Genomic DNA, 162665 nt, shown 5'->3' with positions numbered 1-162665 from the left:
CTGAGTGCGTCTACCAGATAAGGTTCGGTAACTTTCTTGTTCATTCCGTTTTCCATTGTTTTCTCGTAACGGATTTTGCACTCAAACCATGTATGCATTGCCATAATTTTCTGATTTTTAGTTAGTGTTTTTAATTAATAAATTAATTGCTTTCTTCTTTCTGTCATTCTGCGACTTATTGAAGAATCTCTTTCCCGTTTATATTGGAAAGGGTGTACAAAGATAAACGAAAAAGAGGAAAAATGTTCGATGTATGTGAAAGAAGATTATGTTAATGCAAAACTTTTTATCTATTAAATATTTTGTAGTTCCATACGGAGTGTTTATCTTTGCCCTTGCAAAACGAGCTAATCGTGGACGAAAATTCTATTCTTGAGATGAGAAATGTAGTGGATGCTACATTCGGCGGAGCCATAAAAGAAACTCTGCTATAATGAAATCATAAAACGCTTATTACTAAACTATTAATAATTTATTATTAGCATTTGTTAACTACGTCGGATCATAAGCATTGGCATGCTGTTTATGTTCGTCACAATACCGAATTTAAGGTAGAAACGTGGCTACGTGAGCAAGGAGTAGAAGTCTATTTGCCTGTGCAGGATGTATTTCGGGAATATGCCGGAAAGCGTGTGAAAGTGACAAAGCCGGTAATTACCGGTATGGTGTTTGTCTGCCTTTCCCGTTCCGAACTCTCTGTAGTAGAACAAGCACCCAACGTTCATCATTTCTTTAGTAAACGTGGCACTAATGCCCCTCTTGTCATTCCCGACCAACAAATGGCGGACTTCCGCTTCATGGTCGACCTCTCCGATACTTCTATTTTAATGGTTAATGAACCGATTGCTCCGGGAACTATGGTTATTGTGGCAAAAGGAAGTATGCAGGGGGTACGAGGCGAAATGGTGAAATACGAAAGTAAATATTACATAGCTGTAAGATTGCAGGAGTTGGGATGTGCGTTGGTTAGTGTACCGGTGAGCTATGTACGGCGCGGGTGATAAGAATATTGTATGTTTACGTTGGCACATCGTATGAAGTATGGATAATGATTTAATAATGTTAAGATGAAAAAACTATAATGAGTTTAAAGGGAGTATAAAGCTAACTTTAAATTTTGGAGATGTTAACTTTATAGATATTGGAAAATTAACTTTAACTTTATGTTAAAGTTAATTTAATCCTTAACAATAAATTAATATGATATACGGTACTTCTGACTAAACAGATACCCTTGTCCAATTTATTTTTTAAGAATATTTATTAAGCTAGTGAGATTTCCATTCAAAGCCGATGTCTCAATTATTGTCTTGTACAGTAGATAGAACTCTTCTCAAATAATATGTAGAAGAAATATCTGATGGGCAGAATTCTTGCTAAAATAAATTAGTGGTTAGTGTTATAAGAAACAAATGCTCAATTATTCTGCATAATATTTTTATTTGATTGACGATTCAATTATTGAAAGGCTCATACAGTCTTTGGTAGATGAAAGGAAGGAATTCCCAGTTCTTCGGTAGTAATAGGGAGGCAAAGGTATATCGGCCGTGACTATATAATTATCTTGATCTGCAAAACACAAGATGTATCTGCATTGGAATACTCCAAACAACTGTTGGTGAAATTGTTAAAAGTTTCAGGGAGTATGAGGACTTATTGCCATTGAAGCAAGTAGTAATAAATACTAAAAAACAGTTCAACTTTTGATTTAACTTATAGTAAAACCACCTTGTGGCAATTTTACTTAGATGATACATCCAAATTGGTTGTTAACTTATTTTTTGATTTCTAATCTATATATTATATGCTTAATAACAAATCTGTCTTAATAACTGGAGGAACTGGTTCCTTCGGTAAAAAGTTTGTGGAAACCATTCTTCGTGATTATCCGCAAGTAAAGAAAATCATAATATTTTCTCGTGATGAACTGAAGCAATTTGAACTGAAGCAGAAATATCCGGAGAATAAGTATCCTCAAATGCGTTATTTTATTGGTGATGTTCGTGACCTTGAACGTCTGACTCGTGCTTGTGAAGGTGTAGATGTGATTATTCATGCTGCTGCTATCAAGCAAGTCGATACAGCAGAGTACAATCCCGAGGAGTGTATCAAAACCAATGTGCATGGAGCACAGAACGTTATAAAAGCGGCTTTGGCAACAGGTGTACATCATGTGGTTGCCCTTTCTACAGATAAAGCCTGTGCTCCCATCAACCTTTACGGTGCAACCAAGTTGACATCCGATAAGCTGTTTACAGCAGCTAATAATATCAGTGGTTCTAAGGATATCAGGTTTTCTGTAGTCCGTTATGGCAATGTGATGGGGTCTCGTGGTTCCGTAATTCCTTTCTTTATTAATAAGCGTGATAGTGGAGCGAAAGAACTACCTATTACCGATATGCGGATGACTCGTTTCAATATTTCACTCGAAGCTGGTGTTGCTTTGGTGATGTATGCTATCGGTCATCATTTGGGAGGTGAAATTTTTATTCCGAAAATTCCATCCTATCATATCAAAGACGTAGCAACTGCCATTGCTCCCAATCTGCGGCAGGTGGAAGTAGGCATACGCCCGGGAGAGAAACTACACGAGGAAATGATTACTGTAACTGATGCACTTGATACTATTGATTTAGGTAAATATTATGTAATTCTTCCTTCCGTATCAGATAAGCATAATAGAGAAGAATATATTCAGCATCATAGTGCGGTGCCTGTTTCTGAAGGTTTTCATTATAGTAGTGATAATAATACGGAATGGGAAACTGTTGAGTCTATGCGTAAAAAAATACGTAAATATGTAGATCCGAATTTTGAAGTGAAATGAGAGTTGTAGCTATAATTCAAGCACGCTGCGGTTCGAGTCGCTTCCCTAATAAAGTATTTGCTGATTTGTGCGGTAAACCTTTCATTTGGCATGTGGTTAATCGTTTGAAATTTGTACGTTTACTTGACCATATAGTGTTGGCAACGACAGATAGACCATCGGATGATAAACTGTATAACTGGGCTAAAGAAAATGGTGTGGATGTCTATCGTGGGAGCGAAAGTAATGTTTTAAAACGTTATTATGAAACGGCCAATTATGCGAAAGCGGATGTAATTGTGAGAATAACAGCTGATGATCCTTTTAAGGAACCTAGTCTGATTGATAAGGCAATAAATACACTACAAACAGGCGGATATGACTTTGTTTGTAATAATTGTCCCCCTTCTTATCCAGAAGGGCTAGATATAGAAGTATTTACTAAAGCTGTTTTGGATAAAGAAGAGAAACTTTCTACAAGTAATTTTGAAAGAGAGCATGTGACTCAGTATATTTATCATCATCCGGAAGAGTTTAAGATATTTAATATTTCTAATGTTGGTGAGAATTTATCTTATTTACGTTGGACGGTTGACACGAAGAGTGATTTTCAGATGGTAACCCGTATATATTCATTCTTGTATAAGAATGAATCAGAGATATTTTACATGGATGATATTCTTCAGTTACTTAAAAAATATCCTGAAATAGGGATGATGAATTCGGATGTGACTCGAAGCGAAATGTATAAATCGATATAAATTATGGAAAGAATCAGTAAATTGGAACGTGATTATGTGAATCAGGTTTTGGATAGTGCTTTTGCAACTTCTCTAAATTCTGTATTCAACAACAGATTGGAAAATACTTTTACAAAAAAGTTTAATCAGGCTTATGCCATTGGCCATTGTAATGGTACTGCTACTTTGCATACAGCAGTGGCGGCTTTAGGTATCCAACCTGGTGATGAAGTGATTGTACCAGCTTTAACCATGACTAGTACTTCTTTTGGGGTATTGCATAACGGCTCAATACCAGTTTTTGCAGACAGTGACTTGGATACGTTTGAAATTTCTGCCGAAAGCATAGAAAAGGTCATTACTCCTAAAACTAAGGCTGTCATGACGGTTTCACTTTTTGGTTTAGCTCCGGATTATGACAAAATTTTGGATATTTGTAAACGCCATAATTTATATCTCATTGAAGATAACGCAGAATGTTACCTTGGAAAGTATAAGGGTAAATATGTCGGTGAGTTTGGCGACTTTTCCAGTTTTAGTTTTCAAGCAAGTAAACACCTAACGGCGGGTGAAGGTGGTATGCTTCTTTGTAATAAGGAGGAACTGGCAGACAATGCTCGTCGTTTTAATTGTTTGGGTTATGCTGGTGTAAATGCTAGACAAGGGAAAATTACCAGGAATGATATTCAAGATCCTCAGTATAGTCGACATATTTCATTGGGATTTAATTATCGTATGTCGGAGTTGCAGGCAGCATGTGCACTAGGACAGTTAGAACGTGTGGATGAACTGGTAAGTAATCGCATTGAAGTGGCAAAAATCTTTGATGAAGCTATTAAAGATCAGAATTTGTTGAAAAGGCAAGCAGAGCCTGAAGGATATGTTAACTCATATTGGTCATATAGTATGGTGTTGAGTACTGATTGTCCGGAGAAGGATTGGTATGCTTTTCGTGACTTGTTTCAGGTAAATGGAGGTGATGGTTATTATGCCGCTTGGAAACTCTCGTATAATGAACCTTTGTTTCAAAACCAGATTCAGCATATGCCTGGAGTTTGGCAGAAATATGATGCTAACCTTTGTCCAAATGCAGAATATTTACAGAAACGTATGATACAACTGAAGACGAATTATTGGAATTTGGATGAAGCTAGGAAACAGGCGGAAATTCTTCATAAAACGATTGAACAATTTATAAAGTGATATATTATGGGTTTTTTTAGTAAAGAAATAAAGATTGGCAATAAAATAATAGGCAATACTTATCCCACTTATTTTATAGCAGAAATAGGTGCGAATTTTGATGGTAGTATTGACAAAGCAAAACGTTTAATTGATGCAGCTAAAAATGCTGGTGCTGATTGTGCAAAATTCCAAACATTCTCTACTCCTCTTATAGTATCTGAGGGAGGTTTTTCTCATATGCAGTTGAAGGGAGTTCATGGTTCTTGGGGACGTACGGTCAGCGAAGTGTTTAAGGATGCAGAGTTTCCTGTAGCATGGCATAGAGAGATTGCAGATTATTGCAAGGCTATAGGCATTGATTTTTCTACCTCTCCTTATTTTAAGAAGGCAGTTGATTTATGTGTTGATTTAGACGTTCCTTTTATCAAGATTGGCTCAGGCGATATTACTTGGCTTGAAATGTTGGATTATATTGCTCGTAAAGGGAAGCCTATAATGTTAGCTACGGGGGATGCTACCATGTCTGAAATAGATGAGGCTGTCCGTACCATAGAGGCTGCAGGAAATAAAGACCTGGTATTGATGCAATGTATTACCAATTATCCTTCTAAAATAGACAGTGCTAATGTCAATGTGCTGAAAACTTATCAGTCAGCTTTTGAAGTATTGACAGGCTATTCAGATCATGCCCCCGGACATGTAGTTGCTTTGGCGTCTGTTGTTATCGGCGGTCGTGTTATTGAAAAGCATTTTACTTTAAATAAGACTGATAAGGGACCAGACCATCCGCATTCGATGGAACCTCAAGAGTTTAAATTCATGGTTGATTCTATCCGTGAGGTTGAGCGTGCTATGGGAAACACACGTAAAGAAGTTGTAGCTGAAGAAGGAGAAACTGTTTATGTACAACGTCGTTGTTTATATGCCAAAAATGATATTAAAAAAGGTCATTTTATGACAGAGAATGATATAGATGTACTCCGTCCAGCGTTAGGGATTCCGCCTAAATTTAAGTCTATAGTTATAGGAAAAGAATGTAAGGAAGATATAGCTAAAGGACAACCTTTATTTTGGGAGAATTTTTAGTGATGACAGAGCGGGAAAAAGCTATAGCTTTTATTGATAACGACATTATAAAACCTTCTGATGCTATAATTTTATTAGAAGGGGATGGCTTGAATCGTTATCCTAAGGCTGTAGAGTTATATAATTCTAATATTGCTTCCAATATAGTTTTTAGTGGTGGTATTACTGATTATACATACGGGAGTTTTCCATTTTCTGAAGTTTTACCATATATGCTGGAGGCTGGAGTACCAGCTCAGGTTATATTTCATGAGGATAAATCACTAAATACTCGTGAACAAGCTATAGAAGTTATAAAATTATCTGTTGAAAAGAATTGGAAACGCTTGGTGTTGGTAGCAAGCCATGAGCATCAATATCGTGCATACTTAACTTTTTTAAAGGTGATATTGGATATAGGTAATGATATTATACTATATAATGCACCCGTTCGTAATCTCGGGTGGTTTAAGGACTTGGGGTGGGGAATACGTTGCGAGCGGTTGGAACAAGAATTTATACGTATAGAAAAATATTCTCAATTAGGACATTTAGCAACATATAAAGAAGCAATAGAATACCAACAATGGAAAGAGTTACAATAGAAAAAGCTAAGCGTTTATTTGGAAATAATTTTGTGGGCTTAGAAGAACTAAGGCCTTTATTTGAAAAGATGGAGCTTTCATATGCTTCTGTTCAGGTACCAGTTATTCAATATTCATATGATGAACTTCAGAGGTGTTCAAATGATTATGTTTTAATATTAGGTATACCAGAATTGGATAATACACCTTTGTCAATTCAAACTTTCCGGAATATTTTTGGCGTAGAACCTAATTTGTCAGTACCATGTTTTTATAATCAAGACTGGTATTTAAATGAGGATTTTATTAATAAGACGTTGGAGTTGCGTTGGTATTTATTGAAGAAAGATGTTCTGGAAGAATCTCGTGCTATACAACCCAATGAGCTATTAAATAGTAATGTGGTTTTTCCTGATGCTATTTTATGTGTATATACTTTCTGGGCATATTATTATGCACAACATGTGATACTATGGTGTTATGACTTTATTTGGTGTAATGATACAGACCATAACGGTGATAGGATATATGTTGGTAAATATCATGATATTGATGGTATAAATAAAGACGGATTTAGTATTCATCGGCATTTAACATTGAGAAATTGCTATGGCGCTATAGAAGCTTTATAAAGGATTTATATAAAAATGATCAGATTGTATTATTAAAAAGTATGGGTCTTATTGAATTAAGTATAAGAAAAGTAAAGGGAAGATTGTTAACAAATACTACAGTGAGGAATGGAATAATATTCTCCTTCTTTTCTTTTTTAAATAGTGGAGTCAGTTTTTTGATTCTACTCATTTTAGCTAATTTCCTTTTACCTAATGAGTATGGTGAATTGAATTTATTTAATTCTCTTCTTTCTATTTTGCTTGTTTTGATTTCTTTGAGTTCAGACGGGCTTATATCTATTGACTTTTTTCAAAAAGATATTCAAGGTTTAAGAAAAACAATAAATGCTGTTTTACTTTTATCAATAGGCTCTTTTCTTATATTAACATTTATACTGATTCTTTTTTCAAAAATATTATCTATTGTTATTGGTATTTCTACTTATTATCAGTGGTTGGCATTGTTGGTCTGTTTCTTGCAAAATGTAGCTGCTGTTAATTTAAATATCTGGCGATTGGAAGAAAAACCTTTTTCTTATGGGATATTTAGCTTACTAGTTGTTATTTTTAACCTTTTTTTTACATTGTTTTTTGTTGTTTCATTGCGCTGGGGATGGTCAGGAAGAGTTTACGCTCAAATATTGGTAGGTGGGATTTTTTTTATTATAAGTTTTTTCTTATTAATTAGAGGAGGGTATTTAAAGTTTATTTTGCCAACAAAAAACGATATTAAATCCGCATTACATTTTGGTATACCATTAGTTCCTCATAGTATATCTTTTTGGTTAAAACAAGGATTAGATAAATATGTAATTAATTATTATCATTCGTCTGCAGCAGTAGGCATTTTTAGTTTTTCTATGAATTTTTCAAACATCTTGCAAATTATTGGAACAGCTTTTAATGCAACAAATTCTGTTTTTATATTTAAACAATTATCTAAAAATAGGCAGCAGGCAATACCACTTTTGCGCAAACAGACTAAGATGATGATAATCATATTTGGTTTGATAACTCTATTATTGTTGGTAGGATGCTCTATTTTTCTTCCACTTTTTTTCCCAAGTTATTCAGATGCTGTATATTATTTATTTCCATTATGTGGAGCTTCTTTTTTTTCATGTATATATTTGTTGTTTGTGAATTTCTTGTTTTTCTATAAAAAAACCAAGACTTTGATGATTATAACATTTTCTATTTCATTAATTCATTGTGTTCTATCCTTGTTTTTAACGAAATATTCTATTGAATATACGGCTTATATATCATTGTTTACAAGTTTTCTCACTGCATTATTGGTTTACTTATATAGTCGTAAATATTGTAAACTTTTTTAGTTGATATTAATGAAAAATATAGTAATACTTAGTCAAGCGCCTTTAACCCCTCAAATCAAACGTAATAATTATGTGGATGAATATTTATCTGTTGGGTATGATGTGCAATTTTGGGATATGTCGCAGATAATACATCCAGGAATGAAATATAATGATGAATTATATGAATCTTATTTAAGAAGTATTTCTTCATTATTTGAATTTGAACATGTATTATCTGGAATTGATTCACCTAATACTATTTTTATATTAGATTTTGATGCATCTTGGAATACTCGTAAAATATTTAGGATATTGACAAAATATCATTGTTATATGGTCCGGGTTGATATGTATGCAAATACTAGTTTGCATTTAACATTGAAACAAAAATTATCTCAACTTTTTTCAGATCGTTTTCGTAGTATTTTGATTACTCGATTGGAAATATATTTATATAAAATATATGCTTGGATTTATAATATTTCTTCTTGTAAACGTTATTATTCATCATCAGCCATTGTCAACCGAACAGATAAAATAAATCATCCTGATTATGAGGATTTCTATTTTGGCGAATCTCATCCTATAATTGAAGGTAGGTATATACTTTTTGTTGATACTAATTTTGGATTCCATCCAGATGATATCTATTTTTTTAAATATAGTAAAATTCCAACTACAGAAAAGTTTCAAATGTCGTTAGATAAGTTCTTTACATATTTGGAGAGTAGATATATGATGCCTATTATTATTGCTGCCCATCCTAAATCGAATTATGTAAATGGAGAATTTGGCAATAGACGCATAATTAAGTATCAAACGAAAAATTTAATTATATATGCAGATAGAGTAATACTACAATTGTGTAATACAATATCGTGGGTAACATTAGCAAATAAGCCGCTTATATTTGTAACTACAGATGATTATGACAGTTTGGCTTTGCAAAGAAAAAGATTAAGATTTCTTGCTTCTTTGTTAAACAAGGATGTGTATAATATTGAACATTGTAATTTTTCTGATATAACATTTACAACAGTTGCAAAGGAAATTCGTTTATATTATATATACACATACTTAACTGATAAAGAAATTGAGAGACGAAAGAATATAGATATTTTGAAGGATTCATACGAAAAAGTATAATTTCTATTCATAAATGAGATTTATTCCAGTAGATTATAGAAGACAGAAAATCAGTGTTAAGAAACTTTTTCTTGTTCTTTTATATTTTGATTTTTTTCTGACTCTGTTGCCGATGTGGTCTGCATCACCCTTATATCTTTTTTTATCACCAACAACATTGACTACTATTTGGCATTTAGGCTCATTGGTAAACTTAATTATATGCGGTTTTCTAATACTAATAATCCAACGCTATATTTATAATAAAATGGTGATTTTTTGTATTTTATTGGTTTATATAGCTTTTCTTTTCTCTATTGTAATTAATGGATTTAAATCAGGAGGATTTGCTCTTATGGGCATACCTATTTCTTTTTTCATAATGTTTGATACAATAAAGCAATATACATTCAGTTTGAAACATCTTAATGTGATATTTTACAGTTTGCTGTTGTGGAGTTTGTTTCCGTTATTTTTATTATGTTTTCCATTTTTGCGAATGTCTTTTTTTATGACTGTAGAAGGTGGATATGCGACATTTAGTGGCTTGGCATTACATCGTAATTTTTATGGTATTCTTTTATGTGTGCTATTATTATTGTTGTACTATAAAAAAATGCCATTTGTTATTAAAACGATATTGTTTATATTATTATCTGTTTGTTTAGTTTTATCTGCTTCTAGAACAGCATTTGTTGCTCTTATTGTAATGACCTGCTTCTTGATATACTATAATAGAACAGTAAAAAATAGATATAAAATATTCTTTTTTATTCTTGTTATCCTATTGGCTGGTGTCTTTTACTGGATTTTAACTAATCCAGATTATGCATTACGTGATATTGATGATGACCATGCAAGAGAAGATTTACTATATGGATTTATGAAACTAATTAAAGAGCATCCCTTATTGGGATATGGTGAGGAAGTGAAACATTATTCTAATATTTATCCTGATGGAGCAATCGCACATAATTTTATTTTACAGACTACAGCTAATTATGGAGTCTTTGTAACAATATTTTTTATTGTTTTATTATTAACCGTCTATTATTATTCCCAACCTTTTTCTAAAGCAATTCTCGCTTTTTTAGTTATTTGGGGAATAACTCAACCGTATTTTGGTTTTAGTGTTTTTTCTCCACATGTTATTATTCCATTGTTTATTGGACATTTACTAGATAATAATATAACTATATCTTTAAACCGATTTTAGTGTATGAGAATTTTTTATTGTATACATTCGCTTTGTAATTCAGGGGGGATGGAAAGAATTATAGTGGAAAAAGCTAATTTCTTATCTAAAAAGGGGTTTGAAGTTTTTATATTAACTACGGAGCAACAAGATAAGCCGACCTTTTATCAGTTAGAAAATAATATAACACATATTGATTTGGGAGTGAATTATTCTGAATATAATTCTTTGTTCCTAAAGATTATGACATTGTACTTTAAAGAGTACAAACATAAGAAATCTTTAAAAAAAATAGTTACTAAATACAAGCCAGATATCATAATATCAACTTTTGAAAATGAAGCATCTTTCTTACCCAAGCTAAAAGACCAAAGTAAGAAAATATTAGAATTTCATTTTTCAAAAGGATATCGACTTGCTAAGAAAAGAAAAGGACTACTTTTCTTGGTAGATTGGTACCGAACACAATGTGAAATTAAAATAGCAAAAAAGTTTGAACATTTTATTGTTTTGACTGAAGAAGATAAATTATCTTGGTATCAGCTTTCTAATGTAAGTGTTATTCCGAATTTTATACATTCAATATCTGAATGTTCAAATTTTAGTAGGAAAGAACTCTTGTCTATTGGTCGTCTTTCATATCAAAAAGGACTTGACAGATTAATTAAAGCTTTTAAAATAGTACATGAAACTTATCCGGAGTGGAAACTTTTCATTTATGGCGATGGAGAAGAGAGAGATTGGTTATTGGGATTAATACAAGAGTATAATCTAGTTTCATCTGTTGTTATTCATTGTCCTGTTAAGAATATAGGAGAAATATATTGTAATAGTTCTTGCTTTGTTTTAACATCACGATATGAGGGTTTGCCAATGGTTTTGTTAGAAGCGATGTCTTACGGACTACCTATTATTTCTTATGATTGTAAGTGCGGTCCTAAGGATTTGATCAATAATGGTTTAAATGGATTTCTGGTTCCCGAGAGTAATATAGAAGAATTGGCTAATACTATTATGAAATTAATTTCAAATAGAGATATGATGATTGAAATGGGGAGAAATGCAAAAGTTGAATCTCAGAAGTATGAAAGGGAAATTATTATGCAGAAATGGATTGATTTGTTTGAAAAGTAATTTTGAATTTACTAATATTTTAAATACTTATGCGTATCGCTTTTATTCTATCTGCTTTAATAAATAGAGGACCTGAAGTTGTTGTTTCTGAATTAGTATCTCAGTTACAAAAGATAGGACATACTTGTTATATTTATTATTTTGATGGGAAAGAGCCGGAATTGTCTTTTTCTTGTCAAGTTAAGAGAATTTCATTTTATCAATCTATACCTTTTTCAAATTATGATATAATTCATTCTCATGGGTTACGTCCTGATATGTATACCTTTCTACATAAACCTCTAATTAGATGTAAGACTAAATTCGTATCTACAATTCATGCTTATATATTAGATGATTTTATTTATAATTTTGGCCGATTAAAAGGTGGATTTTTTGCTTATATTTGGTTGTATTTACTAACATCTAGGATTGATAAGATTGTTACTTTAAGTAATAATGCTGTAAAGTATTATTCTCATTGGATATCTCCTAAGAAATTGGCTTTTATATATAATGGTCGCAGTATAAATATGAGTGACGAGATAAGTACGGAACTTCAAGCACAGATTATGGAATTTAAAGGAGAGGCCAGGCTATTGGGAATAAACTGTAAATTAACTCGACGCAAAGGCGTAGATTTACTTATAGAAGCTCTTCCAATGCTTGATAACTATAAACTGCTAATTGTAGGAGATGGGTTTATTAGACAAGAATTGGAAGATCAGGCGTTAAGATTAAAAGTGGATGATCGTTGTTTATTTTTGGGATATCAAGAAAAGGCGTATCGTTTTGTTCCTTTTTATGATATTTATGCTTCTCCAAGTCGTAGTGAAGGATTTGGTTTAGCAATAATGGAAGCTGCGATATATTCTTGTAAAGTTCTATGTTCGGATATTCCTATTTTTAGGGAACTTTTTACAGAAACTGAAGTTTGTTTTTTTGATTTGAAAAATATTAATTCATTAGTTAGGGCAGTAAAGCTATTAGAAAAAGATAATTCTTTTGGCTTAAATCTTAATAAAAAATGGCTTTCTTCGTTTTCTCCCAAGAAGATGGCAATTAATTATTCGGATTTATATGAATCGCTATAATTAAAATCCTATTATTTTATGAATGTTTTAGTTACAGGTGGGGCTGGTTTTATCGGTTCTAATCTTTGTGAGCATTTGTTGCTTCGGGGATATCAAGTTGTTTGTTTGGATAACTTTGCAACAGGAAAAATAGAGAATTTGTTACCACTATTAGATGCTTATCCCAATGCTTTTAAATTATTGGTTGGTGACATTCGTAATTTGGACGACTGTAAAAAGGCTGTTGAAGGTGTAGATTATGTGTTACATGAGGCAGCATTAGGCTCTGTTCCACGTTCAATAAAAGACCCTGTTACTACCAATGAAGTGAATATAAATGGCTTTTTAAACATGTTGCTTGCAGTACGGGATGCTGGAGTAAAACGATTTATATATGCAGCAAGTTCTTCTACCTATGGAGATAGTAAATTATTGCCTAAAATGGAGGATGTGATAGGCAGACCTTTATCTCCCTATGCAATTACTAAATATGTAAATGAATTATATGCTGATGTATTTGCAAAGATTTATGGGATAGAGACTATCGGTCTGAGGTATTTCAATGTCTTTGGGCGTCGGCAAGACCCGTTTGGAGCTTATGCAGCTGTAATCCCTTTGTTTGTGAAAAAGTTAATTTCTTATGAATCTCCAATCATTAATGGTGATGGTGAGTATAGTCGTGATTTTACCTATATTGACAATGTTGTTCAAATGAATATGCTTGCAATGACGACAAAAAATTTAGAGGCTGTTAATCAAGTATATAATACAGCCTATGGTGAACGTACGACATTAAACCAATTGGTAGAGTATTTGAAAGAGTTTCTGAGTGAATTTGATCCAATAATAGCTAATGTAAAAATTCTACATGGACCTAATAGACAAGGAGATATTCCTCATTCTTTGGCTTGTATTGAAAAAGCAAAACGACTCTTGAATTATGAACCGCAGTATAGTATGCGTGATGGACTTAAAGAGGCTGTTAAGTGGTATTGGAATAACATTTGATTTATATTTCTTGATTTTATAACTGATATTTAATCATTAATAATTTATGAATACAATAAAAATTGCCGTGATCGGTCTCGGTTACGTAGGACTCCCCTTGGCTCGTCTGTTTTCTACTAAATATCCGACAGTTGGTTTTGATATGAACAAAGCCCGTGTTGATGCCCTTATGACCGGTCATGATGCTACACTTGAAGTTTCTGATGATTTGTTGCAGTCTGCAATAGCTGGTGGTTTTAAGTGTAGTTCTGTTGTAGAAGATATACGTGATTGTAATTTTTATATAGTGGCGGTACCTACTCCTGTTGATAAAAATCATAATCCTGATTTAACGCCTCTTTATGCTGCAAGCACTACTGTTGGAAAAGTTATTTCTAAAGGTGATATTGTAGTGTATGAATCCACTGTATATCCGGGGGTGACAGAAAATGAGTGTATACCTGTTGTGGAGAAGATTTCAGGTTTAAAGTATAATGTAGATTTTTTTGCAGGTTATTCTCCAGAACGTATTAATCCCGGTGATAAATATCATACTGTTGAGAAAATAAAGAAAGTGACTTCCGGTTCTACTTCTGAGATAGGAAAAATAGTTAATGAGGTCTATGCTTCTGTAATAACAGCTGGTACTCATTTGGCACCTACTATTAAAGTTGCTGAGGCTGCCAAAGTTATAGAAAATTCTCAGCGTGATATCAATATTGCTTTTGTGAATGAATTATCTAAAATATTTACTCTTATGGGTATTGATACACAAGATGTATTGGAAGCTGCAAGCACCAAATGGAACTTCTTACCTTTTAAGCCGGGGTTAGTTGGTGGTCATTGTATTGGTGTTGACCCTTATTATTTGGCTCAATGTGCACAGAGTTATGGCTATAATCCGGAAATAATTCTAGCGGGGCGTCGTATGAATGATGGTATGGGTGAGTATGTAGCCAATCAGGTAATAAAGTTGATGCTCAAAAAAGGTATCCAAGTATTATATTCGAATATTTTGATTTTAGGTTTTACGTTCAAAGAAAACTGTCCGGATGTTCGTAATACAAAAGTCATAGATATTTATAATGCATTGAAAGAGTATAATTTGAATATAACGATTTTCGATCCTTGGGCAGATAAAGAAAGTGTTGATAAAGAATATGGTATAAAAGTTTGCAATATTCTACCTGTAGAAAAATATGATGCTATTATTTTAGCTGTGGCTCACGAAACATTTATGTCCCTAAAAATGGAGAGCCTATTTAGTAGTGAAACTGTGTTGTATGATGTTAAGGGACTGTTAGATAAAAAACTGGTAGATGGTAGATTATAGCTAATAGTTATTATGCGTCAGAATAGGAATCAGTATTCTTTATTTGAAAGGAATTGTGCTAATTTTTTTTCACGCTTTCCTCAGTTGAAACGCTTTCTCAAGCTTGGTTATCAAAGATTAAACTACTGGTGTTATCGTGAAACCCAAATCGTTATTTCAGATTACTCTATACATACCATTTGCGATGGTGATAGAGAAACTTTCTTTGGTTATTATGATAAATCTCCGATTAATCAATCGAATACGCATATAATATTTCAATCTACAATTAGGGAAACCTCAAAGTTGCCGTCTCCTAAATATCCAGTTCAAGTAATATTATATGAATTGTCTACACATAAAATTATTGCTCGTTTTGATAGTTGTACTTATAATTGGCAACAAGGGACTAAACTACAGTGGATAGATAACTTTAATTTCATTTATAATTCAATAGATGAAGATAGCCATTATTGCTCTTATATTGTAAATATTGAAACCTTACACGCGAGGAAAATAATGGCTCCTATTTATGAATTAGACGGTTGGAGAAATGCTTATTCTTTAAATTTTGATAGATTGGCAGTTATGAGACCGGATTATGGATATTTTAATCATTTGCCTTATAAATTACCTGAAAGTTTATATGATGATGGGATTTTTAGAGTAGATTTGAAAACAGGTGATATTAAATTACTATTAAGCATAGAAAGAATATTATCTTGCTGCCCATTGTTGGGTTCCCCTGCCAATTCTACTATTATACATAAAGTTAATCATATAATGTCTTCACCTTCAGGAGAGATGTTTATGTTTCTGCATCGTTATTTTATAGGTGGAGTAAAATTTGATAGATTAATTGTATGTGATAAGAATGCTGCAAGATTGAAGCTTTTAGCTGCAGATGGAATGGTTAGTCACTGTTGTTGGGAGGATGATAAAAATATTATAGCTTATTTGAGGCAACATCAAATTGGTGATAAATATTATCGAATCAATGTTGTTACAGGAAAGATTCATGTAATAGGTGATAATATAATTTCTGTTTTTGGTGATGGTCATCCTTCTGTTTTTGGTGATAATATGATATTTGATACATACCCGGATAAAGCAAGAATGCAAACATTGTTCTCTTATAACTTGAGAAATAAACATTTAACAATACTAGGGAGATTTTTTACACCTTTAAAATTTCATGATCAAACGAGATGTGATTTGCATCCTAAATGGAGCTGTGATGGAAAGAAAATATTTTTTGATTCAGTTTATTTAGGTAAAAGAATTTTATGTTATATTAATGTATAGAAGATGGTTAGTGTAATTATTGTAGTTAGAAATGCAGAGAAAAACATTATAGCTTGTATTGATTCAGTCCTTAATCAGTTTAAAGAGGGAGAACAATGGGAATTAATAATTGTTGATGGATTAAGTGTTGATAAAACTAGAAAAATAGTCATAGATTATCTCAAGCAGAAAAATATACTGTATCGAATAGAAAATAATCCGCAAAAAACTTTAGCAAGTGGTTGGAATAAGGCTATTCGATTGGCACAAGGTGAATATATTGTTAGGCCCGATGCACATGCTGAGCTGTTAGAAGGATATATAAAAGTGGGGGTTGAGTATTTAAGGAAAAATGATGCGATTGCTGCCGTTGGTGGAACATTGATTACAAAAGCTAATTCTGTTATAGGACGAATGATTGCAATAGTACTGTCAAACCCAATGGGGGTTGGGCGTTCTTTGTTTCGTATAGGTGTGACTAAAGACACTTATACGAGTACTGCTGTTTATGCTGTATATCGTAAGAGTATATTTAATATTGTTGGTGGCTTTAATGAAAAACTGAATAGAAATCAAGATATTGAACTACATCAAAGAATAGTTAAAGCTGGATATAAATTTTTGACTTCCGCACGTATGAAAGCTATATATCATAGTAGGACTACATTTTATAAGTTTTTACAGCAAGGGTTTTGGAATGGCTATTGGATTATCAAAAGTAATTCTTTTCACATTAATCATTTGATTCCACTTATTTTTGTTTTATCTCTAATTATGTCGTATTTAATAGCTCCATTTTTGTTTTATGCAATTTTATTGTTTCATTTAGTTTTAGGATTTATTGCTTTTATATGGAAATCTAAGGTATACAGTCCATTAGAATTAATAATTTTAGAAAGTCTTGCGATTTCATTGCATCTGATGTATGGGGTAGGCTCTCTGTATGGTCTTATAAGATTGCCTTTCTAAATAATAGTTACTATAAATTCTTGCAACCTTTTAAATTAAAGTAGTTTTTAATCATGAAAATACCATTTTCTCCCCCTTACATTGATGACACTGTCATCAATGAAGTGGTTGATTCCTTACGCTCCGGTTGGATAACCACCGGACCTAAAGTAAAAGCGTTGGAAGAAGAAATAAAGTCTTTTTCCGGTGCAAAAGAAGTGCTTTGTGTAAATTCCTGGACTTCGGGAGCCATTATGATGCTTCGTTGGCTGGGAGTGAAAGCCGGGGATGAAGTTATCGTTCCGGCTTATACATATAGCGCTACGGCGTTGGCGGTGTTGCATGCAGGCGCTAAACCCGTTATGGTGGACTCCGGTGCGGATTTCAATATTTCGGTAGATGCCATTCGTAGAGCCATTACTCCGCGAACGAAAGCTATTATCCCTGTAGATATTGCAGGTTTTCCGTGTGATTACGATTGTATCATGAAGCTAGTAAACACATCTGAAATACAGAAAATGTTCAAAGCGGAAAGTCCGGTACAAGAAAAGTTGGGGCGTATCCTTGTAATGAATGATGCGGCCCATTCACTGGGAGCGCAATACAGTAAGAATCAGCGTACCGGTTGTGAAACGGATGTTGCCATTTTCTCTCTTCACGCAGTAAAGAACGTGACAACAGCCGAAGGTGGTGCCATTTGTTTGAATCTGCCCATGCCCTTTGACAATGCCGGGTTGTACAAAGAACTTCGTATGATGAGTTTGAACTGCCAGACTAAAGACGCTTTCTCCAAATCTAAAGCGGGTGGTTGGCGTTATGACATTGTTGGCTTAGGGATGAAAATTAATATGGCGGATGTAAATGCTGCCATCGGTCTCGCACAGATACGGGAATACCCTAAACTGCTCGAAGAGAGAAAAAGAGTATTCAATACTTACACCCAAGCTTTTGAAAACTGTAATTGGGCTATTGTGCCCCCTTCGATAGAGGGCGATAAAGAAAGTTCCTACCACATCTACGCCCTACGTATCAAGGATTTTACAGAAGAACAGCGCGATCGGATGATTGATGAAATAGCCAAAAGTGAAGTGGCTGTAAATGTTCACTTTATCCCGATGCCAATGTTATCATTCTTCAATTCTTTGGGGTATGATATAAAGGATTATCCTCAAGCTTACGAGAACTTTAAGGGAGAAATATCTTTGCCTATATATCCGCAATTGGATGAAGAAAAGTTAGCTTTTATTATTGATACCGTAAAAGCGGCATATCGCAAGGTGGCAGGTGATAAAACTATAGAGTGATACCATTGTAAGTCTATGATTCGTTTCTTCGATATTTTCTTCTCCTTTCTGGGCATACTTCTATTATCTCCGGTCTTTCTTCTTCTTTATATATCCATTTGTTTGGAAAGTAGAGGCGGTGGATTTTACCGTCAATTGCGTGTAGGGCGTTATGGTAAGGACTTCTATGTTTATAAGTTCCGTTCGATGCGTGTAGGAGCCGATAAACAGGGATTGATTACTGTAGGTGGACGTGATCCGAGAATAACCCGTATCGGTTATTTTATACGGAAGTATAAATTGGATGAGTTGCCCCAATTATTTAATGTTCTGAAAGGAGATATGAGTTTGGTAGGGCCGCGTCCTGAAGTACGCAAATATGTTGACCTCTATACGGAAGAACAGCGCAAAGTTCTGTCTGTACGACCGGGCATAACAGATTACGCCTCGATAGAATATGTTGATGAAAATACGATATTGGGGCAAGCGGATGATGCGGATAAGGCCTATGTGGAATTGATTATGCCTGATAAAATCAGGTATAATATGAAGTATATCAATAATCGTTCTCTGAAAGAATACTTCAAAATCATCTTTTTGACATTTTGGAGTATCGTACGTTGATAGAAATCGTTTATGAGGAAGGAGTACATCCTACATATTATTGGAATTTGAAAGAGAACTCCCGGTTGCCGAATACAGCCGGGAGTTTTTTTACCCTATCCTTCATTTTTGGAATCCTTTTGTAAAGGATATGCATGGAGGCGTTGGCATTTTTATTGGAATAGCCGTTCTTTGGTGACGTTAAACCAATAAAAAAACAACAAAATTTATGGCAGTAGTAGCTTATTTAAGAGTAAGTACAGAAAGACAATTTTTGGAAAACCAACGAGAGGAGATTATACGTTTCGCAGAGAGAAACGGTATGAGTATTGACAAGTGGTACACAGAGACAGTTAGCGGCAGCGTCAGTAGTAAAGAGCGTAAATTATCGGGAGTGCTGGACAGGATGCGTCCCGGTGATTCTTTAATTGTAACGGAGATATCACGGCTAAGCCGCACATTACTTGAGATTATGACTATTCTTAATTCGTGCATCAAAAAAGGGGTTATATTGTATAGTACTAAAGAAGGATACGTCTTTCAGAACGATATCAACAGTAAGGTTCTGGGATTTGCATTCGGCTTAATGGCTGAAATAGAACGTAATCTGATTTCGATGCGTACCAAAGAAGCATTGGCCCGTAGAAAGCAGGAAGGAAAGCGGTTAGGGCGCCAAAAGGGGTATATGCCCAAGATGAGAATACTTGCGGAGAATAAAAGGGAATTATTTAAAGAACAGGCGAACGGAACATCCTGTTCTGAACTCGCCCGACGAATGGGAGTGTCCAGAACAACCATGTTCCGTTTTCTGCATCATAAAAGATAAGCCGGAAATCTCCAACCGGAATGTGTTATGATTCACTGCGGATTATACCGATTATTACAGACTGACTTAAAACTGTTGAGGCTTGCTCAGGGATATCTCGTCTGTACAAATCAGTGTAATCTGCGGCGAATTATGCGCTCTGAGAACTCCGTTTGTGCAGATTCTTTAGCTCGAAGGACAGCATGATACGGAAGAATCCTATAATAAGGAATGCAAACGAAATCATATAAACTGCATAGATAGCTCCGACCGCCGGCTGCCACAGAATAATAAGCGAGCATATAACGGCGAGGATGCCCAATGCGATGTACCAACCCCAGTCTTTCGTTCCATACCTTTTTAAGTCCATGGCGTAACCTACCGATGAAAATCCCCGGAACATCAACCAGAAGGCGATAATAAACGGAATAACTTCCATACTTAACAGAGGATAGGCTATCAGATAGAATCCTAAAATCATATCAATGATACCTCCCGCCAGATACCAGCCCCAACTGGACACTCTTCGACGGTTACTTACCGCAAAGGAGATTTCCAGCAAACCGCTGACCAGCATGGAAACACTGAATAAAATACTTAATGCCGCATATCCGTCAAGAGGGGAGAACATTAAACTCAAAGCTACCACAACATACAGGATTCCGAGAATAAGTGAAATCCACCAGTTCTTCACTTCCTGTTTCAGTTCATCAAAAATTGTTTTCATGTGAATCTTAATTTAAAAATGATTATTATAAGTTCGTTGGGAAAGTAACAATCTACGGATTGAAAAGTTTCCATTGAACATTTTCTGTATTCGGTTTGTTACTATATCATATAAATTGATAAAACTATGGCTACAACAAAATTTAAAGGACAACCGGTGAAAGTAATCGGTGAGTTTATAAAAGTGGGGACAGTTGCCCCCGATTTCGAATTGGTAAAGACGGATTTGTCTTCTTTCTCATTGAAAGAACTGAATGGCAAGAATGTAATTCTTAATATTTTCCCGAGTTTGGATACCGGTGTATGTGCTACTTCCGTGCGTAAATTCAATAAATTGGCCGCCGGTTTGCCGGATACGGTGGTACTGGCTATTTCCAAAGACCTGCCTTTTGCACATGCTCGTTTCTGTACAACGGAAGGCATAGAGAATGTTATTCCCTTGTCCGATTTCCGTTTCTCGGATTTTGATGAAAACTATGGCGTGCGTATGGCAGACGGTCCGTTGAGCGGTTTGCTGGCTCGTGCGGTAATTGTTGTCGGTAAGGATGGAAAGATTGCCTATACAGAGTTGGTTCCGGAAATTACGCAGGAGCCGGATTATGATAAAGCGATTGAGGCAGTTAAGAAATAAGCCTTTTAGACTTAGCTATATAATGAAAAACGGTGGATGAAGACTATCTTTATCCACCGTTTTTCCATTTATTATTTTTTCTGTTTCGCTCCTTTGTAAATCAGGAAACCTACAATTAATACCGTAACTGCTATAATGACGTAACCGATTTCATGACTATACTTCGTGGCCAGTATATAGACATCATTCGTAGTTTTAATGTCCGTAAACCGGTATATGAAATAACCGAGCAGAGCCAGTATCGCATTCCATATTCCGGCACCGAGCGTCGTGTAAAGCAGGAATGGCCCTAACTTCATGCCTGCCAGTCCGGCCGGAATACTGATAAGCTGCCGTACCGCGGGGATGAGGCGTCCGAAGAATGTGGATGCAGCGCCATGTTTTCTGAAATACTCTTCGGCATGGTGTACTTTCTCTTCATCAATCAGGCACATGTGTCCCAAACGGCTGTTGGCAAATTTATAGACGATAGGGCGACCCAGCCAACGTGCAAGATAATAATTTATGAGTGCGCCGAGATCTGCGCCGATGGTTGCGAAAAGAACAACAAGGAAGATGTTCATACTATCGTCGGTCATTGCTTTCCACGCGGCCGGTGGTACGATGACTTCCGAAGGGAACGGGATAAATGAACTTTCAATGGTCATAAAGATTGTGACCACCCAATAATTCAAATTCTCTAATACCCATTTAATGAGCTCTGCTGATGATTCCATATTCTATACTTGTGATTAATGGTTTGTTTACATTCTTATTGTAGTGCATTCAGGATGTTCTTCATCGCTTGTGCCAACTCCTCTTTATCTTCACTTTCCAGCATTTCTTCTATTTTCTTCAAGTCTTCCAGTTGGAACGGACGTTTGCAAAGCTGGTTGTACTTCTGGAAGTTCTCTTTGTCTTTAAGCAGCAGATAAAGAGATGCCAGCTTTTCGTTGATATTTTCAAAATCGGGCTCCAGTTCCTTGACATGTTCGAAGGCCATCCGGGCATGGTTCAGTTGGCCGAGTTCCATGCTGTATATCCCAATCTCATTCCACGTATCGGCATACGGTGCACGCTCTAAAGCCAAAGCCCACTTTTTTACGGCCTTGTCAAAGTCACCGTCTTCCATATACATGCGTCCTTCAATCAGATACGAGTCCACATCTTCCGGGTCTATTTCATGGGATTTCTTGAAATACTGGCCGGCTTTACGCTTCTTCCCTAATTTATAGAGGCAATTCCCTGCGTGAGCATACAAAGAAGGCAGTATCGTTGAATCGGTATCCTTGCTTTGTATGGCAGACTCAAGATGCCGGTATCCCTCTTCCCAATGCCCTTTGGATATTTCATTAAGCCCGATGAACATTTGGAGAAAATCAGGGTTGATAGCCTTATATTTCTCGGCCAAAGTATAGTTCTCCAATGCACTTTCTTCATTGCCCAATTGGTAGAAAGCATGACCTTTCATGATATAGGCTTCGGCAAATTCTTCATCTGCCACGATTGCGTAATCACAGGCTTCGATGGCTTTGTCAAACAACTGCTGTTCGAAATAGCAACGCGCCAAGCCGAACCAGTAAGGAGCCGAATAAGGATTTTTATCTATCAGCTTATTATATAACGCTTCGGCTTTCTGATTCAAACCTTGCGCATGGAAGCAATCGGCTGTTACGGCCAGATATGCTTCGTCCTCGGCGTATCTTTCAGAGCCTCTGGCCAGCCATGGTAAAGCCTTAACGGGATAACCCATATCGATATACATATAGGATACATCGACAATATTGGCTAACTCCTCTTTGTCCTCTATGGTGTCGAGAAGCTGTTCCGCTTCATCTATTTTACCTTCACCCAAGAGAATATTCGCCTTAAGTACCTTCACTTCCGAAGAGTAATCCTCGGATATTCGCTCTATTACCAGTTTGGCTTGCTCTCTGTTTTGGGCATCCATGAAGAGATAGGCCTGTTCCACCAGTAGAGGGGTACTGTCGGGGTGTAAGCTTAAACCGTACTCTACGACTTCGGTAGCTTGTTCGCTTTTCCCGTGCATGGCATACCAGTCGGCAAGGTCGGCTAAATCGTCTGCGTCCAGATAGATAGGCTTATTTTCAGCTTTCGCGGCTTCATATTGTTCTGCAAGTTCTTGCAATTCCTTGTCTCTTCCGGACAACAGGTTCTTTTTACTCATTAACTATTTCTACTCCTTATATTATTTATTGATTTTACCCCAAGTATCTTTCAGGCCTACGGTGCGGTTGAATACCATTTTCTCCGGCGTAGAGTCACGGTCTACGTTGAAGTAACCGATACGCTGGAACTGCAGGTAGGAGAGGGGCTTCATGCCGGCAGCGTATTTTTCGATATAGCAGCATGGCAATACATTCAGAGAGTCCGGATTTATCATTTCCTTCATGGCTGTCAGCGCGTCGCAATTCTTTTCTTCACAAATGGCGGCCAGTTCGTCGCGCGGATTCTCTACTTTCCATAAACGGTCGTAAAGGCGGACTTCGGCTTGCAGGCAGTGTGCGCAGCTTACCCAGTGAATTGTGCCTTTTACCTTACGGCTGGCTCCGGGCATACCGCTTTTGCTGTCGGGATCGTATTCACAATATACTTCTGTGATTTCTCCCGCATCGTTCTTCTTGCAACCGGTACACTTCACGATGTACGCGCTTTTCAAGCGAACTTCTTGTCCGGGTGTCATGCGGAAGTACTTTTTGGGAGCATCTTCCATAAAGTCATCGCGTTCTATCCACAGTTCGCGGCTGAATTCGATGTTGTGACTGCCTTCTTCCGGACGTTCCGGGTTATTGACGGCTTCCATTTCCTCAACCTGTCCTTCTGGGTAATTGGTGATGATAAGCTTCACCGGATTCAATACGGCGGATATGCGGGTAGCGCGGGCATTCAAATCTTCGCGTACGGCGCTTTCCAGCAACGCGAACTCATTGAGAGCGTCATAAGTGGTATAACCGATTTTATCGATGAATTTATGAATGGACTCGGGTGAATAGCCGCGACGGCGGAAACCGCAGATGGTCGGCATACGGGGATCGTCCCAACCGTTGACGAGACCTTCTTTTACCAAAGTCAGCAGGTTTCGTTTGCTCATCAGCGTATAGCTCAGGTTGAGCTTGTTGAATTCGTACTGGTGAGGACGGTGGTCGTTCAAATCCTTACCTTCTTTCACCCAATCTACGAACAAGTCGTACAATGGACGGTGAGGAACAAACTCCAGTGTACACAGAGAGTGGGTTACACCTTCAAAGTAGTCGCTTTGTCCGTGAGCGAAGTCATACATCGGGTAAGCTTTCCATGCAGTACCCGTACGGTGGTGCGGATGCTTCACGACGCGATAGATAATCGGGTCGCGGAAGTGCATGTTGGGGCTTGCCATGTCAATCTTGGCACGGAGCACCATGGCGCCTTCTTCAATCTCTCCGGTGTTCATTTTTTGGAACAGGTCGAGAGTTTCTTCAATGGGGCGGTTACGGTACGGGCTTTCTACTCCGGGTTGGGTAGGAGTACCTTTTTGAGCGGCGATCTGTTCGGATGTCTGCTCGTCGATATACGCTTTGCCCTCTTTGATGAGGCGGATGGCGAAGTCCCATAGCTGTTGGAAATAGTCGGAAGCATAGTATTCGTTGCCCCACCGGTAGCCCAGCCATTGAATATCTTCCTTGATAGCCTCTACGTACTCCACGTCTTCTTTGGTGGGGTTGGTATCATCGAAACGCAAGTTGCAGACACCGCCATGTGCGGCGGCAATACCAAAATCCAGGCAAATGGCTTTGGCATGTCCGATGTGAAGATAACCGTTGGGTTCCGGCGGAAAACGTGTCTGTACTTTTCCGTCGTTTTTACCGTCTTTCAAGTCGTTCTCTACTATTTGTTCAATGAAGTTCAGGCTCTTCTTTTCGCTTGTTTCTTCGCTTTTTATTTCTGCCATAATGCTATTATTATTCGTATAGTGGCGCAAAGATAGCGCAAAATAATGAAGAATGAAGAATGAAGAATGAAGAATTTCTCGCTCCTCATTCTTCGTTTTTCATTCTGCATTATTCATTATTCATTTTTCATTCTTCGTTTATAGGAATGTATCCGCTCTTTTTAATGATTTCTTGGCCGGCGGGTGACAATACGAACTGTAACAGCGGGTCTACAAGGCCGGAGCTTTTCTTATTGTAATAATAATATAGCGGGCGTACGATGGGATAAGTTTTATTGATGGCGTTTTCCAGGGTGGGAGCGGCAAAGTGCTTGTCGTCGTAAGATACGGCAAGGGTCTTGATGCGGGGCGATACATAGGCAAGACCCACATAGCCGATGGCTCCGCGCGTTTGGCTGACGGATTGTATGATGGCTCCGGTGGCGGGCATGGAAAGGCTGCTACTCATGTAATTCTTATTTTTCAGTACGCTTTCTTTAAAGAATTCGTATGTGCCGGAAGAGGTCTCACGCGAGTAGACCACTATTTTGCGGTCGTCTCCGCCTACTTGCTTCCAATTGGTGATTTTACCGCGGAAGATATCTTCCAACTGTCGGCGGGTGAGCTGCTTTACGGGATTGGACGGGTGTACGACAACGGCCAGCGCATCATAGGCTACCGGTATTTCTTCCAGTTCTTCTCCGGCTGCTTTCGCTTTCATCTTCTCGCTGAATTTGATGCCTCTGGAAGCCATTGCGATGTCGGTCGTTTCATCCAGCAAGGCGGAAATGCCTACCCCGCTTCCGCCTCCGGTGACGGTGACGCGGGCATTGGGATTCAATGTCATAAAGCGTTCGGCGGTTTGCTGTGCGATGGGCAGGACGGTGTCGCTGCCTTTGATGCGCTGCGCCTGAATGTCGGTAGCGGCAAATGCCAATGCGAAGATGGTCAGAAATAAATGCTTCATCATATTCTAATGTTTTTGGGACGATACTTAAACAACAATAGTGTATGGAGGTATGTTCCCGCTGTTTTTATTTCGCTGCAAATTAAAACAACGCATGTTACAAAGTTGTTACATACGGCGGGTCTGTGTTTATTGTAACAAATTTGTAATATGTTTGAAACATTTCTTTCAAACGATAGTCACACTGCCTTAATATCTACCCCCTTTCTTTGCGCACAGAAAAAAGTAGGCAATATGAAAAAAGTTTTTGAGAAAATTATAGAGGGCATATTGGCTTGTAGCGGTTTTGTAACAAGTCTTACTATTGTGCTTATCGTCTTATTCCTCTTTTCCGAAGCGGTGGGGCTGTTCCATAGCCGGGTAATCGAAGAGGGGTATGTCTTGGCGTTAAATAAGGACAATAAGGTAAGTGAACTTACTCCGGTACAGATAAAGGATGTTTTCGATGAAGAGATAACAAATTGGCGGGAAGTCGGTGGGGAGAATCTCCCTATCCGGCTTTTTCGTTTGGAAGATGTTACACGGTATTATACGGAAGAACAGTTGGGAGCATCTTACGAAAATGCAGGCGCATGCATCACGGACTTGGTGGAACGCACGCCGGGCATCGTGGCTTTTGTGCCGAGGCAGTTCATTGTCCGTCCCGACTCCGTTCATTTGCTGCGGGACAACACCATTTCGCTGAAAGACGTCTTTGCGGGAGCCGAGTGGTTTCCTACGGCTACACCTGCTCCCCAGTTCGGCTTCTTACCGTTGATAACGGGTACGTTGTGGGTAAGCCTTTTCGCCATTCTCATAGCCTTGCCGTTCGGACTGGCGGTGGCCGTTTATATGTCCGAGGTGGCTGACCATAAGATACGGAATCTGATGAAGCCGGTGATAGAACTGCTGAGCGGTATTCCTTCCGTTGTTTACGGTTTCTTCGGGTTGATTGTGATAGTGCCTTTGCTGCAGAGAGTGTTCGATTTGCCTGTCGGCGAGAGCGGACTGGCAGGAAGTATCGTGCTCGCCATCATGGCGTTGCCTACCATTATCACGGTGACGGAGGATGCCATGCGCAACTGTCCGCGGGCTATGCGCGAAGCCAGTCTGGCGCTTGGCGCTTCACAGTGGCAGACCATATATAAGGTGGTGATACCTTATTCCATATCAGGCATTACGTCCGGGGTTGTCCTGGGCATCGGCCGTGCTGTCGGCGAAACGATGGCGGTACTGATGGTGACGGGAAACGCTGCCGTAATTCCCCATAGCATTTTGGAACCTTTGCGCACGATTCCCGCCACAATTGCCGCCGAACTGGGCGAAGCGCCGGCGGGTGGCGCGCATTACGAGGCATTGTTCCTCTTGGGAGTCGTATTGTTTTTTATCAGCTTGTTGATAAACTTCACGGTAGAAGCTGTATCTTCGGGCAAAAGAAAGTAAAAGGATATGATCAGTAGAAAACATCTTTCGCAAAACATCGCGTTCGGACTGTTCCGTTTGCTTAGTCTGAGTGTGGTAGGCATCCTCTTTGCCATTCTCGGTTTTATCATATACAAAGGTATAGGAGTCATCGACTGGGAGTTCTTGACGGGTGCCCCGACAGACGGCATGACATCCGGCGGTATCCTGCCTGCCATCGTCGGTACTTTTTGCCTGATGACAGGTAGCGCGTTGTTCGCTTTCCCGGTGGGGGTGATGAGCGGCATCTATATGAACGAATATGCGCCTAAGGGCTGGATTGTGCGTTTCATCCGTATGATGACGAACAACCTGAGCGGCATACCTTCCATCGTGTTCGGACTTTTCGGCATGGCATTGTTTGTCAACTATATGGACTTTGGCGACAGCATCCTGGCGGGTTCGCTTACCTTGGGACTGTTGAGCCTGCCTTTGGTGATTCGCACTACCGAAGAGGCTTTGAAGGCGATACCCGACAGTCTGCGTGAGGGCAGCCGCGCTTTGGGAGCCACCAAGCTGCAAACAATCTGGCATGTGATTCTGCCGATGGGAATGCCCAACATCATCACCGGCCTGATTCTTGCTCTGGGGCGTGTATCCGGAGAGACGGCACCTATTCTCTTTACGTGCGCAGCCTATTTCCTGCCGCAATTGCCCGGCAGTATTTTCGACCAGTGCATGGCGTTGCCCTATCATCTGTACGTCATCTCCACCAGCGGTACGGATATGGAAGCCCAGCTGCCTATTGCCTATGGAACGGCCTTGGTCTTGATACTGATAATCCTTCTGGTAAATCTGCTGGCCAATGCTCTGCGGAAATATTTCGAGAAGAAAATCAAAATGAACTAAATCAATAAAATCATGAACGGCATGATGAATAAAATAGAAACGCGTGATGTAAATTTCTGGTATGGCGACTTCCATGCCTTGAAAGGTATCAGCATGGATATCGCGGAGAAGTCGGTTGTGGCTTTCATCGGACCTTCCGGTTGCGGTAAGTCCACTTTTCTCCGCTTGCTGAACCGTATGAACGATTTGATACCCGACACCCGCCTGACCGGTGAGATTCTTATCGACGGTCAGGACATATATAAGAAAGGTGTGCAGGTGGACGAACTTCGCAAAAATGTAGGTATGGTATTCCAGCGTCCCAATCCCTTTCCGAAAAGCATTTTTGAGAATGTGGCCTACGGATTGCGTGTAAACGGCGTTACCGACAATGCTTTTATCCGCCGGCGGGTAGAGGAGACCCTGAAAGGGGCGGCACTATGGGATGAGGTGAAAGACAAGCTCAAGGTGTCTGCTTACGCCCTTTCCGGCGGACAGCAGCAGCGCCTTTGCATAGCCCGTGCCATGGCGGTATCTCCGTCCGTCCTGTTGATGGATGAGCCGGCGTCTGCCCTCGACCCCATTTCCACGGCTAAGGTAGAGGAACTTATCCACGAGTTGAAGAAGCAATACACCATTGTAATCGTTACCCATAATATGCAGCAGGCTGCCCGCGTAAGCGATAGTACGGCTTTCTTTTATATGGGTGAGATGGTGGAGTTCGGCGATACCAAAAAGATTTTTACTAATCCCGATAAGGTAGAGACGCAGAACTATATAACGGGACGCTTCGGGTAACGGACTGTTCCGTGCTTTGGCAGGCGCGGTACCACGCTTTGGTACGGGAAGTTTCATGCGTTGGTACGGACGGTACCGCCCTTTGGTACGAACAGTGTCATGCGTTGAAACAAGTGATATGATTATGGAATTGATAATTTTGAAATAGAAGAAACATTATGGTAAAGTTTATCGAATCAGAGCTCGTCTTGCTGAAAAAAGAAATAGACGAAATGTGGACTTTAGTGTATAACCAGCTTGACCGCGCAGGAGAAGCCGTACTGACTTTAGACCGCGAACTGGCACAGCAGGTATTGGTGCGCGAACGTCGTGTCAACGCCTTTGAACTCAAAATAGACAGTGATATAGAAGATATTATAGCCCTCTATAATCCTGTCGCCATCGACTTGCGCTTTGTACTTGCCATGCTCAAAATCAATACGAACCTGGAACGTTTGGGCGACTTTGCCGAGGGGATAGCCCGCTTTGCCATAAACTGCAAGGAACCTGTTTTGGACAACGAGCTGGTAAAAGGGCTGCGCTTGGAAGAGATGATAAACCAGGTGTTGTCTATGCTGGAGCTTGCCAAAAAAGCTCTCCAGGAAGAGAGTCAGGAGATGGCGACCGCGGTGTTTGCCAAAGATAATCTGCTGGACGAAATCAACGCGAACGCCACTGCCGTGCTTTCCGACTATATCAGCAAGCACCCCGAAAGTGCGCTCTCCTGTCTGAATCTGGTCAGTGTGTTCCGTAAACTGGAACGTTCCGGTGACCACATTACGAATATCGCCGAGGAAATCGTGTTCTTTATCGACGCCAAAGTGTTAAAACATAGCGGACGTACAGACGAACACTATCCGAATGATAAGAAATAGATAACTTTTTAGGATATTTTTAGTGTTTAATGGAAAATAACCCTATATTTGTCCATTGAAAACGATTGCAGATGTAGAAAAGTGCTTTGAAATGATAATAAAATCAAAAGAATCAAGGAAAAGATGTTATAAGACATGTTTTTTAATTTGGTTGGTATCCTGAAAAGCGGCTATATTTGCAACGTTATCCTGAAAACAATCTTTTTACCTTAAAAAAAAACTAATACCTATTGAAAACTGAAAAAGGAGGCTTTGTGAAAAGCTTCCTTTTTTTCATTTCTATATGAGACCCTTTTTGTATCTTTGCCGCATCCATGATAAGGATAGTATCTAACTTAAAAATGTATAGGCTTATGTTTTCCGGAATAGTAGAAGAATGCGCCACGCTGGTGGCTATGGTGAAAGACCAAGAAAATGTACACTTTACTTTCAAGTGTTCGTTCGTGAATGAATTAAAAATAGACCAGAGTGTATCCCATAATGGCGTATGCCTTACGGTGGTCAGCATGACGGATGATACCTATACGGTGACGGCGATGAAGGAAACTTTAGACCGTTCCAATCTCGGTTTGTTAAGTGTAGGCGATGAGGTGAATGTAGAACGCAGCATGATGATGAACGGCCGCCTGGACGGACATATTGTACAGGGACACGTAGACCAGACGGCAACTTGCGTGGATATAAAGGATGCCGAGGGCAGTTATTACTTTACGTTCCGGTATGAGTTTGATAAGGAAATGGCAAAGCGCGGTTATATCACCGTAGATAAGGGTTCCGTTACCGTAAATGGCGTCAGCCTGACTGTATGCAATCCTACGGATAACACGTTCCAGGTAGCCATTATTCCTTATACTTTCGAACATACCAATTTCCATACTTTCAAGGTGGGTAGCGTAGTGAATCTCGAGTTCGATATTATCGGTAAGTATATCAGTAGAATGATACAATATAAATAGAATTATAAGTTATGAGTTATAAGTTATAATTCGCGGGTGCTTTCTTTTTATAAGCACAGGCATTTACCACTCATGACTCATAACTTATAGCTTATAACTCATAACTCATTATGAATGATTTCTTGCAATTGGTCGCTTCACGCCAAAGCGACCGGGCTTATGATATGTCCCGTGCGGTAGAGCCGGAGAAGTTGGAACGTATTTTGGAAGCGGCCCGGCTGTCGCCTTCGGCTTGCAATGCCCAGCCGTGGCGTTTTGTGGTAATCACAGACCCGGAGCTGTCGGTAAAAGTGGGTAAGGCTACTGCCGGGTTGGGGATGAATAAGTTTGCCAAAGACGCTCCGATACATATTCTGGTTGTGGAAGAATCGATGAATATCACTTCTTTCTTGGGCGCTAAGATTAAGGACAAGTATTTCCCCCTGATAGATATCGGTATTGCTACCGCCCATATCACGCTGGCTGCCGAGAGCGAGGGGCTGGGTTCGTGTATCTTGGGCTGGTTCGATGAAAAGGAGATTAAGAAGCTTACGGGCATTCCCGCCAATAAGCGTCTGTTGCTTGACATAACGATAGGTTATCCGGCGAAAGATAAACGGAAGAAATCAAGAAAATCTAAAGATAAGGTTGTTTCGTACAACCATTATTAATGGCATCGCTATAAGTCTTTCAGCAACACTTTACTTGCGCTTTTGTAGTACTCTTCCCGTGCTTTCATCAGTGTTTCCCACTGCCCGTGGAATTCTTTATCCTTATCTATCTTGAAGTCCTCGGAACCGTGGGTGTCCAGTTTGTCCAGCAGGAAAGCGACGTTTAGCTTGTTGATGTCCATAGAGGGCTGGTAAGCGATGTCCTGGCTTTTGGTATCGGTCACTACTTCGTGCAGCAGATTGATTTCCTGTAACTCATACAGGGTCTGGTTGGTCAGGCGTATGGGAATCTGGCACTCCTCGGATATGTCTTCGGCAGTGTAGGGCGGTTCATTCTTTTCGAAACGCTTGGCTACAAGAGACATGATGAGGATGGAGATAAAATCGCGGTAACGGCGGCTGATATTGCGCGCGTCCTTATCGAAACTGAAGTTCCGTATGTTCTGTCCGGCATACGTCAGTTCCGCTCCGAAGAGGCAGATGGTCCAGGATATTTGCAACCACAGCAGAAACATGGGGAGCGCCGCAAAGCTGCCGTAGATGGCATTGTAGCGGGATACCCACAACTGGCTGCTGATATAAAGGAACTGAAAGGCCTGATGTGCCGTACCTGCCAGAATTCCCGAAATCAGCGCGTGTTTGAATTTCACTTTTGTATTAGGCATGAAGACGTACAGTGCCGTAAACATGAACCATGTCAAAACGAAAGGTATGAGACGGACTAAGAACTTACCGATGGGGGCGAGCAGGGTGAAGTCAGCCACATTCTTCAGCATGGTACTCATGAATATGGAAAGACCGCCGGAAACTACCAGCAGAATCGGTATCAGCAGAAGCATGGAGAAGTAGTCCGTGATTTTGCGGTACATGCTCCTCGCTTTCTTTACCTGCCAGATGCGGTTGAAAGTAATCTCCATATTGTTAATCAGGTTGAGCACCGTCCACAATAACATGATTAAACCCACCCCGATGAATATGCCGCTCTTGGTTTGCGACAAATAGGAATTGACGAATTGGAAAATAACCTCCGTCGTTTCCGACGGACCGCCGAAACCTTTGACGATTTGGCTCTCCATCAGATTGTCGAAACCGAACCCGCGTGCGATGGCAAACACAATGGCCAAAATGGGTACGATAGCCAGCAAGGTACTGTATGTCAGCGCGGACGCCTTGTTCACAAGCCTGTCTTTGGTGAAGCGGTTGATGCAGAGATAAATGGTTTTGATGATATTATATAAGGAAAAAGTCGTTTTGGTGACTTCATCTTCCGTAATACGCCAAATGTCGTATGTCAGGAACTTCCAAAGGGTGGCGATACGCTTGTTCATGCTAAAGTGAAAATTGAGAATTGAGAATTGAAAAATGACAGTAGGCCGAAAAGCCTTTATTTCCCAATTCTCAACTTTTAATTTTTAATTTAAAAAAGCAGTCGGTCTGTAAGCCGGGTTCTGTTCTTCTGTTCCGGAAGAGGTCGTTTTCGGAATTCTTCATTCCTCATTCTTCCTTCTTCATTCAAGAAGTGTCTGTCATTTATCTGAGCCGTATGTTGCCATACCGGCTTTAGCGGTCTACCCTCCGACATGGAGCGAGCAGCTCTCATAGCGTCGGTTTACATGACCTTACAACTCCCAAGACGTACAGCCCTTGTGTCACCACAAGGCCGGTAGGCTCTTACCCCACCTTCTCACCCTTACCATACTCAGGAAGAGCATGGCGGTTATTTTCTTCTACGTTACTCTACCCTCGCGGACAGCTTTCTGTTAGGAAGTAGGATGCTCTGTGTTGCCCGGACTTTCCTCATACGCACAGGGCGCAAGCGACAAACCGACCAACTGCTTTGTCCCGCAAAGATAGGAATTTTTTGGTGATTGGCGGTCAGTGATTGGCGATTTGTTTGTTATCGGCCTTTTATTTGCGTAAATTCTTAAAAACACTGAAAATATGTATCTCTTTCGGAATAAATTGTTAGCTTTGCTAACATTAATAACTCCCAAATGCATATAGCCCATGAAAAAGTTTGCCTCATTCTTAGCAGTATTTCTCTTGATAACTCTTTGCGCAGCCGCTTCGGAATCCGGCGACCGTGATATACCGGCAGAGGTAGCGCAACTCACCGATAGTTTGAAAAAACAGTTCGCACCGGATAAGCGTGTGGCGTTGTTGGAAATAGATTATTCTTTCTCCGGTAAAAATGTGATGTTGCGCGGTGTTACTACCTCGGCGGAGGCAAAGACTGTTTTGCTGAAAGAACTGGCAAAAAAAGGATATACCGTAATGGATTGTCTCAAAGTGCTTCCCGACGGGAAGGATTTGGAAGGCAAAACGTACGGCATTATCAATGTCTCTGTGGCAAACCTGCGCGTATCCCCGGATTTCTCATCGGAAATGATGACGCAGGGCTTGATGGGAATGCCCGTGCGTGTGTTGCAGCGCGACGGCTGGATACGTATTCAAACTCCCGACGATTATATCGCCTGGGTGCACCGCGTAGGTGTACATCCCGTGACAAAAGAAGAAATGGCTGCATGGAACAGCGCGGAAAAGATTGTTGTGACGGCTCATTACGGTTTTGTATATTCCGAACCGGACCAGACCTCACAGACGATTTCGGATGTTGCGGCAGGCAACCGTTTGAAATGGGAAGGGAGCAAAGGAGCTTTTTACAAAGTGACCTATCCCGACGGCCGTCAGGGTTACATCTCCAAATCCATAGCCATGCCTGAGAAGAAATGGCGTTCCGGCTTGAAGCAGGATGCGGCCGATATTATTCGTACGGCGCACACGATGATGGGAATACCTTATCTTTGGGCGGGAACTTCATCGAAAGGTGTGGATTGCAGCGGTTTCATGCGCACCATACTTTTCATGCACGACATCATTATTCCACGTGATGCTTCCCAGCAGGCTTATGTGGGCGAGCATATAGACATTGCATCCGATTTCTCCAACCTGCAGCCGGGTGATTTGATATTCTTCGGCCGCAAAGCAACCCCGGAACGTAAAGAACGTGTCGTGCATGTGGGCATGTATATCGGCGGCAAGCGTTTTATTCATTCACAGGGTGATGTGCATATCAGCAGCTTCGACCCGGCGGACGAATTGTTTGATGAGTACAATCTCGGACGGTTGCTGTTTGCTACGCGCGTGTTACCTTATATAAATAAGGAAGCGGGATTAAATACGACGGAAACTAACGAATACTATAAATGACATGCAAAACAGAAGAGACTTTTTAAAGACCGCCGCCTTTGCCGCATTAGGCTCGGGCATGGCTATCAATAGCGTATTGGCAGGTGAAAGTGCAATGCCCGCTTTGTTCAATATCAATAAGAAGAGTGGCGTTACGCCTAAAATGAAGCTGCGTTTCTTTCCGTATGAATTGAAGTTGCGCCATGTGTTTACGGTGGCTACTTATTCGCGCACCACTACTCCCGATGTGCAGGTCGAAATAGAGTATGACGGCATCGTCGGCTATGGCGAAGCGTCCATGCCGCCCTATCTGCAACACGAATTGGGTACGATGGATAGCGTGCTGGCTTTTCTGAAGAAAGTACAGGGTGTTATCGGACAGTTTTCCGATCCTTTTCGGCTGGAGGATATTCTAAGCTATATAGACAGTCTCTCTGCCGGCGATGCGGCGGCTAAAACCGCGGTGGATATCGCTTTGCATGATTTGGTGGGTAAATTGTTGCAGGCTCCCTGGTATAAAATCTGGGGATTGGATAAGGAGAAAGCACCTTCCACCACATTTACCATCGGTATCGATACGCCCGATGTGGTACGTGAAAAGACAAAAGAGTGCGCCGAGCAGTTCAATATTCTGAAAGTGAAGCTGGGACGTGATAACGATAAGGAGATGATTGAGACCATCCGTTCGGTGACGGCTCTTCCCATCGCCGTTGACGCCAATCAGGGCTGGAAAGACAAATATTATGCGCTTGATATGATTCACTGGCTGAAAGAGAAAGGCATTGTGATGATAGAGCAGCCCATGCCTAAAGAACAATTGGATGATATCGCGTGGGTAACCGGACAAAGCCCGTTGCCGATATTCGCGGACGAGTCCATTCAACGTTTGAAGGATATAGTAGGGCTGAAAGACGCCTTTACCGGTATCAATATCAAACTGATGAAGTGTACAGGTATGCGTGAGGCATGGAAAATGGTGACACTGGCGCGTGCTTTGGGCATGAAAGTCATGGTGGGTTGTATGACCGAAACTTCGTGCGCCATTTCCGCGGCCTCGCAATTCTCTCCGGCGGTGGACTTTGCCGATTTGGACGGCAGTTTGTTGATAGCCAACGACCGCTTCAAGGGTATGGAAGTTGTGAAGGGAAAGATTACGCTGCCGGATTTGCCGGGTATCGGAGTCGTGAAACTTTAAATGCATGATAAATCCTAAATTATAAATCTCTCCATGAGGAAATTAGTATATACCGTATTCCTGTTTGTTCTTGCTTCCGCTTGCGGCACGAAGCCTGAAAGCAAACCATATAGTTGGGACGATGATTTACACCAACGCCTGCTTACGGATTTCTGTTTGACGGAAGCCCAGGTGAAAGACTATATCGAAAAGTATATTCCTGATGTGACGGACGAACAAATGCGCCGGTGGGAAGCGTCCAATGCTTTGGAGTGCATGACCTTGGATGGTGAAAAACGCTATTTCCGTAATGCCGGGCCTAATCTGTTTCGTGTGGATTCGGCCTGTTATGATATAAAAACAGCCAAAGAAGGTACTGCATTGAGCGGGAGCGAACAGGTGAACAAGGAGAACCTGCCGGAAATCATTGCCGCCGTGAAGAAGGACAAGAAAGCGATAGTCGCTCCTAAACGGATGCGCGTCACTTATACGCTGACGGTAGACACCAATGCTGTTCCTGCGGGAAAGATGATTCGCTGCTGGCTGCCTTATCCCCGTAAAGACCAGTCCCGGCAGACGGACGTGAAATTTATTTCTGCCAGCGAGCCGGAGTATGTCTTTTCTCCGCAAGACTGCCGGCACAGTACGCTCTATATGGAGAAGCGCGCGGTGAAAGGTGAGCCTACCGTATTCTCCGAGACGTTTGAATATACGTCTTGCGGAGAATGGCATAATCTGCGTGCGGAAGATGTCCAGCCCTATGATACGGCTACCGCTCTTTATAAGGAATATACCGCCGAGCGGGAGAAGCATATCATTTTCTCTCCGCGTCTGCGTGAGCTGGCTGCCAAATTGACAGCAGGCGAAAACAATCCTTATTTAAAGGCGAAGCGTATTTTCCGCTGGGTCAACGATAACTTCCCCTGGGCGTCCGCCCGCGAATATTCCACGATTGAGAATATCCCGGAATATGTATTGGACAACCGTCACGGCGACTGCGGTCAGGTCAGCCTTTTATTCATTACCTTATGCCGCATCAGCGGTATTCCCGCGCATTTCCAGAGCGGTTTCATGATGCATCCCCGTGCTTGGAACCTGCACGATTGGGCGGAGGTGTATTTTGAAGGTGTAGGGTGGGTGCCTGTCGACCAATCGTTCGGAATACCGACTTTCGCCCGCAATGCCGATGAAGAGTATTTCTTCATGGGCGGCATCGACTCCTGGCGTATGATTGTGAATACCGATTACGGTATGCCGTTGGTACCCGAAAAGAAATATCCGCGTAGCGAAACGGTGGACTTCCAGCGCGGTGAGGTAGAGTGGGAAGGCGGAAACCTTTATTTTCCGCAGTGGAGCTACCATATGGACATTGATTACCTTAATTATTAGGATATAGCATGCAACTTTAAAACAGACCGTACGTTTGAGGTAAACGCACGGTCTGTTTGCCCTCAACGCATCATCTGTTACAGGCAAACGGACGGTGTGTTTTTATTTCGTCTATCTGTCAGTCTTTTAACAGACAGTAATCGTACACAAATGCTAATTTGGCAGTCGTTGCCGTTAACCGCTGTTAAGCCCTAAATATTCACTGTTAAAAGAGAACAAAAAAGAGTGACAAGCGGAATAACTGAACGATTTTTGTCGTTATTTTAACGTCAGAATGTTAAATAATATTTGAATATTAACAATTAAAGAGAATAGAAAGTAATATGAAACAGACAACAAAAAACATCCTTGGAGTAGCAGCCATTGTAATTCTTAGTTCAGGAGTAGCTGGTGTTACCACCTATAAGATGCTGAATAAGGAAAAGCCTGCTACATTTGGCGAGTTGTTCCAACAGAACCCTAATAATCTGCGGTTGGCCGCTTACAACGCAACGGATGCGCAGCCTGTTGATTTGACACAAGCGGCGGAGAATTCGGTTCACGCCGTAGTACATATACGCGCCAAGCAATTGAGTAAAACTCAAACGGTGCAGGGTATGCCGGATATTTTTGACTTTTTCTTCGGTGACGGCCGCGGACAGCAGCGTCAGATACAAACCCAGCCGCGCGTAGGTTTCGGTTCCGGTGTGATTATTTCTAAGGACGGTTACATCGTAACCAACAATCACGTGGTTGAAGGCGCTGATGAAATTACCGTAAAACTGAATGACGACCGTGAGCTGAAAGGCCGCATCATCGGCACCGACCCCAGCACAGACCTTGCGTTGATTAAGATTGAGGGAGATGATTTCCCCACGGTGCCGGTAGGCAATTCCGACGAGCTGAAAGTCGGCGAATGGGTGTTGGCGGTAGGTAATCCGTTCAACCTGAACTCTACCGTTACGGCCGGTATCGTCAGCGCAAAGGCTCGTGCCATCGGCGCTACCGCATCCAACGGACAGGCTGCGAATATCCAGTCTTTCATCCAGACGGATGCCGCTATCAACCAGGGTAACAGTGGTGGTGCGCTGGTCAATGCAAGAGGCGAGCTGGTCGGTATCAATGCCATGCTGTATTCACCGACAGGTGCATACTCCGGTTACGGTTTTGCAATCCCTACCAGTATCATGACGAAAGTTGTAGCGGACTTAAAACAGTTCGGTACGGTGCAACGCGCTTTGCTGGGTATTACCGGTACTACGCTGGGTACAGACCTGCAAATGGACGAAAGACTGGCTGAGGAGATGAAGAAGAAAGCCGATGAACTCGGTGTGAAAGAAGGTGTCCTGATCGCCGAAGTCGTAGAGGGTGGTTCTGCCGCCGGCGTATTGAAGTCGGATGACGTTATCATCGGTATCGACGGTAAGAAAGTGCATAAATTCACTGATTTGCAGGAAGCTTTGGCCAAGCATCGTCCGGGCGACAAGGTGAAGGTAAAAGTAATCCGTGATAAGAAAGAGAAAGAATTTGAGTTGACTCTGAAAAACTCTCAGGGCAATACGAAAGTTGTGAAAGACGCCGGAATGGAACTTCTGGGTGCAGCCTTCAAGCCTGTATCTTCCGAACTGAAGCGACAGCTTAATCTGGGTTATGGCTTGGAAGTAACCGGAGTATCCAACGGTAAGATGGCCGATGCCGGTATCCGTAAGGGCTTCATTATCCTGAAAGCGAACAACGTGCAGATGAAGTCGGTGGAAGATTTGGAGAAAGTGCTGAAAGCGGCTACTCAATCTCCTGATCAGGTATTGTTCATCACCGGTATGTTCCCGTCGGGCAAGCGTGCAAGCTACGCTGTGGATTTAACTCAAGAGTGACAAAAGCAGGCAGATAGGTAAGAAGATTGTAATAATAGCAAAGAAAGACGAAAAAGAGGGTGTCGGCAAATACTTGTCGACATCCTTTTTGTTGTATAAGTAAGATATAAATAAGGTAAAAAAGTTCGGGCAAGTTTGTTTGTAATAAATAATTTGTCGTAACTTTGCAACCCAAATCTGTATTATAAGAATGAGACAATTAAAAATTACCAAAAGTATCACTAACAGAGAGAGCGCTTCTCTTGACAAGTATTTGCAGGAAATCGGTCGCGAAGACCTCATTACAGTCGAAGAAGAGGTAGAGCTCGCTCAGCGCATCCGCAAGGGTGACCGTGTTGCACTGGAGAAATTGACACGTGCCAATCTGCGTTTCGTTGTATCTGTAGCCAAACAGTACCAGAACCAGGGTTTGAGTTTGCCCGACTTGATTAACGAGGGCAATTTAGGACTGATTAAGGCTGCCGAAAAGTTCGATGAAACACGTGGTTTCAAGTTCATCAGTTATGCAGTATGGTGGATACGTCAGTCCATTTTGCAGGCTTTGGCAGAGCAGTCGCGTATTGTGCGTCTCCCTTTGAACCAGGTAGGCTCGCTGAACAAAATCAGCAAGGCTTTCTCTAAGTTCGAGCAGGAAAACGAACGTCGCCCGTCTCCCGAAGAGCTTGCCGATGAATTGGAAATCCCTGTTGACAAAATCTCTGATACGCTGAAGGTTTCCGGTCGCCATATTTCGGTGGACGCGCCTTTCGTTGAAGGAGAAGACAACAGCCTGCTCGATGTGTTGGTCAACGACGACTCTCCTATGGCCGACCGCTCTTTGGTGAACGAGTCTCTTGCGAGGGAAATTGATAGAGCTCTTTCTACGTTAACCGATAGGGAAAAAGAAATCATACAGATGTTTTTCGGTATCGGACAGCAGGAAATGACATTAGAGGAAATCGGCGACAAATTTGGTCTCACACGTGAGCGCGTCCGCCAGATTAAAGAAAAAGCAATCAGAAGATTAAGACAAAGTAATCGTAGCAAATTGCTCAAATCTTATTTGGGATAAATAAGAATATCGGTTTCTGACAAATAAAGAAATTAAGTAAACCGGTCTGTCCAGCGTGGACGGCCGGTTTTTTCCGTCTTTAAATCATGGTAAAGCGCTGTCTCCGCGTAAAAAATAGGCGTGCTTATTTTGTACTGCTTTCGGTTTACATTATCTTTGCCCCATTAAATAAACAAAAAGAAATTATGAAGCACGTAAAAATAGTATTTGCAGTAATGCTCGTATTTACTTTGTGTACGGCATTTACAATGAAAAGTCATAAGCCGGTTTACGCTTTTGGTGTAGCGGCGTCTTTCAATGATTCGATAGTGTATTGTACGGAAATTCAGGTCTTGGATAGCGCGGCGCTGGATAAGAACGGTTTTCTGCCCAAACGCGATTTGTATAGCTATCAGTTGAAGAACTACCTGGAGTACGATTTGAAGAAACCCGATTATACGTGTATGGTCTATTTCAGTGAAAGCAGAAAGAAATTGGAAAAGGAAGCTGTCAAGGTAAAGGCGAAGTATAAGAAAGGAACAATGGTGCTGCAAGCTATTGCGCCGGACAAGTTTAGTTTTAAGAAGCCGGAAGAGTAATCATTGCTTCCCGGAATTATACGAATGACTATGAGATTGAAACTTTATACCCTGCTGTGCGCGTCTTTCCTTTTTTTGTTTACGTCCTGTAACCAAGATGATGACCCTGTGCCACCCGAAGCGGGAAGTAAAACCGTGCTTGTTTATATCGTAGCGGATAATAGTTTGGCTTCGTTTGCAAAGGAAGATGTGGAAGAGATGATTGAGGGTATGAAGCTTGTCGGTTCATCATCCTGTAATCTGTTGGTATATCAGGATGACAGAAACACCCCTGTTTTGTTTCGCATCGCAAAAGATAAGAAAGGCAATGTGGAGAAAGAGGTCATCAAAGAATATGCGGAGCAGGTGTCTACGGACGTATCGGTGATGAAAGAGGTTATGCACCGCGCTTTTTATGAATATCCGGCGGACAGCTACGGGTTGGTTTACTGGTCGCATGCGGATGGGTGGATACCTTATCCGGTGCCTTCGGCCTCTACACGCTGGATAGGGCAAGACAAGGGGGCAGGACAGGACAATCGTATGAATATATCCGATTTGGTGACGGTGCTGGATGATAACATGCCTCATTTCGATTTTATCATGTTCGATGCATGCTTTATGATGTCCGTAGAAGTGGCTTATGCGGTGCGTGATTATGCCGATTACTATATGGGTTGCCCTACGGAGAATCCGGGTCCGGGCGCTCCTTATGACAAGGTTGTTCCTTATATGTTTAAACCGGGCGCGGCAAATCAGATGGCAGAAGCCTATTTCAATCATTACAATGAGAAATATAACGGCGGCTCCGGCATGTCTAATACGAATTGGACAGGGGGTACTTCTGTTTGTGTCGTAAAGACGGACGCTTTAGCGGAGTTGGCCGCTGTGACGAAACAGATGATTTCCGAAGGAGTGGATGATGATAACGTTTCGCTCCGTGGCAAAGTGTTTGATTACGACGCGCGAAGATTGTCCCATTACGAGGATGAAAGGCAAAGTCATGTCGGCTATTACGATTTCTCGCAGATGATGCAAACTTTATTGGACGATAATGCTTATGCCGTTTGGAAGCAGGCTTTTAATGCTTCTATTGAGTATTGGGATACTACGGAGATGAATTATTCGCAGTTTGCCGGAATGTTTTCGATGAAGGAAACAAATGGTGTCACGCATTATATCCCCCTTTCCTTAGACTCCCAGGCTGCCGCCGCATATCGTTCCACCGCTTGGTATACCGCTGCCGGTCTCGATAAGATGGGGTGGTAATTCCCGTTCCGAAAAACTTTTGAATGAAATATTATATATCATGAGGGGTGTGTCAATATGGATATCACCTCTCATGGCATTAAAATATAACCGATTAACATTATTTTCCAAAGGAAACTATTTTATATTGGAAATTATTGCTTTCTTTGCAGCATCAAACTAAAAGAAAGAAGTATGAAATATGTAATTATTGGTGGTGTTGCAGGTGGAGCTACAGCTGCCGCCCGGTTAAGAAGAGTAGACGAACAGGCTGAAATCATTTTATTGGAGAAAGGCAAATACATTTCGTATGCCAATTGCGGATTGCCTTATTATATCGGTGGCGTTATTGCCGAGCGTGAGAAACTGTTGGTTCAGACTCCCGCATCTTTCGGCCAACGTTTCCGCATTGATGTACGGGTAGAGAATGAAGTGGTCGCTATCGACCCGGAAAAGAAGACACTGACTATCCGTAAAGCCGACGGAAAGGAATATGAAGAAACTTATGACAAACTTCTGCTTTCTCCGGGAGCCAATCCGGTAAAACCGCCTTTGGAAGGCATCGATTCGGAAGGCATCTTTACGCTTCGCAATGTGGAAGATACCGACCAAATCAAGGCTTATATCACAGACAAACAAGTAAAACGCGCGGTTGTAGTGGGAGCGGGCTTCATCGGACTTGAAATGGCGGAAAACCTGCATCATGCGGGCGTTGCGGTTTCGGTTGTAGAAATGGGTAATCAGGTTATGGCGCCCATCGATTTCTCTATGGCTGCACATATCCACCAGCATTTAATTCAAAAAGGCGTTTCCCTTTACTTGGAAGAGGGCGTTACCCATTTCCGTCGCACCGAACAGGGAATTACTGTCTTCCTGAAAAGCGGAAAGACGATTCCCGCCGATATGGTATTGCTTTCTATCGGTGTGCGTCCGGCAACGGCATTGGCGCAACAGGCCGGTCTGAAGTTGGGGGAAATGGGCGGTATCTGGGTGGACGAGCACTTGGAAACTTCCGTAAAAGACATCTATGCCGTAGGCGATGCCATCGAATATCCTCATCCGCTGACCGGAAAACCGTGGCTCAACTATCTGGCTAATCCGGCCAACCGTCAGGGACGTATTGTTGCCGACAATATGGCATTGGGCAATACCACATCCTATGAAGGCGCCATCGGTACATCCATCGCCAAAGTCTTCGATATGACGGTAGCGTCTACCGGACTGGCCGCCAAGCGTCTGAAACAATGGGGAATGGAGTATCAAAGCTCGGTGACCCATTCGGCTTCGCACGCAGGCTATTATCCCGATGCATTGCCCTTGACTTTGAAACTGACGTTCCACCCGAAAACCGGTAAACTCTATGGTGCGCAATGTGTGGGTTATGAGGGAGTGGATAAGCGCATCGACCAGATAGCGGGACTTATCAAACACGGTGGAACCGTTTATGATTTGATGGAAACGGAACACGCCTATGCGCCGCCTTTCTCATCGGCAAAAGACCCCATCGCCATAGCCGGATATGTGGCTTCCAATATTATCAGCGGCGCAATGCCGGTTATCTCCTGGCGCGAACTGGCTGAGAAGAAAGACGAGGTAATGCTGATAGATGCCCGTACGCCCGAGGAATTCTCGTTCGGAACGATTCCGGGAGCTGTCAATATTCCGCTGGACGGGATGCGCGACCATTTGTCGGAAATACCTACGGATAAGCCCGTTGTTCTCTTCTGCGCCGTAGGTTTGCGCGGATATCTGGCGCAACGTATCCTGATAGGGCGCGGCTATCGTAACACATTCAACTTGATAGGCGGATATAAGACCTATTCTACGGCAGTGGCGCCCGTTCCTGCTCCTACGGCACCATCGCCGGCGCAGCCTGCTGCATCCGCTCCGTCACAATCGGCGCAGGGCGGTTCTGCCAAAGAACCTTTGAGGGTTAATGCCTGCGGCCTGCAATGTCCCGGCCCTATCATGCAGGTAAAGAAAGCCATGGACAGCATTGCTCCGGGCGAGCGGGTGGAAATTGTGGCGACCGATGCGGGTTTCGCACGTGACGCTTCTGCCTGGTGCGCCACGACGGGCAACAAACTGATAGAGAAAAAAGAAGAAAAAGGACGTTACACGGTGTTGCTTGAAAAGGGCGATGAGGCCTGTGCCTGTCCGTCATCTCTTCCGGCAGCAGGCGGACGGGGAAAAACTTTAATTCTTTTTAGCGATGATTTAGACAAGGCTTTAGCTACCTTTGTACTCGCTAACGGCGCAGCGGCCACCGGACAGAAAGTGTCGATATTCTTCACCTTCTGGGGATTGAATGTCTTGAAGAAGATGCAGAAACCCCGGACGGAGAAAGATATTTTCGGAAAGATGTTCGGCATGATGCTCCCGTCCAACTCATTGAAACTGAAACTGTCCAAGATGAATATGATGGGAATGGGCAGCCGGATGATGCGCTTCCTGATGAAACGGAAAGGGATAGATTCGTTGGAATCGTTGCGTTCTCAGGCGTTGGCGCAGGGCGTTGAATTTATAGCTTGTCAGATGTCTATGGATATGATGGGTATCCGGCGCGAAGAATTGCTGGACGAAGTTACCATAGGCGGTGTAGCTACCTATATGGAGCGCGCGGACAAGGCGAATGTGAATCTATTTATATAAACAGGAATAATGGAAACTTTATGTAGAATCCGCGATATTTACCGGGCGATAGCCGAGTTTGAAGTAAAATTCATGCAGGAGTTTGATTTGTCGTTGAATGAGGGTATGCTGTTGTGTACCCTGCTCAACACCCCCAAACTCACTTCCAGCGAGATAGCGGAAGCGCTCGGACTGTCAGCCTCCAATGCTTCCAAGATAATCCGTTCGGTAGAGGAGAAGAAGCTGATAACCCGCCTGGTGGGAAAAGCGGATAAGCGTCAGATGCACTTCGCGTTGACGCCGGAAGGGAAGAACCGTATTACGGTTATAAAGAACAGTACTCCCGAAATTCCGGCTCTGTTGCAGGAGATTGTTTAAGAGGGGCTGTATCTGTGCCGGGATACCGTCTGCGGTGTCTGTATCCGGAGACAGGTTCAGGGAGAGGCTTTCTCGCGATTATTCGTGGTGATACGGTCCGCCGTTCAGTATCGTCATAGCACGGTAAAGCTGCTCCACGAAGATAAGCCTTATCATCTGATGCGAAAAGGTCATGCGCGAAAGAGACAGTTTCTCGTGTGCCGCTGCATAAACTTTGGGGGAGAAACCGTAAGGTCCGCCGATAATAAAAACCAGCCGTTTGTTTACGGTATTCATCTTGCGCTTCATATAGTCCGCGAACTCTATGGAGCGCATTTCTTTTCCTCCCTCGTCCAGCAGCACCACTACATCACCCGGTTGGAGAGCTTTCAGGATGAGCTCGCCCTCTTTCTCTTTTTGTACGTCCATGGAAAGGCTTTTGGTATTTTTCAACTCCGGGATGACTTCCATATCAAACGAGAGATAGCGCCGTGTGCGCTGTATGTAGTCATTGATGGCTGTGATAAAGTGCTGTTCTACGGTTCGTCCTACGACGAGCAAAGTCGTTTTCATGTGAATTACTGATTTTCGTGCAAAAATAACCCTTTCTCGTGAGAATGCCGCTTTTCTCTGTGTATTATTTATTTCATCCCATGGGACGGAATAATCCGTCTCACGAGACAAATAAATTCATCCCGTGAGATGAAACAATCCGTCTTGCGGGACGGATAATTCCATCCCGCAGGACGAATTATTCCTTCCATGATGGCTGTACTTATGGAAGGTTAATAAAATAAAATCGGCCTTTTTTCTTGTTATTTACAAGATTTGCTTACCTTTGCCTATCATTAATACTTGTGAAAATGAATAAACGAGTAGTAATATTATGGCTCTGCCTCTTTGTCCGGGCGGTTTCGCTCATGGCGCAAGATGTGCCGGCAGGAGTGGTCACGGCCTTTAAGAAGGGAGATTCTCAGGAGCTGAACGGGCATCTGAGTGATAAAGTAGAGCTGATTCTGGAGAATCGTTCAATCAATGTCGACCGCCGGACGGCAGAGGGAAAGATGGCCGCTTTCTTTTCCGGCAATCAGGTGAGCGGTTTTACGGTGAACCATCAGGGAAAACGCAATGAATCGGGCTTCATTGTCGGTACGTTGGCAACCGCAAACGGAAACTTCCGGGTGAATTGTTTCTTTAGAAAAGTGGCGGACAAATACGTGATACATCAAATAAGAATAGATAAAACAAATGAATAAGGAAGAAGAATTGATTGACAGGCTGATAGACCTGGCCTTTGCTGAGGATATAGGCGATGGTGACCACACCACCCTTTCGTGTATCCCTGCCACGGCAATGGGCAAATCCAAACTTTTGATTAAAGAAACCGGTATCCTTGCCGGCATTGAAGTAGCCAAAGAAGTGTTCCGCCGTTTCGACCCTGAAATGAAAGTGGAAGTATTCATCAACGACGGTGCGGAAGTGAAGCCGGGTGACGTAGCCATGATCGTGGAAGGCAGGATACAATCTCTGTTGCAGACCGAGCGTCTGATGCTCAACATTATGCAGCGTATGAGCGGTATCGCTACCATGACACATCGGTATGCCGGGAAGTTGAAAGGAACGAATACCCGTGTGCTCGATACCCGCAAGACAACTCCGGGCATGCGTATTCTGGAGAAGATGGCTGTAAAGATAGGCGGCGGCGTGAACCACCGTATCGGCTTGTTCGATATGATTCTGCTGAAAGACAATCATGTGGATTTTGCCGGCGGTATCGACAAAGCCATTACCCGCGCCAAAGAATATTGCAAGGAGAAAGGCAAAGACCTCAAGATAGAGATTGAAGTGCGCAACTTCGATGAACTGCAACAGGTACTCGATTTGGGCGGTGTAGACCGTATCATGTTCGATAACTTTACACCTGAAATGACCAGAAAAGCCGTGGAAATGGTAGCGGGACGTTACGAAACGGAATCTTCCGGCGGCATTACTTTCGATACACTGCGCGACTATGCCGAATGTGGAGTAGACTTTATTTCGGTGGGTGCTTTGACGCATTCCGTAAAAGGACTGGACATGAGCTTTAAAGCTTGCTGATAAAGCGCCTGCATTGATAACCTGAATAAAAGTAAGACCTTCTGTAAGGATTGCATCGTGTAAGCAAGCTTATGGAAGGTCTTCTGTTTTAATCCTGCGATTCTTTAACTTCTTTTTAGAGATTCTGTTGCAGCATTCTTCCGGATGCTGCGTCTAACTGACAAACGACGCGAAGAGGCGTCCGTAAAACGAGCACTGACATTGGAAAATGAGATAGAACTGATAGAGGGCTGCCGGGCAGGAAAGGATTCCGCCCGAAAGGAACTTTACACTCTCTATTCCAAACAGATGTTGGCTGTGTGCTACCGTTATACGGGCGATATGGATGCGGCGCACGATGTTTTGCATGACGGCTTTATCAAAATCTTCACCCGTTTCACGTTTCGTGGCGAATGTGCGTTGAGCACATGGGTGACGAGGGTCATGGTGACGCAGGCCATCGACTATCTGCGGCGGAAGCACCGTTTCAGCCAACTGGTGGTAAACGAAGAACGGCTTCCCGATGTGCAGGACGAAGCAAGTGTTGCCGAAAGCGGGAGCCGCTTGTCGGAAGAAGTGCTGATGGCATTTGTGGCGGAGCTTCCCGACGGATGCCGTACCGTGTTCAACTTGTACGTCTTCGAGGAAAAGTCGCACAAGGAAATAGCGGAGCTGCTCCATATCAAGGAGCATTCGTCTACCTCGCAATTGCATCGTGCCAAGTGTATGTTAGCGAAAAGAATTAAAGAATATACCGAATATGAGAGAAAAAGATGAAATAACCGGATTGTTCCGCAGCCGTCTGGCCGGCACAGAGATGACGGTACGCGAAGGCTTCTGGGAGAAGTTGCGGGAAGACGTGGCGTCTTCCGCCTCGGAAGACCGGAAGAGGGCTGCGTTTCTTTCTCCGAAATATTATCGGGTGGCGGCTGCCGCATCCGTTATATTTGTGTTGGGAGCCGCATCGGCCGCTTTCTGGTACTTCTCTCCGAAAGAGGAAATAAAGGAAGCCTTTACGCAAGTGGCTGTTTTGACACCGGAAGGCAGTCTGAACGGTGATGTGGTGCAGGAGTCTTTCCCGTCCATCCGTCCGGCAACCCCGACGGCGCAGCATCCCGGAATGAAGCGACCCGCAAGCGGAACTCCCGCAGGCCTGACTGACCAGGCGGAAGATGAGGGCGAATCCGTTTCCGTCCGGCTTTCCATTACTATCAGGCAGCGGGTACAGGCCGGTGGCGGTTACTTCGACAACAATACCGTTTCACAGGTCGGTAGTCCTTATCAGAACGCCACTGCTCAGGCAGACGCTGTTTCGGATGCCTTTTCCGCTGTTCCCGCGGAAGAAGAACAGGAATCCGCTCCTGTAAAATATCGGAAATCGCGTAAGTGGGCGTTGAAAGCGGCCCTCGGCACCTCGCTCCCTGAAGGCGACTGCAATATGCCGCTGACGGCGGGAGTTACAGTGGAACGCAGTCTGAACAATTGGCTCGCTTTGGAAACGGGTATCCGGTACAATCGTTTGCCCGCCGACCGTACGCTGCACACTTTGGCCATTCCCGTAAAATTGAATATGACGCTGGCAAGTACTCCGAAAGTCGATTTATATGCCACCGTAGGCGGAGCCGCCGAAAAATGTATTGCCGGCGCTTCGGATAACGGCTTTCATGCGGAGCCCGTTCAACTGTCGGTAGCGGCAGGAGTAGGGGTGCGTTACAAATTGAACGACCGCTTTGCTTTGTTTGCCGAGCCTTCGGTTTCCCATCATTTCGATACGGATTCCGAAACCGGAACTTTGCGAACGGAACGCCCCACGAACCTGAACCTTTTGTGCGGAGTGCGTATGACTTATTAACCTTAAAGACAGTACAACAAAATGAATACTCTTTGTAAAATATATAAATACGGATACGTAATGCTCGCGATGGTATGCTGCCTTGCGCTTGTATCTTGCGGAGAAGAATCGCTGGATTATAATCATCCGGATGTGGATTTGTTTGTGAAGCAACTGAAGGCGGGAAAATACTCGGCTCAAAGCCCTGAGGGGCTGAGCAATGTGCCCAAGTTCGCCAAAGAAGATATTGAAGAGCTCTTGAAGTATGCCGAGGATTTAACGGTGATACCTTCCTTCCCGCTGGCTCCCGTATCTTATTCGGCAGGCGGGAAATTGCGGTTGGGCGAGTGCATTCTGTGGACGGTGGAAACGGTTCGCCTGGGACATAACGCCTCGATGGGATGCAAAATGGTGCATGTGGATGCCGAAAACTATGAGGGCATCTACTTCCTGACCGATGAAGAGGTGCTCGATGCGGCCGCCCGTTATCGCCGTTGGTGGGAAGGCCGGAAATATCCGCGTACCATGTGGACCATCGACCCTTGCTATGACGAACCGCTTTGCGGAAGCGGCTATATGTGGTGGTGAGATAAGGTATAAAGTATAAGGTATAAAAATTAATCGGGTGAAGTATTCTATTCTCTTTTTAGGGCTGCTTTGTGCGGTAGCCTTCCCCCTTTACGCTCAAGAGTGGACACCGCAAGACTCTTTGCGTTTGCACCGGTTGCTGAATGGCGGGGGAGAGGTGAAGCTGAATCCGGACGTGTTGAAAGAGATGGGCGCCGATGCTCCTTCGGGTTCTCCGAAAGCCGATGTGCATAAAACATGGCTGGACTTTAATACCGCCTTACCCGTAATGCCTCGGATGCCGGAGAAAAAGGTGGTGCTTACCCTGCGGCCTTATACCGCGAATACCAAATACAACTGGGACCCCGTCTATCAGAAAAAAATTACAGTGAATAAGAATACATGGCGGGGCGATCCGTTCTACGAACTGACCACGCGTTTCATCTATTCCGATTGGGCTAAAACTCCCATGGATGCCGGGCCTCGCGAAAGTATCGAACAAATAGAAGCTACGGGCTTGCGCTATATGGTGACCGAGCGTGCCAACAATATGGCGGTAGGAAGTTGGCGGGGTACCGGCAGCAGCGGATTTACAGGCGATTTTATGCGTCCTTTCACAAAAGAGTTCTGGAACAGGAAAGCGGCGAGGCGTCGCGCACGTACGCTGGAAGTATTAAAAGCTTATGGTGATTCCGTTAGCGCCTGCCGTAAAGAGGCAATAATCAAATAGGAGTATCCCGTCTTTAATTTCTTAAATATTGAACTTTCTTTCTCTTATCCTTGTTTTCATAAAGACAAACCTTTAAAGGATAAACAATGGATAGAATAACTTCTCTGTTTGGGATAAAATACCCCATCATTCAAGGTGGCATGGTGTGGTGTAGTGGCTGGCGGTTGGCGTCGGCAGTGAGTAATGCCGGTGGCTTGGGACTGTTGGGCGCAGGTTCCATGCATCCCGAAACTTTACGCGAACATATACAGAAGTGCCGTGCGGCCACGCATCATTCGTTTGGAGTAAATATTCCTTTAATGTATCCCCAGATAGAAGAAATCATGCGGATTGTGGTAGATGAGGGGGTGCGTATCGTGTTTACTTCTGCCGGAAACCCTAAAGCATGGACAGGCTGGCTGAAGAAACACGGCGTCACAGTGGTACATGTCGTTTCATCATCGCGCTTCGCCATGAAAGCCGAGGCGGCCGGCGTAGACGCCATTGTTGCCGAGGGCTTTGAAGCCGGCGGACACAACGGGCGTGAAGAGACGACCACTCTTTGTCTGATTCCTGCCGTACGCGCGGTTACCGCATTGCCCCTGATTGCTGCCGGCGGCATCGCCACCGGTGAGGCGATTCTCGCCATGCGTGCTTTGGGAGCCGAGGGCGTTCAGGTCGGCACGCGGTTTGCCTTGACCGAAGAAAGCTCCGCCAGCGAAGTGTTTAAAGAGTACTGCCTGCGTCTGAAAGAGGGTGACACCCGTTTATTACTAAAGAAATTATCCCCCGTACGTTTGGCCCGCGGCAATTTTCAGCGGGCGGTGACGGCTGCCGAGGCTGTCGGAGCTACGGAAGAAGAGTTGCGCATCCTCTTGTCGAAAGGACGTGCCAAACGCGGTATTTTCGAAGGAGACCTTGAAGAAGGCGAACTTGAAATAGGACAGGCTTCCGCTTTGCTCAATGAGAAAGGAATACAGACGGCTGCGGAAGTAATGGATGAACTGGTAACGGACTATCAGCGGGCGTGCGAAACGCTTGCCGCCAATATCTTCGAGCGTTTGGAAGTGTAAGTCCGGCTTTTGATTTGCTGCTTGTTTTAGTTTGACAGTTGATATAAAAGATTTTGCCTATAATGAAAATCCTGTATGATGTATATCAAAAGGATTTTTCATTATAGGCAAAATTATATGGCAAGCCTGTCTTTACCCTTTAGGGGGAGTATTCGGAGCTTTACTGCCATTGCCGCCGTTTGCCGACGGAGCATTTCCCGTAGAAGCAGGTGCGACGCTCTCGCTTGCGGTCGCCGAAGCGCTTGTTCCGGCAGTCGCTGTGGCTGTTTTACCCGCAACTTGCGCGGCCGGTTGTTCTTCCCAATGGAACGGTTCGAAAGTACTGTTCGGGTCAACCCAGCCCGGCTTCTTGGAAGCATAGATGATGAACGGAGCGATTACCACGATAAGCGCGCCGATGATAAGCACGGAGAACCATACGGTATTGCTGCCGGTAGAAATCTGGCTGGGCGGGATGAAGCTCAGTACGAACGCGAGCAATGAGCCGCAGAAACCGAGACCGCCGACAAGCCACATCAGACCGTTACCGCCTTTACCGATACGGAACGGACGGTTCAGCTTTTTCATCTTATAACGCAATACGATAGCTCCGGAGAACATCAGCATATACATGATGAGGTAAAGAACCACCGTCAACTGTGAAAGAATCTGATAGAAGCTTTGCACCGAAGGCATCACCACGAACAAAAGGCTTAATATGGTTACAGCGCCGCCTTGCACGAACAGAATGTTCTTTTGTACACCCAGCTTGTTCGTTTTCTGGAAGAACGGGGGCATATAACCTGCTTTACCTACGGCAAAGATACCTTTGGACGGACCGGCGACCCATGTCAGTACACCTGCCAGCACGCCGAACGCCAGCGCAATGGCTATAATCGGTGACAACCAGGAAGCGTGGATATAACGGAAGTAGTTGTCGAAGCCTACCAGCAAACTCTGTGTAAGGCTGATATCCTTGGCCGGAATAATGACACCCAGAGCGAATGTACCCAACACGAAGATAAGCACCGTAATCAGCGCGCCGATAAACACAGCCTTCGGATAGTTCTTGGACGGATTGTTGACATCCTTCACGTGGATACCGCCCATCTCCATACCTGCATAAAAGAGGAAGATACTTGCGGCGAGCACCACATTGTCAAAGTTCGTCAGGTCCGGGAAGAAGCTGCTGTGGAAGTCCATATTGGAATGTCCGCCCGTAGCAAGGTAGATGATACCGAGTACAATCAGTAATCCGGCAGGGATAATCGTACCTACCAAACCGCCGACTTTAGCGACTTTTCCTACCCAGCTCATACCTTTCAGAGAGATGAAAGTTGCCAGCCAGTAGATAACGAGCACCACGACCAGCGTGTAATACTTGTTGTTCGCCAGCGACATGTCGTGCACGTCATTCATGCCGATAAACGCAATGGACACAGCGCCGAACGTCAGCACCGTAGGATACCAGATCGTACTTTCAATCCACTGTACCCAGATAGCGAGGAAGCCGAGCTTCTTTCCGTAGGCTTCGCCCACCCAGCGGAACACACCGCCTTGCTTGTCTTGAAACATAGCAGCCAATTCCGCAGCGACGAGTGACGTCGGGATAAGGAAAACTATGGCCGCAAATAAGTAATAGAAGGCCGAACTCATTCCGTACACGGCCTCGGCGGGCAGTCCACGCAGGGATACTACTGCCGTCACATTCATGATTGCCAGGGTAAACACGCCCAGCTTCACTGTTTGTTTAATATTTGCCATAAGTTAAGGTTTTAGATGAAAAATATATTCAAAATCAGCGTTTATAACAACCCCTGGGAACAGTTGTTCCCGGCGGGTAAGGGAAAATCTTGGTTTTAACAATTAAGGAGCGCTGTTTGCGGGCTCCTGTTTCTGTTCTATCTTTTTATAATAGTCCTGCTTTTCCTTGTTACGCCTCTCTACCAGGCTCGTTACATATACTGTGAAAATAGGGAACATCATCATGCCCAACGCCGCCAGCAGCACGGACAATACCCGTCCGGTGACGGTGACCGCTATTATGTTGGAGCCTACCGTGGTCACATCCATGAACGCCCACCACAAAGCATCGCCATAGCCCGTAACCAAAGGATTGGTTCCATGCTCCATGACGTAGAAGGCAAGGCTTGAGAAGTAGACGGTAGCCAGCAACATGGTCAGGTAGGATACGAACAGACCCGATGCGCGGTTGTACGTCAGCCAGCCCACCACGATAGCCATGGCATAGCCGCCCCGTACCAACGGGATAAAACGCAGCATATAGGTAATTTCGGGTGAGAAAGTCCAGCCCATATAGGCTATGATATTCTGATAAGGAATAGCCACCAGCAGGAAGATGAAATGCGTGGCGACATACCGTTTCTTATCTGTTGCCAGAATCCACTCCAGCACAAAGTCCGCCAGGAACAATGCGCAAATCCACAACTGTACTTCCATGTACACCGATTGCTCGTAGAAAGGGATGCCTTTGAACGTATCGATGGAGATGCTGATTACCAAAAACAGCGAAAGCAGCAGGATGATGACATGCAGGATGCCGTATATTCCTTTTTTTCGCAAAACGAATTCCGATAGAGCCATTTTCATAATGAGGTCTGTTTTGTGACGAGTTGCCACCTGCAACTCATCATTCATCATTAAATAGGTTGCCCCTCGGCGTTCGCGACGCTTTTGGAGCAACCTTGGAAAAAAGAGTATGAGAGATTATTCTGTAATCGTCACATTGTCACCGTTGAATACACCCAGACCGAGCTTGTTCATGATGAACTTGATAGCCAGTTGCGCCTTGACGGAGTTGCCGGCTTCGTCCAACGGGGGAGCGAAAGCGGAAACACCCATCACACCGGGCAGTACGGCCATTACGCCACCGCCTACACCGCTCTTGGCGGGTATGCCGGCAGTGTACATCCAGTCGCCTGAATGCTCGTAGAAGCCTACGGTGGAAATCATCGAAGTGATTTTCGGCGCGAGCCCGGCCTCAAACACGTTTTGTTTGGTGACGGGATTAACGCCGTTGTTGGCAATCGTTCCGGCTGCAATGCCCAATTGTTCGGCTGTGATACCCAGTGAGCATTGGCGGGTATAAAGGTCGAGCGCCAAATCCGGATCATCGTAGATACGGTTGTAATTCTTCAATAACCAGGCAATGGAGCGGTTATTGAAGTTCGTAGCCGTTTCCGATTTGTACAGTTCGTCGATAAGCTGCGGAGCGGAGCCGCACAGTTCTGTGATGTTCTGTACGATGGCATCCCATTTCTTGTCCGAATTGCCTGCCGGCTGTACCATGGAGCAAGCGGAAATGGCTCCGGCATTTACCAATGGCGTAGAGGGATGGTCGTTCTCCAGCAAAATAGCGATGATAGAGTTGAACGGCAGTCCTGTTGCATCGGCGCCAATCATATCCAGCACTTTCTGCGCACCGTACTGGCGCAGGATAAGTATGGCGGTATGTACCTTTGACACGGATTCTATGCCGAAACGGTAGTCCGTATCTCCGATATTGATGGTCTGTCCGTTCATCAGGCAAATGCTGAGGCCGAACAATTTGGAATCTATATTGGCAAGGTACGGAATATAATCCGCATTCTTGCCGCCTGTTTGTCCTTTCACCTCATTATAGGCTTGTTGGGCAACTTCCTTGATTTGAGAAATTGATATTTTCTTTTCCATATTTATATATACTGTGTTAAAGTGATAAGGCAGTAGAGTGATTATGACTTTATCACTTTTTGTGACGTCTGCCGCCGTGGTTGAAGATTTTGCTTTCTACCGGCAGGTTCTTGTCCTGTGCCATGCGGGTAGGAGTGGGGTAGTCCAGTTTCTCCAGTTCGGCAATGGCATTCTTGATGTCGCCCAGCAACATGTCCGCCATGTCGCGGCTGAATCCTTGACGGACCACGACGCGCATCACTACGTAATCTTCCAGTTTGGAAGGCAGCGTATAGGCCGGAACCATCCAACCGTGTTGCGAAAGTTTATCCTGCAAGTCATACAGCGTCCATTTGGCGGTCTTTGCGTATTCCGGTTTCAAATACCAGATGAACAACGGGTTCACCACCTCGTTGGAGTAGTTGACGAACGGAGCCATTTTACCGATTTCGTCATGGATATACTTGGCGATTGTGAGTGAATTGTACTGTACTTCTTTGTAACCCTGGAAGCCTAAGCGGATAAATTGGTAATACTGTCCTAAAATCTGTGCGGCGGGACGGGAGAAGTTCAAACCTACTTGGGTAATATTGGCGCCGAGGTAGTTTACGCTGAATGACATTTCTTCGGGCAGATATTCTTTGCCTTTCCAGCAAACCCAACCCAGCCCCGGATAAACCAAGCCGAACTTGTGACCGCTGACACTGATGGAAAGTACCCATTTCAAACGGAAATCCCATTTCTTTTCAGGATACAGGAACGGAAGGATAAAGCCGCCGCTTGCAGCATCTACGTGGATAGGAATGTCGTAGCCGGTCTTGGCGTTGTATGCGTCGAGCGCTTTGTCAAGGGCTTCAACGTCGTCATTCAGTCCTGTCCATGTAACACCCTGGATAGGTACGATACAGATAGTGTTCTCATCACACATTTTCAGAGCTTCTTCGGGGTCGAGCGTGGTCTTGTCGAGTGTCAGGGGCACTTCACGCATTTCAATCTGCCACAGTTGGGCGAATTTTTCCCATACCACCTGGAAACCGGTCGAGATAACGAAGTTCGGTTTGTCGAACGGTTTGCCTTGAGCCTGGCGTTTTTTGCGCCAGCGCAGCCATGCGGCCACACCACCCAGCATACATGCTTCTGAAGAACCGATGGCGAGTGCGCCGGTTTTCCAGGTTTCTTTTTCCGGAGAGTTCCACAGATTGGCGACGATGTTGATACATTTACCGTTCATTACGGCGATGCGGGGATACTCGGTTTCGTCGATGTAGTTGATGTTGATAGCTTCGTTCATCAACTTGGTTGCGTATTCGTCCATATAAGTAGTGACGAATGTAGCCAGGTTCAGACGGGGCTGGGTCTGCGCAAACGTTTCATCCTTCACCATCTGGTAGGCAATCTCCGGAGTGGTAGGCCCTTCGGGGATTTTCTCTACCGGTGAGGGTTGCAACATACGGTTCGAACCGAATACTTCGGTCTTTGCATCTCCTTTTCTGAAATTCAAATCTTCCATATAACTATAAGTTTTTAAAGGTTTAGGCGGCGGGGACCTTCCCCGTCGAATTTTCCACAACAACGACCCCCACGAAAGAAAGTTCCGCCGTTTTACATTATTTGGCGTTTATTAAAAGGGCGGGGCGGGAAATCCCGGCGCTTTTACGTCTTATTACTCTTTAATTATCACTTATCCTGTCCGAACATTCTGTTGCATCGCTTGTTTTCCTTCAACTAACCCACTCACTTTAAAATTATGAAAATTAATACCGGACAAGGAACCATTCCTCTTATTACGCTTATAGGTATCTGGTCTATTTCCGCGCTGACCTCATTGCCGGGCTTGGCTGTCTCACCTATTTTGGGAGAGCTCTCCACTATTTTTCCCCATGCCACGGAGTTGGATATACAGATGTTGGCTTCTTTACCTTCCTTACTGATTATCCCGTTTGTATTGTTGGCGGGCAAGTTGGCGGAGAAACGCGATTTTATCCGTTTGCTGCGGGTGGGGCTTTGGCTGTTTGCCGCAAGCGGGGTACTTTATTTGTTTTCTTCCAAGATGTGGCAACTGATGGCTGTCAGCGCTTTGCTCGGTATCGGGGCGGGATTGATTATTCCTCTTTCTACGGGGCTGATTTCTCGGTATTTCACGGGAGAGTATCGCGTCAAACAGTTTGGATACAGTTCCGCCATAACCAATATGACGCTGGTGGTGGCTACGGCCGTAACGGGTTATCTGGCAGAGGTACACTGGCGTTTGCCTTTTGTCGTTTATCTGTTGCCGCTGATTTCTTTGGTTCTTTCGGCCTATTTAAAAAAGAATACGGTTTCGGTCACGGTGAAGCAGGCGTCGGCTGTTATTCCTTCCATGCAGTCTGCGCCTGTGATTTCCGGTAAATATGGCATACATATACGCCATCTTATTCAGTTAATGCTGTTCTATGGGGTGGTTACATACGTAGTTCTTGCGGTTACTTTTAATTTACCTTTCTTAATGGAAGCGCACCACTTTTCAAGCGGAAATTCAGGGCTGATGATTTCTTTGTTTTTCCTTGCCATTATGGCTCCGGGGTTTATGTTGGATAATATAGTGAAGCTTTTGGGAAATAAAACAAAACTTTATAGCCTTTTGGCTGTTGCCGTCGGATTACTATTGATATGGATTTCTCCTACGGAATGGCTTATTGTGCCGGGATGTATTTTGGTCGGTTTGGGCTATGGTATCATTCAACCTCTGATTTATGACAAGACGGTCGATACTGCCATTCCTCAAAAGACAACGCTTGCCCTTGCTTTTGTAATGGTGATGAATTACCTTGCCATACTGTTATCGCCTTTCATTACCGATTTTTTCCAATGGATATTCCATACCGGTTCGCAAGAATTTCCGTTCATTTTCAATTTGTGCATAACAATATTGACTATGTATTGGGCGTATGCGAAGAAAGGAGATTTCTTGTTTGATGATTGAGGTGGTGGATAAGTGATAAGTTATAAGTTATGAGTTATGAGTTATGAGTTATGAGCGATAAGTTATAAGTTATGAGTTATGAGCGATGAGTGATGAATTATGAGTTATAAGTTATGAATTATGAGTTATAAGTTATGAATTATGAGTTATAAGTTATGAATTATAAATGATGGGTGATAAGTTATAAATTACAAGTTATGAGTGATGAATTATAATTTATAAATAATGAATTACGATTCTGCATAACAGCGCAGCCCAAGGCTGAAGGCCTTCTATCTCCAAGCCCGGGGCAACGCCCTGGGTTTAAAATGTCTTCTACATTTCTGCGCCCTGTAAGGGCAAAATATTTTATAATGCCAAAACAGAATTCAGATATAAGAGAACTTATAACTGAATCCCGTTTACATTTACACAAAATTGTGGATAGTGCCTTTGTATACAAGAATTCTGCCCTTACAGGGCGCAATGCTAATCAAATGTATATACCCGGGGTGTTACCCCGGGCTTGGAGATAGAAGGCCTTCAGCCTTGGGCTGCGCTGTTATGCAGAATCGTAATTCATTATTTATAAATTATAATTCATCACTCATAACTTGTAATTTATAACTTATCACCCATCATTTATAATTCATAACTTATAACTCATAATTCATCACTCATCGCTCATCACTCATAACTCATCGCTCATCACTCATAACTCATAACTTATCACTCATAACTTATAACTCTACCTCCTCATACCTCATTCCGAACACATCCGCCACCGCCTTATATGTCACTTTCCCTTCTACCACATTCAGTCCCAATGCCAATGCCGGATCATCTTTACAAGCCTGTTTCCAACCTTTGCAAGCTAATGCCACGGTATAAGGCAGCGTTGCATTTGTCAGCGCCATAGTAGAAGTAAACGGTACAGCGCCGGGAATATTGGCTACCGCATAGTGCACAATACCATCCACAACATACGTCGGTTCGCTGTGGGTAGTGGGATGAGACGTTTCAAAGCAGCCGCCCTGATCAATGGCGACATCCACAAGTACGGTTCCGGGTTTCATCATTTTCAGCATATCCCTTGTGATGAGATGCGGCGCTTTATCACCGGGAATAAGAACGGAGCCTATTACCAAATCTATGGTAGGCAGTTCCATTCTTATATTGTGAAGCGAGGAATAGAGTGTTTTTACGTTTTTGGGCAATACCTCGCTGAGATAGCGCAGGCGTGGCAGGTTGACATCCGTAATCATTACCTCGGCACCCATTCCCGCGGCCATTTGTGCGGCATTGGTACCGACTACGCCGCCACCTAAAATAAGTACGCGCGCGGGGCGGACACCCGGTACACCACCCATCAGCTTTCCTTTTCCGCCTTGCGGCTTTTCCAGAAAGCGGGCTCCCACCTGGGTAGCCATACGTCCTGCCACTTCGCTCATAGGAGTGAGTAATGGCAAGGAATGGTCGTCCTTCTCCACCGTTTCATAAGCGATACATACGGCACCGCTTTCAATCATGGCCTCGGTCAGTAATTTATCGGCCGCAAAGTGGAAATAGGTAAATACTACTTGTCCCTTTTTAATCAGTTTGTACTCCGGTGCAATAGGCTCCTTCACCTTGACAATCATGTCGGCTATGGCATAGACATCTTCAATGGCAGGCAGGATTCGCGCACCTACGGCGATGTAATCATCGTCAGAGAACCCGCTGTTTGCGCCGGCCGTAGCCTGCACATACACCGTATGACCTTTCTTCACCAACTCGGCTACTCCGGCAGGGGTCATTCCTACACGGTTCTCGTTGTTCTTGATTTCTTTGGGTACTCCGATAATCATAATGTCATCTGTTAATGGTTAAACATGTTGCAAGATAGCGATTTCTCTGTCTCATTGTCATTTAATATAAGGTGTTTTACAACAGAAAACGCCTGCTTATTTATAGGGTAGGACGGTAGGATTATGCTTTTTTGTTTAGGCGGAGAGAACTATTCTTTTTATATTTGCATGCATTAAAAAAATAGGATATGATTTGTAAGAATATAAAACACTCTATATTTCTCTCAGTTTTATTTTTCGTTGGCAGCATACAAGGCGGATATGCACAAGAGGCGTCCGATATGGAAACTGTGCCGGAGATGCAGACGGTGTCTTTTACTCCCCCTTTTGATTTTCCTATCGTCTTCTCCGGTAACTTCGGTGAGATACGTGCCAACCATTTTCATGGCGGATTGGACTTCAAGACCGGCGGAGCCATCGGCAAACCCGTGCGTGCTTTAGCCGACGGGCATATCTCACGCATCCGCGTAACGCACGGTTCGGGCTATGTGCTCAATGTGGATTACGATAACGGCTATTCCACTATCAACCGCCACCTCAGCGCGTTTGTAGGCGATATAGCCCGAAGGGTGAAAGCTTTGCAGTATGAAAAGGAAAGCTGGGAAGTGGAGATTACTCCCGAGCCGGGGGAATATCCGGTAAAGGCAGGGCAGGTGATAGCCCTTAGCGGCAATACGGGCTACTCTTTCGGCCCTCACCTGCATCTGGATATGATTGAGTCGGCAACGGGAGACTATGTTGACCCGCTGCCTTTCTTTATGAAAAAAGTGAAAGACAATATCGCCCCTCATGCCGAAGGTATCATCCTGTTTCCGCAACCGGGCAAAGGTGTGGTAAACGGAAAGCAGATACATCAGACTTTCCCTGCCAGCCCCGCAAAACCTATCACGGCCTGGGGACTGATAGGCGCGGGAATTCGTGCCTATGACCACATGGACGGGGTGGGCAACCGCTATGGCGTGCATACCGTTATTCTCGAAGTGGACGGTGAAGAAGTATTCCGCAGTGTGGTAGACCGCTTTGCTTACGAAGAAAACCGCTATATCAACTCATGGACGCACGGACAGTACATGAAGTCATTCATCGAACCGGGCAACCGCCTGCGTATGCTGCATGCCTCCAACGGCAATCGCGGACTGATAGAAATCAACGAAGAACGTCCTTATCGCTTTGTGTACACTTTAAGCGACGCGTTAGGCAACACCTCGAAAGTCCGTTTTACCGTACAGGGAAAGAACACCGGCATCCGTCCTGTGGAACATCGCGAAAAGTATGCTTTCAAATGGGACAAAACCAATTATCTTCAGGAACCCGGTTTGGAGCTGGTCGTACCGCGCGGAATGCTGTACGATGATGTCTGGCTGAACTATTCCGTACGTGCCGATAGCGGAGATGTGGCTTTCACTTATCAGTTGCACGATACGCGTATTCCTCTGCACGGAGCTTGCGAAATGCGTATCGGTTTGCGCCGCGACCGCCTGGAAGATAAATCGAAATATTACGTAGCAGGCGTTACAGCCCGAGGTGGAAAATATAGCGTAGGCGGCACGTATGAGGACGGCTTTATGAAAGTCCGCATCCGCGACTTGGCTGCTTATACGGTGGCTGTCGATACCGTACCGCCGGAGATTACTCCGCTCAACCCTCAGCAGTGGGGGCGTACGGGGCGTATCGTCTTTAAAGCGAAAGACAAGGAGACAGGAATACACAGTTATCGCGGAACGATAGACGGAAAATACGCCTTGTTCGGCAAGCCCAACTCCATTAGCGGCAATCTGGTTTGCGAACTCGACTCGAAGCATGTAAAGAAAGGCGGCAGGCATACCGTAGAAATGACTGTAACCGACGGTTGTGGCAATCAGACCACGAAACAGTTCCGTTTTGCATGGTAACTCTTCATTTATATCATGGCATTATCAAATAAACTATATAATAACAGAAGTATGAAAAGATTAACTCTCTCCGTCGCGTTAGTGGTGGCAGCTGTGGCAAACGCATTTGCCTGTACCAACCTCATTGTGGGTAAGAACGCCTCTACGGACGGTTCTACAATTGTTTCCTATTCTGCCGACTCCTATGGATTGTTCGGCGAGTTATATCATTATCCCGCAGGTGTGCACAAAAAGGGCACATTGATTGACGTACACGAGTGGGATACCGGCAAATACCTCGGCCGGATAGAACAGGCACGCCAGACCTACAACGTTATCGGCAATATGAACGAATTCCAGCTTACTATCGGTGAAACGACTTTCGGCGGCCGTCCCGAGTTGGTGGACACTACCGGCATCATCGATTACGGAAGCCTGATTTATCTCGGTCTGCAACGTTCCCGTACCGCCCGCGAAGCTATCAAAGTAATGACGGAACTCGTACAGGAATACGGTTATTACAGCGGCGGCGAGTCATTCACCATCGCCGACCCCAATGAAATCTGGATTATGGAGATGATAGGCAAAGGTCCCGGTGTGCGTGGAGCCGTATGGGTGGCTGTCCGCGTGCCCGATGATTGCATTTCCGCGCATGCCAACCAAAGCCGTATCCACCAGTTCGATATGAACGACAAGAACAACTGTATGTATTCTCCTGACGTCATATCCTTTGCCCGTGAGAAAGGCTATTTCGACGGAGTAAACAAAGACTTCAGCTTTGCGAATGCCTATGCGCCGCTCGACTTTGGCGCTCGTCGTTATTGCGAAGCCCGCGTGTGGAGCTATTTTAATATGTTTACCGCCCGTGGCAACGAATTCTTACCTTATATATTAGGCGATACCGACACTCCGATGCCGCTTTTCGTAAAGCCCGACCGTAAAATCTCCGTACAAGATGTAAAGAATGCCATGCGCGATCATTACGAAGGCACTCCTCTCGACATCAGCAAAGATTTCGGTGCAGGACCGTATCACACTCCCTACCGTCTTTCTCCTCTTTCTTTCAAAGTGGGCGATAAGGAGTATTTCAACGAGCGTCCCATCTCCACGCAGCAGAGCGGTTTCGTGTTTGTGGCGCAGATGCGTTCCACGCTGCCCGATGCTATCGGAGGCGTATTGTGGTTCGGTACGGACGACGCCAACATGACTGTATTCACTCCCGTATACTGTTGCACGGATAAAGTGCCCGTATGCTATTCGCGTGTAGACGGTGCGGACTATATCACTTTCTCATGGAATTCCTCTTTCTGGATTTTCAACTGGGTTTCCAATATGGTATATCCCCGTTACGACCTTATGATTGGCGATGTACGTGCCACGCAGAACGAACTCGAAACCACTTTCAACGAGGCGCAGGAAGGCATTGAATCCGCCGCCGCCAAACTTCTGGAGAAAGACCCGGCCAAAGCGAAAGCATTTTTGACAAATTATACCAATATGACGGCACAGAGCGCTTTCGACACATGGAAGCGTCTGGGTGAATTTATCATTGTGAAATATAATGACGGTGTTGTCCGTAAAATGAAAGACGGAAAGTTCGAGCGCAATGCTATCGGTCAGCCCGCAGGGGTGGTTCGTCCGGGTTATCCGAAGGAATTCTTGGAAGAATATGTAAAACAAACGGGCGACCGTTATAAAATGCCCGATTGATTAGGATATTTGAACTTATTCTTTTACATTTGTGACTTAACAAAAAAATGAAGTATTAACCTTTAATATTAAAATAGTCTTATGGAAAATCAAGAACTGATTAAACAGGTAACTGAGAAAGCTGAAAAATGGCTTACCCCGGCTTATGATGCCGAAACTCAGACTGAAGTGAAAAGAATGTTGGAAAATCCAGATAAGACCGAACTGATAGAATGTTTTTATAAAGACCTGGAATTCGGAACAGGTGGTTTGCGTGGTATCATGGGTGCGGGTAGCAACCGTATGAACATCTACACAGTAGGCGCGGCTACCCAGGGATTGGCGAACTATCTGAACAAATGCTTCAAGGACAAAGAGCAAATCTCCGTCGTAGTGGGTCACGACTGCCGTAACAACAGCCGCAAGTTCGCTGAAATCTCGGCTGATATTTTCTCGGCGAACGGTATCAAGGTTTATCTGTTCGATGACTTGCGTCCTACTCCGGAAGTTTCCTTCGCCATCCGTCACCTCGGTTGCCAAAGCGGTATCAACCTGACTGCAAGCCACAACCCGAAAGAATACAACGGCTATAAAGCCTATTGGGATGACGGTGCGCAGGTACTTGCTCCGCACGACACTGCCATTATCGATGAAGTGAACAAAGTAACTGTTGAGGACATCAAGTTCCAAGGCAACAAGGATTTGATTCAGATTATCGGCGAAGACATCGACAAGGTATATTTGGATAAAGTCCACACTCTTTCCATCGACCCGGAAGTGATTAAACGTCAGAAAGACCTCAGTATTGTTTATACGCCGCTTCATGGTGCGGGTAGAGTGCTTATTCCCGCTTCTCTGAAAGAATGGGGCTTTGAGAATGTACACTGCGTGCCCGAACAAATGGTCAAGAGCGGTGACTTCCCGACGGTAATCTCTCCGAATCCTGAAAATGCGGAAGCGCTTTCTATGGCCATCGAACTCGCCAAGAAGATTGATGCGGACATCGTAATGGCAAGCGACCCGGATGCCGACCGCGTGGGTATGGCTTGTAAGGACGATAAGGGCGAATGGGTGCTGATTAACGGTAACCAGACTTGCTTGCTCTTCTTGTACTATATCATCAAGAACCGTATCGCGACGGGCAAGATGCAGCCTACGGACTTCATCGTGAAGACCATTGTGACTACTGAGCTTATCAAGGCTGTTGCCGATAAGAATAAGATTGAAATGCTCGATTGCTATACCGGCTTCAAGTGGATTGCCCGTGAAATCCGCCTGCGCGAAGGCAAGCAGCAATACATCGGCGGCGGCGAAGAAAGCTACGGTTTCCTTGCCGAAGATTTCGTTCGCGATAAAGACGCCGTTTCCGCCTGTTCACTGTTGGCTGAAATCTGCGCTTGGGCTAAAGACCAGGGTAAGACGTTGTATGACATCCTGATGGATATCTATGTAGAGTACGGTTTCTCTAAGGAAACTACCGTGAATGTAGTGAAGCCGGGTAAGAGCGGTGCAGATGAAATCAAGGCTATGATGGATAACTTCCGCGCCAACCCGCCGAAAGAAATCGGTGGTTCTGCCGTTTCCTTGATTAAGGACTACAAAACTCTGAAAGCTACCGATGCCAAGGGCAATGTAACCGACTTGGATATGCCCGAGACATCCAACGTTCTCCAGTACTTTACAGAAGACGGCACGAAGATTTCCGTTCGTCCTTCGGGTACGGAGCCTAAGATTAAGTTCTACATTGAAGTGAAAGGTGAAATGGGTTGCTCCAAGTGCTACGGCAATGCAAACGCCGAGGCTGAAAAGAAAGTGGAAGCAGTACGCAAATCACTCGGTATCTAAGACGATTTGACTCTTGATATGGAAAGGTGCAAGCGGCAGTAAGCCGTCTGCACCTTTTTTCATATCTAAAAAGATATTCCCACACTTGTTTCCCACACCCATTCCCAGCGTCTGTGGATTATATTGAATTGGTGTCTGACACCTGTTTTTACCTGTACCTGCCTGTTGATGTCATACGAGAATCCGCTTCCAAGATACAGCGGGCTTACTGTTCCCGGCAATATGGCGGATTTACCGCTGCTGCGGTTATAGCCTGCGTAAACATGATAGCCGAGCTTTTGAGTGACGTCAAATTTGAAATCTGTCTTTTGCTGTAAAAGTACCTTTGCTCTTTTGCCATATTCCGTAGTGGCTGAGATACTGAATCGCTGAGTGTTCAGTATATATTTATTCCGTCGTTGGGTGTTGTAATATATGCGTGTATTGTCCAGTCGGAATCCGGGTATCGCGTATATCTGCCGGAGATTTTCCGGCTTGGGTAAAAGTTCCTCAACGGGTAAAATGGGAATACTGTGTATCTGTGCAGGTGTGGAAAATAACAGGTCGATTTCTTGTTTGACAGTAGGATTAATGGATATATCCGTTGTTCCGTCCAGTATCTCTTTCAGTTTAATAGAGTCTTGTTTCGTCCATGTAGTCTGTCCTTGCACCGGAAAGGAAAAACCGGCAGATAATACTGCCAACAATATATATTCCTTTTTAATCATTTCTGTTCATTGTTGAGTCTTGGTTGTAGGTTAGACGCAACACGCCACAGAATGCTGTAAGAAACGGCTGTAAAAAAGGTTAAGAGGGAGCAGGGCAAAATCTTGCTTGCTGTTTGCTTTTTAGGTACGGATTACAAGGATTGCGCGGATAAATTTAGAGAGCACCGTGAAATCCGAGTAATCTGTGCTTAAAAGAAATCATCATGCGTATTTTGAAGTACCTCAATTAAGTTTCTTTTATATTCTTTATGCCGATTATCTAATCATTCTCCGTTAAATGCTGTTCTTATATGCGACAGAGGTCAACAGTTAACAGATGTACTTACAGATTGCGGTTGCACGCCGATTGGTTGATGTGAATGAGAGTCGTTTCATTCGTAGTTGTTCGTTTGTGAGCGCGTGTTTTCCGCAATCTGTTTTTTATGCCCTTTCCTTTAATTATTTTCCAGCCACCAGTCAATCAGCTTTCGTGCAATACTTAGCTTACGTGGAATTTCCGGCAGATTGTCTTTGGAATAGAATGCGCCGGAACTGAGCTCATCGGCTTGCAGCTTGATTTCTCCGCTTTCGTAGTCGGCAATGAAGCCTACCATTAACCCGCTGGGATAGGGCCATGGCTGACTGCCGAAATAAGTGATGTTCTTCACCTTCAGTCCCGTTTCTTCCATAACTTCCCGCTCTACGCATTGTTCCAGTGTTTCGCCCGTTTCCAGAAATCCGGCTACCAGCCCATGGAAAGTACCGCGAAAGTTGCGTGCATGCACCAGCAATATTTCTTTGTCTTTCCGTATCAGCACGATGATAGCCGTAGAAACGGGTGGATACATCTCATTTCCGCATTCCGGGCATTTCTTCATGATAGGAGTGTGTTGTTCCATAGGAGTGCCGCATACGGGACAGAAGCGGCTGTGCTCGTCCCAATAGAGTATCTGGAATGATTTTCCCGCTGCCTGGTAATCCGCCAATGGCAGATAGTCGTAAGAAGCGCGTAAACCTGTCATTACCCATTCTTCGGTTTCGGGTACAGGTTGTTCGAGGGCGAAGGTTTTTACCTTATGTCCGTCCGTCAGAGTTACCTCGTGTATCGTACATCCCGCTGCGGGTGTTACAGGCGGATTTATTCCATGGGGTATACCGTATTTGCTTTCTCCGTTTGTTGTGTATTCTTTCTTTAACAGCAGTTGGTCTTTGAAAAAGACGAACCACTGCATGGAATTTTCCGGTTCTGTTGTTTTTGCGATTTCCATATTCTGATTTCTATCGAGATTTGTTATTTTTTTATTTCTTCATTGTATTTTTCGCCTGCAACATAGACGGCAGACCTTCCCGAACCTCTACGTCGCAGAATACCTTGTTGAATAAGGTTATTCAGTTCGTTCATGGCGGCGTATGGCGTAAGCTTGGTTATTTGGACGTACTCCCGGCGGGTGATGCAAATATTGGCTTTTAAGAATACAGCCAATGCGGCTTTGCGCTCTTCTATGCTGGACGTAATTGCAGCGGCTTTACGTGAGGGAGAGTGTATGCGCTCCAGTGTCATTTTGTGTATAATCCTCTTACGGAATGTACTGCTGATACGTAGATGCACATTTTGAAACACAACGGATTCCGCCCTTATTTTTTGCTGGTTATCGTCTGTTTTCCGAAGGCATTTTAGCGAAGTACTGAGAAATCCGAGTTCACCCAGTTCCACGATATTTCCGTCAGCAAGTAAATCGCAGAGATCATCAATAAGAACTCCTAATGAGGCTCCCAATACATTTTTAGGCAGATGTTGGTATTTTGAAGCATGTTCTATAAATTCTTCTTTGGTATAAGTCCTTTTAGGATAGATACGTGCGTGAAGAATTTTTTTGTTCTCTTTCTTTTGTCCCGGTGAGGGTGTTTCGTAAAAATCGTAGTAGGCACTCATTATATAAGTATTGCAGTTAGTTTTTTGCTATTCGATGAATAAATTCTGCTCTCTCTACAAACTATTTTTCAGCTTGCATAAATTTATTCATTCGACAACTATCTAATAATCATTCGACAATTGTCTAATAATTATTTGATATCTATCGGATGATTATTAGACAGTTGTCGAATGAATAGATTTCAGGTAACAAAGATATAAATTATTAAGATGTAAAGGCAGATTTATTGCAATAGAAATATAAGTTATTGTGTGCGGCGGCGCATAATTGAGCGCCTCTTTTTCTGAAAAATCTTCTTAATGATTGTGTAGTTACCTAAGTTTGACTACTTTTGCTCTTCTATAAATGGAGGCGGCTATGAAAGATACATTAATCATTGAACATTTACGCAGAGGGGATGAGGAGGCATTTAAATACATCTATGAGCGTCATTATGTCCTGCTTTGTCGCTTCGCCAATCAGATATTGAATGATGCGGCTCTTTCGGAAGAAGTGGTGGACGACGCTATATTTTATTTATGGGAGCATCGCCGGGAGATAGAAATCACGTATTCTGTACGTGCTTATCTGATGCGTGCTGTACGTAACCGTTGCCTGAATGAATTGCAATCCTTGAGCCATCGCGAAGAACTGCATTTTTCATCTTTTATGCTGCCGGAAAATATGGAATTCCTCGATTCTGTTTTTGTGGAAGAGAATCAGCCCTTAGGTGTATTGCTCGAACAAGAACTGGAAGATGAATTGACCCGCAGCATAGAAGAACTGCCTGTGGAATGTCGCACCGTATTTAAAAAAAGTCGTTTTGAACAAAAAAAGTACGAAGAGATTGCTTTAGAGTTAGGAATCTCCATTAATACGGTTAAGTATCATATAAAGAATGCTTTAGCTCTTCTTCAAAAGCGTTTGGATAACTATTTGCATTTATTGATTATTTATATTTTTATGGATATTTGAAAAAATATATATTTTCGACTACCCTCATTCTTGATTTTTTTGTCTTATATATAAAGCAACAGAATTATGCAGCTGGAAGAACATACTGATATAGATTTATTGATAACTCGATATCTTTCGGGAAAACTGGATAAAGAATCCTTTGCCGAACTGAAACGTTGGAGTTTGGAGTCTGAGTCTAATCGGAAATATGTACGGAATAAGTTAGAGGTATGGTTTTCCTCGGGGGCTGCCGATACTGTTGTACGGTTTGATAAAGACAAGGCATTCTCTTTATTCAGACAACGGGTTGCCGGGGCGGAGAAGAAACAAAAACAGATGCTCCGTTTCTCATGGAAAACCTTTATGCGGGTAGCTGCCGTTGTGCTGATTCTGATGATTCCATTTGTTACTTATTGGCAGGGAAAGCAGGCTGTGAAGCAAAACTTTGCGGATATGGTTGTAGAGGCGCCTATGGGAGCGCATACTAAACTCTATTTACCGGATGGTACATTGGTATGGCTGAACGCAGGATCGAAAATAATATATTCGCAGGGTTTTGGAGTGGATGACCGCCGGTTGCGTTTGGAAGGAGAGGGGTATTTTGAGGTAATGAAGAACGAGGAAGTACCTTTTGAAATCGACACGAAAGAACTGAATCTGAGAGTGCTGGGAACGAAATTCAATTTCAGAAACTATCCGGATGATGAAGAAGTGACGGTGAATCTGATGGAAGGAAAGGTGGCTCTTAGGAACGGCATCAGGGAAATGCCTGAACTTTATCTGACGCCGGACGAAAAAATGGTTCTCAACAAGGTGACCGGTCAAATGGTAAAAAGCAGCACAAGGGCGGCCAAAGCTAATGTCTGGATTAACGACGAGCTTTTCTTTGATGAGGAGCTGCTGGAAGATATAGCTAAGAAACTGATGCGCAGCTATAATGTTAAGGTGGAAGTTGCCGATTCTTTACGCAATAAACGTTTCTATGGAAGTTTCGGTATCTCGGCCAATACGATTGATAAGATTCTGGATGTGATGGCTTCGACCCAGCAGATGAATTATAAATACGAAAACGGTGTATATATACTATATTAATGTTGAACTTAAAAAATAAAATATGAGAAACATGAATTGCATGAGATTTACTTTTTCCGGCTGACACTGGTATTTTGCTTCCCGGATATAATGTTCCGGGAGTCAGCTTTATTTGGTAATTTTTACCAAACCTTATTTCTATTCATTAATTAAAAATTCAAAAAGTTTATGGGAAACTTCAGTAAGGCTGTTTTAATAGCCTCAGTAGCTCTTTGTCTTCACCTTTCTGCTTTTTCACAAGATATATCACTGAAAGCTAAGCAAATAACGGTGAAAGAAGCGATAGAACTATTGAAAGAAAAATCCGGTTACTCATTTGTGTTTTCATCTGCGGATGTAAATACGAATAAGCGAATTTCAATATCTACGGATAAAGCGACGATTGATGATGTCGTTAAGCAAATTCTTCAGGGACAAAACAATCTGACTTACGAAATTCAGAATAAACGAATAATAGTAAAGAAGATACAACCGGAAGGAAAAACAAAGAGTAAGCGAGTTAAAGCCATCGGTAAGGTTGTGGATGATGCAGGGGAGCCTATCATCGGTGCGACTGTCAGAGAGCAGGGAACAACCAACGGAGCGGTTACCGGTATTGACGGCAGCTTTTCGCTGGACGTTACGGATAATGCCAATTTGGAAATATCTTACATCGGCTATGAGACACGCAAAGTAAAAGCCCAGCAAGGTAAAAAACTGGATATAACTTTACGTGAGGATGCGAATGTGCTGGATGAAATTGTGGTATTGGGATATGGCAATATACGCCGTAGCGATGTGACGGGTTCCATTGCATCTGTTTCATCCGAGTCTATATCCAAGGTGGCTTCGGCTTCCGTGGCCGATGCTTTGGCCGGAAAAATGGCCGGTGTACAGATTACCACTACAGACGGTGCGTTGGACGCTGAAATCAGCGTTCGCGTGCGTGGCGGTGGTTCCATTACCCAGGATAATTCGCCGTTGTTTTTGGTGGATGGTTTTCCGGTAGATGATTTGAGCGGTATTCCGCCGACGGATATTGAATCCATTGATGTATTGAAAGAAGCGTCAATGACAGCTATTTACGGAGCGAGAGGTGCGAACGGTGTTGTTATCGTGACTACCAAGAATCCTAAAATGGGTAAAACAACGGTGCAGTTTAACAGCTATCTGCAGATGCGTACGCTGGCACGCAAAATACCGGTGATGAACAACTATGAGTTTGTAATGGCCGAATATGAATATCAGATGATCCGTAAAGGTTCGGATGAGGGCTTTATCAAAAACTTCGGCTATTATGACGATATCGATTTGTACAAATACACGAACACTACTGACTGGCAGGATGAAATTTTGGGCGGTAATCCTCTTTCACAGTATTATAATATAACCGTTAACGGCGGTAATGAAAAAACTAAATTCAATTTAAGTTATACCCGTAATAAAGATGAGGGACAGTTGATTGGTTCGGGACTGACACGTAATAACATCAACCTGAAATTGAATCATCAGTTGTTCAAGAATCTGAAACTGGAAACAAATGCAACGTATCGCACACGCACCATTGACGGTGCCGGAACTTCGGGAACAAATATCGTTACCGCACTTCGTTTCCGCCCTACCAACGGATTGTCGGCGGGAGTTGCCGTTGACCCCGATGATGACGAGGAAAACCTGGATGAAGACGGAAACTCTCTGAATCAGAAATATACTCCGGTAGAAGAGAATAAGCAGAATTACAGAAAACGGGACGAACAGGCTATCAGCCTGAAAGCTGCCTTGGTGTGGGATGTGATAAAAGGGCTACAATTTCGTTCCGAGTATGGAATCAGTACGACTCATGCAAATGACAATCAGTTTTACGGTCCGTTGTCCAGTACGGCTTCTGCTGCGGGTATGAACAATATGCCTTCGGCTAAGCGTACCAAAACCCATAAGGAATCATATCGTCTGGCAAATACGCTGACCTATCGTAACTCGTTTAATAAGTCTCACAATGTCAATATAATGCTGGGACAGGAAATTAACCATGCGCAGAACGATAATACGTTTATGAGCGCGAAGCTCTTTCCTGTTTCAGTAACGGCAGAGGCGGCTTTGGAGAATTTTGCTTTGGGAACTCCCAATCAGAGCACCAGTTACAGAAGCGCTCCCGACAGAACATCCTCTTTCTTCGGACGTGCATTGTATGATTACAAAAATCGTTATTATGCCACTCTGACGGTTCGTGCCGATGGGTCTACCAAGTTTGCTCCCGGTAAGCAGTGGGGATATTTTCCGGCAGGTTCTATCGCCTGGAGAATTTCCAATGAAAAGTGGATGAAGCCTATAAGATTCATTTCCGACTTGAAGTTGAGAGCCAGCTACGGTCTGGCAGGTAATAACCGTATCGGTAATGATTTGTGGCATAATATCTATCGCGTATACAGCGGAACGAGCGCTCCCGCTTTCGGCAATGAAGAGTATAATTATTATCAGTTTGCCGACCAGACCTATCTTTATGACCCTGACTTGAAATGGGAAACAACCATAACCCGTAATATCGGTTTGGATTTCGGATTCTTTAGAAATCGTTTGAGCGGTACGGTTGATGTATATTGGAATACTACCAAGGACTTGTTGGTTCCTTCCATCATTCCCAATTCATCGGGTTACTCCCGTCAGATGACAAATGTGGGACAGACCTCAAATAAAGGAGTTGAAATTTCTTTGGACGCAAAAATCGTTCAGACAAAGAATTTCCAGTTATCGGCGAATTTCAACGTCGCGTTCAATAAGAATAAGGTGGACAAACTGGCTACCGGTGAGACCGAATGGAAAACCAAAGCCTCATTGTCCAACTGGTATGGAACGTATAACTATAAGATGGAAGTAGGCAAAAGCATGGGATTGATTTACGGATTCGTCAATGACGGGTTCTATAAGGTAGATGATTTTGATTTCGACGCGACGACTAAAAAATGGACTTTGAAGCCGGGCGTGCCCGACAATTCATCATTCAGTTCCGGTAACTTCGCCTTTAAGCCGGGTGCCATGAAATTCAAGAAACTGTCCGATTCCGAATCGAACCTGATAACGGAAGATGATATGACGGTGATAGGTGATACAAATCCTAAAGTGACCGGCGGTTTCGGTCTTTCCGGTAACTGGAAAAATCTGGACTTTACGGCATTCTTCAATTACATGTGTGATTTTGATGTGCTCAATGTGAATAAACTCTACCTGCACTCGGCTGTCCGTCGTAATTATTCCAACTTATCTACGGATATGAATCTTGCCAATCGTTTCCGTTATGTGGATGACGCCGGGGTAAATGTTTCCAGTGACCCTGTCGCCTTGGCTGCATTGAATGAGAATGCCAAAACTTACTCTTGGATGTCCGTAACTCAGGGTATAACAATGACCGATTTGGTTGAAGACGGTTCTTTCCTTCGTTTGAGTACTTTGACGGTCGGTTATACGCTTCCTAAACATTGGTTGCAATCTTTGGGAGTTAAAAGCTTGCGCTTGTATTTCTCCGGAAGTAACTTGTTTACGATAACGGGATATAGCGGTTACGATCCGGAAGTGAATATCCAAAAAGGTTTGACGCCGGGTATTGATAACAATGTAACTCCGCGTAGCCGTGTTTATACAGTCGGTGTTAATTTGAATTTTTAAAATTATATAGAGTATGAGAAAAAAATATATATCGGTAATTGCGAGCATATTACTGTTTGCTTCCTGTTCAGATTATCTGGATGTAAACTCTCCGTCTACGTTTGATAAGAATTATGTATTTGGCAGCGAATCCGAAATCGCTACTGCTGTCAATGGCATGTATGTGCCTATGGTCAGCGGTAAGGGTTGGGTAGGGGTCTTGCTTAAGAAGATGCTGTTTAATACGGATGTGGAGTTTAGCGGACTGTCCACCGCATCCAACCTCAATGAGCGTGCGTATGTGCCGAGTACGGGTGATATAAAGTCGTATGGTGATATTTGGACGGGTATGTATGACGGGGTGAACCGTACGAATGACGTTATAGAGGGTATCGAACAGAGTCCGTTGTTTGCCGCCGCCGATAAGACTAAACCGTCTCGTTTGATGCATTACTATGGAGAAGCGAAAGTTTTGCGCGCCATGTATTATCTGGAACTTGTCAGAAACTGGGGTGATGTGCCGTACAGAAGAACATCTGCCGGAAATAAGGATGAATTGTTTATTGGGGCGACAGACCGCAATACGATATTGACAGATATGATAAATGATTTGATAGAAGTAGAACCTTTGATGTTGTATGCGGAAGAATCCGACAGAGGAGTGGAAGCTGCTTCAAGAGAATTCTGCCAGGCACTGATAGCACGTATTGCTTTGCAAAGAGGTGGCTGGAGCCTCCGACCGGATTATGATAATCCTGCGGCTGTGGGTGCAATGGAACGGAGTGATGATTGGAAGGAGTATTATAAAATAGCCGAGGAATATGCCGGAAAGGTTATCTCCGAGGGTAAACACTCTTTGGCCCGCTCTTTCCGCCAGGTTTGGGTAGATGAATGTAATTGGATAGTACCGGTTGCCGATGATAATATTTTTGATGTACCGGCTAAGGTGGGCGGTTCAGGAGAATTGGCTTATTCTTGGGGAACATATATCGTATCGTCAAAGAATTCGGAAGGCGTGAACGCTTCCAATGCTCCTCACGGATATTCGTCCGGCGGTGCCAGATTAGCGCTTACGTATATGTTATCTTTTGATAAGGCGGATTTACGTAGGGATATTACCTGCGAAATGTTCCGTTATGAAAATTCGGGGATGAGTTCTATTATTCAGAAGCCTTTTTCCGAGCTTAATGTTGGCTGCGGCAAGTGGAACCGTTTGTTTATGGAATCTCCGCTGGGCAGCACATCCAATAAGGGTACGGGGATTAACTATACGTATATGCGTTATGCCGATGTGCTGTTGATGTATGCGGAAGCTGCCAATGAAAACCATGACGGGCCGACGGCGGGCGCCAAGGATGCTTTGAAGCAGGTACGTAAGAGAGCCTTTGCGCAGGAAGACCATGCGGAAAAGGTGGAAGCCTATGTAGATGCTTTGGGGACAAAAGAAGATTTCTTCAACGCTATTGTTCAGGAACGTGCGTGGGAGTTTGGCGGAGAAAAGCATAGACGCTATGATTTGGCGCGCTGGAACTTGTATGGCAAAACATTATATAACTTGTATTTCGATTGGATTGAATTAGGTAAGGTTGCCCGCACTAAGCAGTATGAAAATACGACAACTCCTTTTGAAGACCCTACTTATAATGCGCGTTTTGATTCTTATCCGGCCGTAGCCTATTATAAGATGGTACCGGCTGATAAAACGCTGTTCCCGGTATGTGTAGCCGAAACAATGGATTGGTATAAGGAAGGTGATGTCAATTCTTATGACGAGGCGCTACCTGCATATCCTTCTAAGAATCCTACCGGTTACTCGCGCGTAGATATGTGCGTTCAATATTGTACGCAAGTCAAAAACGCCAGCCCTCGCCAGTGGGAACCGTCTGCCCGTATTCTGCATTCGTTCTATGGATATATCAACGCTTCGAATGCCGGGTCTGTAAATCCCGAGACAGATCCTGTACGCTATTTGGTTCCTATACCGCCGGACGCATTGTCGAGCCATCAGGGATTATTGAAAAATTATTATGGATATTAAAACTAACAGTAGGATGAAAACAAGATATATAGTACCGCTTTTACTTTTTTGTCTGTTTGCTTGCATGGCGTGTGAAGACGATAAGACGGAAATGCCCCGTTTATTCAGACCTTCTTTTATAGCTTCTTCCTGTTTTGCAGAGGATAATACCATAACCTTGACCTGGAGAACATCCGGTGAAGCGACTTCATATACGGTAGAGCTTTCACAGGATGCCACGTTTCAGTCGGAAAAGTTGGAAACGCAGACAGTGGAGTATGGTAAGTGTACGTTTACGAATTTACGTTATGAGACTAAGTTTTATGCTCGTGTCAGAGCCAATAACGAATCTCTTGCCATCACATCGAATTGGACGGAAATGGGTTCTTCCATTTCAACTTTGTCCCGTACCATTCCTAAAATTTTATATGCCGTGGAAGGTTCGCGGATTAGTGAGACTTCTGTAGAAATCAAATGGGTGGTATCAGAGAAAAATCCGGTTGACGGATTGGCGATATGGGAAGAAGGAACCACAGAGGAAAGACAAATCAGTTTGGAAAATGCTTCCGCCGGACAATATACAATTACAGGATTAACCCCTCGTACCACGTACTATGTGGCTTTAACAAATAGCGCTGCACCGGAAGGAGCGGAGAAATACAATCAACAAAGGTTTACCACTGCGGGAATGCCTGCTGATGCGGTTGTGGTAGAAGATGGTGTCGATTTGATGGGTAAGATAAAGGCCGGTATGACAGATGCAAGTAAGCAAGCCCTTGTATTCCAATTGAAGAATGGAGTTGATTACTACCTGACGGAAGGCGGGGAAGTAGCTGCGAAAACCGGCGATATTAAATTGACCAAGAGCATTGCTCTTCTTGCCAATCCGGGAGAACGTCCTACCTTGTATATTCGTGAGGGATGCTTCAATGTAAAACCGGAAAGTGGCAATATGCCTGATATTGAATATTTTGTTGTTGATAATGTGAATATTAAGGAAACCTGGACTGACAGCAAACCCAGTAAGGGTAGTAAGACACGTTTACTGAATATTGGGAAGCATGATGCCGGCACTGATTTTACAATAGACAGATTTGAAATTACAAACTCGGATATAGTTTTACCGTCTGCTGTCCTAATGATGAGCGACGCCAGTGAAGGGGTAACTACAATCAACCATATCCGTATAGATAATTGTTTGGTTTCAGGTATTAATGATACAAAAAATGTAACAAAGCAATTCGGTTTTATTCATGCTATAAATAAAGGCTCTAATGTATGGAATGATGTCTCGGTCACTAATTCCACATTCTATGAGTTTTATATTTCACCCGGTGTGTTTGGAGCGCCTACTGCCAATCTTCCTATTGCCGCAGGTAACAAGGTTGTTATTTCTAATTGTACTTTCTACAACTGGGGCTCGAATAAGGATGGTAGTAAAAACACTTATAGGGCTGTTGGAAATTTCTCCAAACTGACTGCTCCGCTGAATTTGTCGGTAAATAATTGTGTCTTTGGCAGCAGTGAAAGTAAAGTGCTCGATGCAGGCGGTATCAATTTAGATTCGAAAGGTAATTATTGCACATCGGATTTTGAAAAGATGTCTGATGCCGGTTTGACACTTATCTCATTGGATACGGATGATGCTTCATTATTCCGTAATATCGAGGAGAATGACTTTACTGTGATTGATGCGGAATCCGTTATATATAAGTCGGAATATGGCGATCCTCGTTGGATTACAGTATTGGATTGATTATCTGCAAATTTAATAAAAAGCTAAAAACTCTAATTAATGAGATGTACTATGAATCTAATAGGGCTCTTTAGTCTTGCATGGGTATTCCTGTCCTGCAACCAAGAAGAAGGAAAAGATAATCCGGCGGTTCCTTTTCCGGATTATGGTGAAGTACTGGCCTTTCCCGGTGCGGAAGGGTACGGACGGCGTGCCACAGGCGGCAGAACGGGTGAAGTGTATCAAGTAACGACTTTGGCGGATTCGGGTAAGGGTTCTTTACGTGATGCCGTCAGTAAGCCCAACCGTATTATTGTATTTAAGGTAGCGGGGATAATCAAATTAGAGTCTCCTCTCGACTTCTCAAAGAATTTGACAATTGCAGCACAGACAGCTCCGGGTGACGGAGTTGTCGTGTATGGCAATCGGGTTTCCTTTTCGGGGGCGGACAATTTGATATGCCGTTATTTACGTGTACGAATGGGCATGAACGGCCGTGAAGGTAAAGATGCGGCCGGTATCGCCTACGGGTCGGATATGATTTTCGACCACATGTCCGTAACATGGGGACGCGATGAATGTTTCTCCATCAATGGAGACCCTAAAAAGCCTGCCGACCAACCTCGGAATATCACTATACAGAATTCGTTCATAGGGCAGGGACTGCAACCCCATTCTTGCGGCGGCCTTATCCAGACTACGATAAACAACGGGGTTACTTTGTACCGTAATCTGTATATAGACAATAAAACCCGTAATCCGAAAGTGAAAGGATTGAATCAGTTCGTAAACAATGTCCTTTATAATTGGGGAAACGGCGGCGCTTACATTATGGGGGATACCGAGCAAAAATCGGATGCGGATATTCGGAATAATTATTTTATAGTAGGAACTACAGATAATTACGATGGCAAGAAGTTAGGCGCGACAGCTCCCTTTACCCGATATAACGAGCATTTCAGCGCCTATTTGTCCGGTAACTTCTATGATGATAATAAGGATGGCGTATTGAATGGCCGTGAACTGGAACGTACGGACTGCATGAAGAAGTCGGTTGTAGCCGGAGAGGAGATTATAACTTCTCCTACGTTCCTTGAACGTCCGTCCGATATACATCCCGAAATAAAAGGACTGATGACTGCTCAGGAAGCCTATGAATGGATTGTCGATAATGGCGGAGCTTCCCTGCCCGCACGGGATGAGGTGGATGCCTATCTTATTGACGAACTGACTTCATTAGGGAAAAAAGGGCTGATTATCCATACGGAAGAAGATATACCGACAAAAGGGCCGGGCAGTATAAAATCAGCGGATGCTCCCGCGGATACCGATAATGACGGTATGCCGGACGAGTTTGAAGATAAATACGGCCTTGATAAGAACGATCCGGCAGATGCCATGAAGATAGCGTCCAATGGATATACGAATATAGAGAATTATATATTTCTGATTAAATAGAATACCGAATGATGAAAAAATTATGTCTTGTTTTTATAAGTGTGTTGCAATTGTGTAGCGTGCCGGCAGGGGCGCAAACGAATGACAAAGCCAGAGAGATGGCGGTGAAGATAGCCGACCGTATTTTAGCGTCCACCACTTATGAGTTTGTGGATAAGAAAAGCGGGAAGACCTATACATCCTTAAAGAATACGCCATTGAATAAAGCGGTGAAGGTCAAGAGTAAATATCTGGATTGGCACTATACGAACGGAGTTACCAATATCGCCTTAATGGAATTGGGTAATAAGCTGGGTAATTCCAAATACGAAAACTATGTATTGAAAAACATGGATTTCGTATTTGACGCGGACAATCAATCTTATTTCCGCCGATTGTATGAGGAAACGCTGAAGAATGAGGGTTGGAAAGCGGTGAACGCCTTGAACTGGCACATGATTTATCGTAATAAACGTTTGGACGATAACGGATCGATGGGAGCAAGCCTGATTGATTTGAACCGGAAGCATCCTGACGAAGCGTTCCGGAAATATATCGAAAGCACCAATCATCATTTGATGTTTTCCGAGCCCCGGCTCGCCGATGGCACTATTGCCCGGTTGTGGCCGCATGTAAATACGGTATGGGCTGATGATGCTTTTATGGCTCTTTCCTTTTTGGTAAGAATGGGAGAGGTGACGGGAGATAATAAGTATTTCGATGATGCTGCCAATCAGATATTGAATTATACCCGCTATCTGTGGTGTCCGGAAAAGGGAGTATATTATCACTGTTACCATACCGACACGAAGATACACGGAGTAGCTCATTGGTCAAGAGCCAACGGATGGATATTTATGGCAACGGCAGATTTACTGTCGAGAATGCCTGAAAATCATCCTATGCGTGAAGATGTCATCGAGAACTTCCGGATGCAGACGGATGGAGTAATCCGTTATCAGGGCGCTAACGGGTTATGGCATCAGTTGCTCGACAAACCGGATTCTTATGAAGAGATAACCGGAACGTCCATGTTTGTTTTCGGCATTGCCAAGGGAGTTAAAGAAGGATGGTTACATCCCGATTATATCTATGTGGCATGGGAAGGCTTGAAAGGGATGCTGACAAAAATCACGCCCGAGGGTGATGTCACTGCAATTTGTGCAGGTACGGGAATTATGCCTTCTTTATCATTTTATTATAACCGTCCGCAATGGAAAAACGACCCTATGGGTGAAGGACCTGTTTTGAGGGCATTGGTCGAGATGATAGATGCGCCTGCTTATACGGAAATTAAAGCAGAACAGCAATATGACAAGATAAAGTAAGCGGTTCTGTCTCTTTGTTGAGAAACTGACGTTTTTGATTCTCGTAGATTATATTGGTTGAAACCTTAGAATTCGATAAGCAGAAAAAGTTCATCATTTCTTTCTCTGATTATCGATTCTAAGGTTTTCTTTTTGAGTTGAGGCCAACGGCCTCTATACTTTTGGTAAAACAGTGTACGGAAAACAGTTCCGCCACTTTTGATAATCCTGCAATGTATTACAGCGATGCGCTATATTTTATCAACGCATACCCGCCTGCTACCTGCATCGCCATTCCCGGCAGACCGATACGGAAATCTTGTACGGCCTGGAAGAAGCTGCCAACCATAACCCACTCGCCTAAAGTACCTGCCACCTGATAGAACAGTACGACGGCCAATAAAATAGGCAGAGAGATGCGGTTGAAGCGGTGTGCCGCCCAACCGGCTGCTACCGCCAGTAATACGGACTTCAACAGAATGGCGGGAAGCACTGCCGGAAGAGGCATCCCGAACAGCAGCGAATTGATTACCGGAGAAAGAACGGCAGTCAGCAATCCCACTTTCCAGCCGAATTTGTAGGCGCCGATTAGGGTAAAGAAATAGATGGGCAACCATGTTATACCACCTTGCGGTATAAGGTGGAAAAGCTGAGGAAGCGCCATATTGCCTGCAATGAACAATGCGGCCATTAAGTAAGTTTTTGCATTGCTGTAATCCAGCGAATAGAGTTTTACAGTTTTTGTTTCCATGTTCTTATAGTTTATAGAGTAATCTTATTGGTTTATCAAATAATCATTTTTATGCTTACAAAGTTATAACTATTATTTCAAACGGCTACGGTCTTGACGACGGTAATGCCTGATTTTGTCAGAAGTTGATGTTCACTCCGCCCATAACGGTGGCTTTGGGCATCGGGAAGCCGTCGTTGATTTCGTAACGTTGCGCCAGCAGGTTCTCACCCCTTATAAAGAGGTCGGCATAACGGCATAAACGATAATTGGCACGCAGATTCCAAAGAACAAAACTTTCTTTCTTCTCCTTACCTTTACCTACGTTGGTGTAAAGGTCTTTTATATATTGCACCCCGGTTGATACTCCCCAGCGGCCTTGTGTAAAGTCAACGCCCGCATAGAGTTTATGTTCGGGAGCGGCAACCACCGGATTCTCCATGTGCAGCCAGCTATAATTGGCGTTTACTTGCCAGTGAGGATTGATGCGGTAGCCGATATTGGTTTCGAGACCCCAGTTCTCAATCTCGCCGGTATTGACGTTCTTGGGCTTGCCGTCCGTGGGAACGGTCATAATCATGTTGTCACCGTCGATGTAGTAGATATTTATGCCGTAAGACAAAGCACCGTCCAACATCCTTTGTGAGAAGGACAGCTCGTAATTCATCAGACTTTCCGCTTTTAAATCCGGGTTCTGCGGCGGAAACATGTACATTTCACGAATAGTGGGATTGCGGAAACCCTTGCTTACCATCGCCTTCATTTCCACCTGTTCGGGCAAGTGAAACGAAAGTCCGCCTTGTGGAATCCATTCCGTACCTACGTGCGAATGATGGTCTACACGGATACCGGCATCCAAAGACAGCCATTCGCCGAGGTCTTGACGGAAATCGACATATCCGGCAAATTCATCCATTTGCTTGTCTACACCCGGAATACGTTCGCCGGTGGCCACCACTCTGTTCCACGATTCGCCGCCGAAGTGCTGATAGTCGAAACCCATAGTCAGACGGTTGCCGGTGAAAAGCGTTGCGCTTTGGTACCACGATACACCCAGCATCCGGTCTTTGGAATTGAAGTGGGATTCCTGCGGTGTTCCGCCGGGATGATAGCCGTCGTTGATTTTATGGCGTCCCCAGTTGTAAAAGAAACTCAAGGCGCCGGAGCTTTTCTCATAATGGTTTTCGAGAGCGAACGAAGCCATGCCGCGCGTGACGCGTGAATCATTGTCTATATACGGATTACCGGCCTCGCCCGGATTGGAAGCCTTGAATTGGGTGATATTTACGTCGCCCCACAGCTTCCAGGCATCGTTGAAGTCATACCCCAGCTTGGCGTAACCGCCGTATTGCTCAAATTCCATATCGTCGCGATGTCCGTCGGTACGGTTGTAAGAGCCGGTGACGATACTGCTGAAACGCCCTTTCTTGATGCGGTTGGAAACCTCCGTCTGTAATGTATTGTAGGAACCGTAACCAATTTGCGCATTGGTCTTTATGCCGTCTTCCTGCATCTTGCGGGTCACGATATTGATGACGCCGCCCATGGCGTTGGAGCCGTACAGCACCGAGGCGGGGCCGCGAAGCACTTCCACCCGGTCGGTCAGCATGGTTTGATAGGCGTCGGCAATGGGGTGCCCCATTAATCCCATATATTGGGGATGTCCGTCAATCAGCACCAGCAAGCCCGCCGTAGGACTGCCGCCGATACCGCGCAGGCTCATTCCGCCCGCCGCTCCCGTAGACACGCCGTATCCCATGATACCGCGGCTCGTGGTGAACAGGCCGGGCACTTGCTCCGTCAGTACGGGCAGAACGGACGGCTGAAAACTTTGTTCCAGCACTTTGCGGTTGACTACGGAGATGGTCATTGGCAGATGCCGTATATCCGTTTCGTTTCTTGTTCCGGTGACTACCACTTCATCTATTGTCAGGCTTCCGGCAATGCGCGTGCTGTCTTTTGTTGTTTGCGCGAATCCTGCCATTGCCCAGATACCGGTTATCGAAAGGAGTAATATTGCTTTTTTCTTCATTCGTATTACTTTCTTCATTATTTGCTCCGCCAAAGATAGGGCGTATTTTCTTTTTCCGTTTGTATTATAGTCTCTCTTGTTTGAGATTTTCTACAAATAGGTCTATTTCCTGTAACTTTTTGGGAATATCAATGCCCTGCGGACAATGCGGGTTGCATTGGTCGCATCCGGTACAATGACTTGCCTGGCGAAGCTTCGGTACGCTGCGGTCATAGCCGATGAGGAAGGCGCGGCGTGCTTCGCGATAGTTCTCGTCCTGACTGCTTTTAGGCACATTGCCCTCGTTGATGCATCGGTTGTAATGCAGCAATATGGCGGGGATGTCCAGACCGTAGGGACAAGGCATACAGTATTTGCAGTCGTTGCACGGAACGGTGGGATAGGTCAGCATCATCTGCGCCGTATCTTCCAGCAGCGCCATTTCTTCTTCCGTGCAGGGGTCGAGCGGGGAGAAGGTGCGGAGATTGTCTTGCAGATGTTCCATATACGTCATGCCGCTTAACACCGTCAGCACATCGGGAAAGGTTCCGGCAAAGCGGAATGCCCAGGAAGCTACGCTGTCTTGCGGACGGCGTTGTTTCAGGCGTGCCATCAGGTGATCGTTCAGTTTGGAGAGACGTCCGCCCAATAACGGCTCCATGATGACGGCAGGTATGCCGCGCTTTACGAGTTCTCCATACAGATATTCGGCATCCGTATTGCGGGTATTTACTTCTTTGGCATGTTTCCAGTCGACGTAGTTCAGCTGGATTTGTACGAAATCCCATTTCAGTTCGTCGTGTCGGGAGAGGAGATAATCGAAAACTTTGATGTCGCCGTGATAAGAGAAACCGAGATTGCGGATGCGCCCCGCTTCACGTTCTTTCAGAAGGAAGTCGAGCATGCCGTTATCCAGATAGCGGCTGTGCAGGGCTTCCATACCGCCCATGCCGATACCGTGCAACAGCAAATAGTCGATATAATCCACTTGCAGTTCACGGAAAGAGCGGTGATACATGGCAAGTGACTCCTCACGGCTGTGGGTGCTGGGACTGAAGTTGGACAGTTTGGTGGCGAGGAAGAACTTTTCACGCGGGTGGCGCTTCAGGGCGATACCCGTGGCACGCTCGGACATACCCTGCACATATGCCGGGGATGTATCGAAGTAATTCACGCCGTGGGCAATGGCGTAGTCTATCAGTTCGTTGACGGCTTCCTGGTCTATCTCATCCCCGTTTCCGTCAGCTCGTTTCCGGGTAGGCCAGCGCATACAGCCGTAGCCTAATAACGATACACGGTCGCCCGTAGTAGGATTGGTGCGGTAGACCATCTTATCGGTAGGAATCTCGCCCAAAGCGGCCGATTCGCTGTCCGAACTGTTGTTTTTACCGGAGCAGCCATACAGCGCGGCTGCCGATGCGAGTGTTCCTGCGCCGGCAAGCTTGAAAAAGTCCCGGCGGTTAATCTTATTGCTATTATTATTGTTATGGTTATTATTCTTATCCATAAGTCCCCAATGATATTAATTGATTCAGTCGTTTATTTATATAATTCGTGATGATACTCTTTCATTACCTTGCCGCTTCATCACTGCTTCAGCGCTACTTCAGCGTCTCATCACTTCATTATCTCATCACCTCATCGTTTTACCGCTTTTTCACCTGGTCTTTACACCGTCCTGTGCATAATATGTCCTTCCACATAGATTGCGCTGAACGGGCGTGACGGGCAAAGATTCTCACATGCTCCGCAGCCGATGCAGCGTTCGGTATTGACAACGGGTATTTTTTTGGACTCCGGATTCCCGGGGTCTGAAGCTACCATTTGTATGGCGCTGACCGGACAATGGCGGGCGCAGTTTCCACATTCCACATCATCGGTGATGCAGATGCAATTCTCCTTTATCCATACGGCGTGGCCTATCTGGATAGCAGATTTATCAGCTTTCGTTATCGGCCGGATTGCACCTGCCGGACATACTTCCGAACACTTGGTACATTCGGGACGGCAGTAGCCGCGCTCGTAGGACATTTCCGGCTGCATCAGTTTCGTCAGGTCGGAAGAGGGGCGCAGTACTTGGTTGGGACATACCGCAACGCATAGTTGGCAGGCTGTACAGTGTTGCGCGAAATTGCGTGCGCTCAACGACCCCGGCGGAGTGATGGCGGCGGCACGTGCGGGTATCTTCTTATCTTCGATGACAGCCAGTCCGCCATCCACTTTCTTCTCTTGCGCCTTTAAGGCTGCGGTAGCGGCCAACACTGCCGTTGCCGAGAGGAATGCGCGCCGGGTATCATCTATCGGTTCGGCAGTACCGGTCGCTGCACGGGACTGATTCCGGGCAGCTACTTTCTCTACACCTGCTTTATGACGGCGGGTGTAGGTGATGGCGCCCTGCTTACATTTATCCAGACAATCCATGCACGCCACGCAACGGCTGTAATCGATTTCGTGAGCTTTGGAGTTGATGCACGAAGCTTTGCAGTTGCGTGCGCAAAGTCCGCAGCCGTTGCACTTCGCTGTGTCTATAACCGGTTTGAAAAGGGAATACTTGGACAAGAAGCCGAGTACCGTACCCACCGGACAAATCGTGTTACAGTACGTACGCCCGCCTCTCCATGCCAATATGATGAGTACGACAAAAGTAAGGGACGCTATGATGAACGTAGGCAGGCTTTTCATCCACACCTCTGTTTCATAGAAAGCGTAGCTGTCCGCCCGTTCCGCCAGGTATGCCAGCAGATTGTTGCCCCACTGGTAGACGGGAGCGAAAAGATTGGAAGCGATACGCCCATAAGAGCTGTACGGCTCGAGCAGCGAAGCGACCGCATGAAAGCGTACCCCCGCAATGAGGGTGACGGCAAACAATGCCAGCATCCCATAACGCAGCCATTTTTTTGCGGGAGAGTAGCGGAAGCGGTTTTTCTTCCGTTTGCCCGCAAACCGGGAGATGACATCCTGAAATACGCCGAGCGGACAGATAACGGAACAATAGACGCGTCCGAACAGCAAGGTCAATACAACAAGCAGCAATACCACACCTACATTCAGTGCGAGCAGTGCGGGGAGAAACTGTATCTTTGCCATCCAGCCCATCCATCCGTGCAGCGTTCCGGTAAAATCGAGGAACAGGAGCGTGACGAGCGCAAAGAATACAATTGCAAGTGTCAGTCTGATAGTACGTAACATAGTCATAATAGTTTTATCGTCGCAAAAATACGGAGTTTATCATTAGTTTGTGTATATGGATTACAGTTGTTTTTACCAATTTTACAGAAAAAAGCTTATTTCTTGTTCAATTCCCGCTTCTTTCAGAAATTCCCGGTCGTGCGAGATAACAAGTATGGTACCTTGATAGTTACGTATCGCGGCCGTGATGATTTCAACGCTTTCGATGTCCAGATTATTGGTAGGTTCGTCCAGCATAAATATGTCGGGAGTGTTATCGGCAATCATCAGGCAGCAGAAGGCAAGGCGCATTTTCTCACCGCCGCTTAATTTGCCGCAAGGTTTGTTCCAAACGTCCTGCGGGAAAAGATAACGGTTTAAGATGGTCTTTATTTCATGTTCCGGCAGATGCCGCAGATTGAAGGTTTCCGCTTGTTCCGAAACGGTATATCCATTTTGGATAAGGGAGTATTCCTGATCCAGATAAACATAGGTAAAGTCTGCACGCTCTATCGCTCCGCCGGTCGGTGCCAGTTCGCCGGTAATCAGTTTCAGCAGGGTTGTCTTACCGCTGCCGTTATTCCCTTTAATGCACAATCGGCTGCCGCTGCGCAGCTGAAAGCTGAGGGGAGCCGGCCAAAGGTTTGCGTCGCTGTCCGGGTAATGAAAATTGATATCCCGTGCCGTAACGAGTATTTTGCCTGTATGCAATGCCGGGGCGTTGAAGTCTGTTTTCAACTTGTCCGTTCGCGATAAGGAGCCTTTCAGGCTTGTTATTTCCTGCTGAATCTTTCCCGCCTTTTCGGCGTGGACATTACTGAGCCTGCTACTGCTGTTTTCGGCGTGATTCTTCAGGCTGCCCAACAGGATACGCGGAATACCTTTCTTTATGGAAGCCTTTTCGCCTCGTGTGTTTTGCCTGGCTTTCCGTTCTTCCACTTCACGGGCGGTTTTGCGGGCGAGGCGCAAAGCCTTTTCTTTTTCTTCCAACTGCTGTTGCAGGGCGTTGCGGTGCACTTCTTTCTGTTCTTTATAGAAGTCGTAATTACCGCCGTAGTAAGCCAGTCCGTTGCGGGAAAGCTCGCAAATGGCGGGTAGCAGGTTTAGCAGGGTACGGTCGTGGCTGATAACGAGTACCGTAGCCGAAGTGCGGCGTACGAAATCATACAAGCGTTCCCGTCCGGCGGTATCCAGATGATTGGTCGGCTCGTCCAGCAGTATGGTGCCCGGCTCGCCCAGCTCCATGCCGGCGAGGAACAGGCGTGTTTTCTCTCCGCCGCTCAACCCCTTTAACGGGCGCAAAAGGGAGATACCGGCCAACTGCCATGCGTCGAGCGCGGCTTGGGCGCGTTCTTCGATATTCCAGTCGTCATCGAGCCGGACGAAGTGTTCTTCCGCCGCATCACCGTTCAGGATGGCGTGGAGAGCGGTTAGCTTACGGTCTATGCCCAATGCCTGCGCAACCGTCCGTCCGTCGTACTGCCCGAAATGCTGGGGCACATGGAAAAGATGCCCGGAGCAATACGCGCTGCCGCCGCCCGGCGATACTTCTCCCGCAAGGATACGCATCAGGGTGGACTTTCCGCAACCGTTGTTGCCTGTCAGCGCGGTCTTTTCTCCGGAATTGATAATCAGATTGAGGTTGGAAAACAAAACTTCCTTATCGGTATGGATATAGCTGAGGTCTTTGATAATGATACTCATAAAAATACTGTGTTCAGGGTAGATAACATAGGTGTCCGCATGACACATTTTCAACTCTCGCAAGGCTGTGGGGAACAGACAAACACAGTAAAGGCCAAACATACACCTTTTGAGTGATGCTCAGCGTTCTGATATGAAAAGCATGTATAAAGTGATGTTTACCGAAATGTGCTGTCTTTACTTAACTATTCTCATCGGTGATATTTATTGGTTAGCGGTTGCAAAGGTACGCATTTTATTTATAATAAGGTACACATCTTGTTTATAACATGGAAGACGCATCGAATGAAAGCGGCAGCAATGCGCCTACATTCTTCAATTCATAAATGCCTTTTTCGCCGAACAGCAAGATGCGCATGGGGCGTTTGAAGCGTTTCTCCGTTTCGAGCATCACCTGCCGGCAGGCGCCGCATGGGGGAATGGGCTCTTCCAGAAACTCCCCGCGTTCGTTGCGCGCGGCTATGGCAAGCGTTTCTACGGCTTGGTCGGGATATTGGGAGTTGGCATAGAACAAGGTGGTGCGTTCCGCGCAAAGTCCCGACGGATAGGCTGCATTCTCCTGGTTGGTACCTGTAACAATCGTATTGTTTGCCAATCGGGCTGCCGCGCCCACGGAGAAATGCGAGTAGGGGGCATAGCTGCGGAAAGTTGCCTGACGGGCGGCATCCATCAGCTCGCGGTCGGCGGCACTCAGTTCTTCGTAGTCGTATATCTTGATAGCAATCTGTATGTTCAGGTCTTTCATAGAGTAATGGTTTATTGTAATTAATGTTACAAAGATAGGAAAGAGATTGGTTTTTTCAATTCTTTTGCAGACTTTTGTGTCAAATTCAACATTTGAAGCATGAAACCTATTTTCAGACTGACCGCTATCATAGCGCTTCTTCTTGTTTCCGTAGCCACGCAGGCGCAACGCAGAAACTCCCGCTACAATGAATACATAAAGCAGTATGCTCCGCTTGCCGTAGAGCAGATGAAGGAACATAAGATACCCGCCAGCATTACGCTGGCGCAAGGTCTGCTGGAAAGCGGTGCGGGGCAAAGTACGCTGGCGCGTAAAAGCAACAACCACTTCGGCATAAAGTGCGGAAGCAGTTGGCGGGGACGCAGCGTGCGGCACGACGATGATGCCCGTAACGAGTGTTTCCGCGCCTACCGCAATCCGAAGGATTCCTACGAAGACCACTCGCTTTTCTTGAAACGCGGCGCCCGCTACGCTTTCCTGTTTAAGTTGAAGATTACCGACTACAAAGGCTGGGCGCGCGGCCTGAAAAAAGCGGGCTATGCCACAGACCCCTCTTACGCCAACCGCTTGATAACCATCATCGAGGACTACGACTTATATAGGTATGACAGTCGCGGCATGAGCAAGCGTGAAGCCCGCAATTGGGAGAAGGAATTGAAGAAGAAGCCCTGGCTCGCCAATCCGCACCAGGTGTATATCGCCAATGACATAGCCTATGTCGTGGCACGTGACGGAGATACCTTCCAATTCCTGGGCAAGGAGTTCGGCATCAGCTGGCGCAAACTGGTGAAGTATAACGACCTGCACAAAGACTATACCTTAGAGGCCGGCGATATCATCTATCTGAAAGGCAAGCGCAAGAAAGCGGCCAAGCCTCATACCGTTTATATCGTGAAGGACGGCGATTCCATGCACTCCATCTCGCAGACGTACGGCATTCGCCTGAAGAACCTGTATAAGATGAACCGCAAGGATGCGGAATACGTGCCGGAAGTAGGCGACAGGCTGCGTTTGAGATAAGCGGATTACGGCTTTTATATCCTATTGTAATTCAGTGAGATGCGCGTACCAAAGAGATACCGCGCTTTGGTACGTCGTGTACCCTGCTTAGGTACGAAGCGTACCAGCCTTAGGTACACGTCGTACCAAGCGTTGGTATTCCTTGTACCGGCTGTTGGTATCGGCTGTACCAAAGGTTGGTATTGCCGTTACTAAAGCATGTTGTCGGCGGGATGTGCCATGCCTGTCCCTTTTGTGTACCGGTCCGCTATCCGAAAATGTACAGAGTGTCCGAAAACGGACACTCTTCTTTTTTGTTTTAACGCTTGTTTTCAATGATTTACATTTTTGGCACGGATTTCGCAAGTATAAGGACGAAGAATCGCGGCTGTCCGTTTACGTGACAGGACGGCGGCAACATAAAACAGTAAATAAAGACAGAGAATATGGATAGAGAGATTCCGAAAGAAGTTCGTAACAAAGAACGTAACAAGAAAATCATTCGTTATGGCGGCATGGGCGCTGCGGGTATCGTCGTTATCAGTGTACTCATTTCGTTGATGCGTACCGGCGTGAAAGAAAAAGACCTTGTGTTTTCAAAAGTGAACCAGGGCACTATCGAGGTCAGCGTAAGCGCTTCAGGCAAGGTGGTTCCTGCCTTTGAGGAGATTATCAATTCGCCTATCAACACCCGTATTCTGGAAGTATATAAGAAAGGCGGCGACAGCGTGGATGTAGGCACGCCTATCCTGAAGCTGGACTTGCAGAGCGCCGAAACCGATTATAAGCAGAAGCTGGACGAGGAACAGATGCGCAGCTACAAGCTGAAACAGCTCAAACTGGAGAACATGACCAAGCTGAATGACTTGCAGATGAAGATAAAGGTTTCTGCCATGCAGCTGAACCGCAAAAAGGTGGAGCTGCGTAATGAGCAATACCTCGACAGCCTCGGCTCCGGCACTACCGATAAAGTGCGTCAGGCGGAGCTGAGCTATAATGTGGCCGAGTTGGAATACGAACAGTTGAAGCAACAGTATGCCAACGAGAAAGAAGTGCTGGATGCGGAATACCAGGTGCAGGAATTGGATTTCAGCATCTTCCGCAAGACGCTGGCCGAAACCAAACGTACGCTGGACGACGCGCAAATCCGTTCGCCCCGTAAGGCCATCCTTACTTACATCAATAACCAGATTGGCGCGCAGGTGGCGGAGGGTTCGCAGATTGCCGTCATCTCCGATTTGAGCCACTTCAAAGTAGAGGGCGAGATAGCCGATACGTACGGCGACCGTGTATCTGCCGGCGGCAAGGCCGTTGTGAAGATTGGCAATGAGAAACTGGAAGGGGCGGTCAGCAGTGTCACTCCGTTGTCCAAGAACGGCGTTATCTCCTTTACCGTACAACTGAATGAGGATAACAACCGCCGTCTCCGCTCCGGCCTGAAAACGGATGTGTATGTGATGAACGCCGTGAAAGAGGACGTGTTGCGCATTGCCAACGCTTCTTACTATGTGGGACGCGGGGAATACGAACTGTTTGTCCGTAATTCCGATAACGAGATTGTGAAGCGCAAAGTGCAGCTGGGCGATTCCAACTTTGAGTTTGTAGAGGTTATTGGCGGCTTGCAACCGGGTGATGAAGTGGTGGTGAGCGACATGAGCCAGTATAAGAACAAGAATAAGCTGAAACTGAAATAACAATTAAATACTTACCATTATGATTAAGTTAACTGGCATCAACAAGATTTATCGTACGAACGAGATTGAAACCGTAGCGTTGGAGAATGTAAACCTCGAAGTGAACAAGGGAGAATTCCTCAGTATCATGGGTCCTTCCGGTTGCGGTAAGTCTACTTTGCTGAACATTATGGGTTTGCTGGATGCGCCTACCGGCGGAACGATTGAAATAGCCGGCATTAAGGTGGACGGCATGAAGGACAGGGAACTGGCGGCTTTCCGTAACCGGAAGCTGGGGTTTGTGTTCCAGTCTTTCCACTTGATTAATTCGCTGAATGTACTGGATAACGTGGAGCTGCCTTTGCTGTACAGAAAGGTGTCGGCCAAGGAGCGTCGCCGTCTGGCAGAGGAAGTATTGCAGAAGGTGGGTTTGAGCCACCGTATGCGCCACATGCCTACACAGCTTTCCGGCGGTCAGTGCCAGCGTGTTGCCATTGCGCGCGCCATCATCGGCAATCCGGAGATAATACTCGCCGATGAGCCTACCGGTAATCTGGACTCCAAGATGGGTGCGGAAGTCATGGAGCTGTTGCATCAGCTGAATAAAGAAGACGGACGCACCATCGTAATGGTGACCCACAATGAAGAACAGGCCAGACAAACCAGCCGTACCGTCCGCTTCTTCGACGGCCGTCAGGTAGAATAATTCCCGCCCTTCATCCCCCATAACTCATAACTTATAACTCATAACCCATAACTTATCCCCCCCTCATCACCATGCAAACCATTCGTCAAGCCCTTATGCTTCTGCGGCAGAATCCGTTGCTGAGTACCATCTTCATATTGGGTACGGCATTTGCCATAACCATGATTATGGCGATTGTAATTACCTGGCAGATGAAATATGCGGATATGGAGCCGGAAGTGAACCGCAGCCGTTGTTTATATATAAGTAAGATGCATTTGCAGGGCAAAGGAAATAAGGAGTGGAATAATTATAGCTCCTGTTCGCCGGCTTTTATGAAAGAGTGTGTGCAGCCGTTGCCGGAAGTGGAGGCTTGTACGGCGTTTGTTCCGGCGGGAGTTGCTTTGGTTTCCATGCCCGATGGCACTAACAGCGTAAAGGTGGATGCCATGGAGACGGATCCGGGTTTCTGGAAAGTGTTCCGGATGCAGTTCGTCGCCGGACGCGGATTCGATGATTCGGACCGGGGCGGTGATGTGTCTGCTATTGTGATATCTGCTTCTGTCGCCCGGAAACTGTTCGGTACTACGGATGCGGTAGGTAAGACGGTGCTGCTGAACCGCAACGAGGCGCGTGTGTGCGGAGTGGTGAAGGATGTGTCCGTAATAGCCAAAGACGCTTACGCACAGGTGTGGCGCATGTATCCGGCCGATTTGCAGGATGCCGTTTCCGTTCGGAACTATATCGGCGCGCATACGGTCGTTGCGCTGGCGCGCTCATCCGATGACTTTCCGGCCATCAGGCAAGGAATGGAGAAGCGGGTGAAAGACATCAATGCCGTGCAGAACGAAATGCTGATAGATATCATGGAACAACCCGATGAAATCGTGGCGCATGTCAATCATGTGTGGGCCAACACAGGGCCGGACTTGCGGATGCTGTACATGCAGTATTTCCTGGCATTGCTCATTATCCTTTTGGTGCCGTCACTCAATCTTTGCGGGCTGAGCAACAGCCGTATGCAGCAGCGCATCAGCGAGCTGGGAGTGCGCAAGGCATTCGGGGCGACGCGCGGCGTACTGATAAGGCAGATATTGAACGAGAACCTTGTGCTGACGCTGATAGGCGGAGTCGTAGGGCTGGTATTCAGCTATCTGGCTGTGTATGGAATGCGTACGTGGTTGTTCACCAATAGTCAGAACATCGGTACTTCCGGTGACTTCGACCTGAGCATGTCGGTGCTGTTCAGTCCGGCGGTGTTTGGCCTGGCTTTCCTTTTCTGCCTGGTCATCAACCTGCTGAGCGCGGGTCTGCCCACATGGCTTGCCGCACGGCACACGATTGTAGATTCTTTGAACGATAAATAAAGCGAGATTGATTATGAAATTCATAGTACATAACTTACGTATGATTCGGGCGCGTCTCCGTAATAACGGCTGGGTGCTTGCGGAACTGTTTCTGGTGTTTATCGTGATGTGGTTTCTCTGCGATTCGTTGGGATGCCTGAAGTATACGTTCTATCGCCCGTTGGGGTATGACATAGACCATGTTTACCAGCTTTCGATGATTACGGGCGGTGAAAGCCGGGATGCCGGAATGACAAAAGGGGATAAATATATAAGTATTCTGCAAAAACTCGAAAGGGAACCCACGGTGGAAGTGGCCGCCCTGTCGTATTGGAGCCTGCCGATGAGCGGTAATAATTCTTATAACTCGCTGGCTGTGCAAGATACCATCGGATGCGATTTGCGCATGATAAACGCCACCGGAGGATATACCCGGGTGTTCCGCATGAAAGAAGATGCCAAACGTCCGTTTGCGGCAATGCCCGTGGGAAGTGATATTACCGCCGGCAATTATGTAATGCTGAGCGAGGATGCGGTTCTTTATTTTAAGGAGAGAGTGCCCGGCTTCTCATTGGATACTCCCCTGAACTGGTACGGGGATTCTGCGAACGTTGTTACCCAAAGCGGTATGATTGGCGGTTTCCGTTCTTATCGTTATGGGGCTGACGCGAAGTGGGTTTTCCGGAGAATGGACGAGAATGTAATACGGACGGAATTGAAGGATTATACGGCGCAGATTGTTTTCCGTGTGAAAGAAAACATGGACTCTCCCGATTACAGGAGCAGGTTCCTTAAAGAGATAGCTCCGCATCTGGACACCGACAATATGTTTATAGCCGACGTCGTTCCTTATACGGAACAGCAATATCAGTTTGAGGTGGTGAGAGGCGATGTGGATAAAGTGAATACGCAGACGGTCGTAGTGGTGTTTCTGCTGGTGAATGTGTTTTTGGGGCTGATAGGTACATTCTGGTTCCGTACCCGCCGCCGTCGCAATGAAATAGCTTTAAGGCTTGCGATGGGCAGCACGAAGAAGCAGATATTCTGTTTGCTTATGGGAGAGGGATTGCTGTTGCTGACCCTTGTTACGCTCCCGGCCATGATTGTATGCTACAATGTGGGCATTGCCGAATTTACGATGGGACATACCGAACTGATTACCACCTGGCCGGTGGAATGGAGTTTCCTTCGTTTCCTGTCGGGCACGTTGGGCGCATGGCTGCTGATGGCGTCGATGGTGATAGTGGGAATCTGGTTTCCGGCGCAGCAAGCTGTCAGCATACAGCCGGCAGAGGCATTGCACGAAGAGTAAAAGTAGAAAACTGATTATAGTGTACTGTTAAAATAGCGAATGAACAGATGATAAAGCAATATTTTACACAAGCGTGGGCGCAGCTTCGCCAGCAACCGCTGATGAGTGCGGTCGGTATAGCCGGTACAGCGCTTGCCATCTTCCTGATTATGCTGGTGGTAATGATGCAGCAGGTAAAGGTGGCTCCTTTCGCGCCCGAAAGTAATCGCGACCGCTTTCTGCACGTCAAGTCGATGAGCATCTCCAACTCGAACTGGGGCGAAGGGACGAGCAACGGACCGATGAGCGTGCAGACCGCCCGTGAATGTTTCCAGTCGCTGAAAACACCGGAAGCCGTCACTATTTATACCATTTTCCCGGTATCCACACCTGTTTCTTTGCCGGGCAAGCCGGCGGTCAGCGTGGATTTGCGGCAGACGGATGACATCTTCTGGCGTGTGTTTGACTTCTCCTTTATCAATGGAAAGCCCTACGATAAAGCCGTATTCGACGCCGGACAACCGGCGGCCGTACTTACGGAAAGTGTAGCGCGCAGCCTTTTCGGTACGACCGATGTGGAGGGACGTGAATTTCTCCTCAGTCATGCGCCCTATCGCGTGGCCGGTGTCGTGAAAGATGTGTCCACGCTGGCGGATTGCGCTTACGGGCAGGTATGGGTTCCGTATACCTCGACGGGTATGGATAATGATACGTGGAACGACCGGCATATGGGAATGATGAGTTGCACGATACTGGCGCGTAGCCGGGATGATTTTCCCGCTATCCGCCGGGAAGCCGAACGCCGTAAATCGGCGTACAACACGCTCATCGGAAAGAACGGCTGGGAACTGATTTACCGTAACCGTCCCTACGACCAGGAAAAGAATGCCATCGCTTTCGGCGCCAATATCGAACCGGATGTGGATGCGGCCCGCCGCCAGCGGATTATCATCTTCGTTATCTTGCTGATAGTGCCTGCCATCAATCTTTCGAGCATGACGCAGAGCCGTTTGCGTCAGCGGGTAGCGGAAATCGGGGTACGCCGTGCTTTCGGCAGTACACGCATGGAGCTGATGGGGCAGATTATAGCGGAGAATCTGGTGATAACCTTATTGGCCGGTATTGTCGGCCTGCTGCTGAGCGTGGTTTTTGCGTACGTGGGCAACACGTTGCTTTTTGCGCAGGAGTTCAGCCAGACTTTGAATCCGCCGGAAGTGGACGCTTCAATCCTGCTGCATGCTTCCACCTTTGCCTGGGCGCTGCTCTTTTGCTTTGTGCTGAACTTGATGAGCAGCGGTTTTCCGGCATGGCGCGCTTCACGTATCGGGATAGTGAATGCATTGGGTGGACGGTTGCACTAAACGCTCGTCGCTAACTATTAATCGCAGAAAGAAATGACTAAGAAACTTTTGGTACAGATAAAGAATGAATGGCGCAATAACCTGTGGCTGGCTTTGGAACTGCTGGTTGTGAGCGTTGTGATGTGGTTTGTGGTAGATTATCTCTATACGCGTGCAGCTACCTACTTGGAACCGCGAGGCTTTGACATCAGTCATTGTTACCTTATTGAAATGGGAAAACTCACGGACAAGAGTCCTGATTATATTCCGAACCAAACCGATGAACAGGAAGATGCCGATATTCTTGAACTTGTAGACCGCTTACGCCGCCGTCCGGAAATTGAGGCGGTAAGTCTCTCGCAAAATTCCTATCCATACAATGGCAGCAATTCTACTGATATGGTTCGGTATGATACACTGGTTTCTGATAGTTGGACTATCCGCCGTATGGTAACTCCCGATTTTGTACGTGTGTTCCGTTATCAGGGTACACGTGGTGAAACGCCCGAACAGCTTGCCGGGATGTTGGAAAAAGGAGAGTTCCTTGCTTCCGATAACCTCTACCGGAAGTACGGTCGTCCGCTGACAGAACTTGTAGGCAAACGTTGCCAGCTTTTTGGTGATACAACACAAACTTATCGATTGGGGGCGGCTTTAAAGGATGTACGTTACAACGACTTCCAACAAGCTCGAAGCTCTTATACTTTTCTCTATAAACTGGACTGGTACGATATTGGGTTGGAACTTTGCTTGCGTGTCCGGGCTAATCAAGACCATGACTTCATCCGGCGCCTGAAGGCGGACAGCGAGAAGCAGTTCCGCATCGGCAACGTCTATATTTCCGAAGTGCGTTCTTTTAAGGATATCCGCCGTAATTTCCAGCAGTCATGGAGCAATGATTTGCGTAATTACGTGATGGGAATGGGATTCCTGCTGCTGAATATCTTCCTGGGGCTGCTCGGCACTTTCTGGTTCCGTACCCAGCAACGCCGTTCGGAGATTGCCCTGCATAAGGCGCATGGAGCATCGGACATGAGTATTTTCGTCCGTCTGATAAGCGAAGGACTGCTTTTGCTGTTACTTATCACCCCGATAGCATTCATCATCGATTATAACCTGGCAAGCATGGAACTGAATTCTTGGCGCAACGGTACGACGCTGGAGTGGGGGCGTCTGTTGTTTTGCGCGGCCGTAAGTTTCGTCCTGATAGGATTGATGATTACGATTGGTATCGGTATTCCGGCGCGTAAGGCGATGAAGGTACAACCGGCGGAAGCTCTGCACGATGAATGAATTCAAGAAATTAAACCGATAACAGAATATGATACGTCTTTATTTTCAGCAAGCGCTATATCATTTGCGCGAGAATCCTATCATAACGTGGGTTTCCGTACTGGGTACGGCATTGGCCATCTGTATGATTATGGTGCTTGTCATCACTTTTCAGGTAAGGCTTGTGGACTGTGAGCCGGAAGTGAACCGCAGCCGTTCGCTGTATGTGTCTGCCATGTCCGTCAAGAACAAGGGTGGGAGCGACGGTGATTCGTCCAACGCCCGCATGTCGGTACGTACGGGGCGCGAGTGCTTTAAGAATCTCACCACGGCGGAAGCGGTCACGTTGATTTCCTTGCCCGAAAAGGTACGTGTGTCTTTGCCGGCGGGCAACAAGGCCACTGCCGACATGGTGCAGACGGACGATGCCTTTTGGTCTATCTTCCGGTTTCGGTTTCTCAGCGGCAAGGCGTTTACAAAGGCCGACAGCGATGCCGGACTGCCATGCGCCGTGCTGAGCGCTACGGTGGCGCGCCGCCTGTTCGGCACGACGGATGTTGCGGGAAAAACGGTACAACTGAACCATGTGGAGTACCGTATATCCGGTGTGGTGGCGGATGTGTCCGTACTTGCCACTTCTGCTTATGCGCAGGTGTGGGTGCCTTATACTTCCACGGATATTAACCGGCTGACGTGGTGGGAAGACACTATGGGACAGATGAGAGCGGTTATCCTCGCACATTCCGTAGCCGATTTTCCGGCTATCCGTGAGGAGGTGGAACAACTCCGCCGCAAATATAACGACGGGTTGCGTGACTCGGAAGTGTTTTACCGCGGGCAACCCGATGAACAGTTTGCCAATCTTTACCGCAAGTGGAGCGAAACGCCCGATACCAAAGCCATTATCCTGCATTACACGCTCGTTATCGTCATTCTGTTGCTTGTACCTGCCATCAACCTGAGCAGCATGACGCTTTCCCGTATGCGTAAGCGCATGGCGGAGATAGGCGTGCGCAAGGCTTTCGGGGCTACGGGCGGGGAACTGATGCGCCAGATATTCTTTGAGAACCTGTTGCTGACATTGTTTGCCGGCGTATTGGGACTTGCGCTGAGCTATGCCGCCACTTTCCTGCTGAACGGCTTCCTCTTCGACAACAGCACCAATGCCTACCTCAGCGGTGAAACCACACTGACACCGGGCATGCTGCTTTCGCCCTGGGCGTTTCTTGCGGCTTTCGGCTTCTGCTTGCTGATGAACATCCTTTCGGCGGGCATACCGGCATGGCGCGCTTCGAGAATGAATATAACGGATGCGATTAACCAAAGGTAAACGATGATTATGAAAACGATATTGAAACAAATAAAGAACGAGTGGAACAGCAATCTTTTTCTCTTTGTGGAGTTGCTGCTGGTCTTTGTCGTGCTGTGGTACATTGTGGACTGGACGCTTGTCACCACACGCGTCTATCACGCTCCGATGGGATTTGATACGGAGCATTGCTACAACATTACCGTAAGCAGGCTGGGAGCGAACTCGCCTCTTTATAATCCGGAGCTGACTGCGGATGACGATATGGATGATTTACTCCGGCTTACGGACAGGCTGCGTCATTGTCCCGGTGTAGAGGCCGTCGCCCTTTCGCAAAACTGTTTTCCGTACAATGAGGGTAGCAACGGCATCGACTTGGGCATTGACTCTGTGGCCGTCAACGCGCGTCTTCTTTGGGTCACCGCGGACTTCTTCCGTGTCTTCCGTTATTCCTTTACGGAAGAAGCGGATTTCGCCAAAGTAGAGGCCGCACTCCGTAACGATGAACTGGTGGTATCTTCCAACCTCACCGAAGGACATCCGGAAACGGGCGGTAGCGCATCTTTGCAGGGACGGGAAGTTTCGCTTTTGAACTACGGTAAGGACGTCCGCCGCCGCATCGGTGCGGTGGGTACGCCTGTGCGCTGGTCGCATTTCCATACGCCGTCGCAGTGGGGCGGGGCTTTTGCCGCCCTTCCGCTTGACGTGAACAGGTTACGGGATTTTGCAGACCCCCGTTATATCACCGTCAGTTTGCGCGTTTCCGAAGATGCCGATAAGGACTTTGCCGAAAAGCTGATGGATGACGCCGACCGTCTTTATCAGGTGGGCAACCTTTATCTGCTGGATATTACACCGTTCGGGCATTTGCGTGAAATCTGCGAGCTGGAAGACATGAACGAATGGAAGACACAGCTTTGCGTGCTCGGTTTCCTGTTGCTGAATATCTTCCTGGGTGTTATCGGAACATTCTGGTTCCGTACGCAGCAGCGTCGTAAAGAGGTTGCGTTGCGGCTGGCGATGGGCAGCTCGCGCCGGGGTATTTTCTCCTACCTCATGTATGAGGGGATACTGCTGCTCACGTTGGCGGCTCTGCCGGCGGCTGTCATAGCTTTTAATATCGGTTATGCCGAACTGGTGGATGTGGGCAAGATGCCTTTCGATGCCGTACGTTTTTTATCGGCTCTCGTTTTGACATGGATGCTTATGGCGCTGATGATTGTTGCCGGAATCTGGTATCCCGCCTATGGAGCGATGAAAGTACATCCGGCCGAGGCATTGCACGATGAATAAAGTTTTTTTAAGGAAAAAGGTGTAAATTCTCAATATAACCTTGTATATTTGCGTGACTATAAAGAAGTTTACGCAGACAAATCAAAACAAACGAAATGGGAAAACACTTTTTCTTACTATGTTCATGGGCTTTCCTGTGCTTGATATCGGGAACACTTTCGGCTGCGGAAAACAACTATAACGTACTTTTCATACAATCATATACCAACAGCGCTTCTTGGCATGATAATCTTATTACCGGTCTGCAGAACGGCTTGGAGAAGGGTGGCGTAAAGGCTGACGTGGTAACGGAATACCTGAACGCCGACTTTTGGACTTTCGCTTCGGAGTGCGTTATCATGCGCCGTATATGCGAACGTGCCAGGCAGCGTAAAACAGACTTGATTGTGACGTCCAGCGATGAGGCTTTCTTTACTTTAACCCATTGCGGCGATTCTTTGCCGTATCAGATACCGGTGGTGGTTTCGGGCATTAAGTATCCCGATAAGAAGCTGTTTGACAGAATGCCGAACGTTTCGGGCTTCACTTCAAAGACGGATTTCAATGTGCTGCTTGAAGAAGCCATACGTCTGTTTCCCGCGCGCAAGGAGATTGTCTGCCTGACGGACAGCAGCTTCTTGAGCTCTAAAGGGGTGGAAGCGGTGGAAGATGCCTGGGTGGCTTTTAAGGAGAAGCATCCCGGATACAGTTTGAAGAAACTGAATGTGCAGGAGAAGTCCCTCAACACCATTATTACCTCTATCTGCTACGATTATCACGCGTATAAGCACATTGTTATAGCTCCTAAATGGATTCCTTTTCTTTCCTTGAAGCTGAAAGCTCCCGTATTTGCCAATCAGAACTTGGCGATGACGAGCGGCGTGTTATGCGTTTATGACGTAGAGCCGGCGGCGGATACCTATGCTGCGGGCGTACAGGCGGCGGACATTCTGAAAGGGCGGTCGCCCGATTCGTTCGGGGTGGGGGATTTGGACGGTAAGTTATTGTTCGATTATAAGCAGCTGGACTTTTTCCATGTGGACGTGGAGAGCGTTGAGAAGCGGGGAACCATTCTGAATGTGCCTTTAATGGATCGCTATCGGGTTTGGTTTATCCTTTTCTATTCGGTGACGGTGGGCGCACTGGCGTTTCTTGTGGCCTGGCTTTATCGGAGCAACCGGCGCGAGGCTCGCAAGCGCATCCACGCGCAGACCCGTCTGCTGGTACAGCACCGTTTGGTGGAGCAACGGGATGAATTCGATAAGATATTCTGCTCCATTCGCGACGGGTTGATAACGTATGATACGGATTTGCGGATCCATTTCGTCAACCGGGCTTTGGTGGAGATGCTGGGCTTATCGTCCGATACGTATATGGCACGTTCGTACGAAGGGCAGATTGCCGGCTCCATTTTTCATATCTACATGAATGGCGAGAATATCCTGCAAACTTTGTTGAAGCAGGTGATACGGGACAAGAAACCTGTTATTATACCGGAAAAGGCGTTCATGCAGGAGAATACGAAAGGCGCTTATTTCCCGGTTTCGGGCGAGGTGGTTCCTATCTTTGCGAAAGACAAGCTGACGGGTATGGCCATTGTCTGCCGTAACATATCCGAAGAGGAGATGCAGAGGCGTTTCTTCAATATGGCCATCGAAGAGAGTTCCATCTATCCGTGGCAGTACAACACGCGGCTGAAATGTTTCCACTTCCCCGGCGGATTGTTGCAACGCTTCAACTGCTATGACAATACGGGGTATATATCCAGGGAAGAGCTGGACCTGATTATTCATCCGGGAGACCTGCCCCGTACACGCAAGCATTTCAATGATATCATGCTGGGACACGAGCCGAACTCGCGTATGAGTTTCCGGCTGCAAAACGCGGATGGCGGGTACGAGTGGTGGGAGTTCCGCAGTACCGCTTATGACGGTCTGACGGCGGATATTCCTTATATGGTATTGGGTGTGTGCCAGAGTATTCAGCGCTATAAAGACACCGAAGACGAGCTTATCGCCGCCCGTGACCGGGCTTTGCAGGCCGATAAACTGAAATCGGCGTTCCTGGCCAATATGAGCCACGAGATACGCACTCCGCTGAACGCGATAGTCGGTTTCTCCGATTTGCTGAAAGACCTGGAAGCGTTTTCTTCGGAAGAAGTGCAGCAGTTTGTCGAGACCATCAATATAAACTGTACCCTGTTGCTGGCTCTGATTAACGATATTCTGGACCTTTCACGCATCGAGTCGGGCACAATGGACTTTCAGCTCTCTTCCTACAACCTTACGTTTATCATGCAGCAGGTCTACGACTCTCAGAGGCTGAGCATGCCGCAAGGGGTGGAATTACGCACCGACTTTCCGGAAGGGACAGGCAAAGATATCGTTACCGACTCCGTGCGTTTGAAGCAGGTTGTGAATAACCTGATCAACAATGCCAGGAAGTTTACCGCGAAGGGCAGCATCACGTTGGGATACAGCATGGAAGAACCCGGATACACAACCGTTTTCGTGGAAGATACCGGGGCGGGTATATCCGATGAAGACCAGAAACATATCTTCGAGCGTTTCTATAAGGCGGACAGCTTTACGCAAGGCGCAGGTTTGGGGCTGAGTATCTGCCAGACGATTGTGGAACGTCTGCATGGAACGATAACGGTAACTTCAAAGCTGGGCAGAGGAACCCGCTTTGAAGTCAGACTGAGCGACGATGTGATGTAATGTAATTGCGGAGCGTTTACAGCCTTATTCTATCCTCTTGCATCCGTTCGACTGCAAGAACTCGTCAAGTATTTGTTCATGGTTGCCATGCAACAGGATGTGATGGTTTCCCAGCGGATTTCTCAGGAAATATTCTGCCGGAGCATTCATTTTTATGCGTACCTGCGTGCGGCACATATTGATGTAATTGGTGTTCTCGATGAGCGTGCCCGTACCGAGATAATACTCATCCAGGCATTCTCCGCCGCATTTCACGATTGTCACGTCTCCGGTGGGCAGTATTCCCTGTATGCCGATACCGCTTTCCGTTTCAAAGTGATTGCGGATGATGAACTGCTCTGTCTGCGCGATGCCGATTGTACAATGCGCCAGTATGATTTCGTTGGTGCGCGCGTTAATCATGGACGGGTTGGCCATGAAAGCGGGTTTCCCTGTAAGCACTTTGGCGGTGAGCATGGTGAATATGGATTGCAAATCACCTTCGCATCCGGCGATGATACCCTCGTCGTTCAGCAGGGAAAGCGCCAGGCATCCGGTAGTGCCCGTCTGCTCTATCAGGCGGAAGCAGCTCAGGGTGAGCGCGCTTAAGCGGTCTTCGTCCACAATCTTTCGGATAGCCCGGTACAGGCGCATCGCCTTTATCATATCTTCGGGGGACGCTTCCCGGCAGGCAAGCGCTTTTCCGGCGAGGCGGGCGCATGCTTCGCCCACTTCGTCATCGGTGATTTGAGCGTAATATTCGTAGATGCGGTCAAGGGCGACATCGGTGTATTCCACTCCCCAACGCCGCTTGGCAAGCAGATAATCCACGTTGCTGGCAATGAGCCAGCCGGACGGGGCGCCTATCACGCCGATGCGCATTCCGAAAAGGCTGCGTTGCGCCATGAAGTTGCTGTGGAGTACAAAAATGCGTTTGATGATTTCGGACAGTTCGCCGTGAAGGATTTCGCTTTTCATGCCGCGTCCGCGCAGCCAGGAAGATATTTCGAGGGCGGCGGCGAGTGAGTTCTGCATGCCGTCCGCAAGGATGATGGCGGGGCGGGGAAGCGATTCGAAATGCTGGATGACCAGCCGTTCCACTCCGCCGGTGGCGATGAACAGGATGCTGAAGTCATCGGGGGTCAGCTTGTTAATATCTTGATAATCTATGAAATTGACGGTGAAATATTTCTCCAACTCAGTCAATATTATTTCATGGGAACTGCGAACAGATGCTTGCTTATGTAACAGTGAAGCAAAAGTTATTAGGTTGATGACCATGGTATTACTTACTATTTTTAATGTTGGTTTATGATAAAACGGTTGTAGTTGTCCATTTGTTTACTATTTCAAAGGTACAAGATTCTTTTGAAATAGCATAGTGTTTTTAATATAGATAAGGTTTTTAAAGTTTTTATGTCTTAGCTTCCCTTCAGTATCAAATAAATCACTACATTTGCGACTTAAATGATAAAATGATATAAAAAACTCATGCCAACAATTTCTATTCGCGGAATGGAGATGCCCGCATCTCCTATCAGAAAGCTGGCTCCTTTGGCAGATGCAGCCAAGCAACGGGGCACCCATGTATTCCACCTCAATATCGGACAGCCCGACCTGCCTACGCCGCAAGTCGCGATTGACGCCATTCGCAATATTGACCGTAAGGTGTTGGAGTACAGTCCCAGTGCGGGCTATCGCAGCTATCGTGAAAAGTTGGTGGGATATTACGATAAATACAACATCAAGCTCACCGCCGATGATATAATCATTACTTCCGGCGGTTCGGAAGCCGTGTTGTTCTCATTTATGGCCTGTCTTAATCCGGGTGACGAGATTATCGTGCCGGAGCCGGCTTATGCCAACTATATGGCGTTTGCCATTTCCGCCGGCGCTAAAATCCGTACGATTGCGACGACTATAGAAGAGGGGTTCTCGCTGCCTAAAGTGGAGAAGTTCGAGGAGTTGATAAACGACCGCACCCGCGCCATCCTGATTTGTAATCCCAATAATCCTACCGGTTATCTGTATACCCGTCGCGAGATGAATCAGATACGCGACCTCGTGAAGAAGTACGACCTTTTCCTCTTCTCCGACGAAGTGTATCGCGAGTTTATCTATACGGGTTCCCCATACATCTCCGCCTGCCACCTGGAAGGCATCGAGAATAACGTGGTTCTGATAGATTCCGTTTCCAAGCGTTATTCCGAATGCGGTATTCGTATCGGTGCGCTGATAACGAAGAACAAGGAGATACGCGATGCCGTTATGAAGTTCTGCCAGGCGCGTTTGAGCCCGCCGTTGATAGGCCAGATTGCCGCCGAAGCATCCCTGGATGCCGGAGAAGACTACCTGCGCGATACCTACGACGAATACGTGGAACGCCGTAAGTGTCTGATTGACGGTCTGAACCGTATTCCCGGCGTATATTCGCCCATTCCTATGGGAGCGTTTTATACCGTGGCCAAGCTGCCCGTAGACGATTCGGACAAGTTCTGCGCATGGTGTCTTTCCGAATTCGAGTACGAAGGCCAGACCGTTTTCATGGCTCCGGCTTCCGGCTTTTATACCACTCCGGGTTCCGGCCGCAACGAGGTGCGCATAGCTTACGTCTTGAAGAAAGAAGATTTGACCCGTGCGCTGTTTGTGCTCTCCAAAGCGCTCGAAGCCTATCCGGGACGTACGGAATAGTTGTTCGGGAAGGTGTACCGGATAATCGGTCTGTCGAATGTAAGAATTAGGGCGCGGATTATACGGATTTCACGGAGAAAGGACTAAGAAAGCCTGCGGAATCCGTGTAACCCGTGCCCGGAAGAAATCGGAAGATATATAATACTACTGATGAATTTATCCCGTTTCATAGCGCTGCGTATTTACCGCAGTTCCGATGCCGGAAAGCAAGTTTCCCGTCCTGCCGTGCTGATAGCGACCGTCGGTGTCGCTATCGGATTGGCGGTGATGATTATCGCTGTGTCGGTGATAATCGGTTTCAAGAGCGAGGTGCGCGATAAGATAATCGGTTTCGGCTCGCATATCCAGATAAGCAATTCGGATGCGGCGCGTTCTTTTGAAACCCGCCCCATAGCTGTGACGGACAGCATGATTGCCGCCCTCGCAGATAATCCCGACGTGAAACATGTGCAACGCTATTCCACCAAGCCGGGGATGATAAAGACGTCCGACGCCTTTCAGGGGATGGTGTTGAAGGGCATAGGGCCTGAGTACGGCAGTTCTTTCTTCCGTCGCCACCTGGTAGAGGGAGAGTTTCCGCAGTTCAGCGACTCGGCTTCTACCAACCGTGTCGTCATTTCGAAGGCGATGGCCGACAAGATGAAACTGAAGCTCGGCGATAAGATAGACACCTATTATATACAGGATGAGGTGCGTGCCCGCCGTCTGACCGTCACGGGCATTTACCAGACCAACTTTTCCGAGTACGATAACCTGTTCCTGCTCACCGACTTGTGCTTGGTGAACCGCCTGAACAAATGGCGTCCCGACCAGGTGAGCGGAGTGGAGCTGGAGCTATACGACTACGATAAACTGGAAGAAGCCACCTACCGGATAGCCGATGAGGTGAGCCGGCGCCCCGACCCGTACGGAGCGGACTACTGTGTGCTCAATGTGGAGCAACTGAACCCGCAGATTTTTGCATGGCTCGGCATTCTGGATGTCAATATATGGGTTATCCTTATCCTGATGACCGGTGTTGCCGGTTTCACGATGGTGTCGGGATTGCTGATTATCATCATCGAGCGTACTTCCATGATTGGCGTTCTGAAATCTTTGGGCGCGAATAATCTCACTATCCGCAAGCTGTTTCTTTGGCTGGCGGTATTCCTTATCGGAAAGGGTATGTTGTGGGGCAATGTGATAGGGCTGGCTTTTTACTTTATCCAGAAATGGTTCGGCCTGTTCCGCCTGGACCCCGAAACCTACTATATGGACACCGTTCCCGTATCTTTCAATATCTGGATTTTCTTGTTGCTGAATGTCGGTACGCTGCTGGCTTCGGTCATTATGTTGCTGGGGCCGTCATACCTTATTACACGGATTCATCCGGCAAATTCCATGCGCTACGAGTAAGAGCGGGTAGAACAATCAAATCCCTGTCACGGCAGAGCCGAATCCGTCTTACGGGATGGATGATTTCGTCTTACGGAACGGATATTTTCGTCTTACGGGACGGGTGGTTTTCATCTCATGGGACGAATAATTTCATCCCACGGGATAGATATTTTCATTCCGCAAGGCGAATAACTCCGCACCGTGGAATGGATTTATTTTCTCAGGAATCCGCTTTTCTTTCTAAACAGGCAGTAGAGTTTCCAACGGAGAGACTGCAAAGGTTGAAGCACGTCGAATACGGGCAGTGACCAGTAGTATCTGCGTTGGTCGTTCAAATCTTTTGCGGTCTTGTTGATGATGATGGCTTGCAGGATAAACCGAAATATACAGATAAGGAACGCGATGCCCGCCGCCAGCCAGTGAAAATGCAGTATACCTGCTGCGAGCGCGGCTATCCATGCGGCATGGAATGCCAGGCGGGTGGTGGTTTCCAATCCGGCCAGCCAGCGTTGCGCACCGTGGTAGAGGCGGGCGGTAGATGCGTAGCCTATCTTTTCTTCCCGCCAGTCTTTGGCGCGGAATACGGGTTGCATGCGTACGATGGCATCCGCATCGGTTTCTACACGGGTATTCTCGGCTGTGGCTACATGGTTGATAAACAGGTCGTCATCGCCGCGTTGAAGGTTGAGATGCGCGGAGAAGCCTTTCTCCCGGTAGAACAGTTCTTTGCGGTAGGCAAGGTTGCGCCCGATGCCCATATAAGGGCTTCCGGCAAGCGCAAAACCGAGGTAACGCATGGAACTGAACAGGTTGTCGAACGCCACACGTTTGTGCAGCCAGCCTTTGCCGCGCTCATAACCGCTATATCCCAGAACGACTTGCGTACGCGAAGTGAAGTTACGTGCCAGCAGTCGCAGCCATTGGTCGCTTTGCGGACGGCAGTCGGCTTCGGTAAAGACGAGCCAGTCGTATTTGCTGGCTTTCACGCCGAGAGTGGCGGCGAGCTTCTTGCGGCTGATATAGCGTGAAGAGTCGGGGACGAAGCTGTGGTAGAGGTGCGGGTATTTCTCTTCCAGCAGGGTGAGGTAATCTTCGCTTTCGTCCGTATCGCCGTCATTGATAACGATAACCTCAAACCGCGGATAATCCTGCTCCAGCACAGCGGCCAGATTGCGGCGCAGGTTCTCGGATTCTTCACGGGCGCAGATGATGACCGATACAGGGGGGAGCTCCTGAGAAAAGTGCACATTGTCTCGTTTCACGGCACGGCTGCGCATGTGAATACGGTTGTACAGACAAAAGTAATAAAGGGCTTGAATGATAAAAAGAGTTCCCGTCGCTGCGAGTAATATCTTCTCGGTTGTATCGAATGTAAATGCTTCCATGTGTCCTATGACGTTTTATAACGTGCAAAGTTACGAAATTCGGCACAGATTACATGGCCTGACGCGGATTATTTATTTCCGGCACGACTTCAAATTTCGTTTCGGGGAAGTGCCTGGCAAGGTAGTCCCGTATGTATTGCATCGTATCGTTTTGTATGGTCGTGTCCTCTACCGTGGGGTAAAGGTTGTACAATACGGTGTCGAGCGTGATTCCCCGGTGCTTAACGGCTTCAAGGCTTAGCAGGGTGTGATTGATGCTGCCCAGTTTGCCGGATGTTACGAAAATGAGGGGATAGTTTTTCTCGGCGATGTAGTCTATGGTGAGATATTCTTCCGTCAGGGGAACCATCAGGCCGCCGGCGCCTTCTACCAGTACGATGTCGTAGCGGCGGGCGAGTTCGCGGGTGGCGCGCTCTATTTTGCCGAAGTCGATGGGGCGGTTGTCGATACGAGCCGCAAGGTGGGGAGAGCAGGGGTAGGAAAAGATTTCGGGCATGGTGAGCCCTTCTTTATCTTCGGGCAGGTAGCCTGTGCCCATGATACGGCGGTGAAGGTCGATGTCTTCGGAATGGCCGGTGTTGCCGGTTTGGATGAATTTCTGGGTGATGACACGCTGTCCGTTTTGGGATAGCTGCTTGGCGTACCAGGCGGTGCAGTAGCTTTTTCCGGCATCGGTATCGATACCGCTGATGAAATAGATGTCGGTATTCATGTCTTTTTATACTTTATATTTTATCTTTTTTGCCCTTACAGGGCGCAATGTTGGTTATATTCGTATTCCCGGGGTGTTACCCCGGGCTTTGCGATAGAAGGCTTTCAGCCTTAGGTTGCTTTATTATTTTATGCTCTATTACTTTATGCTCTATTATTTTATGCTTTATCCTTTATCCTTTATGCTTTATCCTTTAAGTAAGTGCCGATATTTTAACCATTTACTTATGATTTGGGATTTAATCCTATTTGACAAATTCCAAGCCTGAAGGGCTTTTATCTCTAAGCCCGGGGTAACACCCCGGGGATAAATGTTCTCGTTATTCTTCGCCCTGTAAGGGCACAATCTTTTTATCTTATCTTTTTTTGCCCTTACAGGGCGCAATGTTGATTATATTCGTATTCCCGGGGTGTTACCCCGGGCTTTGCGATAGAAGGCTTTCAGCCTTAGGTTACTCTATTACTAATATCCTTTATCTTTCATGTTTTAATCTTTAATCTTTTATCTTTCCCTCTTCCTCGCAATCACATAAATCGGGTGATAAGTCAGCGAAACGCTGCGGTCGTCGTTGCCGCACATCCGTATATATTCATCACAGAAACTCTGCAAACGTCCGCGTGTCCAAACTCTCTTTTCCGTGCCGGTAACTCCGGTTTGTTTGAGGTGTCGCAATACTTCGAGCGGAGTGCCGAACGGCAGGGAGACAATCTCTTCTTCGGCATAAAGAATCTCGAAACGGGGAGAGAGCAGAACTTTCAGGTTATCGAGCGACAGATACTCCAGTCCGTGTCCGGTCAGGGTATGTATCTCCCGCATATTCTTCTTCCCGAAAGTACTGAATGCAAGAATGCCGCCGTCCGACAGAAAGCGGTGGCAACGGGCGAAGAACCGTTCCGTATCGGCAAACCATTGCAAGGTGGAGCAGGACGTTATCAAGTCCGTCCCTTGCGGGAAATCAAGCGTTTCCGCGTCACACGGCAGAAAGCTGACGGCGGTAGTTGCAGGAGAGCTTCCGTAAAGTGGCGCTTTGGCGTTCTCAGATGGCACTTTGGCGTTTTCGGATGGTACTTTGGTGCTCTCGGATGGAGTTTCGGCGCTGTAAAATTCCACATCGGCATCGTAAAGAACCCCAGAGGCGTTGCCAGCCTGAGGAGTGCGTGGCAGATGCCCGCCACCCGTCAGCAAGTCGTGTATGCACTCTTCCATTTCGGGGCACAGGTCGTTAAGCAGCAACGTTTCCGGTTGCAATGTGCGCAGCAACAGGCGGGAGTAACAGCCCGTACCGCACCCGAACTCCGCAATATGGCGGAAGGAAAGGGCGGCGTTCCGCGGCTGCTGCCTGTCACCGTTACCGTCCGGTGCGGTAGCGGATGTACAGGCGTGCGCCGTGAGCAGGCGCAGCATTTTTTCCGCAACCTGCTGCTGTACGCGGGCTTCGCTGCCGTATGTGTCTCGCGCATGGGCAAAGCGCCGTGCCACGAGAGCTTTGTCAATGGATTGGGCGTTGCAAGTCATTTCCTCTGTCGTTTCATTCGATATTGATGGATTTGAGGTGGTGCATAAAGTCGTCGATGGGCATTTCCCACATGTCCTGCAACAGAAAACGGAACATGGACGCGTCATAGTGTGCGCTGTCCGTCAGGATTACATTGTTGCACATCAGGTTGTCGTGGTTCATTTCCAGGTTTTCAGGCGGAAAAATCCGGTCGTTGCTGCCGATAAAGGCGTAATCGTAGTCGTATTCGTACCTTTCGAAGTTCTCCTGAAACCTTTCTTCAGTCTCCTCATCATAACCTTTATGCTCCATGTTTCCAAACATCTCGAAGTACCGCTCCCGGATGAGCCTCAGTTCTTCCTTGATTTCATCGAAGTCCCGTCGGGGAGTTATTTCCATGAAGGCCTTGTAGGCGTTGCTGTCCTTGCACATGCGGCGCAGGAACTTCTGGAGCGAGGCGGGGGTGAGTCCGTCGAAAGTGGCCTGATAGGTTTGCACGGGAATACCTTCCAGATTGTCTATGGGGCTTGTACTTCCGTTGAAGGCTATACTGAAAATCTTTTCCCGGGGAACTTGGCTGAGTATGAGAGAGCCTGCCCACACACCCATAGACCAGGCTACCACGTTTATCTGCCGGTAATGGTCGAAGACGGACGTGTCGAAGTCCGGTGTGCGGTAGTCGTAGCAAATCATGTAGTCTGTATCCTTGGGATGATACTGCTTGAAAGGAGTTTCATCTGCCGCCCATCCGGCAAAGAAAAGGAGTAACTTGGGGTGATTCTCGTTGATGATATACACTTGTTTCATTGTTTTTTCTTTATTAAATGATAAATATCGGTTGATGTTTTAATGCCGTTTGTCATAGGCATTGCTAAGTTTGAGTATGAACGGTCAGGTAATTCGTTAACTCTTCTATCTCCTCGCTTCTGATTTCCGCTGTCAGCGAAAAACGGATGCGTGATGTTCCTTCCGGCACTGTCGGCGGACGGACGGGCAGGGCGTAAAAGCCATGCCGTTGCAAAGCCTCTGCCTGCAGGACGGTATCCGCGCTCTGTCCGACAATCATCGGAACGATATGGCTGGCGCCGGGACATGTATATCCTCGGGCTTGCAGGGCTTCGCGAAGCGTTCGGCCGATATGCGCCAGATGTTCGCGCCGTTCCTGCATATCTGCCAGTCGGCGTACAACAAACAGTGTCCATGCTATGTTTACGGGTGGCAGCCCGGTGGTGAAAATAAGTGTGCGCATGCGGTTTACGAGGTACTCCCGTACCGTCTTTTTGCATACGATGTAAGCGCCTACGGACGCAGCCGCCTTGCCGAATGTACCGACGAGAAAGTCGATGTCGCGGATACAACCGGATTCCTCGGCGCAACCAAGCCCCCGCTTGCCGCGTACGCCGAAGGCGTGGGCTTCGTCCACATAAAGCAGTACGTTGTCATATCGGCGTTTTAATCCTGCCAGGGCTTGCAAATCCGCCCGGTCGCCATCCATGCTGAAGATGCTTTCGGTGACGATGATGATTCGGCGATAGGCGGAATGATGCTCTTTCAACAGCCGTTCCAATTGCGCCAAATCGTTGTGGCGGTAACGGACGCACTTGGCCGCCGAAAGACGGATGCCGTCAATCAGACTGGCGTGGACGAGCTTGTCGGCAAGTATCAGCGTCCGCGCATCGCTTACGGCAGGCAGGATACCCGTATTGGCATGATACCCGCTGTTGAAAATCAATGCGGCTTCCGTACCGAAAAGGTGCGCCAGCTCCGCTTCCAGTTCTTCGTAAACGGTGAAGTTGCCCGTCAGCAGCCGGGAAGAAGAAGAGGCGGGCAGGAACGTGTCGGGAGTAAGCGTGCGCAGGAACTCCTCGCGCAAGCTCCGGTCGGATGCCAGCCCCAGATAGTCGTTGGACGAGAGGTTCAGCATACGCGCGCCGTTCACGATGACATGCCTTCCGTCGTGCACCATCTTGGGCAAACGGCGCAGGTTGCTGTGTTCTTCAAGGTGTTGCAGCTCTTGCTGCATTTCATGTATTGTATCCATTGTTCAACGCTTTCTTATTTCATTTCTTCCACAATCTTAATCAATCCTTTCGTCAATACGCCGAGCTGTTCCGGTTCGATGATGAAAGGCGGCATCAGATATACCAGCCTGCCGAACGGGCGTACCCAGATGCCTTCTTCAACGAAGCGTCGCTGCATCCATGCCATATCCACCGGCTGTTTGGTTTCTATGACGCCGATGGCTCCGAGTACGCGTACATCGGCCACTTGCGGCAGTTGCCGTGCAGGTTCCAGCTCCTGCCTTAGCTGCGCTTCGATGCGGGCAACTTTCTCCTGCCAATCATATTCGGGAGACGTGAGCAATCGTACCGATGCGCAGGCCACGGCGCATGCCAGAGGATTTCCCATGAACGTGGGGCCATGCATAAACGCGCCTGGGGCATGGTTGGAGATGGTGTCCGCCACCTCGTTGGCGGCCAGTACGGCGGAAAGCGTCATGTAGCCGCCGGTCAGAGCCTTGCCTATGCACATGATGTCCGGCTCTGTTCCGGCATGCTCCCAGGCAAACAGCTTTCCGGTACGTCCGAAGCCCGTCGCTATTTCATCGAAGATGAGGAGCAGACCGTGCTCACGGCATAGCTTCGCCGCTTCGCGCAGATACTGCGGATGATAAAACCACATTCCGCCTGCGCCCTGCACCACGGGTTCCAGTATCAAGGCCGCCAGCTCATCGGCGTGTTGCTCCATGATTTCTTTCAGCGGGAGAATATCATCCGGATTCCATTCGCCGCCGAAGCGTGAGCGGGGTTGCGGAACAAAGTACCGTACCGGGAGCGCCGAACCGAAGAGCGAGTGCATCCCCGTCACCGGGTCGCACACCGACATGGCGTTCCACGTATCTCCGTGATAGCCGCTGCGGATGGTGACAAAGTTATTCTTCTTGCCCCGGTTCTTGGCGTACCAGTACTGCACAGCCATTTTCAAGGCCACTTCCACGGCCACCGAGCCGGAGTCAGCATAGAATATCTTCTGCATGGAAGGCGGAACCAGCGGCAGGAGCAGTTTTCCGAGTTCGATGGCGGGGTCGTGCGTCAGTCCGCCGAACATGACGTGCGACATCTTGCCGAGCTGTTCCGTGGCTGCCCTGTTCAGCGCCGGATGGTTGTAACCGTGTACGGCGCACCACCAAGAGGACATTCCCTCTATCAGCGTCTGTCCGCTTTCCAGCGTAATCGTTGCTCCGTCCGCCCGCTTCACCTTATATACAGGCAGCGGATCGGTGGTCGAAGTGTATGGATGCCACAGATGCTCGCGGTCGAATTGCGAACCGCAGAACTCATATCCGGCTTCTTCTATCAGCTTCTTGTCGTCGGAAATCTTAGAGCCGAGCGTGGTCAGCAAGTCGCCTACGATGGCCGAGTTGATACCTATATATAAGGACTTCTTCACCGCATCCTTGCTCAGTTGCGAACGTCCGCCCGCAAAGCGCAGGTAGGCCGTGGGATTGATGAAGCGGAACAGGGCGATTGTTACCAATACCTCTTCTTCCGTCAGCGCCTGCCGGTTTTCCAGCGGAGTGCCCGGAATGGGGCTGAGCAGGTTGATAGGGATGGACTGCACTCCCAGCTCTTTCAAGGTAAAGGCGAACTCGATACGCTGTTCCATCGTCTCGCCCATACCGATGATGCCGCCGCTGCAAATATCCATACCCGCGTTGCGGGCGGCTTGCAGGGTGCGCAGCTTGTCTTCTTGCGTGTGCGTGCTGCACAGGGTGGGGAAGAAAGAGGGGGCTGTTTCCAGATTGCAGTGATAGCGTGTGATGCCGGCATCGTGCAGGGCTCGCAGTTCCTTTTCGTTCAGCAAGCCCAGAGAGGCGCATAGCTGTATGGACGAGTGGCGGCGCATATGGCGTGCCGTATCGCAAAGCTGTTCCATTTGTCGGGAAGAAGGTTTTCGGCCGCTGGTGACGAGGGAGAAACGGTTGACGTCCTGCCGTTCATTGTATTGCGCCTGTCTGAGGCATTCTTCTGCGGGGAGCAGGTCGTAGATGTCGGCCTTGGTGTGGTAGTGGGCGGATTGTGCGCACCATTTGCAGTTTTCGGGGCAGCGTCCCGACTTGGCGTTGATGATGGAGCACATATCAAACTCGTGCTGTGCGCACTGTACGGTAATCTCATGTGCAGCGGCATAAAGCGCTTCACGGTCGGCGGTGTTCGCCAGCCAGGCGGCTTGGTCGGGCGATATGTCTATGCCTGCCAGTACCTGGGCTTTCAGTTCGTCAATAGTCATGGTATGAATAAAATAGGGGAGAGTCTGAACCGCATCCTGCTTGCGCAGCGAGCTGTCGGCCACATTCTTGCGCAGACAGCCGATCGTGACGCATCTGCCTATGCTGGCGAATGCGGCATAGGCCTTCCGGCTCCAGCGGCGGAAGCGTATCGTATGTCCGGGGGATTGTTTTCGTTTCACGGTTTCAGTATCTCGTTGCGGATTATCTTATGTGGCTGCAAATGTAGGAAAAATATTCGTTAAATGCCCGGATTGTACCGGTAACTTACGGTTTTGTTTGCTTTCAGTGATGCCTGCACGTCAATCAGCCGTTGGTTCCTGCTGCCACGGAAGTAGAGGTCTTCGTCGCGCAGCTCCTGCCGGAATTTACCGTCCACCAGCACGTCGATGTACTCCAACAGCTTTGCCTGACGGGGATTGCGCAACAGCGACTCGAAGGTGTATCCGGTGTAGCACCAGATATTTTTCCGGCTTCGCTGTTTGATGGCGTGCGCCAGTTCGGTGAAGCCTTCCGGCTGGAACATCGGGTCGCCCCCGCTGAACGTCACGTCTGCGAATGTATCGGCAAGCACCTTTTGCAGAATTTCATCGGTGCTCATCCAGCGTCCGCGGTTAATGTCCCACGACTCCGGATTGTGGCAGCCCGGACACCCGTTGGGGCATCCGGCCGCGTAAATGGCGGTACGGAAACCGGGACCGTCCACCGTGGTATCTTCTAATATCTCAAGAATGGAAAGCACTTTTTTAATGAAGAATTAAGAATTAGGGAAATTGAGAATTGAGAATTGAGAATTAAGAATTAAGAATGATGAATTCAGCATGAAAGCTCTTAACCAACTCAAAATTCTTAATTCTTAATTCTTAATTCTTAATTCCCATGTACTACCCTGTCGTTCAGTTCGGCGAGTTTGGCTTGGTTCCAACGGTCGGTGGTTCCTACCAGGTAGCCGGTGATGCGTTGCAGTTTGTCGATGTGGGTGCTGCCGCATTTCGGACAAACTTCCAGGTCGGGGGTGGAGTTTTCGTATCCGCATTCCAGGCAGCGGTTGCGGTTGTGGTTCACCGAGCCGTAACCGATGTTGTACCGGTCCATCATATCTACTACACGCATGATGACTTCGGGGTTGTGGGTGGCGTCGCCGTCAATCTCCACGTAGAAGATGTGTCCGCCGCGGGTCAGGTCGTGGTAGGGGGCTTCTACTTCCGCTTTATGGCGGGCGCTGCACTTGTAGTACACGGGCACGTGGTTGGAGTTGGTGTAGTAGTCGCGGTCTGTGATGCCCGGCAGACAGCCGAACTTCTTGCGGTCTACACGGGTGAACTTGCCCGAAAGACCTTCGGCGGGCGTGGCCAGCACGCTGTAATTATGCTGATATTGGTCGGAGAACTGATTGGCGCGGTCGCGCATGTACGTCACGATTTTCAGACCTAATTCCTGGGCTTCTTCCGATTCTCCGTGGTGCTTGCCCAAGAGCGCGACCAGACATTCCGCCAGACCGATGAAACCGATGCCCAGCGTACCTTGGTTGATTACGGAAGAAATGTCTTCGTTCGGCTTGAGCTTGTCGCAACCTATCCACAAGGCGGACATCAGCAAGGGGAACTGTTTGGCAAACGCCGTCTTTTGGAACTCCATGCGTTCGTGCAACTGGCGGGCGGTGATGTCGAGCATGGCGTCCAGCTTGGCAAAGAAGAGGGCGATGCGCTGCTCCTTGTCCGCTATGTCCATGCACTCTATGGCAAGGCGGACGATGTTGATTGTGGAGAAAGAGATGTTTCCTCGGCCGATGGATGTTTTCGGGCCGAAGCGGTTTTCAAACACACGTGTACGGCATCCCATGGTGGCGACTTCGTGCTCGTAGCGTTTCGGGTCGTCGGCTCTCCAGTCGTCGCTGCGGTTGAAGGTGGCGTCCAGATTCAGGAAGTTCGGGAAGAAACGGCGTGCGGTGACTTTGCAGGCAAGCTGGTAGAGGTCGTAGTTGCGGTCTTCGGGCAGGTAGCTTACGCCGCGTTTCTTTTTCCATATCTGAATGGGGAAGATGGCTGTCTCGCCGTTTCCTACGCCTTGATACGTGCTTTTCAGCAGTTCGCGGATGATGCAGCGTCCCTCGGCGGAAGTGTCCGTGCCGTAGTTGATGGAGCTGAACACCACTTGGTTTCCGCCACGGGAGTGTATCGTGTTCATGTTGTGGATGAACGCTTCCATGGACTGGTGCACGCGGGCTACGGTCTTGTTCACGGCATGCTGGACAATGCGGCGGTCGTCGGTCAGGCCGTCCAGCGGTTGTTGCAGATAGTCTGTCAGCTCTTTTTGGTAGAGGTGCGAGTAGTCCTTGCCGTTCAGCTCTTCCAGATTCTTTATTTCCTCGATGTAGCTGTTGCGCACGTAGGGAGCGAGGTAGAAGTCGAATGCGGGAATGGCTTGTCCGCCGTGCATTTCGTTTTGGGCTGTTTCCAATGAGATGCAACCCAGGATACTGGCGGTCTCGATGCGTTTTGCAGGGCGCGATTCTCCGTGTCCTGCGGAGAAGCCGTATGTCAGGATGCGGTCCAGCGGGTGCTGCACGCATGTCAGGCTCTTGGTAGGGTAATAATCCTTGTCGTGGATGTGCAGGTAGTTGTGGCTGACGGCATCCAGCACTTCCTCGCTCAGAAGATAGTCGTCTACAAACGGTTTGGTGGTCTCGCTGGCGAACTTCATCATCATGCCTGCCGGAGTGTCGGCATTCATGTTGGCGTTCTCGCGGGTGATGTCGTTGGATTTGATGTTGATGATTTCCAGAAACATATCGCGCGTCTTTGCCTTGCGGGCGATACTGCGCTGGTTGCGGTAGGCAATGTATTTCTGTGCGACATCTTTACGGCTGCTCTTCATCAGCTCCATTTCCACCAGGTCCTGAATGGCTTCCACCGTCATTTGGGCATCGCCCTTAAAGGAGATGTGGTCGGTGATTTGGCGTATCAGTTGCATGTCTTCTCCCTTGTCCGTATGGAGCATGGCCTTGCGGATGGCGGTTACTATTTTTTCTTCGTTGAAGCCGACGACGCGTCCGTCACGCTTGAGTACCGTTTGTATCATATTGGTTGTATTTTTTAGATTTTACAATAGGAGTTAATTGCGAAACAAAGGTATGATAGTTTTTTATACGTTTTCTGTTTTGGAAAACTTTTGTTGGATTAAAAATGGTTAATCTGTTGATAATCAAATATGATTTGTGATGAAATGGGAAACTTTTCAGTTTACGTGGTTTTTATAGTTGCACATTATTGATAATTATATATTAGATGATGTGTCAATCTGTTTTGAAGCGGCCGATGAAAAATAGGGATTTCACTTGCCGACTTTCAAATACTTTGGTTATATTTGCAGCGAATCGGTTTACCGATGGTTGTCATCATCGGTAATTAAAAGGGAATCGGGTGCAAATCCCGGACAGTCCCGCTGCTGTAAGGTTTCATACCAAACATTTCGACAGATACACCTCTGCCACTGATTATTTCCCCGTATGCGGGAAAAGGTTGGGAAGGCGGTTTGAAATGGAAACCGAGTCAGAAGACCTGCCATTCTTTGATTTTCTTTGCCACTCGTGGGATAGGGCAAAGCGCTGAGGTATTAATTTTCAAATAAAAAGAACGAATATGGGAAAGTTGTTTCCACCCTTTAAGGTCGATATTGCGGGGGCATTGTGTGTGCCTTCTGCGCTGCGGGACGCAAGGAGCCGCTATCAAGGCGGGCAAATCAGTCAGCAAACATTGCGTGCCGTGGAAAATGCGGAGATACGTAGTTTGATTGAACGGCTGAGGTCGGAAGGCGTAAGGATTGTGACGGATGGCGGATTTCGGAGTTATGATTTTCTGGAAGCCTGGGAAGGCATCCGCCGGAAGGGCGATGCGGGGGCTCCGTCCGGCAAGGAGCTGGAAGTGACGGGCAGGATAGGTTTGCTTCATCATCCTATCCTTGATGATTTTGCTTTTTTGGCGGCGAATGCTTCGGACGATGTATTGCCCAAACAGCATATTCCTTCGCCCGGAAAAGTACTGATGAGGATTCTTCGTGAAACGGATGCCGGGTGCATGAAGTCGGTTTATCCGGACTTGAATATACTGCTGGATGATTTGGCGGCGGCTTATAAAAAGTTGCTGGAAGGGCTTTATGAGGCCGGTTGCCGTTATATACAGTTCGAGGGCGTGAAGTCCATGCTGACCGATGAGGCCGCCCGCCTCAATAACCGGGTGCTGCGCGAGCGTCCCGAAGGGTTATTCGTGGCTTTTCATGCCGCGACGGATATGTTGATACGGCTACGCGGGGCGGACGCGTATTTTCTGGATTATGATTGCGGGATTTGCGATCGCAGCCGTCTGTTGTGGTTTGTGCATGAACGGGAAGCTGTGTTTGGTTTCGTACTCTCTTATTATCCCGATGAGGAAGAACTGGATGAGTTGCAGGCCAAGATGGAAGAAGTGCTGAATTATATTCCCGTGAAGCATCTGACGCTCTGCCTGCCCGATGCGGATAATCTTCTTAATCCCTCGGAAGAGGATGAGAAGAAACAATGGAAAACCGTGGGACTGGCTAAGGATATGGCAGACCGTATATTCCCTGTCTGAGCGCACGCACTGTTGTGTCCGGGTGCACGTCTTGCTGTGTTTGAGCGCAGGCCTTGTTATGGCTGAGCCCGCACTTTGTTACATCCGAGCCCGCGTCTCGTGGTGGCCGAGCCCGCATGTTACCATAACTGAGCCCGCATCTTACGGCTGTTGCCCTGCGGGATTGCAAAACAATAAAGAGGGTGTGTCGAAACCCTCATAAATAGGAAATCACCCTCGCCACAGATAATCGTAGCGGGGGTGATTTCGATACAAGGGGAGTTTTGACACACCCCTTTGTTTTATACTCTTTCGGCTTCCTCGCTTATTTAAGCACTTCAGCCAATTTTTCTTGCAGTTCCTCTCCGTGCAAACCGCGTGCAAGGATAATTCCGTCACCGTCAATCAGTACCGTGTGGGGAATGCTGCTTACGGCATACAGCTTGGCGCCTTCATTATTCCAATATTTCAAGTCGGACATTTGCGGCCAGGTGATATTCAGTTTGTTGATAGCTTCTTTCCAAGAATCGCCGTTCTGGTCTAAAGAAACGCCTACAATCTCGAAATTCTTGTTCTTGTACTTGGCGTATGCCTCTACCAGGTTAGGCATTTCGCGACGGCAGGGTCCGCACCAGCTTGCCCAGAAGTCGACGAGCACGGTCTTGCCCTTTCCTACGTAGTCGGACAGTTTCACGGTCTTTCCTTCGGGAGTCTGCATTTCAAAGTCCGTAAACTTTTGGCCTACGGCAGTGGCTTTCATCTTTTCTACATTCTCCTTGATGCGGATGATGGTGGCGTCGTTGCTGTATGTGGCGGGAATCTGCGGCATCAGCGGGTCGAGTTCTTTCACATCCAAGTAGTAGTAATTGCTTTTCAGCAGATGCACGCCCACGGCATTGGTAATGTTTTGGCTGATGCCGGCTTTGGCCACTTCCATCATTCTGCTTTCCAGCGCACTCATTTCCTTGCCTTTGGCTTCGCGCTGCTGGTCGGTCAGGGCGGTGTCGGTCATGGAAGTGTAGATGTTTTCCATCTGGCTGTCCAGTTCGTTGAGCTGGGTTCTGATGGCCTGGTAGATGTCGTTGTTGGCGGTACCGGTGGCGGAGCTGCTCTTTCCGTTGAGTTTGATATTGATTTTTCCGTTTTCGAGGAAGAAGTCCATAATCATACCCTCTGCTCCGGCGGGGCTATAAGTAAGGTAGCGGTTGGCAGCAGTGTCCTGCGTTCCTTTGAAGGTGAAGGTTCCGTTGGTGATGACTGCGGAATCGAGTTTTACGAGTTGGCGGCCTTCCACGGTTTGCAGAAAGACGGTATCGCCGTCGGTTGCACCCTCTATCGTTCCGGTTACGGTGTAACCTTGGTTCCCGCTGTTACAGGCTGCGAATACGGCAGCGGCAGCGAGCAGGTAAGTTAGTTTTTTCATTGCTTTGTTCATTAAATAAATAATTTGTAGCCACAAAGATAATAATAAAAAATCCCCACCGGTATAACCGGTGAGGATTTTATGTTTTTTGTCCCTTTTTTACAGGGAAAGCTCTGCTTTTTATTCAGCAGCGGCTTCTGCTGCGGGAGCTTCTTCAGCCGGAGCTTCGGTAGCTTCTGCTTCTGCAGGTGCTTCAGCGGCAGCCTTGGCAGCTTCTTCAGCGGCTTTCTTTTCGGCCAATGCTTTAGCTTTCACTTCGTTTACTTTCTTTTCGGCTTCCAGACGTGCTTTGGCTTCAGCTTTCTTAGCTTCTTCGTCTTTAGCTTTCAGAGCGGCCAAACCGTTTTGTTTGTCGTTCTTCCAAGCTTCGAACTTAGCTTCTGCTTCTGCTTCGCCGAATGCGCCTTTCGCTACACCGCCAAGAAGGTGCTTCTTCATGTAAACGCCTTCACGGGAAAGGATGTTGCGGACAGTGTCGGTAGGTTGTGCACCTTTCAACACCCAGTCAAGTGCGCGGTCGAATTTCAAATCTACTGTGGCAGGATTGGTGTTAGGGTTGTAAGTACCAATCTTCTCAATAAATTTACCATCACGTGGTGCTCTTACGTCTGCAATTACGATAGAGTAGAAAGCGTAGCTCTTACGTCCATGTCTTTGCAATCTGATTTTTGTTGCCATTTAAATAAATGTTTTTAGTTAATGATTTGAATTATGCTGCTAACTCGTAGTAGCGGGCGCAAAGGTACACTTTTTCTTTTGATTGACAAATAGTTCGCGTAATATTTTCATTCCGGGGAAGAATTATGAGTATCTTCTCGGATACCTTATCAATATGGCGAGTATCGCGCAGGCCCCCATGCAGAACGGATAGTAAAGGTTGCCTATGATGCCGAGCGGCGAGATGCCGGCAAGTCCTGCGGCTATCAGCATTTGTGCGCCGTAGGGAATGATGCCTTGAATGAGGCAGGAGAATGTATCGAGTATGCTTGCCGTTTTCCGGCGGTCCAGGTGGAAGCGCTTGGCTATGTCCTTGGCGATGGGGCCGGTGGTGATGATGGCAATGGTGTTGTTGGCGGTGCAAAGATTGGCTACGCTCACCAGTGCGGCTATGCTCAGTTCCGCTCCCCGCTTGCCGGTGACGTGGCGGGTGAGGCGGGCGATGATGAAGTCAATGCCGCCGTTGTAGCGGATGGTTTCGAGCATTCCGCCTGCCAGCAGGGTGATGATGATAAGTTCGCCCATGCCGGTGATGCCCGTTCCCATGGCGCCGAACCAGTCGAAGAACCCCATTCCGGTGAAGAGGCCGATGATACCGGTCGAGAAGATGCCGAGCAACAGCACCGACATCACGTTCATTCCGGCTATCGCCGTACCCAGCACGATGAGGTAGGGGATTACCTTTATCCATTCAATTTCTTGTATCTGCGGGGCGGCGGACAATGACAGCCCTTGAAAGATGTAAATGCCCAGCACAATCAATGCGGCCGGTACTACAATCATGAAATTTACTTTGAACTTGTCCCGCATAACGCAGTCCTGCGTCTTTGTGGATGCAATCGTGGTGTCTGATATGAACGAGAGGTTGTCTCCGAAGAACGAGCCGCCCACCACGATGGCTACCATATAGGGCAGGTCTATGCCTGTTTTCTCCGCCAGCCCCACCGCCACCGGAGTAAGCGCGACGATAGTCCCCACGCTGGTGCCGATAGACAGGGATATGAAACAGGCGGCTATGAAGATACCCGCCAGCAGCAGGTTGTCCGGCAGGATATGCAGGGTCAGATTCACCGTGGCGTCGATGGCTCCCATCTGCTTGGCGCTTTGCGCGAACGCTCCGGCGAGGACGAATATCCATATCATCAGCAATATGTTCTTGTTGCCTGCGCCTACGGAAAACTGGTAGACGCGTTGTTCCAGTTTCAGCCCCCGCGTAATGGCGATGGCGTAGCAGGACGACAGCAGGAAGGCCACCGTAATCGGCACTTTATAGAAATCGTTTACAAGCAGTGATGTGATGAGGTATAGACAAAGAAATACAGCCAACGGACTTAGCGACCACCAGCCGCCTTTTTGCTTTGGAGAAGTAGTTGTATCTGCGGACATACTTTTCTGTTATGGAATTATAAGAGCGATATATTGAGTAAACCGGCTGCAAAGATAGGAAAAAAGAATAGAATTCCGGTTGATACCTCATTCTGTCATTCGAAACGAAGTGAAGAATCTCTTTCCTCATATATAAAGGAAAGGGGTTCTTCACTTCGTACCGAATAGTTGAATGAGGGTTGAAGTTCATTCTGACACTTTCTTTCCCTATTTAGGGATGGAATACGCCCGGTGATTTTTCAGACATGGATTGCACGGATTTCGCGGATAAATAAAAAAGAGCCGTGTAATCCGTACCAGAAAAATCACCGGGCAAACCTGTATTATAAAGTCACGCCTGTCTTGAAGATGGCGATTTCCTTGTAACCCTTCTTTTCGTTGTTCACGAACTCGCCGCTTGCCACACGGATAATGTAGTCGATGAAACGTTCGCAAGTCTTTTCCATCGGTTCGTTTTCAAGGATAACTCCGGCGTTGAAGTCAATCCAGCCCGGTTTGTTCTTGGCGAGGGTGGAGTTGGTGGAAATCTTCATGGTCGGTACGTACGTTCCGAACGGCGTTCCGCGGCCTGTCGTAAACAGTACCATGTGGCATCCGCATGAAGCCAGGGCGGTGGCTGCAACCAAGTCGTTTCCCGGTGCCGAAAGCAGGTTCAGGCCTTTTACTTGCAGGCGTTCGCCATAAGGAAGTACGCCGTCCACGTAGCTCTTGCCGCACTTCTGGGTACATCCCAAAGCCTTGTCTTCCAGTGTGGAGATGCCGCCGGCCTTGTTGCCCGGAGACGGATTTTCACCTACCGGTTCGCCGTGCGAGAGGAAGTATTCTTTGAAGTCGTTAATCAGTTTTACCGTTTCTTCAAACAGCTCTTTGTTACGGCAGCGGTTCATCAGGATTGTTTCCGCACCGAACATTTCGGGTACTTCCGTCAGTACGCTCGTACCGCCTTGCGCAATGAGGAAGTCGGAGAACATACCCAGCAGCGGGTTGGCCGTAATGCCCGAGAAGCCGTCGGAACCGCCGCATTTCAAGCCTACGCGCAGCTCGCTCAGAGGCACATCCACGCGCTCGTCCTTGCTGGCTTTTTCGTAGAGTTCGCGCAGCAGCTTCATGCCTTCTTCGTATTCGTCGCCCACTTTCTGCGTCACCATGAACTTCACGCGGTCGGAATCGTATTCACCCAAAAACTCGCGGAATACATCCGGCTGGTTGTTTTCGCATCCCAGGCCTACCACAAGTACAGCTCCGGCATTGGGATGCAGCACCATGTCGCGTAGTATTTTCTTGGTGTTCTCGTGGTCGTCGCCCAGCTGCGAGCAGCCGTAATTGTGCGGGAATGCCATGATTGCGTCCACGCCTTTGCCCTCTGTTTCACGGCGCAGGCCTTCCGCCAGTTGGTTGATGATGCCGTTTACACAGCCCACCGTGGGGATAATCCATATCTCGTTGCGCACTCCCACATCACCGTTTTTGCGGCGGTAACCTTTGAAGGTCAGGTTTTTGTGCGGAATATCCAGATTCACTTCGGTGGGATTGTACGTATATTCCAGCAGTCCGGCAAGATTGGTCTTGATGTTGTTTTCGTTCATCCAGTCGCCCTGCTTCTTAGCGGTGCGGGCGTGGCCGATGGGATAACCGTATTTAATCACATTTTCGCCTTCCGCAAAATCTTGCAGCGCGAACTTGTGCCCGGCTGGAACATCTTCGTTCAGGACGATTTCCTTGCCGTCTACTATGAGCTTTTCACCTGCCGGCAGTGCTACAATGGCTACTGCGACGTTATCGGCAGGATTAATTTTCAGGTACTTTGTTTCCATATGAATATGTTTTAATTAGTTTCGTTCAATATTACTTGATTGCTTTAATCGCTTTATTATCTTACTATCTTATTGCCTTATTATCTTAGTACTTTATTGCTGCTACTTTATCGTTTCCACCTTATCACTTTTACCTTATTACTTCTATTTTATCATTTCTACCTTATCGCTTTATCATCTTACCACCTTATCACTTTCACCTTGTTATCTTACCACCTTATTAAACAAGTAAGTGTTGAAAGCTATTTATAGTAAGTATAACCTAAGCCTGAAGGGCTTTTTATCTTATAGCCCGGGGCAACGCCCCGGGAATAAATGTTCCCGGACCCTGCGCCCTGTAAGGGCAAAAGATTAATCTTCAAATATTTTGCCCTTACAGGGCGCAATGTTATTCATATTCGTATTCCCGGGGTGTTACCCCGGGCTATAAGATAAAAAGGCTTTCAGCCTTAGATTACCCTATATCATCGTTACTGATATAAACTGAATTTCAACATTTATTAATGTATAATCAGCTTGTACTGTCTGTCATTCTAACATTTGCTTATTATAATGTTATTTTATATGCCCTTGCTTATTATAATGTTATTCTATATGCTCTTACTTATTATAATGGTATTCTATTTTATCTTACTTGTTATAGTGGTATTTTATATCTCTTACTTGTTATAATGCTCTTCCGTATTCTTTTACTTATTATAATAGTATTCTATATTCTCTTTCGTCAGCAGGTCAATCGGCATGAAATTCTCCCTTGCGATTTCTTTCTTCAGAATCAGATGGTCGCACAGGGCTTTGATGCCGTCGAACCCCTGCAAGGTGGGTTGCTGGGCGATGAGGAAGAAGATGCTCCCCTCTTTCAGGCAGTCCACGTTACGTTTCAGCAGGTCATATCCCATGAGGTTGAAATCCGTTCTCCGGTGCTTTTGCAGATATTCGCCGATGATATATGCTTTGGAGTTGAAGGTGATGCCGTTCTTTACGGTGGGGTGGGCACGGAAGAAGTCGTCCAGCATTTGCGCGTCCTCGCTGTCGCGTTTGGCGTGCAGGTTCAGTTCCCAGATGCGGCAGGCGGGGTGATGCTCGCTCATGTATTCCCGGAAACCGATTTCCCGTCGTTCCTGCTGGTTGGAGCCTACGATGCCTTCGTTTATCTTGCGGAAGATTACGATTTCCTGCGCATCCTCGCCGGCGAGCAGCATCAGCATGCGTGCGGCGAAATATCCGCTTTGGTGCGAGTTCTGTCCGAAGAAGGAGAGGGCGGGAGCTTCCTTGATGTTCGAGTCTATATATATATAAGGTATATTCAGCTTTTCGAGCTCGTCGGTGAAGGGGGCGGTGTACTGCGGGGCGGTGGGGGCGAACAATACGCCGTCGGGCTTCATGTCCGCGATGCTGCGGGCGGCGCGGGCAAAGGAGCGGTAGTCGTACGGATCGTAGTACGTCAGCTTCACGGTGATGTTGAAGTCCGAATAGGTTGTCAGCGCTTCGTGGATGCCGCCTTCCACTTCCGTCCAATACTCCCCGGTGTCGTGCTGGGGCAACAGGCAGGCAAACGCATACTTCTTGTTGGACGCCAGTGCGCTGGCATACATATTGGGTTGATAGTTCAGCTTCTCCAAGATTTCTTCCACACGTTTACGGCTGGCTTCCGACACTCCGCTACGTCCGTGGATAACGCGGTCTACGGTTCCCACCGATACATCAGCCATCCTGGCGATGTCCTTAATCCTTATCCTTTCCGGTGTATTCATGGGCTTGTTCATGGCTTTTTGTGCTCGCACACAATAATAATCTAAATATTTTCGACACAAATATATAACAATTTTTGTAATTACGAAAATTGTTGTATCTTTGTGCCCGCACACGAAAGCTATGAAGAACAAACCCCGTTTTCGTTTACTCTGCATAGAATCAAGTGTTTAACCTCTTCATGAGGGCTGATATGACAATTTGAAAGAAACAATTTAATCATATATTTAATAAAAACATAGAATTATGGGAAAGAAAGTCGTTACATTAGGTGAGATTATGTTGAGACTGTCCACTCCGGGCAACACTCGTTTCGTACAGTCCGATTCTTTTGATGTAGTATATGGCGGTGGTGAAGCCAACGTTGCTGTCAGCTGCGCCAACTACGGTCATGATGCTTACTTTGTAACCAAATTGCCGAAACACGAAATCGGTCAGTCAGCGGTGAACGCTTTGCGTAAATATGGTGTAAAGACAGACTTTATCGCACGTGGCGGTGACCGCGTAGGTATCTATTATCTGGAAACCGGTGCGTCCATGCGTCCCAGCAAGGTGATTTACGACCGCGCCCACTCTTCAATCTCCGAAGCGGATGCGGCGGATTTCGATTTCGACGCTATCATGGAAGGTGCAGACTGGTTCCACTGGTCAGGTATCACTCCGGCTATCTCCGACAAGGCTGCCGAATTGACCCGTCTGGCTTGCGAAGCCGCCAAGCGTCATGGTGTTACGGTATCCGTAGACCTTAACTTCCGTAAGAAACTTTGGACAAAAGAAAAAGCTCAGTCCATCATGAAACCGTTGATGCAATACGTAGACGTTTGTATCGGTAACGAAGAAGACGCGGAACTCTGCCTCGGTTTCAAACCCGATGCTGACGTAGAAGGCGGTAAGACAGATGCGGAAGGCTACAAAGGCATCTTCAAGGCAATGGCCAAAGAATTCGGTTTCAAATATGTAATCTCTACTTTGCGCGAATCATTCTCGGCAACACACAACGGCTGGAAAGCAATGATTTACAACGGCGAAGAGTTCTACGAATCAAAACGCTACGACATCAACCCGATTATCGACCGTGTAGGTGGCGGTGACTCTTTCTCAGGCGGTATCATCCACGGTTTGCTGACTAAGCCCAACCAAGGCGCCGCTCTCGAATTCGCGGTGGCCGCTTCGGCTTTGAAGCACACTATCAACGGTGACTTCAACCTCGTTTCTGTTGAGGAAGTGGAAGCGCTGGCCGGTGGTGACGCAAGCGGTCGCGTACAACGCTGATAATTCTTTTCAGGCGCGGATTACACGGATTTTACGGATACCGGTGTGATAATCACATGGAAAATACGGTGCTGAGCCCGTGCAATCCATGCCTGAAAAAATCAAATAGAGTTATTTCTATACATTAAATTATTGATTAATACAATGGCAAAATTTGATAAAATAGCCGTATTGAACAAGATTGGTTCAACCGGTATGGTTCCTGTATTCTACCACAAAGATGCAGAAGTAGCGAAAAAAGTAGTGAAGGCATGTTACGACGGCGGTGTCCGCGCATTCGAGTTTACCAACCGCGGCGACTTCGCTCACGAAGTATTTGCCGAAGTAGTGAAGTTCGCGGCTAAGGAATGTCCCGAAATGGCTATGGGTGTAGGTTCTATCGTAGACCCTGCTACCGCTGCGCTGTATCTGCAATTGGGCGCAAACTTCATTGTAGGCCCGTTGTTCAACCCCGAAATCGCTAAGATTTGCAACCGCCGTCTGGTGGCATACACTCCGGGATGCGGAAGCGTTTCAGAGGTAGGCTTCGCTCAGGAAACAGGTTGCGATCTCTGCAAGATATTCCCCGGTGACGTGCTGGGTACAAAACTCGTAAAAGGCCTGTTGGCTCCGATGCCGTGGTCTAAGCTGATGGTTACCGGCGGTGTGGAACCGACACAGGAAAACCTGACTTCTTGGATTAAAGCCGGCGTATTCTGCGTAGGTATGGGTTCCAAGCTCTTCCCGAACGACAAGGTTGCCGCTGAAGACTGGACTTACGTTACGGAGAAATGCAAGGAAGCTCTGGCTTACATTGCGGAAGCAAGAAAGTAATCATTATATTTCATTTTGTTTAAAGGTGTTTAAAGGGGACAACCATCGAGGTGCTACGGCACTTCGGTGGTTTGTTTTTTTGTACCCGGTGTAACGCTTTCGGCGGAAAGAGTGTCACAATGATAGCCTTTTAAGTGTTTACAAGTGTAAAAGAGACGTTTAATCTCTAAAACAATGTTATAAGACACTCACTTTTTTTCTCTACTGTTTGCGCACACGGAAAAAACGCTTACCTTTGCAGTGCAGTTGAGAAATTGCTCTTAAAAAATAAAAGAAGAGTTTTCAGTAAAGGTAATTAGTTAAGAGGTAAAAAGATTGAATTAATTCATAAGCGAAAAATTTATAGATTAAAAGTAGGTAATTAGGTAAAGGTAAAAGTTAAACATTAAGTGTTATTTGATAGGTTTGAAGTTTGTTTTTAGAGGTAAAAAGAAAGATTGATTTTCGGGTAACAATTTGATGCAAGTAAAAAAGAAAAGCCTTTTGGCTTTTCTTACACGAGGCGAGGGGTTCGGGAGAACTTGCTCGTTTTTTTTTATTTTCCGCCTTTTTTTGTATATTCTGTCCAAACTCTCCCCGTTTTTTGTATCTTTGCGACGAAGCCCCTGCGGGCAGACTTCCAACAAATAAAACAACAGGGTTAAATTGCATGGATTTTGGAACACTTATTACATATCTTTGATTGGTTTCTATACATTTTATTGTCAATAAATGTGGCGTATCTGTTGGTGTACAGTCTGGCATCGCTGCGCCGTGGCAAACCTCTCGCTTCCGTACCGGCACGCGCCTGCAAGCGTTTTGCGGTACTCATTGCCGCCTATCGCGAGGATGCGGTCATCCTGTCCACCGTGCACGCCTGCCTGGCGCAGGATTATCCGGACGATAAATACGACGTCACCGTTATATCAGACCACATGCGGCCTGAAACGAACGCGGCCTTGTCTTCACTTCCCATCAAGTTGCTTCAAGTGGATTTTGAGAAAAGCACCAACACCAAATCCCTGAAAGCCGCCCTCGAATACCTGGACAAAGCCGCTTACGACGTGGCGCTGATAATAGATGCGGACAACATTATCGCCCCGTCCTACTTGTCCGAGGTGAACGACGCTTTCGCTGTGCCCGGTGTCCGGGTGGTGCAGACACATCGCGTGGCCAAGAACCTGAACACCGACATGGCCTATCTGGACGCAGTCAGCGAGGAGATAAACAACTCCATTTTCCGTTCGGGACATGCCAATCTGGGCATGTCGGCGGCTCTGATAGGTTCGGGCATGGCTTTTGACTATCCCCTGTTTTACGATGCGATGATGAGTAACACCTCGGTGGGCGGTTTTGACCGTGTGCTGGAGATGAAGCTCCTTTATGAGGGCGTGCATTTCCATTACCTGCCCGATACTTTCGTCAAGGACGAGAAGATACAGCAAGCCAACAATTTCTACCAGCAACGCCGCCGCTGGCTGTCCGCGCAGTATTACAGCTTCTTTGAGTTTGCCGGACGCTTGCTGCCCGCCATCCGTGACGGGAAGTGGGACTTCTGCGACAAGCTCTACCAGCAAATCTCGTTCTCCCGGGTGCTGCTGTTGGGATTCGTGTTCATCATCTCCCTCGCGCATTCCCTATGCGCGTCCCCATCGGCCTGTAAGTGGTGGGGAATATTCATCCTGCTGCTGTCGGCGCTGGCTCTCGCCATTCCCCGCAAGTATTGGAAGTGGCGGTTGCTGAAGGCGGTTTGCTGGGTTCCTTACTCTTTCTTGCTGATGCTTTTGAACCTGTTCCGATTGAAAGAAGCGAATAAGCGGTTTATTCATACGGTGCATGGGGTGGATGGATACTGACAGATAGAAGAAAAACTCTTGAAATGGACTTTGTATATACCTATACGATAATAATTCCTCACAAGAATATTCCGTTGTTATTGCAACGCTGTCTCGATTCCATACCGTTACGGCAGGATATCCAGGTTGTGATAGTAGACGATAACAGTTCGCCTGCCGTTGTAGATTTTGACAACTTTCCGGGGAGCGAGCGTAAGGACACGGAGATTATCCATACATCCGAAAGCAAGGGAGCCGGATACGCGCGCAATTGCGGGTTGGCCGCGGCGAAGGGGCGCTGGCTGTTGTTTGCCGATGCCGACGATTTCTTTCTTCCGGGATTTTTGGATGTGCTGGATACATTCGCCCTTACGGATTACGACATGATTGTTTTTCGGGCGGAGAGCACGGACTCGGATACGCTCCGGCAGGTGGAATCCCGGCAGGAATATTACGGCCGGATACGTGAGGATGCCGATTGGGAAGCGCTGAGATATAAGAACGGAGTGCCGTGGGCGAAGATGATATCCGCAAGCCTGGTGCGGAACCACCGGATTCGTTTCGATGAAACTCCGGCAGGAAACGACGTGATGTTTTCGGCATACAGCGATTATTACGCCCGGAAAACAGCTCTCTGCTCCCAAGCCATATATTGCGCCACGGTTCGCAAGAACTCTTTGTACTACGGCGTTGTGCTTGAGAACCTGCTGGCGCGCGTTCGGGTATCGTGCCGGTACAACCGTTTCATGCGGAAAATAGGGGAGCGGGACAAACGCGTGAACCGCTACTATTACGTACAGTTGTGCCGGAAGCATTTTGGCTGGCGGGGATATTTGAAAGCCGTGTGGATTTATACGCGTATGGAATGTCCCGATATGGTTTATGAAACATTTTCCGGCTTGCTGTCGGCAAAGTTAAAAAAGCGTCTATGTCAGAATCCCGTCTGAAGAAAAGCTATCTGAACGCGCGTGTCAATGTATTCTTCTACCTTGTCACCCTTTTCATCTCCTTTTTCTCCAGAAAGATATTTCTTGAGAAGCTGGGGGCGGACTTTGTCGGGCTGACGGGGACGATGCAGAATCTGCTGGGCTTTCTCAATCTGGCCGAGCTGGGCATCGGAGCTTCCATCGGCTATGTGCTTTACAAACCGATTTTCGACGGCAACCGGGACAAGATAAAGGAAATCATCTCGGTGCTGGGCTATCTCTATCGCAATGTGGGATTGCTGATTTTGGGCGCCGGGCTGCTGCTCGCCTGTTTTCTGCCTTACATATTCGCCGGTGCCGGTATTCATTTCGGAGTAATCTATTTTGCTTATTTCGCCTTTTTGGCTTCCGCCCTCATCGGTTATTTCGTCAATTACCGGCAGACCCTGCTTGGCGCCGACCAGCGCAATTATGTGGTCACCGTCTACTTCCAAACGGCCAATATCGTCAAGATACTCCTGCAAATGGCGCTGGCGTGCCATGTGGGCAGCTTCTACCTGTGGATAGCCATCGAGCTGATATTCGGCATTCTGTACTCGTTCATCCTGAATTGGAAGATAAACCGGGTATATCCGTGGCTGAAGTGCGAGGTGGCGGAAGGCAGGCGGAAGTATCCGGAGAATAAGATTATCGTGCGTAAAGCCCGCCAGATGTTTGTACATAAACTGGCGGGAATGGGCAGGACGCAGCTTTTGCCTTTTCTGGTGTACGCGTTTACCTCACTGAAGCTGGTGGCGTATTACGGCAACTATATGCTGTTGCTCACCAAGCTGAACCAGTTTGTCGACAATTTTCTGGGCAGTACCGGAGCGGGCGTGGGCAACCTGATAGCCGAGGGAGATGTGAAGCGCATCCAGCAAGTCTTTTGGGAGCTGAGCTCGCTGCGTTTCCTGATAGCGTCGTTCCTGACATTCGCGCTCTATCATCTGACAGACCCGTTCATTACGGTGTGGCTGGGCGAGGAGTACGTATTGCCCCGTTCCGTGTTGGTTATTATCCTCACCAACTTCTTCATCAGCCAGTTCAGAGGCACGAACGACCAGTTTATCTTCGGTTACGGACTGTTTCACGACACATGGGCGGCGGTGGCGACGCTGGCAATCACGGTGGCGGTGGCATTGGCGGGCGGCTTCCTGTGGGGGCTTCCGGGCGTGTTGCTGGGCGATGTAGCCAGTTCGCTGACCGTCGTCAGCGTTTGGAAACCCTATCTCCTTTATAAGGAAGGGTTCGGAATGCCCGTCATGTCCTATTGGAAGAATATATTCCTTTACCTGCTGCTTGCCGTCCTTTCGTGGGGGCTGACGGACGTGGTTCTCTGTTTCCTTCCGCTGCCGGAACCGTCTCAGGGCTATGGCATGTGGATGGTGTATGCGCTGGTGTCGTCGCTGGTGTTCCTGCTGATATTGTGCGGCGGCTTTTATTGCTGCTCGGCGGGGATGCGTTCGCTGGTAAGGCGCTTCCGGCGCAGATGAAGCGGATAAAAAAGAAGAGGATGCGCCTCGTTCCCATCACCGGGGCGGCGCATCCTCTCGTACGGTGTGTACCGTTACTCTTTTAGAACGTCATCGCGTTGGCTCCGAAAACGCCGAGAACGGCGGAAGCTACGGCGATGATTACTTTCAAGACTGTGTCCCAGATTCCTGTACTTTTACTCATATTCTTTTGTTTTTAAGTTATAAATGATAAATCCCGATTATCGGTTCGTAAAATTCCCTTATCCCAGCGGGTTCTCCTCTTCACCGTTGTCTCCGCTGCCGCCGCCATTGTTTCCGCCGCCGGAAACGCCGTCTTCGGACACCAGCTCAAAAATCAAGGTGTTGGGGTTGCCTTTGGTCGTGGCGTTGGTGTCGTTTTCCAAACGGAGCGTGTTCGCTACTTTGAAGCGGATATTCACCCGTTCGATGTTTTTCACCGTACAATCTTTGGCGGCCTCGGTGGCGCGACACTTGAAGGTGGTATAGAAGATACCGAACCCGTCCAGGCGGACGTTATTCCCGTCCGTCAGTGTCTGCCGTATCTGGCGGACGAGGGCTCTGCCTACATGTACCACGTCTTCGGCGGACATGCTGCCCAGTGCCTCGATGTCTTGCGCGATGCGTTCGAGGTCGAGAATCTTGGCGTCTTTTGGCTTGCGTCTCAGCGTGTAGACCATCGGCGAGGTATTGTCGCCTATTTTCTTGTGTCGCTGCGTACGCATTACTAATGCTTTTGCTTTTGTCATTTCGTTACTTTTTAATGAATAGTCAATTGTTTCCGGAACGACGGGGATGGCTTCTCCGCGGCGAGTTTTCTCCTTTTCGTTTCGTTGATACAAAGATACGGCGGCGTGCCGGTACGAAAGGAGCTTTGCAAGGGTTGGGGGAGATTGGGAGAGAATTACGGGGGATTACAGGGAATTGCAGGGAGTTGCAGAGGATTGCAGGGAGTTGCAGGGAATTGCAGAGAGTTGCAGGGAATTACCGAGAGTCACCGAGAATTACCGAGAACCGCAGAGAATCACAACGACAGTTACAGCCGCAACGTTTCGGGAGTTTTCCCGAAGAACCCTTTAAGGTTCTCCGAAAACACTCACCATCAGCCGCACTTGTGCGGGGGTGTACCGGCGGGCGGCGGGGTTCATGCCCGTGGCCAGCAGGCGTTGTTCCAGTCCGGGGGCGGTACGGATCCATTCGTTAAACAGGTTTACGGCACTCTGTTGCGCCACGTTGCGGATATAACACATCGCCAGTTCTCCTTTGCCGTAGCTGCGGATGGAGAAGGGGGCTTCAGCAATGAAAGAAGCATCATTTTTCATCATAGTCTATACATGTTCAGGTTTTGATATTCAGATAGTTGATTGCTTCAAAGGTACGCATTTTCAGTGGAACAGGCAACCTTGTTCCTCATTATTTTTCAACCAATTTGCATTGTCGAACCGCGTGTCTACGGGGCCCGGACTGTCGCCGTCCGGAGTATGCACGATACCCTCTTCGCAAGGGAAGTAGCGCCCGCTGATGAAGTTGTAGACGAACTTGGCGCACGTGCCTGCACTGCCCAGATGCTTGAAGCGCACTTTGTCAATATAAATGGTTACGATTTGCTTCTTGTCGTTACGGTCTACGTCGATACAGTAGTCCGTCATGTTGCCGAAGTCGGCGGAGCCGTTGATGTCGTTCATCTCCACACGGCGCAGTTCTCCGGTGGCTTCGTTGCGGTTGACCTTGCGGGGGTGGGCCACGAGGATGACGAGGCAACGGTTGCGCTGGGCAAAGCGGCAGAGCTTGTTCAGCACGGAGCGGATGAAGTCGCGTTCCGTCATGCCGCTGTCCTGCTCCAGACGGTTCATGGGGTCTATCACGAGGGTGCGCACGCCGCGGCGGCGTACCAGTTGACGGGCTTTGAGCAGGATGTCGTCTATGCGGTAGGCGCCGTCACCGGGCAGGATATGGGTCACGTTGGCCGCCAGCCATTGGCGGGCTTGGTCGTACAGTTCCTCGGTCATGCCGTAGCCGGGGGCGAAGTTACGCCCCAACAGCTTGTCGGCAATCTTCTTGAGGTGGTACTCCACGGGCAGGTTCTCAGGGCTGTAATAGGCTGTTTTCCAGCCGTGGCGCAGACGCAGGCGGAGCACGAGCTCGTCGGTGAACTCGGATTTTCCGTCGCCCGGACGGCCTGTTATCACCACGAGCCGCCCCAGCTCGAACGTGCAGTGGGCGTCCAGGTTCTCCCAGCCCGTTTCGGCGCCGCCTTGCAGTCCGTTTTCGTAGAGAGCGCGCAACTGCTCGCTGCAATCGTCGGCGGTGGCTACGCCCTCTATGGGAATTTCCTCGGCCTGTTGCAGGCAGATGGCGAGGCTGTCCGCGCCGTAGCGAATCAGATGCTCGTTGCTGTCCTTGCAGCCGGCTCCGTAGCGCACTATCTTGCAACATTCCGCGCCCAGACGGCGGACGAGTTCACGGCGCAGCACTTCTCCGGCGGCATCCTCGTCTACGGCGATGTAGACGGTTTCCTTGTCCTCGAAGTGGCTCTCCACAAAGCGGTCTATCCAGGTGAGGTTGCTTTGCGCGCCGGCGGGCACGGAGATGATGTCGCGCCGTCCGGTGGCGGTCATCAGGGCGCAGGCGTCGAACTCGCCTTCGGTGATGACGGCCTGGCGGGTGCCCAGTATGCCGTTGATGTTGTAGGGGATGAGCTCGGCGTCCTTCACCATTTTGAAGTGCTTCTGTCCGCTGCGGAACTTGGTGTTGACGAGGGTATCACCCTCGAAGTAGTTGAAGCAGAGGCAGTTCTCTTCTTTCTCGCTTTGGGGCATCCATTCGCGCTGTTCGGTGATGCGGAGCTCGTCGAGCAGCTCTTGCCTGAGGCAGCGTTCTTCCGTCCAATAGCGTTCCAGCGCCTCGCTGCGGCCGGTTTTGGAAGCGTTGAACACGGGACGCCGGAAGTGCGAGGGCAGCAGGACGGATTTGCGGTAGCGGTCTATCCGTTCCTGCCGCCGGCGTTCTTCGGCATCGTCGGGGATGTGCAGGGTGTAGCCGCAGTGGTGGCAGTAGCACAGCCCCTTGTCGAGGTCTACGGATAGCGAACGGTCACCTTTGTGGCCGCGGGTGTCGTTGCATTGCGGACAGGTGGTTTTGATTTTGCCGCTGCTGCGGCCACGGGTATTGATGTTATGTTTTCTGAAGTCGAACATGGGGGATGGTTTGGGGTGAATGGATTTCGGGTTGTGAGCCCGGATGTTTCGGGTTGCGGGCTCGGCGGTGACGAACTGTGGGGGCAGCGCTCTTGAACTGCCTGCTTACGGCTGCCGGACTGCCTACTTACGGCTGCCGGACTGCCTACTTACGGCTGCCGGACTGCCTGTTTACGACCGTCGGGCTGTGGGCTTGCGACCGCCGGACTGCCTGCTCGGAGTTGTCGGACTGCCCGCTTTCAGTCGGGCTTCCCTTTGTTCTTCCTGCCGGACATCCACAGGCACAGTTCCTCGTTCCAGACGGCGTTTGGGTCGGGACGGGGCGGGGCGTCGTCGGGGATGGGGCAGCCCAGGTAGGTTCGCTTCCCGTTGACGATTTGCTCGTATCGCAGCGGGTCGGCAGAGGACTCCCGGAGCTCGGATTTCTTCCGGGCTTCGTTGTCCGTCAGCTCCTTGAACAGCGCTTTCGAGGTGCGTCCGCCGGCACTCACGAAATTCACGAAGTAGGAGCGTACATCGCTTTCGGTCAGCAGGTTGTCTCCTTTGCCGTACAGCTCCACGTGCTGCTTGAAGAACTCTATGGCTTCCGGCAGGTGGCGTGCCAGCATGGCTCCGTAGCCGCTTCTCATGCAGGCCATTTCCATCCACAGACGGTTGCGCCCCAGTTCGTCCACCAGTTCACGCCAGGGGCGGATGGGGTGCTGCGGCCGGCGCGGCTCGTCCCATTCGTCGCAGACGGTTACCGTGACGGATGGCGGCGGCGGGGGTGTGCTGCCGGACGAACAAACCGAAGGAAGAGTAGCGGCATCGGCGGCGGTCTCTTCTTTTTCTTCTGTTGTTGCTGTTGTTTTTATATCTTTTATATTCTCTTTACCGATTGCGGGAGTATCTTTTGGCAACAGGCTGCCGTTTAGGCTGTTACCGACTTTCAAACTCTCTTTTTCCGCTTTCTTCCGAGACGTTTTTTGCACTTTTCGGTTGTTTTCGGACACTGAAACGTCAGTTCCCGAAACATTTTCGACACTTTTTTCGTCCTTTTTCTTGGCGGGATTCAGTTCGGCGGGCGTGAAATAGTTGTCCTCGTCGAAGATGAAAAGGTCGTATTCGCGGATGATTTTCTGCAAGTACGACAGGGGGATTTTCCGGCCTACGCAGAACGGTTGCAGATATTCCAGTTGCGCGCGCGGTTCGGGCAGCAACGCCAGTTTTTCGATGATGAACCAATAGGCTCCGGAGCCTTTCAACCTTTCCTTGTCTATGAGTTTTTTCATTCGGGGATCGTTCATCGCCATGATGGGATGTTGTAAGTAGAAATTGCGTTTCATGTATCAATTTTATTTATTCGTACGCTTGTATTATCGGCACGAAGGTAGGCATAAAAAATAGCGTATATAGCCTGATTTACTACGGTCTATATACGCTCATGCTGTTGTGTTGCAGTGTAATACGGTTTGAAAATGCTTGGAAACCGTGAGTAGGTTAAAAGATGTATAATTCCGGGATTTTTCTACTCTTTCTCCTTTTCCCTTACCTGTTTCACGACTTCGATGCGGTGTCCGGCGGGAATCAGTTCGGCGCTTGCCCTGTAACTGGCTTTCGTGTCCGACCTGAACGTCCGGAAGATTATCAGCTTGATGATTTCGGCGATAACCAGCTCTTTCATCGTGTACTTGGTTTCTCCCTCGAATACCCAAAACGCTTTGTTGTTCAGCGTTATGGTTACCTTAAAAATTTTTTCATACTCAAATACTAAAAAATTAATGCCTGCAAAGGTAGCACTTCTTTCGGAATGTCAGGCGGTTCGGATATTTTTATATATCCCTTCGCAGGTGCCGCATATCGTGGCTTTGGCCAGCGCGACCTGCCCGTGCAGCAGGTACACGGCCGCCTTTTTGGGGGCGGCGAGGATGCAGAGGTAGGCGCACGACAGGTATTTGCCGATGCCCCGCAGGTTGCGGCGGGCGAACAGCATGCGTGCGCGCGACAGGTAGAATTCGCGTGTCGGGCTGCCCCGCCTCGCCGTCATGCCTTCCTTGTGGTAGACCACGGCGGCGGGTTCGTACCACAGGCGGTAGCCGGCTTTCCGGAGCTGTGCCGACCAGTCCAGCTCCTCGTAAAACAGGAAATAGATCTCGCTCATGGTGCCTGCGTCCTGCAACGCCCGCCGGCTCACCATCATGGCGGCTCCATGCAGCGAGGCGGTTTCGCGGGGGATGCGGAAGCGGGGGCTGTCTTGCTGCATAAAGCCTATGGCCGCGTTGCGCAGGGTGACGGGGCTCAGGGGGGTGAAGCCCGCGTATTGCAGGGTGTCCGGACGGGCGGCGAACTTCAGCATGGGCGACACGCCGCCGTTGCGTCGCGAATCGCTCTCTATGCGCCGCACCAACGCATCCAGTACCGGCTCTTTGATGAGGGTGTCGTTGTTGATGAAAAAGAGGTAATCGCCTTCGGCCGCTTTCAGTCCGGCATTGTTGCCGCCGGCAAAGCCGTTGTTGATGTTCCGCACCACTTTGACGGGGGGAAAGGAGACGGGGCTGCCTGATAAGGAGCCGCCCGGCACGGGGTTGTCCCTGTATCGTTCCTGTATCTCTTCCGCCTCGGGCAGGCGCGAGCCGTTGTCCACAACGATGATTTCGTATCGCGGATAGGTTTCGCGGCTGCGGAAGGAGTCTATCATTTCGCAGGTGTCGCGCAGCCCGTTGTAGTTGACGGTGATGATGGAGACAAGCGCTTTCATGGTCTTTTCCTATTTCTTTTTCAGCCAGAACACAGCCCAGTTCCTGAAACTGACGTACTTTCCGAGCCGCAGGCGTCTGAAGCGGCAGGCGGTTTCCACTTTTTCGAGCAGCGACATCCGGTGTCCCGCCCAGATTACATCGTTCAGGGTGTAGGACAGGTATTTGCCGATAACCGCTTTCCATTCGGGGCGTTCCTCTCCGAGCGCGCGCATCCGGGTGCATACGGCGGTGTATCCCTCGATGTTGCGCATTCCGAAGCGGCCGGTCATGGTGGAGCTGCCCCGCACCCTGCGCTTGAAGTAGGGTTGCGCTATATAGCGCGCCCGACGGGCGTTCAGCAGCACATCCATCGCGAAGATATGGTCTTCGTGGATAATCCCTGAGGGGAACCCCTTGAAGCATCGCTCCAGAAAGGAGCGTCTTGTGAAGAACAGGCACGGCGAGATAAGCAGCTTGCGGTGATTTATCTCGAAGTCCAACAGTTCGATGCCGTTCCACAGCTTGTTTTCATCCACGATGCCTTTTCTGCGGTAATCGTAGAGGTTCGGCGTGTGGCGGTCTTCCAGGATGGTTTCGGCATCGAAGAAAGCGAAGTCCAGCTTGTGCCGCTCGCACTCTTCGTGGCAGTGCCGCAGGGCGTCCCTGCCCAACAGGTCGTCGCTGTCCATGAAGTATATATACCTGCCCGTGGCAAGCGCCAGGGCGGTGTTGCGCGCCACTCCCTGGCCTTGGTTGGGCTGCGCGTGCCACCGTATCCGCGCGTCGCGTTCCGCGTATTCTTCGATGATGCCGCGGCTTCCGTCGGTGGAGCCGTCGTCAATGAGGATTATCTCCAGCTCTTTCAGGGTCTGGTCGCAAATGCTGTCCAGCGCCTTGCGCAGGTAGGCGGCGGTGTTGTATATGGGGATGATGACGGAGACTTCGGGCATGGCGTTCTATTTTTTCATTCGTACGATATGTTCATATACTTTCTTCATCTGTTCCCGCCAGGAGAGGTGGCGGATGGAATCTCTTATTTCCGGCGGCGTCACGGTCATGCTTTGGTAAAACTCTATCAGGGCGGGGATGCTGACGGGGCTGTCGTCGGCGGGGACTTTGAACGTGTAGGGCATGCGGTCGAAGTCGTCGTCCGTCTCGGAGTAGACGAAACCGAATCCGCGCGCCGCGTATTCCCTGTTTTTCAGCGTCTTGATGTTGTATATGCCGCTGCGATGCCGTGCCAGGCTGCCTACGGCGAAGTCCGCCCGGTTGAAAAGCGCGTCCAGCTCCTCGCCGTGCTTTGCCCCGTACAGGGTGACGAACGGTTGCAGGCGGTAGCGGCGGATGGGCGCCGCGATTTCTTCCGCTTCGCGCCTGCCGCTCGGTTTGCCTACCAGGTGGAAGCGGACTTTATATTCGGGATGGCCGCTGTAATACTCTCCCAGACCTCTCAGCAGGCGGTCGAAGCCGTGCCAGAAGTGGATTTCGGCAACTCCTATCAGGTTCAGCTCTCCGGCTGTGCCGTGCCAGGGGGAGCGCAGGGGGATGCGGTCGAAATCTATTCCGTTGGATATGCGGATGGTGGGGCGGCCGAATATGCGCTCGTCGTCGGAGAAGGTGACGATGAAATCGACGTACTTGCAGAAGGCGCGGCGGAACAGTTTGTCCGTATACAGCTGCGCTTTCTCCCTGACGGAAGCGTATTCGTGGTCGTAGGGGTATGTGGGTATCTCCAGCAGCACGCCGACGCCTTGCTTTTTCAGCGTCCTCACGAAGTGTATGGTGAAGGGGTTGGCGTTGTGGTAGGAACGGATATAGACGCACCGGATGCCTTCCCGGCGGACGTATCGCAGGATGGGGGCGAACGACAGCCGCTTTTTGAGCTTGGCGGGTATTCCCTTGCCCAAATCGGCGAGCACTTCTTCGTCTGTCATCCACTTACGGCTGCCGTCGCCGGCGACCTCGTAGCGGCAGACGCGGACATCCGCCCCGCATTGCCTGAGGGCGTCCGCCTGGTAGCTGATTTTCTTGCTGATACCGTTGTACTCTTGGAATCCGTAGAAGACGAGGAAAAGGATTTTCATGGGGCGGCGGTTATTTGAATAGGGAACGATATACTTGAATCAGCTCGTCGGCCGTCTTTTCCCACGAGAATTGCCGGGCGCGCAGCAGTCCGTATTCCCGCTGCCGCCGGTAGAGCGTGTCCTCGTTTTCGAGACGCAGCACCGCGCGGGCTATCTCTTCCGGCCGGCAGGGGTCTATGGCCAGTATGCCGGGGCCGCCCACTTCGGGCATGGAAGAGGTGTTTCCCGTAATGACGGGAGTGCCGCAGGCCATGGCTTCCACCAGCGGGATGCCGAAACTCTCGCGCAGCGAGGGGTAGAGGAAGGCGAACGCGGCGTTATACAGCGTGGCGAGGTCGGCGTTGCGGATGTAGCCCGGATAGTAGAGGTGCTGTTTCAGGGCGTTGCCGATGCCTTCCTGCTGAAGCAGGCTGTCTATGCGGCTTTCTGTGAGGTCGGCGATGAGTAGCGGACGCTTTACGGACGACTGTTCCAGATAGAGGCGGTAGGCTTTCAGTACCCGCGCGGCGTTCTTTTTGGGGTCTGTGTTGCCCAGGAAGAACAGGAAGTCTTTTTGGGGGATATAGCGGTTTACTACCTGCATGTCTATGTCGTCCATCGGGCGGAAATGCTTGTTGCAGCCGTTGTAGATGGTCGTGATGCGGTCTGCGGGGATGTTCAGGGCTTCGCGGATGCGGTTGCGCTCAAAGTGCGAGACGGTGATGATTTTCCGGCATTTCTTCAGAATCCGGGGCACGGTGAGGCGGCGGTAGTGCCACCCCATTTCCTGATAGAGCGAGGGGCTGCGGTGCAGGCGGGGCTCCAGATAGATGATGTCGTGAAGTGTCAGCACCAGCGGAACCGGACAGTATAGCGGGGCTGTATTGGACGTGCAGTGCAGCAGGTCGGCGCCCAGGCGTTTCACCGCCAGCGGCAGGGCTGTCTGCTCCCAAAGCGGGTAGGTGGGGCACGCCACTTCCACGATGGAGAGGTTGGCGGACTCTTCCAGGCAACGGTCGGCGCCCGGAGCGACGATGATGTAATATTCGTTGCCGTCGTTCCGCTTCTGTAATTCGCGGATGGTTTCCAGCGCTACGAAATCCATGCCGTGTTTGTCGGGACGGAAAATCCGTTGGGCTTCTATGGCTATCTTCATGTTGTACGCTCCTTATCTCTTTTTATGGAAGAACCGTTTGATATGGCTGAATACGGCTGTGAACATAAGCACCGGGAGCGCCCAGATGGCCTTGCGGAGACGGCGGCTGGCCTCTCCTTCGGGCAGCGCCATGAGGAAAGCGAGGATAAGCGCGGCAAACAGCACGTACCACTTGGGAGCCAGCGTCCAGTCCAGCAGGGTGACGCCCGCGGTGCACAGCAGCACCAGCGCGATAAGCAGGAAACGGGAAGGCATCAGCCACTGGAACAGTTTGAGGGCGTAGTCCCATTCGCCTTTCAGCAGCACCAGCGGGAGATACCTCAGCGCGAAGAATGTGCTGGTGTACTGCGCGCGTATCCAACTGATGCGCTGTGTCTGGTAGCCGTCGGCATTGTCCTCTTTCTTGCTGTAACACACCACTTCCGCCAGGTATTCGGTGTAGATGTTCTGCTCCAGCAGGGCGGTTTCCATCGCCTTGCTTATGTCGGAGCCTTTCAACTTGGGAGCGCGTTCGTGGAACATGGCGAAATCGAACGCCATGGCCGAACCGATGAGAGCCGAGGAAAAGCCCATGCGGGTGTGCGCCAGACGGAAAAGATTGTTGTTGATTTCCTCGCTGGTGGCATTGAGGACGGCGATGCTGGTGTTCAGGTTCTCCGCCATGCGGTGCGCCTGGATGGAGTCGCAGCCGGAGTAGTAGGCGTCGTTGAACAGGCTGAGGGCGTTCGGCACGATGTGGTTGTCGGAATTGAAGAGCACAATCATGTCGTATTCGTCGGGAGCATAGCGTTCCATCACCTGCTGGATGGCGTAGACCTTGGTGCAGTACTCCTTGTCGGGCACTACGATGTTTACGGGCATTTGCAGCAGGGTGATAAGGTCTTCTTCGGGCAGTTGGGTGGCCGCTACGGCCACGTCGTACTTGTCGCGCGGGTATTGCTGGGTGTCCAGAAAGCGGTTGATGGATTCAATCACCTCTTTCCCGTTGCGCAACACCGTGAAAAGCACCAGGAAACGGTGCTGTACGGCTGCCGCCGGGTAGGGGTTCCTGTACTTTCCGAGCGAGAAGAGCGCGCAAAGAAGCAAGTAGGCCACCGGAATGGCCAGCAGCAGGAACAGGACGGAATCTGTCATTTGTAACGCGTTGTTGTTCTCATCCATCCACCAGTCTATACTGAATATGTTAAAAATATCGGACATCATAGCGTCGAATCTTTTTTAGTTGCGGTTAATAATGCTTGTTGTTTTTCAATCGTCAGACGTTCGTCTATATATTTCCCGTTCATCAGTATGCCCAGGAACATAATCATCATGATGCCGGTGGGGAACTGGGTGAAAAACGCGTTCCCGTATGCGCTGAGCATCATGCCGAATACGCCGCAGGCAAGCGCGGTGAGCAGGTGGCGCAACTCGTCGTTCCTCACCTTGAACATGATGTAGTAGCATCCCCACAGCAGGCTGCCCGCGTAAATCAGCAGGTAGAGGATGATGCCTACGATGCCCGTTTCCGTCCATATCTTGACGTAGGTGGAGTCGTTGGGGATGGTGGTGGTCAGTCTGTTGCCGAATCTCCGGGCTTCCACGCCGCCCAGGCCGAGACCTTCGCCGAAGGGCTTGTCCCTGAGGTATTCCGCCAGCTTTTGCCTGTTCTGTTTTCTTACCAGATAGGACGCGTCTTTATTCGGACGGAACGCCGTGCGCATACGCCGTATCATGTAGTTGCTCTCGCCCGCGTATGTAAACGCGAAGAAGACGTAGATGCATATTCCCCCCACCGTGGCGGCGCTCATCAGCCTGATGTTTTTACTGATAAGCGCGAAGAGCAGCAGGCCGCCCAGAGGCACCACGATGGCTCCCCGGGTGCCCGTAGTGAACATGGAGTACAGTGAAAGCGCGGAGACGCAGAGGTAATATGTTTTCAGGCCGGGTTTCTTGCTGAACAGGCCGGTGATGCCGAACAGCACGCAGGTGAATCCCATGTTGGAACCGTAATTGCCCGCATCGGTGAAAATAGAGAAATAGCGGGTGATTTGGGGCAGCAGGTGCGTCTTGTACATGCCGCTTTCCATCAGGGCATCGTACTCGATGGCGTCGAACCCGATGAATTTCTGCCAGAAGCCTTTCAGTATGGCGATGAGCGTCAGTAGGGAGAACAGGAACATCAGCCGGCCGATTTGCTTGTAGGACGTTGCCAGCAGCACCGTGATTAAGGAGACGAGGAACGTGTTGTAAATGAATCCTCTGGAATAAATCCACGCTTCCAGGGACGCGGTGGGGTTGACGACTTCCATCAGGCAGTATACCGCCAGCGCCGCGCCCCCTATGGTGAGGATGTTGGCGGCCTGCTTCCAGGGGAAACGGTAGCGCAGCGCGGTCTGGATGATGATGATAAGCAGCACGCTCCACCAGATGACGTCCGACAGTACGCTGAGCCCGTCCTGCCGGCTGTAACGGGCCAGCGGGGTGAAGAAGTAATTGAAGATGAACAGCAGGAAGATGAAGCGTTCCGGCTTGCGGAGATGCAGAATCAGGATGCATAAGAGGGCGGGCAGCACGGCCACCAGTGCCGCTATCGCCAGATTTTGCCGCAGGGTGGCCGCCACGATGCAGCCTAACCCGATGCAGAGTATGGCAAAGGTGAGGGTGGGAGATGATATGTAACTTCGCTTGATGCTCATTTTACGGCGGCTTTTTTGGCGGTCAGTCCCAGTTGCGACAATCGGCTGACGAAGCTGTGGAGTGGTGTCTTGGGCGGTAATTCGCCGGTGAATGATTCCACGACTTCACGGTCGGCATTGTTGAGGTAAAGCGATAACGGGGTGTCACCCAGCATTTCTTTGATGGATTTCAGGTTGATGTCGTCGTTCTTACCCCACAAACGGCAGGCATTGGCTATGAGCAGGTTGAAATCGGCCTGTTTCAGCACGGCCAGAGGCAGGCTGGAGCTGCTTACGGACGGGTATTCCACGAGGATGATATCGGGTATCTGCTCGGCGGAGTTCAACTCCCAGAAGTCGGATAGCCGCTGCGCCCGGATGTATTTCTTGTCGTTGGTTTCAAAATCGACGCCGTGCCTTACGATACGGGTGCGGAGCCCCTCGGACGCCCAATGGTCGGCAAAGTATTTGGCCAGGAAGCTCTTGCCTTCCCGCTCTTCCATGCTGAGCAGGTTGATGACGGTGGGACGGCCTGTTGCCAGGTATTTGTTGAGCCGGTGGCAGGAGTAGGCGGCGGCACGGCGGTTGCATACTTTCAGGAATCCCCGGAATTTCAGGTTGCTGATGCCGTTGAACGCGGCGATGACGGGCAGGCCGCTAAGGCGGTGGCTGCGTTCGGCATCACGGAGCGTACGGTCTATTAGCTCGATGATGAGGAAGTAGAAAGTGATGAATATCAAACTGCCTATCAGGGCTGCCACGATGTAGAGCATGCGCTTGCGCCCGTTGTCGGTGAGCGGGAATTCGGGCGGGGCGATGATTTGCAGGTTGGCGGTGGTCATTTTGATGTTTTGCAGGCGGAGCCGCGCTTCGGACAGGCCGCGGAGCTGTTCGCGGTAGGTGTCCTCGGCTATGCCGATGGCGCGCTCCTTGCGGTTGACCTGCGTGCCCACGGGGGCGAATTCCCGGTATTGGTTCAGGATGTCGTTCCGGCGCTCGCGAAGGACTTTCAGCTCGGCCTGCGCCTTGGCCTCGTTGATGCACGCCACCAGCCATTCCGTTACCATATTATCGATGCCGACCCCTTCTTTGGTGAAATTGTATTCGTTGAGGTTGTCGGAAATATGGCTGATTCTGTCTTCGGAGTTCCGTAAATCGGTTTTGTTTTGCTGCAACTGCCTGTTGTCTTTCAGCTCCGTGTCCGTCGAGAAGATTTCCTGCTCCAGAATGTTCTGGTTCAGCTCCGTTACTTTCTCAAGTTCTTTGAGCAGCTTGGTGTTGTCGCGGATTATCTTGGCGCGGATGTCCATTTTGTCTTCCAGCATCCGGCGGAGCGCCACAGCGCTCTGGTAGGTGCGCCGGGCGAGTTCCTCGCGGTCGTCCAGGTCGTATTTGGTGATGGCCAGCTCCTTGCTCTGGTTGTCGTAGTTGATTACCGAATGTTCTACGTTATAGCGCATCAGGTTGTCTTCTTCTTTGTTGAGGTTGATTTTGGCGAGCCTCACTTGCTCCTCAAAGTAAGCGATGGCGCTGTTGGTGGCGCTGAAACGGAGTATTTCGTATGCCTTGATAAGCTCGTCCTCTAAAATCCGGATGGTGTTTTGGGTGATGCCCGGGTCGGGACTTGTGTAGGTGAAGCTTATCAGGTCGCTCGTGCCCAGACGCTTTACGATGATTTGGTCGAGCGCCTCGAAGCCGTAAAACTCCGTGGGACGGCTGAACATGGAATATACGAAGTTCGCGGCGCTTTCCTGACGGTATTTTTGCAGGTTCCCGACGGTCTTCTCCAACGAGGAACGGTCTACCAGAGCCAGCACTTCTTTGGGAGTTCTTTGCAGGAGTTGGCGGTAGTGCTTTGCCTGGATGTACATATTGTCTTGCCACTCCTCGCCATACACAAGGTTGGTGGCCAGCAGGCGGAGCGAGACTTGCTCCAGGGTGCTTTTGGACTTGGCGATGTTGATGAGATTGTCGAACGTACTGCTGATGTTCTCGACCTTGCTGCCGTCGATGTTGGTGACGTTGGTGACGCCGGCGTAGATATTGCTGTTTACAGTATAGCTGAATGGCAGGAACTGGGTGAAGTACGCCACCAGCACGGTGACGATGAATCCGCCCCACAACAGCCAGTAACGGATGCGGTAAAAGAATTGGGCTATAAACTGTACTATATCCATAAGACTTTATTTCCCTTTGATTATTTTTACGTTGGTCAGCATCTCGAGTAAAATGATGGCGTTATGCAGCGAGACGCGCGCCTCGGCATAGGAAGTTACCGCCCCGGAACGGCGCGCGCGCTCCAGTGAGAGCGAGATGATGTCTATTTTGCCTTGTATGAAATTGTTCTCCGAGATTTTCATCTGGGCGTTGTAGAGGGCGGCATTCTCCGCTTTGGCTTTGATGGTTGCCAGTTGCGCCGTCACATTGTTATAGGCTTCCAGCACTTTGAGCCGCCGTTCTTCCATCACTTCTTCCTGCGTGTATTGGAGTTGTTCGATGTTGTAACGATAGTTTTTCAGCCGGAGCGGGCGGTTGAACAAATCGCCGAGGCCTACGCTGAAGCTGGCGCCTACGTTGAAGGTGTGGCGGGAGCTGGCTGTGGTGGACTGATACCAGTCGGTGAAGGAGTCGCTGTTGTCGTTCAGCACGTTGTAACGCCCGTAGGCGTAGTTCCCGTTCAGCCGGAAGTAGTTCCACCAGTTCCTTTTTTCTATGCGGTACTGGTTCTTTACCTGCTCTACCTGGGACTGCGCCCGTTTTACGGTGGCGTTTTCTATCACGGCATCCATGAATACGGAAAGGGGCGGCAGCTCGAAGCCTTCTATGTAGTGCCGCGTCTCCGGCAGGTTGTCTCCCGAGATGCTCTTTTCCAGAATGGCGTCGCTCTCTTTCAACGCTTCCAGGATTTTGATTCGCTCTTCACGCGTCATGTCTTTCTGGGCGCCGGCAGGCAGGGGTGACAGGAACAGAATAAGTGTAACTGCACAGAGATATAATAAGGTATATGTACGGGCTTTTATCATTCGTCTGTCTTGTTTTTGGTTTTAATGATTACACGTTTTCTTTCTGTACAAAAGCGGTGAACGTCCTGAGAAGTATCTTCATGTCCAGCAGGAAACTGAATTCCTGCGCGTATTTGATGTCGAGCTGTTTCCGTTCTTCCGCCGACATCTTGCCGGCTCCGCCGCGTTTCTCCACTTGCCAAAGCCCGGTCAGTCCGGAAGGCGCCATGAAGCGGTCTATGTACGCGTCGCTGGTCAGCAGCTCGGCTTCGTAGAGCGGGAGAGGGCGGTTGCCTACGATGCTCATGTCGCCCTTTAGAACGTTGAATAGCTGTGGAAGCTCGTCGATGCTGTATTTGCGGATGAAACGGCCGATGCGTGTGACGCGCGGGTCGTTCTCTATCTTGACAAACGGGCTTTCTTTGGATTGGGCTTTTTGTTTCAAAAAATCTTTCTCCGGTATGATGAAATCGTCCGAAATCAGCAGGCCGGCTTCTTCGTCGGGGGAGCCGGTAAGCTCGTCGAAACGGATGTCGGGAGTGCAGTCCGCTATTTCTTCTTCCAGCTTGTACTGGTTGAGGGCGTTGAGCTCTTTCAGCCGTTTGTCCGCATCGGTGTACATGGAACGGAATTTCAGGAAGTTGAATATCCGGTAATTACTGCCTACACGTTGCGACTTGTAAATGACCTTGCCTTTGCTCTCGAGACGGATGGCGACGGCTGTGCCGATGAGCAGCGGAGAAAGGAGTACCAATGCGCATGCGGCGAATAATACGTCGAACGCGCGTTTCCATGCGGGCAGGTGAAACGTGTTGAGCATCTTCCGGTGGGTACGGCTGAATTCCTGCATTTTATGCTTTTGGCGTATCTGCAGGAACCGGGTCATGCTGCGGATGCTCTCTGCGTCGGCCTGCGGCGGCAGTGTGTTGCTGACGCCTGCCAGCAGATAGGCCTTGCGCTCTTCTGCCTGCAATCCTTCGGTGATAAGGGTGATGTAGACGCGTGGAAATCTCCTGTGAAGGCAGGCGATGTCGAGGCAGTCCTTTTCGGGGTCGGTTTGCTCGTAAAGGATGGATGTGTTATACCGTTCGCGGATGCCGTCTATGATGACGGCCGCTTTATCGGCGCAGGAAACAGTAACGAACATGCCATCCGTAACCTTGCTCAGATGGTCGATGGCGGTTTGGCCGTTTCCTATGTAGATATAATATAACATATCTTCCTTGCTGCTTTTTTAAATGTATTTCTTGATGCGTGCCCTGAGTTCCAGCGGGTTGAATGGCTTGAGTATGTAATCCGCCGCCCCGGCTTCGAGCAACTGGATGCGCTCGACGGTGCTTTCCTCACTGGAGAGCATTACTACGGGGATGTGCCTGAACAGCTCGTTTCCTTTCAGATAGTACAGGAATTCGTTGCCACGCATATGGGGCATGTGGATGTCGGAGATGATAAGGTCGGGAATATTGCCTTCGTTAAGCCACTCAAGGGCCTTTAAGGGGTTTTCAAAATATTCCAGGTCGTATTCTGTCCCTAAATAGATCTTGAGTACGCGGCCTATGGTGGCTTTGTCATCAACCAATAAGATTTTTTTCATTGCTCTGTTTATTATAGCGCTGTCGCTTTGTTTGTTTGCTATGCAGTAACAAAAGTAATTATTATTTTTTATTAAACTCGTCCGATTGCTAATAACAATGAAGACTTGTTAACCTACTTTAACGGCAAAGTGAGAAAAAGCGTGAGAATGTGTATATCGGTGTACTTTAGTCTTTATTGAGCGGAGTCAGATTTTCAATAGGATATACGTCTTGGTTGTGCGACCGGTACCAGTCGTTGTCTTGTTGTCCGCCGGTGGTAATCCACGACCGGAACTTATCGTATACCATCGTGACTTTCTTGTTCTCCGCAGGCCATGCGAACTCTTGGGGAATCACGACCGCCCAGGCAAGGTTCTCTTGGCTGAGATAGTACCTGTTTTCGGCGGCGGATGAGCCGTCGTTACCGCTGTTGAAGTAATGAGTGCCGCCCAAGTCGGTCGGAGCGAAGCCCGCTATGTGCACTTCCGTGCGCTTTCCTTTGGCTGTGGCGGGAGCTGTGATGGCAAATATATCGATGTGGTTGATATTCAGGTCTTCCGGCTTCACGTTGGCAGAGGCGGGAATTTCCATGATAATGTTGTATTCCTTGGTGTCCTTTTTGAACGGGCCGCCGACAATGGTGTTGATGCGCTTCTCCGTGTCGGTGTATCGGCCGCCCCACAATTCGGTGCGCGCGTCACCGAAGAGGATATAGGTGGGGATGCTTTGCCGCTCCTCGAATGATACGTCCTCACCGCCGATTCTGAATTTATCGGGCTTCATGTTTCGGGGGAATTTGGTGAAGCGGATGCCTGCTCCCAATGTCTTGGTGGCGCCTGTCGCGCGTAATTCGAGGGTCATTCTGAGGCGGGTCACGATGCCGTTTTTGTCTACTTGCAGCTCTTTTCTGGACATTACGATTACGAGGTCGTTCATGTCAAAGTCACCGTATACAGGCCAGTTGTCCTCGAAGGCGAAAGTGTATACGTCGCTGTCTTCGATTTCGATGGGGAAGTCGGGATTTTTCTCTTCTTCGCCTTTGTTGCCTTCGTCGTAGATGCCGCCGCAAGTCTCGATAGTGTATTTGGATTCGTCATAACCGGTATTGACGCTTTCGTTCTTTTTAAACGGGCGATACCGGTCGGGGCCTTCTATCTTTCCTTCTATGACCAGATTGTTGCTTAACAATTGGACGGTAGAGGGTTGCTCGAATTTAATTGTTCCGGCCTTAATCATCGACTTGTCGTCGTTGGTGACGTTCACCGCCCGGAAAATGACGTCGCCGCGTTTTACTCTGAACTCTTTGGCTTTAATCATGGAGCCGTCTGTCAGCGTGAACCTGGCATTGCTCAGGGTTTCTATTTCGGGTACGGGCAGCCATTCGGTGTCGGTTTCGTCGGCACGGCCGGCAGTGATGGAGCCTTTGTTTAATGTCACGTTTCTGAACTTGAATTCCTTTTTGACGATGACGGTGCAACTGTTGTATAGAACATCGGATGATGAGTTCGTAAACTTGGATGTTTCGATGAAACCGTCGTTGTAGACGGACAGGCCGCCTTCTATTTCATGACCGCTGATGCGGGCTTCATAGTGGTTGACGATGGCGGTTGCGGTGGAGTTGTTGGTTTCTATTTCACCGTCCGCTTCGTCGAAGCTAATATTGCCGTAGTTGAATAGCTGACTGCCGTTGAGGTCTATATCGGTGGTGCTGGTTAAATCCGCCTTGTTCAGTATCCGGGCATTTACGAAGTTGAATTCATGGGCGCTTAATGTGCCGTGATTGATGACGTTGCTGCCGTTGATAGTGATTTCATCGTCTGCTTCGATGTTCCCCGCGTTAAATAATTCCGGGCGGTTTCCGAGATTCATGCTCAGCTCCTTGCCGACCTTGATGTTTCCGAAATTCTTGGTGGGGCATCCTAATTTGAGAGAGGTACATTCGAGGCTGCCGCCGCTTTGCAGGGTGAGGGTATTGTTGTTGCCGACGGTAAGGGCGTTGGCGATGATTTTACCGCCGTTCATTACGTATATATCGAGGTTTGAATGATTATCGCTTAGTTTCCAAACACCCTGTACGAATACGGTTGCCCTGCCTCTGTTTGTTCTTAGCTGCACAAGGTAGGGAGAGGCTGAAGTGTATTCCTTTCCTATAATATACTCGGCGCCGTCGGCCAGTACGCCTTCATCCCAAGGATTGTCGGAGATATAGCCGTCCGATGTGCCCGGGACGGCGGGGATGACTTCCGTTTCCTTATATTCCTTATCGGCGATTTCCACTATGCCGGCTGCCCGGGCTGCTTCGGCTGCCGGGTTGGAATTGGCTGTAACTCTGCTTGCGGCTCTTGTTTTTGTGCCGGTTGAAACGCTGTATAACTTACACTCCAATGCTCCGCCGTTTTCGGGAATGTCGTATTCGTAGACTTCCTTGCGCTGCTTTGGGTCGGTCTGACGGATGAACAGTCTCGCGGTTGCTTTGGAGACGTTGATTTCCGCGTTGTAGTTTCCGTCCTTATCGGCGGTACCCACTGCGATAGGCGCGGCGCTTACATCGGATATCGGGTTGGCGGTGAATACTTCGATAAGGTACTTGTATCGACCGTCAAACTCGTCGTTTACCTCGACGTTCAGATTTACGGTGTTAATCATAGACCAGTTAAAACCGTCAGGGGCGGCGAAATCTTCTCCTAACGGATTTTCTTTCGGTTCCGTCTGAATCCCCCTTTCAGGATCGTACACATCGTCCGTGCAACCGGCAAACGCCAAAGTTCCGGCTATGGCTGCCATAACTGAAAAACGGTAGAATAATTTCATAAGCCAATCTATAAAAATTTCTGATGTTTTGTTTGCTTCTTGAATAAAATAATCAACTTTTAGTTCGTTTACGCCGCAAAAATAGCCATATTATTCGGATTATTAGTTGTAAATATTGTCTTTTTTGATAAAATAGGGTGGATATTTTGTTAAATCCGACCATTTGCCGGTCTTGAAAACTTGTAAATACTATCCAGAACGGGTGAGGGAAAAAGTCAGAAGGGGGGGAGAAGAAAAAAAGAGGAAATTACTCTTTTGTAATTTCCCCTGCTAAATCCGAATTCATCCGGTGACGAATTTCTGTCTGGTCCAGCCCGTGTCCGAGCAGGAACATGAGCTTTGTAACGGCGCACTCGGGCGTACTGTCGTAGCCGCTGATAACGCCGGCTTGAAGAAGATGCAGGCCGGTTTCGTAACGCCCCATCTCTACGCCGCCGCTTTGGCACTGGGTGATGTTGACTATGACGATGCCGCGCTCTGTGGCATCCTTTAGTTGCCGGATGAACCACTCCTTTTGGGGAGCGTTGCCGGAACCGAATGTCTTGAGAACCACCGCTTTCAACCCCGGAACGTGTAGTACGGAATTGATGATGCTTTCCTGAATGCCCGGAAACAGGGTGAGGACTACGACGTTGGTGTCGAAGAGATAATGCGGTTTCATCGGCCGTGCAGGGTCGGGGCGACGGATGCTGTGCTCGTTGTAGCGGATATGGATGCCTGCTTTTGCCAGGGCGGGATAGTTGAAGGAGCGGAAAGCGTTGAAATTTTCGGCATTGATTTTGGTGGTCCGGTTGCCCCGCATCAGTTCGTTCTCAAAGAAGATGCATACTTCGGGAACGATGGCGGTGCCGTCGGGATGCTTGGCGGCGGCTATTTCGATGGAAGTAATCAGGTTTTCCTTTCCGTCCGTGCGCAAGGTTCCGATAGGCAGCTGCGAACCGGTAAGGATAACCGGCTTCGCGAGGTTTTCGAGCATGAAGCTGAGCGCCGATGCCGTATACGCCATCGTGTCGGTGCCGTGCAGGATGACAAAGCCGTCAAAGTTATCGTAGTTATCATTTATGATTTCGACAATCTTGGCCCACAGAGAAGGTTCCATATCAGAGGAGTCGATGGGCGGGTCGAACTGATAGGACGAGATGCGGTAGTTGAAGCGTTTCAATTCGGGGACATGCTTGAGCAGGTGGTCGAAATTGAAATTTTCCAGTGCGCCGGTTTCCGGGTTTTCTATCATTCCGATAGTTCCGCCTGTGTAAATTAAGAGAACGGAAGGGTAATCTGCTTTCATAAATATCTCGTTTTTCTTCTTTTTCGGGCACAAAGATAGGAAAAAAAGTGATAAGGTGGTAATGATAAAGTAATAACCCTTTTATCATCCTTGCTCCAAGTCCTCTTTCAGGTGCGCGACGGCTTTTCCGGCATCTCCTTTATATTCGTTGAGCAGAGTGACGAAGCGGCTTCCGATGATGGCTCCGGACGAATGGGAGCAGGCGGCATCGAATGTCTGTTTATTGCTGATGCCGAAACCTACCATACGCGGATTGCGCAGGTTCATGTCCTGAATCTTCTTGAAGTAGGCTTGTTTCCGGGTGTCGAAATCCTTTTGCGCGCCGGTGGTGGCTGCCGACGACACCATATAAATGAATCCGTCGGTGTGGGTATCTATCTCGCGGACGCGCTTTTCACTGGTTTCGGGGGTGATGAGCATGATGATGCGGATGTCGTATTTTTGCGCGACGGCCTTATAGTTTGCCTCGTATTCCCTGAAGGGCAGGTCGGGGATGATGACGCCGTCGATGCCACATTCCGTACATTTCCGGCAGAAGGCTTCAAAGCCGAAGTGCAGGATAGGATTGAGATACCCCATCAATATCAGCGGTATGCGGACATCGCGGCGGATGTCACGCAGCTGGTCAAAGAGGATGCGGAGGGACATTCCGTTGCGCAGGGCGCGGGTGGCGGCATCCTGAATGACGATGCCGTCCGCCATGGGGTCGCTGAAGGGGATGCCGATTTCTATCATATCCACTCCGTTCTTTTCGAGCGTGCGGATAACATCGGCTGTGCCGTCGAGCGTGGGGCAGCCGGCACAAAAGTAGATAGACAGCAGGTTTTGGGGGCTGTTCTGGAAAAGTTGGTTGATACGGTTCATAGTGAGTTCGTTATTATGGATTTATTGTTGTCTGTTACGTTATCGGCGGGTAGCGGTGCTATTTGCCGGCAGGTTCGCCGCCTCTTATTTCCTGAAGGAATTTCCCGATGCGTTCCACGTCTTTTTTGCCCGGAGCCGTTTCGAAGCGGCTGTTGATGTCGATGCCGGCCAGTTTGGGGTGATGGAACTCCCTGATTGCTTTGACGCTGTAAGGGTTGATGCCGCCGCTGAGCAGAAAGGGTGTCATTCCGGTGTATCGAAGCAGCAGGTTCCAGTCGAACTGATTGCCGGAACCGCCATACTGTGGCGTTTTGGTGTCAAACAGGTAATAGTCGCATAATCCCTTGTAGGCGGAGACGGCCGCCAAATCCTTGGGGTGCGCGATGGAGAAAGCCTTGATGAGATGCAGGCCGTTGTTGCATAAAGAACGGCAGTACTCGGGCGATTCGTTGCCGTGGAGCTGGATATAATCCAGCGCAAAACGGTCGGTGTACATCAGGATGTCGTCCTTGTTTTCGTTTACGAAGACGCCGACACGCTTTGCGTGCACAGGCAGGTATGCCGGCATTTCGCACAGGCAACGGGGAGACTTGGGGTAGAAGATGAAACCTATCATATCTACGTCCAGTTGCTCTACATTGCGGATGTTTTCCGCTTCGGTCATACCACATACTTTGATAATAAGAGAAGCCATGGGAGTTACTGTTTACTATATTTACGATTCATTATTCATTGCTCACAAAGATTTCTGTGCTTCGGTTTCCTCGATGCCTTGTATGAAGCCTTTCAGCGCGTCTCCCGGCTGTGGGGTTTTCATAAAGGTTTCTCCGATAAGGAAGCCTCGGAAACCGGCGGTGCGCAGGCGGCAGATGGTTTCGGGGTGCGAAATACCGCTTTCCGAAACAAGTAGCGGCAGGTTTCGGGGGTTATCGGAAGAGCCTTGGGCGTCGGGAACGTTACGGACGCCGGCTATCGTCTGCCGGAGCTGTCCGGCTATGCGGAACGAGTTCTCCACATCGGTGACGAATGTGCCGAGGTTACGATTGTTAACGCCTACCATGTCCACATCCTTACTTATATAAGCAAGTTCGCGGGGGCTGTGGATTTCGAGCAGCACTTCCAGTCCCAGGGCGTGCGCCCGGGCGGTGAGGTCGGCGCATTCTTCCTGCGTCAGACAGGCGGCGATGAGCAATACGGCGTCCGCGCCTGCGATACGTGCTTGCAGCAGTTGGTATTCGTCGATGATGAAGTCTTTTCGCAAGATAGGAATGTCGACCAGCGGACGTGCCGTACGGATGTCCCGCAACGAACCGCCGAAGAATTTCTCATCCGTAAGGATGGAGATGGCGGAAGCGCCTGCCGCCTCGTATGCGGCTGGTATTTCGTCGGCTTTGGCCGTCTCGTATATCCAACCCTTCGAGGGCGAGCGCCGCTTGAACTCGGCAATGATTCCCGCGGGTGAGGAAGCCAGCGCACGTTTCATGCTGCGGCGTGGGGCAGGGGAGTTTTCCATTAGGTCGCGTACTTGCTCGCGCAACTGTTCGGGTGAAACAGCCTGTTTCTGCAATTCCACTTCGATTCGTTTGTGGTCTGTTATTTCAGATAGAATATCCATAGGAGGGGAGGGGTGAGTTATAAGTTATGAGTTATAAGTTATGGGTTATGGGTTGGGGGTGATATGGCGCTGTTTAAGTAAATGCGCATAATCGGTTAATCCTATCTGTCATTCAGAGCGAAGAATCTTCTCTCTTCTTGACATTCACATAAAGACTTGTATTCACAAAGGGAAGAGATGCTTCGCTTCTCTCTGAATGACAGTATAGCATAACTTGATTTTCAACCTTTACTTATTTCTATAAACTTTTTCAATGTCTTCAACGCCCGTCCGCTTTCCAGTGATTCGCGGGCTATGGCGATGCATTCTTCAATCTCCTTTTCCGGTTCCATGACCTGGATGGCAAAGGCGGCATTGACAATGACACATTGCGTCTGGGCAGCTTCCGCACGGTTGTTCAGGACATTGTCGAAGATGCGTGCCGCGTCTTCCTTACATGCTCCACCGGAAAGCTCTTCGGGACGTACCGCGTTGAAACCGAGAGCTTGCGGACGATAGATACGCTCATAATTGCGTGTCATTACCTTGAATTCATCGGTCAGCGAGATTTCATCGTAATTGTCCAGGCTGTTGACGACGGCAAAGTCGATACCGAGCTTGTAGAAAACATTTGTGTAGAGACGCATCTGCGAGAGGTCTGCCACACCCAGCAGCTGATAAGCGGGTTTGCACGGATTCACCAGCGGGCCCAGCAGGTTGAACAGCGTGCGTACTCCCAACGCTTTGCGCACAGAACCGACGGTTTTCATTGCCGGATTGAACAGTTGGGCGTGCAGGTAGGCAATGTTGCATTCTTCCATGCTGCGCTTCAGGATGTCGGGATTATTGGTGAAGCGCACGCCATGCTGCTCTATTACGTTGCTTGCCCCGCTGACGGAAGTAGCGCCGTAATTGCCGTGCTTGGCCACTTTGTAACCCGCTCCCGCCACAATGAAGCAGGCGCAGGTGGAGATGTTGAACGTGTTCTTTCCGTCACCGCCCGTACCTACGATGTCAATGGGGCGATAGGGCGCGAAGTCTATCGGGACTCGTGTCTCCATAAGTGCTTCGCGAAAGCCTGTCAGTTCGTCTACTGTGATGCCGCGCATCTGAAAAACAGTGAGTAACGCTGCTATCTGCGCCTCGGGATACATCCCCCGGCTGATGTTGAGCAGGATTTGTCTGGACTCCTCTGCGGTGAGCTCTTCGTGATTGAAGAGGCGGGTTAATATTGTTTTCATCTGTTTAAGTCAGTGATTAAAAAGTTTATAGTTGATGTATGGCTAAGCATGAGTGCTGATATCAGTAATCGAATATGTTTCCGAGTAACGTTTTTTTGTTCTCGTGAGGCGCTTGCTTCACTCCCGTGAGATGCCTGCCCGGCTCTTGTGAGGTGCGCGGTCGGCTTCCATGAGGTGTGCGGTCGGCTCTCACGAAGTGCCTGCTCGGTTCTCACGAAGTGCTTGCTTGGCTTTCACGCAGTGTGCGCTTGCTTTTCACGCAATGTGCACCTGTGCTTATGAGGCCGCTTGTACCTTATGAGGTCTGCGCTGCATCCTCGTGAACTGTGTCATTTACCTTCATAAGCTGCGCCGTTTATTCCGTCCTTTCCGTCACCGTCCAGCCAATTTTTCATAATCTGCTTTCCGTCCGGCGTCAACACGGATTCCGGATGAAACTGAATGCCGTGAACGTCGTACTTCCGGTGTTTCAACGCCATAATCTGCCCTTCGGGACTGACGGCTGTAACGGCAAGCGTTGCAGGCAGTCCTTCCGTATCCACTACCCAAGAATGGTAGCGCCCCACAGGTATTTTCTCAGGCAGTCCCCGGAAAATGTAATCCGGTTCTGTCAGCCGTATATCGGTCTGTACGCCGTGAAACACCTTGCTGAGATTGACTAATCTCCCGCCGAATACCTGTCCGATAGCCTGCTCTCCCAGGCACACTCCCAATATCGGTTTCTTTCCGGAATAGGTACGTATGACATCCGGCAACAATCCCGCTTCTTCGGGCACACCGGGGCCGGGAGAAAGAAGAATCTTATCATATTTCTCCAGTTCGTCCATTTCGAATCGGTCGTTGCGCAACACATCCACCGTTGCTCCGAGCTCTTTCACCAGATGCGCAAGGTTGTAGGTGAAAGAGTCGTAATTGTCTATGATTACTATTTTCATTTCCATATCTTTCAAAATCTTCATCCTTTATTCTTCATACTTCATCCTCATTCTTCATTTCTTTCATTCTCTCCGCCATTACAATTGCCTTCTTCAATGCTCCCAGTTTGTTGTTCACTTCTTGCAGCTCGTATTCGTCATTGCTTTTGGCTACGATGCCGCCGCCTGCCTGGAACCACAGTACCCCGTTGCGGCTGACGAATGTGCGGATGGTGATGGCCTGATTCAGACTGCCGTTCAGACCGATGAACCCGATGCAACCGCCGTAGGCGCCACGATTATGCGGCTCCAGTTCGCTGATGAGTTGCATGGCGCGTACTTTCGGCGCACCGCTCAATGTTCCGGCGGGGAAGGTGTCGATGAACGCCTTGATAGGATCGGCTTCGCTGTTCAGCGTACCGCTGACGCGGCTCACGAGGTGAATGACGTGGCTGTAATATTGCATCTCCTTGTAGAAATCCACTTTCACGTCGTGGCAGTTGCGGCTGAGGTCGTTGCGGGCGAGGTCTACCAGCATCACGTGCTCCGCGTTTTCTTTCGGGTCGTCGTGCAGGTAACGGGCGTTTACGGCATCCTGCTCCGGGTCGCCGGTGCGCTTGGTAGTGCCGGCAATGGGGTCTATATAGGCATGGCGTCCTTCGATGCGGCAGTGCGTTTCGGGCGATGAGCCGAAGATACGGAAACCGCCGAAGTCAAAGTAAAACAGGTAGGGAGAGGGGTTGATGCTGCGCAGAGCGCGATAGAGCTTGAAATCGTCGCCTGTGAAACGTTGCTCGAAGCGGCGGGAGAGGACTATCTGGAAAACATCACCCCGCATGCAGTGGGCTATTCCTTGGCGGATGTTGGCTTTGTGCTCCTCGTCCGTCAGCGGAGAGGTCGTTTCGCCTACGGCACGGAAGTCGTAAACGGTATAATTGCGGTTGTGAATGGCTTTCCGTACTTTGTCCAGCTCGCTTTTCCCGCCGGGAGCCAGCATTTCCAGCAACAGCATCTCGTTCTTGAAGTCGTTGAAAACGATGAGATACTTGTATAATATGTATAGCATATCCGGCGCATCGTTGGTGGCTTCGCGGCTGTCCTTTACGGGGATGTTCTCGAAATAGCGTACGGCGTTGAAAGAGGTGTAGCCGTACAGCCCGCAATAGTCGCTGTACTCGCCTTCCACATGAAAGCGGTTGAGAAAGTCCCGCAGAGCATTCTCCGCACGGTACTCTCCGGTAACGGGATGTTCCTCGCGTGTGCCGTCGGGCAGGCGGAATACGGCGGTTCCGTGGTCTATGCTGACGCTTGCCACCGGACAAAGCCCGATGAAAGAACGGTTGTTCTCGCTGCCATGATAGTCGGAACTCTCCATGAGCGCGCTTTGAGGAAAGATGTCGCGCACTTTCAGATAAGTGCTTACGGGAGTATGCAGGTCGCCAAGCACTGTACGGCTGACCGTTTGATAATTATATTGTTTCATTGCTTCCTTTATTGAGTAAATAGTAACAGTAAATAGTAGTAACAGTAAATAGTAGTAGCAGTAAGTTGTAGCAGTAAGTTGTAACAGTCAGTTTATATCACAAACCCTCATAACTTATAACTTATAACTCATAACTTAAATACGTTTCCACATCCTTGTCCCCCCGTCCCGAAACGGTCAGTACCACCACATCGTCGGGTTTGAAGTTCAGTTTCTCCAAGGCGCCGAGGGCGTGGGCGCTTTCCAATGCGGGGATGATGCCTTCGAGCTTTGTCAGTTCGTAAGCGGCGCGGATAGCCTCGTCGTCATTTACGGAGAGTACGATGGCGCGTTTCCGTGCGGCAAGGTTGGCGTGCATGGGACCTATGCCCGGATAATCCAGTCCGGCGGAGATGGAGTAAGGTTCCTCAATCTGCCCGTCCTCGTTCTGGATAACGTAGGTGCGAGCTCCATGAATGATGCCCAGTTTGCCGAGGGCGATGGTGGCGGCCGTCATGCCCGTTTCCACTCCTTTACCGCCGGCTTCGGCGAGAACTATCTGCGCGCGTTCGTCGTCGACATAGTGGTAAATGGTTCCGGCGGCATTGCTTCCGCCGCCTACGCAGGCTATGAGATAGTCCGGACAATCGCGCCCTTCCTTTTCCATGAGCTGCTTCTTAATCTCCTCGCTGATAACCGATTGCAGGCGTGCCACCATATCGGGATAGGGGTGAGGGCCTACGGTGGAGCCGATGATGTAATAGGTGTCGGCAGGGTGGCAGCACCAGTCGCGTATGGCCTCGTTGGTGGCGTCTTTCAAGGTCATGTTGCCGCTGGTTACGGGGACTACGGTTGCTCCCAGCATCTTCATTTTCTCTACGTTGATGTGCTGACGCTCCACATCGGTCTTGCCCATATATACGATGCACTCCATATTCATCAATGCGCAGACGGTGGCGGTGGCGACGCCGTGCTGTCCCGCTCCTGTCTCGGCGATGATGCGGTGCTTGCCCATGCGGCGTGCCAGCAAAATCTGGCCGATGGTATTGTTGATTTTGTGCGCGCCGGTGTGGTTCAGGTCTTCCCGTTTCAGATAAATCCTGCAACCGTACTTCTCCGACAGGCGTTTGGCCTGATACAGCGGAGAAGGACGCCCTACGTAGTCGCGCAGCAACTGGTCGTACTCCCGCTTGAAATCCTCACTTTGCAGAACGTCGAGATAGGTGTTCTGCAACTCCTCTACACATCTGTGGAGTATCTCGGGAATGTATGCCCCGCCGAATTCTCCGTAATAGCCTTCTTTGTCAACTAAGAAACTCGCCATATTATTGTCTTTTTTATTATTTATCATTTTACCGTTGATTTGATAGGGGGGGAGATGTACATCGCTTAAACGAAAAAAGCCCCGTCGCTTGGTGCGACAGGGCTCTTTTTATATCTATCATATATTACATATATACATACGAGCACTGCTCCCTTACGACTGCCGGAGTTGTAACGGGTGCCACCACCAATATGTATTTACGAACATTGTTTTCATTGTCTTTTTTTATTTTAACCGGGGGCAAATATAAGCACATTGTTTTAATCGCCAAAACAAATCTTACTTTTTTTTCGTATAAGAACATTTTTCTTAAAATTTTGTTCTTTATAACGGATAACAGCTATTATTTACTATTAAAAAGAAAGGAACAAACTATGAAGCGAAAACATTTGATTGCCGTAGGCGCGATTATTGCCATTGTCTTATTGCTATATTGGCTTTTTATAGCCGAAGACTTGAACGCCTGGCTCAATGTGAACTGATTTTTCGGTATTATCATGCGGGGTTGTTCAGATAAATAATGTATCTTCGCAAAAAATCAAAAACTCATGAAAGGATTAAGTTATTCATTCTTGCGCGCCGTGTGCGCGCTGGTAATAGGCCTGGTGTTGGTAATGTTTCCCGACCAGGCCGGTGATTATTTTGTGATAACGATCGGTGTCATTTTCCTTGTGCCTTCGCTCATCAGTATTATAGGATATTACGCTCAGAGTGCCGAGATGCGCCGCCGTTTTCCTATCGAGGGGATAGGCAGCTTGCTGTTCGGATTGTGGCTGGTTATTATGCCGGGCTTTTTTGCCGATTTGCTGACGTTCGTGCTGGGCTTTATCCTTGTAATGGGCGGTGTGCAGCAGATAGCTTCGCTTTCGGCTGCCCGCAGATGGACACCTGTGCCGGGCGGATTCTACGTTGTTCCGGTACTGATATTGCTTGCCGGATTGATTGCCCTGTTCAATCCTACGGGAGTACGCTCTACGGCGTTTATTATTATCGGAATCACTAGTTTGGTTTATGCGGTTTCGGAACTGATAAACTGGTTCAAGTTCACTCGTCTCCGTCCTAAAGCACCAGTTACCGGCAGTAAGGCCGATGATGACGATATCGAAGATGCAAAAATTATAGAATGAATGACGGAGAATATTATTCTTTTTTATAAAGGGCGAGGTTCTCTCTGAAAAACCCGTTTATCTCCTTGAAACTCGCTATGCCGAAACTGTTCACTGAATATTCTGCAAGTATTCCTCTATTTCTTTGGTTGTAACGTCTTTCAGCAATACAGTTTTATCCTTATCCAGTAGATACAGGGTTGGGATGGCTTTTAAGTCGTAAAGATTGTTTTGCTCGATTGTCTGTTTCTTGTCATAACCGTTAATCCATTCCACAGGAAAATCCAATAGATGTCTTCGCCATTCCGCCAAATCCGCATCGGGATAAATGGACAGAATTTTCATCCGGCTTTGTGCAGTGGCTTGGTGAATGGAAGGACTGTGTTTCAACGCTTCTATCGTTTCACCGCAAGCGTGGCAACCGGGATTATTGATAAATAACAATGTGTAAGGAGCTTTGATATTGTACAAGTTGCCCTGCTGGCCATTGGCGAGCGTATAGGTAAAATCCAGCGCTTTTGTACCTACACGGTTTTTTTGCGCCAGTTCCCGCCGGGCTTTCGGACGAATTTTCTCTGTGTCATCCATGACGGAAGATTTCAGCATGGCATCCAGCACGGATATATACAATTCTTCATTACGCATCGGCGAGTTTGGATCGTATAGATATTTGTCCGCAAGGGAAGTCAGGTACATATAGCATTTTTTCTCTTTTTCAGCTTGTGCAAACAAGGTTTTCAAGGCTGTATCCCCTGTTGAAGCGGGTACCAGTCGCAGAATATCAATGAAGTTTACCCATGCTTGCTCCGTCACTTCGGGATGGTGTATGTAATTGGTGTCGGTGAAATTTACATTATCCCAGTAATGACGCGCCAGATAATCGGCACGCAATTCCGGAGTATTCAGCATTGTGGGGATTGTGGGTAATGCGAAAGCGGTTATCGTATCTGTTACGACTACTTTCTCTTGTTTGTTACTTGCCTGTCCGCTGCTGCATGCGCCGTTTGCGCTCGATAGCAAAGAGAGTAATGCGCAAGCTGGTAATAGTTCTATAATCTTTTTGTATCTCATACGGTTTTTATTTAAAAGTAAAATTAGTGCTTTTATTCTTAAACGCCAAATATGTGTATTATGATTCTCATTGCTTTGGACAGTAAATAATGGAAGTAGGAAGCCGCTTTCGCGCGCACGTATATATATAATGTACCTATTTTGTCGGTAGGTATAACACTTTTAAAAGTATATGCTCTACAACATCTTTACTAATCAGCCAGTTACAAAAAAGTTTCAAAAATATTAGGAAAAAGTGAAAGATATATTTGGTCGGTATATTAAAATCCTCTACTTTTGCATCCG

Annotated in this window: 135 protein-coding genes, 1 other RNA gene and 1 riboswitch; of the genes, 73 read left to right on the top strand and 63 right to left on the bottom strand. The window is 47.6% G+C overall.

Annotation, left to right across the window (positions count from 1 at the left end; all coding sequences use genetic code 11):
• The coding region (locus I2F54_RS12885; protein WP_195501402.1) for a DUF4494 family protein at positions 1 to 104 on the bottom strand (104 nt) is incomplete at its 3' end.
• A gap of 381 nt (positions 105 to 485) precedes the next feature.
• Here I2F54_RS12885 and I2F54_RS12880 point away from each other — a divergent pair.
• The 19 genes from I2F54_RS12880 (at position 486) to I2F54_RS12790 (ending at position 20062) form a co-directional block, all read left to right on the top strand.
• Positions 486 to 1001, top strand: a complete 516-nt coding sequence (locus I2F54_RS12880) for a UpxY family transcription antiterminator (protein ID WP_195501401.1) — start codon at positions 486 to 488, stop codon at positions 999 to 1001.
• Between the two features lie 803 nt (positions 1002 to 1804).
• Positions 1805 to 2827: a UDP-N-acetylglucosamine 4,6-dehydratase (inverting) gene (gene pseB, locus I2F54_RS12875; protein WP_118047796.1), complete on the top strand. Its 1023-nt coding sequence runs from the start codon at positions 1805 to 1807 to the stop codon at positions 2825 to 2827.
• Entirely contained in the window at positions 2824 to 3567 is a 744-nt protein-coding gene (locus tag I2F54_RS12870; protein ID WP_118047795.1) for a cytidylyltransferase domain-containing protein, read from the top strand. The genes pseB and I2F54_RS12870 overlap by 4 nt, the downstream gene beginning before the upstream one ends.
• Before the next feature lie 3 nt (positions 3568 to 3570).
• Positions 3571 to 4749 carry a DegT/DnrJ/EryC1/StrS family aminotransferase gene (locus I2F54_RS12865; protein ID WP_118047794.1) on the top strand — a complete coding sequence of 393 codons (1179 nt, stop codon included), beginning with the start codon at positions 3571 to 3573 and terminating at the stop codon, positions 4747 to 4749.
• 6 nt (positions 4750 to 4755) lie between these two features.
• Positions 4756 to 5817 carry an N-acetylneuraminate synthase family protein gene (locus tag I2F54_RS12860; protein WP_118047793.1) on the top strand — a complete coding sequence of 354 codons (1062 nt, stop codon included), beginning with the start codon at positions 4756 to 4758 and terminating at the stop codon, positions 5815 to 5817.
• A complete protein-coding gene (locus I2F54_RS12855) occupies positions 5802 to 6401 on the top strand; it encodes a YdcF family protein (RefSeq protein WP_229097185.1) in 600 nt (199 codons plus the stop codon). The genes I2F54_RS12860 and I2F54_RS12855 overlap by 16 nt, the downstream gene beginning before the upstream one ends.
• Positions 6383 to 7012, top strand: coding sequence for a hypothetical protein (locus tag I2F54_RS12850; protein WP_118047792.1), 630 nt, complete (start codon positions 6383 to 6385; stop codon positions 7010 to 7012). The genes I2F54_RS12855 and I2F54_RS12850 overlap by 19 nt, the downstream gene beginning before the upstream one ends.
• A gap of 41 nt (positions 7013 to 7053) precedes the next feature.
• A complete protein-coding gene (locus I2F54_RS12845; protein WP_118481650.1) occupies positions 7054 to 8331 on the top strand; it encodes a lipopolysaccharide biosynthesis protein in 1278 nt (425 codons plus the stop codon).
• A gap of 9 nt (positions 8332 to 8340) precedes the next feature.
• Positions 8341 to 9459: a hypothetical protein gene (locus I2F54_RS12840; RefSeq protein WP_118047581.1), complete on the top strand. Its 1119-nt coding sequence runs from the start codon at positions 8341 to 8343 to the stop codon at positions 9457 to 9459.
• Between the two features lie 13 nt (positions 9460 to 9472).
• Complete coding sequence (locus I2F54_RS16215; RefSeq protein ID WP_229097184.1) at positions 9473 to 10654, top strand: O-antigen ligase family protein; 1182 nt, start codon at positions 9473 to 9475, stop codon at positions 10652 to 10654.
• Between the two features lie 48 nt (positions 10655 to 10702).
• Positions 10703 to 11767: a glycosyltransferase family 4 protein gene (locus I2F54_RS12830; protein ID WP_181993211.1), complete on the top strand. Its 1065-nt coding sequence runs from the start codon at positions 10703 to 10705 to the stop codon at positions 11765 to 11767.
• Positions 11768 to 11796: 29 nt separating this feature from the next.
• Positions 11797 to 12840, top strand: coding sequence for a glycosyltransferase family 4 protein (locus I2F54_RS12825; RefSeq protein WP_118047584.1), 1044 nt, complete (start codon positions 11797 to 11799; stop codon positions 12838 to 12840).
• A gap of 18 nt (positions 12841 to 12858) precedes the next feature.
• Positions 12859 to 13827, top strand: coding sequence for an SDR family oxidoreductase (locus I2F54_RS12820; RefSeq protein ID WP_118047585.1), 969 nt, complete (start codon positions 12859 to 12861; stop codon positions 13825 to 13827).
• 46 nt (positions 13828 to 13873) lie between these two features.
• Entirely contained in the window at positions 13874 to 15139 is a 1266-nt protein-coding gene (locus tag I2F54_RS12815; protein ID WP_118047586.1) for a nucleotide sugar dehydrogenase, read from the top strand.
• A gap of 12 nt (positions 15140 to 15151) precedes the next feature.
• Positions 15152 to 16423 (top strand): hypothetical protein, encoded by a 1272-nt coding sequence (locus tag I2F54_RS12810; RefSeq protein ID WP_118047587.1) that lies wholly within the window; start codon positions 15152 to 15154, stop codon positions 16421 to 16423.
• A gap of 3 nt (positions 16424 to 16426) precedes the next feature.
• A complete protein-coding gene (locus I2F54_RS12805; protein WP_118047588.1) occupies positions 16427 to 17371 on the top strand; it encodes a glycosyltransferase family 2 protein in 945 nt (314 codons plus the stop codon).
• Between the two features lie 53 nt (positions 17372 to 17424).
• Positions 17425 to 18654 (top strand): DegT/DnrJ/EryC1/StrS family aminotransferase, encoded by a 1230-nt coding sequence (locus I2F54_RS12800; RefSeq protein ID WP_195501399.1) that lies wholly within the window; start codon positions 17425 to 17427, stop codon positions 18652 to 18654.
• A 15-nt stretch (positions 18655 to 18669) separates the two neighbouring features.
• Positions 18670 to 19257 carry a sugar transferase gene (locus tag I2F54_RS12795; RefSeq protein ID WP_009121672.1) on the top strand — a complete coding sequence of 196 codons (588 nt, stop codon included), beginning with the start codon at positions 18670 to 18672 and terminating at the stop codon, positions 19255 to 19257.
• Between the two features lie 208 nt (positions 19258 to 19465).
• On the top strand, positions 19466 to 20062 hold the full coding sequence (locus I2F54_RS12790; RefSeq protein ID WP_009121674.1) for a master DNA invertase Mpi family serine-type recombinase: 597 nt from the start codon (positions 19466 to 19468) through the stop codon (positions 20060 to 20062).
• Positions 20063 to 20192: 130 nt separating this feature from the next.
• On the opposite strand, the gene I2F54_RS12785 is transcribed toward I2F54_RS12790, so the two are convergent.
• Positions 20193 to 20768 (bottom strand): HdeD family acid-resistance protein, encoded by a 576-nt coding sequence (locus I2F54_RS12785; protein WP_009121675.1) that lies wholly within the window; start codon positions 20766 to 20768, stop codon positions 20193 to 20195.
• Between the two features lie 126 nt (positions 20769 to 20894).
• Here I2F54_RS12785 and tpx point away from each other — a divergent pair, with 126 nt between their 5' ends.
• Entirely contained in the window at positions 20895 to 21398 is a 504-nt protein-coding gene (tpx, locus tag I2F54_RS12780) for a thiol peroxidase (RefSeq protein ID WP_022218383.1), read from the top strand.
• A gap of 71 nt (positions 21399 to 21469) precedes the next feature.
• Here tpx and I2F54_RS12775 read toward each other — a convergent pair whose 3' ends face one another.
• The 4 genes from I2F54_RS12775 to I2F54_RS12760 form a co-directional block, all read right to left on the bottom strand.
• On the bottom strand, positions 21470 to 22114 hold the full coding sequence (locus tag I2F54_RS12775; RefSeq protein WP_009121677.1) for a DedA family protein: 645 nt from the start codon (positions 22112 to 22114) through the stop codon (positions 21470 to 21472).
• Positions 22115 to 22149: 35 nt separating this feature from the next.
• The gene (locus I2F54_RS12770; protein ID WP_195501398.1) at positions 22150 to 23565 is read right to left on the bottom strand and encodes a tetratricopeptide repeat protein; all 1416 of its coding nucleotides are present in this window, start codon (positions 23563 to 23565) and stop codon (positions 22150 to 22152) included.
• A 21-nt stretch (positions 23566 to 23586) separates the two neighbouring features.
• Positions 23587 to 25326 (bottom strand): glutamine--tRNA ligase/YqeY domain fusion protein, encoded by a 1740-nt coding sequence (locus I2F54_RS12765; protein WP_195501397.1) that lies wholly within the window; start codon positions 25324 to 25326, stop codon positions 23587 to 23589.
• A 127-nt stretch (positions 25327 to 25453) separates the two neighbouring features.
• Complete coding sequence (locus I2F54_RS12760) at positions 25454 to 26275, bottom strand: PstS family phosphate ABC transporter substrate-binding protein (RefSeq protein WP_087426495.1); 822 nt, start codon at positions 26273 to 26275, stop codon at positions 25454 to 25456.
• A gap of 231 nt (positions 26276 to 26506) precedes the next feature.
• Between I2F54_RS12760 and pstC the strand changes: the two genes are divergently transcribed.
• The 6 genes from pstC to I2F54_RS12730 all read left to right on the top strand — a co-directional run bounded on the left by pstC (position 26507) and on the right by I2F54_RS12730 (position 31798).
• Entirely contained in the window at positions 26507 to 27694 is a 1188-nt protein-coding gene (gene pstC / locus I2F54_RS12755) for a phosphate ABC transporter permease subunit PstC (RefSeq protein ID WP_087412431.1), read from the top strand.
• Positions 27695 to 27700: 6 nt separating this feature from the next.
• Positions 27701 to 28561, top strand: a complete 861-nt coding sequence (gene pstA / locus I2F54_RS12750) for a phosphate ABC transporter permease PstA (RefSeq protein ID WP_022218379.1) — start codon at positions 27701 to 27703, stop codon at positions 28559 to 28561.
• 21 nt (positions 28562 to 28582) lie between these two features.
• The gene (pstB, locus tag I2F54_RS12745) at positions 28583 to 29338 is read left to right on the top strand and encodes a phosphate ABC transporter ATP-binding protein PstB (protein WP_022218378.1); all 756 of its coding nucleotides are present in this window, start codon (positions 28583 to 28585) and stop codon (positions 29336 to 29338) included.
• A 158-nt stretch (positions 29339 to 29496) separates the two neighbouring features.
• On the top strand, positions 29497 to 30192 hold the full coding sequence (phoU, locus tag I2F54_RS12740; protein WP_009121686.1) for a phosphate signaling complex protein PhoU: 696 nt from the start codon (positions 29497 to 29499) through the stop codon (positions 30190 to 30192).
• A 353-nt stretch (positions 30193 to 30545) separates the two neighbouring features.
• Positions 30546 to 31148 carry a riboflavin synthase gene (locus I2F54_RS12735; RefSeq protein ID WP_118467331.1) on the top strand — a complete coding sequence of 201 codons (603 nt, stop codon included), beginning with the start codon at positions 30546 to 30548 and terminating at the stop codon, positions 31146 to 31148.
• Between the two features lie 110 nt (positions 31149 to 31258).
• On the top strand, positions 31259 to 31798 hold the full coding sequence (locus I2F54_RS12730; protein ID WP_087426498.1) for a nitroreductase family protein: 540 nt from the start codon (positions 31259 to 31261) through the stop codon (positions 31796 to 31798).
• Positions 31799 to 31806: 8 nt separating this feature from the next.
• On the opposite strand, the gene I2F54_RS12725 is transcribed toward I2F54_RS12730, so the two are convergent.
• Entirely contained in the window at positions 31807 to 33126 is a 1320-nt protein-coding gene (locus I2F54_RS12725; RefSeq protein WP_009121689.1) for a YihY/virulence factor BrkB family protein, read from the bottom strand.
• 93 nt (positions 33127 to 33219) lie between these two features.
• Positions 33220 to 33634, bottom strand: an RNA gene (rnpB, locus tag I2F54_RS12720) — RNase P RNA component class A.
• Between the two features lie 171 nt (positions 33635 to 33805).
• Here rnpB and I2F54_RS12715 point away from each other — a divergent pair.
• From I2F54_RS12715 to I2F54_RS12675, 9 genes are all read left to right on the top strand, one after another.
• Entirely contained in the window at positions 33806 to 35008 is a 1203-nt protein-coding gene (locus tag I2F54_RS12715) for a C40 family peptidase (RefSeq protein ID WP_195501396.1), read from the top strand.
• A 1-nt stretch (position 35009) separates the two neighbouring features.
• Positions 35010 to 36182 carry a dipeptide epimerase gene (locus tag I2F54_RS12710; protein WP_195501395.1) on the top strand — a complete coding sequence of 391 codons (1173 nt, stop codon included), beginning with the start codon at positions 35010 to 35012 and terminating at the stop codon, positions 36180 to 36182.
• A gap of 33 nt (positions 36183 to 36215) precedes the next feature.
• Entirely contained in the window at positions 36216 to 37550 is a 1335-nt protein-coding gene (locus I2F54_RS12705) for a transglutaminase-like domain-containing protein (protein WP_022217954.1), read from the top strand.
• Positions 37551 to 37873: 323 nt separating this feature from the next.
• A complete protein-coding gene (locus I2F54_RS12700) occupies positions 37874 to 39403 on the top strand; it encodes a Do family serine endopeptidase (protein WP_009121693.1) in 1530 nt (509 codons plus the stop codon).
• 190 nt (positions 39404 to 39593) lie between these two features.
• Positions 39594 to 40454: a sigma-70 family RNA polymerase sigma factor gene (locus tag I2F54_RS12695; RefSeq protein ID WP_002561589.1), complete on the top strand. Its 861-nt coding sequence runs from the start codon at positions 39594 to 39596 to the stop codon at positions 40452 to 40454.
• 185 nt (positions 40455 to 40639) lie between these two features.
• On the top strand, positions 40640 to 41032 hold the full coding sequence (locus I2F54_RS12690) for a hypothetical protein (RefSeq protein ID WP_022218475.1): 393 nt from the start codon (positions 40640 to 40642) through the stop codon (positions 41030 to 41032).
• A gap of 30 nt (positions 41033 to 41062) precedes the next feature.
• On the top strand, positions 41063 to 42280 hold the full coding sequence (locus tag I2F54_RS12685; protein WP_129618165.1) for a clostripain-related cysteine peptidase: 1218 nt from the start codon (positions 41063 to 41065) through the stop codon (positions 42278 to 42280).
• A gap of 174 nt (positions 42281 to 42454) precedes the next feature.
• Positions 42455 to 44911, top strand: a complete 2457-nt coding sequence (locus I2F54_RS12680) for an FAD-dependent oxidoreductase (RefSeq protein WP_195501394.1) — start codon at positions 42455 to 42457, stop codon at positions 44909 to 44911.
• Positions 44912 to 44920: 9 nt separating this feature from the next.
• Positions 44921 to 45268 carry a MarR family winged helix-turn-helix transcriptional regulator gene (locus tag I2F54_RS12675; protein WP_009121698.1) on the top strand — a complete coding sequence of 116 codons (348 nt, stop codon included), beginning with the start codon at positions 44921 to 44923 and terminating at the stop codon, positions 45266 to 45268.
• 78 nt (positions 45269 to 45346) lie between these two features.
• Here I2F54_RS12675 and rlmH read toward each other — a convergent pair whose 3' ends face one another.
• Positions 45347 to 45820: a 23S rRNA (pseudouridine(1915)-N(3))-methyltransferase RlmH gene (gene rlmH, locus I2F54_RS12670; RefSeq protein ID WP_009121699.1), complete on the bottom strand. Its 474-nt coding sequence runs from the start codon at positions 45818 to 45820 to the stop codon at positions 45347 to 45349.
• A gap of 290 nt (positions 45821 to 46110) precedes the next feature.
• Here rlmH and I2F54_RS12665 point away from each other — a divergent pair, with 290 nt between their 5' ends.
• The 7 genes from I2F54_RS12665 to I2F54_RS12635 all read left to right on the top strand — a co-directional run bounded on the left by I2F54_RS12665 (position 46111) and on the right by I2F54_RS12635 (position 51503).
• The gene (locus I2F54_RS12665; protein WP_009121701.1) at positions 46111 to 46503 is read left to right on the top strand and encodes a DUF4783 domain-containing protein; all 393 of its coding nucleotides are present in this window, start codon (positions 46111 to 46113) and stop codon (positions 46501 to 46503) included.
• A complete protein-coding gene (gene nadC / locus I2F54_RS12660; RefSeq protein WP_009121702.1) occupies positions 46496 to 47344 on the top strand; it encodes a carboxylating nicotinate-nucleotide diphosphorylase in 849 nt (282 codons plus the stop codon). Before I2F54_RS12665 ends, nadC begins: the two co-directional genes overlap by 8 nt.
• Before the next feature lie 144 nt (positions 47345 to 47488).
• Entirely contained in the window at positions 47489 to 48100 is a 612-nt protein-coding gene (locus tag I2F54_RS12655; protein WP_195501393.1) for an RNA polymerase sigma factor, read from the top strand.
• Positions 48084 to 49175, top strand: a complete 1092-nt coding sequence (locus I2F54_RS12650) for a porin family protein (RefSeq protein ID WP_195501392.1) — start codon at positions 48084 to 48086, stop codon at positions 49173 to 49175. The genes I2F54_RS12655 and I2F54_RS12650 overlap by 17 nt, the downstream gene beginning before the upstream one ends.
• Positions 49176 to 49196: 21 nt before the next feature.
• The gene (locus I2F54_RS12645) at positions 49197 to 49742 is read left to right on the top strand and encodes a DUF4943 family protein (RefSeq protein WP_118467347.1); all 546 of its coding nucleotides are present in this window, start codon (positions 49197 to 49199) and stop codon (positions 49740 to 49742) included.
• Positions 49743 to 49779: 37 nt separating this feature from the next.
• Positions 49780 to 50451 carry a DUF4858 domain-containing protein gene (locus I2F54_RS12640; protein WP_195501391.1) on the top strand — a complete coding sequence of 224 codons (672 nt, stop codon included), beginning with the start codon at positions 49780 to 49782 and terminating at the stop codon, positions 50449 to 50451.
• 86 nt (positions 50452 to 50537) lie between these two features.
• A complete protein-coding gene (locus I2F54_RS12635) occupies positions 50538 to 51503 on the top strand; it encodes an NAD(P)H-dependent flavin oxidoreductase (protein WP_118467351.1) in 966 nt (321 codons plus the stop codon).
• Positions 51504 to 51635: 132 nt separating this feature from the next.
• On the opposite strand, the gene gadC is transcribed toward I2F54_RS12635, so the two are convergent.
• The 4 genes from gadC to I2F54_RS12615 form a co-directional block, all read right to left on the bottom strand.
• Positions 51636 to 53246 (bottom strand): putative glutamine/gamma-aminobutyrate antiporter GadC, encoded by a 1611-nt coding sequence (gene gadC / locus I2F54_RS12630; RefSeq protein ID WP_195501390.1) that lies wholly within the window; start codon positions 53244 to 53246, stop codon positions 51636 to 51638.
• A 102-nt stretch (positions 53247 to 53348) separates the two neighbouring features.
• Entirely contained in the window at positions 53349 to 54092 is a 744-nt protein-coding gene (locus tag I2F54_RS12625; protein ID WP_039950658.1) for a potassium channel family protein, read from the bottom strand.
• 117 nt (positions 54093 to 54209) lie between these two features.
• Positions 54210 to 55175 carry a glutaminase A gene (glsA, locus tag I2F54_RS12620; protein ID WP_009121710.1) on the bottom strand — a complete coding sequence of 322 codons (966 nt, stop codon included), beginning with the start codon at positions 55173 to 55175 and terminating at the stop codon, positions 54210 to 54212.
• 52 nt (positions 55176 to 55227) lie between these two features.
• Positions 55228 to 56664 carry a glutamate decarboxylase gene (locus I2F54_RS12615; protein WP_009121711.1) on the bottom strand — a complete coding sequence of 479 codons (1437 nt, stop codon included), beginning with the start codon at positions 56662 to 56664 and terminating at the stop codon, positions 55228 to 55230.
• 237 nt (positions 56665 to 56901) lie between these two features.
• On the opposite strand from I2F54_RS12615, the gene I2F54_RS12610 reads away from it, so the two are divergent.
• Complete coding sequence (locus tag I2F54_RS12610) at positions 56902 to 58116, top strand: MFS transporter (RefSeq protein WP_195501389.1); 1215 nt, start codon at positions 56902 to 56904, stop codon at positions 58114 to 58116.
• A 719-nt stretch (positions 58117 to 58835) separates the two neighbouring features.
• Here I2F54_RS12610 and ald read toward each other — a convergent pair.
• A complete protein-coding gene (ald, locus tag I2F54_RS12605) occupies positions 58836 to 59942 on the bottom strand; it encodes an alanine dehydrogenase (RefSeq protein WP_009121713.1) in 1107 nt (368 codons plus the stop codon).
• A gap of 188 nt (positions 59943 to 60130) precedes the next feature.
• On the opposite strand from ald, the gene I2F54_RS12600 reads away from it, so the two are divergent.
• From I2F54_RS12600 to I2F54_RS12590, 3 genes are all read left to right on the top strand, one after another.
• On the top strand, positions 60131 to 61834 hold the full coding sequence (locus tag I2F54_RS12600; protein WP_195501388.1) for a M23 family metallopeptidase: 1704 nt from the start codon (positions 60131 to 60133) through the stop codon (positions 61832 to 61834).
• Between the two features lie 51 nt (positions 61835 to 61885).
• Positions 61886 to 63523 (top strand): C69 family dipeptidase, encoded by a 1638-nt coding sequence (locus I2F54_RS12595; protein ID WP_195501387.1) that lies wholly within the window; start codon positions 61886 to 61888, stop codon positions 63521 to 63523.
• 81 nt (positions 63524 to 63604) lie between these two features.
• A complete protein-coding gene (locus I2F54_RS12590; protein WP_195501386.1) occupies positions 63605 to 65347 on the top strand; it encodes a phospho-sugar mutase in 1743 nt (580 codons plus the stop codon).
• 65 nt (positions 65348 to 65412) lie between these two features.
• On the opposite strand, the gene I2F54_RS12585 is transcribed toward I2F54_RS12590, so the two are convergent.
• From I2F54_RS12585 to I2F54_RS12575, 3 genes are all read right to left on the bottom strand, one after another.
• Positions 65413 to 66054, bottom strand: coding sequence for a DUF4858 domain-containing protein (locus tag I2F54_RS12585; RefSeq protein ID WP_195501385.1), 642 nt, complete (start codon positions 66052 to 66054; stop codon positions 65413 to 65415).
• Positions 66055 to 66488: 434 nt separating this feature from the next.
• Complete coding sequence (nudC, locus tag I2F54_RS12580; protein WP_229097183.1) at positions 66489 to 67301, bottom strand: NAD(+) diphosphatase; 813 nt, start codon at positions 67299 to 67301, stop codon at positions 66489 to 66491.
• A gap of 23 nt (positions 67302 to 67324) precedes the next feature.
• Positions 67325 to 67966, bottom strand: a complete 642-nt coding sequence (locus tag I2F54_RS12575) for an HU family DNA-binding protein (RefSeq protein WP_195501384.1) — start codon at positions 67964 to 67966, stop codon at positions 67325 to 67327.
• A gap of 358 nt (positions 67967 to 68324) precedes the next feature.
• On the opposite strand from I2F54_RS12575, the gene I2F54_RS12570 reads away from it, so the two are divergent.
• From I2F54_RS12570 to I2F54_RS12540, 7 genes are all read left to right on the top strand, one after another.
• Entirely contained in the window at positions 68325 to 68921 is a 597-nt protein-coding gene (locus tag I2F54_RS12570; protein WP_022218491.1) for an RNA polymerase sigma-70 factor, read from the top strand.
• Between the two features lie 66 nt (positions 68922 to 68987).
• Positions 68988 to 69995 (top strand): FecR family protein, encoded by a 1008-nt coding sequence (locus I2F54_RS12565; protein ID WP_195501383.1) that lies wholly within the window; start codon positions 68988 to 68990, stop codon positions 69993 to 69995.
• Between the two features lie 168 nt (positions 69996 to 70163).
• Positions 70164 to 73634 (top strand): TonB-dependent receptor, encoded by a 3471-nt coding sequence (locus tag I2F54_RS12560; RefSeq protein WP_022218493.1) that lies wholly within the window; start codon positions 70164 to 70166, stop codon positions 73632 to 73634.
• 13 nt (positions 73635 to 73647) lie between these two features.
• Positions 73648 to 75651 (top strand): RagB/SusD family nutrient uptake outer membrane protein, encoded by a 2004-nt coding sequence (locus I2F54_RS12555; RefSeq protein WP_195501382.1) that lies wholly within the window; start codon positions 73648 to 73650, stop codon positions 75649 to 75651.
• A gap of 13 nt (positions 75652 to 75664) precedes the next feature.
• On the top strand, positions 75665 to 77386 hold the full coding sequence (locus tag I2F54_RS12550; RefSeq protein WP_229097182.1) for a DUF5123 domain-containing protein: 1722 nt from the start codon (positions 75665 to 75667) through the stop codon (positions 77384 to 77386).
• Between the two features lie 51 nt (positions 77387 to 77437).
• Complete coding sequence (locus I2F54_RS12545) at positions 77438 to 78823, top strand: pectate lyase family protein (RefSeq protein WP_087413188.1); 1386 nt, start codon at positions 77438 to 77440, stop codon at positions 78821 to 78823.
• A gap of 8 nt (positions 78824 to 78831) precedes the next feature.
• Complete coding sequence (locus tag I2F54_RS12540; protein ID WP_410518269.1) at positions 78832 to 80130, top strand: glycoside hydrolase family 88/105 protein; 1299 nt, start codon at positions 78832 to 78834, stop codon at positions 80128 to 80130.
• Positions 80131 to 80347: 217 nt separating this feature from the next.
• Here I2F54_RS12540 and I2F54_RS12535 read toward each other — a convergent pair whose 3' ends face one another.
• The 6 genes from I2F54_RS12535 to cdd form a co-directional block, all read right to left on the bottom strand.
• Positions 80348 to 80860, bottom strand: a complete 513-nt coding sequence (locus I2F54_RS12535) for an ECF transporter S component (protein WP_087413189.1) — start codon at positions 80858 to 80860, stop codon at positions 80348 to 80350.
• A 118-nt stretch (positions 80861 to 80978) separates the two neighbouring features.
• A complete protein-coding gene (locus I2F54_RS12530; RefSeq protein WP_195501380.1) occupies positions 80979 to 82871 on the bottom strand; it encodes a TonB-dependent receptor in 1893 nt (630 codons plus the stop codon).
• A gap of 64 nt (positions 82872 to 82935) precedes the next feature.
• A complete protein-coding gene (locus tag I2F54_RS12525) occupies positions 82936 to 84357 on the bottom strand; it encodes an aldo/keto reductase (protein ID WP_195501379.1) in 1422 nt (473 codons plus the stop codon).
• A 161-nt stretch (positions 84358 to 84518) separates the two neighbouring features.
• Positions 84519 to 86039: a 4Fe-4S binding protein gene (locus I2F54_RS12520; protein ID WP_195501378.1), complete on the bottom strand. Its 1521-nt coding sequence runs from the start codon at positions 86037 to 86039 to the stop codon at positions 84519 to 84521.
• Between the two features lie 81 nt (positions 86040 to 86120).
• Positions 86121 to 87722: an ABC-F family ATP-binding cassette domain-containing protein gene (locus I2F54_RS12515; protein WP_195501377.1), complete on the bottom strand. Its 1602-nt coding sequence runs from the start codon at positions 87720 to 87722 to the stop codon at positions 86121 to 86123.
• 262 nt (positions 87723 to 87984) lie between these two features.
• Positions 87985 to 88467, bottom strand: a complete 483-nt coding sequence (gene cdd, locus I2F54_RS12510) for a cytidine deaminase (protein WP_087413192.1) — start codon at positions 88465 to 88467, stop codon at positions 87985 to 87987.
• A 99-nt stretch (positions 88468 to 88566) separates the two neighbouring features.
• Here cdd and I2F54_RS12505 point away from each other — a divergent pair, with 99 nt between their 5' ends.
• The 11 genes from I2F54_RS12505 (at position 88567) to I2F54_RS12455 (ending at position 102374) form a co-directional block, all read left to right on the top strand.
• Positions 88567 to 89487 carry a glucosaminidase domain-containing protein gene (locus tag I2F54_RS12505; protein WP_195501376.1) on the top strand — a complete coding sequence of 307 codons (921 nt, stop codon included), beginning with the start codon at positions 88567 to 88569 and terminating at the stop codon, positions 89485 to 89487.
• Between the two features lie 39 nt (positions 89488 to 89526).
• Positions 89527 to 89682 (top strand): hypothetical protein, encoded by a 156-nt coding sequence (locus I2F54_RS12500; protein ID WP_195501375.1) that lies wholly within the window; start codon positions 89527 to 89529, stop codon positions 89680 to 89682.
• A 230-nt stretch (positions 89683 to 89912) separates the two neighbouring features.
• Positions 89913 to 91160 (top strand): efflux RND transporter periplasmic adaptor subunit, encoded by a 1248-nt coding sequence (locus I2F54_RS12495; protein WP_009121736.1) that lies wholly within the window; start codon positions 89913 to 89915, stop codon positions 91158 to 91160.
• Between the two features lie 19 nt (positions 91161 to 91179).
• Entirely contained in the window at positions 91180 to 91845 is a 666-nt protein-coding gene (locus I2F54_RS12490; RefSeq protein WP_009121737.1) for an ABC transporter ATP-binding protein, read from the top strand.
• A gap of 71 nt (positions 91846 to 91916) precedes the next feature.
• Positions 91917 to 93191 carry an ABC transporter permease gene (locus I2F54_RS12485; RefSeq protein ID WP_195501374.1) on the top strand — a complete coding sequence of 425 codons (1275 nt, stop codon included), beginning with the start codon at positions 91917 to 91919 and terminating at the stop codon, positions 93189 to 93191.
• Between the two features lie 13 nt (positions 93192 to 93204).
• Positions 93205 to 94482 (top strand): FtsX-like permease family protein, encoded by a 1278-nt coding sequence (locus I2F54_RS12480; protein WP_022218734.1) that lies wholly within the window; start codon positions 93205 to 93207, stop codon positions 94480 to 94482.
• Between the two features lie 47 nt (positions 94483 to 94529).
• Entirely contained in the window at positions 94530 to 95822 is a 1293-nt protein-coding gene (locus I2F54_RS12475; protein ID WP_022218733.1) for an ABC transporter permease, read from the top strand.
• Positions 95823 to 95855: 33 nt separating this feature from the next.
• A complete protein-coding gene (locus I2F54_RS12470) occupies positions 95856 to 97094 on the top strand; it encodes an FtsX-like permease family protein (protein ID WP_195501373.1) in 1239 nt (412 codons plus the stop codon).
• A 28-nt stretch (positions 97095 to 97122) separates the two neighbouring features.
• Positions 97123 to 98403 (top strand): ABC transporter permease, encoded by a 1281-nt coding sequence (locus I2F54_RS12465; RefSeq protein WP_009121741.1) that lies wholly within the window; start codon positions 97123 to 97125, stop codon positions 98401 to 98403.
• Positions 98404 to 98412: 9 nt separating this feature from the next.
• Positions 98413 to 99675 (top strand): ABC transporter permease, encoded by a 1263-nt coding sequence (locus I2F54_RS12460; protein WP_181993185.1) that lies wholly within the window; start codon positions 98413 to 98415, stop codon positions 99673 to 99675.
• A gap of 95 nt (positions 99676 to 99770) precedes the next feature.
• On the top strand, positions 99771 to 102374 hold the full coding sequence (locus I2F54_RS12455; protein WP_195501372.1) for a sensor histidine kinase: 2604 nt from the start codon (positions 99771 to 99773) through the stop codon (positions 102372 to 102374).
• Positions 102375 to 102398: 24 nt separating this feature from the next.
• Here the strand turns inward: I2F54_RS12455 and I2F54_RS12450 are convergent, their stop codons facing one another.
• On the bottom strand, positions 102399 to 103634 hold the full coding sequence (locus I2F54_RS12450; RefSeq protein WP_009121744.1) for a fucose isomerase: 1236 nt from the start codon (positions 103632 to 103634) through the stop codon (positions 102399 to 102401).
• Positions 103635 to 103844: 210 nt separating this feature from the next.
• Between I2F54_RS12450 and I2F54_RS12445 the strand changes: the two genes are divergently transcribed.
• Together I2F54_RS12445 and I2F54_RS12440 are read left to right on the top strand one after the other, a co-directional pair.
• Positions 103845 to 105044: a pyridoxal phosphate-dependent aminotransferase gene (locus I2F54_RS12445; protein ID WP_022218728.1), complete on the top strand. Its 1200-nt coding sequence runs from the start codon at positions 103845 to 103847 to the stop codon at positions 105042 to 105044.
• 150 nt (positions 105045 to 105194) lie between these two features.
• The gene (locus I2F54_RS12440) at positions 105195 to 106439 is read left to right on the top strand and encodes an ABC transporter permease (RefSeq protein WP_009121747.1); all 1245 of its coding nucleotides are present in this window, start codon (positions 105195 to 105197) and stop codon (positions 106437 to 106439) included.
• A 194-nt stretch (positions 106440 to 106633) separates the two neighbouring features.
• On the opposite strand, the gene I2F54_RS12435 is transcribed toward I2F54_RS12440, so the two are convergent.
• The 8 genes from I2F54_RS12435 to I2F54_RS12400 all read right to left on the bottom strand — a co-directional run bounded on the left by I2F54_RS12435 (position 106634) and on the right by I2F54_RS12400 (position 117382).
• On the bottom strand, positions 106634 to 107806 hold the full coding sequence (locus tag I2F54_RS12435) for a glycosyltransferase (RefSeq protein WP_195501371.1): 1173 nt from the start codon (positions 107804 to 107806) through the stop codon (positions 106634 to 106636).
• A 49-nt stretch (positions 107807 to 107855) separates the two neighbouring features.
• Positions 107856 to 108518 (bottom strand): dethiobiotin synthase, encoded by a 663-nt coding sequence (bioD, locus tag I2F54_RS12430; RefSeq protein WP_009121749.1) that lies wholly within the window; start codon positions 108516 to 108518, stop codon positions 107856 to 107858.
• A 501-nt stretch (positions 108519 to 109019) separates the two neighbouring features.
• Positions 109020 to 110033: a malonyl-ACP O-methyltransferase gene (locus I2F54_RS12425; RefSeq protein WP_195501370.1), complete on the bottom strand. Its 1014-nt coding sequence runs from the start codon at positions 110031 to 110033 to the stop codon at positions 109020 to 109022.
• 13 nt (positions 110034 to 110046) lie between these two features.
• Complete coding sequence (locus I2F54_RS12420; RefSeq protein WP_087413201.1) at positions 110047 to 110820, bottom strand: pimeloyl-ACP methyl esterase BioG family protein; 774 nt, start codon at positions 110818 to 110820, stop codon at positions 110047 to 110049.
• Positions 110821 to 110884: 64 nt separating this feature from the next.
• A complete protein-coding gene (locus tag I2F54_RS12415; protein WP_195501369.1) occupies positions 110885 to 112054 on the bottom strand; it encodes an 8-amino-7-oxononanoate synthase in 1170 nt (389 codons plus the stop codon).
• A 14-nt stretch (positions 112055 to 112068) separates the two neighbouring features.
• Positions 112069 to 114303, bottom strand: a complete 2235-nt coding sequence (bioA, locus tag I2F54_RS12410; protein WP_229097187.1) for an adenosylmethionine--8-amino-7-oxononanoate transaminase — start codon at positions 114301 to 114303, stop codon at positions 112069 to 112071.
• A 239-nt stretch (positions 114304 to 114542) separates the two neighbouring features.
• Complete coding sequence (gene nrdG, locus I2F54_RS12405) at positions 114543 to 115043, bottom strand: anaerobic ribonucleoside-triphosphate reductase activating protein (protein WP_009121755.1); 501 nt, start codon at positions 115041 to 115043, stop codon at positions 114543 to 114545.
• Between the two features lie 128 nt (positions 115044 to 115171).
• The gene (locus I2F54_RS12400) at positions 115172 to 117382 is read right to left on the bottom strand and encodes an anaerobic ribonucleoside triphosphate reductase (protein ID WP_009121756.1); all 2211 of its coding nucleotides are present in this window, start codon (positions 117380 to 117382) and stop codon (positions 115172 to 115174) included.
• A gap of 279 nt (positions 117383 to 117661) precedes the next feature.
• A riboswitch (cobalamin riboswitch) is annotated at positions 117662 to 117882 on the top strand.
• Between the two features lie 60 nt (positions 117883 to 117942).
• Here I2F54_RS12400 and I2F54_RS12395 point away from each other — a divergent pair.
• Positions 117943 to 118911, top strand: coding sequence for a uroporphyrinogen decarboxylase/cobalamine-independent methonine synthase family protein (locus I2F54_RS12395; RefSeq protein WP_195501367.1), 969 nt, complete (start codon positions 117943 to 117945; stop codon positions 118909 to 118911).
• 304 nt (positions 118912 to 119215) lie between these two features.
• Here I2F54_RS12395 and I2F54_RS12390 read toward each other — a convergent pair whose 3' ends face one another.
• The 5 genes from I2F54_RS12390 to I2F54_RS12370 form a co-directional block, all read right to left on the bottom strand.
• Positions 119216 to 120313, bottom strand: coding sequence for a TlpA disulfide reductase family protein (locus tag I2F54_RS12390; RefSeq protein ID WP_195501366.1), 1098 nt, complete (start codon positions 120311 to 120313; stop codon positions 119216 to 119218).
• Between the two features lie 120 nt (positions 120314 to 120433).
• Positions 120434 to 120991, bottom strand: a complete 558-nt coding sequence (locus tag I2F54_RS12385; RefSeq protein ID WP_009121760.1) for a 30S ribosomal protein S16 — start codon at positions 120989 to 120991, stop codon at positions 120434 to 120436.
• A 123-nt stretch (positions 120992 to 121114) separates the two neighbouring features.
• Positions 121115 to 122416 (bottom strand): Na+/H+ antiporter NhaC family protein, encoded by a 1302-nt coding sequence (locus tag I2F54_RS12380; protein ID WP_118046868.1) that lies wholly within the window; start codon positions 122414 to 122416, stop codon positions 121115 to 121117.
• Between the two features lie 323 nt (positions 122417 to 122739).
• A complete protein-coding gene (locus I2F54_RS12375; RefSeq protein WP_009121763.1) occupies positions 122740 to 124230 on the bottom strand; it encodes a UxaA family hydrolase in 1491 nt (496 codons plus the stop codon).
• Positions 124231 to 124919: 689 nt separating this feature from the next.
• Complete coding sequence (locus tag I2F54_RS12370) at positions 124920 to 125996, bottom strand: LacI family DNA-binding transcriptional regulator (RefSeq protein WP_229028052.1); 1077 nt, start codon at positions 125994 to 125996, stop codon at positions 124920 to 124922.
• 232 nt (positions 125997 to 126228) lie between these two features.
• Between I2F54_RS12370 and I2F54_RS12365 the strand changes: the two genes are divergently transcribed.
• From I2F54_RS12365 to I2F54_RS12345, 5 genes are all read left to right on the top strand, one after another.
• Positions 126229 to 127254: a sugar kinase gene (locus tag I2F54_RS12365; RefSeq protein WP_009121765.1), complete on the top strand. Its 1026-nt coding sequence runs from the start codon at positions 126229 to 126231 to the stop codon at positions 127252 to 127254.
• A gap of 144 nt (positions 127255 to 127398) precedes the next feature.
• Complete coding sequence (locus I2F54_RS12360; protein WP_009121766.1) at positions 127399 to 128067, top strand: bifunctional 4-hydroxy-2-oxoglutarate aldolase/2-dehydro-3-deoxy-phosphogluconate aldolase; 669 nt, start codon at positions 127399 to 127401, stop codon at positions 128065 to 128067.
• Positions 128068 to 128723: 656 nt separating this feature from the next.
• Entirely contained in the window at positions 128724 to 129902 is a 1179-nt protein-coding gene (locus I2F54_RS12355; RefSeq protein ID WP_118046861.1) for a glycosyltransferase family 2 protein, read from the top strand.
• 23 nt (positions 129903 to 129925) lie between these two features.
• Positions 129926 to 130828: a glycosyltransferase family 2 protein gene (locus I2F54_RS12350; RefSeq protein ID WP_195501365.1), complete on the top strand. Its 903-nt coding sequence runs from the start codon at positions 129926 to 129928 to the stop codon at positions 130826 to 130828.
• Complete coding sequence (locus I2F54_RS12345; RefSeq protein WP_195501364.1) at positions 130810 to 132339, top strand: lipopolysaccharide biosynthesis protein; 1530 nt, start codon at positions 130810 to 130812, stop codon at positions 132337 to 132339. The genes I2F54_RS12350 and I2F54_RS12345 overlap by 19 nt, the downstream gene beginning before the upstream one ends.
• A gap of 82 nt (positions 132340 to 132421) precedes the next feature.
• Here the strand turns inward: I2F54_RS12345 and I2F54_RS12340 are convergent, their stop codons facing one another.
• From I2F54_RS12340 to trpB, 25 genes are all read right to left on the bottom strand, one after another.
• Positions 132422 to 132523 (bottom strand): smalltalk protein, encoded by a 102-nt coding sequence (locus tag I2F54_RS12340; protein ID WP_022217561.1) that lies wholly within the window; start codon positions 132521 to 132523, stop codon positions 132422 to 132424.
• Positions 132524 to 132581: 58 nt separating this feature from the next.
• Entirely contained in the window at positions 132582 to 133088 is a 507-nt protein-coding gene (locus tag I2F54_RS12335; RefSeq protein WP_022217562.1) for an HU family DNA-binding protein, read from the bottom strand.
• A gap of 327 nt (positions 133089 to 133415) precedes the next feature.
• A complete protein-coding gene (locus tag I2F54_RS12330; protein ID WP_022217563.1) occupies positions 133416 to 133664 on the bottom strand; it encodes a DUF4248 domain-containing protein in 249 nt (82 codons plus the stop codon).
• Between the two features lie 60 nt (positions 133665 to 133724).
• On the bottom strand, positions 133725 to 135536 hold the full coding sequence (locus I2F54_RS12325; RefSeq protein WP_009123358.1) for a DnaB-like helicase C-terminal domain-containing protein: 1812 nt from the start codon (positions 135534 to 135536) through the stop codon (positions 133725 to 133727).
• 239 nt (positions 135537 to 135775) lie between these two features.
• Positions 135776 to 136861 carry a DUF7833 domain-containing protein gene (locus I2F54_RS12320; protein ID WP_009123359.1) on the bottom strand — a complete coding sequence of 362 codons (1086 nt, stop codon included), beginning with the start codon at positions 136859 to 136861 and terminating at the stop codon, positions 135776 to 135778.
• Positions 136862 to 137043: 182 nt separating this feature from the next.
• Complete coding sequence (locus I2F54_RS12315) at positions 137044 to 137199, bottom strand: hypothetical protein (RefSeq protein ID WP_009123360.1); 156 nt, start codon at positions 137197 to 137199, stop codon at positions 137044 to 137046.
• A 129-nt stretch (positions 137200 to 137328) separates the two neighbouring features.
• Complete coding sequence (locus I2F54_RS12310; protein ID WP_195501363.1) at positions 137329 to 138273, bottom strand: glycosyltransferase family 2 protein; 945 nt, start codon at positions 138271 to 138273, stop codon at positions 137329 to 137331.
• Positions 138274 to 138282: 9 nt separating this feature from the next.
• Positions 138283 to 139203 carry a glycosyltransferase gene (locus tag I2F54_RS12305; RefSeq protein WP_118467407.1) on the bottom strand — a complete coding sequence of 307 codons (921 nt, stop codon included), beginning with the start codon at positions 139201 to 139203 and terminating at the stop codon, positions 138283 to 138285.
• 6 nt (positions 139204 to 139209) lie between these two features.
• Positions 139210 to 140337, bottom strand: coding sequence for a glycosyltransferase family protein (locus tag I2F54_RS12300; protein WP_195501362.1), 1128 nt, complete (start codon positions 140335 to 140337; stop codon positions 139210 to 139212).
• Positions 140338 to 140347: 10 nt separating this feature from the next.
• Entirely contained in the window at positions 140348 to 141472 is a 1125-nt protein-coding gene (locus I2F54_RS12295; protein ID WP_087413215.1) for a glycosyltransferase family 4 protein, read from the bottom strand.
• A gap of 12 nt (positions 141473 to 141484) precedes the next feature.
• Entirely contained in the window at positions 141485 to 142675 is a 1191-nt protein-coding gene (locus I2F54_RS12290; RefSeq protein WP_022218437.1) for a glycosyltransferase family 2 protein, read from the bottom strand.
• Positions 142672 to 144150, bottom strand: coding sequence for an O-antigen ligase family protein (locus I2F54_RS12285; RefSeq protein ID WP_022218438.1), 1479 nt, complete (start codon positions 144148 to 144150; stop codon positions 142672 to 142674). The genes I2F54_RS12290 and I2F54_RS12285 overlap by 4 nt, the downstream gene beginning before the upstream one ends.
• The gene (locus I2F54_RS12280; RefSeq protein WP_118467417.1) at positions 144147 to 146306 is read right to left on the bottom strand and encodes a GumC family protein; all 2160 of its coding nucleotides are present in this window, start codon (positions 146304 to 146306) and stop codon (positions 144147 to 144149) included. Before I2F54_RS12280 ends, I2F54_RS12285 begins: the two co-directional genes overlap by 4 nt.
• 6 nt (positions 146307 to 146312) lie before the next feature.
• Positions 146313 to 147152: a TolC family protein gene (locus I2F54_RS12275; protein WP_022218440.1), complete on the bottom strand. Its 840-nt coding sequence runs from the start codon at positions 147150 to 147152 to the stop codon at positions 146313 to 146315.
• A gap of 28 nt (positions 147153 to 147180) precedes the next feature.
• Complete coding sequence (locus tag I2F54_RS12270; protein WP_118046845.1) at positions 147181 to 148347, bottom strand: sugar transferase; 1167 nt, start codon at positions 148345 to 148347, stop codon at positions 147181 to 147183.
• 18 nt (positions 148348 to 148365) lie between these two features.
• Positions 148366 to 148725, bottom strand: a complete 360-nt coding sequence (locus I2F54_RS12265; RefSeq protein ID WP_009123371.1) for a response regulator — start codon at positions 148723 to 148725, stop codon at positions 148366 to 148368.
• 166 nt (positions 148726 to 148891) lie between these two features.
• On the bottom strand, positions 148892 to 151516 hold the full coding sequence (locus I2F54_RS12260) for an LruC domain-containing protein (protein WP_195501361.1): 2625 nt from the start codon (positions 151514 to 151516) through the stop codon (positions 148892 to 148894).
• Positions 151517 to 151763: 247 nt separating this feature from the next.
• Entirely contained in the window at positions 151764 to 152804 is a 1041-nt protein-coding gene (locus I2F54_RS12255; protein ID WP_009123373.1) for an asparaginase, read from the bottom strand.
• Positions 152805 to 152888: 84 nt separating this feature from the next.
• Complete coding sequence (gene trpA, locus I2F54_RS12250; RefSeq protein WP_195501360.1) at positions 152889 to 153668, bottom strand: tryptophan synthase subunit alpha; 780 nt, start codon at positions 153666 to 153668, stop codon at positions 152889 to 152891.
• Between the two features lie 58 nt (positions 153669 to 153726).
• Complete coding sequence (locus I2F54_RS12245) at positions 153727 to 154362, bottom strand: phosphoribosylanthranilate isomerase (protein WP_009123375.1); 636 nt, start codon at positions 154360 to 154362, stop codon at positions 153727 to 153729.
• 42 nt (positions 154363 to 154404) lie between these two features.
• Entirely contained in the window at positions 154405 to 155283 is an 879-nt protein-coding gene (trpC, locus tag I2F54_RS12240; RefSeq protein WP_195501359.1) for an indole-3-glycerol phosphate synthase TrpC, read from the bottom strand.
• A gap of 221 nt (positions 155284 to 155504) precedes the next feature.
• Entirely contained in the window at positions 155505 to 156503 is a 999-nt protein-coding gene (gene trpD / locus I2F54_RS12235) for an anthranilate phosphoribosyltransferase (protein ID WP_195501358.1), read from the bottom strand.
• A gap of 329 nt (positions 156504 to 156832) precedes the next feature.
• On the bottom strand, positions 156833 to 157438 hold the full coding sequence (locus I2F54_RS12230) for an anthranilate synthase component II (RefSeq protein WP_148360446.1): 606 nt from the start codon (positions 157436 to 157438) through the stop codon (positions 156833 to 156835).
• Between the two features lie 34 nt (positions 157439 to 157472).
• Positions 157473 to 158900, bottom strand: a complete 1428-nt coding sequence (locus I2F54_RS12225; protein ID WP_039951224.1) for an anthranilate synthase component I family protein — start codon at positions 158898 to 158900, stop codon at positions 157473 to 157475.
• A gap of 121 nt (positions 158901 to 159021) precedes the next feature.
• Positions 159022 to 160203 (bottom strand): tryptophan synthase subunit beta, encoded by a 1182-nt coding sequence (gene trpB, locus I2F54_RS12220; protein WP_195501357.1) that lies wholly within the window; start codon positions 160201 to 160203, stop codon positions 159022 to 159024.
• A 548-nt stretch (positions 160204 to 160751) separates the two neighbouring features.
• Between trpB and I2F54_RS12215 the strand changes: the two genes are divergently transcribed.
• Positions 160752 to 161330: an HdeD family acid-resistance protein gene (locus I2F54_RS12215; protein ID WP_195501356.1), complete on the top strand. Its 579-nt coding sequence runs from the start codon at positions 160752 to 160754 to the stop codon at positions 161328 to 161330.
• A gap of 90 nt (positions 161331 to 161420) precedes the next feature.
• Here I2F54_RS12215 and I2F54_RS12210 read toward each other — a convergent pair whose 3' ends face one another.
• Positions 161421 to 162380: a DUF5106 domain-containing protein gene (locus I2F54_RS12210; protein WP_195501355.1), complete on the bottom strand. Its 960-nt coding sequence runs from the start codon at positions 162378 to 162380 to the stop codon at positions 161421 to 161423.
• Positions 162381 to 162665 lie beyond the last annotated feature (285 nt).

The organism is Bacteroides clarus, from assembly GCF_015555825.1.
Lineage (GTDB): Bacteria > Bacteroidota > Bacteroidia > Bacteroidales > Bacteroidaceae > Bacteroides > Bacteroides clarus.
Note: the sequence above shows the minus strand (reverse complement) of the source record. Positions and strands in the feature narration are given on the sequence as shown.

Excerpts from the sequence above, each read along its gene's own strand:
- gadC (WP_195501390.1), bottom strand. The coding sequence starts at position 53,246 with ATGGCAAATATTAAACAAACAGTGAAGCTGGGCGTGTTTACCCTGGCA.
- trpC (WP_195501359.1), bottom strand. The coding sequence starts at position 155,283 with ATGGATATTCTATCTGAAATAACAGACCACAAACGAATCGAAGTGGAA.
- I2F54_RS12380 (WP_118046868.1), bottom strand. The coding sequence starts at position 122,416 with ATGTCCGCAGATACAACTACTTCTCCAAAGCAAAAAGGCGGCTGGTGG.
- I2F54_RS12365 (WP_009121765.1), top strand. The coding sequence starts at position 126,229 with ATGGGAAAGAAAGTCGTTACATTAGGTGAGATTATGTTGAGACTGTCC.
- I2F54_RS12650 (WP_195501392.1), top strand. The coding sequence starts at position 48,084 with ATGAGAGAAAAAGATGAAATAACCGGATTGTTCCGCAGCCGTCTGGCC.
- I2F54_RS12280 (WP_118467417.1), bottom strand. The coding sequence starts at position 146,306 with ATGGATATAGTACAGTTTATAGCCCAATTCTTTTACCGCATCCGTTAC.
- I2F54_RS12585 (WP_195501385.1), bottom strand. The coding sequence starts at position 66,054 with ATGATTAAAAAGGAATATATATTGTTGGCAGTATTATCTGCCGGTTTT.
- I2F54_RS12680 (WP_195501394.1), top strand. The coding sequence starts at position 42,455 with ATGAAATATGTAATTATTGGTGGTGTTGCAGGTGGAGCTACAGCTGCC.
- I2F54_RS12490 (WP_009121737.1), top strand. The coding sequence starts at position 91,180 with ATGATTAAGTTAACTGGCATCAACAAGATTTATCGTACGAACGAGATT.
- I2F54_RS12865 (WP_118047794.1), top strand. The coding sequence starts at position 3,571 with ATGGAAAGAATCAGTAAATTGGAACGTGATTATGTGAATCAGGTTTTG.
- I2F54_RS12785 (WP_009121675.1), bottom strand. The coding sequence starts at position 20,768 with ATGAAAACAATTTTTGATGAACTGAAACAGGAAGTGAAGAACTGGTGG.
- I2F54_RS12710 (WP_195501395.1), top strand. The coding sequence starts at position 35,010 with ATGCAAAACAGAAGAGACTTTTTAAAGACCGCCGCCTTTGCCGCATTA.
- I2F54_RS12320 (WP_009123359.1), bottom strand. The coding sequence starts at position 136,861 with ATGAAACGCAATTTCTACTTACAACATCCCATCATGGCGATGAACGAT.
- I2F54_RS12760 (WP_087426495.1), bottom strand. The coding sequence starts at position 26,275 with ATGATGAAGCATTTATTTCTGACCATCTTCGCATTGGCATTTGCCGCT.
- pseB (WP_118047796.1), top strand. The coding sequence starts at position 1,805 with ATGCTTAATAACAAATCTGTCTTAATAACTGGAGGAACTGGTTCCTTC.
- I2F54_RS12245 (WP_009123375.1), bottom strand. The coding sequence starts at position 154,362 with ATGGCTTCTCTTATTATCAAAGTATGTGGTATGACCGAAGCGGAAAAC.
- I2F54_RS12390 (WP_195501366.1), bottom strand. The coding sequence starts at position 120,313 with ATGAAAAAACTAACTTACCTGCTCGCTGCCGCTGCCGTATTCGCAGCC.
- I2F54_RS12695 (WP_002561589.1), top strand. The coding sequence starts at position 39,594 with ATGAGACAATTAAAAATTACCAAAAGTATCACTAACAGAGAGAGCGCT.
- trpB (WP_195501357.1), bottom strand. The coding sequence starts at position 160,203 with ATGGCGAGTTTCTTAGTTGACAAAGAAGGCTATTACGGAGAATTCGGC.
- I2F54_RS12810 (WP_118047587.1), top strand. The coding sequence starts at position 15,152 with ATGCGTCAGAATAGGAATCAGTATTCTTTATTTGAAAGGAATTGTGCT.
- I2F54_RS12565 (WP_195501383.1), top strand. The coding sequence starts at position 68,988 with ATGCAGCTGGAAGAACATACTGATATAGATTTATTGATAACTCGATAT.
- nadC (WP_009121702.1), top strand. The coding sequence starts at position 46,496 with ATGAATAAGGAAGAAGAATTGATTGACAGGCTGATAGACCTGGCCTTT.
- I2F54_RS12485 (WP_195501374.1), top strand. The coding sequence starts at position 91,917 with ATGCAAACCATTCGTCAAGCCCTTATGCTTCTGCGGCAGAATCCGTTG.
- I2F54_RS12770 (WP_195501398.1), bottom strand. The coding sequence starts at position 23,565 with ATGAGTAAAAAGAACCTGTTGTCCGGAAGAGACAAGGAATTGCAAGAA.
- I2F54_RS12290 (WP_022218437.1), bottom strand. The coding sequence starts at position 142,675 with ATGATGTCCGATATTTTTAACATATTCAGTATAGACTGGTGGATGGAT.
- bioD (WP_009121749.1), bottom strand. The coding sequence starts at position 108,518 with ATGAATACCGACATCTATTTCATCAGCGGTATCGATACCGATGCCGGA.
- I2F54_RS12545 (WP_087413188.1), top strand. The coding sequence starts at position 77,438 with ATGAATCTAATAGGGCTCTTTAGTCTTGCATGGGTATTCCTGTCCTGC.
- I2F54_RS12655 (WP_195501393.1), top strand. The coding sequence starts at position 47,489 with ATGCTGCGTCTAACTGACAAACGACGCGAAGAGGCGTCCGTAAAACGA.
- I2F54_RS12325 (WP_009123358.1), bottom strand. The coding sequence starts at position 135,536 with ATGTTCGACTTCAGAAAACATAACATCAATACCCGTGGCCGCAGCAGC.
- I2F54_RS12385 (WP_009121760.1), bottom strand. The coding sequence starts at position 120,991 with ATGGCAACAAAAATCAGATTGCAAAGACATGGACGTAAGAGCTACGCT.
- I2F54_RS12560 (WP_022218493.1), top strand. The coding sequence starts at position 70,164 with ATGGGAAACTTCAGTAAGGCTGTTTTAATAGCCTCAGTAGCTCTTTGT.
- phoU (WP_009121686.1), top strand. The coding sequence starts at position 29,497 with ATGGTAAAGTTTATCGAATCAGAGCTCGTCTTGCTGAAAAAAGAAATA.
- I2F54_RS12375 (WP_009121763.1), bottom strand. The coding sequence starts at position 124,230 with ATGGAAACAAAGTACCTGAAAATTAATCCTGCCGATAACGTCGCAGTA.
- I2F54_RS12570 (WP_022218491.1), top strand. The coding sequence starts at position 68,325 with ATGAAAGATACATTAATCATTGAACATTTACGCAGAGGGGATGAGGAG.
- I2F54_RS12350 (WP_195501365.1), top strand. The coding sequence starts at position 129,926 with ATGGACTTTGTATATACCTATACGATAATAATTCCTCACAAGAATATT.
- I2F54_RS12230 (WP_148360446.1), bottom strand. The coding sequence starts at position 157,438 with ATGAAAATAGTAATCATAGACAATTACGACTCTTTCACCTACAACCTT.
- I2F54_RS12295 (WP_087413215.1), bottom strand. The coding sequence starts at position 141,472 with ATGAAGATAGCCATAGAAGCCCAACGGATTTTCCGTCCCGACAAACAC.
- glsA (WP_009121710.1), bottom strand. The coding sequence starts at position 55,175 with ATGGAAAAGAAAATATCAATTTCTCAAATCAAGGAAGTTGCCCAACAA.
- I2F54_RS12805 (WP_118047588.1), top strand. The coding sequence starts at position 16,427 with ATGGTTAGTGTAATTATTGTAGTTAGAAATGCAGAGAAAAACATTATA.
- I2F54_RS16215 (WP_229097184.1), top strand. The coding sequence starts at position 9,473 with ATGAGATTTATTCCAGTAGATTATAGAAGACAGAAAATCAGTGTTAAG.
- I2F54_RS12575 (WP_195501384.1), bottom strand. The coding sequence starts at position 67,966 with ATGAGTGCCTACTACGATTTTTACGAAACACCCTCACCGGGACAAAAG.
- I2F54_RS12360 (WP_009121766.1), top strand. The coding sequence starts at position 127,399 with ATGGCAAAATTTGATAAAATAGCCGTATTGAACAAGATTGGTTCAACC.
- I2F54_RS12215 (WP_195501356.1), top strand. The coding sequence starts at position 160,752 with ATGAAAGGATTAAGTTATTCATTCTTGCGCGCCGTGTGCGCGCTGGTA.
- I2F54_RS12255 (WP_009123373.1), bottom strand. The coding sequence starts at position 152,804 with ATGAAAGCAGATTACCCTTCCGTTCTCTTAATTTACACAGGCGGAACT.
- I2F54_RS12635 (WP_118467351.1), top strand. The coding sequence starts at position 50,538 with ATGGATAGAATAACTTCTCTGTTTGGGATAAAATACCCCATCATTCAA.
- I2F54_RS12845 (WP_118481650.1), top strand. The coding sequence starts at position 7,054 with ATGGGTCTTATTGAATTAAGTATAAGAAAAGTAAAGGGAAGATTGTTA.
- nudC (WP_229097183.1), bottom strand. The coding sequence starts at position 67,301 with ATGGAAATCGCAAAAACAACAGAACCGGAAAATTCCATGCAGTGGTTC.
- I2F54_RS12395 (WP_195501367.1), top strand. The coding sequence starts at position 117,943 with ATGGGAAAGTTGTTTCCACCCTTTAAGGTCGATATTGCGGGGGCATTG.
- pstC (WP_087412431.1), top strand. The coding sequence starts at position 26,507 with ATGAAAAAAGTTTTTGAGAAAATTATAGAGGGCATATTGGCTTGTAGC.
- I2F54_RS12520 (WP_195501378.1), bottom strand. The coding sequence starts at position 86,039 with ATGTTACGTACTATCAGACTGACACTTGCAATTGTATTCTTTGCGCTC.
- I2F54_RS12625 (WP_039950658.1), bottom strand. The coding sequence starts at position 54,092 with ATGAAAATGGCTCTATCGGAATTCGTTTTGCGAAAAAAAGGAATATAC.
- I2F54_RS12275 (WP_022218440.1), bottom strand. The coding sequence starts at position 147,152 with ATGATAAAAGCCCGTACATATACCTTATTATATCTCTGTGCAGTTACA.
- I2F54_RS12700 (WP_009121693.1), top strand. The coding sequence starts at position 37,874 with ATGAAACAGACAACAAAAAACATCCTTGGAGTAGCAGCCATTGTAATT.
- I2F54_RS12595 (WP_195501387.1), top strand. The coding sequence starts at position 61,886 with ATGAAAAGATTAACTCTCTCCGTCGCGTTAGTGGTGGCAGCTGTGGCA.
- I2F54_RS12370 (WP_229028052.1), bottom strand. The coding sequence starts at position 125,996 with ATGAACAAGCCCATGAATACACCGGAAAGGATAAGGATTAAGGACATC.
- I2F54_RS12340 (WP_022217561.1), bottom strand. The coding sequence starts at position 132,523 with ATGAGTAAAAGTACAGGAATCTGGGACACAGTCTTGAAAGTAATCATC.
- I2F54_RS12425 (WP_195501370.1), bottom strand. The coding sequence starts at position 110,033 with ATGACTTGCAACGCCCAATCCATTGACAAAGCTCTCGTGGCACGGCGC.
- pstB (WP_022218378.1), top strand. The coding sequence starts at position 28,583 with ATGATGAATAAAATAGAAACGCGTGATGTAAATTTCTGGTATGGCGAC.
- rlmH (WP_009121699.1), bottom strand. The coding sequence starts at position 45,820 with ATGAAAACGACTTTGCTCGTCGTAGGACGAACCGTAGAACAGCACTTT.
- I2F54_RS12415 (WP_195501369.1), bottom strand. The coding sequence starts at position 112,054 with ATGGATACAATACATGAAATGCAGCAAGAGCTGCAACACCTTGAAGAA.
- cdd (WP_087413192.1), bottom strand. The coding sequence starts at position 88,467 with ATGAAAGACCTGAACATACAGATTGCTATCAAGATATACGACTACGAA.
- I2F54_RS12555 (WP_195501382.1), top strand. The coding sequence starts at position 73,648 with ATGAGAAAAAAATATATATCGGTAATTGCGAGCATATTACTGTTTGCT.
- I2F54_RS12775 (WP_009121677.1), bottom strand. The coding sequence starts at position 22,114 with ATGGAATCATCAGCAGAGCTCATTAAATGGGTATTAGAGAATTTGAAT.
- trpD (WP_195501358.1), bottom strand. The coding sequence starts at position 156,503 with ATGAAAACAATATTAACCCGCCTCTTCAATCACGAAGAGCTCACCGCA.
- I2F54_RS12645 (WP_118467347.1), top strand. The coding sequence starts at position 49,197 with ATGAATACTCTTTGTAAAATATATAAATACGGATACGTAATGCTCGCG.
- I2F54_RS12470 (WP_195501373.1), top strand. The coding sequence starts at position 95,856 with ATGACTAAGAAACTTTTGGTACAGATAAAGAATGAATGGCGCAATAAC.
- bioA (WP_229097187.1), bottom strand. The coding sequence starts at position 114,303 with ATGACTATTGACGAACTGAAAGCCCAGGTACTGGCAGGCATAGACATA.
- I2F54_RS12480 (WP_022218734.1), top strand. The coding sequence starts at position 93,205 with ATGAAATTCATAGTACATAACTTACGTATGATTCGGGCGCGTCTCCGT.
- I2F54_RS12435 (WP_195501371.1), bottom strand. The coding sequence starts at position 107,806 with ATGGAAGCATTTACATTCGATACAACCGAGAAGATATTACTCGCAGCG.
- I2F54_RS12260 (WP_195501361.1), bottom strand. The coding sequence starts at position 151,516 with ATGAAATTATTCTACCGTTTTTCAGTTATGGCAGCCATAGCCGGAACT.
- I2F54_RS12600 (WP_195501388.1), top strand. The coding sequence starts at position 60,131 with ATGATTTGTAAGAATATAAAACACTCTATATTTCTCTCAGTTTTATTT.
- I2F54_RS12765 (WP_195501397.1), bottom strand. The coding sequence starts at position 25,326 with ATGGCAGAAATAAAAAGCGAAGAAACAAGCGAAAAGAAGAGCCTGAAC.
- I2F54_RS12715 (WP_195501396.1), top strand. The coding sequence starts at position 33,806 with ATGAAAAAGTTTGCCTCATTCTTAGCAGTATTTCTCTTGATAACTCTT.
- I2F54_RS12690 (WP_022218475.1), top strand. The coding sequence starts at position 40,640 with ATGAAGCACGTAAAAATAGTATTTGCAGTAATGCTCGTATTTACTTTG.
- I2F54_RS12285 (WP_022218438.1), bottom strand. The coding sequence starts at position 144,150 with ATGAGCATCAAGCGAAGTTACATATCATCTCCCACCCTCACCTTTGCC.
- I2F54_RS12535 (WP_087413189.1), bottom strand. The coding sequence starts at position 80,860 with ATGGAAACAAAAACTGTAAAACTCTATTCGCTGGATTACAGCAATGCA.
- I2F54_RS12475 (WP_022218733.1), top strand. The coding sequence starts at position 94,530 with ATGATAAAGCAATATTTTACACAAGCGTGGGCGCAGCTTCGCCAGCAA.
- I2F54_RS12725 (WP_009121689.1), bottom strand. The coding sequence starts at position 33,126 with ATGAACAAGCGTATCGCCACCCTTTGGAAGTTCCTGACATACGACATT.
- I2F54_RS12305 (WP_118467407.1), bottom strand. The coding sequence starts at position 139,203 with ATGCCCGAAGTCTCCGTCATCATCCCCATATACAACACCGCCGCCTAC.
- I2F54_RS12450 (WP_009121744.1), bottom strand. The coding sequence starts at position 103,634 with ATGGTCATCAACCTAATAACTTTTGCTTCACTGTTACATAAGCAAGCA.
- I2F54_RS12460 (WP_181993185.1), top strand. The coding sequence starts at position 98,413 with ATGAAAACGATATTGAAACAAATAAAGAACGAGTGGAACAGCAATCTT.
- I2F54_RS12525 (WP_195501379.1), bottom strand. The coding sequence starts at position 84,357 with ATGGATAAGAATAATAACCATAACAATAATAATAGCAATAAGATTAAC.
- I2F54_RS12300 (WP_195501362.1), bottom strand. The coding sequence starts at position 140,337 with ATGAAAATCCTTTTCCTCGTCTTCTACGGATTCCAAGAGTACAACGGT.
- I2F54_RS12270 (WP_118046845.1), bottom strand. The coding sequence starts at position 148,347 with ATGTTATATTATATCTACATAGGAAACGGCCAAACCGCCATCGACCAT.
- I2F54_RS12445 (WP_022218728.1), top strand. The coding sequence starts at position 103,845 with ATGCCAACAATTTCTATTCGCGGAATGGAGATGCCCGCATCTCCTATC.
- I2F54_RS12495 (WP_009121736.1), top strand. The coding sequence starts at position 89,913 with ATGGATAGAGAGATTCCGAAAGAAGTTCGTAACAAAGAACGTAACAAG.
- I2F54_RS12540 (WP_410518269.1), top strand. The coding sequence starts at position 78,832 with ATGATGAAAAAATTATGTCTTGTTTTTATAAGTGTGTTGCAATTGTGT.
- I2F54_RS12840 (WP_118047581.1), top strand. The coding sequence starts at position 8,341 with ATGAAAAATATAGTAATACTTAGTCAAGCGCCTTTAACCCCTCAAATC.
- I2F54_RS12685 (WP_129618165.1), top strand. The coding sequence starts at position 41,063 with ATGAGATTGAAACTTTATACCCTGCTGTGCGCGTCTTTCCTTTTTTTG.
- I2F54_RS12310 (WP_195501363.1), bottom strand. The coding sequence starts at position 138,273 with ATGAAAGCGCTTGTCTCCATCATCACCGTCAACTACAACGGGCTGCGC.
- I2F54_RS12465 (WP_009121741.1), top strand. The coding sequence starts at position 97,123 with ATGATACGTCTTTATTTTCAGCAAGCGCTATATCATTTGCGCGAGAAT.
- I2F54_RS12515 (WP_195501377.1), bottom strand. The coding sequence starts at position 87,722 with ATGAGTATCATTATCAAAGACCTCAGCTATATCCATACCGATAAGGAA.
- I2F54_RS12330 (WP_022217563.1), bottom strand. The coding sequence starts at position 133,664 with ATGATGAAAAATGATGCTTCTTTCATTGCTGAAGCCCCCTTCTCCATC.
- I2F54_RS12225 (WP_039951224.1), bottom strand. The coding sequence starts at position 158,900 with ATGAAACAATATAATTATCAAACGGTCAGCCGTACAGTGCTTGGCGAC.
- pstA (WP_022218379.1), top strand. The coding sequence starts at position 27,701 with ATGATCAGTAGAAAACATCTTTCGCAAAACATCGCGTTCGGACTGTTC.
- I2F54_RS12790 (WP_009121674.1), top strand. The coding sequence starts at position 19,466 with ATGGCAGTAGTAGCTTATTTAAGAGTAAGTACAGAAAGACAATTTTTG.
- I2F54_RS12335 (WP_022217562.1), bottom strand. The coding sequence starts at position 133,088 with ATGACAAAAGCAAAAGCATTAGTAATGCGTACGCAGCGACACAAGAAA.
- I2F54_RS12675 (WP_009121698.1), top strand. The coding sequence starts at position 44,921 with ATGGAAACTTTATGTAGAATCCGCGATATTTACCGGGCGATAGCCGAG.
- I2F54_RS12850 (WP_118047792.1), top strand. The coding sequence starts at position 6,383 with ATGGAAAGAGTTACAATAGAAAAAGCTAAGCGTTTATTTGGAAATAAT.
- I2F54_RS12735 (WP_118467331.1), top strand. The coding sequence starts at position 30,546 with ATGTTTTCCGGAATAGTAGAAGAATGCGCCACGCTGGTGGCTATGGTG.
- I2F54_RS12500 (WP_195501375.1), top strand. The coding sequence starts at position 89,527 with ATGCGCGTACCAAAGAGATACCGCGCTTTGGTACGTCGTGTACCCTGC.
- I2F54_RS12615 (WP_009121711.1), bottom strand. The coding sequence starts at position 56,664 with ATGGAAGATTTGAATTTCAGAAAAGGAGATGCAAAGACCGAAGTATTC.
- I2F54_RS12825 (WP_118047584.1), top strand. The coding sequence starts at position 11,797 with ATGCGTATCGCTTTTATTCTATCTGCTTTAATAAATAGAGGACCTGAA.
- I2F54_RS12440 (WP_009121747.1), top strand. The coding sequence starts at position 105,195 with ATGAATTTATCCCGTTTCATAGCGCTGCGTATTTACCGCAGTTCCGAT.
- I2F54_RS12455 (WP_195501372.1), top strand. The coding sequence starts at position 99,771 with ATGGGAAAACACTTTTTCTTACTATGTTCATGGGCTTTCCTGTGCTTG.
- I2F54_RS12345 (WP_195501364.1), top strand. The coding sequence starts at position 130,810 with ATGTCAGAATCCCGTCTGAAGAAAAGCTATCTGAACGCGCGTGTCAAT.
- I2F54_RS12550 (WP_229097182.1), top strand. The coding sequence starts at position 75,665 with ATGAAAACAAGATATATAGTACCGCTTTTACTTTTTTGTCTGTTTGCT.
- trpA (WP_195501360.1), bottom strand. The coding sequence starts at position 153,668 with ATGAACCGTATCAACCAACTTTTCCAGAACAGCCCCCAAAACCTGCTG.
- I2F54_RS12870 (WP_118047795.1), top strand. The coding sequence starts at position 2,824 with ATGAGAGTTGTAGCTATAATTCAAGCACGCTGCGGTTCGAGTCGCTTC.
- I2F54_RS12730 (WP_087426498.1), top strand. The coding sequence starts at position 31,259 with ATGAATGATTTCTTGCAATTGGTCGCTTCACGCCAAAGCGACCGGGCT.
- I2F54_RS12860 (WP_118047793.1), top strand. The coding sequence starts at position 4,756 with ATGGGTTTTTTTAGTAAAGAAATAAAGATTGGCAATAAAATAATAGGC.
- I2F54_RS12795 (WP_009121672.1), top strand. The coding sequence starts at position 18,670 with ATGATTCGTTTCTTCGATATTTTCTTCTCCTTTCTGGGCATACTTCTA.
- I2F54_RS12400 (WP_009121756.1), bottom strand. The coding sequence starts at position 117,382 with ATGATACAAACGGTACTCAAGCGTGACGGACGCGTCGTCGGCTTCAAC.
- I2F54_RS12315 (WP_009123360.1), bottom strand. The coding sequence starts at position 137,199 with ATGAAAGAGCTGGTTATCGCCGAAATCATCAAGCTGATAATCTTCCGG.
- tpx (WP_022218383.1), top strand. The coding sequence starts at position 20,895 with ATGGCTACAACAAAATTTAAAGGACAACCGGTGAAAGTAATCGGTGAG.
- I2F54_RS12830 (WP_181993211.1), top strand. The coding sequence starts at position 10,703 with ATGGAAAGAATTATAGTGGAAAAAGCTAATTTCTTATCTAAAAAGGGG.
- ald (WP_009121713.1), bottom strand. The coding sequence starts at position 59,942 with ATGATTATCGGAGTACCCAAAGAAATCAAGAACAACGAGAACCGTGTA.
- I2F54_RS12610 (WP_195501389.1), top strand. The coding sequence starts at position 56,902 with ATGAAAATTAATACCGGACAAGGAACCATTCCTCTTATTACGCTTATA.
- I2F54_RS12665 (WP_009121701.1), top strand. The coding sequence starts at position 46,111 with ATGAATAAACGAGTAGTAATATTATGGCTCTGCCTCTTTGTCCGGGCG.
- I2F54_RS12420 (WP_087413201.1), bottom strand. The coding sequence starts at position 110,820 with ATGAAACAAGTGTATATCATCAACGAGAATCACCCCAAGTTACTCCTT.
- I2F54_RS12265 (WP_009123371.1), bottom strand. The coding sequence starts at position 148,725 with ATGAAAAAAATCTTATTGGTTGATGACAAAGCCACCATAGGCCGCGTA.
- I2F54_RS12590 (WP_195501386.1), top strand. The coding sequence starts at position 63,605 with ATGGAAAATCAAGAACTGATTAAACAGGTAACTGAGAAAGCTGAAAAA.
- I2F54_RS12210 (WP_195501355.1), bottom strand. The coding sequence starts at position 162,380 with ATGAGATACAAAAAGATTATAGAACTATTACCAGCTTGCGCATTACTC.
- I2F54_RS12820 (WP_118047585.1), top strand. The coding sequence starts at position 12,859 with ATGAATGTTTTAGTTACAGGTGGGGCTGGTTTTATCGGTTCTAATCTT.
- I2F54_RS12815 (WP_118047586.1), top strand. The coding sequence starts at position 13,874 with ATGAATACAATAAAAATTGCCGTGATCGGTCTCGGTTACGTAGGACTC.
- I2F54_RS12530 (WP_195501380.1), bottom strand. The coding sequence starts at position 82,871 with ATGAAGAAAAAAGCAATATTACTCCTTTCGATAACCGGTATCTGGGCA.
- I2F54_RS12705 (WP_022217954.1), top strand. The coding sequence starts at position 36,216 with ATGAGGAAATTAGTATATACCGTATTCCTGTTTGTTCTTGCTTCCGCT.
- I2F54_RS12505 (WP_195501376.1), top strand. The coding sequence starts at position 88,567 with ATGAAACCTATTTTCAGACTGACCGCTATCATAGCGCTTCTTCTTGTT.
- I2F54_RS12800 (WP_195501399.1), top strand. The coding sequence starts at position 17,425 with ATGAAAATACCATTTTCTCCCCCTTACATTGATGACACTGTCATCAAT.